We start from the raw sequence: 230,686 nt of genomic DNA on the forward strand, positions 1-230,686 counted from the left end.
ATCCAACTCGCCGGCCTGCTGGCGGATCGCCTCGACGATCTTCGGGCGGTTATGGCCGGCATTCACACACCAAAGGCCAGCAGTGGCGTCGAGCACCTTGTTGCCCTCGGCCGTCGTGTAATGCATCCGGTCGGCTGCCACGAACATGCGCGGCGCCTTCTTGAACTGACGGTTTGCCGTAAACGGCATCCAGAAAGCGTCAAGATTATTCGTTCCTACCGGCGCATTCATAACCACGACCTCCCAATTTGACGAACACACAAGACGGGTAACGTCCAATGCCCCCTGACGGCAAGCTGAAAAACTTGACTGAATGGTCAAAATGCAGGCTAAAAGAGCATCGGGAGGCGGTCAAGGGCAATTGTTACAGCTACGGAATAATGCAAGGCACTTGCGCATCGCGCGTAGCTGTTGCAAGCCTTATAGCCCATAAAAGAGGCAAACTGCCCAATCAACGAGCGAAATTTGAAGTTCATGGCAAGCTCCGGCAACAAACGGACACGCATTCAGGGAATTAACCGCGGCATCATTCTTGACGCAGCCCTTGAAGTCTTTTCCGCATACGGCTTCCGCGGCTCGACGATCGATCAGATCGCCGAGAAAGCGGGGATGTCCAAACCGAACCTGCTTTATTATTTCCCGCGCAAGGAAGACATCTACGTCACCGTCCTTGAAAAGACGCTTGAGGATTGGCTCGCCCCGTTCCGCGACATCGACCCGGATGGCGACCCGGTCGAGGAACTGCGCAAATACATCATGCTGAAGATGAAGCTCTCTGCATCAAAGCCGGAAAGCTCCCGGCTGTTTGCCAACGAGATCCTGCACGGCGCCCCGGCAATCCAGGATTTCCTGAAGACCAATCTGAAACGGCTGGTGGATGAAAAGGCGGCTGTGATCCGCCACTGGATCGAACAGGGAAAACTCGCACCGGTTGATCCGCATCACCTGATCTTCATGATCTGGGCGACGACACAACACTACTCCGATTTCGATGTGCAGGTTCGAGCCATTTTGCCCGATGAAACCGCAAATGACGGTTTCTTCAACAAGGCAAGCCAGGCGATCCTCGCCATATTGCTGGACGGTATCAGGCCGCGTCAGGGCTAAAAGGAGCGCCGGCCGGCGACCACGCAAAGAACGCGATCAAAGATCAGGCCCGAAGGCAACCACGAGAAGACCAAGCACGGTGACGACAGCACCGGCCAGAACTGCCATATTCGCCCATCCGTGGCCGAGAAGACCCTCATAAAAGATAATGTATACCGGAATGAGGTAACCATAGGAGAGCACCTTGGAGGCCGGCAGCCGCATCGATGCGTATTGCACCATGAAAAACGTCCCGGCCGACGTGAAGACCGCGAGATAAAGGATCGTTATCCACACGATCGGCGGCAGACCGGCCCAATCGGTCGACACAATCTCCCCTGCCCCGAAAAGAGCAATCGCCAGGAAGGTTGCGACTGTCGTCCAGTAAGTTGTCAGAACGACCGGTTCGCGCCGGTTGAATTTCTTCACCAGCGGCGCATAGGCCGCATGGCAGATGCAGCCGAAAAAGAAGATCGTTTCGCCAAGGCCGACGTCAAAAGAACGGATTGCGTCAATGTCGGCGCGAAATATGACCCAGACCGACCCGCAGCCCGCGATAAGCAGGCTAAGAAACACAATCGGCTGAACAGTCTGGCGCAAGAACACGAAACCGAAACCCGCACTCATGATCGGTATGAGCGTGAAGACAGCTCCGGCTGAAACGGGATCGGTCAGTTTCAAGGCCGTGAACATGGACACAAAGTAGATCGCCATCAGCAAGCCGAGCACACCAAAGCGCCAGGATGCGGCCTCAGGAAGCGGCAGGCGTCGGTAGAGAGCGAATGCAATGGCTCCCATCACAAACGAGGCCAACATGAAGCGGACCGAATTGAGCGCGGCCGGCTCCATATGGGGCATCGCCATGGATCCAAGAGAGAACGAACCCGATATAAGCGCGGCGAATAGGAGCATGGCCAGATGACCGCGCAGTTTTTCCTGCCCGCTGGCAAGCTCCATTGTCCCCAGGAAAGCCGGTTCGCTCGGCTTGCTCATACGCTGTCCAGTTCCGGTATTTCAGTCGGCAAGATGTGCCGCCGGCCCGTTCGCCGAGACGGCACGTCTACACTGTTCTTACCCGGCTGGCCAGCAGCACCGCCTCAGCAGTGCTGCCCCTACTCGGCGGCGTCCTTGGCGGCCATCGGATTGTTCGGATGCGTCGTCCAGTTCGCGTAATCCGGATCGATCGGCTCCTTGGTCCTTGGATCAACGCCGCTGATCTGCTCCATGGTGATGCAGTTCTCGACCGGGCAGACATTGACGCACAGATTGCAGCCGACGCACTCCTCGTCGATGACTTCAAACACCCGCTCGCCATTGACCATGTTGGTGATCGCCTGGTGCGACGTGTCCTCACAGGCAATGTGGCACCGGCCGCACTTGATGCAGGAATCCTGGTCGATCCGGGCTTTTGTCACATAGTTGAGGTTCAAGTGCTGCCAGTCCGACACATTCGGCACCGCCATGCCCTGAAATTCGCCGATGGACTGATAACCCTTGTCGTCCATCCAGTCCGAAAGGCCCTCGATCATCTCGCGGACAATCTTGAAACCATAGGTCATAGCAGCCGTGCAGACCTGGACAGATCCGCAGCCCAGGGAAATGAATTCGGCCGCGTCGCGCCAGGTTTCAATGCCGCCGATACCGGAGATGGGCAGGCCCTTGGTTTCGGGATCGCGCGCGATTTCCGCGACCATGTTCATGGCGATCGGTTTCACCGCCGGCCCGCAATAGCCACCGTGGGAGCCTTTGCCGTCAATGGTCGGAACCGGGGCGAAGTTGTCGAGATCGACGGCCACGATGGAATTGATCGTATTGATCAGGGAGACGGCGTCCGCCCCGCCCTTCTTGGCAGCCCGCGCCGGATAGCGAATATCCGTGATGTTGGGAGTCAGCTTAACGATGACCGGCAACCGGCTGTACTGCTTGCACCAGGACGCCACCATTTCAATATATTCCGGCACCTGGCCGACAGCCGAACCCATGCCCCGTTCGCTCATGCCATGCGGGCAACCGAAATTGAGTTCGATACCATCGGCACCTGTGTCGTCAACCCGCTCCAGGATGGCCTTCCAGCACTGTTCTTCGCAAGGCACCATCAGCGAAACGATCATGGCCCGATCCGGCCAGCGCTTCTTGACCTCGTAGATTTCCTTCAGGTTGACGTCCAGATCGCGGTCGGTGATCAGCTCGATATTGTTGAATCCGAGAAGCCGCCGATCTGAACCGTGAATGGCCCCGTATCGCGGACCGTTGACGTTAACGACGGGCGGCCCGGCCTCGCCGAGCGTCTTCCAGACCACGCCGCCCCAGCCTTCGTCAAATGCGCGTTCGACATTATAGGCCTTGTCTGTCGGCGGCGCTGAAGCGAGCCAGAAAGGGTTCGGAGACTGGATACCGACGAAATTGGTTGAGATGTCTGCCATGTTGTCCTCCCGGGCTTAAGCACTGAGGGTTGCGTGGATGGATTCGGCTGCGATTTTCCCGTCCTCCACGGAAACGACCGTCAGATCTTCGCCGCTCCTGACACAGTCACCGCCGGCCCACACATTTGCAAGATTTGTCTTGCGGTTATCATCCGTCCGGATTCGACCCCGGTCGAGATCGAGACCGCTGCCTTCAAGCGGATCGTCGTCAAAGCTCTGGCCAATCGCCTTGAACACCTGGTCGGCGGCAATGGTCACCGTTTCGCCAGTGCCGGAAAGCGTTCCGTTGCTTTGGCTGGTATATTCGAGTTCTATGCCGGAGACAGCGCCGGCATCGTCGGCAATCAGCCGTTTGGGCTGCAGCCAGTGACGGATGGTGACACCGCTGGTCTGCGCAACCTCCTGCTCGTAGTCGCTGGCGTTCATGCCGTCCTTGCCGCGCCTGTAGGCGATCGTCACCTCTTCCGCGCCGAGGAGCTTTGCCTGAGTCGCCATATCGATTGCGGTCATGCCGCCGCCGATGACAACAACACGGCGCCCGATCGGCAAGGTCGAGAGATCCGCGGTCTGCCGCAGACGCGCGATGTAGTCGACCGCGTCCTCGCATCCATCCGCATCTTCGCCTTCCACGCCGAGCGCATTGACGTTGGCAAGGCCTATAGCGAGGAAAACCGCCTCAAACGATGAAGACAGGTCGGAGAGGTTGATGTCGGAACCCAGCTTCTTGCCAGCTTCCATCGTGATGCCGCCGATATCGAGGATGAACTGCAGCTCCTTTTGAGCAAAACCGTCGACGGATTTATAGGCTGCAATGCCGTATTCGCTGAGCCCCCCGCCCTTTTCGCGCGCCTCGAAGACCGTGACGTCATGTCCGTACATGGCAAGACGATGCGCACATGAAAGCCCGGCCGGGCCGGCGCCCACCACGGCAATCTTCTTGCCGGTCTCCGCTGCACGCTCAAAAGGATGCTCCGGGGCCTCGCGCATCAAAACATCGGTCGCATAACGCTGGAGCTGGCCGATTTTGACCGGTTTGCCTTCTGCGACTTCGCGCACGCAGGCTTCTTCGCATAAAGTTTCGGTTGGGCACACGCGCGCGCACATGCCGCCGAGAATATTCTGCTCAAAGATCGTCTTGGCGGCGCCCTTTGGATTGCCGGATGAGATCTGGCGAATAAACAAGGGTACATCGATGCTGGTCGGACAGGCTGTCATGCACGGTGCGTCATAACAAAAATAGCAGCGGTCGGCCTCGACGGCCGCTTCGTGCGCATTGAGCGGCGGATGGATATCAGAGAAGTTTTCGCTGTAGGCGTCTTTTTCAAGCCGCCCACCCTTGATGTCACGCGTCGCTTCGCTCGCCATGCAGTCCTCCTTGATCGCAACAGCCGCGGGCCGTGAAGCCGGCTCTTGAGCGGCCATGTTCCTCTTAGGACGACAGAATGACCTGATTTTCTCACAAGGTCAAATTTTTTATCATATGGTCAATTTTATTCGAATGATCCGGACCTCGGACGCACTCATCCGGCCCCCCTGCCGTTAAACGGGCAGGATTGCTCACATGACACGTCTGACTGAAATGGCAGATTACTCGAAGACGATGCGCGGCTGCGCCGTATCTTCGCCGCTTCCGGCGGAAGACAATACCGTGTGGATTTTCGACGCTATCTCCACATAGATCTTCGCATGCGGCCCGTCCGGCTCCGATACCACCACTGGCTTTCCGGCATCGGACTGTTCGCGGATGCTCATGTGCAGCGGAACTTCACCGAGAAACGGAACGCCAATCCTCGCTGCCTCGTCGCGCGCACCGCCGTGACCGAATATATCCGACCGTGTGCCGCAGGACGGGCATTGGAAATAGCTCATATTCTCAATCAGGCCGAGAAGCGGAACGTCGACCTTCTTGAACATGTTGAGGCCCTTGCGGGCGTCGATGAGCGCTAGGTCCTGCGGGGTCGAAACAATCACCGCGCCAGCGAGCGGCACCTTTTGCGCCATTGTCAGCTGGGCATCACCGGTGCCCGGCGGCATATCAACCACAATCACGTCAAGCTCGCCCCACGCCACCTCGCGCAGCATCTGCGTAAGCGCCGACACCACCATGGGGCCGCGCCAGATCATCGGCGTCTCTTCAGCCACCAGGAAACCCATGGACATGACCTTGAGTCCGTAGGCTTCCTTGGGCTTGAGAAGCCGCTCGCCGGTTTGTTCAGGCTGACCGCCCACTTTCAAAAGACGCGGGATAGACGGGCCATAAATATCGGCATCCAGAAGCCCGACCTTCAGGCCCGTTGCCTGTAGCCCAAGTGCAAGGTTGACGGATGTCGTCGACTTGCCGACGCCGCCCTTGCCCGATGCCACAGCGATAATTGCCCCGACGCCAGGAACGCCGGCCTTCTGCGGTGGCTGTGCCTGAGCGGCCGCCGGCGGTGGAGCGCTGGCAGGTTGCGGAGCGGAACCGGGCTTCTTTTCGGCGGTCAGGGCGACCATGGCGCTTTTGACCCCGTCCATCGTTTTGACGGACTGCTCCGCGGCCTGACGCAGGGGTTCGAGCTTCTGAGCCATTTCGGCAGCAACCGTTATGGAGAAATAGACCTTGCCGTCGGCAACGAAAACGTCCGAGACCAACCCCTTTTCGACAATGTTGCCGCCAATGGCAGGATGGCTGACGCTTTCAAGCCGCTTGAGGACCTGTTCTTTGCTGACGTTCGACATGTTTGACGCATTCCCCGGCGAAAGTTGTTTGGCAAATAGCGCAGGCCTGCCCCCCTTACAATGGACGACATGTCACACTATTTGCTTTCCTTCACGAACGTTACCGGGTCCGTCATGGCAATCCATTGGGAAACAGTGTAGAGACCATTGGCTTTTGCAATGGATTTTTCTATAGCTCTCCGCGAAACAGACAAAGCACAAGGATAAGAGCGTGTCAGCCACATTCGACAAAGTTGCCGACATCATCGCCGAAACAAGCGAAATCGATCGGGATACCATCACACCCGACAGCCACACCATCGATGATCTGGGTATCGACAGCCTCGATTTCCTCGATATTGTGTTTGCTATCGACAAGGAATTCGGCATCAAGATTCCGCTTGAGCAGTGGACCCAGGAGGTCAATGACGGCAAGGTCGCGACCGAAGAGTACTTTGTGCTTAAGAACCTCTGCCTGAAAATTGACGAATTGAGAGCCGCAAAGGCCTGACCGGGAAACGGCCAGTCCGCTCATCAGCGGCATGAAGGTGGCAGATGCTCCTTGAATATTTCCAGATGATCGATCGCATTGAAAGCATCGAGCTGGAGACGGGCCATCTTGCCGCCGTTTCGAACGTTCCCGATGCAAGCCCGGTCTTCGAGGGGCACTTTCCAGGCCTGCCCCTTGTGCCCGGCGTGCTGCTCATTGAAACCATGGCACAGGCTAGCGGCTTTTTGCTTCTGGCCGGCAATGGTTTTGCCGCCATGCCGTTCCTGATGTCGGTTGACAGCGCCAAGCTCAGGACATTTGTCGAACCGGGCGCCGAGCTTAGAACAAATGTTGCCCTTGAACATGAAGGCTCCGGCTTTGCCGTCACGAAGGCTCGCACAGAGATCGACGGCAAGAAGATCTGCGATGCGCAACTGAAATTCCGAACCGTTGCCTTCGATGCGTCAACGGAACCCGACACAAGAAAACTCGCCGAGCTCGTCAAACAACGGGCACACGATGTCGGCCTGTTTGCGGCCCAGCCCCAAAACACCGGCGCTTAAGGACTTATGATCATGGGTAAGACACCGAACGACGTGGTGATCACGGGGATTGGCATTGTCAGTTGTCATGGCGTTGGCCGCGAAATCCATGAGGAGCTTCTGGCTTCGCCCAGCTCACCCAAGCTTGTTATCGATACGGAGCGCTTTGCTCCCTACCCCGTCCATCCGCTGCCCGAAATTGACTGGTCCGAGCAGATCGCGCGGCGCGGGGACCAGCGTCAGATGGAAAACTGGCAGCGCCTCGGCGTGTTCACAGCCGGTCTGGCGCTGGACGATGCGGGCCTGAAGGAAAACGAAGAGGCCTGTTCGACGATGGACATGATCGTCGCCGCCAGCGGCGGAGAGCGGGATGTGGCCGTCGACACGCTGATCGTCAACGAAGCCGCAAAACGCAACGACCGGGACATTGTCCTGAATGAAAAACTGACGACCGAACTGCGTCCGACGTTGTTCCTTGCACAGCTTTCCAACCTTTTGGCCGGAAACATTTCTATCGTGCACAAGGTCACCGGCTCGTCGAAAACATTTATGGGTGAGGAAGCCGCCGGCATCTCAGCTCTATCGACCGCTTTCGAGCGGATTCGGGCCGGTCAGTCGACTCATGTTCTGGTGGGCGGCGCATATAACGCCGAGCGCCAGGACATGCAGACGCTTTACGAAGGCGTACAATCCCTTTCGCAGGGTGAGTGGCAACCGGTCTGGTCCCGCGAGGGACCGGGCGGCGGCATTGTCACCGGCTCTGCAGCAGCTTTTCTGGTTCTTGAATCGCGGGCACATGCCGAGGCGCGCGGCGCCAGGATTTACGCGATGCTTCAGGCCGTCGAGGGCGACCGCGGTGGCCGTGAGGCCGATGCGATTGGTGAACGGCTGAAAACCATGGCGGACCGGTGCGGTGTTGCAGATCAGGCAGACTCGCTCATCCTTTCAGGAACCTCGGGACGTTACGAACTGCGCGATATCGAACGTGAATTTGTCGACGGAACCTGGCCGACCGCGGGTTTGCGTGGCTATTCCGGAGTGATCGGGCATACGCTGGAAGCCCAGTTTCCCGTTGGCGTGGCACTGGCCGCACTGGCGTTGAAATCCGGCGCTGCGCCGGCTGCGTTCGATCCCGATCATGAGACGGCCATGAATGGAACCGTCCGTACGGCACTGGTGACAACGATCGGCTTCATTCACGGTGAAGGCATGGCCGCGCTGCGGAGCGAAGAAGCGGACAAAGTGGAAAACTGACATGAGCAACAGCGCATATAAGGACCATCTCGGACGCCCTCTTATCGCGGTCACCGGCATGGGCATCGTCACCTCGCTTGGTCAGGGAAAAGAAGACAATTGGCGGGCGCTGACCAGCGGCACGTCCGGCATTCACGAGATCACCCGCTTCCCGACCGACGGCCTTTCCACACGAATTTGCGGAACGGTCGACTTCATGGATGTTCCGAATGTCGCCAGCGAGCTGTCCTTTTCCCTGGCGGACGCGGCCACAAGCGAAGCAGTTGCGCAAGCCGGCATCAGCGGGGATTTCGGCGGCCCTCTCTTTGTTGCCGCGCCACCCGTTGAGTACGAATGGGCCAACCGCTTCGCACTCGCGGACGAAGCCGGGACGGCAGGAGACTGGGACAATGCCTATGACGGTTTCCTTGAGGTCCTGCGCAAGGCCCCTCATCCCGAATTTACCGATGTTGCACTGTTCGGCGGTGTCGCCGAGCGGCTCGCGGACCGGTACGGGACCCGCGGCCTGCCGATCACGCTATCGACAGCCTGCGCCTCCGGCGCAACGGCCATCCAGCTCGGTGTCGACGCGATACGCCAGGGACGGACGGACCGCGCCCTGACGGTGGCATCCGACGGATCCGTCAATGCCGAGGCTTTGATCCGGTTCTCGCTTCTTTCCGCACTCTCCACACAGAACGACCCGCCCGACAAAGCCTCAAAACCCTTCAACAAGGATCGCGACGGCTTCGTGATCGCTGAGGGCGGAGCGGCGCTGGTGCTTGAGTCGCTTGAAGCCGCCGTGGCGCGGGGCGTGCCGATCCTTGGTATCCTGAAAGGTTATGGCGAGAAGGCCGATCACTTCCACCGCACGCGCTCGTCGCCGGATGGCGGTCCGGCCATAGCAACCATACAGGCCGCACTGGAAGATGCCGGGCTCGACGAAACCGGCATCGGCTACATCAATGCGCACGGCACATCGACGCCCGAAAACGACAAGATGGAATATCTGTCGCTATCAACGGTCTTCGGAGAACAATTGCCTCAAATCCCGGTTTCATCGAATAAATCGATGATCGGCCACACGCTGACAGCTGCGGGCGCCGTCGAAGCAATCTTTTCGCTGATGACCATTGAAACGGGAACACTGCCGCCGACGATCAATTACGAGAATCCGGATCCGGCCATCGAGCTGGATGTCGTGCCGAACGTCAAACGCGAGCACGCTGTTACATCGGTACTTTCCAACTCCTTCGGTTTCGGCGGACAGAACGCCTGTCTTGTCATGACGGCTGAACCGGCCTAAACGGCTGTGAACCGAGTGTAGACAGGAAGACAGCACCATCATGCGCGCATTGCAGCTCATTGAAGACCGCAAGCTGGAGCTGGCGGATATTGAACCGCCCGCCCCGCCTTCCGCGGGCGAAGTTACGTTGCGCGTTAACGCGGTAGCGCTCAATCATATCGATGTATGGGGATGGCGCGGCATGGCCTTTGCCAAGCGCAAACTGCCGCTTGTCATCGGCGCCGAGGCATCGGGAACCGTCGAAGAGATTGGCCCGGGCGTCTCAAACGTCCTTCCCGGTCAGTTGGTATCGGTCTATGGCGCGCGCACCTGCGGCCTTTGCCGCGCGTGCCGCGAGGGCCGCGACAATCTTTGCGAACATGTTTCCGGCGTACATGGTTTTCATCTGGACGGCTTCGCACAGGAAAAGATCAACCTGCCCGCGCGGCTGCTCGTCCCCGCCCCTCCCGGCGTTGACGCGGTGGGTGCGGCGCTTGCTCCCGTCACCTTTGGAACGGTTGAGCATATGCTCTTCGACAATGCACGCCTGGAACCGGGCGAGACGATCCTTGTTCAGGCCGGCGGCTCAGGCATCGGAACGGCGGCGATCCAGTTGGCCAAGAAACATGGTTGCACGGTGATCACCACGGTCGGGTCCGACGACAAGATAGAAAAGGCCAAGGCTCTTGGCGCCGATCACGTGATCAACTACCGCGAAGACCGCTTCGAAGGTGTCGTGCGCAAGCTGACGAAGAAAAAGGGTGTCGATGTGGTTTTTGAGCATGTCGGCGCTGACACCTGGGCCGGCTCCATGCTGTGCATGAAACGCGGCGGCAGGCTGGTCACATGCGGATCAACCTCGGGCGTTTCCACACAAATGAACCTGATGCAACTCTTCCAGCAGCAATTGCGCCTCATCGGCTCCTTTGGTTGCCGCATGGAAAACATGGCTGACGCCATGCAGAAAATGGGGCGCGGGCTGGTTCATCCGGTCATCGACACCGAAGTGGGACTTGACGATATCGACACGGCGCTTGCGCGCATGGAAGGCCGTCAGGTGTTCGGGAAGATCATACTGAAGATGGACTGACAGACGTGAGTCCGTTCGCATACCGATTCTTTTTCCGCCTCTATAAGGCCAAGAACTGGATTGTCGCCCAGATTGTCTTCACTGCTTTGAGGCTGCTCAGGCTCATTCCGGTCCAGACCGCTCTTCGCTTCACCGAAAAGGCGGCGGCGTTTATCGGTCCAAAAACCAAGCGTCATCGGCTGGCTCTTTTCAACCTGTCCAGGGCATTCCCGGAGAAATCCGAAGAAGAACGGGAAAAGATCGCGGTCGAGATGTGGGCCAACATGTCCCGGCTGATGGTGGAGTATGTGTTTGTCGAGCAGTTGATCGATCATGATCTGCGTGACGGCGAAGGCGGACTGATCGAAGTCGACGGGATCGAGCGCTTCCTCGACCTGCGCGACAATCCGCGCCCGTTCATCGTGTTCACGGCCCATACGGGCAATTTTGAGCTGTTGCCGATCATTGGGGCGAAATACGGTCTGCATGTTACCGCCCTCTTCCGGCCGCCCAACAATCCCTATATTGCCAAGCAGCTCATGGCGGCCCGGCGCACCCACATGGGTCAATTGATCCCGTCCCGCGTAGGCGCATCCTGGAACCTCGCCAGCGTGCTGGAACAGGGTCAGGGCGTTGGTCTTCTGGTCGATCAGAAGTTCCACAAGGGCGCGAAGACCAAATTCTTCGGCATGGATGTTCAGACCAACTCCCTGCTCGTCAAACTGGCGCGGAACTACGATTGCGAGGTTTATCCGGCCCGGTCGATCCGCCTGCCCAACGGCAAGTTCCGGCTGGAGATGGAGCCGGCGATCGAGTTACCGCGCAATGACAAGGGACAGATCGATATCAACGGCACAGCCCAGCTTCTCAATGACAAGGTCGAGAGCTGGGTGCGCGAATATCCCGGCCAATGGCAATGGTTTCATGACCGCTGGAATATGAAACACATCATCCTCAAGTAACTTACTTGCGGATGATGATCCGGGTGTTCTTGAAGCCTTCTCGCTGCACGAGAGAAAACAGCGTCGCGGCGTTGCGCGGATCAAGCCGTACGCATCCGTGCGAGGCCGGGCGGCCAAGCCTGCTGATCTCATTGGTGCCGTGAACCGCATACCCGCCGCGAAAGAAGATGGCAAACGGCATCGGCGCGTTGTTGTACTTGCGCGAACGATGATGTTTCGACAACCATTTCGGGCTGTAGGAGCCTGTCGGCGTGTAATAGCCACGCCGGCCGGTCGACACTTTCCAATGGTATTTGACCTTGCCGCGATGGGTCACGACCATCGTCTGGCTCGAAAGATCAATCCGGGCGGTCAGCGTAGCGGCCTCTGCCGCAAGCGGCAGCAGCGCCAGTATCACCACACTCAATATGAAGACTGAAAGCACACGTTTCATTTCCACCCCCTTAAGCGCGCAACGGAAATCGCGCGCCTCGCACTCTTCCCCAACCGAGCAATCACCGATTTGACCGGGTTTTGCTCACAGAGGGGCAAGTATGAACACAATCGACTGCGTGATATGTCGGGCACTACAGCGTCGATAGATGCAATCTCTGAGTTCGTGGCTTTTTTGAATGTAAGAAAAATCACAATAGCAGGAACAAGACCGCCGCCAACACTGTCAGCAGGCTGCAACTGGCCTGAAACAGGCCGATGGCGGCGGCAATGTCCTTTGCACCGGCTGCGGCATTGCCGGGCCCGTTCAGCACCGGCTCGCGCACGACCGTGCCGCCATAGGTGCGGTTGCCGGCAAGCGCCAGATCAAGCGCTCCGGCCATGGCACATTCGGGCCAGCCTGCATTCGGAGAACGGTGCAGACCCGCATCCCGCAAGGCAACGTCCAGCGCGTGCCCTGCTGCACGCCCTCCCCGTTTGACGAAGGCCGCAGCAGCAATCAGAAGGGCGGAAAGCCGCGCCGGCAGCCAGTTGGCCAGGTCGTCCGCCTTTGCCGATGCCCGGCCGAAGTGGAGATAGCGCTCGTTTTTGTGCCCGATCATGGAATCGGCGGTATTGAGCATTTTGTAGGCAAGCAGTCCCGGCAGGCCGAGCACCGCATACCAGAAGGCCGGCGCCACGACCCCGTCGGAGAAATTTTCCGCCAGGCTTTCGATCGCGGCGCGGCATACACCCGGTTCATCAAGGCTCTGTGGATCACGCCCGACAATTTGCGAAACCGCCTCGCGACCGCCGGCCAGACCGCGCTCCTGCAGGCCCGTGACGACGCGTCCGACATGATCGGAAAGACTTTTTTGCGCGATGAACACGGCAACGATGGCAATCTCGATCAGCAAGCCGACCACACCCAATGAACGCAACATCAGCATCAACAGGCCGCCCGCAAAGGCAGATACAATTAGGAGAAAAACAGTCGCAATCAGACCGTTACGTGAACGTTCCGTGGCGGGTGCCGATGCGCCGTTACCGTAGCGTTCCGCCTGATCAATGGCCCATCCAAACAGCACAACGGGATGGGGAATGCGTCGCCACAGCCAGTCCGGATCACCGACAAATCGATCAGCCAGAAGCGCCAGAACCAATATTGCCAGGTTGAGTTCCACGGTACTGCCCGGCCCCGTCAGCTATCGACAAACGCACGCAATGCCACACGCAGGCGTTCGTCATCGTCCCCGTTCGCACACAGGCCGAAGCGCAGCCAATGCGGCATATAGCTGAACTTACGCGTCAGAATCCGGTGCCGGCAGAGATGGTCGTGCAGTTTCGCCGCGCGCGGATCTTCGACAAGCGAAAAGAGAGCGGTGTTACCAGCGATTGCCAACCCTGCCTCATAAAGTATGCCATTGAGGCTCCTGCTCCTCTCACCTATTGACGCGATTGTCTGCCGGTGCAGATCGTCATCCGCGAGCACGTGACGGGCAATTTCCAGGGCCGGACCGGACACAGGCCATGTTCCCAGTAGGTTTTCCAATACGCTGCGAACAGCCGGCGAGGCCAGTACGAAGCCCAACCGAAGGCCGGCAAGACCGTAGAACTTTCCGAAAGACCGCAACACAACGAGATTTTCGACATCGCCGGCCTGCGACGCAACACTGATCTGCGGCTGGAGGTCGCCAAAGGCTTCATCGACCAGCAGAAAAGCACCTCGGCCTGAAAGATCACGGGCCAGTGTGCGTACATCCCCGGGCGAATATGTCCTGCCATCCGGATTGTTCGGATTGACCAGCACGACCAGGCCGTAATCATCGCTCAGCGCATCCATGCCCGGCACAAGGTCGACGGAGCGCCCTGCCCTTTCAAACCGCACCCGGTATTCCTCATAGGTCGGACCGATCACGGCAACTTTGCCGCTGAAGATATCCGGCAAACGTTGAATGACGCTTTGGGTGCCGGCAACCGGCAGAGGGCTGATGCCGTCAGCTGCGCCATAGCGAATCCCTGCCGTATCTGCGGCGCTGCTCAACAGATCCTCATCCGGCAGTCGTGCCCATGCCCCGGCACTGATTGCCGGCAGCGGGACCGGGTTCGGATTGATACCGGTCGAAAGATCGAGCCATTCGCCGGGAACCCCGCCATATCGCGAACACGCACGCGACAGCGCACCGCCATGCTCAATGGTTTCAATTTCTGTCGTGCCGGTCATTCGGTATCCGCCAGGTCGATCAGGTGCATGAAGGAACCGCACACGCTCCCACGACGCAGGCCGACGGATCCAAGAGAGGTCCCGCGGGCATCCTCAACGTCAAAAAGACCTTCAGCCTCACCTTCCGCCTTGACCGTTGCGTAGTGGAACTCGTGAGCGGTCATGGGTTTGCTGCAGAAAAACCCGTCGCACGGCACCGCGCGCCTGTAACCGAGATGAAGCCTGCGTTCGGCGAAGCTTGTTGTCAGCGGAAGCAGACCTAGCATCGCATGACCCTCGCCCTCACCGTCTATCAGGCTTTCGCCAAGAACCATGTAGCCGCCGCACTCGCCATAAATCGGAATATCCCGGTCGGCCGCCGCCACAATGCCTGCCCGAAACCGGCTCGCTGCCGACAGTCGTGCGGCGTGAAGCTCCGGATATCCGCCGGGAAGATAGACGGCATCACAATCATCGGCCGGCGCCTCAGCAGCCAGAGGGGAGAAGAAGGAGATTTCCGCGCCCCGCCGCCGCCAGCCCAAAAGCATATGTTCGTAACTGAAAGCAAACGCCTCATCGCGTGCAACCGCGATCCGTTGTCCCGGAGGCGGCAGGCGATCGACATTCGACATGGTTTCGACGGAACCAAACGTGTTTGCTGCCGACATAATTGTCTCAAGATCGCATCCGCTTTCAACTGTGTCGGCAGCCGCTTCGATAAAGGCTTCAAGGGCCTCATGCTCACCGGCCTGTACCAGGCCGAGATGACGCTCGGGAAGCTGCAGCGCCTCTTTGCGGCGTACGGCTCCGAACACATCCATGCCGATGACATCAAGGGCATCGCGCAACATTACCTCGTGCCGCTCGCTGGCAACGTTGTTCAAGATGACGCCGGCAATCATCACATTCGGATCGAACCGCGCAAATCCCTGCACAAGCGCGGCCACAGAGTGGGACAGTTTTGCGCAATTGACCACAAACACCACCGGTAACCGCAACAGGGCTGCAAGATCGCCAGCAGCGCCGGTTCCGTCCGCCGCCGCATCGAAAAGCCCCATCATCGCCTCAATGACAAGAAGCCGGTCGCCGCCCGATACAAGGCCGGCATTTGCCAAAAGCAGGTCCCGCCGCATCGCCCAGGGATCGAAGTTCATGCAGGTCTGACCGCAGGCGGCCGCGTGAAATGCCGGATCGATGTAGTCCGGTCCGGCTTTTCCGGAAGCAACCGCATGGCCTGCCCGGCTCAACGCTCTTAGCAATCCGAGCGTAACGGTGGTCTTGCCTGATCCGGACATTGGCGAAGCGATCAGGAGGCCATTCATTCGGCTGCACGTCCCATGCGTTCGAAAAGCCCGTGCCCCATCCAGTCCAGCATCTGACGCATCGGGACAACGCCGCCGACGACAACAATGGCGGGGGGCGACAGGCCGGCAACGATCAGGTCCTGCTCGGCCTGGCCAAGGGTGGTTTCAAGCACCTGCTGCTGATCGGTCGTCGCATTGCAGACAATCGCCACGGGTTCATCCACGGACCGCCCTGCCCGCATCAGATTATCAACAATCGAAGCGATGTGCTTCATCGCCATATACATCACAATAACCGGTGAACCCCTGGCGATCGCATCCCAGTCGATCTGATCGGGCACGACGCCGCCGGAATCGTGGCCGGTCAGAAAGGTAACGCAGTGATTGACGTCCCGGTGCGTCACCGGAATGCCCGCATAGGCAAGACCGCCAATTCCGGCCGTCACCCCCGGCACAATGCGGAACGCAATGCCGTGATCGAACAGAGCTTTGGCTTCTTCGCCGCCGCGACCAAAGACAAACGGGTCGCCGCCCTTAAGCCGCACAACCCTCTTTCCGGCACGGGCAAGTTCAACCAGGCGCAAGGAAATATCGCGCTGCTTGGCAGAGGGTTTGCCGCCCCGTTTTCCGGCATATTCGAGTTTTGCGCCAGGCCTCGCAAGCTCAAGGCAGGTGGCGTTGACCAGCGCATCATAGACAATCACATCGGCCTGGCCGATGGCATGCACGGCATGAAGGGTCAAAAGTCCGGGGTCGCCGGGCCCTGCGCCGACAAGCCAGACGGTTCCCGGCTCGATTGCCGGCAATCCCCTGAAAAGTCCGTCCGTCATGACAGGGCCTCCGACTTCCGCTCCCGCAGCCTCTCGCCTATAAGCACAGCATGACTGCAACGCCGACGGAAACCAAGAGCGAACCCTCTCCGCTGCGCCGCGGCTGGACCACCGGCGCCTGTGCGACGGCAGCGACCAAGGCCGCGCTGACCGCGCTTTTCAGCGGTACGTTCCCCGATCCGGTCACGATCCGGCTGCCGAAGGGACAAGAGCCGTCCTTTGCCCTTGCCTTCGAAAGCAGTGCCGATGGATACGCCTCCGCCGGCATCGTCAAGGATGCCGGAGACGATCCCGATGTGACGCACGGCGCGACCGTCGTTTCGACAGTGCGCAAACTGCCGGACGGCGCCGGCATTCGGTTTACCGCTGGCTCCGGCGTAGGCAGGGTTACCCTGCCGGGTCTGCCGCTCGCCGTTGGCGAGCCGGCGATCAACCCGGTTCCACGCGAGATGATGCAAAATGTGGTGGACGACGTCTGCGCCGGGTTCGGCCAATCCGCGGACATCGAAATCACCATTTCGATCCCGGGCGGCGAAGAATTGGCCGAAAAAACGTGGAACCCGCGGCTTGGCATTGTCGGCGGTCTGTCCGTTCTCGGCACAACGGGCATCGTACAGCCCTTTTCCTGTTCCGCGTGGATTCATTCCATTCATCGCGGCATTGATGTGGCTCGCGCGGCCGGCCTCACACATGTCATGAGCACAACGGGCTCCACCTCGGAGGCAACTGCCCGGAAAATCTATGATCTGCCCGACATCGCGCTTCTCGACATGGGCGACTTTGCCGGAGGACTGCTGAAATATCTGCGCCGTCATCCGGTCGACAGGCTGACCATCGCCGGCGGTTTCGCCAAGCTTACAAAGCTGGCGCAAGGGGCGCTCGACCTTCATTCCGGCCGCAGTCAGGTCGACATGGAATTCCTTGCAGGCCTGTTGCCGCAAAGCCATCGGGGAATCAATGTTGAAGACCGGATACTGTCTGCAAACACTGCTCTGGAAGTTCTTGAAATCGCAAAACAAAACAAATTCGATATCGCAGGACCTGTTGCCTGCAAGGCCTGCGAAACAGCGGTGGAAGCTTTGCGCGGAGCACCGGTTTCGGTCGATATCATCGTGACCGACAGAAAGGGAAATGTGCTTGCCCGATACCCTTAAATCCGTGCTGATCCTCGGCGGCACAGGTGAAGCGGTCGACCTTGCCGACCGGATCGCAAAGGACGGCTCAACAAGAGTGGTGACGTCCCTTGCAGGCCGCACGGTTGAGCCGAAGCTGCCGGCGGGAGACCATCGCATTGGCGGTTTTGGCGGCGTTGACGGCCTTGCGGCATATCTGCGCGATGAGGGATTTGATCTGCTCATTGATGCAACCCATCCCTTTGCGGAAACGATATCCGCCAATGCCCACGCGGCGGCCGAAAAGGCGGGCGTCCGGCTGGTGTCGCTCCAACGCCCGCTCTGGCAGGCACAGCTGGGTGACCAATGGACATGCGTCGAAACGCTCGAGGCGGCTTGCAGCACCATTCCGGCACGATCTCGTGTTCTGCTCGCACTTGGCAGCCAGCACATTGGCGTCTTTTCCACCCGCGATGATGTGCATTTCATCTTGCGTATGGTGGACCCTCCTTTGGACCTGCCATCTTTCACGTCTTTCGATCTCATAGGCGGAAAGCCGTCGACCGATCCGGAGGAAGAAGCACGGATGCTTCGCGATTCTTCCGTCAGCCACATCGTGTGCCGCAATTCCGGCGGCACAGGCGCATATGCCAAAATCCTCGCCGCTCGCGCCCTTGGCCTGCCCGTCATCATGGTCGAACGCCCGCGAGGGAACGACAATGGCGCGTTTGAGACCGTGGATGCGTTGATGGCGGCCATAAGCTAGACGGCCTCACGGTTCTTTTTCTTGCCGGCATTGCGAAGCACGTGAGAATAGTCGGCGTCATAAAGTGCGGAATCGCGAAATGCGACGTCGCCAAGCACGGGCCCGACCATGATCAACGCTGTTCGTGTCAGTTTTGCCTTGCGCACTTCCTGCTTCATCTCGGCAAGCGTCGTCTTGATGTAGAGTTCGTCCGGCCAGGTCGCGCGATAGGCAATCACCACCGGGCAATCCTCGCCATAATGCGGTGAGAGCGCGTTGCGCACATAATCCAGATTGCGGATCGACAGATGGATGGCCAGCGTGGCGCCGGACTGGCCGAGGAGTTCCAGTTGCTCGCCATCGGGCATGGATGAGGCCTTCATGCCCGTTCGCGTAATGATAACTGTCTGCGCGATCTCCGGCAGGGTCAATTCGGTCTTGAGCTGTGCCGCCACACCAGCAAAGGCGGGAACACCGGGTACGACCTCATAGTCGATACCGAGACTGTCGAGACGGCGCATCTGTTCCGCGATGGCGCCATAAATGGATGGATCGCCCGAATGCACCCGGGCCACGTCCTTGCCTTCCCGGTGTGCCTTTTCGATTTCTTCGATGATGGTGTCGAGATGCATGGGGGCGGTATCGAGCACCAATGCATCATCCGGAGCGGCGGTGACGATCTCCTGCGGCACCAGCGATCCGGCAAAAAGGCAGACCGGGCATTTCTCGACAAGCCGTTGTCCGCGCACGGTAATCAGATCGGCGGCGCCGGGCCCGGCACCAATGAAATAAACGGTCATTCCGCCGCCTCCTTCCCGTCAAGCACACTTCCTTCCTTCGCGGCATAGCCGCGGGGTGTATAGACCCACTCCCGTCCGTCTCCGGTGCGGACCGTGCGGCTCTGCGATGAGCCGGCAATGACGACGGTGAGCATGTCCACATCGTCAACATTCAAGGAGGCGAGCGGTACGATACGGACGTTTTCACCCTCGCGGCCGAGATTGGTGGCCAGCACAACCGGCGTGTCGCCGGGCCGGTGCTTGAGCAATTCTTCCTTCGCAAAGGCAAGCTGGGTGCGCCGGCGACGCGACACCGGATTGTAGAAGGCAATCACGAAGTCACCTTCGGCGGCTGCCCGCACACGCCGCTCGATATCCGGCCAGGGCGTCAACAAGTCAGACAGCGAGATGGTGCAGAAATCATGCCCGAGAGGCGCACCCGTGCGCGCGGCGGCGGCCTGCAATGCGGAGATACCTGGCGAAACCGATATCTCAACGCGCCCGGCGGCATCGCTCAAGCCGCCATCGGCATCCCGGCCCGTACGGCCTTTGTCCAGAAGCTCGAAAGCAAGCGTTGCCATCGCATAGATGCCGGCATCGCCTGAGCACACAAGCGAAACCGTACGGCCCTCGCCCGCAAGTTCCATGGCATGACGCACGCGGGCTTCTTCTTTTCCGAGATCGAAATCGTGACGCGCCTTGCCGTGCGAAAGACCGGCGACCAGATCGAGATAGAGCGAATAGCCGACAAGGTCTGTCGAGCGGCCGATCATGTCGCTGACTTCCGGTGAGCGCCAGCCATCGCTGCCCGGCCCGATGCCGACAATATACAGCGTTCCGCGCGCCTTGCCCGGCAGCGTCGCAGCGACCGGCTGCAAGGCCTTGGCGACTGCGCAGGTGGCGCGCCGCGACTTGCGCTTGGCAACAACAAGGTCGCCATCAGCACCGGCTGCGGCCAGGGCCGCGCCCTCCGCAACACCATGGCAGCCGACTTCGGCGAAGACGATATCGGACGGGTTTTCCAGCCGATCGGCCTCCTGTTCCAGCCTTCCGGCATCGAAGAAGCGGGCCGGCACACCAAAGTGACCCGCGACGGCATGGATTGCCGTTTCATCCGCCTTCAGATCGATCGAGAACACACCGGTCAGCGCTTTAGCCGTAAGACCGGCTTGCGCCAGCGTTTCCTCGGCAAGTGCGATGACCTCTTCAGCTGGTGCGCCGCGCTCACAGCCGATACCGAGACACAGCACCCGGGGTGCGAAGACAAGTTCGTTTTCACGCGGCACGGTGGCCAAGGCAGTCGTCGTCAGCACCACCGAACCATTGTCCGAAAAAGCAATGGTTGATTGTTCAAGCCAGTCGTTCGCCCCTGAAAGCTTGGCAGTTTCGCCGCCGATCAACGCCGCCATGACCGGTTTGGCGGCTTGCGGATTGATCAGGACGTAGCCCTGCGGCGGCGCATCGAGTGCGATGCCGAATTGCAGGTCGCCGGCGGTTGTGATCGCCGCATGCCCACCGATCCCGTCTGCGATCAGCCGCGCCAGATCATTGGCGCCGTGATGACCGCCGAGCAGCGGAACAATGCTGCTCCCGTCCTGCGATACCGACAGCACCGGCGGCTCGTTATGCTTGTCAGTCAGCTGCGGCGCCAGCAATCTGATGAGCGCTCCGCTCGCCATGACACCGATAATCGGGCGGCCCGAGCGAAACAGGTCACCGACATGCCGTGCCGTTGAATCAAACAGCACATCCGCCGTTCCGACGCGCCCGCGCAGGCCGTGAAGCTCAGCGTCAACCAAGCCCACCAGGCGCCGCGCAAGTTGCAGATGGGTTTGGCTGAGGACAACAATGGCGGGTCGCGGTTCAGACATTGTGCACTTCCTCTTCACCGGCCCTTGCCGAATCCCGCTCGATGACCGGAAGGCTCGACACCCAGTCCTCGGCACCCTTGTAGACAAGGATCATCGAAAAATAAGGAGCTGTTCCGGTCGCTGCCGAAAGCGGCAGGATGCGCTCATCGGCAAGCGACACGCGCTCCAGATATCCGGCGTGTCCGGTCAGCCCGAGCTCTGCGATCAGGGTTCTTATCCGGTCAAAATGACGGCCGACCTTGATGATCACGGCAGCATCGGCCGTCGACAGTTTCTCCGCAATGGCCTCATCCAGCAAAGGCCCTGGAATAACCACGAGCACATCGTTGCGTGCGGCAAGCGGACGGCGGAGCGCGGCTGCGCCCGCCATGATCGAGGACACGCCGGGAACGATTTCACAATCGAAACGCCCCGCGAGGCGCTCGTAAAGATACATGAATGAGCCGTAGAAAAACGGATCGCCCTCGCAAAGAACAGCGACGTCTTCTCCGGCTTCAAGGTGACCTGCGAGGTGCTTTGCCGCTTCATCGTAGATTGCCTGTGCGGGGAACCGCTCGGTCCGCATGGGAATAATGATCGGATATTCCACCTGTCCCGAAACAACAAACTGCTCAACAATGGACCGCGCGAAGCTGGGGCCCGTATCTGGTGCGGGAAAGGCAATCACCTTGCAGGACTGCAGCAGCCGGTGTGCCTTGAGGGTCAAGAGTTCCGGGTCGCCCGGCCCGACGCCGAGCCCGTACAGCCGGCCGGTCATTGCTGCCCCCGAGATTTTGTCTTTTGCCACTGCGTGACTGGCATCAACGGCTTCCAACCGGACATGCCGCCAACCGGTTGCGCCCGGGCAACCGACAGGCGTGTCAGCTCTCCGCCGTGATTATCATAAAGCGCTGAAAGGCGTGCCTCACCTTCGAGTGTCACCACATTGGCGACCATCCTGCCGCCAGGTTTCAGCGCCTGCCAGCAGGCATCGAATACGCCATCTGTCGCCAGCCCACCGCCGATGAACACCGCATCCGGCTGCTCAAGACCGGACAATGCGGCCGGCGCAGCGCCTTCCTCGATGCGGATACGCGGCGTTCCAAGCCGCGTCGCGTTCTGGGCGATCATGGCACGGCGGTCACCGGAAGGTTCAATCGCAATCGCCCTGGCGGAACGGGCTGCACGCATCCATTCGATCGAGATGGAGCCACAGCCGGCGCCGACATCCCACAGGAGCGCGCCGGGGCAGGGCCGCAAGGCGCAGACTGTTGCGGCGCGCACCTCCCGTTTGGTCAATTGCCCGTCATTGACAAACACATCATCGGGCAGCCCCGGAAGCGGCGGCAGGATGTCCGCGCCCTCGCCTGCCACACATTCAATGGCCAGAACATTGAAATCCGCAAAGGCCGGATGTTCACGGTCATAGTCGCCGACATCACGGGCCCGTTTCTCCACGAGCTTTTCGGTTTGTCCACCCATATGTTCAAGGATCGTCAGGCGGGAGCCGCCGTAGCCGCGCTCCACCAATATGTTTGCGACCTCGTGGATCGTGCGCCCAACAGATGTCAGCGACAGGATGCGGTTTTCAGGAAGCACATGCGGCTCCAGCCCGGCAACGGCACGGCCATGCAGCGAGATGCAGGCGACATCGGAAAGGCTCCAGCCCATGCGTGCCGCCGCCAGCGAGAAACCGGAGGGTGACGGGATAACGATCATCTCGTCGGCTTCAATCGTTCGCCGCATGGTGGCGCCGATGCCGAAATGCATGGGGTCACCCGTCGCCAGAATGGTGACCGGGGTGCCGCGCCGTTCATTCAGAAACTCAAGCGTCGGGCCGACACCCATCGTCCAGGGAACCACCTCACAGTCCTCCAGACCAAGTGTTTCGAGATCGAGACAGGAAAGCACGCGCTCCGGTGCAACAAGCGTTGTTGCCTGCTGCATAAGCGCAAGGGCCGGCGGTGTCAGCGTATTGATGCCATCGTCGCCGATGCCAAGGATGGTCAGCCATGGTGCCTGCGTCGTCATGCGCCAAGCCCACCGGCGATTGCATTGACAGCGGCTGCAGCCATCGCGCTGCCGCCACGCCGACCGCGTACGGTGATATACGGCACATTGTGTGAGTTCTGCACCAGCGCATCCTTAGATTCTACCGCCCCGACAAAGCCAACCGGAATGCCAACGATCAGCGCAGGCGGTTCCGCGCCATCTTCAATCAGATCAAGCAGATGAAAGAGCGCCGTCGGCGCATTTCCGATAACGGCGATCCCGCCGGCCCAATCCCCGGACAATCGCTCAAAGGCCGCAGCCGACCGCGTTGTTTCATTTTGCCTTGCAAGTATTGCCGTCTCTTCATCGGAAACGCCGCACAGTACCGGAAGGTCCGGCGGCAACAGGCGACGTATGATGCCCTGACGCACCATGTCCACGTCGCAGACAATCGGACGGTTGCGTTTGAGCGCCTCGCAGCCGGCTTCGACAGCGCCGTCGGAGATTTCCAGATTGTCGACAATATCGACCATGCCGCACGCATGGATCAGCCGCACGACAATGTCATGCGAGCCCTCGGCAAACTTTGAAAAATCCGCCTCGTTGCAGATGGTTTCAAAGCTTTGCCGATAAATCTCGGCGGGATCTCTGATGTAGCTGTACGGCATCGCCGTCACTCACCGCTTCTTCATCGAGGCCGGTCCATGCGGGTGATCCGCATGCGGATAGGGATGATGATGGTGGTGGTGGTGATGATCGTCGCCATGATGGTGGTGGTGACCATCCGCATGATCGTGACTGTGATCATGAAGCGGCGTCCATGGCAGGCCGTGTTCACGGCAGAAGGCTTCATCGCGGCAGGATGCATCACAATCGCCACCGCATGGGCAGTTCTCCAGCCCGCCGCCAATGCCCTCGACGTGATGATGGTGGCTCTCCTGCGCCAGACCGACCTCGGCCTCGAACCCGAGCACCTGTTCGCGGTATTTGCACATCTGGCAGTTCATCAGCGCCAAACCTTCACGGGTTTCCTCGACCCGGTCCTGAAACGTATCGATCACCAGCGCATGATCGTTAAGGTAACCTGCCTTGACGAAGTCGATTTCCGGAAAATCAGCGGCCACGAGATCGGTATGGCTGTAAATCCGCTTCACCAGGACACCGGTAAACAGGAAATAGGGAAAGACAATGATCCGGCGATAGCCAAGTTTGGCGGCGTGACGGAGGCCCGGCTCGACGAGGGGAAAGGTCACGCCCGAATAGCAGGTCTCGGCCCAGCCGAAACCCATCCCTTCCCACAGCATGCGGGTGACCTTGGAAACGTTCGAGTTTGCGTCCGGATCAGACGAGCCGCGGCCGACCACCATAAGGAGCGTTTCCAGCGGCGGCACCTCGCCATTTTCCGCATTCGCCTTTGCCACGGCCTCCTCAATGCGTGCGCCGGCGGCGCGGATCATCTTCAGATCGACGCCGAGTTCACGGCCATATTCGATCGCCATACCGGGATTTTGCGCCTGGTACGTATTGAGCACCGAGGGGATATCGTTCTTGGCGTGACCGGCGGCAAAGAGCATCCCCGGCACCGCAAGGACACGGGTCACCCCCTGCTCCTTCAACCGGTCCAGCCCGGCATGGATCACGGGATTGCAGAATTCGAGGTAGCCATATTCTACGGGCGTGTCGGGATAACGTTCTTTGAGCCCTTCGGCGACCTTGGCGAATTCACGGGCTGCGTTCTGATTGCGACTGCCGTGACCGCAAACCATGATCCCGGTTTTGCCGTCCGCACTCATGCTGCGCCGCCTTCGGTCTGCTCTTCGGTCTCTTCCTCGGCTTTCGTCTCATCGTCGGCGCGTTGCTTACGCTTGGCAGCCTTGGCAACAAGGACAGCAAGAGCCGCAGCACCCAGGACGGCGGCGATGCCGACCCAGTGCGAATGACCGGCAACTTCTCCGACATGCCCCATATGGGCATAGGCTGATGATGGCAGGAAAACAGATACGATCGAAAATAAAATCATGCGTGTCATGGCAACCACTCCGCTGGCATTTATCGTGCACGAAACGCCGCGAAGGACGACCTTCGCCGGACCGGTCTGGACAGCTCCGGAATAAGCCCCCTGATTGGGTCGGCTGCACCGGAATTTCTCTCAGCCCGCTGGAATCGGGCGCCGTCACACGCTGTCAGTCTTTGTAGGCAATGCGCCCATGCGGGTCAAACGCAATCGCGGCAGATTACGCATCAGACGCGACACGGTGGCAGGTCGACGCCGGAAGGCCCGGACGCTATCATCACGTCATTACCTTCGCACCGGTGCGCTATGGGCCGATGCGTATGGCGATCACCACCTCTGAAAAGACCTTCCCAAGCCACGATCACAGGAGCCGCAAATGGACGAAATGGATCTGTTGATAGACCTGCACAAGCCGGCATTCAGGCAGGGTCCGGGCGGCGATGCGGAAACGAAACGCGCCATTTCGCTTTCGGGGCTTTCCGGCCGTCCGGGTCTGAAGATTGCCGACATCGGATGCGGCACGGGCGCATCGACAATCGCGCTCGCAAAGTCCCTCAAAGCGGATATCACGGCGGTAGATTTCTTGCCCGATTTCCTGAGCGAACTGGAAAAACGCGCCGATGCCGCAGGTGTTTTGCAGCATATAACGACACTGGCCGCTTCCATGGACGGTTTGAGTTTCGAACCATCATCCCTCGACGCCATCTGGTCGGAAGGCGCTATATACAATATCGGCTTCGAAAACGGCATACGGAGCTGGCGCTCCTTTCTCAAGCCAGGTGGAATCCTTGCAGTTTCCGAACTCACATGGCTGACGCAGGAACGGCCGGCAGAACTGAATGAGCACTGGTCCCGGGAGTATCCGGAGGTCGCGACGGCATCGACAAAGATCGCGCAACTGGAAGCCAACGGCTACACGCCGATCGGCTATTTCGTCCTGCCCGAGCACTGCTGGCTGGATAATTACTATCGCCCCATGCAAGAGAATCTCAAGGCGCTCCTGGAAAAATACGATCGTTCGGAGATGGCCCGGTCGTTCGTTGCAGCGGAGCAACGGGAAATTGACCTCTACGAACAATATGCAGCCTTTGTCAGTTACGGCTTCTTTATCGCCCGCAGACTGCCGGACTGAGCGGTTTGCACAGCCTGATCCGGTTCTACAGCTCCTTCAGATCTTCTTCAGGATTTGCGGGACGGTCGCCCGTGACTTGTTGTCATGCCGGACATGGTTCGGGTCATGACCCAGGCGGATGTTCAGGTTAGAGTACCGGAAGATGAAAACAAAACTACCGATCCCCTCCGGAACGCTACGTCCGACCTTGTCCGGCGATGCCGGTAACATTCTGGGTCTGTTGCAGGAGAAGAACGTGCGTCGTTTCCTTTGCGACGACAAGGTCCTGACCCGCGCCGAGGTCGCCGACATTGTCACCGAAGGCGAAAGACTGGATGCCAAGGGCATGGGCTACTGGGTGATCGAGCATGCGCAGAAAGGCTTTGCCGGTATCGTCGGTCTTACGCCTGTGTCGGCTGAGGCATCGGTGTCGCCCAAAATGACCAACGGGGTTGAACCGACCATTGCGGTTTTACCGGATATGTGCGGGCGCGGCCTGGCCAGCGAAGCCATGGACGCGATCATAGATTACGCCCGCTCGACATTGGGTCTTTCCCGGCTCGTTGCGGCCGTCGACAAACCGAACACCCGCTCGCACCGACTGATGCTAAGGTCGGGCTTTTCGCAGAAGGGTACCGCGCCAGGACCAGCCCATTTGCTGGTGCTTTACGAATGCGACCTTCAATCCCTGTCATCGGAACCGTGAAACAGATTTCGCACGGCCAAAACCTGTTGGAAGATCGTACTCCTGACGAAAACCTTTGACCATCAATGCAGCATGCCTTGACTGAAGCGGCACCGGCAATTCGATTTGGATCTTTCCGGCTCGAACGGAAGCCGGTGGCGTCGTCATTCAGCGTTGTCGCTCTTGCCAGGCCGAGGATAGAGCAAGCCTGCTTCAGCCATTCCTGTTAAGCGCCTCGATCACGTCATCAACCCGGTCCTGCCCCCAATGCATTTCGTCATTGACGAAGAATGTGGGTGCGCCAAAGACGCCTCTTTCAACCGCCTCTTCCGTATTTGCACGCAACTCGTCCTTGATCGCCTGATCCTGGACCATGTTTGCGATTTCCTGAGCGGGCAGACCGGCATTGTCCATGAGTTCCATGACAACTTGCGGATCGGAGATATCATCATCATTCGCCCATGCACCGTCGAACATGACATCCATATATTTGTCGCGAACCTCTTCGCTGATCCGGCCTGCGGCGATCGCACCGCGCAGAGCCATTACCGTGTTGAGCGGGAACTTCGGGTTGACCGAAAACGGTAAGCCATGCCTTGCGCAGATACGGTTCAGATCGTCGAACATCCATTTGCCTTTCGCCGCGATGGTTGCCGGGCCGGTATTTCCGACTGCCTTGAACACACCACCGAGGAGCATCGGTTTCCAGTTGATCGCGCCGCCTGCATCCTGCACCATCTTCGGCAACCGCTTATGCGCGACATAGGACGCGCTGCTTACAAAATCATAATAAAAATCAACAGGTTTCGACAATTTCTTTTCCCCGGTTTTGATTACGCCTTATCGATGGCTGGAAGATGTATCGCAGCCCAATGGGTAAATGACGTTTACGTAAAAGACAACACGCACTTTCGTCCGACACGGCTATCAAGACTGTCGGGCAAGAGATTTACTGATTTCTAATCCGGTTTGCGCATAATAGCGGCTTCGATGTAAGACGGACCTTGTGTTATGCGTATACTGTCTTTCCCACGACTGGTTCTGCCACTGATCCTTGCGACCGCACTTTCGGGCGCAAGCACCTTTCCCGCCCAAGCGTCTAAAGGGACGGCTGACGCCGTAGAAGAAACAAAGGTCCTCCCGAAAGCCCGGCCGGAGCGTCCGGTGCTGATGCTGGTCTCCATCGACAATCAGACCATGCGCGTCTTTGCAGGCAGCGAACTGGTCTACCGATCCGATGTGTCGACTGGTAAACCGGGCAACGATACGCCAACGGGCATCTTCAGCGTCCTGGAAAAGCGGCGCTACCACGAATCCAATATCTACAGCCAAGCCCCGATGCCTTTTATGCAAAGGCTGACCTGGTCAGGAATAGCGCTGCATGAATCGGGTGATGTGCCCGATTATCCAGCCTCGCATGGCTGTGTCCGTCTTCCCGCCGGATTTGCAAAAAAGCTGTTCGGATTTACCGGGATCGGAGCCCATGTTCTGATCGCGGACGATGAAGTATCGCCGCGGCCGATATCGCACGACAAGCTTTTTTATCCTGGTGGCAGGCCTGCCGACATCGCCAACCCGGCAGCCTCGGTGGTCTCCGCGACCGTCAAGCCCATGCAGCGCAAGGACAGCGGCTCTCTTCTGACCTTCGGGGAACCGCAAGAAGACGTGGCCGCAAATCCGATAGGCGTCAGTCTTCCGGTTTCGGACGGATATGTTATGCGGACAGGCTTCGATCCGTCTTTGACCCCGGTCGGTGAGGATGACGGTTTCGAGTTTCCGCAATCCAAAGAGCCGATCCGTATTCTGGTCACGCAACGAACCGGGCGGGAACTGGTTCGCGACATTCAAATGATGCTCAATCAGCTTGGCTTCGACGCCGGAGAGGCAGACGGGCTGATCGGTGCGGATACGGGTGCCGCTATTCTGCGTTACCAGAAAAGCCGCGGCGAGCAGCCGACCGGCGCTGTCTCTGTCGCGCTTGCGCGCCAACTGCATCTCGACACCGGACGCGGTGCGTTTTCGACCGGGCACATTTACGTGCGCCAGGGGTTTAAGCCTCTTTTCGATGCGCCGGTGTTTCTCAATGACGCCGAGCAACCGCTGGGAACCCATTTCCTGACGGCCCTTCCCCACCGGGATGAGCAGGAAAGACTGCAATGGGTTTACGTAACCTTGTCAGACAATATCAGCGCAAGCGCGCTTCTGGATATCAAGGAGAGTTACGGCTACCGGACAACAACGGCTCAGTCTGCACTCAACCGTATCGTCATGCCGCAATACGTGCGCAAACGGCTGACGACCATGATGGTGCCGGGATCGTCTCTTGTGATTACGGATGGCGGCCTCAGCTCCGAATCCCACAAGGGAACAGACTTCATCGTGCTGACGGACTGAGCAATCAGGCGTGATTGCCGCGTCTTGAAGCCTGACTGTTGATGCGGCCTATCAGCAGCCAATGAAGCAGAACGGCGACCAGCGAGACAAACAGGATCGCTCCGATCGTGTCCGACAGGAAGTGGCGCCCCTTGAAAACCCGCAATGCCGCCGCCAGCCCGGCGGCCAGAAACGCTGCGGTCAGGATGGTGCGGCGCAGCGTCTTGTTGGCTATGTAGGCACTCAGCACGAGAACGGAGATGAAGAATGCCGCTGCTCCGGAGCCTTCTCCCGAGACGAAGGAGCAATTGCGTTCACACTGATCCGACATGATAAATGGCGGTGAAAAAGTCCGGTCGCCACCGAACTCCGTCACATTGGCCGGGCGCGCCCTGCCCCAGTTGTTTTTCAAAACGGCATTGACCAGAAGTCCGGGGCCGAGAATGTACAACAGCGGAACAAAGCCCCATACTTCCCGCGGCACGGTGAACACGGGACCACGCCACAAGGCGACACCCCAAAGAATCAGGCAGGTGACACTCAAGCCGATGCTGACAATATTGAAGAGTTCACGATAAGCGTTGAAAAAGCCGGTTTGCGCTGTCCACTGTCGGGTTTGGGAATCGAAGAAACGTTCCGACACCCAAATGTCGATCCCCGGAAACAGGTTGAACAGAACAAAGACCACGGCGAGCGCACCGACAACCGCCAGCGACATATTTCGGTAATCATCTTGCATCGTCGAAACACCTGCCGTCCAATATGAACGCACCAACCGGATTGCCATGCTGGAAACCGCCATCGGCGTTCAGGGTCGCGACGGGTTCTATCTCTTGGCCATCGCATTTTGCCAGCTTCCAGCCCGGTTCCACACGCAACACCTTCTGGCCTGCCTGATCCCGGCCGATGGGAAATTTGAGCTGGTAGTAATTCTGCGGTCGCCCGTCAGGGTTCACGGTGCGGATATCGAAGCCGCTATCGCGTCCGGTGTAGAACAGATCGGCGACAACATCGCGGTTTCCGGACAAGATAATGTCGACATTGTTGTCCCTGGCAACGTCAATGGCCTGGAGGCTGATGGCCTCACGGCCAAGAAGGCGTTTCATGGCCGGCTTTTCTCCGTCGATGCTAACGTGCTTGGCCATAACCGTGATGACCGGAAGTCCGATCGCCATAACAACGCCGATCCACACCGACAGCCTCAAAAGGCGGAAATACCGTTCTTCGATCAGGCCGACGATGACCAGAACGGTTCCACCAAAATAGGCAGCGACAGCCCAGTTCGCATAGGCCTTGGACAGAAGCGCCTGAATACAGACGATTGCGATGACGGGGATCGAAAAGAAAAGAAGGATGCGCGCATCTGTATGCCGCGCCCGGAAGATGGCGGCAAGGAGCGATCCGAACAGGATAGGCCCGAATACACCGAACTGGCTGAAGAAGAACTCCGCCAGTTTGAGATATTTCAAACTGAACTCGCTGGCATCACGTCGCACCCAGTCTGCATTGTCCAAAGTATGCTCGAATGTCGACAGATCGTTGAGAAAATTCCAGACGATGTTTGGCATTGCGACAACTACGAAAACCACAAACATCGTCAGCGCATGACGCCAGGAGGGTCGCGCCGCCGGCATGAAGACCGCGGCCAAAACAACGCCGAGGATGAAGTAGATGCCGGCATACTTCGCCAGAAACGCCAGACCCGCCGCAAGACCGGCAAGCGCTGCGTAAATCCCCGAGCCTTCCTTCAAGAGCCGGAAATAAAACAGGAGTGCCAGCGAAAAGAACGGCGCCATGATCGTGTCGGTTGAGATCACCGCGCTGCCGAGCGTGACGGCGGGCATGGTGACATAGGAGATCATCACCCAGAACGCGATGCGCGCATCGAAGAGATACCTGGCAAGTGAGCCGAGTATGCAGGCTGTGGCCAAATGGAAAAGTGGCGCCGGCAGCCGCACCCAGAATATTGCATCACTGCCGGCGACTTCTGTGAACAGCCGGATAACCCACGCAATCAACGGCGGCTTCGAATAATATCCGAAGTCGAGATCCTGCCCCCAGAGCCAGTATTGCGACTCGTCGACAAAAAGATCCGTCTGGTCGAACCAGAGGAAAAACACCCTGTAAAACGTGAGCAGAGCACAGGCGGCAAATCCCGCAGCAAACCAGTCGCTTGAGACCGGGCTAAGCTCATTTTTCCTGAACGGATTGAGGATGGAATGCACCAGTTCTGCCCGGCTCTCTTTCGTAATTGCTAAGGCTCTTAGCAGGTATTGAAGGTGATGCAAGTCGCCACGCCAGCGCGGGCACAGATCAGTTTCAGGCTTTCTTTTCCCATCGGCGATCCTGGGTTTGCTGCCAATAGGTCAGTTCATGGCCCTCCTCTTTCAGCGCTTTCCATTGGGACCGGGCCGCCTCGACCTGCACCTGATCGTGGCCGTCGAACATGAAGACCGCCCGCTCGTAGGCCTCAAGCTCCGACGGGTCGGCGCCGTCGACAATGAACCGCACTTGCGCGGCATTTGCGTTGCCCTGCGTGGCGCAGATCAGCACCGGCTGACGATCGGGATGCGCCGCGCTGTCGGTGCCGTGCGGAAGAAAGCTTTCGTCGCGATAGGTCCACAAATGTTGATCGAGTGCGTCCCGCCGCTCCTCGCTGCCGGTTTGCACCACAACCCGCCAGCCGCGTTCCAGACTCTTTTCCAGCAGGGGCGGCAAGGCGTCTTCAAGGCGGGATTCGGTCAAATGATAAAACAGGACCTCGGTCATCGCATCACGCTACACCGGGAATTGCCGGCGCGACAAGCGGCGGCAATCCTCAGCCTTCATGGTTGGCGCGGATGAACTCATCGAGCAGCCGCACACCGAAGCCCGACGCCCAGGAGCGGTTGATTTCGGTTTGCGGAGACCCCATCGCAGTTCCGGCGATATCGAGATGAGCCCAGGGAACATCGTTGACGAAGCGCTGCAGGAACTGCCCGGCGGTGATCGAGCCGGCCCACCGGCCTCCGACATTCTTCATGTCGGCGAATTTCGAATCGATGAGCTTGTCGTATTCGGGTGCCAGAGGCATGCGCCACACCTTCTCGTCCGTCACATGTCCGGCGGCCGTGAGCTGCGTGCACAACTCATCATCATTTGAAAAAAGGCCTGCATGATGATGCCCGAGGGCGACAATAACCGCTCCGGTCAAGGTTGCCAGGTTGATCATGCATTGCGGTGAGAAACGGTGCTGACAATACCAAAGCGCATCGCACAGGACGAGCCGGCCCTCGGCATCCGTATTGATGACCTCGATTGTCTGCCCGGACATTGATGTCACGATATCACCGGGGCGCTGCGCGTTGCCATCAGGCATATTTTCAACGAGGCCGATTATCCCGATGACATTGGCCTTGGCCTTGCGGGCGGCCAGTGCATGCATCAGTCCGATTACTGACGCGGCACCGCCCATATCGCCCTTCATGTCTTCCATGCCGGCACCCGGTTTTAGGGAGATGCCGCCGGTATCGAAAACGACGCCCTTTCCGATAAAGGCAACCGGTTTCTGCTTTGCCTTACCACCCTTCCACTGCATGATTGCAAGGCGCGGCGGGCGCACGGAGCCCTGAGCGACGCCGAGCAGAGCGCCCATACCGAGCTTCTTCATTTCCTTCTCGGTGAGGATCTCAACCTCGACACCGAGCTTTTCAAGCGCGCTGGCTTTTTTTGCAAATTCCACCGGTCCGAGGATGTTTGCAGGTTCATTGACAAGGTCGCGCGCCAGGGTCACGCCCCCGGCCACGGCCTGAGCGGACTGGAAAGCCTTCTTGGCGGCGGTCGCGTTCGGTGAGACAAGAATAACCGACAGGCTTTTTTTGTCATTGCCCTCACCGTTGCCGTTCTTGCGCGTCTTGTAGGCATCGAATGTGTAACTTCTGAGCAGCAAACCAAGAGCGAAATCGGACACTGCATCGGCTGTGATATCGGCCTCGTCTGCATCGATAAAAATGGTAATCTGAGGGGATTTCTTTGCAAGACCGAGCGCGGCGCCACCAAGCCGCAGCCAGTCGCGCTGCTCAAGATCGGCCGGATCGCCAATCCCGAGAATGGCAAGGCGATCCGCAGGACTTCCCTCCGGCACCAGCACATCGAGCGTTGAAAGTTTCTTGCCCTTAAATTCGGCGATTTCCATCGCCCTTGTCGCGACACCGCTCGGGTCTGCCGACGGTGCGCTGGGGGAAAGCCGGGCTTCGTCGCGACAAAGCAAGATGGCCAATCCACCCTTGATCGCGGAGGATTTGGAAAATGTAATGTTTATTTTCTGCGACATGGGAGCTCCGGTTGTCGGTGGGCAAAGAAGACGGGCAAAAATCCGGACCCTGGAGGAGGTCTACGGGACAGATTGGCTTTTTCCAGCGCAATAACAAGTCCAGAATTTGGCGAAGCAGCGACATTGATGGTTTGTCGGCTGACAAAACGATCCCAAAGCTGCTCACCCGCACCGCCAAGACGATCTTATGAGTTAAAGAAATGTTTACTATCCTGATTTGCGCCATATTAGGTATAAACTGAATACAAAGAGATTCCGGTCGCAACACATGCAACCGGAGCGCTGGTTTGCCGGATCCCGTACCGAATGAAGTTATTGGAACGCTACATATTCCACCGTGTCTTCGTGCTTTCGGTCGGCACCCTGCTAACCACGGCGACGATAGCAATGACCACGCAGGTGCTGCTGCGCGTCAACCTGCTTAGCTCGACCGGCCAATCCCTTCTGACTTTTCTTGAGTTAGCCGGTCTTGTCATGCCGTCAATGTTCGTGATCGTGATGCCGTTCGCTCTGATGATCGGCGCCTCACAGACACTGAGCACAATGAATACCGATTCGGAGCTTGCAGTCATCGAGGCATCCGGCGGTTCACGGGCGCTGATCGCAAGGCCTATCCTGATCATCGCCGCGCTCATGTCCTTCGCCAGCCTCCTGGAGAGCAATTATGTGGAGCCCTGGGCCAACCGCCAGATCAGGGCTCTCATTGATCGCGCATCAGCCGACCTGTTTTCGGCGGCGGTGCAATCGGGCACCTTCCACAAGATTGAAAACAATCTCTATGTGAGCGTGGCGGAGAAGCTGCCGGGCGGCCGGCTTGGCGGGATCTTTCTTTCCGACCAGCGCGACGAAGACAGTGATCTGCTTTATTACGCCAAATACGGAACGTTCACCGAAACTGCAGGCAGGGACATTCTGGTTCTTTCCGACGGCGAGCTGCATCGCAAGGAAGTCAGCAGCGGAAACGTGTCGGTTATCCGCTATGCCACCTATGCGCTGGATCTGAGTCTGATCGGCGGGCAGGCCGGCGGTGGCGGCGGCTTAAAACCGAAGGAGCAGCCGACAAGCTATCTTTTTAATCCCGACCTTGAAGACCCCTATTACCAGCACGCACCCCAAGAATTCCGCATGCGTATCCACAAACGCCTGTCGGAATGGCTGTATCCGCTCGTTTTCGGGTTCATTACGGTTTATTTCCTCGGAAAGGCCCATTCCAACCGGCACGAACAGGTCTGGAGCGTGCTGACTGCGGCCACCATAGCTTTCCTCATGAGAGGCTTCAGCTTCTATGCCATCGACGAATCGGCAACGAGCCGTTTGTTTGGCATCTTGTGCTTCGCGGTTCCCCTTGGCGGGATAGCAATATTCTCTTTGCTGATGATCACGAACTGGACATTCAGGGCGCCGCGATATCTGGTTGACCAGTCATCACGGCTTTTGTCGGGTGATGAGCCCTTCCTGCGGGTCTTGCGACAATGGATCAGCGATCTGCCCGGCACGAGACGGAAGGGCGCGCAATGATAGGCATTACGCTCTGGCGCTACCTGTTTCGCCGCTATGTGGTGATGACGTTTTGGTTCATCCTCGGTGTCCTCGCAATCATCTACATGGTTGATTTCACTGAATTCTCCAGCCGGGCGTCGCGACTTCCCGGTTATACGATCGGGCTCGGCGCTTTCCTGTCGCTCTTGCGCCTGCCGAATATCATGCAGGAGACTGTGCCGTTCATCATCCTGTTTTCGTCCATGTCGGTCCTGCTTGTTCTCAACCGCAAATATGAACTCGTGGTTGCCCGATCGGCCGGGATCTCCGCCTGGCAGTTCCTGATGCCGCTTTGCGCTGCGAGTTTTCTCATGGGCGTCGTGATGGCCACGATGGTCAACCCGTTCTCGTCCTATGCCCTTTCAAAGGTGCAGGAACTGGAGCTTGGACTTGGAATCAAGCGCGGGACGGTCGGCACGATAGAGCGCCCTCCCTGGTTACGGCAAAGGACAGAAGAAGGCATCACAATTATCGGCGCCGACAAGGTCGCCCGAAGAGGCCTGCTGCTTGGCGGCGCGACATTTGTGCGTTTCGATAACGACGGATCGATCACCGAGCGGCTGGATGCCGAACAGGCGTCCCTGGAGCCCGGACGGTGGATTTTAAGCGATGTCACCCGGTTCGGCGACGATGGATTGCCCGCAGATGTCGACGAAATCGTCATAAAGACAAATCTGCGGCCGGAATTTGTCGAAGAATCACTGGCATCTCCACAATCGATTTCGTTCTTCGAGTTGCCGCGCAAAATTGAAGTGGCCCGCTCATTCGGGCTCGGCGCCAACGCATTTGCGATGCAGTACCAATCACTTCTTGCCTTACCGCTGCTTCTGGTTGCGATGACCCTTATCGCAGCAACCGTGTCTTTAAAGTTTATCCGTTTTGGACAGTCCGGAACGGTTATTTTGGCTGGCATCTTGGCCGGCTTTCTGCTTTATGTCGTGACTGTGTTGGCGAAATCGTTTGGAACCGCCGGTGCTGTGCCTCCATTCGTGGCTGCATGGCTTCCTGCGATTGTCGCGTCTGCGATGGGGGTTACCGTGCTTCTCCACAAGGAGGATGGCTAGTGGGGTCTGGGGCGATCTGCGAAAGGAATCGTTTGCGTATCGCAGGTCTGATTGCGGCCTTGGCTGCCTGTACGGCAGTGCTTGCACTGACGCCGGTGGCATCGGCGCAGACAACGAATGTGCCAGGAATTGACCTGCAAACTTCGCCCGATGCGCAGCTTCTCCTGACAGCCAACGAACTGACCTTCAACCAGGACAACCAGACCGTCGTGGCCCGTGGCGCGGTGCAGGTTGAATATGACGGCTACCAGATGGTTGCCCGCCGGCTTGAATATCACCAGGCAACGGGCCGCCTAAAGGCATTCGGCGATATTGAGATGGTGGAGCCGGACGGCAATGTCATCTACGCCCAGGAATTGGACGTCACGGATGATTTTGCAGACGGGTTTGTCAATGCGCTGCGTATTGAACGTCCCGACAACACACGTATTGTCGCCGACAGCGCTCAACGTTTCGACGGAGAACGCACCACGCTGAATAACGGCGTCTACACGGCTTGCGAAATCTGCGAGGAAGACCCGTCAAAGCCACCGCTCTGGCAGATCAAGGCCCGGCGCGTTACCCAAGACGGCACAACGAAGACAATAAGGCTCGAGGGCGCGCAATTCGAGCTGTTCGGACGACCGATTGCCTATCTGCCCTTTCTGGTGGTGCCGGATCACTCCGTCAAACGCAAAAGCGGCTTCCTGCTCCCATCGGTCAGCTATTCAAAAGAGCTCGGCGCCAAAGTCGGCGTGCCCTACTATTTTGCACTGAACCCTCACTACGACCTGACCGTCACGGTTTCCGGCTATACGCGCCAGGGTTTTCTCGGAGAGGCTGAATTCCGCCAACGTTTTCATTCCGGACAACATGTCCTGAAAATCGCCGGAATACACCAACTCTCACCCGATGCGTTCGATGCCGGCACCGTTGATGCGGGCGTTGAGAACCGGGGCATGATTGCATCGCGCGCGGAGTTTCAGATCAACCCGCGCTGGACATTCGGCTGGGATGTCATGGTGCAGAGCGACAACAGTTTCTCCAACACCTATGGCATTGGCGGCTACAACGCCGTCACGCAGGCGTCTGAGGTTTATCTGACGGGTTTGTCGGGGCGGAATTTCTTCGATCTGCGCGGTTTCTATTTCGATATTCAATCGATCAACCCGTCCAGCACGGACGAAGAAGAACAGCCCATTGTCCACCCTTCGCTGGACTATTCGCGCACATTTGACAGGCCCGTTGCCGGCGGCGAGCTTAACCTGAACGTCAATCTGCTGAGCCTGACGCGAGACGAGGCTGAGGCGGATACTGTCAATGGCAGGTTCCCCGGTGTCGAGGGCACCAGCAACCGCCTGACAACCGAATTGGAGTGGCAGCGTACATTCGTAACGGATGCGGGTCTGGTTCTGACCCCCCTCGCCGCAGCACGCGGCGACGTCTACTATCTCGATGTCGATGCACCGGTGGGATATACCGGCCCGTTTACAACGCAGACAACACCGGCGCGCGGCCTGCTGACGGCCGGGCTCGAGGCGCGCTACCCGATCCAGATCACCGCGCCCACAGCGTCACATATCATCGAGCCCATTGCGCAGATATTTGCGCGCAATGACGAACAGCTTGCCGGCGGACTTCCGAACGAGGATGCCCAAAGCTTCGTATTCGATACCAGCACGCTTTTCCAGCGCGATAAGTTCTCCGGCTATGACCGAGTCGAAGGTGGAACAAGGGCCAATTTTGGCGTGCGCTACACCGGCACCTTTTACAATGGCGTATCGCTGCGGGGTGTTTTCGGTCAGTCCTATCAGGTTGCCGGACTCAATTCATTCGCCACACCCGATCTGGTGAATGTCGGCACCTTCTCCGGCCTTGAAACCAAGCGTTCGGATTATGTCGGCAGCATCGGCGTCGATCTTCCGCGGGGTTTTTCCATGACGGCGGAAGGACGGTTTGATGAAGAAACCCTCGATCTGCAGCGATCCGATGTAGGTATTTCCTACACAGGTCGTTATCTGAGCACGAACTTCGCCCACACCTCCGTGCAACCTCAGCCCGGATATGGCTCGACAACAAAACGAAGCGAGCTGAAAGGTGGCGCGTCCATCAAATTCGCGGAGTACTGGAAAGCTTTCGGGTCAGTTGCCTACAATATCGAGACACGAACGATGACGGACAATACAGTCGGCTTCGGCTACCATGACGAGTGTATTGCGATCACATTCTCCTACTCGCAGCAGCGTGATATCAATCAGGCCGTCGACTGGACAGTCGGCGCGAGAATTAGCCTGCGCACATTGGGCGACATCAATCTCGGCTCGAACACGATCAGTGATTTCCGCAATAACTAACAATTGAATACAATATCTTGCCACCGGGCATACAAGAGCCGTATGTGAAGAAACGGGCCTTTATTTTGCCAAATTATGGGTGGGATTTACCGCAGTATTGAGTTTTGCGAGAATATCACTTCAGGGGGAGCGAGGAACTGGAAACATGATGAGCGGTCCTGCAACGAAACATATCGCGGTAGCAGCAAAAATTGCAGCCATGATGATGCTGGCTATTGTCACGATTTCAACACATGTTGCGCCGGCAATGGCGAACCGGGTTGCGATCGTCGTCAACGGCAGCGCCATCACATCCGGAGATGTCAACCGTCGGGTGAAGCTCCTGCAATTGCAGCGGGAACGCGGAAACCTGAAGAAGAAGGCGCAAGAGCAGCTCATCGAGGAAGCCATAAAGATGTCAGAGGTGCGGCGGCTGCGCGCCAGCGCATCCGATGCCCAGGTCAACCAGTCCTTTGCGCGCTTTGCTTCTGCAAACAAGCTGTCCACCAAACAAATGTCACAGATGCTGAGCCAGGCCGGTGTGGGCGCCAATCATTTCAAGGAGTTCATCCGGGTGCAGATGTCATGGCCGCGCGTCGTGAACGCACGCTTCAGTTCGGGCGGCAGGATGAGCACAGAAGATCTTGTATCCAAAATGCTCGAGCGCGGCGGTGAAAAGCCGACGACAACAGAATATATCCTGCAGCAGGTCATCTTTGTTGTGCCTCAGTCAAAACGAAAGGCGATTCTCGGCAAACGGAAACGGGAAGCCGAGGCGATGCGTGGACGATTTGTCGACTGCAACAGCACCCGCCAGTTTGCAAAGGGGCTGAAGGATGTTTCCGTCAGGGATCTGGGGCGCATCATGCAGCCGGCATTGCCAGGTGAATGGAAGGCGCTGGTGGAAAAGACCCAGGAAGGCAAAACGACAAAGACCCGGGTGACGGATCGCGGCGTGGAGTTTATCGCCGTATGCACGAGCAGGCAGGTGTCTGACGATCTGGCGGCAGAAATGGTGTTTCGCTCCGAACAGGCCTCTGAAGACCCCGGTCAGAACCAGAACAGCCAGAAATACCTGAAGGAACTGCGGGAACGCGCACGCATCCAGTACAACAATTGAGCCGATAGGCGCGACGTGATGCCGGGCTCGGGAAGCAAACCAAAACCGATCGCCCTTACCATGGGTGACCCGGCCGGAATTGGCCCGGATATCACATTGGCAATGTGGAAGCAGCGCAACGACAGGCAGCTTCCGCCGCTTTTTGCGGTATCCTGCCCTGCCCTACTTGACGAACGCGCCTCAGCCCTTGGGATCGATGTCAATATAAGCAAAATCCGGGCTCCTCACGAAGCGCTCGCATGCGGCGATCACTTGCCCGTCATGACGCTTGAGAACCCCGTCGGGGCGATAGCGGGGGCTCCCGATCCGGCAAACTCTCCGGCAGTTATTGAGTCGATTGAACGCGCCGTTGCACTCACTGCAGGTGAAGAGGCTGCTGCCGTTGTCACCTGCCCTATTGCCAAGGAACAGCTTTATTCGGCAGGCTTCGCGTTTGCCGGTCACACCGAGTTTCTGGCTGAATTGGCGGAGCGTCATTTCGGGTCCTGCCGGCGTCCGGTGATGATGCTGGCTGGCCCGCGCTTGAGAGCCGTTCCGGTGACCATCCATATTCCGCTGCGTGATGTACCGGATGTTCTTTCCGAAGAGGCGATTGTCGAAACGGTTACAATTGTCGTGGACGATCTGCGCACTCGGTTCGGCATCGACCGACCACGGATCGCAGTGGCTGGCCTCAATCCGCATGCCGGCGAAAAAGGCGCGCTCGGTCAAGAAGATGCCGATATTGTCGCCCCGGCAGTAAGCCGGCTGAAATCCGGCGGCGTGAACGCTGTCGGGCCCCTACCGGCCGATACCATGTTCCACGAGGCCGCTCGCAGCCAATATGACGCGGCCATCTGCATGTATCATGACCAGGCCCTTATTCCGGCAAAGGCGCTGGACTTCGATCAAACAGTCAACACGACCCTTGGTCTTCCCTTTGTGCGCACATCGCCCGATCACGGGACAGCTTTCGACATTGCAGGTACCGGCAAGGCGCGTGCCGATAGCCTGATAGCAGCCATTGAGATGGCTGCAATGATGATAGCGTCCCCCCGACTGAAAGCCGACCCGGAATGACCGCGATCGATGGGCTGCCGCCACTGCGCGACGTCATCAAACGCTTCGGCCTGGATGCACGCAAAAGCCTAGGTCAGAATTTCCTTCTTGACCTCAATCTGACCCAGAAGATTGCAAGAGCCGCCGGAGACCTGGAGGGCGCAACCATTCTGGAGGTCGGCCCAGGCCCAGGCGGCCTTACGCGCGCGCTGCTGGCAAACGGGGTCAGGAAAGTCATTGTCATAGAACGGGACCAGCGCTGTATTCCCGCCCTGAAGGAAATAGAAGAGCACTATCACGACCGTCTCGATATCGTTGAAGCGGATGCGTTGGAGACGGATTTCGCGGCGCTCGCGGGAAAGGAGACGGTCAAGGTCGTCTCCAACCTTCCCTATAATATCGGAACGCCCCTGCTCGTCGGCTGGCTTCTGTCAGAGCCCTGGCCACCCTATTTCGCCTCGCTCACACTGATGTTTCAGAAGGAAGTCGCACAGCGCATTGTCGCCGCGCCCGGTTCAGGAGCGTATGGCCGCCTCAGTGTTCTTTCAGGCTGGCGAGCGGAGGCAAAGCTAGTGTTTGACGTTCCGCGTCAGGCGTTTACACCCCCACCGAAAGTAACTTCATCCGTTGTGCATCTTACGCCGCGGGCCGCGCCTTTTGAGTGTTCGGCAACCGCGCTTTCGATGCTCACACAGGCGGCCTTCGGCCAACGGCGCAAAATGCTTCGCCAGAGCCTGAAGAGCCTAGGCGGAGAGGCATTGCTGGAAGCGGCTGGAATCGACGCGCGGCGGCGTGCGGAAACCTTGAGCGTCGAGGAGTTCTGCCGGATCGCAACTCTCATGCGCAAGACCTGACGCTCTAGCCGCACCGCGGCCGGAAGACGGTGTGTTGAAGGGGCAGCATGGTCGCTCCCAATATCGCGGCATCGCCGTCGATGCGGCTCAGGAGAAGTTTGGGAAACGGTTTTGGGCCGCAATGAGTATCCTTCTGGGCCGGTTCACAGGCATTGATGAGCATCTGACGAAGTTGCCGTGGGGCCTCGCCGCCAAAGAATACCGCATTCGGATCCAGGATCGCGGTGAATGCCCGTATGCAAAGGTTAAGGCTCGGCATCACCTCCTCAATCCAATCAGGAACGCCTGGCCATTCAGGGTCAAACTCATCGAGCAACTGGCGATAGGTAATCTTCATGCCCCTGTCCGTCAGCCTCTTGTGGAGTTCGATGAGAGCCGGTCGATGAACCAAATTGTCGGGTGTGAAGATGGTTCCGATTTCACCGGCATTGCCATGCCCGCCATAGAGGGGTTTTTCATCCCATATCAGGCCGCATCCAAACCCGCTGGTGAATGACAGATAGGCAAAACATCTGAACTCCTCACCGCCACCGCAATACAATTCCGCAAGGGCAGCGCAGGTCGCATTGTTTTCAAAGAAGAACGATGGAGCGAAGCGGTTCCCAAACAACTCGCCGAGCGGGATAAGAGACCAATTGCCGATGTCTTTCGGTGTAACAAAACTGTTGGATTCCAGGGTACGGAAACCCTGAATTGAAGCTCCTACGCCGATAATATCACGCCCCGACAGCGGCCCTTTGCGTTGCAGAGCGGACAGGACATCTGTGATTTCACCAAGTACGGCTTCCCGGTCGTCCGGCGGCGCATCCAGCGCTCCGGCGCACAGTTCGGAGCCGGCCAGATCAGCCGCACAATAGGTTATTCCGGCAACGCTTATGGATATTCCTATCGTCGCGGTCGTATCGGTATCAAGCACAATCTGGGGACTCGGCTTTCCCCTGCCCCTTATGATCGCCTTTTGTGGCCTCAAGAGCCGTAGCGTAATCAACCCGTCAACAATCCGGTGGATGGATTGCTGCGCCAGATCTGTGAAGTCAGCGATTGCGGCACGAGAAATCGAACCGTGCCGACGCACAATGTTCATAATCTCGCATTCGCTGTCCGAGAGCCGGTAACGACCCTGCCCGGCGGTCCCACCCAATTTCCGATTCCTTTCATGCGCGCCGGGATGCAACCCGGGCTTCACATTCCGCATACAATCTGATCAGCGCGCCGATGCGGCAAGCAGCTAAACATCAGGGACAAAACCCAGGGTATAATAATATTTGGCCACAACCTGAATTCAATACGGCCTGGACAGAAACTGCGGTTCATCCGCACAAACATTCTTCGTGTTCCCATCACAATCTATGGGTAATACCTGTCGTATCACCTTGGCTTCCCGGTGTCGCTCGATCATTGTGGGGCCGGGTTGAAGTGAATTCGAATCGTCATAGGCCGATTGCAGGAAGCAAATATGCCGTCAGACCGTCCAATTGTAGATCAGCCCGTTCTCGCCCACAGGGGAGCATCGGCCTTTGCGCCAGAAAACACCTTGCGCGCTGTGGAACTGGCGGCCGAGATGGGAGCCAAATGGATCGAGACGGATGTGCAAATAACTGCAGACGGCGGATTGGTGATCATTCATGACCTGGAGCTTGACAGAACAACGAGCGGTAACGGGTTTGTCGGGCTCACGCCAACCGATCACATCCGCTCACTGGATGCGGGAAGCTGGTTTGACCCTTCCTTTTGCAATTGCCGTGTTCCGACGCTGGAGGAGTTCCTTGCTTGCATTCTCGACAATGACTTAAGCCTGCAGCTCGAACTCAAGGACCTTCCGGGCCGGGAATATGAACTTGCCGACGCGGTATGCGCTTTGCTGCGGGAGTACTGGCCGTTCGGCGAGAACGGCCTTTTTATCTCAGGGTTCTCTCCGCGTTGCCTCATGCGGGCAAAGCAGAACCTGCCGGATGTGCCGGGGGCGATTGCACTTGTTTGCGTACCGGACGATCCGGACGGCTATGCCCGGGATGTGGGCGCGAGTATCATTCATGTTCAGGACTGTTTTGTCGATGATGCGGCTCTTGAGCGCATTCGCAGATCCAGTGTCGAATTCGCGGTCGCAACCGTCAATGATCCGGATCGGGCAAATTATCTGATCGATTCGGGCGTTCAGTCGGTTCTTACGGATGATCCGATGGTGCTGCAACGGGGCAATATGGACACCACGACCCAGGCGGTGGCGCGTTGAGCTGCGATTTCACTCAACTGGGTGGCGTTACGGCAGCTTTTCGTCCAGCAGTCCGGAAACGAAATCAAAAAGACCGGGACGTCGGTCACGCCGCAATCGTTCCGCAAGAACGATGGAGCGGACCGCCGAATAAGCCCGGTCGAGGTCGTCATTGATGACGACGTAATCGTAGTCGCGCCAGTGTTCCATCTCTGCCCTGGAGTTTTCGAGGCGCATTTCGATGACCTCTTGGCTGTCTTCGGCGCGCCGGTGGAGGCGCGATTTCAGCTCCGCCAGTGACGGCGGAAGGATGAAGACGGAGACAACGTCGGCAGCCATCTTTTCCTGCAGTTGAACGGCGCCCTGCCAATCGATGTCGAACAACATGTCACGGCCGTCGGCCATGTTTTTTTCCACTGCTTCGCGCGGCGTTCCATAGAAGTTGCCGTGCACTTCCGCCCATTCCAGAAGCGCATCGGTATCCCGCAGCCGCTCGAATTCCACGTCCGAGAGGAAGCGGTAATGCACGCCATCTATCTCGCTGCCGCGACGCTTACGCGTTGTCACGCTGACGGACAGGCTCAGTTCCTTGTCGTTTTCCAGAAGGCTCCGCGCGATGGTGGATTTTCCGGCGCCTGATGGCGATGAAAGCACCAGCATCAAACCGCGACGTTTAATGACCGTTGACGACTTGTCGTCTGACACTCGATTACTCCAGGTTCTGAATCTGCTCTCGAAACTGATCGATAAGCACTTTGAGCTCAAGTCCGATCGCCGTCACTGACGAGGCGTTCGACTTGGAACAGATAGTATTTGATTCCCGGTTGAATTCCTGTGCCAAAAAATCGAGACGCCGGCCGACTGCCCCGCCTTCTCCCATAAGCGCGCGGCTTGCCTCCACATGAGCAAGGATACGGTCGATCTCTTCGCGGATATCCGCTTTGGCCGCGAGGATTGCAGCCTCCATGTGCAAACGGTCTTCATCAAGTTCCGTTGCGGACTCAAGAACAGCCTGCACCTGTGACTTCAGGCGTTGACGGATAGCTTCCGGTTCGAGGGAAGGATCCGCCTCAACCTGACGCGCGAGGGTTTCGAAGCGATCAATCTGACCGGCGATGATTTTACCGATCCGCTCGCCCTCTGCCTGACGCATCGTGTGCAGAGCGGCAATGGTTGAATCAAGACTGCTCAATATCGCAACCTGTTCGGCCTTTGCCGCATTTTCATCCGGAACCGGCTCGTGAAACTCAAGGACGCCACGGATATTCAGCAGACCGTCGATCCTGGGTGGTTGCCCATCCGTGCGCTCGCGCAGTTCATCCGCCAGCGCGAGGATGGCATCGAGCACGTCGCTGTTCACCCTTGCATCGACACGGCGCTCCTCACGCGTGACGGTCAGTGTGATCTGGATATTGCCCCTGGTAAAAACCGAAGACAGCTTGTCCCTTACGGCCTGTTCCAGCCGCTCGAAGCCGGTCGGCACCCGTATGCGCGCATCAAGGCCACGACCATTGACGCTGCGCATTTCCCAGGTCCAGCGCAGAGCTTCGTATGTCCCTTCCTGATGGGCATAGCCCGTCATTGACTGTAGTGCCACGCCAACCCCCCGTGCGTTATCAAACGCACTTTCCGGCAGCCTCAAAGTATTACTCGGCCGCCTCTTCCTTCTGCTTGGCGCGCTCAGCCTCGATCTGGCGCCAGCGCCGGACATTGCGGTTATGTTGCTCCAGCGTTTCCGCGAACACATGACCGCCGGTTCCGTCCGCCACGAAATAGACATTGTTCGTGCGCGATGGCTTTGCAACCGCCTCCAGGGCCGCCCGCCCGGGATTTGCAATCGGCGTGGGCGGCAGTCCGTTGATAACATAGGTGTTATACGGGGTCGGCTTCTCGATATCCGACTTGTATATCGGCCTGTCGGACGGCTTACCCTTTCCACCGAATATACCATAGATGATGGTTGGATCGCTCTGCAGGCGCATGCCGCGCTCAAGACGGTTCATGAAAACGGACGCGACAAGGGTCCGCTCGTCAGCGCGGCCCGTTTCCTTTTCGACAATGGATGCCAGCGTGACAAATTCTTCCTTTGTCTCAATCGGCAAGTCGTTATCGCGAGACGTCCAAATCTGGTTGACCAGCGCATCCTGTGAGGCGCGCATCTGCTCGACGATTTCTGCACGGGTGGTGCCACGCGTGAATTTGTATGTCTCCGGCCTCAGAGATCCTTCAGGCGGCATTTCCTGCGGCAGATCGCCGGTCAGTTCCGGACTGCGGGCAAGGCGCTCGAAGATCTGCTCGACGGTCAGGCCCTCGGCAATGGTTACGGAGTGCAAAATCGATTTGCCGGAGCGCAGCAGCTCCATAATATCCCGCATGGATGAACCGGCCTTGATCTCATATTCGCCGGCCTTGAGCGTATCGTTCGGCATATAGGCGCTGACGCCAAACCTGAAGATCGTTGCGCTGTCGATGGCCTCGCGGCGCTGGAGCCTGTTGGCAATTCCGCTTACGCCCATGCCTTCAGGCACCATGACATAGATGTTGCGGGTCAGCGGCCCCTCGCCGTCAAACTTGATCTTGCCGAAGTAAACGGCACCGGCCGCCGCCAGCGTCAAAATCACCACGAACGACATGATGAAGTTAAGAAAAACAACAAACTGGCTGCGCGCACGCTCAGATCGTTTCGGTGGCTGAGGCGCCTCTTCAGGTTTCAGCGCCTGTCTCGCCGATTGCGGTATGATTGGACCGTTGGATCTCGGCCGGCCCGCGCCACCCTGATCACCAGAAATATTACCGTCGCTCACAACCTACCCCAATTCGCGTATCCAGCCGCCATTCGCCACTATGGGCATGAATATGGCAACAGATGGCTGCCCGGTTCACATCCGTGCATTTTATCCGTCGAACTTTCTGAGCACCAGTGAAGCATTGGTGCCGCCGAAACCGAAGGAATTCGACAATGCAACATTAATCTCACGCTCACGCGCCACTTTCGGCACGAGATCGATCGCGGTCTCAACCGAAGGATTATCGAGATTAAGTGTCGGTGGTGCGATATTATCCCGGATGGCGAGCGTGCAGAATATCGCCTCCACAGCTCCCGCCGCACCCAACAGATGACCGATTGCCGATTTCGTCGAGGACATCGATATGCCCGAGGCCGCATCGCCAACCAGCCGCTCAACCGCCGCCAGCTCGATCGTATCGGCCATGGTCGATGTGCCATGCGCATTGATATAGTCGATATCGGACGCAGAGACCCCTGCCCGTTTCATGGCGGACTGCATGCAGCGATAGGCGCCGTCTCCATCTTCGGAAGGCGCTGTGATGTGAAATGCATCGCCAGACAATCCGTAGCCGATGATTTCCGCGTAGATTTTGGCACCGCGCGCCTTGGCGTGTTCCAACTCCTCCAGAACGACCACGCCGGCTCCCTCTCCCATGACAAACCCGTCCCGCGCTTCGTCATAGGGGCGCGAAGCGCTCTTCGGATCGTCGTTATAGCCTGTCGAGAGCGCCTTGCAGGCGGCAAATCCGGCCATGGCGATACGGCAGATCGGCGATTCGGTTCCGCCAGCAACCATCACATCGGCATCGCCCAGCCCGATCAGCCGGCTGGCGTCTCCGATTGCATGCGCACCGGTCGAACAAGCCGTGACCACGGAATGGTTGGGCCCGCGCAAATTGTGGCGGATCGACACCTGACCGGCGGCGAGATTGATGAGCCTGCCCGGTATGAAAAACGGAGAAATACGGCGCGGTCCCCTGTCCTGCAGGGTGTAGCCGGCGTCGACGATGCCCTGCAGTCCGCCGATACCCGACCCGATCATCACACCTGTCGCGATCTGGTCTTCATCGCTCTCAGGCTTCCATCCGGCATCCTCGAGCGCGTGGTCCGCAGCGGCCATGGCGTAGGTGATGTAGGGGTCGACCTTACGCTGCTCTTTCGGCTCCATGTGGACGTCGGCATCGAAGGTACCATCACTGCCATCGCCAACCGGAATGCGGCAGGCGATTTTTGCAGCAAGATCCTCAATTTCGAACTCTTTGATCCGATCGGCCGCATTACCACCGGCCACAAGCCTCTCCCAGGTTACCTCGGCACCATTGCCGAGAGGAGAAACCATTCCGATTCCCGTGATTACTACACGCCTCATGCCGTTCCTGTCCTAATAACAGCGCCCGGTTCCTACCGCCTGTCGCAACCATTCACGGCGGACGATCACAGCACCGGTTTCACACAACCAAACAGCCCGGAAAACTCCCGGGCTGGCGCATTTCGTCTGTGTGATCGAAGGTCCACATGCCAATCTGGCTGCGCGGGAGCTGGGCAGCCCCGAAATTCAACTCAGGCCTGAGCTTTCTCGATGTACTTTACTGCATCCCCGACAGTGAGGATGGTATCTGCGGCATCATCGGGGATCTCGACACCAAATTCTTCCTCGAACGCCATGACAAGCTCAACCGTGTCGAGAGAATCGGCACCAAGATCATCAATGAAGCTTGCGCCGTCCGATACTTTCTCAGCGTCGACGCCAAGATGCTCGACAACAATATTCTTAACGCGTTCTGCGATATCGCTCATGTCGTTATCCTCGACCCTTATCCTTTTGCAATGCCTTGGATAGCGGCATGCAGTCACTCAATCAAGTTCAAGCGCTTTATAATTGGGCGCTTTTGACCCGTCAAAAAGCGAGCCCTGTGGATTTCCCGGTTTACCGGAGTCTGCGGTCCTTGCCGGTCGGCTCCAGACTGCATTGGTTGCGGGCCTTAACACGGTTTATCCCAGCCGCAAAGCCTGAATTTTTCCGGGTAAGCGTCTAACGCCGCCAAAGTTGCCAAGAAACATCAAATTCGCCCGCAAGCGGGTCAGATCATGGCCATTCCGCCATTGACATGAATGGTTTGACCGGTGACGTAAGCCGCCTCGTCCGAGGCAAGATACGCCACGGCCGATGCGACCTCGACGCCGGTGCCCATGCGTTTCATGGGAATGGCACCCATAATGGCGTCTTTCTGTTTGTCGTTCAGTTTTTCAGTCATGGCCGATTCGATGAAACCGGGCGCAACGCAGTTCACCGTCACATTGCGCGGCGCAATCTCCGCGGCAAGCGATTTGGAGAAGCCGATCATGCCTGCCTTCGATGCGCAGTAATTGGCCTGTCCCGGATTTCCCGTCACACCGACGACCGAGGTTATGTTGATAATGCGTCCGCCACGACGGCGCATCATCGGATGGGTCAACTGCCGTGTCAGATTGAAGACGGCCGTCAGGTTGACGTTGATGACCGAATCCCAGTCCTCATCCGTCATACGCACGAAAAGCCCGTCCCTTGTTATGCCTGCATTGTTGACGAGGATATCGACACCCTCGAGCCTTTCTTCCGCCGCCTCGCCCAGTGCCTTGACCTCATCGCGATCTGAAAGATTTGCCGGGAAAATATGGGCATTCGTTCCCAGCTCCGCTGCAAGCGTTTCGAGCTTTTCAACACGCGTGCCGTGAAGTCCGACGATTGCGCCGTTGGCGTGCAGAACACGGGCAATCTCTTCGCCGATCCCGCCCGAAGCACCGGTGATGAGTGCCTTGCGTCCGTTGAGTTCAAACATGTTTATCCCTTCTGCCGGTCCAGGCTGCTTTCGGCCACCGGATCTGTTGTCATCCGCCCAGATACGCCTCGATGTCTTGCGGTGTGTTGATGGCTTTGCCGGCAACTGAGCGATCGATACGGCGCGCCAGGCCGGTCAGCACCTTTCCGGCGCCGACCTCGTAAAGCTCGGTTACGCCGTTTGCAGCAAACCAGGAAACCGTCTCGCGCCAGCGCACGCGGCCGGTTACCTGCTCGACCAGCAATTGTTTTATCTTGTCCGGATCGCCGATCGGTGCCGCAACGACGTTGGCGACCAGTGGCACTGCCGGCGCATTCAACGTCACATCATCGAGCGCAGAACGCATGGCATCGGCGGCCGGTTGCATCAATTCGGAATGGAAAGGCGCCGATACGGGAAGGAGCAGTGCGCGCTTGGCGCCCTTTTCTCCGGCAGCGGTGACAGCCTTTTCAATGCTTTCGCGCGCTCCGGAAATGACAATCTGCCCGCCACCATTGTCGTTGGCGATCTGGCAAACACCGGCATCGGAACACTCGATGCACACGGCTTCCACCGCATCTTCCTCGAGCCCGATGATTGCGGCCATGGCCCCCTTACCGACCGGCACAGCCTGCTGCATCGCATTACCGCGAATGCGCAGGAGTCTTGCGGTATCGCCGACCGTCAGCGCGCCGGCGGCGGCCAGTGCGGAATATTCCCCCAAAGAGTGACCGGCAACATATGCAACCTTGTCCTTGAGTGAAAACCCGCCAGCTTCAAGCGCACGCATTGCGGCCATCGAAACCGCCATCAAGGCCGGTTGGGCGTTTGCCGTCAACGTCAACTCGTCTTCCGGGCCTTCCCACATCAATGCAGAAAGCTTCTGATCCAGAGCATCGTCAATTTCTTCAAAGACCGCCCGGGCGGCAGGAAATGCATCCGCAAGGTCCTTGCCCATGCCGACACTTTGGCTGCCCTGCCCCGGAAATGTAAACGCCGTGCTCATATGAAAGCCCCAATTCGATTGCCGCTCCTGGAACGGGCTATCACCACCGAATGGACCGCAAGTCAAGTTTTATGGAGAAAATCCGAGACATTGGGGAAAATGTCGCCTGAAGGCATCTGCGGAGAGCACAGGTCAAAAGGAAACGGGTGCGGTGACCGCACCCGTCTGCAAAACTTCGTAGTATGGATCGCCGCCCTGTGCGGCGCCCGTGCGAATTCTACAGGTCGCCCAGGAGAATGTCGCGTGCAGCCTTGTTGGCTTCCTTCATGCGCATTGCCGCGCCGATCTGGCTGTTGTAGCGGGCAACGAGCTCCTCGCTTTGCTGCTTGTGCTCGGTGCCGAGCTGCTTGAGTTCTTCGCGAGCGGCCTCAAGTCCCTGTTCGTGGAACTGGATGTCGCTGCGCACCTTGGCTTCGCGCTCGGCAAAGCTTTCCTCAAGAACCTGCTGGGATGCTTCGCGTTCGGCTTCCATACGCTCCATATCGGCGACAGCGTCGCGGATCGCCGCGTCATAGAGGTTGATGGCGTGATCCGACTTGCTCGTCGGCATGGTGCGGTTGGTCGTCATCATCCGCTCGACAACGTCGTTCAGACTGCTGACGGCCTTTTCCTCACTGTCGACGGTGCGCGTTGCGCGGATCACATTGCTCGTTGTTGCGTTCATTAGTAGTCTCCTCGGTGAATACTGGTCTCCACCACATCACCAGTTTCTGTCTGACAGCGTTGCCCCACCGGCGGTCACGGACCGACAATAGCGGGCTTCCAAGTAACGCTCAGGAAATTAGCTAATGAATTTTTAACGCACGATCAATTATCAGGTTAAGTTAACGTTAATTTTTAAGCTGTTGATTAATTAGATAAAATTTTATTCAAAAAGGAATCTTCACGCACACTCCAACTGTCTAGTACGTTGGTCGGACACAGGCAATGCGTCATTTTTTCCAATTCAAAAACGAAAGTGAACTTCACTGATAAATTGAAAGTCCGGTCCACGATGTAACCGGTAACAATTTCATCGATATTTGTGAAAATTTAAGACAAACTGTCATAACTGCAGGCGGCATAAAACGCCGATATAAGACCCCGAGTATCAATAAAGCGCCCTCATATGACCGACATTGCCAAAAAAATCGTGGAAATGATGAGCGAGCAGGGCGTTGCGGGCCTGCCACGCAATTACGAGCTGTTCTACGAGGCCGTAACAGGCACCAATCAGCAGCTCACAAAGGACCTTGCCAAACTTGGTCGCTCTGCAGATCAGAACGAGCTTGACGCGCTTGGCAAGAAGTACCTTGTCCATCACCACCGCCAGGGCTTCTTCGAAGATGCCCATGACCGGATGAGCGAGCAGATAAAGGGTGTGCTCAAGCTGTTGCGTGACGAACAGCAGTCTCTTCGGCAATATGGCCAAATACTGGATGACACGTCCGGCAAAATCACGGCCCCGAACCAGGGTAGCGGAGCGCTGCTCAGCCGGATTGTCAGCCTGCTTTCCGACGCAACCGGTTCGACCATCGATCACGGCAAGAAGGTTGTGAACTCGATGAACGAGAAGTCCGCTGAGATCACCAAGATCAACTCGGAACTGGAACGTTACAAGAAGCTGGCCAATACGGACCCCCTGACACAGCTGGCCAATCGGCGCGCTTTTGACTCCCACATTGCAGATGTGCAAGGCGACAGGAAAAACGCGATGTATTCCAGCCTGGTTTTTGCCGATATCGATCATTTCAAGCGTATCAACGACAGTTTCGGACATATCGTCGGAGACAAGATCCTGTCCTATGTGGCGGGGATCATGCGAAAGGAAACCGGTGAGGATGCGTTCGTTGCCCGTATCGGTGGGGAAGAATTCGCCATTCTCATGCAAGGCACCACCGAGCAGGAAGCCTGCGACCTGGCGGAAAAGGTTCGTGCGGCCGTTGAGAGCAAGGAGTTCATCAACAACAAGTCCGGCGTCAACTACGGGCCGGTTACCCTCTCACTCGGCATCTGCATGGGCTCGGAGGCGGACGACTCGGCAGATCTCTATCGCAAGACGGACCAGGCGCTTTATGCTTCGAAAAACAGCGGCCGCAATCGGGTGACGCGTTTTTCCGAAATCCCGGCAGGCAATGGCACCGCCTTCAAGGATTGGCTGCTTTACCGGAAATGACACGGCGTCAATGAATGCGACCGGTACGCCGCGCCATCAGTAGACAGCGGCATATCTGGCGCATATCTCATCATCCGAAAGGTCCTGCATCAATTCGACCTCGCAGCGTTTGTGACGCAGATATGTGTCGACAAGCACGTCCCCGAACGCGCTGCGCGCCCAGTCACTGGATTCCAGACCGTCCAGCGCTTCTGCCAGCGAGCCCGGCAGCCGGCTCACCGAGATTTCGAAAAGCTCCGCCTCCCCTGCCTCGGTCAGGTCCATGCCGGTTGCCTGGGGCGGCTGCAAAGCCTCATCAAGGCCGCTCGTCCCGGCTCTGACTATGGCCGCCAAGAGAAGATAGGGGCTCGCGGCGGCGTCCGACGCGCGATACTCGAAATGAAATTTTGCCGACACGTCTTCATCGGCGCCGGATTTGAAGACCGGGCAGATCCTTACCGCCGCTTCACGATCCTGAACACCGAGATTGTTGAACGCTGCACTCCAGCGGTGCGGGGTCAGGCGCATGTAGGAGGCAACGGAGGGCGCCGTCATGCACAGAAAGTCAGGCATGTATTTGAGAACTCCGGCAAGGAATGAACCCGCCTTGTCCGAAACGCCGTTCGGCCGTCGTGCATCGTGGTCCACGGGCTGCCCGTCGAGATCAAACAAGGAGAAATGAACATGAACGCCATTGCCGACCGTCTTGGGATCGACAATCGGGGTAAAGCTCGCGCGTGCATCAAGACCAACCGCAACGGCTCTCGTGATTTCACGCAGGACAACCGCATCGTCAGCCGCGCGCAGGGCTTCATTGGGTTTGACTGTGACCTCGCACTGAGCGGGACCGAATTCCGGCGAAAATGTATCCGGCACAAGGCCGGCCCAGTTCAACGCATCCATCAGGCGGTTGGGAAAGGAGCCCAGTCGCCGCAAGGCTTCAAGCGAATAGCCAAGCCCCTCCTGACCTTCTGCACCCGAATAGTGAAACTCGTGTTCGAACGCGGCGCTTACGGACAGGCCATGGGTCCGGCGCAGTGTTTCGACGGCGCTGGCGAGTTGGCCGCGCAGGCAGCATTCCCAACGCCGCTCGTCCAGCGTGAGAACGTTGCCCATGACAAAACACTCGTCCACACCGTATTGCGGGATTTTCAGATCCACGAGTGTGGAAAAGTCCGGCCTGAGGATCAGGTCGCCGAGAGCACCCCAGGGCGTGTCCGCAATCGGTCCGAGGCTAGTCTGGAACACATTCGTCGGGGTCCAGCCCACGCCGATGCTGCTGCGTTCCTCGCGGGCGCTGTGCGGCATCGCCTTGCCACGCAACTGGCCGGCGATATCGCTGGTGACCACCATTATGAGATCGGTATCCTTACGGCTTTCGGTCATTTGACGGCTCTCCCGGTATGATGGTGAGATTAGCCCCATCGTTGGTCCGGTCCAACCTTTTCCTTTTGCGCCAATGCGGAGCCATCAACGAATGGTGTCACCGGATCTGAGATCGCGGGCGAATTCGCTTGCATCACCGCAAAAAAGGCGTATAAGCGCGCTGTTCGAAACACCCGGTCACCTGGCTGGGGGCTGAACGGAGGGCCGCCCGAAAGGGCGACAGGAAATAAAGGTTTCCGGCCTCCCGTGTCTCCGCTCTCGACCGTCTCGAATTCAACGCCTTTCCTGCAGACCGTACACCGGTCCCAGAGGGTTGTTGAGGCTTAGCCGCCGGTATCCGTGGTGTTGGAACGAAGACAGACCAGGAAAGGCAAGCTGAATCATGGCTTTATACGAACATGTGTTTCTTGCCCGGCAGGACGTTTCCAGCCAGCAGGTCGAGGCCCTTGTTGAGCAGTTCAAGGGAATTCTCGAAGCAAATGGCGGATCGGTCGGGCGCGTTGAGAACTGGGGACTGAAATCCCTGTCTTACCGCATGAACAAAAACCGCAAAGCGCATTACACGCTGATGGACATCGATGCTCCGTCCGCCGCCGTGCAGGAAATGGAACGGCAGATGCGCATCAACGAAGACATCCTGCGCTACATGACCATCCGTGTCGACGAGCACGAAGAAGGCCCTTCGGTCATGATGCAGAAACGCGATGACCGCCCGCGCCGTGGCGACCGTGACGACCGCCCGCGCCGTCTGCGTGAAGATCGCAGTTAGGGAGAACAGCAATGGTTGATATCAATCAGATCCCGACGCGGCGTCCGTTCCATCGCCGCCGCAAGACTTGCCCCTTCTCCGGCGCCAATGCGCCGAAGATCGACTACAAGGACGTACGCCTTTTGCAGCGCTACGTTTCGGAACGCGGCAAGATCGTTCCGTCCCGCATCACAGCGGTCAGCCAGAAGAAACAACGTGAACTGGCCAAGGCCATCAAACGTGCCCGTTTCCTCGGCCTGCTGCCCTATCTGGTCAAGTAAAGGCCTGAACCTTTAGTGGCCGGATGTTCCGGCCACAGCCCGCCGTGATGGGCACGGTGCGGACACGAAAAACCCCGAGTTGGGGCGAAACGGCAAACGGGCCGGAACGCCTCTAACTGCTTCGATGAGCAGGACAGCGCTTAAATGAACAGCTCTACGCAGTCACTGATCGTCGGCATTGTCGCCGGACTTGCCTCTGCCCTTCTCGTTATGGGTTCGGGTTCCATGTCCGCGCTTTCCGTCATGCTGTCAGCCGCCGCGGTTTTGCCCGTGCTGATTGCAGGGCTTGGCTGGTCAAACCTCGCAGGTGCCGCTGCCGCAGCGACGGGCACTCTTGTCATCGCCGCCGCACTTTCACCGCTCGCCGCCGCGATGGTTGCGGTGACGACACTGGCTCCGGCTGCATGGATTGCTCATCTGTCAAACCTTGCGCGGCCGGCCGAGGAACTTGGCGGGCCGCAAGGCAAGCTTGCGTGGTATCCGCTGTCGGACATCATGCTGCATATCTGCGGACTTGTGTCGGCATCGGTAATCATCGTCGGCTACGCGGTGGGCTATGGCGAGGCCCTTGTGTCCGAGATTGTCGACAGTGTGGTCACAGTACTCGACGAACAGAATCCAGAGATACAGTTCGACAAAACCCGCATGCTTGAAATGATCACCCCCGTGACTCGGGTGTTGCCGGCCTTGCATGCTTTTTTATGGGTCATCATCCTTTTCACCGCCTGGTATATCGCATGCGGCATCGCCCGGCTCTCCGGGCGCGCCAAGCGGCCCGCGGATGTCATCCCGACAGGTCTGCGCATGTCGCGGCTGGGCCTCTTGATATTCGGCGCCGGTCTGGCGCTCAGCTTTGCCGGCGGCAAAATCGGCCTCGTGGGCTCGGTTATCTCCGGCGCCTTTGCCGGCGGCTTCATGCTGGCCGGCCTTGCCATGCTGCACCACCGGGTCATGAACCGCGCCTGGAAGTTCGCGGCGCTGTGGATGACCTACACCGCCATAATCTTTTTGTTTCCGCTGCCGCTGATTGTTTTCCTCTTTGCAGGACTTTTCGAGACCGCGCGCACGGCCCCCTTATCCACGTCCGGCCCAGGGCCGGACAATTCCAACGATCAAACGAACTGACGAAATCTGAAAGGAAACCCCGATGGATGTCATTCTTCTCGAACGCGTAGCAAAGCTCGGGCAGATGGGCGATGTCGTGAAAGTACGCGACGGATATGCCCGCAACTACCTGCTGCCCAAGGGTAAGGCGCTGCGCGCCAATGATGCCAACAAGGCACGTTTTGAAAGCGAACGCACCCAGCTTGAGGCACGAAACCTGGAGCGCCGCGGCGAAGCCCAGCAGATCGCCGACAAGCTTGACGGCAAGTCCTTCATCGTCGTGCGCGCCGCCGGCGAAACGGGTCAGCTCTACGGTTCGGTCGCCGCGCGCGACGTCGTCACCATTCTTGAGGAAGAAGGTTTCTCGATCGGCCGCAGTCAGGTGGAGCTTCGCACGCCCATCAAGGCGATCGGAATGCACGAAGTCATCATCTCGCTTCATGCCGAGGTCGAGGTCAAGGTTGAGCTCAACGTTGCCCGTTCGGCCGATGAAGCCGAACGCCAGGCCAAGGGCGAGGATCTGACATCGGCCGATGCCATCTACGGCACGGACGAAGAAGAGGAAGTGCAGGCAGAGGACATGTTCGAGGAAGGTGTCGAATTCGATACGGCGGAATCAGACGCTGCCGAAGAGACTGAGGCGGAAGCAGAAGCGGTTGCGGAGGAAGACGCCACCGCAGACGCCGGCGCGGAGCCAGTTGAGACGGCTGAGGCGGAAGAGCCCAAGGCTTAAAAGAAGCAGCCATCGAAAACAGAAAGCCCGGCCCTTGCGCCGGGCTTTTTTTCTAGCTGCCGCGTCCAAAAGCGGCTCGGCGACCAGGGGAGCGCATATTCAAACGGATCACTCAAAACCTGACCGGGACACATGCGGCTGGACTATTGGGCAAAGGCTGCTAAACTTTTCGTGAAGACGGAAAGCTCTGTTAGTCTTGGTACTTTGAGGTTTTCACCGTGAACCGTTTTCTTGCGCATCTTGTACGCAAGCTCATTAAAACCGGCGATCTGACTGTTACGTCCGCCGACGGTACCAAGCTGCGCCTTGGCGATGGTACAGGTTCACCCGTCCATCTCCGTTTTAAGACTGCAGAGGCCGAACGGGCCGTGGCGCTCGATCCCAATCTGAAGCTCGGCGAGTGCTATATGGATGGCGATTTCGAGCTTGAGGACGGCAGCATCTACCAGTTTCTCGAGCTGGTTTTCAAAAATGTCCGCCGGCATAAATCGACCCCGGCCCGGTGGGTCAAGGCGCTGGAGCACCTGCGCCGCATCCCGGCGCATCTTCTGGAATGGAATACGCTTCGCCGTTCGCGCTCCAATGTCCAGCATCACTACGATCTTTCGGGTGAACTTTACGACCTCTTTCTCGATCCGGACCGGCAATATTCCTGTGCCTATTTCGAGGACCCCTCGGTAGACCTGGAACATGCACAACTCGCCAAGAAGCGCCTTATCTCCTCGAAACTGATCATGGATCGCGAGGGGCTGCGTGTTCTCGATATCGGCTCGGGATGGGGTGGCATGGGCCTGCATCTGGCCAGTCAGTTCAATGCCAAGGTAACGGGCGTCACACTGTCAGACGAGCAACATGCCATATCGACCCAACGTGCCCGCGAGGACGGATTTGCCGGTCAGGTTGAGTTCAGACTGCTGGATTACCGCAAACTTCATCAGAGCTTTGACCGGATCGTTTCGGTGGGCATGTTCGAGCATGTCGGACGCAGGCATTACTCAACCTACTTCAACAAATGCGCCGAAATGCTGGATGAAGACGGCGTGATGCTTTTGCACACGATCGGCCAGTCCGAGCCGCCGACCCCGACCAATCCGTTCATCAAGAAGCATATTTTTCCGGGCGGATATATACCGTCACTGTCGGAAATGCTGCCCCCCATTGAGCGATCCGGTCTTGTTGTCACCGATATTGAAGTCCTGCGCATTCATTACGCGGAAACGCTCAAAGCCTGGCGGACAAATTTCCTTGAAAACTGGGACAAGGCGAAAGAGCTCTATGACGAGCGGTTCTGCCGCATGTGGGAATTCTATCTCGCCGGTTCTGAGATCGCCTTCCGTTGGCAGGACCTGGTCGTCTTTCAGATACAGCTCGCCCACAGGCCCGATGCGGTTCCCCTCACCCGCGACTATATCGGCAGGAACGAGCATGCACCGCACCGGGCCAAGAAGGCGAGCGAATCAGCGCGCAAGAAACGCCGGGCTGCGGCCAAGTAAGTTCGACTGCGCAACTTGATTCGTGTTCGGAAGTCAAACAGAATCAGATAGTATTCCCCTTTCCACATTTCGCTTGTGGAGATTGAGCATGGTCGCGCGTTTTGCGCGCGCATCGTTTGCGATGGCGTTATACATGCCCGGCGCGCAAGCGCGCTGAGGGGATTCAATACAGAAAGCAGGCGATGAGCGATCCGGCACGCCCGATTGGCGATTCTGACAGCAATGATGGCGGCGGGCTCTACCGCGAGGCGCCGGGCAATATCGAGGCCGAACAGGCGCTGCTCGGCGCGATCCTCGTCAATAATGACGCCTATTACCGGGTGTCGGATTTCCTCAAGCCCCAGCATCTGCATGAGCCGCTGCACCGCAAGATCTTCGAGGTGGCTGGCGACATCATTCGCATGGGCAAGACGGCCAACCCGGTCACGATAAAGACCTTCCTGCCGGCGGATGAAAAGGTGGGTGACATGACCGTCGCCCAGTATCTGGCGCGTCTTGCCGCCGAAGCCGTGACGATCATCAACGCGGAAGACTACGGTCGCGCGATCTACGATCTCGCGCTACGCCGGTCACTGATCACCATCGGCGAGGACATGGTCAATATCGCCTTTGACGCGCCGCTTGATATGCCGCCGCAGAATCAGATCGAGGACGCAGAAAGGCGGCTTTTCGAGCTTGCCGAAACCGGGCGTTACGATGGCGGCTTCCAGTCGTTCAACGATGCGGTTGCGCTCGCCATCGACATGGCCGGCGCCGCCTATCAACGGGACGGCGGGCTTTCGGGCATATCCACCGGCATCTCGCAACTCGACCTGCGCATGGGTGGGCTGCAGCAGTCCGACCTGATCATTCTTGCCGGCCGTCCGGGCATGGGAAAGACATCGCTGGCGACGAACATCGCCTATAATATTGCCAAGGCCTATCAGCCGGAGGTTCAGGCGGACGGCACGACCAAGGCGGTCAATGGCGGGGTTGTGGGCTTTTATTCGCTGGAAATGTCGTCTGAACAGCTGGCGACCCGCATCATTTCCGAACAGACGGAAATATCGTCCTCCAAAATCCGTCGCGGCGAGATTTCCGAGGCGGATTTCGAGCTGCTGGTCGGCTGCTCGCAGGAAATGCAGAAGATTCCCTTCTATATCGACCAGACGGGCGGCATCTCCATCGCCCAGTTGGCGGCCCGGGCGCGGCGGCTCAAGCGCCAGCGCGGCCTGGATCTGCTTGTCGTGGACTATGTTCAGCTCATGACCGGCTCAAAAAAAGCCGGCGACAACCGGGTGCAGGAAATCACCGAAATCACCACCGGTCTGAAAGCGTTGGCGAAAGAACTCAATGTGCCGATCGTCGCGCTTTCACAGCTTTCGCGCCAGGTCGAAAACCGCGACGACAAGCGGCCGCAGCTCTCGGACCTTCGCGAATCCGGCTCGATCGAGCAGGACGCCGACGTTGTGCTCTTCGTCTATCGCGAGGAGTATTACGTCAAGAATACCGAGCCGCGCCGCACGCCCGAAGAGGTCGCCGGCGACATCAAGACCGAAGAATATCTGCGCTGGGAAGAAAAGATGGTCAAGGTGCGCGGCATGGCCGATGTCATTGTCGCCAAACAGCGCCACGGTCCAACCGGAACCGTTACGCTGGGCTTCCAGGCCGAATTTACCCGCTTTTCCGACCTTGCGGACAATTCCTACCTGCAATACAGCCAAGAGTGACGTAAACAGCAGAATTGACCGGCGCATTGAACGAACGGCACAACGATAAAGACCACGACATCGATGAAGGGTACGGCGCGCGCCTGACGATTGACCTGCAGGCGCTTGCAGACAACTGGCGTGTGATGCGCGACCGGTCCCACCCTGCCCGCTGCGCGGCTGTCATCAAGGCCGATGGTTACGGGATTGGCGCACCGGAGGTGGCCACCACGCTTTACGCCGCCGGATGCCGGGATTTCTTCGTTGCAACGGCGCGCGAGGGAGCCATCATCAGGGTCTATGCTCCGCAGGCGCGCATATTCGTGATGAACTGTATTTTGCCCGGGATCGAGGAGACCTGCCGGGCCGCCGAACTCGTTCCGGTTCTGGCATCCATGGAACATGTCGCGATCTGGACCAATGCCTGTATCGCCAACGGCGACCATCCGTGCGCGCTGCAGGTCGATACCGGTATGAACCGATTGGGCATCACCAGCGAGGAGGCACTGTCGATCGCCGGTGACGTCACCCGCCCGGCTGGCTTTTCCCCGGTCTTGCTGATGAGTCACCTTGCCTGCGGGGACACGCCCGATCATCCGCTCAACCATCATCAGCTTGAAGCGTTTCGGGCTGCCGTCGGTGCTTTCGACGGCGTCGAGGCAAGCCTGAGCAACTCCGCCGGCGTTCTGCTGGGCCCTGAATACAGGTTTGATCTGACCCGGCCCGGTATAATGCTCTTCGGAGGATCAGTTGGTGACGGCGTCAATACGATCACACGACCGGTGGTCACTGCGGAGGCCCGCATCATAACGATCCGCCATGCCAAACGTGGAGAAACGGTCAGTTACGGCGCCACCGTGACGCTTGAGCGCGACAGTCGTATCGCCATCTGTTCGATCGGCTATGCGGACGGATATCCGCGCTCACTCTCCGGCAGCGGCGTGCCCTTGCGCAATGCGGTGCGTGACGGCGCCCACGCTTTTGCCGCAGGGCAGCGCCTGCCCCTTCTGGGCCGTGTAACGATGGACATGACGGCCTTTGACATTACCGACCTGCCGGACAACACGCTGCGAGCGGGCGATTTCGTTGAACTGTTCGGCAAGAATGTCGCTCTCGACGACGTGGCACGGGCCGGCGGCACCATCGGCTATGAACTCCTGACGTCGCTTGGTCAGCGCTATCGGCGGCATTGCCTGCCGGCTGAAAACGAGGATTGACGGACGGTCATGGCGCGCTCGAAACCCCAATTCATCTGCCAGAACTGCGGCACAGTCCACACCCGCTGGGCCGGCAAGTGCGACGGCTGCGGCGAATGGAATACGATCGTCGAGGAAGATACGACGGGCGGCATTGCCAGCGGTCCGGGAAAGCCGCGCACGAAGGGCAAACCGGTGGCCCTTACCTCTTTGTCGGGCGACATTGAGGACGCACCGCGCATCGAAACAGGCATTGCGGAGCTGGACCGTGTCACCGGCGGCGGCTTCGTTCGCGGTTCGGCTCTCCTCGTGGGGGGCGACCCAGGCATCGGCAAGTCGACGCTTTTAATGCAGGCAGCAGCAGCCCTGGCGCGAAAGTCCCACAAGGTTATCTATGTGTCCGGCGAGGAGGCGGTGGCGCAGATCCGCCTGCGAGCGCAGCGGCTGGGCGCAGCCGACACCGACGTCAAGCTGGCGGCCGAAACCAATGTTGAGGATATCCTCGCGACAATGACAAAGGAAAAGCGCCCCGATCTCGTCATTATCGATTCCATCCAGACGTTGTGGAGCGACATGGCCGAATCGGCCCCCGGGACGGTGACCCAGGTGCGTACCGGCGCTCAGGCGATGATCCGATTCGCCAAGAAAACCGGCGCGGCGGTTGTCCTGGTCGGCCATGTGACCAAGGAAGGTCAGATCGCCGGTCCGCGGGTCGTCGAGCATATGGTCGATGCAGTGCTCTATTTCGAGGGCGACCGCGGACACCATTACCGGATCCTGAGGACCGTGAAGAACCGGTTCGGCCCGACCGACGAAATCGGCGTTTTCGAAATGTCCAGCAAGGGTTTGCGTGAAGTCGCCAATCCGTCAGAGCTTTTCCTTGGAGAACGCAACGAAAAAGCCCCCGGCGCTTCGGTTTTTGCCGGCATGGAAGGAACACGACCGGTTCTGGTCGAAGTGCAGGCGCTGGTCGCCCCCTCGCCTCTCGGGACCCCGCGCCGCGCTGTCGTCGGCTGGGATTCAGCCCGGCTTTCCATGATCATTGCCGTATTGGAGGCCCATTGTGGCGTGCGGCTCGGCCAGCACGACGTCTATCTCAATGTTGCAGGCGGTTACAGGATTTCAGAGCCTGCGGCCGACCTTGCGGTTGCTTCTGCACTGGTTTCATCACTCGCCGGTCTTGCTCTTGCGGCCGATTGCGTCTATTTCGGCGAGATAAGCCTGTCCGGCGCGGTCCGGCCCGTCGCCCATACCGCGCAACGCCTCAAAGAGGCTGAGAAATTGGGGTTCGGTCATGCCGTCCTGCCGAAAGGTTCGGCGGATCTTCCGAAAAGCGCCAATGGGAGTTGGAAAACCGTCGATGCCCTGGCCGATCTTGTCGTCGAAATCGCCGGATCGCGAGCAAAGCTCGATGAAGGCGAATAAACTCAAACACAGGCCGGCTACCGGCAGACCGTAAGGTTATACGCTATGCCAATCACCATACTTGATGGAATCCTTATCGGCGTGACGCTGTTCTCGGCCGTGCTCGCCATGGTCCGGGGCTTTTCCAGGGAGGTGCTTTCCGTTGCCTCCTGGATCGCAGCGGCCTTTGCCGCCTACTATTTCTATCCACTGCTCGCGCCCTACGCGCTGGAATATACGGACCGCGAAGCCATCGCGAATGTGGCCTCCGCGGGGATAATTTTCCTGATCGCGCTGATCCTCGTCACCGTGCTGACTATGCGCATCGCGGACTTTGTCATCGACAGCCGGATCGGCGCGCTCGATCGCACGCTCGGCTTCCTGTTCGGAGCCGCCCGCGGCATCCTGCTCGTGACCGTCGCGATGTTGTTTTTCAATTGGCTGGTCCTGGGGCCACAGCAACCGGCCTGGGTGGCGCAGGCAAAATCCAAACCGTTGCTGGATTCTCTCGGCGAGCAGCTCGTGGCCATTTTGCCTGAGGATGTGGACACCACGATCCTCGACCGGCTGAAAGGGCTGAGCGGCGATGATGCAGGAAGTGACCAGGAGGCCCGTATCCGTGGCACACAAAACGATCACAGAACCTGACTGCGAAGCTGACGCCTTCCGTGACGAGTGCGGCGTCTTTGGAATTTTCGGCAAGGCTGACGCGGCAGCCGTTGTCACACTCGGTCTGCATGCTCTCCAGCATCGCGGCCAGGAAGCCGCAGGCATCGTTTCCTATGACGGCAGCCAGTTTTCCGTCGAGCGCCATGTCGGCCTGATCGGCGATACATTCACCAAACCCTCTGTCCTTGCACGCCTGCCCGGCAGTCGCGCTATCGGCCATACGCGCTATTCGACAACCGGCGGCGAAGGCCTGCGCAACGTGCAGCCGTTCTTTGCCGAATTTGATGGCGGCGGTTTTGCCATTTCGCACAACGGCAACATCACCAATGCGCTGACCATGCAGCGCGAACTGCAAAAGCGCGGTGCTATTTTCTCGTCCACCTCGGACACGGAAACGCTGCTTCATCTGATCGCCATGAGCGATCGCGAGTATTTCATCGAGAAATTCATCGATGCCGTGACGCAGCTCGAAGGCGCGTTTTCACTTGTCGGGCTTTCCGGCAAAAAAATGATCGGCGCACGCGATCCGCTTGGGATTCGCCCGTTGGTACTCGGCGATCTCGACGGCGCCTATATCCTTTGCTCGGAAACGTGCGCGCTCGACATTATCGGCGCCCGCTTCGTGCGCGATGTCAGGCCCGGAGAGGTGATTGTGATCACCGAGAAGGGGCTGCGCAGCTATTTCCCCTGGGGTGAGATCAAGCCGCGTTTCTGCATTTTCGAATATGTCTATTTCGCGCGTCCCGATTCCAATGTGGAGGGGCGTAACGTCTACGAGACGCGAAAGAATATCGGTATCGAGCTTGCCAAGGAAAGCCCGGTGGAGGCTGACATGGTGGTGCCCGTACCGGATTCGGGCACCCCGGCAGCCATAGGGTTTGCGCATCAGGCCGGCCTGCCCTTCGACCTCGGCATCATCCGCAATCACTATGTGGGACGCACATTTATCCAGCCGACCGCATCGATCCGGCATATGGGCGTCAAGCTCAAGCACAACGCCAACCGGACTGCCATTGAGGGCAAACGCGTGGTTCTTGTCGACGATTCCATCGTGCGCGGAACCACGTCGCAGAAAATCGTGCAGATGGTCCGCGACGCGGGAGCCGCGGAGGTGCATATGCGCATCGCTTCTCCGCCCACCGTCGCCTCGTGCTTTTACGGGGTCGACACGCCGGAAACGTCAAAGCTGCTTGCATCGCGTATGTCGACCGAGGAAATGCGCGACTATATCAAGGTGGATTCGCTGGCCTTTCTTTCCATGGACGGGCTGTACCGGGCCGTTGCCGAGCCGTCGCGCAACAAGGAATGTCCACAATTCTGCGACGCCTGTTTTTCCGGCGAATACCCGACAGACCTGACAGACCGCGACAGTGACGACGGAACACGCACACTCTCTTTGCTCGCCAAACACGGATAAAATAATGATGGATCTCAGCGGCCGCATCGCGCTGGTCACCGGCGCATCACGCGGCATCGGCTATTTCACGGCTCTTGAGCTTGCCAAGGCCGGCGCCCATGTGGTTGCCGTCGCGCGCACCGTTGGCGGTTTGGAAGAACTCGACGATGCAATCAATGCCGCCGGCGGTTCCGCTACCCTGGTGCCGCAGGACCTGCTCGATATGAAGGCAGTGGACCGGCTGGGCGCGGCCATCAATGAGCGCTGGGAGAAACTCGATATCCTTGTGGCCAATTCGGGAATCCTCGGTCCGCTTTCCCCCGTCGGCCATATCGAGGCCAAGGCATTCGAGAAGGTGATGAACAAGAACATCGTCTCCACATGGCGGGTGATCCGATCGGTCGAAACGCTGCTGCACAAGTCTGACGCGGGCCGGGCCATCATCATCTCATCCGGAGCGGCTCACAATTGCCGTGCCTTCTGGGGCGCCTATTCGGCGAGCAAGGCTGCTCTTGAAGCGCTGGCGCGCTGCTGGGCCGCCGAAACCGTCAACACGGCGCTGCGGGTCAATTGTGTCAATCCCGGCGGCACGCGGACTGCCATGCGCGCCCAGGCGATACCGGGTGAGGATCCGATGACCGTCCCCCACCCCTCCGAGGTTGCCGCCAAGATTGCTCTGCTGGCGGCCCCGGCTCTGGAACATACCGGTATGCTCTACGATTTTCCGGAAGACCGCTGGAAGAGCTACCGGCACCCGGACTGACCAGGCGGGAAGATGTCAGAACGGTATTTTCAGACGAGCCTGTCCGCCGAATTCCTGGACATCGGCTGAAAACAGCGCGCCCACGCCAGCTTCAAACATTGCCCTTTCGCCAAAATGTGTCTCAATGGACGCGCCGATATCGGCAAACATGCTATCTGCCTCATCGACAAGCGTGTAGCTTGAACTGCCAAAACCTGCTGCCTGGAGCTGTGCGGTCGTACTGCGGTTCTGACCGCCGGAAAGAGCGAGCATACCAAGGTGGAAAGTCGCCTTTGCGGTGGATCCCGATAAATCAAACTCGGTCGAGATATCCACGGCCGGATTGAAGTTGAAGACTGTCCCTGAAATGGACCCGATAGCGAGCTTGAAGTCGCCGCCTTCGGCTTCGGTGAACCCGCCTTGATAGTAATGCGTGACCCCGACACCGAAGGAGGGCTTGATCGAGCTCGTATCGGTCACGGCGAACTCATGTCCGATAGTTGCCTGGCCCGAAACCCACCACAAATTCGGATTTGAATTGGCAAAAACCCCGCCGCTTGACGAAAACGCCTCGCGGGTAAAATCGTAGTGGCCATAGCCACCTAACACGGACCCCGAAATTGATGTCTTGCCGATTTCCGCCCGCAGCGACCCGCCAAGCTGGACGCGCCCGCCGTTGGAGCTGAAGGTGGAGCTGGACTGGTTGAAAAATTCGTATCCAAGCCCGAGGCCGGCAAACCAGCCCGGCGTGAATTCGTATTCCAGACCACCAGCGATGGCGAAGACATTTTCATTGTAGCCAACCGCGTCCGGGTTCTTGTCACGGTGGTGATGGCTGGCCCCAATGCTCAGCCAGGCACAGGTGCCGTGCGCACCGAGATCGGCGGTCGCAATATTCTGCCCCCCGGCACAGGCGTTAAGGGCGCCGGAAAAGCCAAAGGCGGAGAAGTAAGCCGCGTCCACAGCCGCAAAAACATCGCCCGGCGCCAGTTTGTCATAGGCGCCTTTGAGCTCTTCGACAGTCGCAAGTCCCAAGATGATACTTGCGGCATCCTCAACGAATTCATAGTTGTCCGCGACGCTGGCCAAAGCGACATCGCTCGCAAGCGGAACGGCGCTTGCATCATCGCCCGAACCCAACAGGCTTGTTGTTGCCACACTGCCTCCCGACAGTTCTGCATTGCGCGCAGCGATCAGTTCTTCAATCAGTGCAGCGGCCTTCTGCTGGTTCTGGCTTAACGCCAGATCGTCGCTGGAATAGTCGACCGTATATTCAAGGTCGATTGTTTTGCTGTTCTTTAGGACAAGGGAATAATCCACCGTTGCTGTGTCGGCGGCCGCGAGATTTTTAATGCTAAGGGTGACATCGTCGCTGTAAATGATTGTGCTGGAACCGCTATCACCCGAGTTGAGCAGATTGGTACCGGTCGGATTGGCGCTCACAGTCGCCTTGGGCGTTTGTGAACCGGACGAGTTTGCCAGCAGGATTTCATCGCTCTTTCCATCTGAACGGCGGCCCATCTCAAGATCGAACAGATATATGCCGTCAGAGTGGAACTGCGAAGACAGCTTGCCCTTTAGCGAAGTGGTTATGATGTTGCCGGTTCCACCCGGAGACAGTGTTCCGGCATTGACGAGATTTCCGCTGCTGCTGAGATCTACCGTGTAGCCCATCTCGAAGACACCACCGTCTTTGTTGTCAAACAGATTGGTACTCCCGCCCTTCATGGCGAGGCCGCCGCTGATCGTACCCCTGTTGTTGATTGTGTTCTTATCGCCTTTCATCGTGATGACCGTGGAATAATCACTCGACGAGGCAAAAGCCTGTGCCGTGCTGATCGTGCCCTCGTTGTTGATGGTTGCTGTGTCTGCGCCCAGGATATCGATCGCCTGATAGCCATTGTTGGCTGTTCCGCCCGTCGAAACCGTGGAGAGTCTTCCGATGTTGATCGTCACATTGCCGGCTGAGTTGTATCCGTCGCTTTGAGCCACAATGCCGTAGCCTTGTGTTCCCGAGGAGATGATGTCTCCGTGGATATCAAGCGTGATGGCTCCCCCGTCGTCGCCGGAACCACCAAGGCTTTGAGCAAAAATCCCTGTCGAATAATCACCCGTCATGGTGATCGCATCGACTGTTTCGATGTTTATCGTGCCGCCCGACCCGGGGTCTCCCACATTGCCGATATAGGTGTTCGGCGTGTTGGCGGTGACACCGACCGCGCCACCACTTCCACCGGTTGATTGTGCCCATATACCGTGGGCGAACTGCCCGCTCGTTGTGATGGCGGCAATCGAGCTGATGTCGATATTGCCGCCATTTCCACCCGCGCCGGAATCCTCCTGCGCAACGACACCAAGCCCGAAACTCGCGGTATATACGGGCGAGCCAAAGGAAAGTTCCACATCGCCTGCGGCACCGCCGCCACCGCCGACTGACTGCACAAACATGCCCATGGCGCCGAGGCCCGAGGTGTTGATGGCTCCACGGTTGTCAATCAATATGTGGCCGCCATTACCGCCGCCGCTGCCCCTGCCGCCGACAGTGACCTGTGAGATCGAACCAGCTGCGCCATCACCGCCAACACCTCCGCCACCACCGACGGACTGAGCAAAAATCGCCGTCCCGCTGGCGCCGGTGGTTGTAATGGTTCTGAAATTATCGACCGTCAGGTCGCCACCATCACCGGCGGCACCGCCGTAGCCGCCGATATCAATGACCCAATTGGTCAGTTCTGATTTGATCTTAAAGCCACTCAGGCCCTGAATGGCGAGATACCAGTAATAGGCAGAGAGCGCATCATCGATACCGGCGTAGATATATTCCTCGAAGATGTCTTGTGGGTCACCCGTCTGGGACTCCAACGCCTCGGTCAGGGCATCGGCAAAATCGTTCGCGGCGTATTCGCCATTGCCGCCGCTACCTCCACCGCCGCCCACAGAATGGGCAAATATGCCATAGGAGGCCACGCCGGAAGTCGAAATGTCTGCCACATTGGTGACATCGACGGCACCGCCGGTTCCGCCGACACCGCCATTGCCGCCCAGATCGAAGGTCAGACTGTACGAGCCGGTCGATGCGCCGTCGGAAGCAGACGAGAAAAACTGGAGCAACGGAAAGGACTCGGCCGACCCTCCGTCGCCGCCGCCGCCGCCAACAGACTGTGCGAAAATCGCCGATGAGACGTCACCACCGGTCGTAATCGAACCGAAATTGTTGACCGTCACGCCACCGGCATTGGCACCCGTTCCGCCCTTTCCACCAACACTTACGGCTGCACTGACTTCGACTGAGGAGGCAGACGCGGATGTGAAATCGAGCAGGATGTTGGCCGCCGTCCCGCCCTGACCGCCATTGCCACCGATGGATTGGGCATAGATACCCTTTGATCCGCCCCTTGTGGTGGAAAGCGAGGCCAGATTGAAGACGTCTACATCGCCGCCAATGCCTCCATTCCCGGCAGCGCCACCAACCGTGACCGTTGCTCCCAACGTTCCGCTTGTCGACGAATCTGAAGCAAAGACGAAGGAGCTGCCACCGCTGCCGCCGTTGCCGCCAATAGATTGAGCCAAGACGGCGCTGGAGTAAAAGCGACCTGTTGTAATGCTACCCAGGTTTACGACCGAAACATCACCGCCAGCTCCACCGCCGCCGCCTTCACCGCCGATGCCCACGTCGACCGTCAGCGAAGAGTTGCTGGAGAATGACATAACGCCTGACAGCGCCGTGCCTCCGCTACCGCCTGCTCCGCCCACGGACTGCGCCAGGAGACCGACTGCGCTGAAGTCCTGGGTGCTAATGGCACCGCCATTGTTAACGTTGACCGTTCCGCCCTTGCTGCCGCTGCCGCCGGTTCCGCCGAGTGTGACATCGATATCGGCCGTGTATTCTCCGGCCGACAGGCCCGCATCAACCGCCAGCCAGGCGCTGCCGCCCTCACCGCCGACGGATTGAGCCATGATGCCATAGGCATATTCGCCAGTTGTCGCGAGCGATGCTCCATTCGTGACGGTTACAGCTCCACCCGAACCCGAGGCGCCACCGTCGCCACCCAGGGCCATGGAAACCTCACCCACCGTCATGGCCTCAACGGAAATCACACCGAGAGCATTACCACCGCCACCACCAACGCTCTGCGCCAGAAGCGCCGTGCCGTTGTCACCAGACGTTGTTATGTCCGCCTCGTTGTCGATCTCAACAGTGGCGGCCATCCCGCCGGTGCCGCCGTTGCCAGACACCGTTTGCGAGTAGGACCCGCCATTGAAGAGATCGGCATTGATGCTGAAGGACGATGTGCCCCCGGAACCGGCAATGCTTTGCGCGGTAACGCCGATCCCGTTGTCGCCGTCGACGATGATCTGACCGGCTGTGGTGACCAGGACCGCGCCGGCATTACCCGCCCCGCCACCACTGCCGCCGGCTGTGATTGAAACTTCGCCGACGGATGCCAGATCTCCCGTGAGCGTCATATCGCTCATACCGCCGCCGCCGCCGATGCTATGTGCCACAATCGCGCTGGAGTTGTTTCCGCTGGCATGGATGACGGATGCGTCACCCTGCTGGTTGACAGTGACGTTTCCGCCGCTGCCGCCAGTTCCTGAGTTTCCTCCGGACGTCAGCTCGATGTTTCCACTGCTGGCAACGTCGATCGTCGATGTCCAACCGCCCATGCCGCCACCGCCGCCAATGCTCTGCGCAACAATTGCGTGCGATACAAGGCCGGTCGTCGTCATGTCGGAATTCGTTGTCAGCGTAACCGTGCCTCCGTCGCCACCGCGGCCGCCACTGCCGCCAACGGTGTTGTCGACCGAGCCGAAGGTGAGACCGCTGCCGCCGAAGGTCGATCCGGCAATACCGCCGCCGCCACCCACGGAATGGGCCACGACGGCGGGTGAGTGGACACCGCCGGTGGTCACACTTTCAAACAGGACGACCTTAACCGCGCCGCCGGCACCGCCATCGCCAGCCGATCCGCCGACCGTTTGCGTAAAACTGACCCCGGCGTCGATGGCATCGTAGTTGATGGTGCTGCCCGACATACCGCCACCGCCACCAATGGATTGCGCAACAAATCCGTGGGAGAGGTCCTCTTGAGTTTTTACAGTGAAATAGTTTTGCACTGCGGTGACCGTGTCTCCGGCGCCGCCACTGCCGGCGTTACCGCCTTGCCCAAGATTGATGTCAACACCGATACCGGCGGCGAGCGTGAGATCATTACTGCTGTTTCCGCCGCCGCCGCCAATGGACTGAAGCAGCACACCATGCGACCGATAGCCAAGCGCCTCAACGCTGCCGACAGTTGTCGAAGCACTCTTAAGCGTCACCGTGCCGCCATTTCCGGCGGTGCCACCAGTGCCGCCGGTGGAAAAGCCGACATCCAGATTGAAGGTTTCGACAGAGCCGCCAATACCACCACCGCCGCCTATGGACTGCAACACGAGCGCATCTGAAAACACGCCGTCGGAAGAAATCTTGCTTCCGTCGAGCGTAACGGTCACATCTTTGCCGGCCCCTCCGCTTCCCCCGGAACCGCCGAGCGCTTCGACACCGTCTGAAGAGCCGCCGCTGCCACCGCCGCCGCCCATGCTTTGCGCGACCACTGCGGGCGCCTTGATGCCGGCTGTTTTGACCGTCACGTTGCTGTCAAAGACAATCGTCACTGAATCGGCGTCGCCGCCGGCCGAGCCACTGCCTCCGAGCGAAGCGAATGCTTCACCTGATCCGCCTTTGCCGCCACCACCTCCGACACTTTGCACGAAAACACCGGCGGCTCCTTCACCCGACGTTTGAATGATACTGCCGCTGCCGAGCGTCAGTCCGGCCGTTCCCGCAGTACCGGCGCTTTCCGAAGCGGCTCCGTAGCTGTCGAGCACCTCAGCGGCAGAGCCGCCGTCGCCGGCAAATCCGCCGACACTCTGAATCAGAATTCCATCCGCATCGCGGCCAGTTGTCGTTATGTTTGCGGTGATTGTGACGGATACATCGTCGCCATTGCCAGCGCCTTTTGCGCTTCCTCCGGACCCACTGGCCCCACCACCGGCGTCACCGCCATTCCCGCCGGCGCCGCCATAGCTTCTTGCAAACAGGCCGGATGCTGTTTCACCGCTGGTGGTGATCGTGGCCGCATCCATTATGAATGTAATGGTGCCTGCCGAACCTCCCTTGCCACCATTGCCTCCGGTCACATGGCTCAGGTCTGTTCCTGACCCCTTGCCACCCTTTCCTCCTGCGCCTCCGAGCGTCTCCAGAAACACAGCCGGCGTCGAATTCGCAATGGTGGCTCCTGATACGGTCGAATGAATCCGGACGTCTATATTGCCGCTCACACCGCCATCGCCGCCGTTTCCACCGTGAATATTTGTGCTGCTTCCACCTTGTCCCGCGCCCTCTCCGCCTTCGCCGCCATCGCCGCCTTGCAACAACACGCTGACAATCGACCCGGCAGTCGAGGTCAGGTTGGCAAGCTCACCGCTGTCGATCTTGACCGTTATACCGCCGGCGCTTCCGCCTGCCCCGCCGGTGCCGCCCCGCCCGGAGTTAAAAGCGGCGTTCTTGCCCTTTCCACCTGTGCCACCGTCCCCACCATCACTGGTGAAGACAAGCGCCGCGACACCGGTCACAGTGGTCGTGTTCGTAACCGTCAGGGACACAGCGCCTGTTGAGCCGCCATCGCCACCGCTATCGGCATTACCGGTCTTCTCTTTGCCGATGGCTCCGTTCCCGCCTGTAAGTGTCACTGACAGCGCCGTGTCGCCTGCAGAGGTGGCATTGATCCCGTACGCGTTCGATCCATCGAAATCTATATCGAAGGCGGTGGTGTCGCCGCCGGCGTCACCGGTGCCGGTGCCGTCAGCTCCGCCCGCCACTATGGCTATCGCACCGGCGTCGGTGTTGAGATCCTGAATGGTGACCTGCGTTTCGTTGGTCAGGCCTAGCGACAGGCCGGACGAAAAGTTGCCTGTACACGTGAACGTGGAATCCGCGGTGGAGCAATCTGCGTTTGCGACAGGCAAGTGGACCAATGTGATCGCGGCCACAAAGAAGCCGCCGACAGCACCGCGCACCAAAGATCGAATGAGAGGCCGTTGTCCGTGTTCGCACGGCAGCGATCTTGCCACCATCGAACAAGACCAATGCGGAAAACCCGCAGTTTTCACGACACGTATCTGTGTTATCTCAAGTCCGCCCTGACCACCGCATTGACTGCACTTCAAGGGAGAACCGCAAACAGCCGGCAGGTCTGTTGGCTGTATGTCGGCACCCACGTGACGAAAACCAAGGCTAGCAGATTCGCCGCAACCTACCGTTGGATGCCCATCTCGTTCTTTCTTGGATTTTTGTCTCAATCCGCCCCGAAATGGCTCTGCTTCCCAAGGTACGGAAACTGTGCTTGCTGCAGGCCTGGATCGGACTTGAAGCTACAACGTGACGTCGTCAATCTTTATGCGGGCCACCCATGGAGTTTTTGCCGATAGTTTTCACAGGTGACGCACCTTGGAGGCGGCCCGCCTTTAAGATTCTGATATTTATATATTTTTTTATACGCCTTATGAACATCCCAGTTGATTTACTCTCTGCACTAGCGGGAACATTCACGAAAAATTCGCGATGTAAGATATATTTTGGGCAGTATTCTTGTTTGATATATATAGAATGACTATATGCTCACGAAATATATTGCTTCGCGCTGATCCGGTCAGTTCCCCTGCCCGTATCTGTCATCGAAGGGCAAGGGGTTATTGATGAACGTTCGTACGGTATGCCTGGCGATTTTGCAGTTTTCCGACGCCACAGGCTACGAAATCAAAAAAATGTCGACGGAGGAGCAATTCTCCTACTTCATCGACGCGAGTTTCGGATCGATTTATCCGGCGCTTTCGCGGCTGCAGGAGGACGGTTGCGTGACGGTGCGCGAGGAATATGAATCCGGCAAACCGCCCCGAAAGGTCTACTCCATCACAGACAAAGGCCGCGAGGAGCTGATTGAATCGCTTCAAGTGCTGCCACGCCCCGACACCTTCAAGTCCGAGTTTTTGCTGATCGCCCTTTGCGCGGGTCTGCTCGACCGGGACACCATTGTGCGAGCAATCGACAAGCGAATCAGTGACCTGAAAAAGGACTTTGAAATGTTCGATGAAGCTCAGTCATGCGCCGAAAACGGACCGGCAGGATTGAGCTGGGTCGCCGACTACGGTCGCTTCGTGCACGAAGCGAGCCTTCAGTATCTTCTGGAACACCGGGGCAGACTGGAAGCGTTGACACTTGCCCCCGACCGCCCAAGCGAAGCGGCCGAATAAAAAGACAGGAGCCATGTTATGGCATTTCGCATCAAGGGATCTCATATCGCCGCATTGGTGATTGCAGGCGCGGTGATTGGTTGGATGGGCACGGGCAATATCGTTGTCGGCGGCCAGGCCAATTCGGAAAACGCCGTTTTACCGCCGGCCGAACGCGAGGAAAATCGCGACGAGCTGTTCAAGGTTCGTTTCGTGACCGTCAATCCGGAAACGCGGCCCAACATTCTCCTTGTAAGAGGCCGCACCAAGGCCGATGCAATCGTGCCCGTTCGGGCGGAAACATCGGGAACGCTTGAGAAACGGCTGGTTTCCAAAGGCGACCGCGTCGAACAGGGCGATCTGGTTTGCCAGCTTGACCGCGGCGTACGGCAGGCAGCCGTGGACCGGGCGCTTGCGGCGTATGAGCAAGCCGTTTTCGACTATGAAGGCTCCGCCTCCCTACAAAAGCAGGGCTTTGCCTCTGAGACGCGCATGAAGGCGCTCAAGGCGGCAATGGACGGTGCAGCGGCAACGCTTGCGGAAACCAGGCTTGAACTTGACCGTACCGACATCACGGCGACTGCCGATGGCGTGGTGCAGGACCCGATCGCCGAAATAGGCGACAATCTCTCCGGCGGCGATGTCTGCGTCACCCTGATCAACGCCGACCCCCTTCTCTTTATCGGGCAGGTGTCGGAACGACAGGTCGGACAGGTCGATGTCGGAAACCGGGCCCAGGTGCAACTGATTTCCGGCGAGCTCGTGTCAGGCACCATCCGCTACGTCGCCTCCTCGGCCGACGAGGCGACACGCACCTTCCTGATCGAGGTCGAGATCGACAACCCTGACAATGCCTTGCGGGACGGAGTGACGGCGGCCGCCCAGATTGAACTGGACGGCTCGGAAGCCTATCAGATACGCCCGTCCTGGCTGACGCTTAATGATGAAGGTTCCGTCGGTGTGCGCGTTGTCGACGAAGACAATTCGGTTTCGTTCAGGCAACTGAAAATCATTTCACACACGCCGGATACGATGTGGGTTACGGGACTTGAGCCCGGCACCAGGGTCATCTCAGTCGGCCAGGACTACGTGGTCCCCGGCCAAACCGTAGAGCCGGTGGCGGCCGATATAGCTGCCACAATGAGCAAGGATGACGTTCGCTCATGACTTCCGCGCTGCAAACAATCATCTCACGCCCGAAGACCGTCCTGACATTGATGATCTTCATGGTGGCGGCCGGGATCATGTCCTATATCGGCATCCCCAAGGAAGCCAATCCGGATATTGACGTTCCCGTCTATTACGTCTCGATCAGCCAACAGGGCATCTCGCCGCGGGATGCCGAGCGGCTGCTCATACGGCCGATGGAAACATCGCTTCGCGGGCTTGACGGGCTGAAGGAATTGACGGCCGTCGCCTCGGAAGGTCACGCCGGCATCGTCCTGGAGTTCAACATTGAGACGGACAGCGACCAGGTTCTCGCCGATGTGCGTGACAAGGTGGATGAGGCAAAGGCGGAGCTGCCCGCCGAGGCCGACGAGCCGACCATCACCGAGACCAATTTCGCGCTGCAGCCGACGATCATCGTGACGCTTTCCGGCGATGTACCGGAACGCACGCTGACGACACATGCGCGGCGGCTCAAGGACGAGATCGAGGCGATCTCATCGGTCCGGGAAGCCAGCCTGACGGGCAACCGTGAAGAGATGCTTGAGGTCATTGTCGACCTCATGAAAATGGAATCCTACGACGTCACGCAGGACGAGTTGCTGAATGCGCTGACCCAGAACAACCAGCTGGTGGCCGCAGGCTTCATCGATGACGGCAACGGCCGCTTCAATGTCAAGGTTCCCGGCCTTGTCGAGACGGCGCAGGATGTCTTCGAAATCCCGATCAAACAAAGCGGCGAAGGTGTTGTCACGCTTGGCGAACTGGCGGAAATCCGGCGGACCTATAAGGATCCCTCCGCCTTCACACGCGTCAACGGGCAGCCGGCCATCTCCATCGAGGTGACCAAGCGCATCGGCACCAACATCATCGAGAACAATGATCAGGTGCGTGCGGTCGTGCAGGATTTCACCAAGGACTGGCCGAAAGCCATCCATGTGAATTATCTGCTCGATCAGTCGAGCTTCATCTTCGAGGTGCTGGGTTCGCTGCAATCGTCGATCATGACGGCAATCGTGCTGGTGATGATCTGTGTTGTGGGGACGCTTGGCCTGCGTTCCGGCCTGCTTGTCGGCCTGGCGATACCGGGCTCGTTCATGCTCGCCTTCCTGATCCTCGGCGGTCTTGGCATGACCGTCAACATGATGGTCATGTTCGGCATGGTTCTGACGGTCGGCATGCTGGTGGACGGCGCGATTGTCGTGACCGAATATGCGGACCGGAAAATATCCGAGGGCATGTCGCCCGCCGACGCCTATAAACGCGCGTCCAGACTGATGTTCTGGCCAGTGGTCTCGTCAACGGCGACAACACTTGCTGCCTTCCTGCCGCTTCTGCTTTGGCCGGGGGTACCGGGCGAATTCATGAGCTACCTGCCCAGAATGGTGATCATCGTTCTGACGGCATCGCTGCTGACGGCCCTTGTCTTCCTGCCGGTGACCGGAACGGCGTTCGCACAGATCGCCGCGATCGCATCAAGGAACTCGAGCCTGGTCAGCGGACTGCTGGTCGGAGCGATTGCGGGTTTCTTCGCGTTTGCGGGACCAATGGCCGCGCTTGGCGCTCCGATCCAGTTTGTCGGAGCAGTCGCCATTGCTGCCCTTGCCTTCTTCCTGACCTACAGCGTGACCGGCTTCATCAACTCGCGGCGAAGTGAAAAGACCGATCCGGAAGCCGATCACGTTGCTCTCATGTTGTCATCGAGAGCCGAACTGGACGTCAAGAAAGTGCCCGGAATAACCGGCGGTTATCTGCGCTTCCTGCGTTACGCCGCAGGCACGCTTTGGGGCAACGTTCTTGTCATCGTGTCGATCCTGTCGATGACGGCGGCGAGCTTCATCTACTTTGCCAATAACAATAACGGCGTCGAGTTCTTCGTCGACGAGGAGCCGGACGTCGCCATCGTCATGGTGTCGGCACGCGGCAACATGTCGGCGACCGAGATTCGCGACCTTGTCGGCGAAGTCGAATCCGAAGTGCTGCAGGTTCCGGGCATTGAGAATGTCGTGATGATCGCCAAGGCGTCCAGCGGCGGCGGCGGCGGCAATTTCCTCAGCGGCGTGCAGGACAAACCTGCCGATGTCGTCGGTGAACTGCAGATTGAACTGGCCGATTATTGCTGCCGGCGCCGGGCAGTCGAGATTTTCGATGACATCCGCCAACGCACCGCCAACATGGCGGGCATCAAGGTGGAGGTGCGCAAAATCGAAGGCGGACCGCCGACGGGCAAGGATCTGCAGCTTGAAGTCAAATCCACCGACTACAATGCCATGGTCGCCGCGGTTGACCGTGTCCGTGACTATGTCGACACGGTCGATATTCTTTCGGACCAGGAAGACGGACGTCCCCTGCCCGGCATTGAGTGGCAGATCGACGTCGATCGCGAACAGGCGGGCCGTTACAATGCCGGTATTGTCGGTGTCGGCTCCATGGTCCAGCTTGTGACCAATGGCGTTCTGATCGGCACCTACAGGCCGAACGACTCCGAGGACGAGGTGGATATCCGCGTCCGGCTGCCGCAGGAGCAACGCACGCTCGATCAGTTCGAGCTGCTGAAACTGCGCACGGCGAACGGCCAGGTACCGCTGTCGAACTTCATCGAGCGGTCACCGCAGCAGAAGGTCTCGTCCATTACGCGCCGTGACGGCCTCTACGCCATGGATGTCAAGGCGAGCGTTGCTGACGGAGCCATGGTGGATGGTCGGGCGGCGACACCGGACGATGCCGTCAAGGATGTTCAGGCATGGCTCGATACGCAGGAATGGCCGGACAATGTGTTCCTTAAGTTCCGCGGCGCGGATGAAGAACAGGAAGAGTCTGCAGCTTTCCTGCAAAATGCAGCGATTGCGGCCCTGTTCATGATGTTCGTGATTCTGCTGACGCAGTTCAACTCCTTCTACCAGACGATCCTGACGCTCTCGACCGTGATCCTGGCTGTCTCCGGCGTACTCGTCGGCATGGCGGTGACCGGCCAACGCTTCTCGATCATCATGACGGGAACGGGTATCGTGGCGCTTGCGGGTATTGTGGTGAACAATGCCATCGTGCTCATCGACACCTTTAACCGAATGCGGGCCGAAGGGGTGACGGATATCCGTCAGGCGGCGCTGAAGACGGCTGCCCAAAGACTGCGGCCGATCATGTTGACGACGATCACCACGATCCTCGGCCTGATTCCGATGGCGCTTCAGATCAACATGAACTTCTTTACCCAAACGATCTCGGTCGGCGGCATCACATCGATCTGGTGGGTGCAGCTTTCCACGGCGATCATCTTCGGCCTGGCCTTTTCGACAATGCTGACGCTTGTCCTCATTCCGGCCATGCTGACGATGCCGTTGAATATTGCGGACAACTGGGGTTCGTTCAGGAACCGGATTTCCCGCATGCGGCACTCCGGAAAGGATGGCGAGCATCTCGAAGGCAAGCCGGCCGACGACAAGGGAACCGGCAAGCAGGCCGATAATGACGACCTGCCCATTGCCCGGCCGGACGCTGCCGAATAACAACAAAACGCCGCCTTCGGGCGGCGTTTTTCTTTGATCCAATCTTTCGGCGCCGGGATTGTGATCCAGCCCGTTGCAGCTAGTATGGCGGCATGACGCCCAAGCACGACCCTTTCGAGCATCACCCCGAGCTGCGTGACAAGATTACCGATCCGCTCACCTCGTTTTTCAGAACCTTCAAACCGTCGGACTTCGATCCCCGCATGAAGGAGGCCGGTCTTCCGGCGCACTGGCGTTTGAGCGATGAGGAACGGGAAGCCACGCGACATGAGGCGCTTTGTGGGCACATGGACGAGGACCTATGGGTCTTTGCCTATGGGTCTCTCATGTGGGACCCCGGTTTCCTGTTTGCCGAGGTTCGCAAAGCCCATGTGGATCTCTATGCCCGCTCCTTTTGCCTCAAGGACGAGATGGGTGCGCGTGGCACGCGCGGGGCGCCAGGGCTGATGGCGGCGCTGGACAGTGGCCCAGGATGCACAGGCCTTGCGTTCCGCATCGAGCAACAGCTTCTGGATGAAGAAACCATGATCCTGTGGCGCCGCGAAATGGCGACGGGTGTCTATATTCCGGTCGTAGTTGAAGCTGAAACGGCACACGGGCCGGTCAAGGCCGTAACCTTTGCGGCCAATCACAATGCCAGTCGCATCCGCAACGACCTGCCGCGGGAAGAACAGGTGCGCTACATCGCGACCGGCGCGGGCATACTTGGTACAAGCCTGGAATATATCGAGAACCTTGCCGATCATCTGATCGCTCTCAATATCGATGATGCAGAGGTCTTTTCTCTTTTGCACGAAGCGCGGGTGTTCCGTAGCGGACGACAACAGCAGGCTTGAAGCGACCCGTTTTATTGAGCCGTGCGACGCAGAACGATTGTCATGAACCAGAGCTCGAAGGCATATTTGCTGGTTTCCTCGCGATAGAGTGCCTCGAGCCGGTCAAAAAACTCTTTATCCAGCGCGTCCACCTCGGCGATATCTTCAACGCTGGGTTCAAACAGCTGACGGCGCAGCGTCGATGCCGCAAAGGCATGAACATAGCCGCGATAGTGGCTGGCATAATCCTTCGGATCGGAAACGAAATCCGCAAAAACGTCATGTGCACGTCCTGGTGCCGACCCCACGCTGAGATAGTCCAATTCGAAGGCAGCGGATAAAACCGGATCGTTTTTCAACGGCTCTTCGGCATCCTCGGCGGTCGGGAACCAGAGCGCAAAAACGAAATTATCGAGCACGTCCTGATTGATCAGCTCATCGTCCGCCATCTGCTGTGCAACCATTTGCAAGGCGCGATAAATGCCGCGTCCGGACGCTGCGATACCGTTGACTTCGTCTTCCTGAGCGATGGAACCGAGCGTCGAAACAAGAAGGTAGCCGCCGGGGCGCAATTCTTCTGCCCGGCGCTGCAGAAAACGAGCCCAGTCCTGCCTTGCAATCTCAGCCATTTCATCCCGCGCATCCCCGGTCAGGTCGGCAAACCAGAGAACGCCCGGCGAATGAATTTCAACCGCGTGGCTGAGCCAGTGGCTGGCTGCAAAACAGGTGCCGAGCGCGACCGATCCCTCGGAGGCCATGCGGTCATAGAATGAGCCGATGGACGCTTCCGTGCGTATATTCGGATTGCCGTATGAGTAGCCGGCGCCGGCGCGCGTCAGTTCAAACAGCGCGTCCCAGTCATTGCCCGGCTGATCCGCATGACATACCACAATCTGCGCGTCCGGGAACTGATCCTCATAGACCTCGACCGCCGGCAGAACGGCATTGATGGCACTGATCCCCGGTCCACATCCATAGTCGACAATCCGAAACTCGGGCTCAACCCTGCCGATACGTTCAACAAGATCGCGAATGCGACCGGCCTCAAGGTTCACGCCCTGCTGTTGAGCGCGCGAATTGCGGTTGTAATCCACCATTCCTTCGGTGGATTTCATGGGTTCATGCGGAGATCGTTTCATCGGGTTGGCTCTTTGCTTGGCAGGCCTGCGTTCACGGGCAGCCGTCTAGGACGGATCGATGGCCTGTTCTGCTTCTTCTGCTTGCTTTTGCGCTCCATAACGTTTGCTCCAGGCACGCGCGCCGAACGGCAGCGAGATCAGATACAGCACAGTGGACGCGGTCATGGTTTCCCATGTGTAGGTCATCAGCAGGGCAACGTAGAGGACAATAACAAGCATCAAGGGAAAAACGAGATCGCGACGAATACGCTGTCCCAGGGACTTGCCTGAATAGACAGGCAGCCTGCTGACCAGCAGAAAAGCGATCAGAAGCGTGTAGACGGAAGCAACATAGGCAAAGACAACACCCGGCTGGATACCGAGAAAACCGAGATAGACCGGCAAGAGCACAAGGATCGCTCCGCCCGGCGCCGGGATGCCGACAAAGTAGTCCGTTTGCCAGCTTGCCTTGACGTTCCGGTCCTCCATCACATTGAAACGGGCAAGTCTGAGGCCAGCCGCAATGGCATAAATCATCGCGGCGATCCAGCCGAAGGACTGCACGTGATCGAGCAGGTAGGCATAAAGCACCAGCGCAGGGGCAACGCCGAAATTCACGATATCGGCGAGTGAATCCATCTGCGCGCCGAATTTGCTCGACGATTTGAGCAATCGGGCCGCGCGTCCGTCAACAGCGTCGAGAAGAGCCGCCAGCAGAAGCATCGCGACCGCAAGTTCAAACCGTTGCTCGAATGCCAGCCTGATGCCAGTGAGGCCAGCGCAGATCGCCAGGGCGGTGATGATATTGGGCACCATCATCCGCAGGGAAATCTCGCGCAGACGCGGTCCCCTGCTCTCGTCCCCGTCGCCGGGGGCGCCGTTCGGGTCGAAAGAAGAAAAACCGGAATCCATGACGCCTAAGCCCGCCGCGAGACGGTCTTGCCTTTGTCTGTGTCGAAATCAGCGAGCACCGTTTCACCCGCGATGGCCGTCTGGCCGACCGAGACCCGTGGAACCGCCTTTAGCGGCAGGAACACGTCGAGGCGCGAGCCGAAACGGATCAGACCAAAGCGTTCGCCCGCATCCAGATGGTCGTTTGCGGCCGTCCAGCACAGGATACGGCGCGCAACGAGCCCGGCAATCTGCACGACACCGATTGCACCATTCGAGGTTTCGATCACCATGCCGCTGCGCTCGTTTTCCTCGCTTGCCTTGTCGAGCTCGGCATTCAGGAACTGACCGGGCTTGTAGACCACATCGCGGACTGTCCCTGCCATCGGCGCACGGTTCACATGACAGTTGAAAACATTCATGAAGACTGAGATGCGCAGCATCTCCTCATCGCCGAGATCAAGCTCCTGCGGCGGTTTCATCTGTACGATGGAGGATACGCGGCCGTCCGCCGGGCTGATGACGAGGTCATCATCCAAAGGCGTAACGCGTTCCGGATCGCGAAAGAAATAGGCACACCATGCCGTCAACAGCAGGCCGATCCAGAACAGCGGATCCCAAATCCAGCCGAGAATAAGCGACGCAGCAAGGAATATAAGGACAAATTTGTAGCCCTCCTTGTGCACCGGAACCAGCGTGTTTGAGATCGTATCGATCAGACTCATAGGAAACTCCTCAGGCGGCCTGCATTTGCTTCGCCTGAACGAAGCAACGGCCGCAGGCTTTTATATAGCTACAAATATGGCTGACTTGAACAACTGTTTGAGCGGTATCCCGATCTATGCACCGGCCGCGCCGATCAATGCGGTTCCTCATGCGGCCGTTTTCGTACGACAACGCCCAGATCGTCGTGTTCGCGGAAGTCTTTCAGCTTTTCCTCTGTTTCCCGCGCTTCGCGCTGACGATTCCACATGTCGAGATAAAGGCCCTTGTGCTTCAGGAGTTGCTGGTGCGTTCCGCGTTCGGCGATGACGCCATCCTGCAGCACGATAATCTCGTCCGCGCCGATAACGGTCGACAGGCGGTGGGCAATGACCAGCGTCGTTCGTCCACGGCTGACAAAATCGAGTGCTGTCTGGATTTCCTGCTCGGTCGCGGTATCGAGAGCCGAGGTCGCTTCATCGAGGATGAGAATGGGCGGCGCTTTCAAAATGGTTCGGGCAATGGCCACCCGCTGCTTCTCGCCGCCGGACAGTTTCAGACCGCGCTCTCCGACCATGGTTTGCAGGCCCTGCGGCAGGCTGTCGATAAAGCTGCCGATCTGCGCCATGTCGGCGGCCTGGCGCACCTCGTCATCACTGGCGCCGATACGGCCGTAGCGTATGTTATAGGCAAGCGTATCGTTGAAGAGGACGGTGTCCTGAGGCACCATGCCGATGGCGTTTCGCAGCGACTCCTGCGTCACGTCGCGCACATCCTGGCCGTCAATGGTGATCGCGCCTTCCTGAACATCGTAGAAGCGGAATAACAGGCGCGACAGGGTTGATTTGCCGGCTCCCGACGGGCCGACCACCGCAACGGTCTTTCCGTCCGGCACCTCGAAACTGATGCCTTTGAGAATCGGCCGGTCAGGTTCATAGCGAAAATGCACATCGTCGAAGCGGATCGCACCGGACCGCATCTTCAATGGCTCCGCGCCCGGCTTGTCGACTACCTCTTCGCTGATATCGAGCAGGTCGAACATGTTTTCGATATCTGTCAGTCCCTGACGGATTTCGCGGTAGACAAAGCCAATGAAATTGAGCGGGATCGAAAGCTGCATCAACATGACATTGATGAAGACAAAATCGCCGATCGTCTGCTCGCCGCGCTGAACGGCAAGCGCGGACATGACCATCATCACCGCCATGCCGACGCCGAAAATCACCCCCTGCCCCAGGTTCAGCCACCCGAGAGAGGTCCAGATCCGTGTGGCGGCGTGCTCGTAGCGCTCCATTGACTTGTCGTAACGGTCGGCTTCCATTTTTTCGTTGCCGAAATATTTCACCGTTTCGAAATTGAGCAGCGAATCGATGGCCTTGGTATTGGCGTCCGTGTCGGATTCATTCATGTCGCGGCGGATGGCGATGCGCCAGTCGCTGGCTCGAACGGTGAACCAGATATAGAGCCATATGACGAGCGCCGTCACGCCCACATAGGACCAGCCATAGGCAAAGCCGAATATGAGCGCCACAAGGACAAATTCGAGCAGTGTCGGGAGCGTGTTGAGGATCGTAAAGCGGACAATCGCCTCAATGCCCTTCACGCCGCGTTCTATAATGCGGGAAAGACCGCCGGTGCGCCGTTCCAGATGGAAACGCAGCGACAGGCGGTGCATGTGGACGAACGTTTTATAGGCAAGCTGGTGCACCGCATGCTGTCCGACGCGGGCAAACAGCGCATCGCGCAACTGGTTGAAGCTGAGCTGAATGATGCGGGCAGCGTTGTAGGCGACGACCAGCATCACCGGCGCGATCAGGATCGCCGGCAGGAACTGCAACCCGTCATGATTGCCGTTGAGTGCATCGGTCGCCCACTTAAAGAAGTACGGAACCACCACCTGCGCCAACTTGGCAAGCACAAGAAACGATGCAGCATAGATGACGCGGCGCTTCAGGTCTGCCCTGTCCGAAGGCCACATATAGGGCCAAAGATTGCGCAACGTATGCAGCGGATTACCGGTATCGGCAGCAATTGTTTTTTTCTGATCTGACAAGAAAACGCCTTTGAGTAAGCGCGTCGCCGGCTGCGCGGTTCCGACGCAAAGGCGGCGATTGTGACCAATCGACGCCTACACATTAGATAGGTTCTAAGGACATGCCGTCAAGCATGGGTTGTCAAGCCGGCGTCAGCGTGCCCTGATACGCTCGCGGTGAAGCTCTTCGGCATTGTCCAATGGTTCATCGGGCACCGCAAAAATCTGACCAGGTTCGATCATGTCGGGATTTTTGATTTGATCGGCATTGGCAAGATAGATCGTCGTATAACGTACACCACGTCCGTAGATGCGTCGCGAAATCTGCCAAAGCGTGTCACCGCGCCGGATGATGACCGAACTGTCACGAGGCTCAAGCGCGGCCTGGACCACGGTTTCGGTCTCGTCTTCGGCCGGAGCCGCCGCGACCTCAACGTTCTCCGCAGGTTCGTCAACTGACGCGGAGGCGGCGCTATCATCGGCTGAGCCTTGCTCAACAACCGCTTCCGGTTTTACGTCGGCTACTGTATCGCCCGTCTGCTCAGCGGTCGCAGCCTGTCCGCCCGCACCGGCGTTTTGCACCGGCTCTATTTCGGCCTTTGCGCTCATATCAGCGGCTGCATCAGCAGACTTGGCGGGCGTCTGTGCTGCTTGCGTTTCGCTTGCCGTCCCGGCGGTATCGGTCTGTTTCTCATCTGTTGAACTTGTAGCCGTTTCCGCCGCAGCAACGGCGGCAACCAGCTCTCCCTCCGGCCGCGTGAACGGAACAGCGACGCGCATTGCCGGAGCGACATTGCCCCTCATCGTCAAATCGGCACTGATCGTGTGATCGCCGACGGCAATGTCCTTGTCGGCTTCAACAAGGAAACGGCCGGTCGGGCTGACCCTGCTCGTTCCGAGCGGTTCACCATTGGCAAAGACGCTGACTTCGGCGCCCGGCGTTGCCGAACCGGCGACGAACATGCGACCGCCCTCGATTTCAACGGCATCGATGCGCAATGCAGGTTCAACGGCAACCACGGCTTCGGACTTTTGATCCGGCTCAGCGGAAGCCATCGCGACCTTCTCCTCACCGTCCGACGCTGGTGCAGCAGCCTGATCTACGGCTTCTTCCTTGCCGGTGTCGGCTTCGGCCGATGCTACCTTGGATCCTTCCGCGGTCCCTTCAGAACTCGCGGCCGGCTCGCTTGCCGCCGCCTGAGTTGCTGTCTCATCCGCGCTCTGTTCATTCGAGCCCGTGGAAGCAGAAGCGGTTTCCTGCCCCTCCTCCTGCGCAGGCTTTGTCATCGCGGCGTCTGCGGCCGGTTCGGAATTGGCGTCTTCCTGAACAGCGGTTTCAGCGGGCTGCGCAGCGGCCACCTCTGCCTCGGCTTTCGCCTCAGGCTGACCTTCCGGTTTGGTCAGTATCCGGCTCGCCTCGCCCGGTTTTGTCACCATGACCAGGAGCTCCGTCGGTTCATCCTCCGGAACACTGATGGTTGCCACTTCTTCCGATTGTGCGGCAGTTTCATCACTGCCGAGCGAACGCAGGACAATCTCATGGTCGCCCGGTTTCAGCGCATCCTCCACCACGGCGACAAAATCCCCGGAGGCTCCAGCATCTGCTTCCGCAATCACCTGACCATTGTTGACGATCTGAACCTTCGTGCCCGGCACTGCCTGTCCGGCGACGAGGGTCGATCCATCGGGTTCGACCCTGACCACATCGAAAGTCGGCGCTTGTTCAGCCTTTGCGGAATCGGATGCCTCGTCCACCTCCGGTGCGGCTTGTGTTCCGGCACTCTCAGCCGGCTCCTCGGTGGCGTCATCACTCTTCTCGGCGGTCTTGTCGGTGCCGGCCGGCGCCTGCTCTTCGGTTGCAGTCTGCTGCGGTTCGGCAAACGGATCCGTCTGGTAGACATAGACGCCGACGAGGATGATGATCACCAAGCCGACGAGGGCCCAAACCAGGGATTTGTTCTTGTTCATTTTATGCTCCAGTCGGCGCGGCAATTCGCGGGCGGCCCCAAACGGATCACGCCAATCCGTCCCCGTGCCGTTGTCCCCTCACGTGCACGCGGTACGCGGCACCGAGCCCCTAAAATCGCCGTCAAACTAGAACTTTTGCCAGGTCCAAACAAGCATTTGCGGCGCTCAAAAACGGCTGAAAGCCGAGAACCTGGGGGTAATTGGCAAAAATACATCAGGTGCGGCGCGAAGCTGGGTGCTTGACCTGTGCCAGCCCGCCATGTTTGCTCGTCGTCATGACAGAGATTCGCTCAATTTGTGTTTATTGCGGCTCACAGCCGGGCAACGATCCGCAGTTCGATAACGCCGCCCGCGTCCTTGGACAATCGATTGCCGCAAACGATATCCGGCTCGTTTACGGGGGCGGAACACAAGGTCTCATGGGAACCGTTGCCGAGGCCGTCATTGGAGGCAAAGGTCTGGTGACCGGGATCATTCCGGAGTTCCTGCAAAGCCGCGAGGCCGGCAACGGCAAGAAGCTGACGTTCGATGAGCACATCGTGACCAAGGACATGCATGAACGCAAACATGCCATGTTCGAAAAATCGGGAGCATTCGTCGCCCTGCCGGGCGGCATCGGGACGCTTGAAGAGATCATCGAGATCATGACCTGGTCGCAGCTTGGCAGACACCGCAGGCCGATGGTGCTGGCCAATATGGCCGGCTTCTGGAATCCTCTGCTCGACCTGTTGAATCATATGGCGCATGCCGGCTTTCTTCACACCGCGCACCTGGCGCGGCCGCTGGTTGCGACAAATGTCGAACAGATCGTGCCAATGATCATGGCTGAATGGGAAAAGGGCGATGTCGGCGCCGGCGACCAAGCCGTTATCGACCGCATGTGAGGCAGCCGAGATATGGATCATGTGAGGGACAAAGTCCGGATTGCATCGGTTCAGTGGCAGGCCACAGCGCTTGATGCGAGCGGTGTCTTCCAGCGCTTTTCGGGCTTCGTTTCTGCAGCTGCGGACTATAGCGCCGATTTCATTGTTTTTCCCGAGCTTTTTACGCTCTGCCTGCTTTCGGGTGAAGAGCCGATGGATGCCGCCGACATTGCAAGACGGTCCGACGCCCATACGCAGGCATTCATCGATCATATGCGTGCTCTGGCAAAGGAGCATGAGATCAATATCGTCGCCGGTTCACATCTGATGCTGGACGAAGACGGCATTGCGCGCAACCGCAGCTTCGTTTTCCTGCGTGACGGCAGCCTGCATGCGCGCGACAAGCTGCACCCGACGCCGACAGAAAACGATCCGTGGAGGGTTGCGGGCGGCAACAGGGCCGACATTGTCGAGACGGCGTGTGGTCCCGTCGGCGTGATGATCTGCTACGACAGCGAGTTCCCGGAACTTGCCCGTCACCTCATCGATCAGGGCGCGCGCATCCTGTTCGTTCCCTATTGCACCGACACGGTGCATGGTCATCTGCGGGTGCGCTATTGCTGCCAGGCAAGGACGGTGGAGAACCAGTGTTATGTCGTCACATCCGGCATGACCGGACGCTTTCACAACATCCCCGAACAACATGATGCATATGCGCAATCGGCTATTCTGACACCGAGCGATCTTCCCTTCGCACGCGACGGGATTGCTGCGGAGGCAACCGCGAATGCGGACATGATCATCTATGCTGATCTGGACCTTGGTGCCCTGGATTGGGTGCGCAAGGAAGGCGCGGTTCGCAATCTCAACGACCGCAGGCACGATCTTTATTCGGTAAACTGGACAAGCTGACCGCGACTGCCATTTATTGAATTGTCGCATTGGGCCTTTATGGTCGATGCCAAGACGCCAAAAGCGCATAACTGCAAGTGTTTCAATACCGAGGGGGCTTCATGAAACCGGTAATCGCACTCTTCAGCCTGTCGATTCTACTCTCCACGTTTGATGCGGCGCCGGTTATGGCCAAGGACGGCAGCGCCGTACAGCTTGGGCCCCGCCCATTCTTTCTGATGAAAGGCCTCGAAGACGGAGAGCTGAAAGAAGCACTGAAACAATGTGAAAGCGGCCCTTTCTACAAAAGCGATTTTTCCATCGGCCACCGCGGCGCACCACTTCAATTTCCGGAGCATACGGAAGAATCCTACCGGGCTGCGGCGCGCATGGGCGCAGGTATTCTCGAGTGTGATGTGACCTTTACAAAGGACCGCGAACTGGTGTGCCGCCATTCACAGTGCGATCTGCACACCACGACCGACATCCTTTTAAAGCCCGAGATTGCTGCAAGCTGCAGCGTTCCTTTCTCGCCGGCGGATGCGGCGAGCGGCAAGAAGGCGGAAGCAAAGTGCTGCACCTCGGACATTACGCTGGAACAGTTCCGGCAACTGACCGGTAAAATGGAGTCATCCGACCGCGACGCAACGACAGTCGAACAATATGTCGGCGGCAATCCCGGCTGGCGGACCGACCTCTATTCGACACGGGGCCGTTTGATGACGCTGGCCGAGTCGATCAATCTGTTCGAGGAGCTCGGTGCGAAGCACACACCGGAGCTCAAATCCGCAGGTGTCGCCATGCCCTTTGAAGGTGACTTCACCCAGGAGGACTACGCGCAGAAGATGATCGATGCCTACAAGGCCGCCGGCGTGCCGGCCGATCGTGTCTTTGCTCAATCCTTCAATCCCGCCGACGTGGCGTACTGGATCGCCAACGAACCTGATTTCGGTGCGCAGGCCATCTATCTCGATGGCCGCTTCAGAAACGGCATTGACCCCGAAGATGCGGCCACCTGGACACCGTCAATGGAGGCGTTGAAGTCCGGCGGGTTCAACTATATCGCCCCGCCGCTGTGGATGCTGGTCAAGACCGGAGACGATGGCCGCCCTGCCCCGTCCGCCTACGCAAAGGCGGCGAAGAAAGCAGGTCTTGAGATCATCGCCTGGACCGTGGAGCGCTCCGGCACCCTGACCTCCGGCGGCGGATGGTATTACCAGACGATCGCGGACATAACCAACAACGACAGCGACACACTTGTTCTGCTGGATGTGCTGGCAAAGGATGTCGGCGTGGCAGGTGTCTTCTCGGATTGGCCGGCGACGACGACCTACTACGCCAACTGCATGGGGCTATGAAGGCACTGTTGAGACAGCTTCAAAACCGGTGGACCATGGCCGCCATGACATTACCGCCCGTGTTTCCGGATGCATGTCCTTCGTTGAACGAAAAGGCGGCGCCAAAACGAAGGTCTGTGTCGGGGGACAAGGCAGTCGCATAATCGAAGCCAAAATCGATCTGCCGGGCCTCCGGCTCCAGATCGACGGGCACGGCGTCATACAGCACCCGCCCTTCCTTGTCGCGGCCGATTGGCAGCAGAAGGCTCGCCTGACCGGTTTCAATACGCAACGGCTGCTGGACCGAAAAAGTCAATGAATCCCTGCGGTTCCAAACGCCGTTCATCCGTGTGCCGATTGCAAATCCACTGAACAGGGCTGGCTCGACCGACGTCAAAAGCCCGGCATCATTCGTTCTTGAGGCTCCAAACTCCGAGTTTACGAAGAATTCGAACCCACCAACCGGAATCGAGATCCCGGCGTTAAACGCCATTGAGGCCGTTTCAAACGTACTTTCCTCAGCAAGCCTCAAACCGAGGAAAGAACCAGATTCCGCCGTTCCGGTCAGACCGAAGGTGAGTGCCGCCCCGCCATCAAGGCGAAACGCCCGCGACGCGCCCAGTCCGAAGGTCTGCTGATCTTCATCGGCCGTATCCGAAAATGCAAAAAAACCGGCATTGCCCCCCGGCAATTGCATGCCGGTTCCAAATGCACGGGCATTCGGAGCCAGTCCGAGCAAGGAGGCCGGATCGGCAAAAGACGGTGATGCGGACGGGCTTAGCCCGAACTGCGCGCCGACATCCTCGGCCCATCCGAAAACCATGGAACTGTCGGTCGCCTGCAAGCCACCCGAGAGCGTCGAGAAGCCAAAGCTGCCAGGGCTGGTCGCCGGGCGTTCCCCGGCGCCCCGCGCGAAGCGGCGCAGCCGTTCGTCGAAATTATCATCTTCCTCTGCCGCAAGGATGCTGGCCGGGACGTAAAAATCCGTGCCCAGCGCATCGAACAGCGCCATTTGGCGGCCGGCAAGCGCATTGGCAACGGCATTGCCCTGCGCGGAGCCGGAAACCATTGAGACCTGTGCAACCGGTACGGTCGGATCGCTTGCTAAAGAGGTCGTGGATACGCCCAGACTTCCGATCGGCAGAAGGGCCGCCTTCAAATCCATGAAGCCGTGGCCGAATTCCTCATTGTAGTTGTGCGTGACACCGTTGCCGAAATCGACGGACCCGTTGACGGTTGTGAAGAAGGAGTTGTTGGCCGAGGCCAGCAGCCGGTCGACGATCTCCGAGGAATAAAGGTTTGGAAATGCTTCAGACAGCAGTGCCACCGCACCGGATATCTGGGGGGCGACGAAGGAGGTGCCTATCGTATTCTTGTAAGCTGCATCACCAACATCGCTGGCGGTGTAGACATATCCCTGTCCTGTGAGGCAGTAAGCGGCTGCCTCCATGCATCTGGCAGACTGCCGGGTAGCGCCAATCAGATCGCCGCCGCTGTTATACTCCGCAATCGCATTCACGCCGACGATCCAGGCACCCTGCAAAGATGAATCCAGTGACGGCAACGCGGCGATAAAGCTTGCACTGGTGTCGGTCGAAACATTCGATGCGGCGAATACAACAACACCCTCAGTCGTAAACTGCCTGAGAGCGTTGACATATTGCGCCCAATCGCTTGCGCTTCCCCCTGCCGCATTGGCGAGCCTGTCACTCAATGTCAAACCGGAGGCGCTGTTGATGTCGTCAACGGTAAACGTTTCATCCTCGCGCGGGCCGGGACCCCAGATAAAGCCCCAGGAATTGTTCTGGACAACGGCACCGGCGGCGTAAGCATCATTGGTTGCGGCTGCCAGCGCCGTCGGCGATGAGGTAAGCCGTGAAAGGTGAAGATCGGCGCCTGGCGCGACGCCCATCATTCCAACGCCGTCCCTCTTTCCCGCGGCGACTGCCGCGACCCCGGTGCCATGATCCTCAAAGCTTGACGGAAAAGTGCCGAAACTGGTGATGGACTTGCCTGCAAATTCCTGATGCGTCGTGCGGAAGCCGCTATCGACAATGGCAATCAGTTTACCCGCTCCCGTCAGCCCCAATGAATGTGCGTATTCGAGATTGATGACCGAAAAGGCATTTTCCCTCGTCGTCAGGCCACTGTTCTTGAGAAGGATTGAACCGAAAACATTGTCCTGTTCGAGAAATTCGGCGGAGTTTCGCACGGTTGCCGCGTCAGCTTCATCGAAGCTCGTAACGGCATGCGTGGTTCCTTCATGCGCTGTCAGCAGGTTGCCGCCGGAACTCGCACTGCCGGAACCATTGCCGCCGCCGGGGCCACCCGATGTGCAGCCTGTCAAGGCCGCCGCAACAAACAGTGTGGTGACGCCGACCCAAGGCATAAAGGGGTGTGGGCTTTGCGGGGTTGGTTTCATCAGACGGCCGTCTTCAAGAAAGCTGGGTTGGACATGCCATTGAACAGGAACACAGCGAATCAACTGCCAATACCGTAGCGGCAGCCAGAGCGATTTTCCAATTCAAATCCGGATACGGATTGAAACGTTGTCAGAGACCGCCAGCGACCCGCAGCACTGTACCGGTGGCGTATCCCGCCTTTTCCGACGCCAGCCAAAGGACGGCTTCGGCGATATCCTTGGGCGTGCCGGCACGCCCAAGCGGCGAAGCCTTGGCGGTTTGCACGGGTCGATGCGGATTGCCCTCGGTGCGATGGATGTCCGTTTCCACGGTTCCGGCCTGAACGGCGTTGACCCTGATGCCGTGCCGGCCGACTTCTTTCGACAGGCCGATTGTCATTGCATCAATCGCCGCCTTTGATGCTGCATAGTGCACATATTCCCCTGGACTGCCGAGTGTCGCCGCAAGGGACGAGATGTTGACGATCACACCGCCCTTACCGCCAGTTTGCGTCGACATGCCCCGGATCGCCGCCCGCGCGCAGTAGAACGCTCCAAAGACGTTAACCTCGAAAACTCGTTGCAAGACCGCATCCGAAAGAGCCTCAACCGTGGTCACGCCGCCTATGATACCGGCATTGTTGACCAGCAGGGTCGGCGCTCCGAGCTGTCGGACGCACGCCTCAAACAGCCGGTCCACCTCAGCCGATGAAGCAATGTCTGCCTTGACGGCGATCGCCCTTACACCGGATTTTATACAGTCTTTGACGACCCGGGACGCACTTTTTTCATCTGATACGTAGTTGATGCAGATGTCATAGCCCTGCCGCGCGGCAAGGACCGCCGTTGCTGCGCCGATACCTCGCCCTGCCCCGGTTATGATGGCGACCTCAGCCATGTGTATTCTCCCGTGCTTCATCCAACTGTGCCCTCCTCGCGGCGGCGCGCAAATCGGAGATCGCTGACCAACTATAGAGGCCAAGCGCCAGCCAGATCAGGCAGAAGGCAAGAAGCTGCCAACCGGAGAACGGCTCCCGGAAGACAAAAACGGCGATCAGGAAAATCAGCGTCGGGGCGACATACTGCATCAGGCCGATGGTTGAGAGCCTTAGCAGCTTGGCGCCAAGCGCATAGCAAATCAGAGGAATTGCGGTTGCAGGACCGGCAAACAGCAAAAGCAGCGTGTCGTTCGCATCACCGGCGAAGAAATGCCCCATCCCCTCGACATCGAGGACAAGCAGGATGAAAAGTGCGGGAACACTTAGGAGGACGACTTCGAGGAAAAATCCCTGTGATGGGCCGATGGGCATTGTTTTGCGAAAAAAGCCGTAAAACCCGAAGCTGAAAGCAAGCGACAGCGAAACCCAGGGCAAGCCGCCCGCGTCATAGGTCAGAACCATGACGGCAACCACGGCAAGGGCAATTGCGATGAGTTGAGCCCGGTTGAAACGTTCGCCCAGAAACAGCGCGCCCAGCATGATGCTGACCAGCGGGTTGATGTAATAACCCAGCGCGGTTTCCACCGTTCTTTCATGGGCAACCGCCCAAGTGTAGATGCCCCAGTTCACAGCGATCATGGTTGCGGTCAGGAAAGCCAGAGCCAGCGTTCGCGGGGTGCGCAAGGCCTGTTTCAGATCGGCTGTCCTGCCGAGAAAGAGTATGATGATCCCGGCAACCGGAATGGAACACAAGATCCGGTACGCAACGACTTCGATCGCCGGCACATGATCCACGGCTTTCATGTAAAAGGGCAGCAATCCCCACATCAGATAGGCCGATATGCCAAAAGCAAAACCGCGCGTGGCGCTACCGGATTCTGAGCCGTTCATGGCAAGATGCTTCCATTACAATAAAATCAATGGGTTGAAACGATTTTTGGATAAATCGAGTCAGCGATATTAAAGCTATATGTCGACCGTCCGGGTTCGCTGACGCCGGCGCGACAGGCAATCATATCGGACGGTGAAGATCAACCGGAATGTCAGTCCTTGCGGACCATCATCAGCTTATAGGTAACCGAATCCATGAGCGCCTGGAAGGAGGCATCGATGATGTTGTCTGAAACGCCGACGGTCCACCAGCGTTTGCCGGTCTGGTCCCGCGATTCAATCAGCACCCTTGTTATTGCTTCGGTCCCGCCATTGAGGATACGCACCTTGTAGTCCGTCAATTCCAGGTCTTCGATCTCGGCCTGATATTTGCCAAGATCCTTGCGCAGGGCGATATCGAGAGCATTGACCGGACCGTGCCCCTCGGCCACCGACATGGTGGTCTCACCGTCAATCTCCACCTTCACAATGGCTTCCGACACCGTCTTCAGGTTGCCGTTGGCGTCGAACCGGCGCTCAACCATGACCCGGAAACTGTCGACGCGGAAAAACTCCGGAACACGTCCGAGCGTGCGCCTGGCAAGCAGTTCGAAACTGGCGTCCGCCGCCTCGTAGGCATAGCCCTGCGCCTCATGTTCCTTGACGATTGAAATCAACCGGTCGAGCCGTGGATTGTCCTTGGAAACCTCGATGCCGCGTTGTTGCAGCTCATTGATAAAATTCGACTTTCCGCCCTGGTCCGAGACCATGACCTTGCGTTTGTTTCCCACGGCTTCGGGCGGAATGTGCTCATAGGTCTGGGGATCTTTCAGCAGTGCAGATGCGTGAATGCCGGCCTTGGTGGCGAATGAGGACACGCCGACGTAAGGCGCCTGTGGCTCAGGCGAACGGTTCAGCAATTCGTCAAACGCATGGGACAGCCGTGTCAGGCCCTTGAGCTTTTCCTCGTCAATCGCGGTTTCGAACCGGCTGTTCCAGACCGTTTTCAAAACGAGTGTCGGAACCAATGTGACGAGATTGGCGTTGCCGCAACGCTCGCCGATCCCATTGAGAGTGCCCTGGATCTGGCGCACGCCTGCATCGACTGCGGCCAGCGAATTGGCAACGGCCTGCCCCGTATCATTGTGTGCATGAATGCCAAGGCGCTCGCCCGGTATGCCCGCCTCGATCACGGCGCTAACGATCCTGGAAACCTCGTCCGGCTGCGAACCGCCATTGGTGTCGCACAACACGACCCACCGCGCGCCTGCCTCGAATGCAGTGCGGGCACAGGCCAGCGCATAGTCGGGATTGGCCTTGTAGCCGTCAAAAAAATGCTCGCAATCGACCATTGCTTCCTTGCCGGCCGAAACCGTTGCTTCAACCGAGGCCGCAATACACTCGAGATTCTCCTCATTGCTGATGCCGAGGGCGACATCGACATGATAATCCCAGCTCTTGGCAACAAAGCAAACCGCGTCGCTGTTTGACTGCAGCAAGGCCGACAGGCCCGGATCGTTAGACGCCGACACCCCTGCCCGCTTGGTCATGCCAAAGGCGACAAAATCAGCATTCTGCAGCCGGTTTCTTTCGAAGAACTTCGTATCCGTCGGGTTGGCGCCGGGATAGCCGCCTTCAACATAATCGAAGCCGAACGCATCGAGTAACTTGGCAATCGCAATCTTGTCCTCGACGCTGAAGTCGATGCCCGGTGTCTGCTGGCCGTCGCGCAGAGTGGTGTCAAAGAGATAGATTTTTTCGCGTTGTGTCATGTCTAATGCTGCCTTGGCGGCCATTCTTTTGTGTCGTGGTCAGGGTGCTGCCGGTTTGTCTTGCGGATGCGCTCGAAATGCTCTGGGTCATCCTGTGCTGCGTCATCCGTTGGTTGGCCCGCAAGCCCGTCCAGTTCTGCAAACCAAGGCATCTTTGCTTCGTATCCGAACTGTTCGGACGGCCGTATATCGGCCGGTCTGTCGAGAGATCCAAGGGTGATGTTGAGATGCTTGGCCTTTGTCGTCTCGAAAATCAGTGGCGTACCACAATCACGGCAGAATCCCCTGCGGGTTACATCGGTCGAGTTGAACCACGCGATCTGTCCACGCGTGACTTCGAACTCATTCTTCTGGGCGTTGGCTAGCGGCATGAAATAGTTGCCTGATGCTTTTTGGCACATGCGGCAATGGCAAATATGCGGCCATGTCAGTTCGCCACGAACACGATAGCGCACTGCGCCGCACTGGCATCCGCCTGTCATCGGCTCTTGCGTCATCGCTGTATGCCCCGGAACTTCTGGATGCTGATCGATATCCCCATCACATCGCCTCCCAGGTCGTTGTGCGGTCGCCGGTCTCGGGATCCTTGCCATCCTTCAACTGGATCCCCTTCGCGGCCAATTCATCACGAATGGCATCGGCGCCCGCCCAATCCTTCCGGCCGATCAGTTCAAGGCGAGCGGCAATACGTTCGCTGATAACCGCTTCGTCGACCAGTGCGGTCTTGGCCTGCCGATAGGCCAAAAAACCCAGCATCTTCATGGAGGATGCAAGGGCCTCACCGTCCAGCGCATTAAGGCGCGGCAAGGCTGCCGATACATTCAGGTCGTCCGAGAGCGCTTCGATAACTTCGGGGTCGGGCGTCCCACCGTCATCGGCATCTCCTGCGCGCCTCGCAAATTTTTCCAGAAGCCGCTCGGCCTCTTCAAGCTTGCGTACGCTGAAATCGATCGGCTCGCGGTAGTGGGTCATCAGCATGGCAAGACGCAGCGCCTCGCCCGGCCAGCTGCGCCCGCCGAACTTCTCGCTCGCAAGCAGTTCGTGGATGGTCACGAAATTGCCGAGGCTCTTGGACATTTTCTGCCCTTCAACCTGCAGGAAACCGTTGTGCATCCATATATTGGCCATGCGGTCGGTGCCATGGGCACAGCGCGACTGAACGATCTCGTTCTCATGGTGCGGGAAGATCAGATCCAGCCCACCGCCGTGAATGTCGAAAACCTTGCCCAAGTAACGTTCGCTCATGGCCGAGCATTCGATGTGCCAGCCGGGACGGCCAACGCCCCATGGCGAGGGCCAACCGGGTTCGTCACCGGACGAGAGCTTCCAGAGGACAAAATCGCCGGGGTTCTTCTTGTGATCGTCAACAGCCACGCGGGCGCCGGCCTGCTGGTCTTCCAGTTTCCGGTTCGACAGCTCGCCATAGTCATCGCTCGACGTGACGTCGAAAAGGACCTCGCCGCCTGCCACATAGGCATGGCCGCGCGCGACCAGCGTTTCGATCATCGTCTGCATCTGGGCGATATTGTCCGTCGCCCTTGGTTCGTGGGTCGGCTCAAGGCAGCCAAGCAGACCGATATCGGCATGGAACTGATCGGCGGTCTTCGCCGTCACCAACGCGATCGCCTCGTTCAGCGGCTTTTCCGGATAGTCGCGGGCCGCACGCGCGTTGATCTTGTCATCGACGTCAGTGATGTTGCGCACATAGGTGACCTTGTCCGCGCCATAGTGGTGCCGCAGGAGCCGGAAGAGCAGATCGAAGACGATGACCGGTCTGGCATTGCCAATATGGGCATAGTCATAGACCGTCGGCCCACAGACATACATGCGCACGTTCTGCGGATCGATCGGCTGGAAGTCTTCCTTCCTGCGTGTCAGCGTATTGTAGAGCGAAAGGCGTTTATCGCCCATGCGTCGAACTCCCTTGTGCCTCAGGCCAGGGCGTTTGTCTTTGCGTTGTATATGAGACGAAAACGGCCAGGCCAGCGGTTGGCTAGCGAATAATAATGCAGCAGATGCAAATAGCGGCGGCGCCGCGAAGCGTTTTCATGCGGCAACTTATCGCTGCTTGCGGCTGTCGCGTCAAGTCGTTAGCCCTCGCATCACCCGTTGAGGAAGCGCAACAGCAATCCGACGGCCAGGGCAGCCATGATCAAGCCGATGATGATGTCGAGAACGCGCCAGGCGATTGGTTTGGCGAAAACCGGTGCCAGAAGCCTTGCACCATAGCCGAGGCCAAAGAACCAGACGAAGGAGGCCACGCAGGCACCAGCGCCGAATGCCGTCCGAGCCGCCCCTTCATAACCACCGGAAATCCCGCCGATCAGGAGAACGGTATCCAGATAGACATGCGGGTTGAGGAATGTAAGCGCCAGACATGTGGTCACCGCCGCCCAGAGACTTCCGGCCGTACGTTCCGCCGCTTCAAGACCGTGCGGGTGAAGGGCGCGCCGGAATGCAAGCAGCGCATAGCCGGTGAGAAACGCGGCACCGCCCAAGGTGACGATACTGATCAAGGACGGAGAGCGGGCAACAATCGTGCCGAGACCGGCAACACCCGCGGCAATCAAGGCCGCATCCGAGAACGCGGCAATCAGGCACACAATGAAGACATGCGAGCGCACCAGACCCTGTCGAAGGATAAAGGCGTTCTGGGCACCGATCGCTATGATCAGTGAACCGCCGAGCACAAAGCCTGAAGCGGCCGCCCCGGCTATCGGATGGTCAAACATTCTTCCGCCAATCGCTTTGAGAGAGACGCTCTAGAACAGCGACATTTGAGTGTCGGTATCGGCGCTTCTAGCAGAATTCTGCGATCCGTCATCAGATAATTCTATCGGTTCTTGCAGATCACGGCCCATATTCGCCGCCTTGTTGACCTTGTCGGACACAGGCACAGCCTCGAAAAAATCCGGATCAACCGGAGCAAGGAGCTCGGCGATGTGACGCGGCTCGAAATTGCGGCAGTCCAGCCAACGGCTGAAATCCCGGGGTCGGATGACCACCGGCATGCGGTGATGGATATGGCTCAATGCGGCATTTGCCTTGGTCGTCAGAACCGCGGCGGTCTCGACTTGCGATCCGTCTGCTGCAAGCAGCGAATCCATCACCCCTGCAAATGCAATCAGGCTGCCGTCTCGTGGCCGCACCCAATAGGCCTGCGGCTTCTGCCGGCCCTCCCGCTTCCATTCGTAGAAACCGGAGGCCGGGATCAGAACCCGCCAGTGGCGCATCGGACCGCGGAAGGATGCCTTTTCCGCGGCCGTTTCGGAGCGGGCGTTGATCAGCAGCGGGAAGTCCCTCGGATCCTTCACCCAGGAGGGTATCAGCCCCCAGCGAACCAGGCGCACACGCCTGTCAGGAAGGTTGCTGCCGGGCTCGCGTCCAGTGCCGTCGCCGGCAATGACGACAAGAACAGGTTGCGTCGGAGCGATATTGTAACGCGGCTCGTGACGTTCCATTTCCTGAAGCTCGAACAGAGCTTCGATCTCGTCGGCAGAATGGATGAGTGAAAAGCGCCCGCACATCAGAGCCTACCTCGCATAGGCGATGGCGTCGGCCTCTCGCTCCGCATCGCGCAGATTGGCTTGTGCCTGGAACAAGTCGTTTTGCTTGATGATAAGCCGCGACTGGATGCGAACCAGTTCCTTCTGGTCTGACACGTCCGACAGCGAGCGCTCAAGTTCCTCGATTTCCCGCCTGACCCGGTCGCGCTCCTGGCCAGCGTCATAAACACGCTTTCCCACCGAATAGGTCCGCAGGAACCCGGGAGCCAGATCGACCGGGCAGGCGTTGGCGTAGCTTTTTCCGGCTTTGCCGACCAGCAAGCCGTTTTGCGGCGTGCAGTATTGCCTTATGCCCTGCTCCCATCCGGCGCGCCAGGCAGTGCCGTCGACCGGCAAGCCATAGGCTGAACAGGCCTTCTGATGCTCGACAATGAAAGACGATGCCTTGCCCTGCTGACCGTTGCGCTCACCGAGATCGCGCCAATTGGTGGTCTCACATTCGGCTTCGTTGAGGGTCGCGCAAGCCGAGAGAGCCAGCGGAAGGACCAGCATCAGCGCTGCCAGCTTCAATGCACTCGATCTCATGGCGCACCCCCGGACTGTTTCGTTATGAAGAAATTCAATAGGATGATTCGCCGAGCGAAAACCAGAAACATGCGCTTTGAAAGGTCACCAGAGCATGGATTATCCCCGGATCGCTGTTTCAACCATCGTCAAGCGCGCGGAGCGCTACCTGCTCGTGTTGCGTGCATCGGGCCAGGCGAGCGGTTATTACGCCTTCCCCGGCGGCAAGGTCGAGGCGGGAGAAACCCTGTCCCAGGCGGCGCTGCGCGAGTTGCAGGAAGAAACCGGAATCTGCGGCGAGAATCCGCGCTTCTTCAGGCTCTATGACCTGATTTCCCACAACACAAACGGTTCCGTGGAGAGCCATTATGTCCTGGCTGTCCATCTGGTTGATGCCGATAACGGCCAGGAGGCAATTGCCGCCGACGATGCGGCCGACGCAGGCTGGTATTCGGCAAGCGAGGCGCTGTCCCTGCCGGTCCCGCCGAGCGTGCGCGAATGCATCGATTACCTGGAAGCCAACGGACCCGTGGCGCAACTGCGCGCCCTGACGATGGAGGCCTGAGACCGGATCGTGCGCCGGATCAAGCGATTGTGAGAAGCGTTATATGGCTGCCCGCCCGGCGCGTTGGTAGATTGCCTCTACAAAACCGGAGGGTTCCATGGCAGCCAGTTTCCCCCTTATCAGGCCCCTTGGCGGCCTCGTCGCGGCATTGTTACTGACCACAGGCTTTGCATCGGCAAACCCGGACAGCTGGGCCCGCGAGGGCTGGAAGACGGATTTTTCAAAACATTCAATTGATTACAACGAAATCCTATCGGGCGGCCCACCGAAAGATGGCATTCCTTCGATCGACGATCCGCAATTCGTGACGGTATCGCAGGCCGATAATCTGGAAGATGTTGAACCCGTCATGGGCCTTGAGATCAACGGCGATGCCCGGGCCTATCCGCTGCGCATCCTGATGTGGCACGAGATCGTCAACGACACGGTCGGCGATATGCCGGTTGCCGTGACCTATTGCCCCTTGTGCAACGCCGCTCTTGTCTTCGACCGGCGGATCGACGGTTCCGCCGACACATTCGGTACGACAGGCAAGCTGAGAAACTCCGATCTGGTGATGTATGACCGGGGCAGCGAGAGCTGGTGGCAGCAGTTTACAGGCGAAGCCATCGCCGGAGAAAAAACCGGAACGAAGCTTGCCCTTGTCCCGTCACGGCTGGAATCCTGGAAAAACTTCAGGGCTCGCCATCCGGACGGTAAAGTGCTGGTGCCCAATAATGAGCGTATGCGCAATTACGGCGCCAATCCCTACCAGGGTTACGACACGCTCAACCGGCCGTTTTTGTTTTCCGGCGAGTTGCCCAAGGATATTCACCCGATGGCCAGGGTCGTGGTGGTGCGCGACGGTGGCGAGCCGATCGCCGTTTCCATGTTGAAGGTCCGAGAAGAAGGCTCGCTGAAACGCCGGGGCGTAACAATCAGTTGGGAGGAAGGTCAGTCTTCCGCGCTCGACAGCGGCGTTATCGCCAAGGGTCGTGATGTCGGCAACATCACCGTTCAAAAGGACGGCCAGGATGTGCCCTACGATGTTACCTTTGCATTTGTCGCCAACGCTTTTCTGCCCGACACCCCGATTGAAAAGGCGAACAGCGAGTAGCGGGCCTTGGCCGAAGCGGCAGCCTTACCGGCAAAGCCGTGCTTTCGCGGACCGGTCGTTTCATGCTAGGGCAGCGCCATGACCCGTGCGAACAGATTGCGATATGTATTTGCTGCCGCCCTTTGCCTGGCGGTAACGACGCCGGCTACCGCACAAACGGTGCAACCGCCCTACGAGGCGCGGCTGATCCGGCTTTCAGAAATCGTCGGCTCCGTGCACTACCTGCGCACCCTGTGCCTGAAGACGGACGAGGGCTGGCGCACGAAAATGCAGGCGCTCATAGACCTTGAGGCGACCGATCCGGAGCGGCGCGCCCGCTTTGTCGCCGCATTCAACAAAGGATACCGGTCCTTCGCCTCGGTCCATCGCAAATGCAACACTGTGGCGATTGAAGCCGAAGAACTCTACCGTAAGCAGGGCCTTGAGCTTGCATCGGAGATCATAGCGCGCTACGGAAATTAACGGTCCATTAACCTGATAACCCGACGTACCGCTTTGGACATAAAATGCGTGCTACGTTGGGTTCGGGAAGTTGTGGAGATGTGATCTCCAGGTGGTGTTATGACGGAATCCTATTTGTCCGACATTGACGAGATGATCGTCTATGAGAAAATGCAGGCTGCCCTTGAGCATCAAAACGATGCCTGGGCGGAGGGCTTTGCCGATGGAATCGAGCCCGAGATCATTGCCGATGCAGCCATAGTGACGGTTATGCGGGAAACCGTGAAACTGTTTGGCGAAGACGCAACGGAGGCCATGCTTGAAGACTTGAAGCAGCGCCTGCTGACAGGGGAATTTTCACCGGAACGCCTGATACAATAGATCAGACGCAACCGGTGAAGCACAGGGAGCCGGATCGGGCATGGGGAAAGTGCGGGGAGCCAAGCACCTTGCAGGATTGGCGGTTTTGTCGATCTCCTTGTGCAGCTACGCCTCGAATTCTTTCGCCTCCACTGCAATCGACCCTGAGCAGTCGATCCAGCCACCAGCATCGCCCCTTACGCTTGCCCTCAGTGAGATCGGTGAGGCTGAACCCGGCGATACGGGCGAACCGGCAGTTGAAAATGTCGAACCCGGTCTCTCAATCGATCCGGACTCGACGTCCGAAGACAGTTTCGAAACAGGCGTTACGGTTGATGAGACCCACCCCGACACCGGGCAAGAGGTGACCGTTTCATACGATATGGACAAGCTGCCGGCGCCTGTCAGGCGCATGCGCGAACTGATCGTGGAAGCCGCCGTAAAGGGTGACATTGAGGGCCTGCGGCCGCTGCTTGGAACCGGAATAACCCGAACGCAGCTTTCCATCACCGGCAATGACGGCGATCCCATTGATTATCTCAGGGAGAACTCGGGCGATGGCGAGGGACAGGAAGTCCTTGCGATATTGCTCGATATCTTCAGCGCAGGTTATGTTCATCTCGATGCGGGCGAACCGACCGAGATTTATTTGTGGCCCTATTTTTACGCCATGCCGCTGGACAAGCTCGACAACCGGCAAAAGGTTGAACTCTTCCGGATCATCACCGCAGGCGACTATCAGGATATGCAGGATTTCGGCGCGTATATCTTCTATCGGACCGGAATCGGCCCCGAAGGCGACTGGAAATTTTTCGTCGCGGGCGATTGACCGCGAAACCGCCCTTGCCCGGCGACGGTGTTCGGACTACCTACGAATTGCCCGGCAATCAAAAATGGAAATCCAATGCGTTGCGTCACACTTGCAGACAGGACACTGGTTCGCATCGCAGGCGATGATGCTCAACACTTCCTGCAGGATGTGGTGTCCTGCGGCGTTGAGGATTTGCCGCATGGCGAGGCCAGACCCGGCGCGCTGTTGAGCCCGCAGGGTAAAATCCTGTTTGCTTTCCTGATCTCCCGCGAAGGCGATGACGGTTTTGTCTTCGAGCTTGATCGCGGCGCGGTTCAGCCGTTCATGCAGCGCATGACCATGTATCGGCTGCGTGTAAAAGCCGATATTGAAGAGCTGACCGACCGGCCCGTTCAGGCCGTCTGGGACAGCGCGCACCAGGAAGGCTGGTTGCGTGACCGCCGTTTCCAGGGCTCGCAGGCCGCCTTTCGCGCCTATGGCCAGGGGCTGGCAGAGACCGCTTCGCTGAGTGACTATGATTTGCTGCGTATTGAAAACGGCGTTTGCGAGGATGGTTCCGATTACCTCCTTGGCGATGCGTTTCCCCATGACGTGCTGATGGACCTTAATGAAGGTGTTTCCTTCAGTAAGGGGTGTTTTGTGGGACAAGAAGTGGTCTCACGCATGCAGCACCGGGGCACCGCAAGGCGGCGGATCGCAATCGTAGAAGCCTCCTCCCCTCTGCCTGAAACCGGCGCACCCCTGACGGTCAACGGACGTGCCGTCGGCTCGCTCGGGACCGTTCATGCCCGAACGGGTCTTGCGCTTGTGCGCACGGATAAGGTCGCCGCTGCGCTGGCGGACAAGGCACCGGTCCTCGCCGATGACACCGAGGTCTCGGTTCGGCTTCCCGAATGGACCGGTCTCTCGCTGCAACCGGCTGACTCGGCCAAGAACGGGGACTGAGGCAACGTGTCAGGCCCTCCCAATTCCCGCGCCTGGCAAAGGATGCTTTCAGGCCGCCGGCTGGATCTGATCGATCCGTCGCCGCTCGATATTGAAATTGCCGACATCGCCCACGGCCTTGCACGGGTCGCGCGCTGGAACGGGCAGACAACCGGGGAACATGCTTTCACCGTGGCCCAGCACTCGCTCATTGTCGAAGAGATTTTTAAACGGCTGAAACCTGCTGCAACCATGGAAGAATGCCTGACCGCCTTGCTTCACGATGCACCGGAATATGTGATCGGCGATATGATTTCTCCGTTCAAGGCCATCATGGGCGGCGACTACAAGAAGGTTGAAAAACGCCTTGAGGAGGCCGTCCACCTTCGATTTTCGCTCGCGGCTGAGACGCCGAAGGGCCTCAAGGCGCTGATCAAGCGCGCGGACCGGATTTCGGCCTTTTTCGAGGCCACAAGCCTCGCCGGTTTTTCCGAGAGCGAGGCCGCCAAACTCTTTGGACGTCCACGCGGGATCAGCCGTGATATGATAGCGCTCGATCCGCTGCCGGCCGGTGATGTGCAAAAGGCCTTTGTCGACCGGTTCGAGATGCTTGAGGCGTCCCGGTCGATCAACGACCGGCAAAACTGAGAAAGGGTTGAGCGATGCCCAATCTCGTTATCTGTCCCCTCTCGAGGCTGGCAACGACCGCGGCGGCTAGCGGCGCCCGCGAGATGGTGACATTGCTGTCGAACCAGAATGAAATGAACCGGCCGGCCGGCATCTTGCCGGAGCGTCATCTGTTCCTCGACATGAACGATATCAGCATCAAGGTCGATGGCCTGCAGGAACCTCAGACTGTTCATATTTCCAGGCTGATCGAATTTGCCGGCCAGTGGGACCGATCCGCACCGCTGCTTGTTCATTGCTGGATGGGGATTTCACGGTCGACCGCTGCGGCCTATATCATCGCGGCTTCGCTCAATCCGCACAATGATGAGGTGGTTTTGGCCCAGGAACTGCGAAAACGTTCACCATCGGCAACGCCGAACGCCCGCATGATCATGCTGGCTGACCGGGTCCTGTCGCGTGACGGCCGCATGGTTGAGGCAATACGCGATATCGGACGCGGTGCAGACGCCTATGAGGGGGAACCTTTCGCCTTCCCCCTGGAGGTTTGATCGCAATGGACACTGGCTCAACCGCCGTCGAGATCGGCCTCAACGCGGCCATTGTGACCGTCGAGGGAGGCGCGCCTCAAATATTGGTCGTCTCAAAGGATATCACCGGGGATGACGGAACCGCCCTGCCCGACGGCCTGCCGCTCGGCTCGTTCGACCCTTTGCGCCATGGCACGTTCGAAACCGGACTGCGCGCCTCGGTGGAGGAGCAGACCGCGCTGCATCTGGGCTATGTGGAGCAGCTCTATACATTCGGCGACCGTGGCCGTCATAAGCAGCCGGAAGATGTCGACCTGCACATCGTCTCCGTCGGTTATCTTGCGCTGACACGCAATGACGGGGAGCAGACCGGCGTGCTTGAACGCAACGGAGCCCTGTGGCGCAACTGGTATGGCTATCTGCCGTGGGAAGACTGGAGAAGCGGCAGGCCGGACATTCTGGACGAAACCATTTTGCCGGCGCTTTCCGCCTGGGCGACCCGGCCTGAAAAAGATAGGTCCCGCCGCCTGCCCAACCGCCATTCCCGCCTGCGCCTTGCTTTCGGTCAGGGAGATTTTCCATGGGACGAGGAGCGCGTGCTGGAGCGCTACGAATTGCTTTACGAAGCCGGGCTCGTCGAGGAGGCCGTGAGCGACGGCCGGATTGCATCAACCGACCTCGATTGTCCGCTCGGCCGGCCCATGCGCTTTGATCACCGGCGTATTCTCGCAACCGCCATGGCGCGGTTGCGCGGCAAGCTCAAATACCGCCCGGTCATCTTTGAGCTGATGCCGCCGGAATTCACGCTGACCGATCTCCAGTCCACCGTCGAGGCGATTTCCGGGCGGCATCTGCACAAGCAGAACTTCCGCCGTCTTGTCGAGGGTGCGCAGTTGGTGGAATCAACCGGGGCAACCAGTACCGCGACCGGTGGGCGCCCCGCTGCCCTTTATCGTTTCCGACGCGAAATCCTTGAAGAACGCCCCGCACCCGGGATCAAGTTCGGCGGCAGATAATCGCCGGATTATCCGATGTGAATATCAAGTCCGAAATCAAGCGCCGGAGCGGCCATGGTGATCCTGGATGTCGAGATATAGTCGACACCTGTCTCGGCGACGGCAGCGATCGTCGTCAGGTCAATGCCGCCCGATGCTTCCAGCACCGCCCGACCGGCATTCATTTCCACGGCCTGCGCCAATATTGCTGGCGGCATATTGTCAAGAAGCACCGCATCCGGCCCGGCCTCCAGCGCTTCAGCAAGCTGATCGAGCGTATCGACCTCAACCTCGATCCGGACCATATGTCCGTTGTGCGCCTTTGCAGCTCGGATGGCCTGCCCGACACCGCCGGAAACAGCAATATGGTTGTCCTTGATCAGCACCGCATCATCCAGTCCGAAACGGTGATTGACACCGCCGCCGCAGCGCACGGCGTATTTTTCAAGCACGCGCAGACCCGGCAGGGTTTTCCTGGTGCAGCACACCCGCGCCTTGGTATGGGCGATTGCCTTGGCATAGTGCGATGTCAGCGTTGCAACGCCGGAAAGATGCATCAGGAAATTCAGCGCAACCCTTTCGGCTCCAAGCAGAGCGCGGGCATTGCCTTCGATCTTGGCTATCGTTGCGCCCGCCTCGACCGTGTCCCCGTCGTCGAATTTCAACTCGACTGAGGCACCCGAATCCATGGCCTTGAAAGCATGGGCAGCAAGCGGCAATCCGGCGACGATACCGGATTCACGCGCCGCGATAACGGTCGATGCCCGCACATCTTGGGAGATCGTTGCCTTGCTGGTGATGTCTCCCGCACGGCCGAAATCCTCTTCCAGGGCATTGCGTACGCTGCGCTCAATATGCAGTGAAGAAAGGGATAAGGCGTTGTTCATCCGGCCACCTTCTCGCATGCTCGGCTTATGACAGCATCGGCCTCAGGCCGCGTCAGATAGGTTCGGCGTTGCCACTGCGGTTTTGTATCCGGCTTGTCCGAACGAAAATGGCCGCCACGGCTTTCCTCGCGCAGCAGTGCGCCGGCGACGACAAACTTCGCGGTCGTCAGCATATTGCCGAAACGGGCCTTGTCATTGTCTTCCTCAAGCTCGGCAATTGTCCGTGCGGCACGGGTCAATCCATCAAGATCACGCACGACGCCCACATATTCGCTCATCGTTTGCCGTAGTCGCCGCATCGCAGCGCTGTCGTTTTCCGTCACGATGTCATCCGACTCATCCGCGGGGCTCGCCCAATTGTCGCATTTCGAAGCTGGCAACAGGCCTTGTATATCCTCGGCAATGCGTCCGGCGAACACCACCGCTTCCAGCAGCGAGTTTGACGCCAGCCGGTTGGCGCCATGGGCGCCCGTCGAGGTCACCTCGCCCGCCGCCCAAAGACCGTCCAGCGATGTACGCCCATCCGCATCCACCAGCACGCCGCCCATGTGATAATGAGCTGCCGGAATGACCGGAATTGGCTGACGCACCGGGTCGATCCCGGCCTCCTGGCAGGATTTATAGACTGTCGGAAAATGATCCTTAAAGGACGGTCCGATGGCCTTGGTGCAATCCAGAAAGGCGCCTCTTCCCGCCTTGACTTCCGAAAAAATTCCGCGCGCGACGATGTCGCGTGGTGCAAGTTCGGCATCGTCATGAATATCGGTCATAAAGCGATGGCCGGATGCATTGACCAGCGTTGCGCCTTCGCCGCGCAGAGCCTCCGTCGCCAGGGGCGCGGGATCGCCGCCCACATCGATTGCCGTCGGGTGGAACTGCACGAACTCCGGGTCGGCGATGACGGCGCCTGCCCGTGCAGCCATGCCGGTTCCGCCGCCCTTCGACTGAGACGGGTTTGTCGTCACCGCGTAAAGGTGCCCGATGCCGCCGGTACACAGGACAACGGCACGGGTCGGAAAGGCGAGCCGGTGCGTTGCACGGCCGCTGCCGGGCCTTGCGACCACACCGGTCACATAGCGTCCCTCAGTCGTCAGCTTCTCGACGACATAGCCTTCCAGCAGGCGAATGGACGGTGTCTTTCGCACCGCCGCAATCAGGGCTTCCATGATGGCTTTGCCGGCCATATCTCCGCGTACACCAACGACCCGGCTTTCGCGGTGGGCTGCTTCCCGAGTGACGGCAAGGCGGCCTTCCAGATCCCGGTCGAACGGAACGCCATATCTGAGAAGATCGTCAATGCGTGCCGGACCTTCAGCGATCATCGTACGGGCAATCTTCTCATCGACAATGCCGGCACCGGCCTTGATCGTGTCCTCAAGGTGCTTTTCGATGGTGTCGCCGGGGCTGACGGCCGCCGCGATTCCGGCCTGCGCCCAGCCGGACGATGCGCCGGTTCCGACCGGCGCAGCCGCCAGGACAGAAACGGGCCGTGGCGCAAGTTTCAACGCACAAAATAGGCCGGCAAGACCGCCGCCGACGATGACAACATCGTCAATACCGGTCCAGGAATGCGGGGAGAAGGCTGCAGGGCCGTTCATTTTCCCAGATTGACCATGCGCTCGACCGAACGCCGCGCCCGCTCGGCAATGTCCGGATCGATTGTGACTTCCTCTTTCATATGAACAAGGCTGTCGAGGATCTTCGGCAAGGTGATGCGCTTCATGTGCGGGCAAAGATTACAGGGTTTGACGAACTCCACACCCGGCGTCTCCGCTTCGATATTGGACGCCATGGAACATTCGGTCACAAGAAGCACCTTCTTGGGCTTCTCGTCCCGGACATAGTTGATCATGCCCGATGTCGAACCTGAATAATCACACACGTCGATCACATCGGGATGGCATTCCGGATGGCCGATGATCTGAATGTTCGGATCGGCCTCCTTGTAGGCCAGCAGTTCCTCGGCGGTGAAGCGCTCATGCACCTCACAGTGACCTTTCCATGTCAGGATCTTCTTTTTCGTCTGCTTGGCGATATTCATCGCCAGATATTCGTCGGGAATGCAAAAAACGGTGTCTTCTTCAAGACTTTCGACAATTGCCAGCGCATTGGACGAGGTGCAGCAAATATCGGTCTCGGCTTTTACGTCGGCCGAGGTGTTGACATATGTGACGACCGGGACGCCCGGGTTGGCCTGCTTCAGACGCCGTACATCTTCACCGGTGATCGATTCCGACAGAGAGCAACCAGCCTTCATATCCGGTATCAAAACCGTCTTTTCCGGATTGAGGAGCTTTGATGTCTCGGCCATGAAATGAACGCCGCATTGGACGATAATCTCGGCGTCGACATTGCCGGCCTCGCGGGCAAGCTGCAGGCTGTCGCCGACAATATCGGACACACAATGGAAAATTTCCGGCGTCTGGTAATTGTGGGCGAGGATGACCGCGCCGCGTTCCTTCTTCAGCCGGTTGATGGCATGGATGTAAGGCGCGAATACCGGCCATTCTATCGCCGGAATGTGATCCTTGACCCGCTCGTAGAGATGCTCCGTTTCACGCGCGACCGCGGGCGTGAAGTCCAGATCGGGCATGCCAACCTCGCCAAACCGCTCAAGCGCGGTGGTGGCCGGCTCCCCTTTCCATGCATGACCTGGCGTGTGGAGGATATTCATCGCGCCGCTCCTTTGCCAACCGGACAAGAACTGCCCGGTTATCTGAATTTTTCTCACTTTTGCTCATACTGAGCATAAGTGAGACCGAAAAAACACCGGCAGCGCCGGATGTCTCTTAAATAATGTCCGCCGCAACCATTTGCAAGCCGAAATGGCCCGCCGGACCAATTATGGTGCTAAATATAATCTGACCATCTGATCAACGTTTTTGATGGGTTGCTCAAAAATCCTGCTTTGACAGACCGCCAGAAACGGGCCTAGCTTCGCGCGGTCAGGCGCAGTCTTCCCGCGCTGTTACCGAATGATTCGACCTGGTTCGAAAGGAAGATGTGTGACGGGCAAACCAGCAAGGGCAGACTTTCCGTGGCTCATCGTCGCCTGCGGATGTTTGATCGCGGCCCTCACCTTCGGCCCGCGTTCGGCGATGGGTTTCTTTCAGTTGCCGATGCTGGCGGAGACAGGGTGGGACCGTACGACGTTCGGCCTCGCCATGGCGTTACAGAATCTGTGCTGGGGTCTGGGACAACCGATATTCGGAGCTATAGCCGATAGATTCGGCACATGGCGTGTTCTTGCAATCGGGGCTTTGCTCTATGCGGCCGGCCTTTATTTGATGGCCATTGCCGACGCACCGCTGTTGCTTCACATCGGCGGAGGCGTTTTGATCGGCCTCGGCGTTGCAGCGGGTTCTTTCGGCATCGTGCTCGCGGCTCTTGCCCGCAATGTGGCCCCGGAAGATAGATCGTTTGCATTCGGGCTTGGCACGGCGGCGGGCTCGGCAGGCATGTTTGTGTTCGCACCGATAACGCAGGGTTTGATTGATACGGTCGGCTGGTCGGATGCCTTGATCTACCTGGCGATTGCCATGCTCATCGTGCCGGTGCTGGCGGCGTCTTTGCGCGGCAATGCCAAATCATCGCCCACGTCCGGTGACGATATCGAACAGACAGCGCGAGAAGCTTTACGGGAGGCATTTGCTTACCGCGGCTATGTGCTCCTGACTGCCGGTTTTTTTGTTTGTGGCTTCCATGTGGCCTTCATTGCCGCCCACTTTCCGGCTTATGTCAGCGATATCGGCTTATCGGCGAACTATGCGGTCCTTGCCATCGCGCTCATCGGCTTCTTCAACATTATCGGCTCGCTGGCAGCAGGCGTGATAGGCCAGCACTATCCAAAGCCCATGTTTCTGGTTTGGATCTATCTGAGCCGTGCAGCTCTTATCACCGTCTTCCTGTTGCTGCCGAAGAGCGGAACGTCGGTAATCATCTTTTCCCTGGGGATGGGTTTTCTTTGGCTCTCGACGGTACCGCCGACCAATGCGCTCGTGGCCGTCATGTTCGGTGTTCGTCATCTCGGCATGCTTGGCGGAATCGTCTTTCTTTCCCACCAGATCGGCTCGTTCCTCGGCGTCTGGCTGGGTGGGGTGCTCTACGACCGCTTCGGCAGTTTCGATCCGGTCTGGTGGCTTGGCGTCGTACTGGGTCTGTTGGCGGCCATCATTCACTGGCCCATCCGTGAAGAAGCGGCTCCACGGGCCGTGCCCGCTGCCGAATAAGGAAGACCGTATCAGGCCTCCGCTGACAGCGCCTTAAGCGCTGCGTTGATGAAGCCGGCGCGCGCGTCCGGGATATCAAGACCGCGCGGCTCATAGACGTGGCGGCGCAGGAAGAAGCCCGTCAGTTCGAAGGCCTGGCTCAAAGTGGCCTCATCGGCCGATAGCCGACTGCCCTGCGCGAGAAAGGCCGGCAGTGGCAGCATCTTGTCGGCCCATGGCTCTCCTGCCGCGCGGCTGACGGCCCTGCCCGATTTCGGCGACACATATTCAAGGTCGTCACGCCGGCCTGTCGCAGCGCATTGCAAAAGGTCGAGGCCGAAGCCCAGATCCTCGAGCATCGCCAGTTCAAAACGGACAAACAGTTCCCCGGCTCCTGCAGGTTCGTGCAGATTTTCCAGGATAACGCCGAGCGCCTCGTAAAGATGCGGATGCGAGTCCCGTTCGGGCAAGAGGCGCAAGAGGGCCGCCATGGCCTGAACGCCGTAAACGGCCGTCGCCGATTCCATCAACCGGGCAGCGCGCAACTGTGTCGGCTCGACCTGATAGGTCCCGAGATGCTGATCGAGCCGCGCACGCCAGGTGACGGAAACGCTGTTACCCGGCTGAAGCACCGGCTGCATGCGGCGCGAACGTCCACCACGCACCAGACCAAGATGCCGGCCACGGGCACGTGTCATGATTTCAGCGATAACATTGTTCTCGCCGTGACGCCTCACACCGAGAATTATGCCTTCATCCTGCCATTCCATAAGGGAAACCTGTCCCCGTCAGGAGGGAAATTCAAGCCCGATCTCGCGGTAACGCTCCGGGTCGTCGCCCCAGTTCTCACGCACTTTGACAAACAGGAAGAGATGCACGGGCTGCTCCATGATTCCTGAGAGCTCCTGGCGGGCGGACCGGCTTATCTGCTTGATCGTTTCACCGCCTTTGCCAAGCACGATCTTCTTCTGGCTGTCGCGCTGCACATAGATCACCTGCTCGATGCGAACGCTGCCATCCTTGCGCTCCTCCCATTTTTCCGTCTCGACGTGGGAGGCGTAGGGAAGTTCCTGATGAAGACGGTGATAGAGTTTCTCGCGGGTGATCTCGGCTGCAAGCTGGCGCATCGGCAGGTCGGAAATCTGATCCTCGGGATAGTACCAGGGACCTTCGGGCAGTTTTTGGGCAAGATAGTCGAGGATATCGTTGCAGCCGGGGCCCTTCAGTGCCGAAATCATGAAGGTCTGATCGAAATCGACGGTCTCGTTGGCCTTGGCCGCCAGTTCCAGGAGCGCTTCCGGCTTTACCCGGTCGATCTTGTTGATCAGCAGTACTTTCGTGCCGGAGACTTTTGGCAGGCCTTCGAGGATATTCTGCGCATCGCCAACAAGGCCGCGTTCCGCATCGACAAGGAAACAGGTGACATCCGCATCATGGGCCCCGCTCCAGGCGGATGTGACCATCGCGCGGTCGAGGCGACGGCGCGGCTTGAAAATGCCCGGCGTGTCGACAAATACGATCTGCGCGCCTTCGTGCATGACAATGCCGCGCACCAGTGAGCGCGTCGTCTGGACCTTGTGGCTGACAATCGTAACCTTGGCGCCGACAAGGCGGTTGAGCAATGTGGACTTTCCGGCATTGGGTGCGCCGATCAGGGCGACAAAGCCGGAGCGAGTCGATGTTTGCGACTGTGTTGGCCGATCTTGCCTCATGACGGCTCCCAAACGCCAAGTTCTTCCAGCAGTTTTGTTGCAGCATGCTGCTCGGCATTGCGCCGTGACCGGCCGCTTCCAACCGCGCTGCCCTCGCCTTCGACATCGACCCGTACCTTGAACAGCGGATCATGATCGGGTCCGGTGCGTTCGATGATCGAATAGGCTGGCGCCTCGCCGGTTTGGCTGTGCGCCCATTCCTGAAGCTCGGTCTTGGCATCGCGCCGTGCCTGCTCGGATGCGCGCGCGCGGCGTTCCCAGTTCTTCAAGATAAAGGCGCGTGCCGCCTCAAGTCCCGCATCCAGGAATATGGCGGCGATCAGGGACTCCATCACATCGGCGCGCACATTCTGCATGCGCTTGCCTTTCAGCGACTTGATGTCACTGCCGGTCCTGATGAACTGGTAGAGTTCGAGCTCATCCGCCACGGCGGCGCAGGTTTCTGCGCTCACGAGTTGATTCAGGCGGACGGACAGATCACCTTCCTTGGCCGAGGGAAACAGCGAAAACAGCAGCTCGGCTATGACGAGGCCAAGCACCCGGTCGCCCAAAAACTCCAGACGTTCGTAATTGCCCTGCCCGCTGCGGTGCACGCTGGAATGAGTCAGAGCGCGCTCAAGTCGCGCCGTGTCCGAAAATGTGTGTCCAATGATCTCCGTCAGGCGGTCGCGATCCGCATTTGACAAGGCACGTTTCGGCTTCATTCAGTTATCTCGAACAAACGCCCGAAGCGCAACTCCGTCGGCCATTTCCAGATTTCCAGCGGCGAGGCATCATCACCGATGGAGAAGAAGATCATCTCGGCACGGCCCACCAGATTCTCGAAAGGAACGTAACCAACGGCCAGACGGCTGTCGGCCGAGTTGTCCCGGTTGTCGCCCATCATGAAATAATGCCCGGCGGGCACGAGGAACTCGCGGGTGTTGTCCGTTGCCGAATTGGGATTGATATCAAGCGTATCGTAGCTGACGCCGTTGGGCAGCGTTTCACGGTAGACCGGCGCGTTGGTCACGGCGTCCCCGTAACTGCCATCGGCGCTGAAACTTCCCACCTGCTCGCGCTTGACCGCCGTGCCGTTGATGTGAAGGACGCCGTTGATCATCTGGATACGATCGCCCGGAAGCCCGACGACGCGCTTGATATAGTCAACCTTGGGATCGCTCGGCAGCCGGAAAACGGCGATGTCACCGCGTTTCGGTTCGCCGGCCCACACACGGCCGGAAAAGAGATCGGGCGAAAACGGAAACGAGTAACGCGAATAGCCATAGGCGTATTTCGACACGAACAGATAGTCGCCGACCAGCAGTGTCGGCATCATCGATCCGGACGGGATCGAGAATGGCTGGAACAGAAAACTGCGGATCACGAGCGCCAGAAGAAGTGCCTGGACGATGACCTTAAGTGTTTCGCCAAAGGCTGATTCTTTCTTTTCTACCTTTTCAGACACGCTGGTGACCTTCCTCGATTGGGCATTCAGGCCCGCTTACTAGTTCATTTCGGTGTTTTATGGAACCGGCAATCTGGATGGGGATGAAGACCTATGGGTCCACGGGCAGAGCTTCTATCACAACAAAAGCCTGGGCCAGTGGAAAATCATCGGTGATGGTCAGATGAATTGAGGGCCTGTGGCCTTCAGGAACCATCTTATCAAGGCGCGCGCGCGCGCCGCCGGTCAATTGCATCGTCGGCATGCCGCTCGTTGTGTTGACCACGCCCATGTCCCGCCAGAAAACGCCCTGGGCGAGCCCTGTTCCCAGGGCCTTGGCGCAGGCCTCCTTGGCGGCAAAGCGCTTGGCATAGGATGCCATGCGGGCCTTTCGGCTTTCCGATTTTTCGCGTTCGACGCTGGTAAAAATGCGGTGTGTAAAGCGTTCGCCGAAACGCCCGATCGACTTTTCGATACGGCGAATGTCAATGAGATCGCTTCCAATTCCGATGATCATGCCGGTGCGCCTGCCTCCGTCTCAAACGGTCTGCTCACCGCTGAGGTCGCCGCCTCCGCGACGCTTCAACAGTTTACGGCGCCGCTGATTCTGAAAGGCGACGACCCCGAAATAGGTCAAGACATAAGCAAGCAAGCCGAAGGTCAGCATAAATGGCACGCAACCGAAAAGCATCGGCTTGAGAACCGGCTCCCACAATTGATTGAGATCGAGGTCGTGAAACAGGCGGCCAAGATGGATATGCGGAACTTCGCCGTGGAAATCGTCCACGGTAAGCTGCTTGCCGACCTTGAACGTTGCGGTCCAGATGAATGGGAAGGTCAACGGATTTCCGAAGGCCGTGCCAAGTGCAGACGCAATGATGTTACCGGCAAAAACATAGGCGAGCGCGGCGGCAATGATGAAGTGAAAGCCGAGAAACGGTGTCCAGGACGCCATGACACCGGCAGCAACGCCCGCGGCAATGGCGTGAGGTGTCGCGGTCAAACGCAGGATTCGCTTGCCGAAATACTGGAACGAACGCGAAAATGAGCGCCGGGGCCAGAAGAAAATACGGACCTTTTCAAGAGCGCCTATCGGTTTTCGGCGTCGAAACAGCATGCCTTACCTGCGTCCTTTCTTTCTCTGCCCCGTCCACCTTATATCGAATGTGTTTAAACATTGCTTCTCGATAAGGAACATTTGAAGGCACATAATCATAGTGCCAAAGCGCGCCAAAAGGCTTGTTCCAGCGAGGGAAAACACATCGACAGGCGGGCGGCTTCCCACCCGATCCTACTCATATAGGCGAGATACCGTGCTGATGCAGGCCAATTTCCTCAGTGCGGCAATCAACTTGTTGAGATGTTTGAGATCCCAGACTTCCAGATCGATGATCATCTCGGTGAAATCGTCTGCCACCCGGACCATCGACAGGGTCTGTATGTTGGTGTCGCTGGCGGCAACGGCCTGGGCAACCTCGGCAAGCGTTCCCGGCTCATTGATGGCATTGACGGAAATACGGGCATGGAAACGCTCGCTGCCGGCTTCTTCCATATCCCATCGCACATCAATCCAGCGCTCCGGCTGGTCATCGAATTGCGTGAGCATGGGCGACTGGATCGGGTAGATGGTGATACCCCTGCCCGGCTCCATGATCCCGATGATCCGGTCACCCGGCACCGCACCTGATGCGCCGAACGAAACGGGCATATCGTCCCCCACGCCGCGAATGGGCAAGGCGTCGGCGCCGTTGCCGGACCGTTTGCCGCGACGGGCTCTTGCCTGTTTGGAGCGGCCCGGAATGCGAAAAATCATGCCAGCCGCGCTGCGCAGGTTGAACCAGCCTTCATCGGCGGTCGACTGTTTGACCGCCACCCGCTCGTGCTGATGGTCGGGATGGATGGCCGTCAGCACGTCCTTGGAAGACAACTCACCGCGCCCGACGGCGGCAATCGCATCCTCAACATCCTTGTAACCGAGCCTGTGCAGCACGGGCTCAAGCTGATCGCGCGTGAAGTTCTCGCCCGCACGGTTGAAGGCACGCTCGAGGATCCGGTAGCCCAGTCCCGAATACTGTTTGCGAACCGCGGCCCGCGTTGCGCGGCGGATGGCGGCGCGTGCCTTTCCAGTGACAACAATTTCCTCCCACGCCGCGGGAGGCACCTGAACGCCGGAGCGGATAATTTCCACCTCGTCGCCATTGTTGAGCTGCGTGACCAGCGGCATGATGCGGCCATTGATCTTCACGCCCACGCATGTGTCGCCGATATCCGTATGGACGGCATAGGCGAAATCGATGGGTGTCGCGCCGCGCGGCAGCGCAATCAACTGGCCCTTGGGGGTAAAGCAGAACACCTGGTCGTGGAACAGTTCGAGCTTGGTGTGCTCGAGAAACTCTTCCGGGTTATCGCCATCGGCCAGTTGTTCAATGGTGCGGCGCAGCCAGGAATAGGCATTGGAATCATGCGGCAGCAGACCGTTTTCCTGGGCCGCGCCATCCTTGTAAATCGCATGGGCGGCAACGCCGTATTCGGCGATCTCGTGCATCCGCACCGTACGAATCTGCAGTTCCACGCGCTGGCGCGACGGGCCGATGATCGTCGTGTGGATAGAGCGGTAATCATTCTGTTTGGGCGTCGAGATATAGTCCTTGAAGCGGCCGGGCACCACCGACCAGCGCATATGCACGATGCCGAGGGCGCGGTAACAATCCGCAATCGAGTTGACGACAATGCGGAAGCCGTAAATGTCCGACAGCTGCTCGAAAGACATTGATTTCGACTGCATCTTGCGGAAAACCGAATAGGGTTTTTTCTGTCTGCCGGTGACCGTGGCCTTGAGGCCGTGTTCCTCGAACAGGTCGCCCAGCTCCGTTTCAATCTTGCGGATGATGCCGCTGTTTTTCTCTGACAGCTCCTTCAGCCGCCTCGTCACCGTGTCGTGGGCTTCCGCATTCATATGCCGGAATGAGAGCTCCTCGAGCTCTTCGCGCATGTCCTGCATGCCCATGCGGCCGGCAAGCGGAGCGTAGATTTCCATGGTTTCTTCGGCAATGCGGGCGCGCTTTTCGGGCGGCACGAAATCCAGCGTGCGCATGTTGTGAAGCCGGTCGGCCAGCTTGACCAGGAGCACGCGGACGTCATCGGAAATCGCCAGCAGAAGTTTGCGCAGGTTTTCGGCCTGTTTGGCACGCTTGGAAACAAGATCCAGCTTCTTAAGCTTGGTCAGGCCTTCAACGAGACCGCCGATCTCTTCGCCGAAAAGGGCGTCGATCTCATCGCGCGTGGCGGTGGTGTCCTCGATCGTATCGTGAAGGAGCGCCACGGCAACCGTCGCTTCGTCGAGCCGCATGTCCGTCAGGATAGCGGCGACTTCCAACGGATGCGAGATATATGGGTCGCCATTGGCCCGTGTCTGCTTGCCGTGCTTTTGCATGGCATAGACATAGGCCTTGTTCAAAAGCGCCTCATTGACTTCGGGCTTGTACTGGTGCACGCGCTCTACGAGCTCGTACTGGCGCATCATTGACCGACTTCTCCTTGGCTTCCGGTCGCTACGGACGCATTATCCCGCTTGACGAAGCCGTTCGTCAAAATAAAAACGCGCCGGATCGCACAACCCGGCGCATTCAAATCTTCAGGACGGCGAACGGATTCAAAAATCGTCGCTTTTTTCCGGCGGAACCAGTCCTTCGATCCCCGCCAGCAGATCGTCTTCCGACATCCGGTCAAAGGATACCCCTTCGCCTTCCGGTTCGGCAGCGGATTCGCCTGCGAGTATAACGGTTTCCTCAACCTGTTCGGTCGCAAGCAGCGATGCGGGATCGGGCTCCGGCTCATCCACCTCGACATGTTTTTGAAGCGAGTGAATGAGGTCTTCCTTCAGATCGCCCGGCGAAAGCGTTTCATCCGCGATCTCACGCAAGGCGACCACAGGGTTCTTGTCGTTGTCACGGTCAACCGTGATCATCGCACCTTGCGACACCTGGCGCGCGCGGTGGCTCGCCAGCAATACCAAATCAAATCGATTGTCGACCTTGTCGATGCAATCCTCGACTGTGACACGGGCCATAGCCTGTCCTTTGTTCTCACAATTCTCCAGAGATTGTGTTGGCGATACCTCCAAAACGAGAACAATTCAAGCCAAAAAGCCCTTCCAGAGAGCCTGTCCTGCAATTACGCCGCCTCTGCAACGGACAGGAACATGCGCAACAACCGCTCGCCGCCGCCCCGAATTCGCGCTTTGTCCGGTGAAGAACGCAGGCCCGAAAAGAGTTCTTGCCTGAAAATCCTTCTGGAACCGGGGGTTGTTCCTTGCGTTAAGACACACCACATAAGGCTTCATGCGGAACGGTGAACATGTTTGTTAGTTGGCACGCTGTTGAGCCGGAGAGGTTGCTGATCCGGACATCAAAGCGCAATCACGATTTGTTGTATTCTGGCTTATTAATATTTAAATCGACTGTTTACATGATATAAATATTCAATATAGAAATATGAATCATTGAAATACTTTGCGCTGAAAGAAATGAACAGTTTTACTATTTCCGTCATTTTTTCTGACGCTCGCCATAACAATTAAAACGTAGGTGAAATAATGTTCGATCCGAGGGAAAAGATCGCTCTGTTTATTGATGGAGCCAACTTGTACGCAACCGCCAAAAGCCTTGGCTTCGACATCGACTACCGAAAACTTCTCAAAGCATTTCATGACCGCGGCTACCTTTTGAGGGCTTATTACTACACCGCCCTTATCGAAGATCAGGAATACTCATCCATCCGCCCGCTCATCGACTGGCTTGACTACAACGGCTACCGCGTTGTCACAAAGCCGGCGAAGGAATTTACCGATGCCGGAGGCAGGCGGAAGATCAAGGGCAATATGGATATCGAGCTTGCAGTCGATGCCATGGAGCAGTCGGAGACCGTCGATCATCTCGTTATATTTTCCGGCGACGGAGACTTCAAAAGCCTTGTTGCGGCGTTGCAGAGGCGCGGAAGAAAAGTCTCAATCGTATCGACGCTTGCGACACAGCCAGCCATGGTCGCAGACTGCCTGCGCCGGCAGGCGGACAATTTCATCGACCTTGCTTCCCTGAAGGCCGAAGTTGGCCGCAACGAGGCGGACAGACCTCAGCGCCAGCAAGCCATCGAGGAAGAAGAAGAATACGATTTGCAACACTAGCGGATTGCTTTATTCCGGTCCTCCATGACCGGTATGACAGAACCTGATAGCGATTGCCCGCTGTGTCCGCGGCTTCACGCCTTTATAGCCGAACAGCGCCGGGACCATCCCGACTGGTACAACGCACCTGTTCATACATTCTATCCGTTGGAAGGTCCGGGTTCGGTGCGTTTTCTCGTGGTCGGCCTGGCGCCAGGCCTGCGCGGCGCGAATCGCACGGGAAGGCCGTTCACGGGCGATTTTGCCGGCGACCTTCTTTACGGCACCCTCGCCCGCTTCGGGTTTTCTGAAGGTACATTCGATGCGCGACCCGATGACGGCGTTCGGCTTGTCTCGACCGCGATCACGAACGCGGTGCGCTGCGTGCCGCCGGCAAACAAGCCCGTTGGCGCCGAAATCAACACGTGCCGGCGCTTCCTTTCGGCATCCTTCGAAGCAATGGATCAATTGAGAGCCGTGCTCACGCTCGGCAAGATTGCGCACGATTCGACCATACGCATGCTTGGCGGGCGGCTGGCCGATCATCCGTTCCGGCACGGCGCGAGTACACAGATCGGTGGCTACAGGGTTTTTTCGAGCTATCACTGCTCGCGCTACAACACCAATACCGGTCGACTAACGGAAGACATGTTCACCAGTGTTTTCAGTGATGTATATGACTTTCTTGAGAAAGGGTAACGGCCCCGAAACAGACGAAATCAGCCCCGTTCGCGCAAAAGACGTGCCTTCTGGCGCTCCCAATCGCGTTTTTTCTCGGTCTCGCGCTTGTCATGCACCTTCTTGCCCTTGGCGAGTGCAATCTCCAGCTTGGCCCTGCCCCGGTCGTTGAAATAGATACGAAGCGGCACGAGCGACATGCCCTCGCGCTGAACGGCGCCGATCAGCTTTCGCACCTCTCGCTTGTTTAGAAGCAGTTTGCGCCGCCGCCGGGTCTCATGATTGAACCGGTTGGCCTGAAGATATTCGGGCAGATAGGAGTTGATCAGCCAGATCTCCCCGCCCTCTTCCGTTGCGTAGGATTCGGCAATGTTGGCCTTGCCTTCACGCAATGATTTGACCTCGGTCCCGGTCAGAACGAGACCAGCCTCAAACGTCTCGACGATTTCGTAATTGAATCGCGCCTTGCGGTTCTCGGCGACGTTACGCCGCCCTGACTTCGCCTTTGACATGGTTTCAGACCGTTAACGGGGCCGTCAGTTCAGTATGCCGGCGTGACGCAGAGCGTCATCGACAGCAGTTCGCGTCGCAGCCTCAATATCGACGAGCGGCAGCCTTTGCCTGTCGGACATTTTTCCGAGCTTGCCGAGGGCGTATTTCGCAGCACCCGGGTTGGGCTCGATAAAGAGAGCCTTGTGCAGCGGCATCAAACGGTCCTGATAGTCCAGTGCGGTGGCCCAGTCCCCTTTGAGCATGGCTTCCTGGAACTGCGCACAAAGGCGCGGCGCGATATTCGCGGTCACCGAAATGCACCCAACGCCGCCATGGGCGTTAAAGCCGAGAGCGGTCGCATCTTCGCCCGAAAGCTGGATGAACTCGGGTCCGCAGTGCTGACGCTGTTCCGATACCCGGTCCATCTTGGCCGTCGCATCTTTGGTGCCGACGATATTGCTGAAGTCCGATGACAGCGACGCCATGGTTTCAACGCTCATGTCAATGATCGAGCGGCCGGGAATATTATAGATGAAGATCGGCAGAGATACTGCCTCGGCAATCGCTGCATAATGGGCGTAAAGACCGCGCTGGTTCGGCTTGTTGTAATAGGGCGTGACAACAAGAAGCCCGTCTGCACCGGCCTGTTCGGCATGGCGTGCAAGGTCAATCGCTTCACCCGTATTGTTTGAGCCCGCGCCGGCGATCACCGGTACGCGCCCCGAGGCTGTCTCGATGCAGAGCTCGACGACCCGTTTGTGTTCGTCATGGGAAAGCGTTGGGGATTCACCAGTCGTGCCGGCCGGCACAAGCCCGTGACTTCCCTCGGAAATCTGCCATTCCACAAATGCGCGGAATGCGGTTTCATCGAACGCACCGGCATCGTCAAACGGTGTGACCAATGCTGGCAAGGACCCTTTGAACATGCGAGCTCCTGACATGACGGGGCGGGCATGACCGGACATTTCAGTCAGCCGGCCGACGCCCATTTATAAAAGCGCTGCACCATAGTCCCACCGTTCCGCAGCCGCAAGCACCGCAGGATGTAAAATCAAACGCATTATGCTCGCATCACTTTTTGTCGCAGCATGCGTCTATAACCTTTGCTTAACTTTCTTTTCATCGATGTTTGTCAATTTGGTCGGCGAAGACTTTGGCGGCTGTCCGATGAGCGATGGCTGATTTCTGCCCAAATTGAAGGGATAATGTCCTGATGCTCAGATTGGCGATTTCGACACTATTGGCCGTTTCGACAAGCATGGCTGTGGCACCCGCAGCCAATGCCGAAATCCGCCCTTCACAGATTCCGGTTCCGAAAGCCCGGCCGGCGAGCGGCGCTCCCCTGGTTCAGCAGGCCGTTGCAGCAAATACGCTGACCGCATCCATTCATCACGCAAGCAATCCGGCCGCCCCCTCAGGACAGCTGAAAAAGGGGCTGGATGCCCTTTCCGACGATGAAATCGAGCGGGCGCGTTCCGTACGCGACAACCTGCCCGCCGGCTCGCTCGATCGGCAGATCCTGACCTGGGCCATCGCCGTTTCGGGAGCACGTGGTGTTCCCTCCTCCGACATTGCGGCTGCCGCCAGTCAATTGCCGAATTGGCCGGGCCTCAGCGTTCTGCGTCAAAACTCCGAGCGTGCACTTGCCCGCGAAGGCGCATCGGCCCAACAGGTCATTGCGGCTTTTGGCAACACGAAGCCGGAAACCCTTGAGGGCGCGGTCGCGCTGACAAGGGCGCTGGTGGCCACTGGACAGAAATCGAAAGCGGCCTCAATTATCGCACCTCACTGGAGGGGCAAGGTTCTCGACAGGGCGACGGAAAAACTGATCCTCAAGGAATTCTCGGGCGTTCTGACAAAAGCCGATCACAAGCGGCGCATGGATATGCTGCTTTACCGCGACCGCATCACCCAGGCAGACAGGGTGGATGCGCTCGCCAATGCGCAGTCCTTGTTCAAGGCCCGCGCCGCGGTGATCCGCAAGAGTTCAAAAGCCGCCAGTCTGATGAAGGCGGTCCATCCGACATGGCACAATGACGCGAGTTACCTGTTCACGCGCATTTCCTATCATCGCCGCAAAAAGAACTTCGACACCGCTGCCAAGTTGCTTTTGAAGGCGCCGCGCGATCCCGAGGCGCAGGTCGATACACGCGAGTGGTGGGTCGAAAGCCGCATCGTCTCGCGTGCGATTGCCGATACGGGCGACATGAAAACCGCTTACCGGATCGCCGCCAACCATGCCGCCACGCGGCCGGCGGACATTATTGAGGCTGAATGGCATGCCGGTTGGTACGCACTTCGCGGCGGCGCCAATGCGCGCACGGCGTCAGCTCACTTCCAAAAGGTGCTTGATACCGCGACCCGGCCGCTGTCCATTTCCCGTGGATACTACTGGCTGGGCCGAGCGGCCGAAGCCGGTGGCACCGGCAATGCCCCGGACTATTTCAACAAGGCGGCCTCTTTTTCGGCGACCTATTACGGTCAGCTTGCAGCCGCGCGCCTCAACCGCAAAGGCCTTCAGGTACGCTATCCGAAACCAACGGCGGCGGAACGCACGCATTTTGCTTCACGTCAGGCGGTACGGGCCATTCAGCGTTTGACCGAGACCGGTCATGGGCACCGCGCCCGCAGGCTCTACATCGCCCTCGCCCGTGAACTGACGAACCCCGGCGAACTGGCAATCCTTGCAGCGATGGCTGAGAAAAAGGGAGAGCACCGCCTGGCGCTGCAGGTTGGCAAGATCGCCTTTGGCAGGGGCTTGAACGTGACCGCGCTGGCATTTCCCACCGGCGTCATTCCCGGGAGCGCAAACATATCGGGTTCCGGAAAGGCCCTGGCCTATGCCATCGCCCGCCAGGAAAGCGCGTTCGACAAGGCTGCCATCTCCAAGGCAAATGCGCGCGGTCTGCTGCAGCTTTTGCCGGCGACCGCCAAATCGGTGGCCCGCAAAAACGGCATGTCCTACTCAAAGGCGCGGCTCACCAGTGATGCCGGGTATAATGCAACCCTCGGTGCGCATTATCTAGGCGAGCATATTGCCGATTTTGACGGATCATATGTGCTGACCTTTATTGCCTACAATGCCGGTCCGCGCCGCTCGCGCCAGTGGATCGAGAAATATGGCGACCCGCGCGGCAAATCCATCGACTACGTGGTTGACTGGGTCGAACAGATTCCATTCACCGAGACGCGCAACTATGTGCAGCGGGTCATGGAGAACTATCAGGTCTACAAAGCCCGCCTCGGGCAGAATCCCGATATCGTTGCGGATCTGCGTTACGGAAGGCGCTAAACCGTTATCGCACATTTGCTTTGAATTGCGCTGCGGATGCCGTATCTGACTATCGCATTTTGGTTCGATAGCGGGGCAAGCCATGAATGATGCCGCCGAAACAGGCGCCAACAACGATTATGAGCAGGTTTTCTATTCTGCCAGTGACGGGCTGCGCCTGGCAGCCCGGGATTACGGCCGTGGCCGTCCGGGGACGGAAAATCATGCACCGGTGGTGTGTCTTGCCGGCATGATGCGCAACAGTGCGGATTTTCACGATCTAGCGCTGATCCTGTCAAAGAGCGAGGCGGCGCCACGCCGGGTCATCTGTTTCGATTACCGCGGTCGCGGCCTGTCGGACCGGGACAAGGACAAATCCAACTATTCCATACAGGTAGAGACCGACGACCTGCTCGCCGGTTGCGCGGCGCTTTCAATCCACCACGCGGCGATTATCGGAACGTCGCGCGGCGCACTCGTCATTCATGTACTGGCCGCCATGCGGCCCGGCATCATGTCATCGGCGATATTGAATGATGCCGGACCGGCTATTGAGGGAACGGGACTGGCGCAAATCATGGCCTATCATGACCGGCTCAAACAGCCCTCGAGCCTCTCGGACGTTGCCGAAACCATGAAAGGGTTGCAGGGAACCGCTTTCAGCGCGTTGTCAAACCAGGATTGGCGTGACCTTGCCGAGGGAAGCTTTGAGGAGCGGAAGGGAAAAGTGGTGCCCCGTTTCGACCGCGCCCTTGTCGATATGCTGCACGACATTGATCTCAACGTTCCCCTTCCCACCCTTTGGCCGCAGTTTGACGGGCTGAGGAACATCCCGTTGATGACCATTCGTGGCGAGAATTCGTCACTGCTGACGCAGGAAACGGTCGAGGAAATGGCGCAGCGCAATCCGGACATGGAGGTTCATATCGCAAAGGGCCAGGGCCATGCGCCGCTTCTGCATGTGGGTGAGCTGCCGAGAGCCATCGCCGCCTTTCTACGCAAGGCCGAAAAGAAATAGAACAGGTCAGTGGTTGTCGCGCGGCATCCCCTTGGCGGCTATGCGCTGGTATTTCACCGCGCTTTTGAGAACCATTCCTTCCGACAATTGATCCACATCGCCGCGCTGCAGCTCCTGCCACGGCGTCTGTGATGCCGGATATTGGTAGCCGCCTGCGGCTTCGAGTTCGGAGCGGCGGCGTTCAAGCTCGCCCTCATCCACCAGCATGTTGACGCTTCCGTCCGACAGATCGATCCTGACCCTGTCGTCGGTGGCAAGCAGCGCCAGCCCGCCCCCTGCCGCAGCCTCCGGAGAAGCATTGAGAATGGACGGAGAGCCGGACGTGCCGGACTGGCGACCGTCGCCTATGCAGGGCAGTTCGCGCACACCTCTTTTGAGAAGGTAATCCGGCGCGCGCATATTGACGACTTCGGCAGCACCCGGATAACCGATCGGCCCGGTGCCACGGATAAAAAGGATACAGTTCTGGTCGATGCCGAGTGCCGGATCGTCGATCTTTTCGTGGTAATCCTCGGGCCCGTCAAAGACAATCGCCCTGCCCTCGAATGCATTGGGGCTTTCCGGGTCGGACAGATATCGCTCCCGGAATGTCTCCGAGATGACGCTGAGCTTCATGATGGCGGCGTCAAAAATATTGCCGCGCATGACCTTGAAGCCGGCGCTTTGTTTCAACGGCTTGTCGAAGCGCATGATGACATCGTCGTTCTGACTTTCCACCCCGCGGCAGTTCTCCCCGATGGTCCTGCCATTGGCCGTGACCGCATCCTCATGGATCAAATCGTTTCTGATCAGTTCGCCGATGACCGCCGGCGCACCGCCCGCACGGTGGAAATCCTCGCCGAGATATTCACCAGCGGGCTGCAGATTGACGATCAGCGGTATGTCCAGCCCGTGCGCTTCCCAGTCATCCACGCTCAATTCGACACCCACATGACGTGCGATGGCGTTGATGTGTATCGGCGCGTTGGTAGACCCGCCGATCGCGGAATTGACGGCGATGACGTTTTCAAATGCCTCGCGCTTCATGATGTCGGACGGTTTAAGGTCTTCATGCACCATGTCGACGATCCGCTTGCCGGTCTGATAAGCGATCTGGCCGCGCTCACGATAGGGCGCCGGGATCGATGCGCATCCTGGCAGCGACATGCCAAGCGCTTCGGCGAGCGTGTTCATCGTCGTCGCGGTTCCCATCGTATTGCAGTAGCCGATGGACGGTGCGGAATCTGAGACCATTTCAATAAATGTCTCATAGTCGATCTTGCCCTCCGACAGCAGTTCGCGGGCCTTCCATACAACGGTTCCCGACCCTGCGCGCTCACCGCGGAACCAGCCGTTCAGCATCGGACCTCCGGTCAGCACAATGGCCGGCAGATCCACCGTCGCCGCCGCCATCAGGCAGGCCGGTGTTGTCTTGTCGCATCCCGTTGTCAGCACGACACCGTCGAGCGGATAACCGTAGAGGACCTCGACAAGCCCGAGATATGCCAGGTTGCGGTCAAGAGATGCGGTCGGGCGCTTGCCGGTTTCCTGGATGGGATGGACGGGAAACTCGATGGCAATGCCGCCTGCCTCGCGGATACCCTCGCGCACCCTCAGCGCCAATTCCAGATGTGGACGGTTGCACGGCGAAAGATCGGATCCGGTTTGAGCAATGCCGATGATGGGGCGGCCGGACTGGAGCTCTTCGCGTGTCAGCCCGTAATTCAGATAGCGCTCAAGATAGAGCGCGGTCATGTCCGGGTTGTCCGGATTGTCGAACCATTCCCGTGACCGCAACCTGCGTGCGTCGTGACCTGCGCCCTTGCCCATCTTTTGCTCCATGGATCGTTTGTGTTTGTAATCGGAGAATGCGCTCTTAATACTGATTTGGAGCCCTGTTACCAGTGAAACCTCCCGACTGCCCGATCTGTTTCACTAATCGGAACAGCGGCCCGATTGAAATGTCGGCGGTTTTTTCGATGCAGGCAGGCCGGCCTGTGCGGACACATCCATGTGCAAGCGCTTTTCGTCTTGCGGTTGCCGGATTTGTCAGTATGAACCGCTGTGATCACCACAAGGGCTTGTGCATGAAGATTGCCATACTGCCTTATGAATACAAACTGCGCGGCAGGCTGGCTGACGCCCCCTTGAGTGCACTGCGCTGGCCGCTCTCCGAACCACCGGCAGCAGGAACGGTGGCCGATTTGGAGCCGCAGGATCATCTGATTATCTATCCGCGCTCCAAATCCTTCTTTGCCAACCGAAAGCACGTGAGATGCCGGGTCTCCCTGCTGATTGCGGAACCCTACGCCCTGCAGTGGAGCAAATATCTGACGGCCATCATTATGCAGCGCCGCTTTTACCGGATCATCACGCACCGGCCCTTAATGGAAACAAAGGCGAAAAATGTTTTGGTCATGCCTTTTGGCGGGGCCTGGGTGAAACCCAGTCCGGACGGCCGCATTGACAAAACAAGACATATGTCGCTGATCGCTTCGACCAAGACGAAACTGGAAGGGCACGCCCTGCGCCACAAGATCGCGCAATGGAGTGAAAAAAACGCGCTTGATATCGACCTTTTGGGCCTCGCCTATCGAAAGATCGATACAAAGGAAGAAGGACTGCTGCCCTACCGCTTTTCCGTCGTTATAGAAAACTGCCGGGAAGAGGGTTATTTCACGGAAAAACTGCTCGACAGCTTGCTGTGCGGCACATTGCCGATTTACTGGGGTGCACCCGATATTGAACGCTATTTCGACCCGGAGGGCATGATCATTTGCCGCAGCGAAGAAGAGATCAAAAACGCCATCACGTCAGCCTCGGCACAGCTTTTTAAACAGAAACACAAAGCTCTGACCGGCAATGCCGAAAAGGCACTCGCATTTGCCGACTATGAAAAGAATGCGGCGCTGCGGCTCCAAGAGCTGGACGTGTGAACGTTCGGCATCAATTCGACTCTTTCAGGAAGAGGCAGGTTTGCGGCGTGAGAGCCGGGCAATCTTTCTGCGATAGATGAAACGGCGTACCTCGCGGTCCAGCCGCTCCCACGGCGATTTGCCGCTTCCAATGGTGCTGCCGCCTGCGGCCTGGCTGTTGTCCTGAAGGACCGGCAGATCAAGTATGACCGGCCGGATGCCTGTGAACCAGTGCATTTGAAGCAGTGTATCGACCGGCCGATCAAAAACCTCCGTGACGTACAACAGACGTTTTGCTGCCTCTACGCTGATCAACTGGCCGGAAAGACGCAACGGAACAACCTGCGGCGCAAGAAGCTTCATCCCTTCACTCTCATATCTGACGAGTGCGTTCGCAGGCGTCTTCCTGACCGGCAGTTGGATGTAACCAAGCTCCGCAATGTGGCGTTCGGCGAAAGCCACTGCCGGCCCGATATTGGAGGCATCGATCGTTGCGTCGTCCTCGAGAACCAACCCATAGTCCAGGCCGTCCTCGACAATTCGCCTCCAGCAGGCGCGATGGCTCAAAAAACAGCCAATCTCGGCTTCTCGCAAGGCAAACGGATAGTGGGGCTGGCGAAGCCCAGGACTGTAGACGGCCTCGATGTCTTCCGGTTTCAGCGCAGCTCCATCGACACCCTCAACAACTGCGGCATCCATGGGACAGGCGTCAATCAGCCGATCGACGAAGGGCCGGCGAGCCTCTGCTCGTGTCAGATGGATAATGAAGGCCTTCTTACGCATCAACCGCTCTTCAGTGAAACCCCTTTCCCGTGTGACGGTCCGGGCCAGCTGAGTCAAGATCGGTAAGCGATGCTTTGCCGGTCAGCCGCGGCCGTGCGGGCCGGACCAATCAATCATCGGGCCTGCCGGCACGATACCCAAAGGATTTCGCAAAGGGCTCGGCGAAAAGTATCCCTGTTTGTAGATTTCAAAACGCACCGTCTGCGCAACACCTGGCATCTGGTAGATGTCACGCGCATAGGCCCAAAGGTTTGGATAGTCCTGAAGCCGCTTCAAATTGCACTTGAATGCGTAATGATATGCAACGTCGAACCGCGCCAGTGTCGGAAAAAGGCGCAAATCGCATTCCGTAAATGCATCGCCCGTCAGGTACCTGCTTTGCGATAGCTGGTCTTCAATCTTGTCAAGCGTTTCGAAAACCTCCCGCACAGCAGCATTGTAGGCCTTTTGCGTACGGGCAAAGCCGGCGCGATAGACGCCGTTGTTTACGGTCGAATAAATGAGGCTGTTCCAGCGCTCAATGTTCTCGGATTGATCTTGCGGAAAGAGTTCGAGCCCGGTGTCAAAGGCTTCGTTGAACATACGCACAATATCGGCAGACTCATTACTCACAGCAATATTGCGTTCACGATCCCAAAGAACCGGAACCGTCACACGTCCCGTATAGGCCGGTGCGACACGTGCATAGATCTCATGCAAGGCCGACGCACCAAAAAGGCCCTCGGCGTAGTCTCCTTCTGCCTCGAATATCCAGCCATCTTCGGTTCTTCGAGGTGCTGCAAAAGACACGCTGACGGCATCATCAAGCTCTTTGAAGGTACGCGCAAGCAATGCCCGGTGTGCCCAGGGACAGTTCCAGGCCAGGAAAAGGTGATAGCGGCCGGGTTGCGGGGTAAAACCACCCTCCCCCGTCGGGCCGGCAGAACCGTCCCTGGTGATCCAGTTCCTGATCGTGCTTTTGGCGCGGCGGAACTCGCCATCCTCCCTGCTATCGGGTTGCGGATCTTCGGCAAGGTAGGTCCCGTTCAGCATTAATCCCATGTTTGTCCTCCAGACTGAGACCAAGATGGAGCAGCGAGCCTTTGCTTCAATGTCCGCACTTCAATCATAGAAAATCATCGTCGCAGGTCTGTGTTGCATGCCGCCGCCATGAATTATACCTTTTGCGCCACCTGGAACACGGACCCGGACCATTCATGTCACTACCAAAGTTCACCGCGGATATGAGCAAGGACGATCGCGAATCGATGCTCGTGCAGGCACGCAAGGCCAGGGAGAGACTCAAGGCGATTGCCCATGAAACGCGGCTGGTGATTTTGTGTATCCTCTCGCAGGGCGAGCGGTCCGTTTCGGATCTTGAAAAGGCACTGGCAATGCCGCAGGCAACCGTCTCCCAGCAACTTGCCCGCCTTCGTTTTGACGGCATGGTGGCAGCCCGGCGCGAGGGGCGCATGATCTATTACAGCATCGCTGATGACGCCGTTTCCACATTGGTGAAGACCCTTTACGATCTCTACTGCAAACCCGACCGCTGACCACAGCCATCACCCCGCTGGATCATCGCTTCGCAGCCGCCCTCACCGGTCGGTGCGGACTGACGGGCTATCTTAAAATTGTCGCATTGTATTTTTTGTATGTTTTAATATTCTAATATTGAATATTAGTTTTTTCGCATATATATCGTCTTCAAGATTAACGAACGGAGCGTTTCCCGATGTTTAAAACAGCCAATGTCGGAACGGCCGACCGGATTGTCCGGCTGCTCGTCGGCATCATCCTCATCGCCGCCCCCTGGCTCTTCCAATCGCCAATCTGGCAGAACCCGGCCATGTTGTGGGGAATTCCCGTTATCGGGATCATTCTTGCCGCAACCGGGCTCGTGCGCTTCTGTCCACTCTATCGCCTGCTTGGCATTCGCACCTGCAAGGCTGACTGATATGGCAACAGAGTTCACCCCTTTCCTATCGCTTGCGGGCGGAGTTCTCATCGGCATCGCTGCAATTCTGTTGATGGCAACGCATGGCCGGGTTGCCGGGATGACCGGAATCCTGGCGGGCGTTATCCCGCCTGTTTCGGCAGACTGGGGGTGGCGTGCAGCCTTCCTCATTGGCGCGATAGCCGCACCGGCCATTTATACTGCCATCGGCGGATCAATCGCATTTGCCGTACCGGTTTCCGCAGCAGCCCTTGCCATTGGCGGAGTGATCGTCGGTGTTGGCGTTACACTCGGATCGGGCTGCACCAGTGGCCACGGCGTATGCGGAATGGCGCGTCTTTCTCCGCGCTCGATTGTGGCAACTTGCGTTTTCATGGCGACGACCGCAATCACCGTCTTCGCCACGCGCCACATCGCCGGAGGTATCTGACGATGCGGATCACCACAGCTTTGATTATCGGCATCATATTCGGTCTCGGTATCGCACTGTCCGGCATGGCAAACCCTGCCAAGGTCCTCAATTTTTTTGACTTTGCAGGCACGTGGGACCCCAGCCTCGCCTTTGTCATGGGCGGCGCGCTCATTACGACAGCGATCGGCTACCGATTTGTATTCGGCACGCGCAAAGAGCCCCTGCTTGCCGGTGCGTTCAGCCTCCCAACAAACAGGGAAATCGATAGCCGGCTGGTTGTCGGCTCAGCGCTTTTCGGCGTCGGCTGGGGCATAACCGGTTTCTGCCCGGGTGGAGCCATTCCGGCAATCGGCCTGGGGTATGGCAGCACATTTCTTTTTATGGGCGCCATGATCGCGGGAATTGCTGTCACGCGCACAATCATCAATGCGCGGGCGCGCACGGTACGCGCATAGCGCGACGCAGGAACCAGAGGAAATCATCATGTCTTACCAAGTCAACATGGCACTCAAACCTGAGGTCGAAGCCTTTTTCGACCCGGCCACCAACACGATCAGCTATGTCGTCAAGGATCCGGCCAGCAAGTCCTGCGCTGTGGTCGATTCCGTAATGGACATTGACTACGCTGCCGGCCGCATCACCTACGACAATGCTGATGCCATCATCGAGTTCATCCAGAAGAACGAACTTGATCTGGAGTGGATCATCGAAACCCATGTCCACGCCGATCATCTTTCCGCGGCACCCTATATACAGGACAAGCTCGGCGGAAAGATCGGCATCGGCGATCAGATCATGGTCGTTCAAAACACGTTCGGAAAAGTCTTCAACGAAGGCACCGAATTCCAGCGCGACGGCTCGCAGTTCGATGCTTTGTTCAAGGATGGCGACTCCTATGACGTCGGATCCATGCGTGTTTTTGTCATCTACACACCTGGCCATACGCCGGCATGCATGACCCACGTCATGGGCAATGCGGCCTTTGTGGGCGACACGTTGTTCATGCCCGACGGCGGTTCGGCCCGGGCCGACTTCCCGGGCGGCGACGCTGCAATGCTCTATCAGTCGATCCAGAAAATTCTGGAATTGCCGGACGACATGCGGCTTTTCATGTGTCACGATTATGGGCCCAACGGACGCGAAATCCGCTGGGAAACGACGGTCGCGGACGAAAAGGCCCACAACATCCACGTGGGCGGCGGCCGATCCGAGGAAGAGTTTGTGCGCTTCCGCACAGAGCGCGATGCGACGCTCGACATGCCGAAGCTCATCATTCCATCGCTGCAGGTTAATATGCGCGCCGGGGAAGTGCCGACCGACAAGGACGGCCGGCCCATGCTGAAGGTTCCTGTCAACACGCTCTGAAACGAATAATCCGCCGGGCCGACAACAAGGCCCGGCGTTTTGCCATTCGGCACGGGATACGATCAATGGACATCAAGAACATCAACGGCACCGTGGCGGTCAGCCCGCAGATTCAGCCTGGCGATATAGAACAGATCGCTGGCCATGGTTTCCGCTCAATCATATGCAACCGGCCCGACGGCGAAGGCGCTGACCAACCATCTTTCCAGGAAATCAGCAAGGCCGCGCAGAAACGTGGTCTCGAATGCAGCTATATTCCTGTCGAAACCGGCAGGGTGAGAGATGAAGACGCAGCCCTGTTCGGCTCCGCCATGGACACACTGCCGAAACCGGTTCTCGCCTATTGTCGGTCGGGAACGCGGTCTGCAACTCTGTGGTCTCTGGACCAGGGGGCACGCGGAGCCGCCCTGCCCTCCATTCTGGAAGCAACAGCAAAGGCCGGCTATAACATGTCAGGTGTTGTCCGGCGAATTGCGAACGGCGGCAGGACGCCGACGGATACGGCCGATACGAGCCATGATGTTGTCATCATCGGCGGCGGTGCAGCCGGGATTGCCGTGGCATCAAGCCTGCGCGCCCGCTCGAGCGATCTGGACATCGCCCTGATTGATCCGGCCGATATTCATTATTATCAACCCGGATGGACGATGGTCGGCGGTGGCATTTTTGACGCGGCAACGACGGCAAAAACCATGGCATCGCTCATTCCACATGACGTGCACTGGATCAAGGCCGCCGTCTCGGCCTTCGAGCCGGCAAACGACGCGGTCATTCTCGACGGCTGTCATGTGGTCAAATATAAGCGTCTGATCGTTGCGCCGGGGCTGAAGCTGGACTGGAACGGCGTGGACGGTCTTGTCGAAACACTGGGCAAAAACGGCGTCACCTCAAACTACCGTTACGATCTTGCTCCCTATACGTGGAGGCTGGTGAGTTCCCTGCGTTCCGGCCGCGCCGTTTTCACACAGCCACCGATGCCGATCAAATGCGCGGGCGCGCCGCAAAAAGCGCTTTACCTCTCAGCCGACCACTGGCGGCGCTCGGGCATCCTCGACAAGATCGACATCTCCTTTTGCAACTCGGGCAATGTGTTGTTCGGGGTGAAGGACTATGTTCCCGCTCTGATGGATTATGTCGAGCTTTACAATGCGCACCTGAAATTCGGGCACCGCCTGGTCCGAATCGATGGCCCGGCCAAGAAGGCATGGTTCGAGTTAACAGACGGCGAAGATGGCAGCCGAGAGATCGAGATGCCATTTGACATGATCCATGTCGTGCCGCCGCAAACAGCTCCGGATTTCATCCGGGTCAGTCCGCTTGCCGACGAGGCCGGCTGGGTTGATGTCGACCAGAACACACTGCGCCACAAGACGTTCGAAAACATCTGGTCTCTGGGCGATGTGATGAATGCGCCCAACGCCAAGACCGCTGCCGCAGCACGCAAGCAGGCGCCCACGGTCGCGAACAATGTGTTGACCGATTTGGGTCTTGGAAGCTCCATTGCCCATTATGATGGCTACGGCTCCTGCCCGCTGACCGTCGAGCGCGGCAAAATCGTCCTTGCGGAATTCGGTTACGGCGGCAAATTGCTGCCGAGCATGCCGACATGGCTGATCAACGGCAAGAAACCGTCCCGTGCGGCCTGGCTCTTGAAGGAAAAGATCCTGCCGCCGATCTACTGGCGCGCCATGTTGCGCGGCAAGGAATGGCTCGCCAAACCTGAAACCGTCGGCTGATTGCGCGACTGCCAAACAACCATCGCGCCGCCTCGCCCGGGCGGCGCAAGCCTTTGCCCGCTCCGGAACCACGCATGGCCAAGCTCCGTCTTTCACATCTCCGCCGGTTTATCCCGCTTCTTGACTGGGGCCGGTCCTATGGCTGGAACGCGGCCACCAACGATCTGGTGGCCGCGGTCATTGTCACCATCATGCTGATTCCGCAGTCGCTGGCCTATGCGCTGTTAGCCGGCCTGCCGCCGCAGATGGGCATCTATGCATCGATCGCACCCATCATTCTTTACGCCATCTTCGGCACCAGCCGTGCCCTTGCCGTGGGGCCGGTGGCCGTGGTTTCGCTGATGACGGCAGCCGCCGTCGGCAAGATAGCCGAACCCGGCTCTGCCGATTACATGATGGCTGCCCTCACGCTGGCGCTGCTTTCGGGCGGCCTTTTGCTTCTGCTCGGCCTCTTCCGGTTGGGATTCCTCGCCAACTTCCTTTCCCATCCGGTCATTGCCGGCTTTATTTCGGCCACCGGCATCATCATCGCCGCAAGCCAGATCAAGCATATTCTGGGGATCGACGCCTCGGGTCACAATCTCTGGGAACTTGTTTTGTCCATCGCCGGCAAGCTGCCCGAAACCAATCCGTTCACTCTTGTAATCGGAGTTGCCGCAGTCGGCTTTCTGTTTTGGGCGCGGCGGGGCCTTAAGCCGCTTCTGATGCGCATTGGCCTGAAGCCACGCCCTGCGGATCTGATCGCCAAGGCAGGTCCTGTTGCAGCCGTCGCCCTTTCCACTCTCGCCGTCTGGGGGCTTAGCCTGGCTGAGCGCGGCGTCCAGGTCGTCGGCAGCGTTCCCCAGGGGCTGCCTCCGCTGACCATGCCGTCCTTTTCTCTTTCGCTTTGGGGCGATCTGGCAGCGGCGGCCATTCTCATATCGGTGATCGGCTTCGTGGAATCCGTGTCCGTCGCCCAGACGCTTGCGGCGCGGCGGCGCCAGCGCATTGATCCCGACCAGGAACTCATCGGGCTTGGCGCCGCCAATATCGGCGCCGCATTTTCCGGAGGTTATCCGGTGACCGGTGGCTTTGCCCGTTCGGTGGTCAATTTCGACGCCGGCGCCGAAACACCGGCTGCCGGCGCCTATACGGCGGTTGGCCTCGCCATTGCCGCCATGTTCCTGACGCCGCTCATCTTCTTCCTGCCAAAAGCCGTGCTCGGCGCGACAATCGTTGTCGCTGTCCTCTCACTGGTGGACTTCACCATCATCAAGAAGGCATGGGGCTACTCGAAAGCGGACTTTGCCGCTGTCACGGCGACTGTGATCATTACACTCGGCCTTGGTGTCGAACTTGGCGTGACCGCAGGCGTGCTGATTTCCATCCTTGTTCATCTTTACCGGACCTCGCGCCCGCACATGGCGGTGGTTGGCCGCGTGCCGGGGACCGAGCATTTCAGAAACATTCTGCGTCACAAGGTCATCACCGAGCCAAGGGTGCTGACACTGCGGGTGGATGAAAGCCTTTATTTCGCCAATGCCCGCTATCTGGAGGACATCGTGTCTGATCTGGTTTCGCGGCAACCGGAACTGGAGCACTTCATCCTCATGTGTCCGGCTGTCAACGCGATCGATATGAGCGCGCTGGAATCGCTCGAGGCCGTCAATCACCGGCTTCAGGACATGGGCGTCTCATTCCACCTCAGCGAAATCAAAGGACCGGTGATGGATCGGCTCGAACGCACCGATTTCCTCACTCATCTGACGGGCCGGGTCTTTTTAAGCCAGCACCTTGCCGCAAAGGCTCTTGGCAGCAACGGCATAGCGGATCGGAACGGGTCTGATTGAAATTGTCTATGGAAGTGGCGGAGAGGAAGGGATTCGAACCCTCGATACCATCTCTGGTATACTCCCTTAGCAGGGGAGCGCCTTCGACCACTCGGCCACCTCTCCGGTCCCGCCCGGATTACCGGGAGTTCAGGAACATCGCAAGAATTTTTCATAGTAAGTGGCGTTTTTTTGCGTGCAGCACAAAAACTGCGCGGCCTGTGGCACACCGTATGTCCGATCCTGATCATCTGCGACAGGTATCATTGTCCCGGTAAAGCCATGTCGCGCCCTGCCCGTCCGTCGTCAAACGAGTCGAATCACGACATCTGCCCTAAGGACCGGAAAAGAGCGATTCTCCTCCCCTAACCGTTGATTCTTGTCCGATTCCGGTGGATTTTATTAACAGCCGTTAAGGGGTTTAGGGGTGGGACGGTCGAAATCGTGTCTTTTGTGCAACAGCAACACCCCAACCTCCAGCGGGAAGCCCGTGGAAACCAAAATCCTCATTGCTTCGCAACATGCCTTGGTTAAATTCAATCTCGGAAGAGGGACGGATTGGCGTTTATCTTCTTTTTAGTTGGGGATGGGATAGGGAACGCTGCAGCGCAGCCAAACACCCAGACCATTAAAGGAAATTGACTGGAGGTCAGAAAATGAAAATCAAGAGCCTTCTTCTCGGCTCCGCTGCGGCAATGCTCGCAGTCTCCGGCGCTTCCGCAGCAGACGCGATTATTGCTGCAGAGCCGGAGCCCGTTGAATATGTTCGCGTCTGCGACGCATTCGGCGCTGGCTACTTCTACATCCCGGGCACGGAAACCTGCCTGAAAATCAGCGGTTTCGTCCGCATGGACATCGAGTTCAACAGCAACGACGACAGCTACGGCACCAATGTCCGTGGCCGTTTGAACATCCAGGCCAAGGAAGACACGGAACTCGGCGTTCTCCATGCCTATGTTCGTGTTCAGGGCGATACTGGCACTGCAAATCTGAATGATGGTTCCACCTACGATCCTCCGGCTGCCCTCGACCAGGCTTACGCTGAACTCGGTGGCCTGATCTTCGGTTACACCGAAACCACATGGGTTAGCTCCAAGAACGGCGGTGCATCGGGCTTTGGTTCGCACTCCGACAACGGTCTTGCTTATGGTTACTCGCAGGCCAACCAGATCGGTTATAATTTCACCGGTGGCAACTGGTTTGCAGCAATCTCTGCCAACGACGATGGCGATACGACAACCTACATGCCTGACATTACGGGTCGTGTTGGCGGCGTCTTTGCCGGTGCAACGATCTACCTGGCCGGTGGTTATGACCAGTCTGCGGAGAACTTCGGGCTGAAACTCGGTCTGAACACCGATATCGGCCCGGCCGGCAACCTGATTGTTCAGGGCTTCTATGCTGACGGTCCGACTCGTTGGGGCGCTAACAACTCACCGACTGGAATTCTCCAGTTTAACAACTCCACCACATATACACCCGAGTGGTCAGTTATCGCGTCCTACCAGCACCAGTTCGCTCCGAACTTCAAGGGTTCCATTGGTGGTCAGTACTCTTCTGACTACTACTTCACTCCGCTGCAGGGTACTGGCACTCTCGGAAGCGCCAACTCAGGTATCGACTCTTGGGCGATTGAGGGTGTTCTGGTCTGGAACCCGGTTGAAAACCTCGAGGTTCGCGGTGAAGTTCGCTACACGGACTTCTCCAGTGGCGTTACTGAATCCGGCGCTTTTGCCGGCGGCGACGCTACAACCGGTATCTTCCGTCTGCAGCGCAACTTCTAAGTTCGCTTAACAGAACAAGCTCTTGAAGCCCGGCAGCTTTGTTGCCGGGCTTTTTCTTTGCAAGAATTTTGTCTTACTGAATTGACGGGCGCGGCGGAGCGCCAAAGTCAGGATTTGAAGTTGTTAAGCGCTTCGGCACACACATCGAGGTGTTTGGGGGAGAGGTGTGCGTAGCGCAGCGTCATGCTGAGTGTACGGTGCCCGAGGAACTCCTGAATACGTTTGATATCGACGCCGGATTGGGCAAGCCGTGATGCGCAAGTGTGTCGTAATACATGGGGCACGACGTTACGGTCGTCACGCATATGTGTCCGCTCTTTGGCTGAGTTCCATCCACCACGGAACTTGTAATAGGGAATATCCTGAAACGGACCCGATTTGCGTGATCGCTTTTTGCGCTGCTCGGCAATCACCTTACGAGCTCTCTCACTGAGCGGGATGGTCCTGGGCTGTGACGACTTTGTCTCCCAGAATGTGACGTAGTCCCCATCTATGTCGCACCAGTTTAGTTTCAGCGCCTCACCTATTCGCGCGCCGGATTCCACCAGAAACCTGCTTAGCTGGGCATAATGAGGATCAATTTCCTCAAGCTCGTTCAGCATATTCTGTTCTTCATCCGGAGTAAAAAACCGAATACGGGCATTTCGTTCAGGCAGCTTTTTGAACTCAGGCAGACGACCAAGCTCGCCGTTTCGATGGTGCTTACGTAATATCTTCGAGAGGCTTGCAAACTTACGGTTGATGGTAGAATTGCGATTGCCTTTTTGACGAAAATGGACCGTGAGCTTGTCAAGCAGAACATTGTCATAGTTTTTATGTCCGCTTTTCAGCATAAACCTATGAATTTCATCAATATAAGTGCCACAGGCTTCTTTGTGCTTACTATCCTCCCATAAAAGGCTCGAATACCTTTCCCATAGCTCAACTAACGTATCGTTTCTATTTTCGTACATTTTATCAAACTTACTGTTGATCGATAACCTCGACTTCCAGTTGTTTTTCTAATTTAAAAAAAATCGAAGTTTATCGATAATAAAAGAAATATCTGAAACAAAAAGAGAAGCCCGGCAGAATAAATCTACCAGGCATTCCCTTATAAAATTTTCCACAGCCGCCGAAGCGGCTATGGATTAGCCAGTCAGCAGCTTAGAAATTACGCTGCAGACGGAACAGACCCGTCGTGCTGTCGCCGCCCAGGTATCCTACAGCTGCGCTGCTCTGGAAATCTGTGTAGCGAACTTCACCACGAACCTCGAGGTTCTCAACCGGGTTCCAGACGAGAACACCTTCAACTGCCCAGGAGTCGATGCCGGAGTTGGCGCTACCAAGCGGCGCAGTACCAGCAAGCGGTACGACATAGTAATCAGAAGAATACTGACCACCGATCGAAGCCTTGAAGTTCGGAGCGAACTGGTGCTGGTAGGATGCGAGGATTGACCACTCAGGTGTGTGGGTGGTTGCTACGCCGAGGCCGTTTATTGCCGCAACGCCAACCGGAGACGCATTCGCGCCGTACCGAGACGGACCGTCAGCATAGAAACCCTGAACGATCAGGTTGCCGGCCGGGCCGATGTCGGTGTTCAGACCGAGTTTCAGGCCGAAGTTTTCTGCAGACTGGTCATAACCACCGGCCAGATAGACCGTTGCGCCGGCAAAGACGCCACCGACACGACCCGTGATGTCAGGCATGTAGGTTGAAGCATCGCCGTCGTCGTTGGCCGAGATCGCTGCAAACCAGTTTCCACCGGTGAAGTTGTAACCGATCTGGTTGGCCTGCGAGTAACCGTAAGCAAGACCATTGTCGGAGTGCGAACCGAAGCCCGATGCACCGCCGTTCTTGGAGCTAACCCATGTGGTTTCGGTGTAACCGAAGATCAGGCCGCCGAGTTCAGCGTAAGCCTGGTCAAGGACAACACCGGCATCGTAAGCTGCACCGTTATTCAGGTTATCCGTAGGTCCAATCGGATCGTTCGGGTCGAACACACCGTCTGATGGGCTTGAGTCACCCTGAAGACGAACATAGGCATGCAACACGCCGAGCTCGGTGTCTTCTTTAGCCTGGAAGTTTACACGACCACGAACAGTCGATGTGTAGCTGTCCGTGTCACTTGCAAAGCCCAAGTCCATGCGGACGAAACCGCTGATTTTCAGGCAGGTTTCCGTGCCCGGGATGTAGAAGTAGCCAGCGCCGAATGCGTCGCAGACGCGAACATATTCAACGGGCTCCGGCTCTGCAGCAATAATCGCGTCTGCTGCGGAAGCGCCGGAGACTGCGAGCATTGCCGCAGCGGAGCCGAGAAGAAGGCTCTTGATTTTCATTTTCTGACCTCCAGTCATATTTCGGAGGTCTGCAACCAAAAACATCCCGCAAAAAAGGGCCCTACCCCATGGGCGGACCCTCTTTCGATCAACGTCGCCGATGCCGGTCAGTGCATGGTCATCCACTCACGAGCGGAGCGGAGGGCCTCGGCAAGATCCGACTTGCTCATGCTCAGGGCAAGGTCGGCCCTGAGCTCGGCTGCGCGTTGCGATCCCTTGATTGCTGCAATGTTCAGCCATTTATGGGCTGCGACATGATCCATGGCGCAATCGCGGCCGGCTGCATACATCAGTCCCATTTCGCAAAAAATGTCAGCCTCGGCATCGCCGCCCATGGTTGCCAACTGCTGATCCAAGATTTCAAAACGTGCCATTTCAAGTCCCCGTCAAATAAACTGCATTTACCCTGTCAAGCTTCTGAGAGCTCTTGTTGCGTCACCGGTTTTCCGGTTTCGATCTGATGGGTGGAGTTTGCCCCAGGGGGATTGAATCCAGCGTTAAACGGCATGCTTAATTTCGAGCAAATAAAGTTCAAACTATTGGTAAATTTGAATTTTTATTAATCATCGAAAATCCCGCCGCACAGGGTATTGCGAAGAATTTTACTCAAATTGAACCTTTTGGATTTCAACCAATCGCTAACCAAAGGGATCATTGCCGGCGAAATTTTTCCAAGCATCTCCAGTCCAAAACCTCCAATTCCTGCGGTTTTGGGGTGGTCTTTTATTGACCGTTGTGAAGCATCGTGAGCGGAGGAGGACTGAAAATCGGCGGCTGGGTGTCTGGCGGTCTGATCTGCCAGACCCTGACCTGAGGCACGAAGTAAGAGTTACGGCGATGTGCGCCTGACGCAACACCGCCGTCCTGACATCTTTGTACGTGCGCCTATCGCGCCCGTTGACCGAAGAGAACCTTCTGGGCTTCCTTGTCATCGGCGATGTTGCTTCTTGCGCGCTCATCCTTGCCGATCTCAAGACTTTTCTTCACCGACGGCTTCGCCATCATGGCGTCGTGCCAGCGCTTGAGGTTTGGAAAATCCTCAATTCTCTGTCCCTGGCGCTCAAAGGGAACCACCCATCCGATACAGGCCATATCCGCAATCGAATAGTCACCGGCCAGGTATTCGTGTTCGCCGAGGCGCGTGTTCATCACCCCGTAGAGCCGGTTGACTTCATTCGTGTAGCGGTCAATCGCATAGGGTACTTCCTCTGGCGCATATTGCCTGAAATGATGCGCCTGCCCGGCCATAGGCCCGAGACCGCCCATCTGCCAGAACAGCCATTCCTCCACCGCAATGCGGCTGCGCTCATCGGTCGGATAGAACCTGCCGAACTTGCGGCCCAGATATTGCAGGATCGCGCCGGATTCGAAAACCGACACGGGTTCACCGCCCGGCCCCTCCGGATCGACAATTGCAGGCATGCGATTGTTGGGCGCAATCTTCAGGAACTCGGGCTCGAATTGTTCCCCCTTTCCGATATTCACAAACCTGATGTCGTAAGGCACACCAAGTTCTTCCAGCATAATCGTGATTTTCCAGCCATTGGGCGTTGGCCAGTAGTAAAGCTCAATTGGCAGTTTCTGTTCAGCCATTTCCGTCTCCGATTTCCGACAGACCAGAGATAGGGCACATGAGGCCCAATGGAAACCTGGCTTTGCCGTAGTCCCTATCCGGCGGCCCCAATGCTTCTGGTTTCTTTGGCTTAACGTTCTTGAACGCCAGATGAACGCAGCCCTCAGGAATGGTTCAGCGCCGTTTGTGCATAGTCTTTTCAACAGACGCACAAAGGACCACGACATGATCGCCAACCTGACACGCCGCTTCATTCTGATCAGCCTGATCTTCGCTGTTTGCGCAGGTCTGGTTGCCTATGCGGTGGGACATCAGGAAAGGCACAGCCCTTCGTGGGTCGCCGGACAGCCGGTTCCCTGCATCAGCACGGAAAACGGCCCCTGCACCGGTCCGAAAAACAACTGAGCCCTGGAGAGCAAAATGTTTGCCAACGCCACAGATTTCATCGCAACCATGCTGCGCATCTGCCTCGTCAGCACGTTTTTCATTGGCCCCGTTGCCGGATTTGCCGCCACACAGGTTGGCCCCGACAAAGCGAGCATGAAGGGCGCCGGCCTTGTGATCTTCGTCAGCCTGCAGCGCAACCGTTAAGCTTCGTGAGAGAATATTGGTGCAACAAGGTTGCGGTCGTTTTCATGTCACGCGCGGATGACTATATTAGCGCATGGACACTCGAATCAGACAAAATAGTCAGTTGGCAGTCGACACACCGCCGACTGAGAAACAAAAATCCTTCTCGCACGCAAAAGACGCCGTTGATGCTCTGAGCGCACTTTACAGCCGCAATACCGGCTTCCTGCGGGACCGTTTCCAGGAATTCGGCACCGCCGGCGCACAGACAGCCAAGCGCTACCGCGCCTTCTATCCGCAGGTCAGGGTCTCAACCTCCAGCTTTACACATGTCGACAGCCGGCTCTCCTACGGCCATGTGACGGCGCCCGGAAATTACACGGCGACCATCACCCGGCCGGAGCTCTTCCGCAGCTATCTGGAGCAGCAACTCGAGCTTCTGATCAAAAACCACGACCTGGAGGTCGTCGTCGATGAATCGGATACGCCGATCCCTCTACACTTTGCATTGGGTGAAGATGCAAATGTTGACGCGTCCTTTGCCAACAATCTGTCAGCACCGCTACGCGACGTGTTCGACGCGCCCGACCTGAACATTACCGACGATACGATCGTCAATGGCACCTATGACCCCGATCTGGGCGGACCGCTGCCGCTGGCGGCTTTCACAGCGCAACGGATCGACTATTCGCTTGCCAGATTGTCCCACTACACGGCCACCAAGGCAGAGCATTTTCAAAACTTCGTGCTCTTTACCAACTACCAGTTCTATGTGGAGGAGTTCTGCGCTCTCGCCAAGATGCTGATGGCCGATGGCGGCGGCGGATACGAGGCCTTTGTCGAACCCGGCAATGTTATCACGCGCGCCGGGGACATCACGCCGAACCCGGCCTCGGGCCCTGCCCGTCTGCCGCAGATGCCGGCCTACCACCTCAAACGCAAGGACCATTCCGGCATCACGATGATCAATATCGGCGTGGGCCCGTCTAACGCCAAGACGATCACCGACCATGTTGCTGTCCTGCGGCCGCATTCATGGCTGATGCTTGGCCATTGCGCCGGACTGCGCAACAGCCAGCAGCTTGGCGACTACGTGCTTGCGCATGCCTATGTGCGCGAAGACCACGTTCTGGACGACGATCTGCCCGTCTGGGTTCCGATCCCGGCCCTTGCGGAAGTCCAGGTCGCGCTGCAGGAGGCTGTGGCCGAGGTGACGGGCTTCGAGGGCTATGACCTGAAGCGCATCATGCGGACGGGCACCGTCGCGACCATCGACAACAGAAACTGGGAACTGCGCGATCAGAGCGGGCCGGTTCACCGGCTTTCCCAGTCTCGGGCCATCGCACTGGATATGGAATCGGCAACCATTGCGGCAAACGGCTTCCGCTTCCGCGTGCCCTATGGAACGTTGCTTTGCGTCTCCGACAAGCCGCTGCACGGCGAACTGAAGCTTCCTGGCATGGCGACGGATTTTTATCGCACACAGGTCAATCAGCACCTGAAGATCGGCATATTGGCGCTTGAAAAACTGGCCGCGATGCCGCCTGAACGGCTTCATTCCCGCAAGCTGCGCAGCTTCTTTGAGCCGGCCTTCCAGTAACCCGGGGGCTGACGCTTTAGGCCTTACGGTTTTTCGGATCGAGTTGAACGACCGCATGAGACCGCCAGGCCGTGGCGACCAGGATCAGTGCGACGACAAAAGCGGCGATGCCGATCAGGAATGGAAGATCGCGGTCCGTGGCCATGGTCAGCCCGCCAATCAGCGAAATCGAACCCGAACCAAGCGTGAAGAGTGCTATGGTCACGCCCATGACCCAGCCCTGCTCCGTTTCATCCACCGTCTCGGAAAACATCAGCAGGAGTGTCGGATAGGTAATGGAGAACGCACACAGGATCGGAATAACCAGGACAAAGGACAGCGCCGGGACCGGATTCCATATGAACAGTGCCAGCGATGCAGCCATGATAATGACGGTGACGGTCACGATCCTGATCTGGGAGAAGCGTTCAAGAACCGGCCCAAGGAGAACCGTGCTGCCGAAGGCCATGGCGGCACCCGCGACGACCAGGATGGCGCTGGACGAAAATGTGCCAAACCCGAACTTTGAGTGCACATAGTTATCAAGGAAGATAAAGAAGCAGTTCAGCCCCAGGACGGCGAAAAAGAAGACACCGCTGAGCCTTGCGACAACAGGGTGCTTTGCAACCCGCCAAAGCGTCAGGAACACCTCCGATAGCCCGAAGTCGATCTTGCGGCGCTTCTTCAGCGTTTCCTTAAAATAGAACTGGATGAGCAACAGGTTGATCAAGACAATAAAAGCGGCGAAATAGGCTGGAAGTTGCAGCGAGGCAAAACTTCCAAGCAAGGCCGTACTGCCCAGAACCCCGACGATAATGGGGCCACCCATCAGGCCGCCGGCGGCGGCAGCGGCGATGTAGCCCATGAAGCGGCCTTTTTCCTCCGGTCCGCTGGCCATATCGATGAGCGCGGCCTGCGCAATCGGCTGATTTCCCGCGGTAAATCCGGCAACAATCCGGCCGACAACAAGCAGAACGAAGCTCGACGTCATCAAGGCCAGGATGGTCAGCATGTAACCGGTCAACATGCCCGTAAGGCAAATGATGATCCCGGTCTTGCGGCCGATATAATCGGATAGTTTCGATATGAACGCCGCGCCGAAGAACCAGGAGATGAAGAAAAGACCGATGACAATGCCGTAGCGCACCTCGCGGGCGGCTTCCGGCATATCGTGAGGCAGGAATGTCCGGCTGGTATCGAGGAGGATCGATGAGATCAGCGGATACATCAGCCCCTGACCCATGATATCTATGAACACCACCATCAGCAGTGCAAATCGTGAAATGTTCATGCGTACTCCGGTTCGACGCCAAGGCTCTGTTTGCCGGAGCAGCTTAATGCTTAAATCGATAATATAAAGTGTTTGGCGCACAGGCGCCAAACACCGAACAGTATAAAGGATCACATATTCGGATAGACCGGGCCTTCACCGCCCTGAGGCGGCACCCAGTTGATGTTCTGGTTCGGGTCCTTGATATCGCAGGTTTTGCAGTGCACGCAGTTCTGCGCATTGATGACGAACTTCGGCTCTGCGCCGTCTTCCTCAACCCATTCATAGACACCGGCCGGACAATAGCGGGTCGACGGACCGGCAAAGACATCGTGCTCGGAAGACTTCTGAAGCGCGGCGTCCTGAAGCTGCAAATGGACCGGCTCGTCTTCCTCATGGTTGGTGTTGGAAAGGAACACTGACGACAGACGGTCGAATGTCAAAACACCGTCCGGTTTCGGATAGTCAATTTTTTTGTGCTTGCTGGCCGGTTCGAGAGCGGCGTAATCCGCCTTGCCGTGTTTCATTGTGCCGAAGACAGAGCCTCCGAACAGCGTATTGCACCACATGTCGAACCCGCCGGCCATAACACCCAAGACCGTGCCGAGTTTCGACCAGAGCGGCTTGACGTTGCGGACCTTCTTCAGATCACGGCCGATATCGCTGTCGCGCCAGGCCTCTTCATAGCCGCTGATCTCGTCAGCGGAGCGGCCGGCAGCGATCGCTTCGGCGACGTGTTCGGCGGCCTGCATACCCGACAGCATCGCGTTGTGCGATCCCTTGATGCGGGGCACATTGACGAAGCCGGCTGAACATCCGATCAGCGCGCCACCGGGGAACGTCAGCTTGGGTACGGATTGGAAACCGCCTTCCGTAATGGCGCGGGCGCCATAGGCAATCCGCTTTCCGCCCTCGAAGGTCGGCGCGATCGACGGATGGGTCTTGAAGCGCTGGAATTCCTCAAAGGGTGAGAGGTAGGGATTCTTGTAATTCAGGTGAAGCACGAACCCTACAGCAACCTGATTATCCTCAAGATGATAGAGGAACGAGCCACCGCCGGTTTTTCCATTCAGCGGCCAGCCGAAGGAATGCTGCACCAGACCCTGGCGATGTTTGGACGGATCGACATGCCAGAGTTCCTTGATCCCGATACCGAATTTCTGCGGTTCTCTGTCTGCTTCCAGATCAAAGCGGGCAATCAACTGCTTCGCGAGCGAACCGCGCACACCCTCGCCGATCAGCACATATTTGCCGTGAAGTTCCATGCCGCGGGCAAAATTGGGGCCGGGCTTTCCATCCCGTCCGACACCCATGTCACCGGTTGCCACACCCATGACGGCGCCAGCGTCGTTGTAAAGCACTTCGGTTGCGGCAAAACCAGGATAGACTTCAACTCCCAGTTCCTCGGCCTTGGCTCCGAGCCAGCGGCAGACATTACCGAGAGAAACGATGTAATTGCCGTGATTGTTCATCAGCGGCGGCATCATGAAATTCGGCAGTGTGATGGAACCGGAGTGGCCAAGAACCAGGAAATGGTCCTTGTTGACAGCGGTCTTGAACGGGTGGTCCGGATCATCGCGCCAGTCAGGGATAAGCCGGTCGACACCTACCGGATCCATAACGGCGCCGGAAAGAATGTGAGCGCCGACTTCGGCCCCCTTCTCCAGCACCACGACGGACAATTCCGGGTTGACCTGTTTCAGCCGGATTGCTGCCGAAAGCCCGGCAGGACCTGCTCCGACGATGACAACATCGAATTCCATGCTCTCGCGTTCGGGCATCTCGAATTCGTCGCTCATTTTCAACTCCTCCAACAGGTCAAGGCATATGCGCGCTGTCCATTCCTTCGCCAATAGCCTTTCACGATAGCAGGTGCAATCACTTAGAATCGTTCCGACCACCGTTCCTTCTATTTACTTTGACGTAAACGTCAATCTCTTACCGTGAAAAGAGACGAAATGTCGCCGCTCGAATGGTCGACCAGTCCGGCGCCGTCATCCACAGGCGGCCGGAAAAGACCGTTTCTCAGATGAGGTGAAACGGTCTAGAAACGCATCATGGTTTCAAACGACGCGGACTTGAAACAACCGCCCTCAGACGGCGAGCTTGCGACGCTTTTGCATTTTTATGGCGAAGCGGGCGTTGACTGCACGTTGGCTGACGAAGCAATCAACCGGTTTACCGAGATAACAAAACCCCGGCCTTCAGCACCTGTTGAAGCTTCACCGCAACCGGAAAAGCAAGCGGCCGGGCAGTCCCGGCAATCACCCGCGGCACCAGCGCGCCAGCCGGTGGAAGCCACGGTGCCCGACGAGGCTGTCATCACCGATGCCCGCGAAACAGCGCGCAAGGCCGAGACAATCGAAGCACTGAAGGACGCGCTTGCTTCTTTCAATGGCTGCAATCTGCGCTTCGGCGCACGCAGCACCGTCTTTGCCGATGGCAATCCGCAAGCGCCGGTCATGTTCATCGGTGAAGCACCGGGGCGCGATGAGGATCGCCAAGGCCTGCCTTTTGTCGGCCGTGCCGGACAGCTCTTAGACCGGATGCTCAAGGCAATCGATCTTGACCGAACGGGATGTTACATCACCAACATGATCCCCTGGCGCCCGCCTGGGAACCGCACTCCGACGCCGCTTGAAATCGAATTGTGCCGACCATTCATCGAGCGCCATGTGGAGCTTGTCGCGCCCAAGGTCGTGGTTTTGATGGGAAATGTCTCGACCAAGGCGTTGCTCGGAACAACCCGGGGCATTCTTTCCATGCGCGGGACGTGGTCGCAATACCATCCCAATAGCGACACGGGCATCCCTGCCCTGCCGACCCTTCATCCGGCCTATCTGCTGCGCAACCCGGCACAGAAGCGGCTGTCATGGCAGGATTTCCTGTCAGTTCGCGACCGTCTCGACACTTTTGACGGTTAAAAAGAACGGGCCGAAGCCCACCGGCAGGCGTTAAAAAAGTCGGCAAAGTTTTTTGATGCCCATGTCGCGATTTGGAGCGCGTACGGCTTGACCATCTGGCATGGTTGACGATCAGGCAGACGCGTCAAACTCGCGTGTCGCCCGGTATTCGACTATCCGGCATAAATCGCCGGTGATGCGGAGTGTTGATGTCATGGCAAGCAGCATCGTTCCGATAGCGAGCCTTCTTCTTTCAGCGTTCTTCATGCTGCTGGCCAGCGGACTTTCAGGTTACCTGATCCCTCTGCGCGCCGTGCAGGAGGGCTGGTCGACATTCGAGATCTCGATGATCGGCACGGGCTATGCCGTCGCCTTCACCGCAGGATGCTTCATCGTGCCGCGTCTTGTCCTGAGAGTCGGCCATGTCCGGGTGTTCGCGGTGCTTGCAGCGCTGATGTCCATATCGTTGCTCATGCATGCGCTCATAGTCGACAGCCTGGCCTGGATCGCCTTTCGCGGCCTTGCCGGCTTCTCCATTGCCGGCGGGTATATGGTGATCGAAAGCTGGCTGAACGAAAGGGTGACGAACGAGACCAGGGGAACGGTCTTTTCGATCTACATGGTCGTTGCCATGCTCGCATTGATGGCCGGTCAGTTCATGGTGCCCCTCGGCAACCCGATGACCGCGACCCTTTTTATGGTCTGCGCGATCATCTATGCCCTCGCCTTGATGCCGACGGGCCTTTCCAGCGCCCAGTCTCCGCAGCCACTGACGCAGGTATCGGTCGACGTACGCGGCCTCTATTATAAATCACCGGCTGCCGTTGTCGGCGCTGTTCTGGCCGGTGTGATCGCCGGGGCATGGCACAACCTTGCACCGGTGTTCGCACAGTCCAACGGCCTTTCGACAGCGACCGGCGCAACCATGCTCGCCATTGCCATGATCGGCGGCGCTCTCTTCCAGATACCGCTCGGACGACTGTCCGACAGGATGGACCGTCGGTACATGATGATGGTCGCTGGCATCATCGGCACCTGTATGTGCCTGTTCACCCTGATTGTCGGAACAAGTGGTATCTTTCTCTTCTTGTTGTCGATGTTCCTGCTCGGCTCGGTGCTCTTTCCAATCTATTCGCTCGTCGTCGCGCACGCCAATGACTACGCTCAGGCGGACGAGTTTGTCTCTGTCTCCAGTGGCTTGCTGATTGTCTATGGTGTGGGCACCATGCTCGGCCCGCCGATTTCGGGCCTATTGATGGACCAGTTCGGAAGCCGCGCGCTGTTTGCAGTGATCGGCGTGTCCTTTGCGGCCTACGGCGGCTATGCCTATTACCGCACGTTCCGCAGACCACAGGCTGAGGAAGAAGAGCGCGTCGATTTCCAGGCCATTCCCGTCGCCCGGGCGCAAACGCCGCAGACCTATGAACTCGATCCGCGCGTGGAACTTGTTTCGGAAGACGAACAGTCACCCGATAGTCAGTAATACCGCTATCCCTGCGGCGTCGTGAACCGCCGCCCTGCCCTGCGCTCCACGCCCAGACGATGCTCACGGACAATGATGTAGAGACCCGCGCCAACCACGATGGCGGTTCCGATAATCATGGACCATTGCGGTATATCGCCGAAGAGGAAATAACCGATTACGATGCCGAAGACGATCGACGTGTATTCGAACGGCGCGATGGTCGATACCTCCGCATGTCGATAGCTCTGAGTCAGAAGGATCTGTCCCAGACCACCCAATACTCCCGCCATGATCAACAGGGTCAGCATGCGAGCGTCAAGCGGCACCCAGCCAAAAGGCAGCGAAAGCAATGACAACATGGTTGCCGACAGCGAGAAGTAAAGCACGATGGTGGGCGTGCGCTCGGTCTCGACGAGACGGCGAACGAGGATCATGGCGAATGCGACAAGAAAGGCGGAGACAAGAACAGCCACCACGCCTCGTGTCTGACCGTTCTGCCAGAACTCTCCGTCGAAAATCGTCAGCAAGGGCCAGGATATGACCATGACGCCCACAAGGCCGACGGTGACCGCAGACCAGCGATAGACCCTGATCGTCTCACCCAGTACAAGCGAGGCCAGAACCACCATCAGCAGCGGCCTGGCATATCCAAGAGCGATCGCATCCGGCAGCGGCAATTGTGTCAGCCCGTAGAAACCGAAGCCCATCGCCGCGACACCAACCATGCCCCGCCAGATATGGCGAAGCGGATACCTGGTAACAAAAGCCGTTGATAGCTGCCGCCGCGCCGCCAGATAGATCAGCACGGGTATCATCGCCATCGAAGAGCGGAAAAAGACGATCTGCCCAGGCGGAACGCCGTCGCCCGCCGCCTTGACGCAGGTTGCCATGGCAACAAAGAAGACAACGGACGCCAGCTTGAGGCCAATGCCGGTCAACTGATTGACACGAACACCTTGTCCGGCAGCCTCATTCATCACAGTGCTTTGCGGCGCAGGATACGCCCGGTGTGATGATCTGAAGCAACCGGTTGACCATCATCATGCATCCGCTGCCTGCTGGATAGTTTGCCATATCCTTTGCGGCGTGGTGGGCATCTCGATATGGCGAATACCATAGGCCCGGTCGAGTGCATCGATCACCGCATTGAGCGCTGCCGGACAGGCGCCGATGGTTCCGGCTTCGCCTGCACCCTTCATGCCCATGGCATTGGTTGTCGACGGGATGTTGTACGTTGTAAAGTCGAATGACGGCATGTCGTCCGCCCGCGGCATGGTGTAGTCCATCAGGCTGGCGGTCAGGAGTTGTCCGTCCTCGCCATAGATCACGCCTTCGAGCAGGCATTGGCCAATGCCCTGAACCGCGCCGCCATGCACCTGCCCCATCAATAGGGTCGGATTTACAACCATCCCGAAATCGTCAACGATGGTGTAGGCAATGACCTCGCACTTTCCCGTTTCCGGGTCGATTTCGACCTCGCAAATATGCGTGCCGTTGGGATAGGTCGCTTCATCCTGCTTGATGTCAGCCATGGCCTTGAGCTGATCGGGATCCTCCGCAGCGGCGGCGATCTCCTTGTAGGAGATCGACTGGTCGGTTCCGACGACTTTGGCCGCGCCGTCAACAAGCTCGATATCGTCCACGGATGCTTCCAGGCGGTCCGACGCGATCTTCCGCATCTGCGTGGCGAGCATCTCGCCGGCCCGGTCAACGGATACACCGCCAATCGGTATCGACCGTGAACCGCCGGTGCCGCCGCCGCTGTCGAGATCATTGGTATCGCCCTGCTTGACGATGATCTTGTCGAAATCGATGCCGATCCGATCCGCAATGAACTGGCTGTAGGCCGTCACATGCCCCTGCCCGTTCGATTGCGTTCCGATATGAAGCGTCAGGGTTCCGTCGCCATTCAGATGCAGATGTGCCGGCTCAGAACCGGCAAACGCACAGGCCTCGATATAGACCGCAGTGCCGAAGCCGCGGATTTTCCTCCGCGCCTTGGCCTCATCTGCCCGGGCCTCGAAACCGGCCGCGTCTGCGCGCTCAAGCGCTTGGTCCAGATGTTTCTCATAGTCGCCAACGTCATAATTGCGGCCTGATGCGGTGACATAGGGAAACTGTTCGGGCTGAATGAAGTTGCGGCGGCGAAGATCCGAGATATCGATCCCGGTTTGCCGAGCGCATGCGTCGACAAGGCGTTCGATCAGAAGGGCCGCCTCGGGCCGCCCGGCGCCGCGATAAGCATCAACGGGGGTCGTGTTGGTATAGACACCTTCAATACGCAAATGGTGGATACGGATATCATAGACGCCGGTCGCCATCATTGCGCCGAACTGCGGCACCATTGGACCGAAACCGTTAAGGTAAGCCCCCATATTCGCTTTGACATCTATGCGCAGGGCCTGGAAGCGCCCATCTTCATCCACCGCCATCTGCGCCTTGACGAGATTGTCTCTGCCATGGGCATCGGCGACAAAGTGCTCGGAACGATCCGAGAGCCACTTGACCGGCCGTCCCAGGCGGCGGGCGGCCTCCATTGTCAGCGGGTATTCGCGGTAGTTGTGGATGCGGGTTCCAAAACCGCCGCCAACATCGCCCGAAATCACCCGAATCTTTTCCGTTTCCATGGAAAAAATATCGCGAGCAAGCGTGTTACGGATATGATGAACGCCTTGTGAGCCGGTCGTCAGGGTGAAGCTTTCTTCCTGTGAATCCCATTCGGCCAGTGCACCGCGCGGCTCCATATAGTTCGCGACGAGGCGGTTGTTCGTATAGTCGACTTCAATGATGTGCGCGGCGTCTTTGAAGGCTGCGTCGGTTTCGGCCTTGTCACCCTGCTCGAAGGCGTAGACGCGGTTTGTACCAAGTTCCGGCCACAGAAGCGGCGAACCCTCCGACAGCGCCGCCTCCATATCCGTGACCGCTTCGCCGTCCTCCCAGTCGATCTCAATCAGTTCTGCGGCATCCTGCGCCTGCCTGATCGAATCGGCCACGACAAAGGCAATCGCGTCACCGACGAAGCGCACACGATCCTTACAAAGGAGCGGTGTTTCGCGCGTTTCATTCTTTGTGCCGTCTGGCTGCTTCACCTTCACGTGGCAGCGAATGTCTCCGAGGTCGGCCACATCGGCGGCAGTCATGACAAGATGCACACCATCGCTGGCCAAAGCCTCTTCCACAGAGGCGATCGTGAAATCGGCTGCCGCATAGGGAGACCGCACAACATAGCCGTACAGCTGATCCTGTTTGTTGAAGTCGTCGGTATACCTGCCCTGGCCACGAACCAGAGCATCATCTTCTTTTCGCAGCGCGGAGGCCCCAACGCCGAACTTCGGTGTCACGATATTCATCTGAAAACCTGCGATTAGGAAATGTAAGGCGGAACAGGTGCCCCGTCCTGCACAGTTATAGAGCGCGGTCGCGGCCTTGTCACGTTGCCGGGCTAAGCACAGTGCGGTTGTTTGCAATTGACGCAGCAGCCGATGCGGGACTATGGCATGAGCTGCGACAGCAGAAAAAAACGGGTAAAACCATGAAAACCGACACCGGGCAGGACGTACGCCTTGAGGATTACAGGCCAACCGATTTCGAGATCGAGACGGTTGACCTGACCTTCCGGCTCGACCCGGCCCAAACGCGTGTCACCAGCCGAATCGCCCTTCGTCGCCGCTCCGGCACCAAAGCCGATGTGCCGCTTGTTCTGGATGGCGACGAACTCAATCTGGTCGCACTCAAGATTAATGATGTGGCCGCCGACAATGAATGCTTTGCGGCAACGCCGTCCAGCCTCGAGATCCGCGACCTTCCGGAAACGGAAGTCTTCACGCTGGAAATCGTCACCGAAATTGCGCCGGCGGAAAACACCAAGCTCATGGGACTTTACCGGTCCAACGGAGTTTACTGCACGCAGTGCGAAGCCGAGGGGTTTCGCCGGATCACCTATTTCCTTGATCGTCCGGACGTGCTTGCCGTCTTCACGACGTGCATCGAAGCGCCGACGAATGACGCTCCCTTGCTGCTTTCAAACGGCAATCCCGGCGAAACAGGCGAACTCGGTGACGGCTGGCATTTCGCCGTCTGGCACGATCCACATCCCAAGCCCTCCTATCTTTTCGCGCTGGTGGCGGGTGATCTGGCGGTTGTCAGGGACTGGTTCGTCACGCGGTCGGGAAAGCCGGTGGTGCTGGAAATCTATGTCGAGCACGGCAAGCAGATACGCGCGAACTACGCAATGGACGCTCTCAAACGCGCCATGAGCTGGGACGAGGAGCGTTTCGGGCGCGAATACGACCTGAGCGTTTTCATGATCGTGGCCGTGTCGGATTTCAACATGGGGGCCATGGAGAACAAGGGCCTCAATATCTTCAACGATAAATATGTGCTGGCCGATTCCGATACGGCCACCGACGCGGACTACGCCAATATCGAGGCGATTATCGCGCATGAATATTTCCACAACTGGACGGGAAACCGCATCACCTGCCGCGACTGGTTTCAACTGTGCCTGAAGGAGGGCCTGACGGTCTACCGGGACCATGAGTTTTCGGCCGACATGCGTTCGCGCCCGGTCAAGCGCATCGCAGAGGTCCGGCTTCTGAAGGCGCACCAGTTTCCTGAAGACAGCGGACCGCTCGCTCATCCGGTGCGTCCCGAGCACTACAGCGAAATCAATAATTTCTACACGGCCACGGTTTATGAGAAGGGCTCGGAAGTCGTGCGGATGCTGGCGACAATTCTTGGTCCGACGGAGTTCAAGGCCGGTCTTGATCTTTACTTTTCGCGTCACGATGGCGATGCGGCGACGATCGAGGATTTTCTCAAATGCTTTGAGGACGCGAACCAGGTCAAACTCACGCAGTTCGCCCTGTGGTACCGCCAGGCCGGTACGCCGGTGTTGACGGTCAGCGCGCGGTTTGACGGTCGTGCAAGAAAGCTGATGCTGGATATCGAGCAATCGGCTCCGGCGACACCCGGCCAACCCAAGAAGAGACCAATGCACATTCCCTTGCGCTTTGGCCTGATCGATGCCGATGGCGCAGAAATCAAAACCTCGGATATCGAGGGCATCGATGTCACCGGCGACGTTATGCATGTCAAACGGCGCGCCCATAAGATCGTTATCAGCAAGGTCAGGAAACGGCCGGTCATCTCGCTGAACCGAAGCTTTTCCGCGCCGATCAATATCCACTTTGAACAGGGAACCGAGGACCTGTTCCATCTCGCACGTTTTGAAACGGATGCCTATTCACGCTGGCAAGCGCTCAATGAGCTGGCTCTACGCGGGCTTATCGCCGCCACGGGCGCCGTACGTGACGACACGGATATCGTACCGGACGAAGCACTGGTCTCGGGCATTATCGCCAGCCTTGAAGACGGAACGCTCGAGCCGGCGATGCGTGCACAGGCCGTATTGCTGCCCGGCGAGGCCGATATTGCCCGGGAGTTGGGCAACAATATTGATCCGGATGCCATTTTCGAAGCGCGCAACGGTGTTCTGGACATTGTCGCCATGACCGGAGCGGACGCGTTTGACAAAGTCGCCGATGGCTTCACACCGAGTGGTCGCTACACCCCGGATGCTGAAAGTGCCGGAAAGCGCGCACTCTATCTCGCCGCGCTTGATTACCTGAGCCGCATCAGTCTTCCCGCAGACGCTTTGCTGCCGATCTTCCGTTCTGCCGACAACATGACCATCATGGCCGGCGTACTGGCCATTCTCGCCCATCGCTTCCCTGAAACCGCGGCGGCAGAAACCGCCCTGGCGGAGTTTGAACTGCGTTTCAGGGAAAATCCGCTGGTGATCGATAAATGGCTTCAGATACAGGCGACCATCCCGGGACAGGCAACGCTTGCCCGCGTCAAGCAGCTCATGGGCAGCAACCATTTCTCAATCGAGAATCCCAACAGGGTCCGTGCATTGATCGGCAGTTTCAGCGCTGGCAATCCAACCGGCTTCAACAGGGCAGACGGGGCGGCCTTTGCATTCCTTGCCGGACTGATCATTGAACTGGACGCACGCAACCCGCAGGTCGCCGCACGTATCCTGACGTCGATGCGCTCCTGGAAATCGCTTGAACCCGTGCGCCAGGAAAAAGCGCGTACCGCGCTTGTCGCCATATCCGAGCAGCCGTCGCTGTCCCCCGATGTGCGCGACATAACGGACCGGACACTCGGTCAATAACGCCCTCTTCCACAGGGTGATTTGCCTCACTGTTGGCGGGTCGACCCGGCGCAGCCGCTGTTCAGTGTTGCGTTCAGGCTGAATTTCCCAGCGATATTAGAGGGTTAAAAAAGAATTAATGAGGGGGCTGGACAAGGCGAATCACCTTTGATTCATTAGGGCAGGTTCGGACATGCGGCTGCCGAATCACTTTTGAGTACGCAGGTGGGACAGATGGCAGAAGCGCGGCAAGCGGGCGCTACTGAACGAGGGAGTCTATCCGGAGTGCGCGACGGCCAGGATTGGCGGTCCGACCTCGCGGGTCATGCGAAGATCTTCGCCGAGCCTGCCCATAGCCGCCTGGTGAAGGCTGAGCCCTTCCTCAAACGGTCTATCCCGATCCTGATCGTTGCATTTCTTATCGTCATCGCGACGGCGCGCATGGTCGACCTGCTGGAGGAACGCAACCGGCTGGAAGACGGCGCCCGGCAGGCAACAGCGCTCACCGCAGTTGCTGCAACGGCGATTTTGGCACCGGACCGGTCAGCGCTTGCATCGCAGCATCGCTGGAACGTGGAGCTTCGCATGGGCAATGCCCTGCCTTCCACCCTCATTACCCATGGTCGCTTCGTATTGGTCTCAAACATCGATGGCCGGGTTTTTGCCGCCACATCCTATGGCAACAGCTTCGTGGGACGCAGCCTTGACCAGATCGTTCCGGCCTCTTCGCCGCTGAGCCTGTTCGGAGTACGCGCCGGGGTTCATGAAGTCGAATACCGGGGACAGAGCTATTTTGCGGCGCAATCGCTCCTGCCCGCCGGTGGCAGCGTTACGGTTCTGACACCGGTGTCGCGGGTTATCGGGCCCTGGAAACAGGAGGTCTCGGTGAATGTGACACTGTTTGCCGCGACATCCAGCATCCTGCTGATCATCCTTTACGCCTATTTCTCGCAGGCATCGCGGGCTCGTAACGCGGACGAAATCTATCTGGAGGCCCACCATCGCGTCGACACCGCGCTATCGCGCGGGCGGTGCGGGCTTTGGGACTGGGATCTTGATCGCGGCGGCCTCTACTGGTCGCGATCGATGTACGAGATACTCGGTCTGGCGCCGCGCGATTGCGTGCTTTCTCACGCTGAAGTCGCCAAGCTTGTCCATCCGGACGACCGCAGCCTCCTGGACATCGCCCGTACCTCCTCGGGTACAAATGCGCAGCAACTGGATCACACGTTCCGCATGCGCCATGCCGATGGACACTATGTTGTCCTGCGCGCGCGCGGGCAGATTACCGGCGGCCCCAAAGGAGCCCGGCATCTGATCGGCATTGCCATGGATGTCAGCGAGCAGCAACGGCTCGCCCAACGCACCGTCGAGGCAGATCAGCGCCTGTTCGAAGCCGTCGAAAGCACCTCCGAAGCCTTTGTCCTTTGGGACCGGGACAGCCGGCTGGTCATGTGCAACTCGAAGTTCCAGCATATTTACGGTCTTTCTGACGAGGCCGTCCTGCCCGGGGCGGACAAGGCCAGCGTTCTTGCCGCGGCCGACCGGCCCGTGGTGAAAAAGACAATCGCCGCCTCGGATGGCCCCACACATGCCAAGAGCATGGAAGTGCAGCTTGCCGATGGCCGCTGGCTTCAGATCAACGAACGGGCGACACGCGATGGCGGTTCCGTGTCGGTCGGCACCGATATCACCCAGCTCAAGCGGCATCAGGACAGGCTGCGCGACTCCGAAAAGCGCCTGATGGCGAGCATTGGCGACCTTTCTGCATCGCAAAGCCGCTTGGAGGAAAAGGCTGTCGAACTCAGCGACCTCAATGCCAAATATCTGGCGGAGAAAGACCGGGCCGAGGCGGCCAACAAGGCCAAATCGGACTTCCTGGCTAATATGTCGCACGAATTGCGCACGCCGCTGAACGCCATTATCGGCTTTTCCGAAATCCTGCAGAGCGGCATGTTCGGCCCGCTCGGATCGGACAAATACTGCGAATATGCCGACGATATCAACAATAGCGGCAAGCATCTGCTCGGTCTGATCAACGATATCCTCGACATGTCCAAGATCGAGGCCGGTCAGCTGAACCTGGCCTGCGAGCGTGTGGATATCGCGCCGCTTATCGAGGAAACGTTGAGGCTTGTTGCCGTTCAGGCCGGAGCCAAGTCCATCAAGCTGGATTCGAAAATCTCCGCCGGACTGACGCTTCATGCGGACCGCAGAGCGATCAAGCAGGTCGTCTTGAACCTGCTCTCAAATGCCACGAAGTTCACCGAGGACGGCGGCAGGATCCTCGTTCGTGCCCGCAAATACTCAGATGCGGTGACGCTGACGATCGAAGACACGGGTATCGGCATTCCAAAACGCTACATGAAGCGCATCGGACAACCTTTTGAGCAGGTTCAAAACCAGTTCTCCAAGAGCTGCGGCGGATCGGGGCTGGGCCTTGCCATTTCCAGGGCACTTATCGCCCTTCACGGCGGGGCGATGAAAATCCGCTCGACTCCGGATGTGGGAACAATCGTCTCGTTGCGATTGCCGCTGAACCCTCAGAAAAAATTCAGCTGACCGCAACACGTAGGGTCAGAGCAGTTGTCGCTCATGCACGATCTGTATGAAGATGTGTCGCACATCCGCCGAGACGTCCTTCAATTCTGCTTCCAGAGTTCCGATGTCCGGAAAGTCAACGCCCCTCAGCATCAGTTCCTTGAATGCCTGAGGAGAGGTCTCAGGATCGAACGCGCCCTCAAGGCACAGCCGGACGATTTGCGATATCTGGGTGTAAAGTCCGAGTGCCTCGATGAGCCTTGCGCCGGCATCCCCCCCGATCATGGACGGCGCCAGAGCTTCCAGAACGGCTTTTGTCTGCGTACCCGGCCCATCTTGCGTCTGATCGAGACGCGAGGCGTGCAAACGCAGGAACTGGGCAATGAACTCGATATCGATCAATCCTCCCGGGATCAGCTTCAGGTCCCAGATACTGGCAGCGGGTTTTTCCTTTTCGATGCGCTGGCGCATTTCCTCGACATCGGAGGCGGTTTTTTCGATATCGCGTTTGCGGGACAATATTTCCGCAAAGAACCCCCTCGCCTCGTCCGCAAGCGTCTCATCGCCAGCGACAATACGTGCGCGTGTGAGCGCCATATGCTCCCAGGTCCAAGCCTCTTCCTGCTGATATTTCCTGAACGACTTGATGCTGGTTGCTACAGGTCCCTTGTTTCCTGACGGGCGCAGCCGCAAATCCACCTCGTAAAGAACGCCCTCGGCCGTCGGTGCCGACAATGCGGACACAAGCCGCTGGGTAAAGCGGGCATAGTAGCGAACCGGATCGATCGGCTTGGCGCCATCGGACTCCATGCAATCAGGGTCATGCGCATAAAGCAGGATCATGTCGACGTCGGATTCGGCGGTCATCTCAAGACTGCCGAGCTTGCCAAGACCGACAATCGCGGCCTGCCCGCCGGCGATACCCCCATGAGCCGCTTCCATCTCGGAGCGGACTGCACTCATCGCGGCCTGAATAGACAGATCGGCCAGGTGCGAAAAGGCCCGCGCCGCCCTTGCCCCATCAATGGCGCCCGTCAGCAGACGCACGCCGATCAGGAACTTTTGCTCCGACGCAAAAATCCGCAGGCGGTCCAGGACCTCCTCATGGGCAAGATCACCCTCCAGGAATGCTTCGAGCCGCTCCGACAGGCGCGCGCGCGTCGGCAATTCCGACAGAAGCGTCGGATCGAGCATGCCGTCGAAAACATGCGGCCTTCGGCTGATGATATTGGCCAGTTTCGGCGCCGATCCCATGATGCTGACAAGAAGCGACATGAGACCGGAATTGTTGCCGAGCAGAGAAAAGAGCTGAATTCCCGCAGGCAGGCCGGACAGGAAAGCGTCGAATTTCAGCAAGGTTTCGTCGGCCCTTCCGGTATCGGCAAATATCTGCAGCAATTGCGGCATCAGTTCCGTCAACCGCTTGCGCGCTGCCGCGGTCTGGGTCGCGCGGTAGCGGCCATAGTGCCAGGTCCGGATCACGCGCGACATGTCGGAGGGGCGTTCAAAGCCCATCTTGCTCAGCGTTTCAATGGTATCGGGATCGTCCTCGTCCCCGGTAAAGACGAGATTTCCAGAGCCGGCGCTCAGACCCTTTTCATGTTCGAACAGCCGCGCATAGTGTTTTTCAACCAGCTTCAGTGTTGCCGTCAGCCGGCGCGCGAAACGCTCGGTCGTCTCGAAGCCCATGAGCTGTGCAATCTCGCCCAGCTCTTCTTCATTGTCCGGCAGGACATGGGTCTGTTCATCGCGGCGCATCTGGATACGGTGCTCAATATCGCGCAGGAACCAGTATGCATTGCGAAGCGAGCGCTGTGTTGTCGCGTTGATCCAGCCGGCTTCCGCCAAGGCTCCAAGTGTCTTTTCGGTGGGCTTGGTGCGAAGGGCAGGCATACGCCCGCCGGCGATCAGTTGCTGGGTCTGGACAAAAAACTCGATCTCGCGAATGCCGCCACGGCCGAGCTTGACGTTGTGCCCGTAAACCGAAATCTCTCCAAAGCCCTTGTGGGCATGGATCTGGCGCTTGATCGAATGAATATCAGCAATCGCAACATAGTCGAGATATTTGCGGAAGATAAACGGCGTCAGCTCCCGGCAAAATGTGCTGCCCGTCTGGAGATCACCGGCAGCGACATCGGCCTTGATATAGGCCGCGCGTTCCCAGTTCTGTCCCCTGCCCTCGTAGTAATTGAGCGCCGCATCATAAGGCAGCGCCAACGGTGTCGAGCCCGGGTCCGGCCGCAGCCTTAGATCGGTGCGGAACACATAGCCGTCAGCTGTGCGCTCCTGCATGATGTGGATGAGCCGCCGCACCATGCGCGACAAAACATCGGTGGCCTCGTCACGATCAACGACAATTGCGGCCTGGGGATCGTAGATCACAACAAGGTCGATGTCGGAGGAATAGTTCAGTTCGCTTGAGCCCAGCTTTCCCATACCGATCACTGCAAGGCCACTGCCGCGACTGGGGTCATCCAGATCCTTAAGGAGCACTTTTCCAGCATTGTGCGCCGTCAGCAGCAGGTGATTGACGGTCGACGAGACACAGGCGCGCGCAAAGGCGCTCAGCCATGCGGTGATTGTGCGTGTGTCGAGGCGGCGGCCGAGATCGAAAAGCGCGAGCGAGAAAGCAAATTGCCGCTTCAGCCGGCGCAGGCTGCGCATGAGGTCCACCTCAGCGGCATCATCGCGCCAGGCCCCCTTGGCCCGCTCCACCAGTTCATCCAGCAAGGACTCCGGATTGCCGTCGAATGTCGGCAATACGCATTCGGGATGCGTCAAGGCGATCTCGCGCAGATAGGGGGAGAGGCTCATCGCTGTCAAAAGAAGCGTGCGTTCCGGTGAATCGGCTTCCAGAAAACCGCTCAGATCGTCCTGCTCGGCGGCGGCACTGCGCAGGTCGCTCAGATGCTCCTGCCATTGCTGCGGTGAAGCGGGCCTGACCGGCAATATGTCATCGCTGTCTGTGTTCGCGTCCGCCGGCTGCGCATTGCTCACCTTCTAACTCCGCATATCAAATACCATCCTGGCGCAAAGGCCACATTGCTCATTCTCACAGCAGTTGACAAGCTCAAGACGGCCGCCATGCAGATCCATGATCGCATCGACCAAGCTCAAACCAAGCCCGGTTCCGGGTATTGAGCGGCTCTCGTCCAAACGAACGAAACGCTTCACAACATTGGTACGCATGGTCTCGGGAATACCGGGCCCGCTATCGGCAACAGACAGCACAACGCCGCTGCCTGCGGCGTCAAGGCGCACCTGAATGCGCGGCGTCCCTTCGCCGTCGGCTGAGTATTTGATGGCGTTATCGATCAGATTGGTTAGCGCCTGTCCAATCAGTTCCCGGTTGCCGGTGACCTTCACGCCATCATCAATACGGGTCGACAACGCGACACCCGCCTCCTCAGCCACAGGCTCATAGAGCTCCGCGACGTCGTGCGCGATCTGGGTGAGGTCCACCTCACTCATTTCGGCAACGGCGGCACCGGCCTCGACGCGCGAAATCATCAACAGGGCATTGAATGTCCGGATGAGCTGATCCGATTCTTCAATCATCTCCTGCATAGCCTCGCGATAGGCCTCGGTGTCCCTATCGCCCGCCAGCGCTGCCTCCGCGCGGTTGCGCAGGCGCGTCAGCGGCGTTTTCAGGTCGTGGGCGATGTTGTCTGAGACCTGGCGCAAGCCCTCGTTCAGTTTCTCGATCCTGCCAAGCATGGCGTTCAACGCTTCCGACAGGCGATCGAACTCGTCCCTGCTGCCGCTGACGGGAAGCCGCTGACTGAGATCGCCGGCCATGATCTTGCGGCTTGCCTGCGACACGCGGTCGATCCTTTGAAGTGCGCCACGGCCGATAACGAACCAGATAACGAGAGCGCCGATCATCATGATGCCGAGCGCCATGGCGAGCGAGCTGCGGACCATGGTACGAAAACGCGTCGGCTCGCCGAGGTCCCGTCCCACCAGGACGCGCATGCCATTGGGCAGGAAAATCACTTGCGCGAGCGCTGCGTGCCCCGGTGTTCCCTCCGGCTGGTAGAATCGCCTGTAGGTAAAGGGGCTCTCCGTCCAGCCCTCGATATCGAGTACACCGGCCTCAAGGCTCTCAACATTGCCGGCAAGAATCCGGCCGTTTGTCGACGCAATGATGTAGAGATTGGCTCCTGGCTCCCTGGAGCGGCGATCCATATGCCCGATCAGCATCGAAACGCCGCCACGGTTATAGAAGTTGCCAAGCACCTTCAACTCATCCTGAACAATCTGGCGGGTCTGTTGGGTCAGAAGGCTTGAGGTCAGGTCGGTAACGTAAAACACCAGTGCGACGGCGCAGATTGAAAACAATCCGAGATAAAGCGCCGACATCCGAACGGCGGTTGTCCGCAAAAGAGTGCCGAAGCGGCTCATACCCTACCCGTCGGCTTTGAGGATGTAGCCCGCGCCCCTGACCGTGCGCAGCAAGGCCTTGTCAAAACCCTTTTCGATTTTCGATCTCAGGCGCGAAATGTGAACATCGATCACATTGGTCTGCGGATCGAAATGGTAATCCCAGACATTTTCCAACAGCATGGTGCGGGTGACCACCTGCCCGGCATGTTTCATGAGGTACTCGAGAAGCCTGAACTCGCGGGGCTGAAGATTGATCTTCTTACCGGCACGGCGAACTTCATGGGCCAGCCGGTCGAGTTCCAGATCTCCGACTTGATACACCGTGTCGTTATCACGCATGCCCTTGCGCCGGCCCAGCACCTCGACACGCGCCAGCAACTCGGAGAAGGAATAGGGTTTGGGAAGATAGTCGTCGCCGCCCGCACGCAGCCCCGTTACCCGGTCATCGACCTGACCGAGGGCGGAAAGAATCAGAACCGGCGTATCGATCGACTTCTCGCGAAGCTCCTGGACGATGGAAAGGCCATCGCGCTTGGGAAGCATGCGATCGATGACCATCACGTCGTATTTGTTTTCAGTCGCCAGGTAGTAGCCGAGGTCGCCGTCACTCGCATGGTCGGTCACGATGCCGGATTCATTGAAAGCCTTCACCAGATAGGCGGCTGCCTCCAGATCATCTTCGATAACCAGAATCTTCATGTCCGGTATTTTAGGCGCATATTCCGATGAAAAACAAACCATAAGATTTCAGCCCGCGCCGACGCGTCTGCGACCCTCCCTCAAAAGGAAGGACAGCGGGTCGATGGGAGACCCGCTGTCCACAGAATCGGGCGGTTGGCCGGGGGCGACATTAATGACCGCCCACCCGATCTGTCTAACCTGTGGCAACCGGCAGAGCCACGAACCGGCTGCTGTCCTGGTTGCTCAGTTGGAACAGGACTGCCTTGCGGCCTGCCTCTGCGGCTTCTTCAACCGCTTGTGAGAGCTCCTTGGCGGTCCTGACATCCGTATTGTTTACGGCGACGATCATGTCGCCTTCGCGCATGCCGCGTTCTGCGGCGGCGCTGTCCGGCTCGACCTTTGTGATGAGAAGGCCGTGACCATCGTCCGCCGGCATCACGGTAAGGCCGAACTCTTCCAGATAGTCTCCGTCGCTGGTCTTTTTCGGACCGTCGACCGCAGCCTCTTTGCGCGGTTCCGCCAGAGTGCCGATTTCAACCGAGACGGTGCGGCTGTCACCGTCACGCCAGATGGTGAGTTCAGCATCCTTGCCCGGATCGATCGCGGCGATCTTGCGTGCAAGATCGCGCGGGCTGTCAACGAGTTCGCCGTCGACGGCCGTCACCACATCACCAGATTTCACTCCGGCCTCGATGGCCGGCGATCCGTCCTGAGGTTCTGTCACCAGAGCGCCCTTTGCCTCGCTCAGTCCAAGCGATTCGGCGATATCCTCAGTCAGTGGCTGAATCTGAACACCGAGCCAGCCGCGCTCCACCGAGCCGTCCTTGATCAGATCCTGAACAACCTCATCGGCCAGTGATGCGGGGATCGCAAAGGCAATGCCGACATTGCCGCCCGAGGGCGAAAAGATTGCCGTGTTGACGCCGATGACTTCGCCCTCAAGGTTGAAGGTCGGGCCTCCGGAGTTGCCACGGTTCACTGCGGCATCAACCTGAATGAAATCATCATAGGGGCCGGAGCCGATATCACGTCCACGTGCCGAAACGATGCCCGCGGTGACGGTGCCGCCCAGTCCGAACGGATTTCCGACAGCCACAACCCAATCACCGATACGGGTCTTGTCGTCCTGATCGAAGTCGACATAGGTAAATTTACGGTCGGCATCGATGATCTTGAGAACAGCAAGATCCGTGCGATAATCCTTGCCGATCAGCTCAGCCTCAAGCTCCGTTCCGTCATGCATGATCACCGTGAACTCGCTGCCATTGTCGACAACATGGTTGTTGGTGACCACAAGTCCGTCATCAGAGATGAAGAAGCCGGAGCCCTGGGATACGGGGCGGACATTGGGACGGCGTTGCTGAGGCTGATCCTGATCACCCCGCTGACTGAAGCGGTCGCCGAAATCACGGAAGAACCGGCGCATCGGGTGGTCCTCGGGCAGATCCTCAAAGCTTGGACCGCCAAAGTTGAAACCGTCTGATGAAACCGGTTTGACGTCCGAGCGCACACGAACGGATACGACCGCCGGGCTTACGGCTTCAACAACATCGGCAAAGCCGGGTTCCTGGGGTGCCTGGACTCTGACTGCATCAGCATATGCTGACTGAACGCGAGCCGGAATGCCGCTGGCCATCATCGCCGCGGTAAGACCCAGAACGGCTGTCGTGGTCAGCAATCCATTGCGGGAGACGCGGTATTTGAACTTTTTCATTTAATGACGTCCTCTGACTGTCTGTTCAGTCCCCTCTAGAACGACAGATAGTGAGAGGCACCTTACGGTCGCCTATCCAAAATATGACAAATTTGTAATCTTCGGGCTATCGACCGGAAAACGACGCTTCAGCAGCGGGTTGAAGCGGTTTGTATCATCACGATTTCGTGCAATTCGACGAGAGTTGGAGGTCAGTCAACCTGTGCGCCGTCACTCTTCATCAGGCAGGGTGACCCTGGTCGCGATCTTAGACGATGATTCGAGAGTGCGATGCACCGGGCATTTGTCGGCAATTTCCTCAAGCCTGCCGCGTAATTCCTCCGAAACCGCACCGTCAATGCGAATGACGCGCTCGAACCGGTCGATGCGTCCGCCCTTCTGCTGCTCTTCCTGCGTACACTCCACGCAATCGGTGGCGTGGATCTTGGCGTGTGAAACATCGACCGTTATGCGGCCGAGCTCCGCCTTTTTGTGGTTTGCGTACATGCGAAGGGTCATGGAAGTGCAGGCGCCGAGTGCGGCGGAGAGGAAGTCATAGGGCGATGGTCCTGAATCAAGCCCGCCGACGCTGACCGGTTCGTCGGTAAACAAGCGGTGGCGGCCCGCATGGACGGTGTTTTGAAACTTGCCTTCGCCGGTTTCAGATACGCGAACAGCCTCAACGTCCGTTTCTCCCTGCGGCGTGTCCTCTTGCAGATATCGCGACGCCCAGGTCGCAATCGTTGCTGCCGCATAGGCAGCATCCTTGGCCTGGCTGACAAGATGGTCGGCGCCATCCAGGGAAACAAAGCTCTTGGGATGTTTGGCCGCTCCGAAGATGGATGCGGCATTTTCGATGCCAACGGTCTGATCGATCGGAGAGTGAAGGACCAGAAGGGCCTTGCGCATGGTCGCGATGCGTTCGCTCAGAATACTTCCGCGCACATCGTCAAGAAACTGCTTCTGAATAGTAAAGGGACGCCCGGCAAGTTGCACCGTCGCTTCACCGCGCTCCTCGATTTCCTCCAGTTTGGAACCGAAATTGTGCACGACATGCGCAACGTCGGCGGGTGCGCCGACGGTCGCCACTGCCTTGACCTCGGGTATATCGCCCGCCAGCGCAAGCACGGCGGCACCACCGAGCGAATGACCGATCAGAATCGACGGGGCCTCGTAATTGTCGCGCATATAGTCGACCGCGGACATCAGATCAGCAACGTTGGAGGAAAAGTTGGTAGAGGCAAACTCGCCTTCACTGGAGCCAAGGCCTGTAAAGTCGAAACGAAGCACGGCAATACCGGCCCGTGCAAGTTCCGCCGCTATGCGCTTGGCGGCGAGAATGTCCTTCGTGCAGGTAAAACAATGGGCAAAGAGAGCATAGGCACGCACATGGCCCGCGGGAATATCCAGCCTTGCCGCAAGGGTTGCGCCTGAATGGCCGCCGAATTCTGTCTTGATGGAGGTTGCCGTCATATCCATGCTCCCGGTTGAGTGGGAACAAGGCTATCAGGTCTCGTGATCACGGGAACTTAAAACTTTCCTGAGATCGGCTTCCTCGTCTTTGGATAGCAGCGTGCCGCCGGATGCCGTCTTGCCACGCCCGGCATTCATGAACAGGTACGCCAGGCCGCCAAGCAGGACAATGGCCGGCGTTGACCAAAGCAGTACCGTCTGTACCGACAGGCGAGGCTTGAGCAGGACAAACTCGCCATAGCGCGAGACGACATAGCCAATAACTTCGTCATCGCTGTCGCCTTCAACCAGGCGCTGACGCACAAGAACACGCAAATCCTTGGCAAGTTCGGCGTCAGATTCGTCGATGGACTGATTCTGGCACACGAGGCAGCGCAACCCGGCGGAGATATCGCGCGCGCGCTCCTCGAGCGCCGGATCGTCCAGTATCTCGTCGGGCGTGACCGCCGATGCAGGCGTCATCCATATCGACGCCCCAAGCAGGACCGCACCCCATATGGCGGCGGCGCGGCTCAAGCGCTTTGCTCCGCGGTTGTCTTTCGTTTCTTGCTCGCTACCGGCGCGCCGATACGCAGACGACGGTCCAAAAGCGAAACAATCCCGCCGATCGACATGAATATGGTTCCGTACCAGATAAATGTGACCCATGGTTTCCACCATACCCGAACGATCGACGTTCCTTCGGGCGTTTCATCGCCAAGCGAAACATAGAGTTGGCTCGGCCCGGTGGTCATGATACCCGCCTCGGTCGTCGGCATCTGCCTGGCGGTGTAGACGCGTTTGGCCGACATGACCTCGCCATAGGCAACACCATCCCGGGAAACAGAAAAACGACCCTGCAATTCTGTGTAATTTGGTCCGTTATGCGGCTGGAGGCCCTGGAATTCGAGCTCGAACGGTCCGCTCTGAACCTTGTCTCCCGCTTTCATGGAGGTAACGAGTTCGGTCGAGAACGCGGTCACGGCGACGATACCGATAACCGTAATGCCGAGACCAAAATGTGCCAGCGCCGTGCCGAATGCCGAGCGGGGCAAACCCTTCAGGCGCTGCCAGAATACAGGAACCGTCACGCGGCCTATGCCGGCGCGGTAGGCAAGATCGGTCACGCTTCCGGCGAGCAGCCAGACACCGATGGCGATGCCCAATGCCGCCAGAACGGGCGCGCCTGTTGCAAAATAGATGACGCCAAGCGCCGTCAGAAGAGCTATCCCGGCGGCGGCATAGAGGCGCTGCGTCACGGCGAGGATATCACCGCGTTTCCATGCCAGCATCGGACCGAACGGCACGGCCAGCAGCAGCGGCACCATCACCGGTCCAAAGGTGAGATTGAAGAAGGGCGGCCCAACAGAGATCGTGTCCCCGGTTATCGACTCAAGCACCAGCGGATACAGCGTGCCGACGAGAACAGTCGCTGTCGCCGTCGTCAGGAAAAGATTATTGAGAACCAGCGCGCCTTCACGTGATATGGGGGCAAACAGCCCGCCATGGGACAGGGACTGGGCGCGAAGGGCAAAGAGTGCAAATGCTCCGCCTATGAACATGACGAGAATGGCCAGGATGAAGACGCCGCGTGTCGGATCGGTCGCAAAGGCGTGCACCGATGTCAGTACGCCCGAACGCACGAGGAAGGTACCGAGCAGTGACAGCGAGAACGTCATGATCGCCAGCAGCACGGTCCAAATCTTCAGCGCTTCTCGCTTTTCCATCACCAGTGCGGAATGCAATAGCGCGGTGCCCGCGAGCCACGGCATGAAAGAGGCGTTTTCGACCGGGTCCCAGAACCACCAGCCGCCCCAGCCGAGTTCATAATAGGCCCAGTAAGACCCCATGGAGATACCGGCAGTCAGCGCGGTCCATGCAGCAAGCGTCCAGGGACGCACCCAGCGTGCCCAGGCGGCATCGATACGCCCCTCGATGAGAGCGGCGACGGCAAACGAGAAACAGACTGAAAACCCGACATAGCCGAGATAGAGCAGCGGCGGATGGATGGCGAGACCGATATCCTGCAGGATCGGGTTGAGATCGCGGCCCTCTATGGGCGCCGGATTCAGCCGGTTGAAAGGGTTCGAAGTCAGGAGAACGAAAAGCAGGAACGACGCGGTGATCCAACCCTGAACCGCCAGCACATTCGCCTTCAGAACCGCCGGCAGATTGGCGCCAAAATACGCAACAAGGGCGCTGAAGAAGACGAGTATGAGGATCCACAGCAGCATCGAGCCTTCGTGGTTCCCCCAAACACCGGAGATCTTGTAGATCATCGGCTTTAGGGAATGGGAATTCTCCCACACGTTCTGAACCGAAAAATCGGACGTCACATAGGAGATCGTCAATGCGGTGAAGGACAGCGCGACCAGCGCGAAGGATGTCACGGCTGCCGGTGGTGCGACGGCCATCAGCGCCGCATCGCCGCGCCTGGAGCCTATGATCGGAAGAACCGATTGCAAAAGCGCGATGGCGAGCGCCATGACAAGTGCATAGTGGCCGAGCTCGACAATCATGATCCGCTACTCTCCTTCACCCTTCCACACGCCTTGCGCCTTCAGGCTTTCGGCAACCTCCTTGGGCATGTATGTCTCGTCGTGCTTGGCAAGGACGGTGTCGGCGACAAATGTCGGATTACCGGACTGAAAAGCTCCTTCAACCACGACGCCCTGCCCTTCCCGGAAAAGATCCGGCAGAATCCCATTATAGGTTATCGGCACGGTGTTTGCCGTGTCTGTAACAGCAAATTCAACGTAGGTGCCCTGACCGCGCTGAACCGATGCCTCGGCCACCAGCCCGCCCAGCCTGATCCGCGTGCCGGGCTCTACGGTCTTTTCGGCAACATCCGTGGGCGAATGGAAATAGACGATCTGTTCCTGCAGGGCGAATAAAACAAGAAGCACGGCAGCGCCGATGACACCGACACCTGCGGCAATGATACTCAATCTCTTTTGCTTGCGTGTCATTGTTTCACCTTTTGCGGCGATAGTCCGAATTGTTCAGCAGTCCGGTTCAAGGCCTGCCGGCCGTCGGTTCCGGTCTCAAAATTCTCGATTGCACGGCTGAGGGCATCACTTGCCTGGTCGGTCTGTCCCAAAACCATGTATGAGCGTATGAGCCTGAGCCACCCTTCGATATCGTCCGGCTCCTGTCTCAAACGCTCATCAAGCCCGGCGACCATAGCCGCGATCATCTCGCTGCGCTCATCCTGCGAGAGTTCCGCCGCCGCGGCAACGGTTTCCTCGTCCGGCCCCGGGGCATTGCTGGCGGCCAGGCTCGCCTCCACGCCGGCCAGATGGGCCCGCACCTGAGGCATCCAGGGCGCATCGGCGGGAGAATTCGCGGCAAGCTTCTCGAAGGCTGCTTTGGCCTCCTCAAAACGGCCTTCCTGAGACAGGCCGAGCGCCAGAAAAAAGGATGACAGCGGGTTGTTCGGCTCATGTTCCTCGGCGGCTTGAAATGCCGCCTGAACGTCGGCTGTTACGATGCCGCCTGATTGCGCAAAGAGCGCCTGTCCGAGACCGGCCTGCCTCGGTCCGGTCGAACCCAGGAGCCTTATGGCATTGCGATAGGCCGTTTCCGATTCCTGCACGCGGCCAAGGTTCATGTAGATCGGCGCCAGCACATCCCAACCACGTCCATCGCCTGGATTTTCGGCAAGATGGGCTTCTGCACGCGCGACAAGGACCTGCATGTCGGCGCTTTCTTCAGCGTCCGGCGCCATTCGTCCGGCAAGAGGCTGCGACGGCATCCCAGGCTTGCCGATCGCCAGATATCCGGCAACGGCCATCAATGGCAGGAAGATGATGATGACGTAACGAGCCATCGACGTCATCGGCGAACGCTCGGTGACCGGTTCGTCGCTTTCGCTGGACGCCTTGAGGAGTCTGCGTCCGACCTCGGCACGCGCATAGTCGGCTTCTTCAGCCTCGATCAGACCTGCTTCCATGTCACGATCGATTTCCCGCAACTGATCACGGTAGACCTCAGCGTCGTGTTCCCTGTCGTCGCGCCTTTTTTCAAGACGCGCAAGCGGAAGAAGCAAGCTGACGGTTGCGGCCACGGTCAAGACGGCGGCCAGGACCCAGAACATCATGATGACTTAGTCGTCACACCCTGTTTAAAGATGCCAAACGGCCGCCGATTCCGGCGACCGGTTATCAGTTTTTAACTATTGTAAATCCGGGAATTAGACAAGCGGAGTCCAGTTGCCGTCTTCGCTTCGGCAGGCCGTCCCACGGGTCGTCGTTGACTGCCCGTCGCGGGTGATTTTATGCACATATTGCCTGCAATTCTGGGATCCGACCTCATAGGGCTGAGCTGCATACACTTCGCCTGAAACGCCTTTCTGAGCGCCTTTCCATGCGACGATCTGTCCGCTCGGAGCAGCCTCCAGAGCCCGATATTCAGCCTCCAGCGCCTTCCTGCGATCATCAGCTGTCAGCTGGGCCGAAACAGCTGGATCGATAATGCCACCATTAAGCGCTTCGATCACGGAAGATTGACCTGAGGATTGCGGCGCGAACGAGTTCAGCAAGCCAGGCTGTCCGGTGGTGGCTGTGCACCCGGTGACAGCCAGCAATGTCGCTGCAAGCACTACAAGATATCCGGCTCTCATCGTCCCGCCTTCTCCCTTCGGCCCCTTATAAGCCTGCTGATAGGGCTGCAATGTGGCAGCGTTTTGGCTGCCATCATGTGGCCCAAATATTAACGAACCGCAACCGGCAAGGATACTGTTGCTTTCAAGCCGCCGAATTCACTGCGGCCGAGAGTGATCGAGCCCTTATATTCCTCGGAAATCTCCTTGATGATCGACAGTCCGAGCCCGGTGCCCGGCTTGCTCTCATCGAGCCGGCGGCCGCGTTTCATGGCTTCGGAAAGCTGGTCGTCCGGCATGCCAGGGCCGTCATCCTCCACGCTGATCACAAGCATGGGCCGTGTATCGGCACCGCTTGCCGCCGGCTCCGGCGTCACCACGACCCTGACCTTGTTCGATGCCCATTTTCCTGCGTTTTCCAAGAGGTTACCCATGATTTCTTCAACGTCATGCTGTTCCATTGCAAGCATTGGAACATCGCCGGACACAACAAGTTCAAACTGCATATCCGGATTGAGGCGCTCCATGACGCGCAACAACCGTGGCAGGACTTTGGCCGTGTCCGTGCGTACAAGAACGGAGTTCTGTTGAGCAGCGATACGGGCGCGGTCGAGATAGTGCTGGACCTGGTTCTGCATTGCCGTTGCCTGCTCGTTCACAAGGCGGGCCTGATCAGGCGCCATGGACCGGCTCTCGTTGAGCAGCACCGCTATCGGTGTCTTGAGCGAATGCGCCAGATTGCCGACCTGCATGCGCGCCCGTTCGATGATTCGCCGGTTGTTGTCGATCAGCGCGTTGACTTCCCCGGTCAGCGGCGCGATTTCACGCGGGAAATTGCCCTCAAGCGCTTCGGTCTTGCCGGCCCTGATTTCCTCAAGCGAGCGGCGAATCCGGTCGAGGGGGCGAAGGCCGAAGAGAATTGCGATGGCATTGACCAGGAGGCTGCCGACCCCGAAGACCACCAGAAATAAAATGAGCTGGCGCGAGAATGCGCCGACATCCGCGTTCAGATCGTCCATGCTTCCGGTGACGCGAAACCGTGCGATCTCCCCATTGTCGCCCAGAAGCACTTCCGTCTCGGCCACAAGCACCTGCTCTCCGGTGCTGTCCTCAGATGGATAGACGCGCTCAAAACGGTCATTGAACGGCACGGTGTCGGCGCTCACAACAGAAATCGTCCGGTCGCCCAGCGATACGGAATCGAGGCGGCCCGCCTGCCCTTGTCCGACTATATCGACAATCCAGTACCAGCCGCTTCCGGGTTGGCTGAAGCGCAGATCGCCCAGTTGCGGCGTGCCATCCAGCCGGCCGGCGGCATTGAGGGAAATGGAGTTGATGACATTGTAGAGCTGCGCGCGCAGCAGGTCGCTGAACCCGCGCTCGGCGCCGTTGCGGTAAAGGGTCAGGATTAAAATACCGATGACAAAGAGCGCTATGACCGCCCAGACGGTTGCAATGGTCAGAACCCGCGCGGCAAGCGAACGCGGCTTGCGGATATCAGCTTCCATCGTCCGGGGCCTGAATCCGGTATCCCAGCCCGCGGATGGTCTCGATCATGTCAACGCCGATCTTCTTGCGCAAGCGGCCGACAAACACCTCGATCGTATTGGAATCACGGTCGAAATCCTGATCGTACATATGTTCGACAAGCTCGGTTCGGGAGACAACCTCGCCCTGGTGGTGAAGCAGATAGGACAAGAGGCGGAACTCGTGCGATGTCAGCTTGAGTGTCGAGCCGTCAACGGTTGCCTTGGCGCCGCGCGTGTCGAGCCGCACCGGTCCGCAGATGATTTCCGAAGATGAATGGCCGGCTGCACGGCGTATCAGCGCCCTTACCCGCGCCAGGACTTCCTCGACATGAAAGGGTTTGGCGACATAATCGTCCGCGCCTGCATCGATACCGGCCACCTTGTCGCTCCAGCGGTCACGGGCCGTCAGGATCAGCACCGGCATGGCGCGTCCGGCGGCACGCCACTCCTCAAGTACTGTGATACCGTCCATTTCCGGCAAGCCGATATCGAGAATCACCGTGTCATAGGGTTCGGTATCCCCGAGAAAATGGCCTTCCGAGCCATCAAAGGCCTTGTCGACCACGTAGCCGGCCTCTTCAAGGGCCTCGCAAAGCTGGCGGTTCAGGTCCTTGTCGTCTTCGACAACCAGTATTCGCATGGCCTTTTGCCCCGTCCGTTCTCAGCTGCCGGCGTCAGGGTCTGGCGTTGACGGTCATCTTGCGCCGCCTCTTGCCGCTCGAATCGCTGGCGAGCACCGTTATCTTACATACCGGCTGGCCGCCATTATTCGCAACCTGCACCGACAGCAATTCACCGTTGGTCTGCTGAAGCACGCGCTGAACGGCGGCCGAGCAATCGGCATTTTGCGCTGCAGCTTCGCTGAAATCCAGCGCCATGAACGACACGGCCACCAGCGTCAGCGTCAACAATTTCCAGTATCCGTTCATCATCGCCTTCACGCGGCTTTTGGCCGCTACCCCTTCCAAATGATCGGAAAAACCCGACCAACATATATGCGCGCCGGCAGTTTCGTCCATGCGACAGGCCGACAGAATGATCTTGTCGTTAATATCTACACGGGCCTTGCTGAACTAAAGATGAATGGACCGTTCAGGGAAATAGTGGCGGGCGGGTATGGCCTTGCCTTTGCGGGCTCGGTGCTGCGCTCATGGAAGACTGTTACGCGGAAGATTCTCGATCATCGAGTTCTGCAGACCGCTTGTACGACGTTGCGTAAACAGTCCGTTTGAGCATTCCAGTCACGATCTCCGCAGTAATCAGCAGCAAGAGCGCCTGATTGATTTGATTGCCGAGTCCAATAGAGAAACCGTTTTCGAAATAGTAATTCAAGCCGTCGGTCGAATCACTCCCAAAGGACCAGCCAAAGCCCGAGGACGTTAGCCAAGAAGCCAAGGCAAACAAGCCGACCGCGCTTAATGTGAACCGTACCCTGGATGGTGAGCTGAGGTAACGACGTCCATAAAGGAACACGAGCACCAATATCACACCAACCAACTCACCCAAGTTTTGAAAGTACTTCTGAAAGTCCCAGAATGGTCTGAGATCAATGATTTCGATAGCGAACAAGCCTATCGCTGTCCCGGCTGCGGACGCAAAGAACAGAACCACTGCAATGATCACAATAGACCTGGTCAGCAAAGCCGTTCCCGTCGGAAAGGTCTTGCTGTTTCTGCTAAGCCAATAGCTTAGAGAAATGAAACCAGCAGTTATCTGCGCGGCCCACCGCAGAGAATCCCAAAGGTCATAGGCGTCAAATAAAGACAGGCTGATGTTTCTGGAGAGGAACACAACAAAACATGACGCCGGAACATATCCAATGGCAAACGCCAAACCGCTGCCAATGGCCAGTTTCCATCGCCTGTCGGCGATATCAGAGCGAAAAGGGTCAAACACATAACAGTAGGTGATGATGCCTATCGTATAGCTGAATCCCCAATAAAACCTCCATAGATAAGGCGATAGTCCGAAATCGGATACAAACGACCGAATAGTGCTCTGGGGTTCCAACAAAATCGGCTTGAACAAGCTAGATTGGATCAAATCCGCCGAATATGTGAGGTTAAAAATCAAAAACCCCCAAACAAAACCAAACAGAAACAACAGGATAAACAGCAACCCCAGGAATCTACCGGACTTACTATATCGATGCCGAAAAACAGGCACCTCCGATTGGTACTCACCCACTTTCACGCTATTGGTTGTATAAAATTCTATCGCAGAGATTTTTATGTTTCTTTGTATGTGAACATAAGCAACCGAATACAGAGAAAATGAAATGAAACATGCAAGTACAAGCCACAACGGGTAGTTTTTGATAATTCCTACAACCGAGGTGTCACCAGGCACTTCAGCGGGCAAATATCCGAACAGGATGGGGGTACTTATTAAGGCACCGAAAAAAAACGCGGAGAACAGTGCCGAAAGATCATCGGATCGTTGAATGTACTTTTCCAAAGACGGCTGCATGGAACCGGTATTTTGCACAACGAATTCCTGTGCATGAAAAGCGTGGACACTGTTGGGTTGTTGTAAGCCAGCGACAATTGAATCTCGCATGCCATTCAATTTTGGTTTGGATGCAGAATCCAAAAAAACATCGAGGTCATATCTGTAAATGGTCCGCCCGATGGCGAATAATACCAGGTAATAGACAATTGCGAATGGACCTACCAAGCCCCACCAAAAAACGACAAAGACAGCCTTTAGCGGATATGGCATCCACTTAAGCATATCGATTGGCTTAAATACTGACGCTGCAACTACGATGGAAAATGATTGTATAATTTTGGTGCCGGCATACTCAATCACGGTTCCAGTAAAATATACGATCAATAAAAAAAAGAACGACAAGTATATCGACAGGACATCTATCTTCTCAGCATTTTGAAGAAACCACTCAAATGATTTCAGCGGAAAATAGCTGACGTAAACGATCAGAAGCAGCACGGTTCCCGCCCCAAGACGGCGCATTAATTGAAGGTTGTTTGCTAGCGAGCTTACAAGATCATTCATGTGATTGACGATTCAACAAAGCCTAATTTGATCATCCAACGGAAAGCAGAAGCGACTGCCGATGTCTGTGGCTTTGGTCACAAACCAGCCCGATTACTCCTGTCTGGTGTAACGCTACTACATTCGCGATCACTTTCACCCGTAGATTGGGATTGATCAGAAGAACCCGAGTGTCGCAAACGGTCCTTAGATCAACTCTCCACCGGTTCGAACGGCCATTCAACAATACGCGCTTCGAAGTCTTCCGGCTCGAGGCCGGCTTCGGGGACGGTCCGGCCGCGCACGGAAATGCCGGCTTCATGGACGGTTTCGGGATCGCCCGATACGAGCGGGTGCCACCAGTAGAGATCCCTGCCTTCGGCAATCAGGCGGTAGCCGCAGGTCGGCGGTAGCCAGGTCAGGCTGCGGACAGATTGCGGGGTCAGGCTGATGCATTCGGGCACTTCCTCCTGCCGGTTCGCATAGTCCGAACACCGGCAGGTTTCAGGATCGAGCAAACGGCAGGCGACATCGGTCCAGGCGATCTCGCCGGTATCCCAGTCCTCCAGCTTGTTAAGACAGCACCGCCCGCAGCCGTCACACAGGCTTTCCCACTCTGCTTTGCTCATATCTTCGAGCCGGGTGGTCTTCCAGAACGGGCTGTCGGCCATGTGAACTCCATGTGCGGCCTGCGCGGTAACGATGACATACGGTTTTTGCTGCACGGCTTGCTCTCATGCTCTAGTATGGCATAAGGCGAGAGGGTGCGCGGCCAGAACGGAACCTTTGCGAGCCGGGGCGTTTTGAACGTCGCGGAGCGGCTAGTCAATAGACGGGAACAGGAAGTTGCAGGACCCATTCAGTCAGGATCAGCGACCCAAAAAAAGACGGCATCTTTTCCTGCGCCTGGATTCCTGGATTGATTCCTCTCTCTGGTCCGCCGGATCCGGGCTTGGCGAAAAGTGGGAAGAAATCAATATCTTCTTCCGCCGCTTTCATGTGAGAGGTTATAAACGCGCCTTCTTCGAAGCGATCGGCGAATCCATGACGCTTGGAACAGCGGGCGCGGTACTCCTTCTCGCCCTTGCCTTGCCTGCTTTCGAAGAAACCTACGGAAACTGGCGCGAGCAGGACGATTTCGCGGTGACGTTCCTAGACCGTTACGGCAATGAAATCGGCCACCGGGGCATTATCCACGAGGATTCGGTGCCGATCGACGAACTGCCGGACCATCTGGTGAAATCGGTTCTGGCGACGGAAGATCGGCGTTTTTTCGAGCATTTCGGTATCGACCTCTTCGGCCTCGTGCGCGCCATGACGGAGAATGTGCGGGCGAACTCAGTTGTTCAAGGTGGTTCGACCATCACGCAGCAGCTTGCCAAGAACCTGTTCCTGACCAATGAGCGCACCATTCAACGCAAGATCAAGGAAGCGTTCCTGGCGTTTTGGCTGGAGGCAAACCTTACAAAAAACGAAATCCTGCGGCTTTACCTCGACCGCGCCTATATGGGCGGCGGCACGTTCGGGATCGCCGCGGCGTCGCAGTTCTACTTCGGCAAGGACATCACCGATGTCACACTGGCCGAGTCGGCCATGCTCGCCGGGCTGTTCAAGGCCCCTGCCCGCTTTGCCCCCCATATCAACCTGCCGGCAGCACGCGGACGGGCCAACGAGGTTTTGACCAATCTGGTGCAGGGCCAGCTCATGACCGAGGGTCAGGTCATCGGCGCGCGACGCAATCCAGCCGATGTCGTCGACCGGGGAGATCAGGAAACACCGGATTATTTTCTCGATTGGGCCTTTGAAGAGGTCCGGCGCATAGCGGCCGGATATCCGGAGCACTCGCTCATCGTGCGCACGACCATCGACAACGGCTTGCAACGGGCTGCAGAAGAGGCGGTGGAAACGGGTCTCAGACAATATGGCAAGCGTTACCGGGTACAACAAGGCGCGCTTGTGCTGATTGAAAACGGCGGTGCCGTACGGGCCATGGTCGGCGGCCGGGACTACGGGGAAAGCCAGTTCAACCGGGCGACACGGGCGCTGCGCCAGCCCGGTTCGTCTTTCAAGGTTTATGTCTACACCACGGCGATGGAAAACGGCTTCACACCGGAGACCGGCATCCGCGATGCACCAATCACATGGCGCGGATGGTCACCACGCAACTATACGCGCGGATATGCCGGGCGCATCGACCTGACCCGCGCGCTGGTCAAATCGATCAACACGGTTCCGGTTCGCCTTGCGCGCGATCACCTTGGCACCGAGAAAATCGCCGAGATGGCACAAAGGCTCGGCGTTGAAACGCCGGTGCGCACCGACAAGACCATGCCGCTCGGCACTTCGGAAGTGACCGTCATGGACATGGCGACAGCCTATTCCGTGTTCCCGGCGGGCGGGTTGTCATCGCAGCGGCACGGCATCACACAGATCATGAACTACTCCGGCAAGGTGCTTTACGACCATCGGCGCGATGCACCGGAACGCAAACAGCTTCTCGACGAAGAAACTGTCCGCTCGATGAATACGATCCTGACCCAGATACCTGAGTGGGGAACGGGCCGCCGCGCCAAGCTCGATGGCATCAAGACGGGCGGAAAGACCGGCACGACCCAGGCCTACCGCGACGGCTGGTTTGTCGGCTTTACCGGCAATTACACGGCCGCGGTCTGGTTCGGGAATGACGACTACACGTCTTCGGCGCGCATGACCGGCGGCTCCCTGCCCGCCATGACCTTCAAGCAATTGATGACCTTTGCCCATCAGGGCGTGGAGTTGCGGCCTATCCCCGGAATTGACGATCCGGATGCCGACGAGGATGCGGAAGACCGGCTGGTTGCCGCCAGTGAACTTGTCGGCGAAGGGGGCGAGCCCATCTTGCGCCCGCGTGTGCTTTCGCGCGATGCGACACGTCTTTTGCGGGAATTGGCCGACGCTTTTGCCAATGCGCCGCCCGTCACACTCAAGCCGGAACGGTCCGTTGCCTATAATCCGGGCGACCGGCCGGCGGTGGTTGAATAAGCTCTAAAAACAGGTTTGGCGAAAACGATCTCCAACTGCTATGTCTGGCAGCCGGTACGACCATGTGCTGAGGTAAAGATCCCTTGTTCCGCGTCCCTGCGACCATTGCAGCCATATTTGTCATAGCCTTTGGCGGGGCGATGCTGAGCGCGGCCTATGCGTTGAAGGCGACGGTCGGCTTCGGCTCGATCTCACTCGGCCCCTGGAAAGCCTGGCCCCATGCGCAAACCGAAAAGGCTGATCCTTACGCCAAGGCCCATCGCGCCCGCGCCGGACGACTTCTTCTCGGCGGCGCGGAAGGCCTGGTGTTCATCGCCGGCGCCGACAGCAGCGGGGCGAGGCTGCAGACCGGCTGCGACTACACGATCCAAGGTCAGACGCCGCCGGCCCGATTCTGGACCCTGCACGTCACTGATAATGACGACAGCCTGCTGCCTGTCGATCAGGTCTTTCCGGCGGCCTATCACTCGCAAAATGTCCTCAAGCAGCAAAACGGCACGTTTGAGATCACCGCAAGCACCCTGCCCCGGTCCGGCAACTGGCTTGCCCTCGACGGTCAGGATCAACCGTTCAAACTTGTTCTTACACTCTTCGATACGCCGACGGCGGGCAGTTCGCGATTGATCGAGCTGCAGATGCCGCAGATCGTCGCCGGGGAGTGCCGCGATGGGTAGGATCCTCTACATCGTGCTTTCCGGCATCGCCGGTGCAGCTCTGTTGCACATCATCATCATTCTTGCGCTGCCTGCTTATGCGGACCGCGACGCCTGGACAAAGATCAACGCGCTCGGGCCAACCGACTTCTTCCACATCCTGCCGCAGAACAAACCCGACGGGCTGGTCTCGGCCAACCCGTTCATACGGACAGCCGTTTGCCGGTTCGATATCGATAAGCAACCGGTGCGCGTGACGGCATCCGGCCTTGCCTACTATTGGTCTCTGTCGATCTTCGATCCGGGCACCAACGAAATCTACAGTATGAATGACCGTACGGCGACCGAGAGGAAGCTGGACGTCGCCATTGTCACGCCGCTGCAAATGATCAATTTTAGAAAAAGCCTGCCGGAATCACTGGCGGAATCCGTGTTGATCGAATTTCCAGGAACCACGGGTTACCTAGTCCTTCGCACCGTCCAGCCTGATGCAAGCTGGGAGCTTATCGTGCGGGAGTTTCTCGGCAGCGCGTCCTGTCAGCCTGCCGACGCCCTGTAATTGTGACCGGTTGCGTTAGCCGATTCGCAGCGCGGTCAGGCCTTGCCGCGACGCGATTGTTTCACCGGCAAGCCTTTGCTGCCCTGCTTGGTCTCATAGCGAACGCCGGTAAACATCAATACGGTTGCGCTTTCATGGCGCACGTAATTGCGTGGACGGCGGGGCCGCCGCGGCGTCATTCTTGAGTTCAGTTGAATAATGTCTGCCATGGTTTCATCGTCCCTTTGCCGGGAACGACAAGCTGCGCAGCTATGCGTTCCCCATTCGCGTTAAAAGCATCAAACACAACTCCATACCGGTGCATGCGCATTACAAAGGCCGCCAAGCCTATCGCATCCTTAAGGATCGAACCCGAATGCAATATCCGGATTAGACCCCCTCGATAGTTAACAGTTTGCTAAAGATTTGGTTCTACTTTGAGACAACACAGAGTTTTGCGTAGTGTGGGTGAAGTTAGTTGGATCGTTTCCGCGACCTTGAAAGAGCCGGGCGTACCGGTCGTAAGGACGCAGCCTTGCTTGCGGCGATTGCCGGATTTGAGGCGCTCAAGCACCCAACGTCGCAAGACATGCGGCAATTCTCAAATCTGTTTTCCGGTCTTTTCGAACTGACAAGGGACGACACGCGCAGAACCGCGGCCGCCTCTCTTTCGCGTCTGAAGCAGCTGCCGCAGGATGTTATCCTCACCGTGGCCGATCAGCCTATCCACATTTGCGCACCGTTCCTTGCTCTCAGCCCGTGCCTCACCGCTCAGGTTTTGCTGCAGACGATCACGCGTCATGGACAAGATCATGCACGGGCGATTGCCAGGCGCGAAACACTGTCGCCGACAGTTGTTGAGGCACTTAATGCGCTGGACAATGAAACCGTTGCCGAGGCGCTGCGGCTGAGAGATGAATCCGAACGCGGAAGCGGTGTTGCGCTCCTTGAAGCTGACGAAGCAAAAAAACACGACAATGAGGAACAGCTCCGGACCCGCATCAAGGACATGGCATTGCGGCGCGGCGCGGCGCGCCAGGAGCCACGGCCCGTGCAACAGGAAATCGGCCGCCCGGACAATGCAAGGCTCGTTGAAGCCGCCGAGGCCGGAAGGCCCCTGCTGTTCAACAAACTGCTTGCCCGGTCCCTGTCCTCCGATGTTTCGCTTGCCGAACGGATCATGCTTGATGTTTCCGGCCGCCAGTTGACCATGGCGCTCTATGCCGTCGGCATGAACGAGGCGGAGATCGTCCGCACTCTTATCGGCCTTTTCCCGCTGCTTCAAAGGACGTCTGGCGGCGTCCAGTATGCGGAGCTCCTGCTTCATTCAGTCGATCGCGATGACAGCGACGAACGTGTACGGGCCTGGGCGCGCGCCAACGACGTTTCATCGGGAAGCGGGTTCGGATATCAGCCGCAAACCGAAGCCTCAACGAGGCGCCCACGCGATAATGAGCGCGTTCACCGAACCAATCGACCGGACCACGGATCGAAGACCCTCAAGCAGGCATGAGTGTAAGGTAGTCCTGCGGGTTTTCGGTTTCTATCTCGACCACCCAGAAATCCGGATCGAAGTCCCTTTCCCGCGCCAGGATCGTGTCAATCTCAGACCCCGGACAGTTTTCGAGGCGCGTTTCAAACGTGCGATCAACCGGCTTGGCCGTATCGAAGATGGCCTGCGGTGCAGGAGCCAGCAAGGCCTGCTGACCATCACGGCCCAGGATACGGACAAATATCGCCCCGGCCTCGGGCGAGCCATGTCGCTCAACAACGGCAAATTCTCCCTTGCTGAAGACTTGCCTTACAAGCGCCTTCACCCAAAGATCGGAGGTCAGCCGCATCTTTGTTCCATTGGGTGAATGCCAGTCTTCGGCATGTCCTGTCTGCCAAGATGACAGGGACCCGAGGGTTTAGAGGGCGCCGATCTCATGGAGCTTCTTAAGTACAAGCTTGTCGGGCTGCCCCGTAACCGGCAGGCGATAGTGCCGCTGGAAATCGGCAATCGCCGAAGTTGTCTGTTCGCCGATGACGCCATCAACTTTCACCTCTGAATAGGCGATGTTGCTCAGGCCTTTCTGGATTTCCGTGATCAGGTCCGCGACGGGATCGGCGGGAGCGACGCTGCCCGCATCATCGGCGGCAGGGCCGGTGCGTTCGGCCTTGACGGCATCATCAGCGATGAGCTGCGTAACACTTGTGTCGCGTGCCGGTTTGGGCTTGGGCACGGCAACCGTGTCCAGCTCGGAGATCAGCATGTGAACCAGCAGGGTATCGGTGGCGCTTCCGGTCGGCTCCAACCCGGCTTTTTCCTGGTAAGCCCGAATAGCGTTTTCAGTCTTCGGCCCAAGTACGCCGTCGACGATGCCCTCATAGATCCCGCCGCTGCGCATGGCCTGCTGCAGGCTTTCGACAGTCGGATTTGCCGGTTGGGCGTTTCGCCTGGGTATGCTTGCGGTGCTTTGCGGATCTTTGTGCTCGATCTTGAATGTCGTCACCCGGCTTGACGGGACGGGCACCTCCCCGACCGGCACCAATCGCTGCGCCTCTACGATTGTCCGCGTGGTGTAGAGCGGCGCGGGATGCACGCCGGGCTGATAAACCAGTGCATTGATGGATACGAAGGCGAATGTCACAGCAAATGCGGCCACCCCTCCGGCAATAGAGGGATGTCGGACAATCACGTCTCCGGCGGAACGAAAAAGGCCGGCAACTACCGGAAAGCGGCCGGATTTCCGGTCAGGCCGTTTTCGCCTTGTCGTCATGCATTATCTCCAATCCATCCTTATTATTGGCCGTCAATCGTGGCGGAAATTCCACCGCACGCATGTCAGCCGCTTTATCGTCGCCAGTCAACGTTCCCGGTCCCGACACCGGCAGGTTGACGGTAACCGTTGTTCCAACGCCGATGGCGCTCTTTATCGCGAAGTCACCGCCATGCAGGGCAACCAGCCCCTTGACGAGGCTCAGGCCAAGGCCGGTGCCTTCATACTGGCGAGCCAGTTCACTCTCCACCTGTACGAAGGGCGAGCCGATCCGTTCGAGGTCGGCATCGCTGATGCCGATGCCGGTGTCGGATACGTCGATCACGATGCGACCGTTGGTTTCGGCGACATCGACCGTGACGATGCCACCTTCTTCGGTAAACTTGATGGCATTGGCCATCAGATTGATAAGGATCTGCTGGAGCGCGCGGCGGCAGGCGGTGATCTGCTTTTGCCCCTTTGCAACGCGAGCAGTCAGAACAATACCTTTACTGTCTGCCTGGCGGGAAAGCATGGCCTCGCAGGTATCCATGGCTTCCTTGACATTGAAGGTCTCGAGATTGAGTTCGTAGCGGCCGGCCTCAATCTTGCTCAGATCCAGCATGGAGTTGATAACGGCAAGCAGGTGCTGTCCGGAATCGCGGATGAGCTCCACATATTCGCGCTGCTGGGGATTAAGCGAGTCGCCAAGATACTCGCCGGACAGGAGATCCGAAAAACCGAGAATGGCGTTCAGGGGCGTTCTCAACTCGTGACTGACCGCTGCCAGGAAACGTGTCTTGGCTTCGTTTGCGGTTTCGGCTTCTTCCACCTTGCGGGCGAATGCGCGGCGCATTTCAAGATCGCCGCCAATATCCATCGCCTGCGCTACAAACCCATTGTAAACGCCGCCTTGACGGTCGGCGATCATATGGACGGACAGATGCAGGAACTGATCCTGTTCCTGGCCTTCTGCGGGCCGGCGCAACCGAACGCGCACCGTGCGCATGGAGCAGCCGGTGCGAAGATCGTCAACGGCCTGCAGGAAACTTATGCGATCCGACACGTGCATGTGTTCGATAAAGCCGCGTCCCAGAACATCTCCGATGCGCTCGAGCATCGCTGTCTTGCTTGCGCCGGCAAGAGCGACAACATCGGCACGCTCATTGTGAAAGGAGATGAGGCCGGGAAGACGGGAAAGAATATCATCGCGCACCTCTGGTTCGGGTGTGACGTTATCTTGTTTTCCCACGTCGCCACGCTGAAGACCAATGGCAAACAGCAATCCATATATGCCGAGAGCCGAGATCACGGCGACCGATCCGATGTCCGTGCCGAACGCACGTTCTGCACCAAGGCCGGGATAAAACGCCTGCGTCAGGCCGACCGATCCGACGATCAGCGCCAGCGCCGCAAAGCCGGTGTAGATGGATGGCCGGTCCTGGCGTATCCGATAGGCCTCCGCCGGTGCAAGAAGAGCCAGAGGCATAAGGGTGGAGGCGAGACCGCCACTTGCAGCTGCGGCGGCAGACAGAGCCGAACTTCCAGCAACCAGTGCCAGGATCTCGACAACACGGCGCCGGCCGGTATGAACCACGATGCCGGCCAAAACCAGAGACGTTGCCGCAAGAATGAGTAACGGTGCGGCAAGCTCGCCCGCGCCGAATGCCGGAATGAGTGAAAACGGAAAGACAGATGCAAGAACCGCACCTGCCACGACCAGGAAACCGATCAGCCTTGACTGGACCGCGCGCTCCTGCTCGTCCACCACGTCGCGGTGCACCCAGTTGGTCACCAGGCCGTCACTGACCAATTCCAGTCCCGATGAAAAATAACGCTTCACCCTGATCGCCACTTTGCACTCAATACACGGTTGTTGTTCTGGCTGACCCACTTTGGCAAATGCTGCTTAAGGAATGGATAAAGCGGCGGCGTTTTCGAGACAAATTGAGGGGTTTCGCGATTTCCGCGTCCTTTTGGATACAGACTTTGCGGTTCATGGTTAATGCCGCGTAACCCGCAGGCGAAACGCAATTTTTATCATTGTCGGTTTTAAAGGGCCATCATTTCCCGATAGGGTTGCCGGTCGGTCGACCCCAAGACCAGAGACATTGCATGCGTTTCATCCTCAAGGCCCTGTTCTGGTTCGGTATCGTTGTTGTGTTCCTTCCGGCAAACGATCGGGATGCTGAGAGGCAAGCATCGTCAAACGATGTCGAACGGATAATCTCCGAGAGCGATGTACACGCAATAGCAAACGCCGTTCGTGCCTTGTGCACCGAACATGAGGACACATGCGCTGCGGGATCGCACGAATTGGCGGATTTACGCAGGGCCGCATCGGGCGATAGCGACGCCATTGCACGCTTGATCCGCAGCGAGGCCGGGCGGGCTCTTGTCGTGTCAACCATGACGCAACAGTAGATACAATCGCGCCGACGCGCTGTTTTCGCGTGCTTTGTCAGATCAACTTGCCTATATCGGTCAAAGGCCCGCTTGCGCGGATGATTTGATCAGCAAATGAAAACGGCTATGGCAACGATTGAACAGATTATCGATGACTTCGCCTATCTCGACGATTGGGAAGACAGGTACAGATATGTAATCGAGCTGGGGCGCACGCTCGACCATATGCCGGAAGCCGACAAGACCGACGCAAACAAGGTACAGGGCTGCGTGAGCCAGGTCTGGCTGACCCATTCGGCCGATACCGATGATCCATCAGATCCGGTCTTGCATTTTGTTGGCGATTCAGACGCGCATATCGTACGGGGCCTCGTCGCCATCATGCTGGCTGCGTGCTCCGGCAGGAAGGCCTCACAGATCGTATCTTTTGACGAAAGCGCGTTGTTTTCCAAGCTTGGTCTCATGGAGCACCTTACGCCGCAGCGTGCAAACGGGCTGCGCTCTATGGTCGCACGTATCAAATCCGAGGCACAGGCTGTGTCTGAACCCTCCCCTGGTTGATTGACCCGGTTCGACTGACGGCGCGGCAAAGCCGGCGCTACAGAAGCCGTGAAATGATGCCTGAATGTACATAAATTAACATTTATGTTAATTGATGGCGATTCCATCAATGAAACGAGGGTTCTGGTACCATGGGAGAAATTGCAAGCGGAGTGAATTGGCTCGCGGTGATACTTGGTGCGGTTGTGTCATTTCTGGCCGGCTGGCTCTGGTATTCGCCGAAGCTGTTCGGACCGAAATGGGCCGAGGGCGTCGGCGTTGAAATGGGAACAGCCAACGAGATGCCGGTCGGCGCCATGGTCAGTCAGATCGTCGGGCTGCTTCTGCTGAGCTGGTTTGTCGGGGTGACGGCCGCTGCCGGGATGTTGCTGACCGTCATTTTAGGCACGATCGCCTTTGCACTGCTCGGTTATTCGGGCGGCATGTTCAGAAAGAACAGCGCATATGCGCGCGTTACGGACCTTGGTTATCTGGTCTGCAGTGTCGTGATCATGATCATTATCCAGGGGCTGCTCTAAGTCGGGCATCCCAAGAGAAAAAGGCGCTGTGCAAACAGCGCCCTTTTAAGCGATTGATCTGCCGTCAAAGGCCGGGCACATAAGGCCCGCCTTCATTCCGGCCTTTTTCACCAATCAGTCATCTTTACGCTTTTGCCCAAGCCCCATTTTCTTGGCAAGCTGAGAGCGCGCCTTCGCGTAGGCCGGAGCAACCATAGGATAGTCCGCCGGCAGATCCCACTTCTCGCGATACTCCTCGGGCGTCAGGCCATGATAGGTCATGAGGTGCCGCTTCAGCGACTTGAACTTCATCCCGTCCTCAAGACAGATAATATAGTCTTCCTGAACGGATTTGCGGATCGGTACCGCCGGTTTCGGTTTTTCCGCAGGGGCTGCATCAGCCGACGTGGTAGAGCCGAGTGCAGAGTGCACATTGGCGATCAGCCCTGGAAGATCGCTGGTCTGGACCACATTGTTACTTACATAAGCGGCCACCACCTCGGCAGTCAGCTCAGCAAGCAATTCATCTCTTGTATTATCGATTGCTTCAGTCATTTTTTCGCGCCTCAAATATTGTGAAGTTTACATTTCACCTGGGTCCCATCTTGTTTGGAAAATTCAGTTTCTCAGCAACTTTTAGGGTTGCACATTTTAGAATCGCCCAATTCTGGGATATCACTAAATAATTACGTTTTGAACAAAAAAATCTTGTTGCAGCTCTTCGTCATTCCACAAAACAAGAGCAGAAATTTGAAAGTCTAGTGAGCTTATCCGCAAACCTGTTGATCGCAGAAGCTTCAATCTTCCGCTGGTGTGGAAGTATCGGCCGTATTCGGCATTTCGTCTGCAACCGATAGATCGCTCAGGCGATATCCCACCGCGTAGGACGCCTTGGCCAGAAGATGCGCGGAGATCGGCGCTGTCAGCAACAAAAACCCGACGCCAGCCAAGGCCCGGGTAAAGGTTCCCGTATCACCCGCATGTATCCCGAGCGCAATCAGCACAACGCCGGAGCCGACAGTGCCTGCTTTCGAAGCAGCATGCATGCGGGAATAAACGTCCGGAAACCTCAACAGACCAAGGGCCGCGACCAGTGTAAAGCCGGAGCCGATCACCATCATCGCTGCAACAATCAGAGCCAGTGCACTACTCACGGATCATCTCCCCGCCGGAATCAATGTCCGGCTCGTTTTCGCTCTGCACACGGCCACGTGCCAGGATGAACCGCGCAAACGCCACAGTTGCGAGGAATCCAACTAGGCCGAGTGCAATGGCGATGTCGACATAGAGCGTGTAGCCGGTCTTGATGCCGATGACGGCAATGAAGCCTATCGCCGTTGCCACCAGCATATCGAGCGCCAGGATTCTGTCCGGCAGTGTCGGGCCGCGTATGACCCTGTAGACCGTCAAGGCAAAAGAAAGGCTTAGCAGGAGCAACGACAGCGTGATGGCGCCTTCAATGACAGTGTCTGCAAAAGTCATCTGAATGCCTCCAATATCCTACGCTCAAAGCCGTCTGCGATATCCTTTCGCGTTGCGTCAGGGTCGGAACAGTCGATCGCGTGTATGTAGAGAAATTTTCGATCGTCAGACACGTCAACGGAAAGCGTGCCGGGTGTCAGCGTGATCATGTTGGCCAGAAGTGTTATCTCGAAATCCCGATCGACCTTGAGCCTGTAGGCGAAGATGCCCGGCTTGACGTTCATTCTGGGCGACAGCACCGTTACGGCAACACGGATGGCCGACATCATGAGTTCATACAAAAACAGCAAAACGAGCCTCAAAATCCGGCCGGCCCGTGAGAAATACCCGGCCGAGCCGACCTGCTCGCGGATGAGATAGAGAACGGACGCACCGAGCAGGAAACCGAACGCAAGGTTGAGCACGCTGTAAAACCCGGTGACCATGGCCCAGATCACCGCAAGGAGTACATTGATCAGAAACAGCTTCATGGCTGAGCTCCTTGCGGAAAGACCGACCTGATGTAGTCCATCGGGTTCAGCATCTGTTCCGACCCGGTCTGAGACAGTTCGAGCATTTGCTGCGGGAAAATGCCGAGAAGAACAACCAACACCGTCAGGCCGACAACCGGCGCGTAGTCGATCATCGGGCTGAGGTCGACCGGTGCCGTTTCGCGTTGAACGACCGCAGGCCGCCAATAGGCAAGCACCCAAACGCGTCCGACGGCGATCGTTGTCAGAAAACCGCTCACAAGGATCGCCCCTGCGAGCCACCAGGCTCCGACATCCAGCGACGCCTTGACGAGGATGACTTTTGGCCAGAACCCCGAGAAAGGCGGCAGGCCGGACACGGCAAAAAACAGAATGAGCGTGACCGCGGCCAGGAATACATGCGAGCTGTAAATCCCGCTTGAGGTTGCGATCGAGAACCCACCGCCAGCACGGGCCGCCAGCCCCGATGCGAGATAAAGCGCGGTCATGACGATCATTGAATGAACCGCATAGAATATTGTTCCGGTGATGCCGCCGGGACTTGCCAGCGCGATACCCGCAAACATGATGCCAATGCCTGAAATCACCAGATAGCCCAGCAGCCTTCTGGAATCGGTCTGGGCGAGCGCGCCAACCGCCCCGAAGATCATGGTGGCGGCGGCAATGACGGCAATGACCCAGCCGAGCATGTCCCGTTCTGCCGGAAAAAGGACAAACGCAACGCGCATCAACGCGTAGACGCCGACCTTGGTCAGCAGTCCGGCAAAGAGCGCCGACACCACCACCCTTGGCGTGTGGTAGGACGCTGGCAGCCAGAAATAGGCCGGAAAGGCGGCAGCCTTCATCCCGAACGCCATCAGATAGAGGCTTAACAGCGTCACCAAAGGCGCCTTGTCGCTCATCTGCGGTGCCTTCTGGGCGATATCCGCCATATTGAGCGTTCCGAATATTCCGTAGAGATACCCGGTGGCGATGAGGAAAAGTGTCGTCGCAACCAGGTTGAGGAAAGCATATTTGGTTGCGCCGTCGATCTGCCTTTTGTCCGACCCCAGAACCAGAAGCCCGAAGGATGCAATCAGCAGAACCTCGAACCAGACGTAGAGATTGAAGATGTCGCCTGTGAGGAAGGCGCCGCTGACACCGGCCATCATCAACAGCAAAAACGGGTAGAAACCGTAGCGCCTGCCGCTCTTGTTGACGTCACCTGCGCCGTAGATTCCACCCGCCAGCGCCGCAATCGCCGCTGTCAGGTTCAAAACCGCTCCAAGGATATCGACCGTAAAGGATATTCCGAAAGGCGGCAGCCAACGGCCCATGGTCATGGTCACCGGCCCGTTCAGGATCACATGGACCAGCAGCGCCGCGTTGATCACCACGAGAGCGACAAGACTGGGAATGGCGATTAAGGGTTGAATGCGGGTGTCCTTGCGGATCATCAGCAACAGCGCGCCCAACCCCATGCACAGCAATACTGGGGCAATAACCAGCCAGTCCGCCAGCGGCGGCGGCTCCAGAATCATAGCTGCCGAGAGATCGACGGGTGTCTTTTGTGACGATGCCATTCTTATTCCGTTCAGTATCCCAGAGGCGGAACGTTCTGTTCCCTTGGCTCGGCAGAGCGCATTTCATCGGTGTCGTCGGTCTCCAGTTCCTGGTAGGCCCGGTAGGAGAGCACCAGGAGGAATGCAAAGAAGGAGAACGCAATAACAATGGCGGTCAATATCAGCGCCTGCGGCAGCGGGTTCGCCGTGAGAACCCCTTCCGCGGCGCCGTTTGATCCCAGAATCGGCGGCACCTCGCGCGTCAGCCGTCCGGATGTAAAAATCAGAAGGTTGACCGCGTTGCTCAAAATTGCGGCGCCAAGCAAAATACGGATGATGTGCTTGGACAGGAACAGATAAATGGCGACGGCAAAGAAGACGCCAACCAACAGGGTCATCGGGCCTTCCATCAGTCTTCTGTCCTTTCCTCGAGCGCCAGCGCGATCGACGTTATTGATCCGACGACAACGAGATACACACCGATATCGAAGAGCAGAACCGTCGACAGCTTCAGTTCGGTGCCGAAAGCCGGCACGTAGAACCAAAGGCCCGTCATAAAGGGCACACCGGCAAATATCGAAACAAGCCCGGCAATCGAAGCCATCAAAAGACCTGCTCCCGATATGCCCATCGGATGATAATGAAGGGCGCGGCGCACCGGCGATACACCGCAGGCAACGCCGTAAATGGCGAAGGCGGACGCGGCGATCAGCCCGCCGATGAATCCGCCGCCGGGTTCATTGTGGCCACGCAGCAGCACAAAAATCGAGAATAAAACCATGAGGCTGCTCAAATAGGGAGCGACCGTGCGGAATATCAGTGTTCGCATTCCTATTCACGCTCCTCTTGGTACGGATCGTTGGCGGCGATATAGGCTGCGCGGCGCTTGTTGATGCGGATCAGTGACAGGATGGCAAGGCCGGCGACCATGACGACCCCGATCTCGCCCCAGGTGTCGGTGCCGCGGAAATCGACAAGGATCACGTTGACGATGTTCGCGCCATAAGCGACCGAGAGGGAGTAGGTCGTGAAGAACTCCGACAGCGTCAGATCGAAGGGCTGTTGAGTCACTTTCAGAAGCATGAGCATGAACGCTCCGGCTCCAAAACAGGCGATGGTCATATCGAGGTAACGCCGGCCGACCGGACGATGATCCGCCGGTGTCAGCTTGAGCCGTGTCATTGCCAGGGCAAGAATAACCACGGACAACGTCTCGACCATGAACTGCGTGAATGACAGATCCGGTGCGCCAAAAAGCATGAACAGCAGCGCAACCGCGAAACCCTGGATGCCGAGCGATACGATCGCCGTCAGCCGGTTGTTGGCATAGATCACCGCAACGAGGCCAACCGCGGCAATTGCCATAATGGCAAGCTCGTAAACGGCAAGCTCATAAAATGGCGGATCGCTGGGCCATGTGGGCAAGGCGGGAAGCTCGCCGAAAAAAATCATCGGCGCGAGGATCGCGATGATCACCAGAATAAAGGTAACTCTCATATAGATTTCCATCCGCCCGGGCTGCGCCACTTTCGTTATCGAAAACGACGCCAGAACCAGACCCCGGATGAACTGATCGAAACCCCTGTCGGGACCCCATCCGATCGCAACCAGCAGACGCGCCATGACGGCACGTAACCGGTCGACATTCAGATAGGCGACAATACCGAAGGCGACCGTCACGCCCGAAAGAAGCAGCGGCATGCCGATATGCGGGATCAACGAGATATACACTGATACGGGTTCACCCTGCACGGCAGAGGCCATCGGGATCGAAATGAACTCATGCGATACACCCGAAAACAGCGCAGTGAAAAGGCTGGCAAGAGCCAGCACGGCAGGGCCGAGCCACAACAGGACCGGGCCTTCATGGGCATGGGAGAGCTCCGGCTTCTTCTGTCCGAAGAACGGTTTGAGCGCAACTGCGAAACCGATGACAAACATCAGGCCGTTGCCGACAATGGCAACCAGCGTCAGCAATAGCGGCCAGGCGTCGACACCCCAAAGGCCGTAATAAATCTCTTCCTTGGCAAGAAAACCGAAAAACGGCGGCAGTCCGGCCATGGAAACCGCCGATGCCAGCGCGGCGGCAAAGGTAATCGGCATGGCAGCCATGAGGCCGCCCAGCTTTGTCACGTCCCGCGTTCCAGCCTCATGATCGATGCAGCCGGCGACCATGAAGAGTGCGCCCTTGAACATCGAATGGGCCACTAGGTAAAGCACCGCCGCGGCGATCGCCTTTTCCGTTCCAAAACCCGTCAGCATGACGAGGAGGCCAAGCGACGAGACCGTGGTATAGGCCAGCATCAGCTTCAGGTCCGTCTGCCGGATGGCAAGCAGCGTACCGACAATCAGCGTCGTTCCGCCGAATATGGGTAAGACCGTCTCCCAGGCAACGGTGTCACCGAGCACCGGATTGAGCCGCATCAGCAGGTAAACGCCGGCTTTGACCATGGTTGCAGAATGCAGGTAGGCGGAGACCGGTGTCGGTGCTTCCATGGCATTGGGCAGCCAGAAATGCAGCGGGAACTGGGCCGACTTGGTAAAAGCGCCGCCCAGCACCAGAACAAAGACGGCGATATAAAAAGGACTGTCAGCCAGTGGGCTGCCGGAAAGCAGCAGCAACGAAAGCTCTGAGATGCCGGTGATGTTCCAGATCATCAAAAGGCCAGCGAGCAGGAAAAGTCCGCCACCGCCGGTGACAACCAGCGCCTGCAGGGCAGCGCGCCGCGATGCCTCGCGCTTGTGGTCGAAGCCGATCAGCAGGAACGACGTGATCGATGTCAGCTCCCAGAAGACGAAGAACATCAGGAAGCTGTCCGACGCCACCAGCCCAAGCATGGAGCCCATGAACATCAGGATAAAGGAGAAGAATCGCCCGAGATGGGCGTGCCCCTTCAGATAGCCGCCGCTGTAGAGGACGATCAGCACACCGATGCCGCTGATCAGAAGCGCGAATGTCAGGGACAGGCCGTCAATGAACCAGGAAAAATTGACCTGAAAAGCCGGAATCCACTGAAAACCGCCGGTCACGACCTCGCCGCGCGAAATCTCCGGCAAAAACGTCGCAAAATGCCAGAAAATGGTGACTGGAACCAATGCCAGCACCCATGCCGCATTATGTCCTAGTCGCCGTGTCAGGGCTGGTGCAATAAGCGCCGCGATGAACGGCAACAGCAAGACGAAAAGCGTCGTGCTGGGCGTGTCGGAGACCATTCTCCCTCCCCTGATGGAATTCCCTGGCAAACGTCTGATCGAATTTAGTGATGCACCGCATCAACGGCAAGACAGGAAGCTTCGAAATCCAAGCAAATCGGGGCCATGCGACAGTTTTATCGCCTTCCACAGCTCCAATTGTTGAACCGGGCGACCTTGGACCCTAAACAATGGTCTGAAGGAGAAACCGCAATGAGCGATGCAAATCAGAAGAAAATCGTCAAAACGGACGCCGAATGGCGAGCCCAGTTGTCGCCTCAGGAGTATCACGTTACGCGCGAGGGCGGGACGGAGCGGGCTTTCACCGGCCCCAATTGGGACAGCAAGGACAACGGGACGTATAGCTGCCTGTGTTGCGGCAAGCCGCTTTTTCACTCCGATACCAAGTTCGATTCCGGCACCGGCTGGCCGAGCTATTTTGCCCCTTTGGAGGCCGATGCGGTGACCGAGCACAAGGACCGGTCTTTTTTCATGACGCGGACCGAAATCCGTTGCGCCGACTGCGACGCCCATCTCGGGCACGTTTTCAATGACGGCCCGCAGCCGACAGGCTTGCGCTATTGCATGAACGGAACGGCTTTGTCGTTCAAACCTGCCGGCGGGGACGACGACTAAAGCATATACCTGCAAACGAGCGAGCGCCGGTGACTGCTTTCGGCAGAACCTGAAAAGACGATCAATCAACCGCGTCGGTCACCATTGCAGGACTTTCCCGCCTATACTCTATGGAGTTTCTACGTCTGCTTCGTGGACTGCAACCGATATAGTCGAACCGGACTACCCTCAGCTCGGGCGATGATTCCTTTGGCTTCAAGGTCAAGCTGAACGGCTTTCAGCCACCATCCCGCTTTCGCGCCGCCGGGAAACAGTTTCTGATCCAGATGCTTCAGCAACGCCTCTTTAGCGTCAGCCACTTTCAGGCCGGGTGGTGAATCTGGCAAAACCGGAAGTAGGGCTACGCGCATGGCTTCATATTTGGCTCGGTCCACGCGTTCCGTCCGCCCCGGAGTATTGGGGTTCTCAACTTCGATCTTTTCGTCATGCATCAATTTTTCTTTCTATCTTTATGGCGTTGCTTCGAAAGCCCATTCCCGCCCATGCCTTGAACAGTTGCCAATAGAACGACAATGAATGGGTTTTCAGATTGGGAATATCTGTTGAGAGTGATGCCAAGTCCGGGCAGTCGACTGTCAAGGTTCTCATCTCGGGCGCTGGACGCTGTTCATCTTCCCACAAAGTTCCATACACGCTGACCCAGTGACCGCCCTTCATGTGCAAAAATATCGGCGTATTGCAGCAGGTTGCCAGCACCCGTGAGGTCGTTGCACTATCGTCTAGCCGATGAACCGCCAGATGCTCCTTCCCGCGCGTGATGCGCGTACGGTCATTGCGCTGCATAACAAATGGAACCGTTCCGTTTTCTGCAAACGTTGACGCATCGGAAGACAATGACAAGAACCGTTCGCCCGCCTCGCGGCACGAATTGCAGCAACACTCAACGACCATGAATGGCGCTCCAACCAACGAAAGCGAGACATTTCCGCAGTGGCAGCTAAGCGCCGTTATATCGCTCATTTCAAGACGACTTTCATTCCAGCAAGATGTCCTTAACTAGACTGGACCGTCCAGTTTGATTAGTCAAGAGCTTCGCATATATTGTAGACAGAGGAGGAATGCGAACCATGCCAAAAGCAGCCGAGACGCGCGTGCGGCGCAGTCAAGCAAAAATCCTCGCCGCCGCTGAGGCAACCTTTCTGCATAACGGGTTTTTGGGAACAAGTATGGACGCTGTTGCCGACCAGGCCGGGGTCTCGAAGCAGACGGTGTATTCCAACTTCGGATCAAAAGAAGCCCTGTTCCTTCGGGTCGTGCATGAAATGACTGGTGCAGCAGCTGCGGAACTCCTGGAAATTGAACCAGAATGCACATACCCGGTCTCTGCTAGAGACTATTTCTATTCTGCTTCCGTGGCCCAACTGAACGTTGTGATGACGCCAAGGTTGATGAGACTGCGCCGTATGGTCATCGGAGAGGTTGAACGGTTTCCGGAACTGGGGCGAGAGTTGCACAAACATGGGCCGAAGCCTTCGATCAACAAGTTCGCCCGGGCAATTTCCCACTATCAGTTATCAGGTCAGCTGATCGAATGCGATCCAGCGAAGGCAGCAACACACTACAACTGGTTGTTGATGGGTGAACCTGTGAACGCTGCGATGCTCCTGGGTGAAGCTGGACTTCCAACAAAGACACAGATGCGTGCCCACACAAGCGAGTGTGTCGAGTTGTTTTTTAACGCGTACGGCACGCTCAAAAGCCAGCCCCAGGTCTGCGTTTGAACATGCGTTGTACCAAAGCGGTCGTTGGTCTGGATGACAGGCGTGTCCTGAACGGCATTTTCCGGGTCAAGGTCGGGATACGGCCCCACACCATCTGCTGCAATCGCTTCGTGCGTTGGCGTTGCAGGCCCCCGGGATCATATCTTTACCGCCATCCCGCATCGGGATGATGCCGAGGCGCTGATGATCGACAGCACGATAGCTTGCGCACATCAGCACGACAGTTGCATCCGGAATAGTGCCAGAAATGAGACCACGGTCTGGTCCCTATTCCTGCGGGCGGATATAGCGGCCATAGACCCAGCCCGCCTGAAACTCCTCGGTCCCCGTCGGATCATGCCAAACCTCACACCATGTGTAGCGGACCATTTGTGTCTGATCCGGCACCGGCAAGGTCGAGATGTCCTTCAAATCAACGCCGTTCATGCAGCGGCCGGTCATCTGCAACGGCGTGCCGTTCGGATATCCGGCCCGAATGGCGGATTTCGACGACGGCCACGCCCGGACATTGAGAACATCGTTCCAATCGACATTGGCGACTTCCCAGGCGGCAAAGCCGGATGCGTGAGCCGATGGAGCCGCAAGCGAGCCTGCCACGGCGATGACAGCAAGAAGTGTGCGCGATTTGAACATTGTTTATCCTTCCTTAGGCAGCAAGCCTGTTGCAATTGCGATACGGTCGCACAAGACCGGTGAACCCATACTGAGTTTCCGGTTCATCTACTGTTCATTGCCATCTTGAACCCGCGGTCCTCGCTCTTTATGTGCGAATGGACACAAGCATAAAAGGGATATCCATGTTCGAAAACCTGCCCGCCGCCCCAACCGCAAAAAAGCATCCTGTCACGGATACCCGGCACGGCATCAAACGCATGGATGACTATGCCTGGCTCAGAGCGGAAAACTGGCAGCAGGTGTTTCAGGATCCCGCCGTGCTTGATGTCGATATCAGGGCTTATCTTGAAGCGGAGAACGCCTATCAACAGACCGCCATGGCAGATACCGAATCCTTGCAGAAGGATTTGTTTTCCGAAATGCGCGGACGAATCAAGGAAGATGATTCATCCGTCCCCTCGCCCGACGGGCCGTTTGCCTATGGCACCTCTTTTGTAACCGGCGGCGAGCATCCACGGTTTTTTCGTGTTCGACGAGGCGGGGCGGAAGAGCAGTTGCTGCTCGACGGTGATGCCGAGGCTGGCAGCCGCGCCTATTTCCGGCTGTCCGGCGCCAATCACTCGCCGGACCATGGCCGGCTGATCTGGGGGTATGACGACAAGGGCTCCGAGTACTTCAAACTACAAGTACGCGATATCGAAAGCGGAAAGGACCTCGACGATGTGGTTGAGAATACCGGCGGCGGCGGGGCATGGTCCGCGCAGGCGGATGGCTTCTTCTACACGCTTCTGGACGAGAACCACCGCCCTTCCAAGGTCTTCCGGCATGGGATCGGCAGCGAACAGAACCAGGACCGGCTTGTCTATGAGGAAAATGATCCGGGCTTCTTCGTCGGCGTCGGCGGAAGCAAGCTCAACGACTTCATCTTCATCAATATCCACGATCACCAGACGTCGGAATACCACATTCTTGCGGCGGATGACCCCGATGCCAGCCCCAAACTTGTGGCCGCGCGCGAAACCGGCGTCGAATACGACCTGCATGAGGGCGGAGATGTGTTTTACATCCTCACCAATGCGGACGGCGCAAAAGACTTCAAGATCGTCGAGGCACCGACCGATGCACCCGGCCGGGAAAACTGGCGCGATGTGGTGCCGCATGCGCCGGGACGGCTGATTCTCAGCCACATGGTCTTTGCCGGTCACCTGATCTGGCTGGAACGCCAGGACGGCCTGCCACGTATCATCATCCGCGACCGGGCCAGCCAGGAAGAGCATGCCATTGCCTTTGACGAAGAGGCCTATTCCCTCGGCCTGCAAGGCAGCTACGAATACGACACCGAAGTGATCCGGTTCTCCTATTCTTCGATGACAACGCCGAGCCAGCAGTTCGACTACAATATGCGCACGCGTGAGCGGGTTTTGCTGAAAACCCAGGAAGTGCCCTCTGGACATGACCCGGACGCCTACGTGACTCGCCGTGTGATGGCGCCGTCACATGACGGCACCCCGGTGCCCGTCAGTCTGCTTTACCGCAAGGATACACCGCTCGACGGGAGCGCGCCCTGTCTGCTTTACGGGTACGGCTCTTATGGCGCGACGATCCCGTCAGCATTCAATACCAATTGTCTCTCCCTCGTCGACCGCGGGTTCATTTACGCCATTGCGCATGTACGCGGCGGTAAGGACAAGGGTTTCTCCTGGTACGAAGACGGAAAACACCTCAATAAAATCAACACGTTTAAAGATTTTATTGCTGCTGCGGACTATCTGGCGGCGGAAAAATTCACATCTTTCGACAGGATTGTCGCGGAAGGCGGCTCGGCCGGCGGCATGTTAATGGGAGCGGTGGCAAATATGGCGCCGGACCGTTTCGGTGCGATCATCGCGGCGGTGCCGTTTGTCGACGTGCTGACAACAATGCTGGACGATACACTGCCCCTGACGCCGCCAGAATGGCCGGAATGGGGCAATCCGATCGCGTCCCGTGAGGATTACGAGTATATCGCGTCCTATTCGCCTTACGACAATGTTGTTGCTCAGGACTATCCGCCGATCCTGGCGATTGCGGGACTGACGGACCCGCGTGTGACCTACTGGGAACCGGCAAAATGGGTTGCCCGTCTCAGGGATGTGAAAACCGGAGATGCGCCGGTTCTATTGAAAACCAATATGGAGGCCGGTCATGCGGGCGCTTCCGGCCGCTTCCAGCGGCTTGAGGAAATCGCTTTTGAATATGCATTTGCACTGAAGGTCACGAAATCGGCGAAGATATAGGAAAGGATCCGAACTGCGGCAAAGGGTCTGATCCATATTGGAACAGCGGCGATTGGACCTATCTGAAGAGCGGTTCTCTTGTTCAACCGTCACAATTATCTGTTTTAGCTAACTGAAAACGCCATGCGAGGGGGCGAAATTATGTCGGCGGAAAGCAATTCAATACGAAGTAGAAAGACCCGTGTCCTGGATGTGGTGCGCAGCGGCCGCCTAACGCCCAATATGCACCGTGTCACGCTGGGCGGGATGGAATTGGCCGATTTTCCCGGCGGCCAGGAGAGTGCTCATGTCAAGCTGCTTCTGCCCGAGCGCGGCGCCACCCAGGCCAGCTTCCGCCAGCGCCTGCTGTCGGACCCGAAGCAGATCACAACACGAACCTACACGGTGCGCCATCACCGCCCGCACGCTCAGGAAATCGACATTGATTTTGTCATCCACGAGGGCGGCGGCGCTGCCTGTGACTGGGCGCTGGGCAGCCGCCCGGGCGATTTTGCCGGCATAGCCGGCCCGGGCCCGATCAAGGCACCAGATCCCGTCAGTGACTGGTTTTTGTTCTGCGCCGATATGACGGCGCTGCCAGCCGCAGCAGCGTCGATGGAAACGCTGCCGCCAACAGCAGTCGGACATGCCATTCTTGAAATCACCTGCGACGATGATATCCAGCCCATCGATGCGCCACCCGGCATGATGTGCCACTGGCTGATCCATGAGAACCCCAGCGAGTTCAGCGATCAACAACTGGAATATGTCAAGGCGCTGGACTGGCTGGACGGCACGCCCGGTGTCTTTGTGGCCGGCGAATCCACTACTGTATCAAGTCTGAAAACACACCTGACCGAGATCCGTAATCTTGACCGCAAGGGCATGTATATCAGCGCCTATTGGAAGATCGGCCTGGTTGAGGATCAGCACCAGATCGAAAAACGCGCGAAGGCTGCTTAGTAACCGTTCGGGTGCCCCGGGATCGCCTTGAGATAGGCGGCGATTGCCTGCCTGTCCTCGGCCGTCAGCTTTGCCATGTTCTGCTGCACCGACACCATAGATCCGCCAACGGAATCGAAATCGGGTGTAAACCCGCTCTCGAGGTAATAGGCTAGATCGCCGGCGCTCCAGCCCTTCACGCTACCATCGGGCGTGATGTTGGGAATGATGCCCTCCCCGTCGGGGTTTTGAGCGCCGGAATACGCAGCATCCAACTTCAGCCCGCCAATCAAAGATCGTGGCGTGTGGCATTCGCCGCAGTGCCCCGGCCCTTCGACCAGATACTGGCCGCGCTTTATCGCATCATCGGAGGTGTCGAGCGCGACCACCGGCTCGTCAGTCAGATACAGCAGGTTCCACAGCCCAACCGCGCGACGGATGTTGAATGGAAATCCGAGTTCATGACCAGGTGCGACATTGTCGCTTTTCGGCAGGGTCTTCAAATACGCCCACATGTCGTTGAGATCGGACATGTTCATGCGGGTGTAGGATGTGTAGGGAAAGGACGGATAGAGGTTCGCGCCACTGGGCGCACGTCCGTGCTTCATCGCATTGGCGAAGTCAGCGAATGTCCAGCTACCAATTCCGGCGGTTTCGTCCGGAGAGATATTGGGCGCGTGAAACGTACCAAAATCACTTTTGAGCGAGAGACCTCCAGAAAGGACGAGCTTGTCGTCGTCCCTGGCGCCGGGCGCGGCATGGCACGATGCGCAGCCGCCTGCCCAGAACATCATTTCTCCGTTGGCAAGGTCAGGCTCACCAAGCCCTGCAAACGCGCTTTCGTCCAGCTTTCCGGGCGCTGACAGGAACCAGAGCGCAACGCCTGCAACGACCGCCAGAACAAGCAACACGCCGATAATCCTACGCATAATTCCCGCCTCCGCTCATATTGCTCTGACCATGGCACAGACTACAGATTATCAAGGGCTGCCCGGTCAAGGCTTTACCTGCAAACAATATGGGCTTTTTGAGATGGAGCCGCCTAAAACAAAAAAACCCCGGCTTGCGCCGGGGCTTGATATTTACTGCAATCGATCAGGCTGACTCATAGAGTTCAAGCACGTAATCCCAGTTGATCAGGCTGTCGACAAAGGCTTCGAGATATTTCGGGCGGGCGTTGCGGTAGTCAATGTAATAGGAATGCTCCCACACATCGACGCCGAGAACCGGCGTAGCGCCGTGAACCAGCGGGTTTTCACCGTTGGGTGTCTTCATGACCTCTAACTTGCCGTCCTTGACTGCCAGCCATGCCCAGCCGGACCCGAACTGGGTCATGCCCGCATTAATAAAATCGGCGCGGAACTTGTCATAACCGCCGAGATCGCTGTCGACAGCCGCCGCAAGCTTGCCCGGCAGCGCCGTTCCACCGCCATCCTTCTTCATCCATTTCCAGAAATGGACATGGTTGTAGTGCTGCGCTGCATTGTTGAAGAGCCCCGCATTGCTGCCGAATGACTGACGCACGACATCTTCAAGCGACAGGCTGTCCATGCCGGCCTCGGCGGCCAGCTTATTGCCGTTGTCGACATAGGCTTTGTGGTGTTTGTCGTGGTGATACTCGAGTGTCTCGCGCGACATAAAGGGCGCAAGTGCATCGTAGTCATAGGGAAGATCCGGCAGTTCAAAAGCCATGTCGCTCTCCTTCAAAGGCGTTTGTTCTGGGCTGGAACATATGTTCGAGTACCGATTGCGGCAAGGCATTGATCGGGAATAATTGTTCGCGCCGCAGGTTTCAGGCAGGTTTGCCTGCCATTCAGATCTTCACTCCTGAATGGGCCCAGTCCCAATAGAGCTCGCGCGCCTTCCGGGCGACCGGCCCGGCCTGCAACTCGCGGCCCTCGACCTTGATGATCGGAACAACCTTGGAGTGATTGCCGGTCGAAAAGACCTCGTCAGCGTCCATGAAGTCGGACACATGCAGCCTGCCTTCGATGACTTCGTGCCCAGCATCACGCAGCAGGCCGATGATGCGCTGACGGGTAATGCCGTTCAGGAACGTGCCGTTTGGAGCCGGCGTGAAGACCACCCCGTCCTTGACCAGAAAAACATTCGACGTTGCGGTTTCGGCGACGTTGCCGAGCATGTCGAGAACAAGCGCGTTATCGAATCCGCGTGACTTGGCTTCCATGATCGCGCGGCCATTGTTGGGATAAAGACAACCGCTCTTGGCGTCCGTCGGCATGGTTTCATGGGATGGCCGGCGAAAGGGTGAAACGGACACCGAAAAGCCGTTGGACGGGATCATCGGCGCTTCATAAAGGCAAAGACAAAAGCGGGTCGATTCCGGGTCTGCCGGAACGGACATGTATCCACCGTGTTCGGCCCAATACATGGGCCGGATATAAACCGCCGTATCACCATCGAACTTTTTCAAGCCCTCCTGCGCGAGGCCGACGATCTCTTCTGCGCCCATGGTCGCCTTCAGCCCCAGCGCCTTTGCTGAATTGTTGACCCTTTCGCTGTGAAGGTCGAGGTCGGGCGCCACATTCTCGAACCATCTGGCGCCATCAAAGACCGACGTACCGAGCCACATTGCATGGGAGCGTGGCCCGATGAGCGGAACATTGCCCTCGTGCCAATCTCCATCGACAAAGGTCCAAGTGGTTGATTGAACGCTCGAAACTACTGCCATGGACCATTCCTCCGTTACATCGGCCAGTTGCGGCCCACTCAAATTCATCAAGGCGTTCAGGTCAATATGTGAATGCCGCACACCGGCAATTACACGCTCTTGACGAAATGCATCGGCAGGAACATGCTGCAGCGCAAAATGAAAGGACAGGGATAATGGCTTCCGCCAACGGTTTTGCCGCTTATGTTTTCGATGCTTACGGCACATTGTTCGATGTGCATGCTGCGGTTCGCCGTCATGCATCAGTTGTCGGACCGAACGGCCAGCTGCTGTCGGAGATCTGGCGCGCCAAGCAGCTGGAATATTCCTGGGTGCGCTCATTGATGGGCGCCTATTGCGACTTCTGGCAACTGACGGAGCAGGCTCTGGATTTTGCCATTGAGGCTGTGCCGGACATCGACCCGAAGCATCGCGACACGCTGCTGGAGGCCTATTGGAAACTCGATTGCTATGAAGAGGTGCCGACGGTCCTAAAGGCCTTGAAGGACCGCGGCGCAAAACTTGCCATCCTTTCCAACGGCTCACCGGCAATGCTTGAATCGGCGGTGCGCAATGCGGCGCTTGATTCCATTCTGGACGACGTCTTCTCGGTCGATGAACTTCAGACCTTCAAGACGTCACCGTCGGTTTATGACCTGGTCACAACCGCATACCGGCTTTATCCCGATGCGGTTTCGTTCCAATCCTCCAACCGATGGGACATAGCCGGCGCGCAAAAATTCGGTTTCAGGACCGTCTGGATCAACCGAGCCTCCAATCCGGACGAGTACCGGGATTATTCTCCCGACGTCGTACTGCCCAATCTGCAGCAGCTTTAGGGCTGGACTTGTCTCGCACCCCTGCCCGGGTTTGAACACGCTGACAGGGGCGTCCGTCACGTGAGTGTCGTCAGGAACACGTGCGCACTCTCCCGGTAGCTTGTCTGCTTGGCTGGATCCATTTTGTCCCAGGTCCGGTAGACCTGTCCGAGCCGGGGATTTGCCCCAAGCGTCCCACGGTTGCGAACCAGAAAATCCCAATAAAGTGCATTGAACGGACAGGCATCCGGACCGGTCTTCAGTCGGACATCGTATCGGCAGTCCCGGCAATAGTCCGACATCTTGTTGATGTAGTTGCCGCTTGCCGCGTACGGTTTGGAGCCAAGCAGGCCGCCATCGGCAAACTGGCTCATTCCCAGCGTGTTGGGCAGTTCAACCCATTCATAGGCATCGGCATAAACGGCAAGATACCATTCATGGATCTCGCGCGGCGCAACACCGGCCAGCAGGGCAAAGTTTCCGGTGAGCATCAATCGCTGTATGTGATGGGCGTAGGCGTCTTCCTTGGTCTGGGTAATGGCCTCGCGCAGACAGGTCATGTCCGTCTCGGCGGTCCAGTAGAAATCGGGCAATGGCCTTGTATTGGAAAAGACGTTTTCCTCCACATAGTCCGGCATCTTCAACCAGTAGATCCCCCGCACATATTCGCGCCAGCCGATGATCTGGCGAATAAAGCCCTCAGCGGCGTTGATCGGCACGGCTCCGCTCGCATAGGCCTCCTCCACGGCCCGGCAAACGCTGAGCGGATCGAGCAATCCGATGTTGATATAGGCCGAAAGGACGCTGTGATAGATGAAGCGTTCGCCACGGAGCATTGCGTCTTGATAGTCACCGAATGACGGCAGAGCGTGTTCGATGAACTGATCAAGGGCCGCCTTTGCCTGCTGCGCCTTTGTCGCGAACCAAAAGGGTTCAAGATCACCAAAATGACCGCCGAACCTTTCGCCCACCAGGCCAAGCACGTCCGCAGTCGTCCGGTCCGGTTCAAAATGCAGCGGTCGCGGCATGAAGAGATCCGGCTTTGCGGGTTTGCGGTTCTCGGCATCGAAGTTCCACTTGCCGCCTATCGGATTGTCGCCGTCCATCAACAGCCCTGTCCTGCGCCGCATATCGCGATAGAAATACTCCATGCGCAATTGCTTGCGGCCGCTCGCCCACTCGGCAAAGTCCGACCGGGAGCAGAGGAAGCGGTCATCAGTCAAGATATCGACCGGCACACCGAAACGCTGCGACCACTGCCGGAACTGCTCCAGAAGTCGCCATTCCCCCGGTTCGGTGACCACGATGCGCTCAACGGGTTGGCGGTCCAGGGCGCGTTCAATCTCTCCGGTAAAGGACTTAGTATTTTCCGGATCGTCCAGGCGGATGTATTCAATGTGCCATCCTTCTTCCTCAAGCACGGCTGCGAAATGACGCATAGCCGACAGGACCAGAGCAATCTTCTTCTTGTGATGGCGGACGTAAGTCGTCTCCTCATGCAGTTCCGCCATCAATACGCGATCCCTGCCGCGATCGGCTCCGGCAAGCGATGATACTGCCGTGGACAGTTGATCACCAAGAATCAGGATAAGATTTCCGCTGCTCATTGAACGACATTCCCGAAGCGATTGCAGACAGTTTTACGCAGGCGGACCGCAAATGGATTGCCTTGCCTTGATGCAGCATGATGCCGACAGCTCAGGAACCCTGCGGAGTAAAGACCTCTTTGATTGTCGCAACAACGTGTCGGATGCCGGCGTCCCCGCTCCGGCGTGTGTGCCAGGCCAGATTTACCGGGAAGCCATCAATACTGATCGGGGGATCGAAGCCGACGAGTCCTGGATGGCCATGCAACATGAATCCATGCCGGGGCACCATGGCGATATGATCCGTTTGGACCAGGAGCGACAAAGTAAGCTGAAACGATGGCACAACGACGCCGATGCGACGGGCGCGGCCCAAGGAGCGAAGCTGAGCGTCGAGTGGAGAGCCGGCTTCGCCCCGGCCCGACATGACGATGTGCGGCCAGTCCAGCCACGTGTCGAGATCGAACCGCTCCGCAGCCGGATGGCCCTTGCGCATGGCCACAATGTATGTCTCTTGCAACAGCGTGATGCGCTCCAGCCCCTCGATGTCCCTCGGGAGAATGGAGATCGTGATATCGGTATCGCCGTTCAACAGATCCTTTGCAGCCGCATCTTCCCCGTTCCACGGCTCGAAGATGACCGTGACGCCCGGGGCCGTTCGATGAAGGGCAGCAATCAGCGGGCCAGCGATCATGAAGGATGGGTCGTCGGCAGTGGTAATCCGGATCGTTTGCCGCAGATCGCTGAGGCTGATTTTCGGCGGATCAACGAGATCGTGCACATTTCCAAGCAGCGATTTGAGCGGCCCGCGCATCGCTTCGGCGCGTGGCGTCAAGCGCATTGCGCCGTGCTTTCTTTCCAGCAATTCATCACCGAACAGATCGCGGCAGCGCTGAAGCGCGTTCGAAACGGCAGGCTGGGAGCGGTTCAGGCGTTGTGCCGCGCGGCTCACATGCGCCTCGTCGAGCAAGGCATCGAGCACAACGAGCAGGTTGAGATCAATGGACATTAAATTCATAAAACTTATAATATACTATAACTGATATCAGTTTGAATTATTTCTTCTGACGTTCCAGTTTGGTTGGGAAACAGTCCCGGGCAAAGACCGGCATCGGCGAATTCAGCCCGAACAACCTACAGGAACTGACCTATGTCCAATCGCAATGCGGTCTTCCCGGCCGGAAGACAATCGCTCTATGAAACCCACCAATATTCCGCTGCCATCCGTTCCGGCGATCTCCTTTTCGTGTCCGGGCAGGTCGGCAGCCGTCAGGACGGATCGCCCGAGCCGGATTTTGAAAGACAGGTCCGGCTTGCCTTCGACAATCGCGCTGCCGTTCTGGAGGCCGCCGGCGGCGACTTCGAAGACATTGTGGATGTCACGACCTTCCACACAGATCCTCAAACTCAGATGGACACAGTCCTTGCCGTTCGATCGGGTATTATTGGACAAAGGCCCTACCCCAACTGGACCGCTGTGGGCGTGACCTGGCTGTCGGGTTTCGATTTTGAGATCAAGGTTATCGCCCGCATGCCGACAACCGGCTGATTGTGCCCCAGAAGGCGAAGAACGCGCCACGCATCGGGTCATGCGTTGCGCGTTTTCGCACTGTTGAAAGTGTGACATATAGCTGTTGTGTTGGCCGTATATCAGACCGGCTTTTGGAAACCGCAGAAGTGCACAGGCAAGTTCATGATCTCATCCGTAAGCCTCATCGGCGGAACGGTGCTTACGTCGCATGGCGCGCTTGAAGCCGCGGATGTTCACATCGCCGATGGGATGATTGTCGAAGCCCCCTCGCCCAGCGCAACCGCAATCGACTGCCGGAGCTTTTGCGTCCTGCCGGGCATTGTGGATGTCCACGGCGATGCGTTCGAAGTGGCGCTCCATCCGCGACCCGGCGTCAACATCGCGTTTCCCATCGCAATGCGCTGGGTTGACCGGCAATTGCTTGCCAACGGCATCACAACGGTGTTCCACGGACTTACACTGTCGTGGGAGCCGGGCGCGCGAAGCCTTCCGGCGGGGCGCGACTTCATGGATGGGCTTGAAGGCCTGCGGCCTCAGTTTCTGGCGGACCACCGCGTCCAGCTGCGGTGGGAGACCTTTGCCCATGATGCCATCGACGATATAGACCACTGGCTTGCCCGCCATCCCAAACCCGCTTTGGCCTTCAACGACCACACGACGCTGACGCTGGAAGCCGCACGTTCCGGAAACACCAAGAAGCTTGAAGTGTGGGCACACCGCGCAGGACTGACGCTAAAAGAATACCTTGCCATGGCTGAAGAAATCGGTCGCCGCGCACCGGATGTTGCGGATAAGGTTCGCGACGTTGCCGAACGCGCTTCGCGTCGAGGCGCGATCATGCTGTCACACGACGAGAAAACCCGTGGAGAGCGCGAGCAATTCCGCAACCTCGGCGCAAAGGTATGCGAGTTTCCGCTGGCGCGTAAAGTCGCCGAAGATGCCGTTTCCAACGGTGAATACGTCATTATGGGTGCTCCAAACGTGATCCGCGGGGGCAGCCACACCGGCGCCATGTCAGCCGAGGACGCCATAGGCAATGGCCTGTGCGATGTCCTTGCCTCCGACTATTACTATCCCAGCCTGCTGCATGCGGCTGAACATCTTGTTGCCCGCGGTGTGTGCAGCTTCGGCGAGGCCTGGAACCTCGTTTCAAGAAATCCGGCAGCGTCCATGGGATTGCAGGATCGCGGGGCGATCGAGACCGGACGCCGGGCCGATCTTGCCGTGCTTGACTGCACCGGCCCATGGCGTCTGGTGCATCTTGTTGTCGGTGGCGTGGTCACGACCTTCGGCAGCTGATCTTAATAACTGTTTGAAAAGCGGCCAGGTCAATCCATCTTCCATAACGCGGCTTATGCAGTGCCAAAAATGTGTAACAACCGTGATGTCCGCGACCACGGTATAGGTTACAAGTCTGACTGGAACCAATTGCATTTCGTCACGAAATTTTCAGGATCAGATACCATTGTCCCATCTCTTCTCACCCATTGCGCTTCGAAGTCTAACATTCAAGAACCGCGTGGCCGTCTCGCCAATGAGCCAGTATCGGGCACGCGATGGCTACGCCAATGATTGGCACATGGTTCATCTCGGCCGCTTCGCAATCGGCGGCGCCGGACTGGTTTACGCGGAAGCCACGGCTGTCGAAGCGGAGGGACGAAGAACTATCGGCGATCTCGGGCTTTGGGACGACGACCAGATCAACAATCTCAAGCCGATCGCAGAGTTCATCAGCCAGGAGGGAGCCGTTCCCGGCATTCAGTTGAGTCATGCCGGACGCAAGGCCTCGGAACGACGGCCGTGGCACGGCGAAACACCCATTGATGATGAAGATATCGCTGTGCGTGGCGAGACGCCGTGGGAAGCCATTGCCCCCTCGGCGATCCCCTATGCGGATGGCTGGCCGACACCGAAGGAAATGTCCGAAGACGACATTCAAAGGGTTATCCGCTCATTCGGGACGGCGGCGCGCCGCTCCCATGAAGCCGGCTTCAAGATCATAGAGGTCTATGCCGCCCACGGATTTCTGATCCACCAGTTTCTGTCGCCGATCTCGAACACGCGGACGGACAAGTGGGGCGGCAGTGATGAAAATCGCAGGCGCTTTGCTTTGGAGGTGGCAAAATCCATTCGCGCAAACTGGCCGGACGCCTACCCTCTGGCTTTCCGACTGTCGTCAACGGATTGGCTCGATGGCGGGCTGGAGATTGAGGACGTCACGGATATCGCAAGAGCGCTGAAGAATGAAGGCGTCGATCTGATCGACTGCTCGTCGGGCGGCATCGGAGGAAAGGAGCGGCCACGCAGGATGAAGATCGAACAGGGTTTTCAGGTCCCGTTTGCCGGTCAGATCCGCAAGGACGCAGACATCGCCACAATGGCGGTCGGATTTCTTTGGGATGCGCAAAACTGCGAAAAGATCATTGAAACCGGTCAGGCAAACATGATCGCGCTGGCCCGCGAACTTCTGACGGACCCGAACTGGCCGCTGCATGCCGCTGCCGAGCTCGGCGCCGAAGACAGTCAAGCCATGTGGCCCATCGAAGCGGGATGGTGGCTGATGAAACGCGACAGGCTGTTGCAGAAACTTGGTCTTCGATAGGACGTATGCGGACGATTCCAACGGGTCGCTTTGCGGTACGTTTTGCTCGAAATCCTGCACAATGAGCAGCTCAATTCCCGCCATCGCGGTGCTGGCACCTTGAAAAGCTCAAAGCTGGCCAAGTGGCGGCAAAGCCTTGTGCCGCCCTATCCGGCGGCCCGCCGGGGCGCGCGGATTACCGGTATTGACCACAGCCACAACCGCTGTGTTTTGGTGAAGTGCTGCGATTTGCGTTAGTATATTTGATCTGGCGACGAACATCGTGCGCATGCCCCGGTCACCCCGGTGATCGAAACATCCCTGAACGGAGGAGTTCGAAATGCAATCAGTAAAGCCAATGGCAAACAGATTTCTGGCGCTTGGCTGCGCCGCCGTCATGTCGGCCTATGGTTCAGCCGCTCTTGCGGCGGATGTGGTCATCGGTGTTCCAAACTGGCCTTCCGTACAGGCAACGGCCCATGTGCTCAAGGTTGCCCTTGAAAACAATCTTGACGTTGAGGTCGAGCTTCAGGACGGGTCCAACAAGGCGGTCTTTGAGGCCATTGATGCGGGAACAATGCATGTGCACCCCGAAGCCTGGCTACCAAACCTTGACCACCTCAAGCGGCAATATGTCGACGGCAAGAAAACCATCAAGCTCAATCCGAGCGGCGCCTCCGGCACCCAGGCAATGTGCGTGACGAAGGGAACGGCCGAGAGAACCGGGATCAAGGAACTTAAGGAACTGCGCAATCCCGAGATGGCCAAGAAATTCGACACCGACGGCGACGGCAAGGGAGATATCTGGATCGGTGCGGATGGATGGGGATCGACACCTATCGAGCAGGTGCGGGCCAAGTCTTACGGCTATGACAAGACCATGACACTGAAGATCATGGAAGAAGACGCTGCCCTGGCCGAGGTCGAAAAGGCGGTGGCTGAAGACAAGAATATCGTCTTCTTCTGCTACACGCCCCATCACATGTTTGTCGTCAATGAGCTGGTGGTTCTGGAAGAGCCCGCCTACGATTCCACAAAATGGATTATCGTCCAGCCCTCGCCCACCCCGGGCTGGTTCGAGAAGTCGAGCGCGGGTGTTGCCTGGGACACCGCCAATCTCAATATCGGATATGCTGCCTCGCTGGAGAGCGATCATCCCAAGGTCGCGGCCATGCTGAACAATGTATCGCTCGACACCGATACCCTGTCGGCGATGACCTACGCACTATCCGTTGAGAACAAAGATCCCTCTGAGTTCGCCAAGGCATGGGTTGAGGAAAATGCGGACACGGTGAGCGGCTGGTTCCAGTAGCTGATTTTATCTTTAGAGAGGTGGCTGGCGCAAAAGCAACGCTTCACCCCCAGTCAGCCGCCTGTTCTTCCTTCAGCTTAAGCCCCAGGAGGGAAGCGCAGCATCGCGCGCGAACGACATCGCGACTGACTGGGACATGACGGCCCCCTTGATGGAACCGACTTGCCAATTGCTGACCGGTTGCAGCCGAATGCGGAGATTGCAGAAGCAGCGTAATTTCGTCTAACCTGATGACAACAAAGACATCGCGTTGCGATTGGATCCATTGAAGAAGGCCCGTTACGTGCAAGAAACTGACGAGTTGGAACACCGGGCTGCCCTGCCACGTGGCCGGCCAGGATATGATGTGACGAATGCGGTCGCTGCAGAGGAATTCCATCGTTTTGCCGAAGCAACCGAGTTCCGCCGGGACACGCAAATTCCGCTTTGGGTGCAGCTGAAAAACCTTCTGGAACAGAAAATCCGTGACGGCTCACTGACCGAGAATGCCCGCCTGCCGTCGGAACTTGCCATGGCCAGGATGTTCAATCTTTCCAGGCCGGTTGTTCGCAATGCCCTGTCGGCCCTTGTGTCCGAAGGATTGATCGCAAAACAGGCCAGAAAGGGAATATTCGTTTCAGCCCGCCGCGGTGATTTTGACTTCATGACATCGGCCACCGGGGTATTCGACGATCTCTCGGCCAAGGGGATGGATGTCGAAGAGCGGACATTCGAATTCGGATTGTTTGAACCTGACGAGGAGGAAGCCAAGGCACTGCGGCTTCCTGTCGGCTTCAAGGTGTTGAGATTTGTCCGCGTCTATGTGGCGGATGGCTCGCCGATCACCCATTCGCGCATATCCCTGCCTGCACACCGGCTGCCCGGGATGGAAAATTTCGACATGAAGAGCAAGTCGATTTTCGGCACCATCCGGGAAAGGTTCGGCTTGACGGTCGCGCGGGCGGACCGGTGGATCAAGGGCGGCTTCGCCGATGCGACCCTGGCTGAACGGCTTGAAGTCGAAGAGGGGCACCCCCTGCTGTATATCCAGTCCATCGCCTATGATGCAGAGCAGCTTCCACTGGAATTTTATCGATCCTATTACAACGCAGAGGTTTCTCCCATTCATATCTCGGTTGATGCCAACCGCTGATAAGTCTCTGTATTTTCTGTAGATATAGTCGATTACCCGCCTCCTCCCGGGAGCCGATGACACGATCAATCCGGCCAAACACCGATGGTCACAGCCCGATGTTCTACCCGCCCGCGCCGTTCTAGTCGTACCCAGAATTTGAAGTCTTGTTTCCAAAAAAACGCGATTGACAGGAGTGATATCCAAAGTTAGCGTGCTGGTTATTACCAGAAATACCGGCACGAGTTTTGGGAGGGATTCGCGTTTGTCAGACGGTGAGAGACAAAAGCGTGAGGCGATCGTTGAGCACTGCAAAGCGCTCAACCGAACGGGCCTCAATCAGGGCACAAGCGGAAATATCAGCATCCGTCACGAAGAGGGCATGCTGATTTCGCCGACAAGCCGACCCTATGATTCCCTGATGCCTGAAGATGTCGTTTTCGTTGATAAGGCGGGCAATCCGACTGGGCATTTTGCGCCATCCAGCGAGTGGCGTTTTCACCGGGACATCTTGCTCCATCGTGATGAAGTGAACGCCGTCGTACACGCCCATCCGACGTACTGCACAACCCTTGCCATTATGGGCAAGTCAATTCCGCCAATCCATTACATGCTCGCCGTCTTCGGCGGGTCGACAATACGATGTGCCCCTTACGAGATCTACGGGTCACCGGAACTCTCCGAGCTGGCGGTGAAGGCCCTTGAGGACCGAAAGGCCTGCCTTCTTGCACATCACGGCATGATCGCGGTCGGCAGTTCAATCGAGCAGGCTTTCTGGCTTGCCGGCGAGCTTGAAGCTTTGGCGAAGCAGTATCACGGCTGCCTCCAGCTCGGAGAGCCGCCACTGCTTAGTGAACAACAGATTCAGGACGTCATCGCAAAGATCAGCGAATACGGACTGACCAGCGTTAAGAGCCCGGAAAACAAGGGCCTCGACGCGTGATTGAAGTAGCGCAACACGGAGGAGTGATCCATGACATTCAAAAAACTGGCAAAAGCCCTGGCAACAGCTGCCATAGGTGCCCTTATGGTTTCGGCGACATCGGCGGAGGAGCTGTCGCTCGAAGGCAAAACCATCGGCGTGACTGTCGTCGGCACAAGTCACCACTGGGACCTTCAGGCCTACAAGGGGCAGATCGAGGAGCTGGAACGGCTTGGCGCCGAGGTCATCGCACTGGATGCAGAGCGCAATGACCAGACACAGATCAACCAGATCCAGACGCTGATCGCCCAGCAGCCTGATGCGATTATCCAGCAGCTCGGAAACATCAAGGTTCTTGACCCGTGGCTGAAGAGGATCAGCGATGCCGGCATCCCGTTGTTCACGGTCGACACGATTACCGAGCATTCCGTCAACAACACGACGTCAAACAATTACGGCATCGGTTCCGACCTTGCCCTTCAGATTGCCGAAGATATGGGCGGCGAAGGCAAGATCCTTGTTTTCAACGGCTTCTATTCCGTGCCGGTCTGTAAAATCCGCTATGACCAGCTGAAGTATGTCATGAGCAATTTTTCCGGTATCGAGATGATCGAGCCGGAGCTGAAGGATGTTGCTCCCAATACGGTTCAGCAGGCATTCGCAGACGTGACCGACATGCTGACCAAGTTCGATGAGAACTCGGGTCTCAAAGCTGTCTGGGCCTGTTGGGACCGCCCGAGCGTCGGCGCAACGCAGGCGATTGAAAAGGCCGGCCGCAACGAGGTCAAGGTCTACGGCATCGACGGATCTCCGGACTTCGTCGAAATGATCCTGGACCCGAATTCACCGGCCCAGGCTGTTGCTGCACAGCAGCCCTATGAAATCGGCAAGGGCGCAGCGCAAAATGTCGCCAAATATCTCAATGGCCAGGACATTCCTCCGGTGACCTTTGTTCCTGCGATGATGATCAACAAGGCGAATGCATCGGAAGTCGCTGCCGACTTCCTGCCCAAAAACTAAGTCAGCCAACGGCTCGATACGACCCTACCCGCACCTGACGGGTGGGGTCACCGATGCAAAGGCAAGGAGATCTGCATGTCAAACGTGGCGGTGGATATGCGCGGCATATCCAAGGAGTTTGGCCCTGTAAAAGCCCTGGATAATGTCGATCTTCTGGTGCGCAAAGGCTCCATTCACGGCCTGGTCGGCGCAAACGGGGCGGGAAAGTCCACAATCATCAAGGTCCTTGCGGGCATCTACGCCAATGACGCCGGCACAATCACAGTCGACGGCAAAGCCCTTGAAACGATAACGCCCGCGTCGATTGAAAAGGAAGGCGTGCACTTCATCCACCAGGACCGACTGCTGGTTCCCACAGCAACGGTCGCCGAGGCCGTTTTCCTGAACAACGAACCCAGGGCGGGAATTTTCCTCAACATCAGGAAAATGAAATGCGACGCCGCAGCCCTCATTCAGAAGTATTTCGATGTCGAGATCGATCCGAACACGCTTGTTCGCGATCTCTCTGCAGCAAAACAGAAAATCGTCCAAATCACACGCGCGCTGGCCAACAACGCGAAGGTTCTGGTTCTCGACGAGCCCACGGCAGCGCTTGTTTCAGCTGAAGCAAATAGTCTCTTCAAGGTCTTGCGGGACCTGAAAAACCAGGGCATCGCGATCGTTTTCATCTCGCACTACATGCAGGAGATCATGGATGTGTGCGATGACGTGACCATATTGCGGAACGGCCAGAATGCCGGCAATGTCGAAACATCCAGCACCAGCATTGATGAAATCGTGTCGCTGATGGTCGACCGCGACGCCTCGGAGATGTACCCGCCGCGCGATCACAAGATCGGCAAACCGATCCTTGAGATCGAAAACCTCACACGCAAGGGGCATTTCAACGACATCACAATGTCCCTTCATTCGGGAGAGGTGCTTGGCCTGATCGGGCTCCTGGGCTCGGGCGACAAGCAGCTGCTCAAATGCATGTTCGGGTTGGATCAGGCCGACAGCGGATCCATCAGGTTGAACGGCACGGACCGCTCTTTCAGCGCGCCCTCTCAGGCCGTGCGCGCCGGCATCGCCATGATCCCTGAAGACAGGCGGGCCCACGGTGTTGCCGTCGACCTGACGGTCTTTGAAAACATCTCTGTTGCCTCAATCGATCAGCGCTCAAACAAGGGCTTCGTCAACTTCAAGGAAGAAGCCAAGGTTGTCGACGGATTGATTGGCGAACTCGGCATCAAGACGCCGGACAGGTTCCTGCCGGTGAAAAACCTTTCGGGCGGCAACCAGCAGAAGGTTGTCGTGGCCAAGTGGCTGAGCTGCGACAGCTCTGTCTACCTGCTCGACGATCCGACGGTTGCCGTGGATGTCGGCGCCAAGGTCGAGATTTATAACCTCATCAACCGGCTGGCCGGGGAAGGCAAAGGGCTGATTTTCGTTTCCTCCGACCTGGAGGAAGCCGTGGAGATGTGCGACCGCATTCTGGTCATCTACAAGGGTGAAATCGTGGGCGAATACAAACGTGGTGAGGTAGACAGCAATACGTTGCTGGCGGTGGCATCGGGCGCTTCTGTTGATCAGAGGGAAGCTTCGTAATGTCGGCAAATGAAACAGTCGCACAGGAAAATTCCGTCGATCGCCGGGTAGTTGCCGCGCTGTTTGTGCGCATTGGCGCTTATGCGGCACTTGCGGCAATCCTGCTTTACTTCGCCTTCAATGCCCGGGGCTTCACATCGGCCTTCAACCTGCAAAATGTGGTCGAGCAATCAGCCATTTTGACCATGCTGGCGTTTGGCATGACCTTCGTCTTCATCGGCACGGGAACGGACATCCAAAAGGGTGGCGTCGATCTGTCGGTCGCCGCCAATGCAGGGCTTTGCGGCGCGGTGCTGGTAACGGTTATGAATCTCGGCTACTCGGAGATTGTCGCCATTCCGATTACGCTGCTTACCGGAATGGCGATGGGCTTCCTGAACAGCATTGCCGTCGTCAGTTTCCGCATCATGCCTCTTCTGGCAACCCTTGCAGTCATGAACATCGCTGCCGGACTGGAGCTGACCATTACGGAAAACTCCGTGGTTGGCGTGGAATCAGAACTTCTCTCAGCGCTGCAATTTGGACGTTTCCTCGGCATCTCGGCCCTTGCCTGGATCCTGCTCCTCTTTACCGCCTTTGCGGCCACCCTCGCCCACTTCACACCGTTCGGCGTCAAATTATATGCCGTCGGCGGGTTCACCGAAGCCGCGCGCGCGGCCGGTCTGAATGTCGGCTTTTATGTCTATTTCAGCTACATGTTCTCCGGCCTGTGCGCGGCAATTGCCTCGATCATGATCGTATCAAGACTTTCCGCCGCCTCGCTGGGCACCGGCCTCCTGCTGCTTCCGGTTCTGGCGGCCGCATTGCTCGGGACCGTTTTTTCCCGCCGGTTCGTGCCGACAATCGGCGGAACGCTGATCGCCTCCCTGTTCATCGGCTTTCTCGCCAACGGGTTCCAGCTGCTTGGGATTTCCTCGTTCTGGGTCAGCGGCGTTCAAGGCGCGCTCATCCTGCTTGTTGTCGCGCTGACATCGTTCGCCAAACCAGCGCAGGGATCGTGATCATGGAAAACACACAAAAAATGCCCCTGAGCCTGAGCAGGCTATCGAACCTCATTCTGCCGATCGCGTTTGTTGCGGTCATCATTATTTTTTCCATCGCTTCGGAAAGCTTTCTGTCCTTCCAGAATTTCTACAATGTGGTGGCAAACAAGGTCGTGCTTCTTGCCATCGTTTCTCTCGGCATGACGATCGTGATAGCGGCCGGCGGCATCGACCTGTCCGTCGGCGTGTCGGTTGATATGTCGGCATTGGTTTTCTTCACGCTGCTCGCGGCCGGCTACAGCGCCGTATTCGGCGTCGCGGGCGGGCTTTTTGCAGCGTTCTGTGTCGGGGCCTTGAACGCGTTCCTGATCAACAAGCTGAAAATCGATGCCTTCCTGGCGACCCTGGGTGTGCTTTTCATCGGAAGCTCGGTTCAGCGGCTTTCGACGAATGGTGGCACGCCGATCACGCTGACAACGGAACAATATGCGCCCACTTTCCGGGCCATTTCGGACACCCAAATCCTTGGATTGGCATTGCCGATATGGATTTTGATCCTGTGCTCAATCGCGGTTTATGTCGTCCTGCACAAAATGGTTTTCGGTCGTTACGTGGCGATGCTTGGAGCCAAACCAGGCGTCGCCCTCTACTCCGGCGTCAGGGTGCCGAGGGAGCTGTCAAAGGTCTTTGTTTTCTGTAGCGTGTTGTGCGGTATCGCCGGCATACTGCTGTCCTCCCAGGTCAAATCCTACATTCCTCTTTCCGGTGATGCGTTCCTTCTTGACGCCATCGGCGCAACCTTCATCGGCACCGCGCTGACATCCGACCGGCGTCCGTCGGTTCTCGGCACGCTGATGGGTGTCTTCCTGCTGGCGATCATGCGCAACGGGCTTCTGCTGATAGGCTGGAACTTCTTCTGGCAACAGGTCGGCATCGGCGTCCTGATCTTTGTGGTGCTCGCCCTTTCCTTTGGCCTCAAGAAACGGGGAGAATGACCGTTGCCGAAATTTGATCTCTCAGCCATCGGGTTCCTTGTTCTGGATACGCTGTGCGCCCATGCGGACGCCATGCCGCCAAAGGGCGGAGCGACATTTGTCGAGCAGATGACGATGACCGTTGCGGGAACGGCAGGAGCGACTGCCCTCGATTGCGCCATGCTCGGGCTGAATGTTCAGATTGCAGCCGAAGTCGGCCATGACCCGATGGGCGACTGGCTTGTCTCTGAAATGGCTTCAAAGGGCATGAATGTCGATCTAGTGTCGCGGTCGTCCGGCGCACAAACCGCCATGTCCATGTTGCCGATCAGCTCGGATGGCGCGCGCTCGGCCTTTTTCGTTCCCGGGGCCTCAAACACGTTCACACTCTCGGAACCGGCAATGGAACAGGCGCTCGATGCGGATATCATTCATCTGGGCGGAACGGGCCTGCTCGCCAGTTTCGACGGCGAACCATCCAGAAAGCTGCTGGAGCGGGCAAAGTCACTGGGCCGGACGACGGTTTTTGATCTCATCCTGGCAAATGAAGAAACCATCGGCCTTGTCGAGCCCCTTTTGGAACATATCGACTATTTTGTCCCCTCGATTGAGGAAGCAAGCGCCATGGCCGGCAAAAGTGAGCCAGCTGCGGTTGCGGAATGGTTCCGGGCAAAGGGCGTGAAAAATGTCGTACTGACACTGGAGGGTGACGGTGTCTTCGTGCTGCCTCATGACGCAGAGGCATTTCAACTCCCGGCGCACCAGGTCGAAGTTGTCGACACAACCGGATGCGGAGACAGTTTCACCGCCGGTCTCATTACCGGTGTGTCCAAAGGCTGGTCTCTGCGCGACAGCGCAAGATTTGCAAACACGGTCGCCGCGCATGTGGCATGCGGGCTTGGAAGCCAGGGCATCCTGAAGGATTTCGATACCACGAAAAAGGCGATGAACGACTGGCCATTGAAGGAGTTGAAGCAGTGATCCTTGAAGGAAAGACCGCGCTGATTACCGGAGCTTCGCGGGGCATCGGCGCCGCGCTCGCACAGGGACTTGCCGCAGCGGGCGCAGATATCGTTATCGCTGACCTTCCAGGTCAGGACGAGGCCAAGGCAAAGGTCCGGGGCCACATCGAGGCTGCAGGGCGGCGGTGTGAACTGGTCGAGCTGGATGTTACCGACAAGGAAAAGGTGGAAGCCGGTATCGCGGAAGCGACCGCGGCCATGGGACAGATCGATATCCTGGTCAACAACGCAGGCATTCTTGTTGCGACGGAGCTGGAGAAGCTTGACGTAGAATCCTGGGACGCGCATTTCGACGTTAACGCAAAGGGTGTCCTGCTTTGCACCAATGCGATCCTGCCGCAGATGCGACAGCGCAAGGCGGGCCGCATCATCAATATAGCGTCCCTCGCCGCGCGCCAGGGCATTCCGACGGAGGGCCACTATGCCGCAACCAAGGCCTCTGTTGTGACACTCACCCGGGTCTACGCGCAGGAAGTGGGCTCAGACGGCATCACCGTCAACGCAATTTGTCCGGGCATCATCCTGACCGAAATGGCCATGAACAAGCTAGGCAGCCAGGAAGAGGTGGACAAGTGGTCTCAGTCCACGTCGCTCAAACGGCTTGGCGACCCCAAGGATGTCGTCGGACCGGCAGTATTCTTTTCGTCTGACCTTTCGGACTATGTGACCGGTCAGGCGCTCAATGTGTGCGGTGGCCTCTACTTCCACTAGGCGGCCGGCCCACCGGGAGGAACGATGGTAAAGCAGTCTCGACGTCAATTTGTCGGAGCTGGCATCGCCGCACTTGCGCTCGGTACCGCCGCAAGGGCTCAGAGCGCCGGCAGTCAGGCGGCCACGCACCGCGTCGTTGTCATCGGAGGCGGCGCAGGCGGAGCGACCGCTGCACGGCATATTGCGCGGGCCACAAAGGGCGAGATTGACGTAACACTGATTGAGGCCAACAAGACCTACCGGTCATGCTTTTTCTCAAATCACTATCTTGGCGGCTTTAGAGACTTCGGCGGACTTGAGCACGGTTACGGGACCCTTGCCTCTGACTACGGGATCACCGTTGTCCATGACCTTGCCAAGGCAATTGATCGTGACAAGAAGAAGATCGAGTTGACTGGCGGATCCCTGCGCTACGATACGCTGATCCTCGCGCCCGGCATCGATTTCGTCGACGGCTCAGTGAACGGCTGGTCGCTCGACGATCAGGATAAAATGCCGCACGCCTATCAGGGTGGAGCACCGGTTCGCCTGCTTCGCGCGCAGATTGAGGCAATGCCGGCAGGCGGCGTCTTTGCCATCGTGCCGCCGCAGGGCACCTATCGATGCCCGCCCGGTCCCTACGAACGGCTAACGATCATTGCCCATCTGCTCAAGCAGATCAATCCAACGGCAAAAATCATCATTGCCGATCCGAAGCCGCTCTTTTCAAAGATGTCCCTGTTCCGCGAAAGCTGGCGCAAATATTACAAGGGCATGATCGATATGAACTCCGACGTCGACATGTCGACATTCGAAGTCGACCCGGACGACATGACAATCAGGCTCGATGGCGAGACGATCAAGGTCGATGCCTGCAATGTCATCCCCTCGCAAAAGGCCGGAAAAATAGCCGAGCTCGCCGGTCTAACAGTTGATGGCTGGGCGCCTGTTTACGCCCATGACATGCGTTCGAAGGTTGACGACAATATCTACGTGCTTGGAGATGCGGCGGCCCAGGGCGATATGCCGAAATCAGCCTTTTCGGCCAACTCGCAGGCCTTTGCCTGTGCCGAGGCCATCCTCGCGCGGCTCCAGGACCGGGAGCTGCCCGAACCTGACTACAACAATATCTGCTGGTCACTGCTTGCGCCTCAAGACAGTGTGAAAATCGGGGCCAGTTACGAGGCGACGCCTGATGGCATCAAACGCGTCGAAGGATTTGTTTCCCAGCGCAGGGAAGGTGCCGAGATCCGCAAAGAGACCTACGAGGAATCTCTTGCGTGGTACGAATCCATTGTTGCTGATATGTTTGGCTGAGGCTCTTGGGAGGAAGGGTATGAAACGATTTGCTGCATTGCTGTTCGGCATCGTGCTGACCGGCCCGTCCCTTGCAAAGGATGCAAAATTCGTCGGTGTTTGGGAGGGGGATTACGAGACCCCGATCTACACAAAGATTGTGCTCAAGGACGATCAGAGCCTGACCTATTGTGAGGTCTCCCACTGCCGCCAGGTCAATTGCATGGAGATGGCCTATACGGGATCGTTTGCCTCAAAGTTCGAGTATCAGGATGCGTTGGGCAAATGGGAATTCGTCCGCATTTCCGAAGACGAGTTCGAGGGCACCTATACCCACGTGGAAGGCGATGTCTCTACGGCCTATTACGAGCCGGAATAGGGCGCGCGGTTTTTCGAACTAACAGACTGCCGCTGTCGTTTGTTCAAGACGATGAGGGCTTTCTGTTTCACGCCACTTTTTCAGCAGCCAGCAGGCGCTCGGCGACGTGTTGCTTTGGCATTGGTTTTCCGAGCAGATAGCCCTGCCCCATATTACAGCCCAGCGACTTCATGGCTGCCAGATGGCGCTCGGTTTCAATGCCTTCGGCTATGGTCTCGATCTTCAGCTTCCGCCCCAATTCCAAAACCGAACCGACGATTTCGTGCGACAGGGTATCGGAGTCCACCAGCTTCACGAAAGACCTGTCGATCTTCAGTTTATCGAAGGCAAAATGCTGTAGTAGCGTCAGGGAGGAATAGCCGGTGCCGAAATCGTCCAGAGCGATCTGTACGCCCAGTTCCTTGATCTTCCGCAGCTCTGCAATCGAGGCACTTTCGTCAAGCAGCGCCGTTTCGGTTACCTCCAGTTCCAGACTTTCGGGCGGCAGGTTCCAGCGGTGCAGGGCCGCCAGGACCTGTGCCGCAAAACCGCTATTGCCCAGCTGTCTTGGCGACACGTTGACCGCAATACGTGTCGTGCCATCCCAGCCTTGATGATCCTTCAGCGCCTGGTTCAGAACCCAGTTGCCAAGGCTGCCGATAGACCCGTTCTGCTCAGCCGCCTGGATAATGTCGATCGGCGCCATGTACTCCGACTTGCTGCCGTTCCAGCGGATAAGCGCCTCAAAACAGTAATCCTTCGCGGTCTGCAAACAGACCATAGGCTGATAGTGAACGGTGAGCGTTTCGGCATAGGTGTCCTGCTTGACAAGCGCCCGCATTTTTTTCGAGCGTTGCAGTTCACTGGCGTTTGAATCATCAAACGCCTGATACCGTCCCCGACCATCCTTCTTGGCCTTGTAGAGCGCAAAATCAGCACGGGAGAGCGCGCTTTCCAGATCGCATTGACCAGTGATTGTTTCACAATATCCGACACTTATGCTGAAATTGATCACCGCGCCCTTGAAACGGAGTTTTTCATCCATCCGCTTCACGACCTTGTCGGCAAGCGACTGTGCCACATCACTATTTGCTTCGGCCTTCAGTTGCACAAGGATTGCAAACTCATCCCCGCCCAGCCGCGCCACCACATCGGTCGAACGCACACAACTCTTCAGCCGCTCCGCGACACTCATGATCACGGTGTCACCGGCCTCATGGCCGTAATTGTCGTTCACGGCTTTGAAGTGATCGATGTCGATCAGCATGATGACCAGCCGCCCGTCCTGCTGGTTCCGCTGCTCGAACTCCATGTTGAACTTGGTCCGATTGGCCAGATCCGTCATGCCGTCATGGAGAGAAGCCCGCTCGGCTCTTTCCTGCGCCAGGACGCGCTCCGTAATATCCGAATGCGTTGCGACCCAGCCTCCATCCGGCATGGCAGTGTGAATGGAAGAGATGACGCGGCCGTTGTTCAGGCGAACTCCGCCCTCAACGGTTTCGCCCCGCGCCAGGCCCTCGCGCAGTTGGGAGAGCATGTCGTCATAGTCTTTGGTCCCAAAACCTTCGAAACCGTTCTCGTGACGTTGTGAACCAATCAGCTCTCTTAGCGAAGAACCTTTGCGAGCCAGGGCCGGATCAACATCGAACATTTCGATATAGCGCTGGTTCCACAGCGTAAGGCGAGCATCAGCATCAAAAACCGTGATACCCTGGTCCATCTGCTCAAGTGTCAGCTTCAGCTCCGATTGGCGTTCAGCGGCAATCCGGCGCACATCCTGCCGCTCCAGCAGCGAATTGAGAATCGATTGCAGATTGGCAAGCGTTCGACTGTCATCAGCCGTAAGGACGGTGCGCCTGGAACACATGATCGAAAGCACACCGACTGGCTTTGTGCTGTTTGCCCGATCATGTGCAGTCATCACCCCCGGCCCACCAACGTGCAATGGAAGGCCTACGAAAAGCGCACCACCTGTCTGGTCCGGCTCGACCACCAGTCTTTGCCCGGTCGTCAGAACGCTCTCAACCAGTTTCTCGTGATCGTGCAATTTGGAAAATCCATCACCTTTCGACGCCAGGATTTTGTGTTGACCTTGGGTGATTGTGGATAGGGCCGCCCCCTGGCAACCGATCGACGCAACGGCCAGGTCAACGACAGCCCGTTTGTCCGGAAAATCTACTGAAATCGAATTCGCGCCTTCGGCCGGTTGGCGACCGGTATCAGGTTGCACCAGCTTCCCATGACTATCTTCTGCCATTCACGCGCTCCGGTATTGGCTACGACCCTTTCAAGTTCAATGTTCTAACAAAAACGATTTAGCATTCGGTAAAGGCGGTTGAGACGGCAAGCCAGGAACTAAACGACAGGTTGCCGCGGGACAGTCGCCGACGCATGTTTCATCGGCTATCGACCATGGCGGCCGCATGACGCACTATCGGAAACTGATCCACCGCCTCAGAACTTCATTTTGAGCCCGACGCCGCCGCCATAGTTCTGGACGTCGGATGAGAAGAGTGCATCGACACCCGCCTCGAAGGTGAAGCGGTCGTTGATCTGCGCTTCGATATTGACCCCGAGATTGGCGAAGTAACGCTCGGCCTCGTCGATCAGCGTGAAGGCTGGACCGCCAACGGAAAACTGCGCCGTTGTCGAACTGGTCACATCGCCCGCAAAGGCAAGGAAGCCGGCATGGAATGTCGCCTTGGCAGCCATGCCGCCAAGCTGGAAGTTGGAGATTACATCAACAGACGGGTTGAAGCTGAACAGCGTGTTCTCGATCGTGCCGATATGAAGCTGATAATCTCCAGCTCCTGTCTCGCTGAACGCGCCCTGGCGGATATGAGTCACGCCCGTGCTGAAGGACGGCTTGACCGTCACTCGGTCATTGACCGCGAAGGCATGGGCCAGACGCATATGGCCAGAACCCCAGGCAAGGTTCGGCTTGGCCGTCGCCGCTGCCCAGCCGGACGTATGGAATGCATAGCGGGTAAAGTCATACTGGCTATAGCCCCCGGAGATCGATCCTGACAGTTCCGTTGCGCCGAACGTGCGGGTCAGCATCACACCTGTCTGGATACGGTAGCCGTCGGAGTTGAAGGTGGTGTTGGACTGGCTGATGTTTTCAAAGCCGAGGGCGAAGCCCAGCATCCAGTCGGTTGCGATCTCGGAACGGACACCGGCAGCCATGGCAAAGGCGTTTTCATCATAGTCGATGGAGTTGGTGCTGCGGTCTCTATTATGAGACGTGCCGCCCATCTGTATCCAGGCGCAGGTGCTGTCCCAATAGTGGGTTGCGTGTCCGGAAGGCTTTTGTGCCTCACAGCCGCCCAGCATCTCTGAAAAGCGGTAGGAAGAATACAGCGCCGCATCGGCGGCAACAAAGACATCGCCCGGAGCAAGCCTGTCATAAAGGGCGGCAAGCTCCGAGGCACTTGCCGCACCCAGCACACTGGTGGCGATGGATTCGATGAAGGCAAAGGAGGAACCGGAGGCAGCCGCAGCCGGCGCAACCGAAGCAGAAGCAACGGACGGCACCGCAAGCGCTGTCGTCGTTGTGCTGGTGCTGCTTTCAAGCTCATCAATGCGCGCGGCAATCAATTCCTCGACGAGATCGTGGATCTCCGCCTGATTGGCCGACAGAAGCGAGACAACCGAGGAAAAGTCGACCGTATAGGAAAGCTTTGCCTCGCCGCCGGATTCCTTGTCGAGCGAATAATCGACCACCGCACCATCCGTGACCGTCAGATTGTCGATATCGAGATTGTCCGGTCCGCCGGCATACATGATGCCGATTTTGCCTGAGTCGCCGGACGTCTTCAGGTTCGTACCGGTCAGGTTCACTTCAAGCGTGCCGGTCGGCGTGTAGGTCGTGGTTTGTATTTCGAACGTCAGATAGTCGGCGTCGTTGTCCGTCAAAGGACCGCCCATTTCCAGATCAAACAGGAATGTCCCGGACGTTGTGGTGAGCGTGCCCTCATAGATGGTTTCGATGATCTTGTCCGCGCCGCCGATGGAGATTGAACCGGCATTGTCCAGGACACCATCCTCCCCAAGATTGACATTCTTGCCGGTCTCGAACACGCCGCCGCTCATATTGTTGAACGTGTTGGTGCTGCTGTCGGAAAGGGCAAACTCACCGGTGATCGTGCCGTTATTGTTGATCGTATTGACGGGTGCCGAGGAATTGAGGAGCCCGGCATTGATATCGCCGCCCGACAGAGTGCCGTCATTGTTGATCGTCAGCGTAGCGGCCGACAGAACGGTGATCGGCTCATTGGCGGATGTGCCGGTCGTTGAAAGGCTCCCGCCTTCAGCGATGTTGATCGTCACATCGCCGGCTGAAGCATCGCCGTCACTCTGGGCGACGATGCCCCAGCCGCCAGTGCCGGAGGAGGACACGCCGGCATTGAGATTGATGGTGATATCGCCGCCATTGCCCGCAGAACCGCCGAGGCTCTGAGCAAAGATCGCGGCCGAATAGTCACCGGAAACACTCAGCGTATCATTGACTGTGACGTTGACTGCGCCGCCGTCGCCCGTATCGCCGGCATTGCCGACATTGGCTGTAACCGTCGTGCCGTCATCAATGCCGGCCGCACCGCCGCCTCCGCCAATCGACTGGGCGAAGATGCCATGACCATTCTCGCCCGTCGTGGTGATGGCGTGGGCGACAATCGTCACCTCACCGCCATTGCCGCCGTCTCCCGCGGTGCCACCGCCGACAACACCAAGGCCGAAACTGTCGGTCGAGAAACTGGAACTTAATGCCAGGGCAATATTGCCGGCAGCGCCACCGCCGCCACCCACCGATTGGGCAAAGATGCCCATCGCGCCCTGACCGGCGGTGGTCACGGCTCCGTGGTAATTGATCGCGACAACACCGCCATCGCCAGCGCCACCTCCAAGCCCGCCAATGGTAACGTCAGTCAGCAGGTCACCGCCGCCGATGCCCCCCGCTCCGCCGCCGCCGCCGATCGACTGAGCGAAGATGCCGGCCGCATGATCACCGGTCGTGGAAATATCGCCGCTGCCCGTAATGGAGACTTCGGCCCCACTGCCGAGAGCACCGTCCTGGCCGCCAATGCTCATTGACCAGCTGGTCAAGGTTGATGAGACCGTCAGCGTGTCCGTGGCCAAAATATCATTGTACCAGCTGTTGAGGTTGGTCAGCGTATCTGCATCGGCGAACACGTAGTCCGACATGACCTCTTCGATATCGCCGGCGTCATAGAACGCGGTCTGGAAATCCGTTGCAAAGTCCGGACTGCCAAGCTGCCCGTCTCCACCGGTTCCGCCGCCGCCTCCGATGGACTGGGCGAAGATGCCGTGGCCGGCCAGACCGTCCGTGCCGATCCGGGCGGAGTTGGCAATTGAAACCGTGTTTCCGTCACCGCCAGTCGCACCGTTGCCGCCAACGGCAAAGCTTGCATCGAGCGACGACGTATTGGTCCCGGCGCCGTGGGACGTCATGAGCTGGGTCACGCTGTAGGCGGACGCTATTCCGGCATCACCGCCACCGCCGCCGATCGATTGGGCGAAGATGCCCCGCGACGCCTCGCCGGACGCATCGATCTCGCCGTCGTTGACGATCGTAACGGTATTGCCGTCAGCGCTGTTTCCGCTTGTACCGCCGAGCGTGAATATCATATCAACCGCGACCGCGTTTCCGTCGGCGATATCCAGAAAGTTCAAAAGTACGGCCCCTGCCGTATCGGCCCGTCCGCCAACACCGCCGATTGACTGGGCATAAATACCGGAAGAACCGGCCTTGCCGGTTTGCAGTTTTGCCGTGTTCTCGACATAAACCGTGCCGCCATCGGAGCTTTGGCCGCCCTCACCGCCCACAGCAACGGAAACCGACAATTTGACATCGGTCGAATCAATGTTGCTCAGGACAAAGGCATTGCCGCCGGATCCCCCGCCGGCACCGACAGACTGGGCAAAGATTGCATCGGAGTAAAAGCCCCCGGTGTTGATCTCCTGATAATTATAAACCTTGGCGTCGCCAACCGTGCCCGAGGAGCCGGCGAGATTTCCAATGGTCACCTCTGTCGTAAGGGTTTGACCGGAGGTCGGGGACAGAACACCCGAATAGCTCAAACCGGCCTCGCCGCCGGCGCCGCCCATTGTCTGGGCGACAATGCCGCGCGAACGGTACCCTTGCGTGATGATGCCACCATTGTTGGTCACTTCAACCATGCCGCTGGTGTTTTTCGAACCGCTGTCACCCCCAAGCTTCAGGCTTACATCGGTTGCAAATGACTGCGTGCTCAAATCAGCTTGGGCGACGATCCCGGTATAGCCGCCTGAGCCGCCAAGGGACTGGGCAAAAATTCCGTGCGAATTGGCGCCTGATGTACCAAGGCTTGCAGTATTCTGCACAACAACATCGCCCGCTGTTCCCTTTTTACCCTCTGAAGAACCAAGCGAGACCGAAAGGGAATCCAAGGCCAGGTCACTGGCAGACACAAGGGCGATTGACACGCCGCCGCCGCCGGCAACGCTTTGACCAAAAAGAGCCGATGCGTGATCGCCCAGCGTGGTGACTGATCCAATGGCCTCGAGGCTTACATCCCCGGACATACCATCGCTGATTGTACCGCCTTGGGATTTAGCGGTAAAACCATCAACGTCGAATGTGTCGGCGCTTGCGACATAGGAGCCATAGCCGCCTGAATTGCTTATGCTTTGCGCCAGGATACCGATACTGCCATCGCCTTGCGTGCCGATAGACCCGTCAGTCAACACCGTAACCGTATCGGCGTCCGTGCCATAGCTGGAATCGTTGCCAACCGTCAAATCGACACCCGTTCCCGACGTGACATCGCCCGCAAGGATCATCGCCAGGCTACCGCCACCGCCGCCGACCGATTGTGCCAGGATCGCAACGGCACCGTCGCCGGTTGTCGTCAGATCAAGCCCCGACTGATGATAGACCTCGACCTGACCTCCCAGGCCGGACCGTTCCGGTTGGTTTGTTGTGATGGATTGCCCGAGAGAGAGCGAATGATCTGCATCCTTCATACTCCCAATTGACGAGGTCCATCCGCCGGCCCCACCGCCTGCGCCAATCGATTGGGCCAGAATGGCATGCGAACCATGACCGGATGTCCCGATGACATCATTGACAGTCACCGTGACCTTATCGGCAGAACCGCCTTGCCCATTTGTCCCACCTACCTCAGCAGTGAATTTTGCTTCGGAGACCTCATCGCCGGTGAGCACAAAACCGGCCTCGCCGCCGCCGCCGCCGATCGATTGGGCGATCACGCCATGGGCTATATTACCCCCTGTCGTTATTTGAGCATCGACGGTGACGTCTACAACCCCTCCGCTGCTCGACCCACTGTCCCTGCCACCCTCACCGCCAAGCCAGAACGCTGTGTCAGCCATAACTTTGGATGTGTAGTCAATTGCGGTCGCCGATGAGCCGCCGCCGTCGGCAACCGACTGCGCCAACAGACCATGCGCATTGTCGCCTGATGTGCCGATGGTGAAATAGGTATCTACTATTTCTACAAAACCGCCAGAGCCGATTGATTCGGCAATGTCATCAGCTTCCTCGTTTACCTTCGGCACCTGGCCGAAGCTGACAACAATGGTGATATCTTCGCCGACCGATAGATCATTGACGCTATAACCACCTCCGGCCACAGATTGTGCCATCAGTCCACGCGCCAGATCTCCTGTCGTCGTGATGCTGCCGGGTAATCCGCTGTTCACAAGGATACCACCGCCATCGCCGCCGCCTCCGCCGGTACCACCCAACCTTTGCGAGAATTTGGCTTCAGGTGTCACATCACTGACACCATAACCGCCGCCAGCGCCGATGGATTGCAAAACGACGCCGCCTGCACCGACATCCATTGTTGTGATGGTCATTCCATCCAGTGCCGCGCTGACCGTGCCGCCATCCCCGGCAGGGCTGCTCTTCTTGGCGCCGATAGATGTCACCCCTGTATCGGTCGAACGGGCAATTCCTCCACCTGCGCCGATAGATTGGGCAATGACACCAGCGGAATACGCAGCGTTCGTTTCAATCCGGCTTCCGTCGTTCAAATCGACTGTCGCTGTCCCGCCGTTTCCGCCATAGGCGTCTCCTTCGGCGCGTATGGCTATGTCATCATCATCATCGTCGGAATACATCACGCCACCACCGCCGCCGATGGATTGAACGACGGCACCGGCGGAAAACGTGCCGCCGGTGAAAATCGATGCTCCATCTATGAGTGTGGCTACCGCATCGCCGCCATCGCCAATCGACTCTTTAGCTCCGCCGACAGTCGTCACACCGTCGCTGTCCATGGCTTTGCCGCCGCCGCCGCCAACGCTTTGAACCAGAACGCCCTCGGCATTGTCGCCATGGGTCTGCACACCGGCGCCCGCAGCAAGGATAAGCTCAGCCTGTCCGCCATCGCCGCCACTTCGCTCATTGGTACCATAGGTCTGAACCGACGTGGACACGCCGGCGGTCCCGCCAAACCCGCCGATGCTCTGCAGCAATATGCCCGTGCTGAATTGCCCAAGCGTTTCTATCTCGCCATCGAATTCGACAAAGACCCGGTCGGCTGTTCCCCCTTCGAGAAGACTTCCGTAGGATCCGCCCGAACCGCGTGTCGATTTTCCGCGCTTTCCGCCGCCACCGCCAAGACTTCTGGCCAGCACGCCGGCAGCCATCTCACCAGTCGTTGCCAAGGACACTCCGGAAAGGCTCACATCCACCGTGCCGGCCGCCGCTCCCGCCGCACCGTCACCGCCATGGCCGTTCTCTGGCCAAACGGGTTCGGCTTTTCCCCCATCGCCTCCGGTGCCGCCCACGGATTCAATCCAGACTATGGACCTCCCATCACTACTGTTGCCGACCGAGACGGTTTCACTGAACGAGAGTGCGACCGATATGTTGCCGGCGGCGGCTCCCGTGCCTCCGTCCCCGGCATGGGTTGTATCGGTGCTTGATGCGGAGCCGCCGGCACCACCGTCTCCGCCTTTGGATGCGGCGAAAACCAGGATGCTTTCATCGCCGACAAGGTCCGATATATCCCCGCTATCGACCTCTACCGTCAGGTCTCCGGCGGCACCACCCACGCCGCCGTCACCACCCAACCCGTTTCCGGTGCCGACATTACCCCCTCCCCCGGTCCCCCCATTTCCACCCGAGGAGACAAGGTTGAAAACAATCCCCTGATAGGAGGTCACCTTACCAATTCCGCCGCTTCCGATCTTTATCGTCTGCAAGCCGGCAGCACCGCCCTGACCACCATCCGTGGCCTCATTGTCCGCATAGCCCTCGCCGCCGTCACCGCCCCTGCTTTCCAGGGAGAATATGCTCTCGCCATCGAAGTCGGTCGCATTGTCGAGTGTCAGATTGATGAAGCCAGCGGAACCGCCATCGCTGCCATTGCTGCCCGCCAATGCCGCGGCTCCTGCTCCCCCCTGGAGGCCCACCGTCAGGACGGTCTCGCCCGACGCGCTCGCCCCGTATTGGGAGGAACCATCAAAGGACACATCCACTGAAGTGGTGTCAGCGCCCGGATCGGCAATATCCGAAAATACAAGCGGGCCTGAATCGTTCGTCAGGTTCTCGATCTTGACCTCGGTGACGTCGTCAAGGTCGACGGTCTCGCCGAGATCAAGATCGCCATTGCAGGTCGTCGTGGTTCCCGAGGTGGAACAGTCGGCGATGGCAGGCACCGTGCAATAGACAAAGAACGAGCCGGCGAGCGCGGCAAACGCAACGCCCGGATTACTCCAGTGCTCGTCAGTCCGAGCCCTTTGACGCTCCCGCGTTCTCATATTCCACCGCCTCAGAACTTCATTTTGAGCCCGACGCCGCCGCCATAGTTCTGGACATCTGATGAGAAGAGCGCATCGACACCCGCCTCGAAGGTGAAGCGGTCGTTGATCTGCGCTTCGATATTGACCCCGAGATTGGCGAAGTAACGCTCGGCCTCGTCGATCAGCGTGAACTGAGGGCCGCCAACCGCAAACTGCGCCGTTGTCGAACTGGTCACATCGCCCGCAAAAGCAAGGAAGCCGGCATGGAATGTCGCCTTGGCAGCCATGCCGCCAAGCTGGAAGTTCGAGGTCACATCAACCGACGGGTTGAAGCTGAACAACGTGTTCTCGATCGTGCCGATATGAAGCTGGTAATCCCCCGCCCCCGTCTCGCTGAACGCGCCCTGGCGGATATGGGTGACACCGGCCCCGAAGGACGGCTTGACAGTTACTCTGTCATTCACCGCAAAGGCATGGGCCAGACGCATATGACCTGAGCCCCAGGCAAGGTTCGGCTTGGCCGTTGCCGCCGCCCAGCCGCTTGTGTGATAGGCATAGCGGGTAAAGTCATACTGACTGTAACCACCCGAGATCGATCCCGACAGTTCCGTTGCGCCGAACGTGCGGGTCAGCATCACACCTGTCTGGATACGGTAGCCGTCGGAGTTGAAGGTGGTGTTGGACTGGCTGATGTTTTCAAAGCCGAGGGCGAAGCCCAGCATCCAGTCGGTTGCGATCTCGGAACGGACACCGGCAGCCATGGCAAAGGCGTTTTCATCATAGTCGATGGAGTTGGTGCTGCGGTCTCTGTTATGAGACGTGCCGCCCATCTGTATCCAGGCGCAGGTGCTGTCCCAATAGTGGGTTGCATGTCCGGAAGGCTTTTGTGCCTCACAGCCGCCCAGCATCTCGCTAAAGCGATAGGAAGAAAACAGCGCCGCATCGGCGGCGACAAAGACATCGCCCGGAGCAAGCCTGTCATAAAGGGCGGCAAGCTCGGAAGCGCTTGCTGCACCCAGCACACTGGTGGCGATGGATTCGATGAAGGCAAAGGAGGAACCGGAGGCGGCCGCAGCCGGCGCAACCGAAGCAGAAGCAACGGACGGCACCGCAAGCGCTGTCGTCGTTGTGCTGGTGCTGCTTTCAAGCTCATCAATGCGCGCGGCAATCAATTCCTCGATGAGATCGTGGATCGTCTGCTGATTGGCCGACAGGAGCGACTCGACGGCGGAATAATCCACGGCATAATCCAACACGACCTCGCCACCGCTTTCAACAGACAGCGAGTAGTCAATGATGGCACCATCGGAGACCGTCAAATTGTCGATGGAGATGTTGCTCGGCCCGCCGGCATACATGATGCCGATGCTATCCGCATCGCCGGAGACCTTGAGGTTGGTGCCCGTCAGGTTAACTTCCACCGTTCCCGACGGGGTCTGTTGGGTCGTCCTTGTGTTAAAGGTGAGGTAGTCGGAATCCGAAGCCGTCTCAGGTCCACCCATCTGGACATCGAACAGGAAAGTTCCGGATGTCGTGGTCGTCAGGCCTTTGAAGGTGGTGGAGATTATATTGTCCTGACCACCAAACGATATCGTGCCGGCATTGTCCAACTGACCGCTATCACCAAGATCGACCGAAGAACCCGGTTCGAACAGACCACCACTCATATTGTTGAACGTGTTGGTGCTGCTGTCGGACAGGGCCAAATTACCGGTTATGGTTCCGTAGTTGTTGATCGTGTTGTTCAATGCCGCGGAATTGACAAGTTGGGCATCGCCACTGTTGCCCGAGAGCGTTCCGTAATTGCCGATCGTCAGCATATCAGCGCCGAGAACGGTAATCGGTTCATTGGCCGACGTGTCCGTCGTCGAAAGGCTGACGCCACTGGCGATATTAACGGCTACAGTGCCGGCGGCAGTGCCACCGGCGCTCTGAGCGACGACACCCCATCCCTCGGTGCCGGAAGACGAGACATCTGCGTTGATATTGATGGTGACATCACCACCATTGCCGCTTGAACCGCCGACGCTCTGAGCAAAGATCGCGGCGGAATAGTCACCGGAAACGCTTAGTGTGTCTTGTGTGGTGACAGTCACTGCGCCGCCATCGCCGGCGTCGCCGGCGCTGCCGACAAGCCTCGTCGCTGTGCCTCCGCCACTGAAACCAACAGCCCCGCCGCCGCCACCGATCGACTGCGCCCAGATTCCGTGTGCACTTTCTCCTGTTGTGGTGATGAGGCGGGAGGTAATCTGCACCTCGCCGCCATCACCTCCGGTGCCGGCATCCGAACCGCCCAATACACCGACACCAAAGTTCGCGGCATCAAAATCGGAGCCAAGCGCAAAGGCGATATCGCCCGCCGCGCCGCCGCCGCCGCCGATCGACTGTGCAAAGATGCCGATGGCGCCCTTGCCGCCGGTGGTCACACTGCCTGTGCCCTGAATTTGCACAAGTGCGCCCGGGTCGCCGCCGCTGCCAAGACCGCCGACGGTGACGTCGGTTAAGGTATCGCCGAAGCCAATACCGCCCGCGCCGCCACCGCCACCGATCGACTGAGCAAGGATCCCCATCGCATGCTCAGCGGTCGTCTCGATCTGGCCGTTATTGGTTATGGATACTTCCGCCGTTGCGCCTTTTGCACCGCCACGTCCGCCGATCTCCATGGTGAAATCAACCGATGAGATATCACCCAGACCGGACGACCAGCCGGCATATC

201 protein-coding genes, 1 tRNA gene and 2 pseudogenes (2 of these 204 running past the window's edge) are annotated in these 230,686 nt (G+C 58.1%); 94 read left to right on the forward strand and 110 right to left on the reverse strand.

Annotated features, from left to right (window positions below):
- Nucleotides 1–231, reverse strand: the start of a protein-coding gene (aptA, locus tag OQ273_RS11295) for an omega-aminotransferase AptA (protein ID WP_267990606.1). 1,092 nt of this gene lie to the left of the window's left edge; only the first 231 of its 1,323 coding nucleotides appear in the window; the start codon lies at nucleotides 229–231; the stop codon falls past the left edge of the window.
- 243 nt (nucleotides 232–474) lie between these two features.
- On the opposite strand from aptA, the gene rutR reads away from it, so the two are divergent.
- Nucleotides 475–1,107 carry an HTH-type transcriptional regulator RutR gene (gene rutR / locus OQ273_RS11300; RefSeq protein WP_267990607.1) on the forward strand — a complete coding sequence of 211 codons (633 nt, stop codon included), beginning with the start codon at nucleotides 475–477 and terminating at the stop codon, nucleotides 1,105–1,107.
- A gap of 36 nt (nucleotides 1,108–1,143) precedes the next feature.
- Here the strand turns inward: rutR and OQ273_RS11305 are convergent, their stop codons facing one another.
- The 4 genes from OQ273_RS11305 to OQ273_RS11320 form a co-directional block, all read right to left on the reverse strand.
- Nucleotides 1,144–2,079, reverse strand: a complete 936-nt coding sequence (locus tag OQ273_RS11305) for a DMT family transporter (protein ID WP_267990608.1) — start codon at nucleotides 2,077–2,079, stop codon at nucleotides 1,144–1,146.
- Between the two features lie 119 nt (nucleotides 2,080–2,198).
- Entirely contained in the window at nucleotides 2,199–3,509 is a 1,311-nt protein-coding gene (preA, locus tag OQ273_RS11310) for an NAD-dependent dihydropyrimidine dehydrogenase subunit PreA (RefSeq protein ID WP_267990609.1), read from the reverse strand.
- Between the two features lie 15 nt (nucleotides 3,510–3,524).
- The gene (locus OQ273_RS11315) at nucleotides 3,525–4,874 is read right to left on the reverse strand and encodes an NAD(P)-dependent oxidoreductase (protein WP_267990610.1); all 1,350 of its coding nucleotides are present in this window, start codon (nucleotides 4,872–4,874) and stop codon (nucleotides 3,525–3,527) included.
- A 222-nt stretch (nucleotides 4,875–5,096) separates the two neighbouring features.
- Nucleotides 5,097–6,227 (reverse strand): Mrp/NBP35 family ATP-binding protein, encoded by a 1,131-nt coding sequence (locus OQ273_RS11320; protein ID WP_267990611.1) that lies wholly within the window; start codon nucleotides 6,225–6,227, stop codon nucleotides 5,097–5,099.
- Between the two features lie 211 nt (nucleotides 6,228–6,438).
- Here OQ273_RS11320 and OQ273_RS11325 point away from each other — a divergent pair, with 211 nt between their 5' ends.
- The 6 genes from OQ273_RS11325 to OQ273_RS11350 are packed head-to-tail and all read left to right on the forward strand — an operon-like array spanning nucleotide 6,439 to nucleotide 11,787.
- A complete protein-coding gene (locus tag OQ273_RS11325) occupies nucleotides 6,439–6,717 on the forward strand; it encodes an acyl carrier protein (RefSeq protein WP_267990612.1) in 279 nt (92 codons plus the stop codon).
- Between the two features lie 44 nt (nucleotides 6,718–6,761).
- The gene (locus OQ273_RS11330) at nucleotides 6,762–7,259 is read left to right on the forward strand and encodes a 3-hydroxyacyl-ACP dehydratase FabZ family protein (RefSeq protein WP_267990613.1); all 498 of its coding nucleotides are present in this window, start codon (nucleotides 6,762–6,764) and stop codon (nucleotides 7,257–7,259) included.
- A gap of 12 nt (nucleotides 7,260–7,271) precedes the next feature.
- Nucleotides 7,272–8,492: a beta-ketoacyl-ACP synthase gene (locus tag OQ273_RS11335; protein WP_267990614.1), complete on the forward strand. Its 1,221-nt coding sequence runs from the start codon at nucleotides 7,272–7,274 to the stop codon at nucleotides 8,490–8,492.
- A gap of 1 nt (nucleotide 8,493) precedes the next feature.
- Nucleotides 8,494–9,777 (forward strand): beta-ketoacyl-ACP synthase, encoded by a 1,284-nt coding sequence (locus tag OQ273_RS11340; RefSeq protein WP_267990615.1) that lies wholly within the window; start codon nucleotides 8,494–8,496, stop codon nucleotides 9,775–9,777.
- Nucleotides 9,778–9,817: 40 nt separating this feature from the next.
- On the forward strand, nucleotides 9,818–10,846 hold the full coding sequence (locus tag OQ273_RS11345) for a zinc-binding dehydrogenase (protein WP_267990616.1): 1,029 nt from the start codon (nucleotides 9,818–9,820) through the stop codon (nucleotides 10,844–10,846).
- Between the two features lie 5 nt (nucleotides 10,847–10,851).
- Nucleotides 10,852–11,787: a lipid A biosynthesis lauroyl acyltransferase gene (locus tag OQ273_RS11350; protein ID WP_267990617.1), complete on the forward strand. Its 936-nt coding sequence runs from the start codon at nucleotides 10,852–10,854 to the stop codon at nucleotides 11,785–11,787.
- Nucleotide 11,788: 1 nt separating this feature from the next.
- Here the strand turns inward: OQ273_RS11350 and OQ273_RS11355 are convergent, their stop codons facing one another.
- From OQ273_RS11355 to cobA, 5 genes are all read right to left on the reverse strand, one after another.
- Nucleotides 11,789–12,220: a L,D-transpeptidase gene (locus tag OQ273_RS11355; RefSeq protein WP_267990618.1), complete on the reverse strand. Its 432-nt coding sequence runs from the start codon at nucleotides 12,218–12,220 to the stop codon at nucleotides 11,789–11,791.
- A gap of 190 nt (nucleotides 12,221–12,410) precedes the next feature.
- The gene (gene cbiB, locus OQ273_RS11360; protein WP_267990619.1) at nucleotides 12,411–13,382 is read right to left on the reverse strand and encodes an adenosylcobinamide-phosphate synthase CbiB; all 972 of its coding nucleotides are present in this window, start codon (nucleotides 13,380–13,382) and stop codon (nucleotides 12,411–12,413) included.
- A 17-nt stretch (nucleotides 13,383–13,399) separates the two neighbouring features.
- Nucleotides 13,400–14,422 (reverse strand): threonine-phosphate decarboxylase CobD, encoded by a 1,023-nt coding sequence (gene cobD, locus OQ273_RS11365; RefSeq protein WP_267990620.1) that lies wholly within the window; start codon nucleotides 14,420–14,422, stop codon nucleotides 13,400–13,402.
- On the reverse strand, nucleotides 14,419–15,723 hold the full coding sequence (locus OQ273_RS11370; protein ID WP_267990621.1) for a cobyrinic acid a,c-diamide synthase CobB: 1,305 nt from the start codon (nucleotides 15,721–15,723) through the stop codon (nucleotides 14,419–14,421). Before OQ273_RS11370 ends, cobD begins: the two co-directional genes overlap by 4 nt.
- The gene (gene cobA, locus OQ273_RS11375) at nucleotides 15,720–16,535 is read right to left on the reverse strand and encodes a uroporphyrinogen-III C-methyltransferase (protein WP_267990622.1); all 816 of its coding nucleotides are present in this window, start codon (nucleotides 16,533–16,535) and stop codon (nucleotides 15,720–15,722) included. Before cobA ends, OQ273_RS11370 begins: the two co-directional genes overlap by 4 nt.
- Before the next feature lie 50 nt (nucleotides 16,536–16,585).
- On the opposite strand from cobA, the gene OQ273_RS11380 reads away from it, so the two are divergent.
- Together OQ273_RS11380 and OQ273_RS11385 are read left to right on the forward strand one after the other, a co-directional pair.
- A complete protein-coding gene (locus OQ273_RS11380) occupies nucleotides 16,586–17,689 on the forward strand; it encodes a cobalt-precorrin-5B (C(1))-methyltransferase (RefSeq protein WP_267990623.1) in 1,104 nt (367 codons plus the stop codon).
- Nucleotides 17,673–18,413 (forward strand): cobalt-precorrin-6A reductase, encoded by a 741-nt coding sequence (locus OQ273_RS11385; protein WP_267990624.1) that lies wholly within the window; start codon nucleotides 17,673–17,675, stop codon nucleotides 18,411–18,413. Before OQ273_RS11380 ends, OQ273_RS11385 begins: the two co-directional genes overlap by 17 nt.
- Here the strand turns inward: OQ273_RS11385 and cobM are convergent.
- Genes cobM through OQ273_RS11420 form a run of 7 tightly spaced genes read right to left on the reverse strand, consistent with a single transcriptional unit; the run spans nucleotide 18,410 to nucleotide 25,042 of the window.
- On the reverse strand, nucleotides 18,410–19,192 hold the full coding sequence (gene cobM, locus OQ273_RS11390) for a precorrin-4 C(11)-methyltransferase (RefSeq protein WP_267990625.1): 783 nt from the start codon (nucleotides 19,190–19,192) through the stop codon (nucleotides 18,410–18,412). The genes OQ273_RS11385 and cobM overlap by 4 nt on opposite strands.
- Nucleotides 19,189–21,042: a precorrin-3B C(17)-methyltransferase gene (gene cobJ, locus OQ273_RS11395; RefSeq protein WP_267990626.1), complete on the reverse strand. Its 1,854-nt coding sequence runs from the start codon at nucleotides 21,040–21,042 to the stop codon at nucleotides 19,189–19,191. Before cobJ ends, cobM begins: the two co-directional genes overlap by 4 nt.
- Nucleotides 21,035–21,799 (reverse strand): precorrin-2 C(20)-methyltransferase, encoded by a 765-nt coding sequence (gene cobI, locus OQ273_RS11400; RefSeq protein ID WP_267990627.1) that lies wholly within the window; start codon nucleotides 21,797–21,799, stop codon nucleotides 21,035–21,037. The genes cobJ and cobI overlap by 8 nt, the downstream gene beginning before the upstream one ends.
- Entirely contained in the window at nucleotides 21,796–23,052 is a 1,257-nt protein-coding gene (gene cbiE, locus OQ273_RS11405; RefSeq protein WP_267990628.1) for a precorrin-6y C5,15-methyltransferase (decarboxylating) subunit CbiE, read from the reverse strand. Before cbiE ends, cobI begins: the two co-directional genes overlap by 4 nt.
- The gene (locus OQ273_RS11410) at nucleotides 23,049–23,681 is read right to left on the reverse strand and encodes a precorrin-8X methylmutase (RefSeq protein WP_267993082.1); all 633 of its coding nucleotides are present in this window, start codon (nucleotides 23,679–23,681) and stop codon (nucleotides 23,049–23,051) included. Before OQ273_RS11410 ends, cbiE begins: the two co-directional genes overlap by 4 nt.
- A 9-nt stretch (nucleotides 23,682–23,690) precedes the next feature.
- A complete protein-coding gene (locus OQ273_RS11415) occupies nucleotides 23,691–24,806 on the reverse strand; it encodes a sirohydrochlorin chelatase (RefSeq protein WP_267990629.1) in 1,116 nt (371 codons plus the stop codon).
- Complete coding sequence (locus tag OQ273_RS11420; RefSeq protein WP_267990630.1) at nucleotides 24,803–25,042, reverse strand: DUF6732 family protein; 240 nt, start codon at nucleotides 25,040–25,042, stop codon at nucleotides 24,803–24,805. Before OQ273_RS11420 ends, OQ273_RS11415 begins: the two co-directional genes overlap by 4 nt.
- 361 nt (nucleotides 25,043–25,403) lie before the next feature.
- Between OQ273_RS11420 and OQ273_RS11425 the strand changes: the two genes are divergently transcribed.
- Nucleotides 25,404–26,159 carry a class I SAM-dependent methyltransferase gene (locus OQ273_RS11425; RefSeq protein WP_267990631.1) on the forward strand — a complete coding sequence of 252 codons (756 nt, stop codon included), beginning with the start codon at nucleotides 25,404–25,406 and terminating at the stop codon, nucleotides 26,157–26,159.
- Between the two features lie 142 nt (nucleotides 26,160–26,301).
- Entirely contained in the window at nucleotides 26,302–26,844 is a 543-nt protein-coding gene (locus OQ273_RS11430) for a GNAT family N-acetyltransferase (protein ID WP_267990632.1), read from the forward strand.
- 192 nt (nucleotides 26,845–27,036) lie between these two features.
- Here OQ273_RS11430 and OQ273_RS11435 read toward each other — a convergent pair whose 3' ends face one another.
- Entirely contained in the window at nucleotides 27,037–27,636 is a 600-nt protein-coding gene (locus OQ273_RS11435; protein WP_267990633.1) for a 2-hydroxychromene-2-carboxylate isomerase, read from the reverse strand.
- 198 nt (nucleotides 27,637–27,834) lie between these two features.
- On the opposite strand from OQ273_RS11435, the gene OQ273_RS11440 reads away from it, so the two are divergent.
- A complete protein-coding gene (locus tag OQ273_RS11440) occupies nucleotides 27,835–29,217 on the forward strand; it encodes a L,D-transpeptidase family protein (RefSeq protein ID WP_267990634.1) in 1,383 nt (460 codons plus the stop codon).
- Between the two features lie 4 nt (nucleotides 29,218–29,221).
- On the opposite strand, the gene OQ273_RS11445 is transcribed toward OQ273_RS11440, so the two are convergent.
- From OQ273_RS11445 to OQ273_RS11460, 4 genes are all read right to left on the reverse strand, one after another.
- The gene (locus tag OQ273_RS11445) at nucleotides 29,222–29,935 is read right to left on the reverse strand and encodes a phosphatase PAP2 family protein (protein WP_267990635.1); all 714 of its coding nucleotides are present in this window, start codon (nucleotides 29,933–29,935) and stop codon (nucleotides 29,222–29,224) included.
- Nucleotides 29,925–31,421 (reverse strand): ArnT family glycosyltransferase, encoded by a 1,497-nt coding sequence (locus OQ273_RS11450; RefSeq protein WP_267990636.1) that lies wholly within the window; start codon nucleotides 31,419–31,421, stop codon nucleotides 29,925–29,927. Before OQ273_RS11450 ends, OQ273_RS11445 begins: the two co-directional genes overlap by 11 nt.
- A 94-nt stretch (nucleotides 31,422–31,515) precedes the next feature.
- Nucleotides 31,516–31,965 (reverse strand): DNA polymerase III subunit chi, encoded by a 450-nt coding sequence (locus OQ273_RS11455; protein ID WP_267990637.1) that lies wholly within the window; start codon nucleotides 31,963–31,965, stop codon nucleotides 31,516–31,518.
- Nucleotides 31,966–32,014: 49 nt separating this feature from the next.
- Entirely contained in the window at nucleotides 32,015–33,508 is a 1,494-nt protein-coding gene (locus OQ273_RS11460) for a leucyl aminopeptidase (protein ID WP_267990638.1), read from the reverse strand.
- Nucleotides 33,509–33,814: 306 nt separating this feature from the next.
- Here OQ273_RS11460 and OQ273_RS11465 point away from each other — a divergent pair, with 306 nt between their 5' ends.
- From OQ273_RS11465 to rsmA, 6 genes are all read left to right on the forward strand, one after another.
- Nucleotides 33,815–35,026, forward strand: a complete 1,212-nt coding sequence (locus OQ273_RS11465; protein WP_267990639.1) for an LptF/LptG family permease — start codon at nucleotides 33,815–33,817, stop codon at nucleotides 35,024–35,026.
- Nucleotides 35,023–36,111: an LPS export ABC transporter permease LptG gene (lptG, locus tag OQ273_RS11470; RefSeq protein WP_267990640.1), complete on the forward strand. Its 1,089-nt coding sequence runs from the start codon at nucleotides 35,023–35,025 to the stop codon at nucleotides 36,109–36,111. The genes OQ273_RS11465 and lptG overlap by 4 nt, the downstream gene beginning before the upstream one ends.
- Nucleotides 36,112–36,143: 32 nt before the next feature.
- The gene (locus OQ273_RS11475; RefSeq protein WP_267990641.1) at nucleotides 36,144–38,444 is read left to right on the forward strand and encodes an LPS-assembly protein LptD; all 2,301 of its coding nucleotides are present in this window, start codon (nucleotides 36,144–36,146) and stop codon (nucleotides 38,442–38,444) included.
- Between the two features lie 199 nt (nucleotides 38,445–38,643).
- Complete coding sequence (locus OQ273_RS11480; RefSeq protein WP_425493414.1) at nucleotides 38,644–39,543, forward strand: SurA N-terminal domain-containing protein; 900 nt, start codon at nucleotides 38,644–38,646, stop codon at nucleotides 39,541–39,543.
- A gap of 18 nt (nucleotides 39,544–39,561) precedes the next feature.
- Nucleotides 39,562–40,602 (forward strand): 4-hydroxythreonine-4-phosphate dehydrogenase PdxA, encoded by a 1,041-nt coding sequence (pdxA, locus tag OQ273_RS11485; RefSeq protein WP_267990643.1) that lies wholly within the window; start codon nucleotides 39,562–39,564, stop codon nucleotides 40,600–40,602.
- Nucleotides 40,599–41,435, forward strand: a complete 837-nt coding sequence (rsmA, locus tag OQ273_RS11490) for a 16S rRNA (adenine(1518)-N(6)/adenine(1519)-N(6))-dimethyltransferase RsmA (protein WP_267990644.1) — start codon at nucleotides 40,599–40,601, stop codon at nucleotides 41,433–41,435. Before pdxA ends, rsmA begins: the two co-directional genes overlap by 4 nt.
- A gap of 4 nt (nucleotides 41,436–41,439) precedes the next feature.
- On the opposite strand, the gene OQ273_RS11495 is transcribed toward rsmA, so the two are convergent.
- On the reverse strand, nucleotides 41,440–42,576 hold the full coding sequence (locus OQ273_RS11495) for an ROK family transcriptional regulator (RefSeq protein WP_267990645.1): 1,137 nt from the start codon (nucleotides 42,574–42,576) through the stop codon (nucleotides 41,440–41,442).
- Between the two features lie 315 nt (nucleotides 42,577–42,891).
- Between OQ273_RS11495 and OQ273_RS11500 the strand changes: the two genes are divergently transcribed.
- Complete coding sequence (locus OQ273_RS11500; RefSeq protein ID WP_267990646.1) at nucleotides 42,892–43,668, forward strand: glycerophosphodiester phosphodiesterase family protein; 777 nt, start codon at nucleotides 42,892–42,894, stop codon at nucleotides 43,666–43,668.
- 27 nt (nucleotides 43,669–43,695) lie between these two features.
- On the opposite strand, the gene gmk is transcribed toward OQ273_RS11500, so the two are convergent.
- From gmk to OQ273_RS11540, 8 genes are all read right to left on the reverse strand, one after another.
- Nucleotides 43,696–44,307 carry a guanylate kinase gene (gmk, locus tag OQ273_RS11505; protein WP_267993083.1) on the reverse strand — a complete coding sequence of 204 codons (612 nt, stop codon included), beginning with the start codon at nucleotides 44,305–44,307 and terminating at the stop codon, nucleotides 43,696–43,698.
- A gap of 49 nt (nucleotides 44,308–44,356) precedes the next feature.
- On the reverse strand, nucleotides 44,357–45,244 hold the full coding sequence (locus OQ273_RS11510) for a YicC/YloC family endoribonuclease (protein WP_267990647.1): 888 nt from the start codon (nucleotides 45,242–45,244) through the stop codon (nucleotides 44,357–44,359).
- 49 nt (nucleotides 45,245–45,293) lie between these two features.
- Nucleotides 45,294–46,451: an endolytic transglycosylase MltG gene (mltG, locus tag OQ273_RS11515; protein WP_267990648.1), complete on the reverse strand. Its 1,158-nt coding sequence runs from the start codon at nucleotides 46,449–46,451 to the stop codon at nucleotides 45,294–45,296.
- Between the two features lie 90 nt (nucleotides 46,452–46,541).
- Nucleotides 46,542–47,804: a beta-ketoacyl-ACP synthase II gene (fabF, locus tag OQ273_RS11520; RefSeq protein ID WP_267990649.1), complete on the reverse strand. Its 1,263-nt coding sequence runs from the start codon at nucleotides 47,802–47,804 to the stop codon at nucleotides 46,542–46,544.
- 191 nt (nucleotides 47,805–47,995) lie between these two features.
- A complete protein-coding gene (locus tag OQ273_RS11525) occupies nucleotides 47,996–48,232 on the reverse strand; it encodes an acyl carrier protein (RefSeq protein WP_267990650.1) in 237 nt (78 codons plus the stop codon).
- A 284-nt stretch (nucleotides 48,233–48,516) separates the two neighbouring features.
- Nucleotides 48,517–49,254 carry a 3-oxoacyl-[acyl-carrier-protein] reductase gene (fabG, locus tag OQ273_RS11530; RefSeq protein ID WP_267990651.1) on the reverse strand — a complete coding sequence of 246 codons (738 nt, stop codon included), beginning with the start codon at nucleotides 49,252–49,254 and terminating at the stop codon, nucleotides 48,517–48,519.
- Between the two features lie 49 nt (nucleotides 49,255–49,303).
- A complete protein-coding gene (fabD, locus tag OQ273_RS11535; RefSeq protein WP_267990652.1) occupies nucleotides 49,304–50,239 on the reverse strand; it encodes an ACP S-malonyltransferase in 936 nt (311 codons plus the stop codon).
- A gap of 217 nt (nucleotides 50,240–50,456) precedes the next feature.
- The gene (locus tag OQ273_RS11540; RefSeq protein ID WP_267990653.1) at nucleotides 50,457–50,903 is read right to left on the reverse strand and encodes a hypothetical protein; all 447 of its coding nucleotides are present in this window, start codon (nucleotides 50,901–50,903) and stop codon (nucleotides 50,457–50,459) included.
- 444 nt (nucleotides 50,904–51,347) lie between these two features.
- Between OQ273_RS11540 and OQ273_RS11545 the strand changes: the two genes are divergently transcribed.
- Complete coding sequence (locus OQ273_RS11545) at nucleotides 51,348–52,394, forward strand: GGDEF domain-containing protein (protein ID WP_267990654.1); 1,047 nt, start codon at nucleotides 51,348–51,350, stop codon at nucleotides 52,392–52,394.
- 36 nt (nucleotides 52,395–52,430) lie between these two features.
- On the opposite strand, the gene OQ273_RS11550 is transcribed toward OQ273_RS11545, so the two are convergent.
- Nucleotides 52,431–53,759, reverse strand: coding sequence for a type I glutamate--ammonia ligase (locus OQ273_RS11550; RefSeq protein WP_267990655.1), 1,329 nt, complete (start codon nucleotides 53,757–53,759; stop codon nucleotides 52,431–52,433).
- Nucleotides 53,760–54,141: 382 nt separating this feature from the next.
- On the opposite strand from OQ273_RS11550, the gene rpsF reads away from it, so the two are divergent.
- The 11 genes from rpsF (at nucleotide 54,142) to OQ273_RS11605 (ending at nucleotide 65,234) form a co-directional block, all read left to right on the forward strand.
- Nucleotides 54,142–54,528, forward strand: coding sequence for a 30S ribosomal protein S6 (gene rpsF / locus OQ273_RS11555; RefSeq protein ID WP_267990656.1), 387 nt, complete (start codon nucleotides 54,142–54,144; stop codon nucleotides 54,526–54,528).
- Between the two features lie 11 nt (nucleotides 54,529–54,539).
- Nucleotides 54,540–54,788 carry a 30S ribosomal protein S18 gene (gene rpsR / locus OQ273_RS11560; protein ID WP_267990657.1) on the forward strand — a complete coding sequence of 83 codons (249 nt, stop codon included), beginning with the start codon at nucleotides 54,540–54,542 and terminating at the stop codon, nucleotides 54,786–54,788.
- Nucleotides 54,789–54,932: 144 nt separating this feature from the next.
- On the forward strand, nucleotides 54,933–55,913 hold the full coding sequence (locus tag OQ273_RS11565) for a DUF2232 domain-containing protein (protein WP_267990658.1): 981 nt from the start codon (nucleotides 54,933–54,935) through the stop codon (nucleotides 55,911–55,913).
- A gap of 22 nt (nucleotides 55,914–55,935) precedes the next feature.
- On the forward strand, nucleotides 55,936–56,625 hold the full coding sequence (gene rplI, locus OQ273_RS11570) for a 50S ribosomal protein L9 (RefSeq protein ID WP_267990659.1): 690 nt from the start codon (nucleotides 55,936–55,938) through the stop codon (nucleotides 56,623–56,625).
- Between the two features lie 218 nt (nucleotides 56,626–56,843).
- Nucleotides 56,844–58,118 (forward strand): cyclopropane fatty acid synthase, encoded by a 1,275-nt coding sequence (locus tag OQ273_RS11575; protein ID WP_333781686.1) that lies wholly within the window; start codon nucleotides 56,844–56,846, stop codon nucleotides 58,116–58,118.
- Between the two features lie 182 nt (nucleotides 58,119–58,300).
- Entirely contained in the window at nucleotides 58,301–59,827 is a 1,527-nt protein-coding gene (locus OQ273_RS11580) for a replicative DNA helicase (RefSeq protein ID WP_267990660.1), read from the forward strand.
- 14 nt (nucleotides 59,828–59,841) lie between these two features.
- Nucleotides 59,842–61,023 carry an alanine racemase gene (gene alr, locus OQ273_RS11585; protein ID WP_425493375.1) on the forward strand — a complete coding sequence of 394 codons (1,182 nt, stop codon included), beginning with the start codon at nucleotides 59,842–59,844 and terminating at the stop codon, nucleotides 61,021–61,023.
- A 9-nt stretch (nucleotides 61,024–61,032) separates the two neighbouring features.
- Complete coding sequence (gene radA / locus OQ273_RS11590) at nucleotides 61,033–62,427, forward strand: DNA repair protein RadA (protein ID WP_267990662.1); 1,395 nt, start codon at nucleotides 61,033–61,035, stop codon at nucleotides 62,425–62,427.
- A gap of 45 nt (nucleotides 62,428–62,472) precedes the next feature.
- The gene (locus tag OQ273_RS11595) at nucleotides 62,473–63,054 is read left to right on the forward strand and encodes a CvpA family protein (protein WP_267990663.1); all 582 of its coding nucleotides are present in this window, start codon (nucleotides 62,473–62,475) and stop codon (nucleotides 63,052–63,054) included.
- Nucleotides 62,996–64,492 carry an amidophosphoribosyltransferase gene (gene purF, locus OQ273_RS11600; protein ID WP_425493415.1) on the forward strand — a complete coding sequence of 499 codons (1,497 nt, stop codon included), beginning with the start codon at nucleotides 62,996–62,998 and terminating at the stop codon, nucleotides 64,490–64,492. Before OQ273_RS11595 ends, purF begins: the two co-directional genes overlap by 59 nt.
- 4 nt (nucleotides 64,493–64,496) lie before the next feature.
- Nucleotides 64,497–65,234, forward strand: coding sequence for an SDR family NAD(P)-dependent oxidoreductase (locus tag OQ273_RS11605; protein ID WP_267990665.1), 738 nt, complete (start codon nucleotides 64,497–64,499; stop codon nucleotides 65,232–65,234).
- 15 nt (nucleotides 65,235–65,249) lie between these two features.
- On the opposite strand, the gene OQ273_RS11610 is transcribed toward OQ273_RS11605, so the two are convergent.
- On the reverse strand, nucleotides 65,250–72,332 hold the full coding sequence (locus OQ273_RS11610) for an autotransporter outer membrane beta-barrel domain-containing protein (protein WP_267990666.1): 7,083 nt from the start codon (nucleotides 72,330–72,332) through the stop codon (nucleotides 65,250–65,252).
- A 621-nt stretch (nucleotides 72,333–72,953) separates the two neighbouring features.
- Between OQ273_RS11610 and OQ273_RS11615 the strand changes: the two genes are divergently transcribed.
- From OQ273_RS11615 to OQ273_RS11630, 4 genes are all read left to right on the forward strand, one after another.
- Nucleotides 72,954–73,508, forward strand: coding sequence for a PadR family transcriptional regulator (locus tag OQ273_RS11615; protein ID WP_267990667.1), 555 nt, complete (start codon nucleotides 72,954–72,956; stop codon nucleotides 73,506–73,508).
- A gap of 18 nt (nucleotides 73,509–73,526) precedes the next feature.
- On the forward strand, nucleotides 73,527–74,654 hold the full coding sequence (locus tag OQ273_RS11620; RefSeq protein WP_267990668.1) for an efflux RND transporter periplasmic adaptor subunit: 1,128 nt from the start codon (nucleotides 73,527–73,529) through the stop codon (nucleotides 74,652–74,654).
- Nucleotides 74,651–78,160 (forward strand): efflux RND transporter permease subunit, encoded by a 3,510-nt coding sequence (locus tag OQ273_RS11625; RefSeq protein WP_267990669.1) that lies wholly within the window; start codon nucleotides 74,651–74,653, stop codon nucleotides 78,158–78,160. Before OQ273_RS11620 ends, OQ273_RS11625 begins: the two co-directional genes overlap by 4 nt.
- Nucleotides 78,161–78,252: 92 nt before the next feature.
- Nucleotides 78,253–78,996, forward strand: a complete 744-nt coding sequence (locus tag OQ273_RS11630; RefSeq protein WP_267990670.1) for a gamma-glutamylcyclotransferase — start codon at nucleotides 78,253–78,255, stop codon at nucleotides 78,994–78,996.
- Between the two features lie 11 nt (nucleotides 78,997–79,007).
- Here OQ273_RS11630 and OQ273_RS11635 read toward each other — a convergent pair whose 3' ends face one another.
- The 5 genes and pseudogenes from OQ273_RS11635 to OQ273_RS11655 form a co-directional block, all read right to left on the reverse strand.
- Nucleotides 79,008–80,090, reverse strand: coding sequence for a class I SAM-dependent methyltransferase (locus OQ273_RS11635; protein ID WP_267990671.1), 1,083 nt, complete (start codon nucleotides 80,088–80,090; stop codon nucleotides 79,008–79,010).
- Nucleotides 80,091–80,159: 69 nt separating this feature from the next.
- Nucleotides 80,160–81,005 carry a CDP-alcohol phosphatidyltransferase family protein gene (locus OQ273_RS11640; RefSeq protein ID WP_267990672.1) on the reverse strand — a complete coding sequence of 282 codons (846 nt, stop codon included), beginning with the start codon at nucleotides 81,003–81,005 and terminating at the stop codon, nucleotides 80,160–80,162.
- Between the two features lie 5 nt (nucleotides 81,006–81,010).
- Nucleotides 81,011–81,712: pseudogene (locus tag OQ273_RS11645) on the reverse strand (phosphatidylserine decarboxylase); the annotation flags it as partial.
- 131 nt (nucleotides 81,713–81,843) lie between these two features.
- Nucleotides 81,844–83,739 (reverse strand): ABCB family ABC transporter ATP-binding protein/permease, encoded by a 1,896-nt coding sequence (locus OQ273_RS11650; RefSeq protein WP_267990673.1) that lies wholly within the window; start codon nucleotides 83,737–83,739, stop codon nucleotides 81,844–81,846.
- Between the two features lie 132 nt (nucleotides 83,740–83,871).
- The gene (locus OQ273_RS11655; RefSeq protein ID WP_267990674.1) at nucleotides 83,872–85,686 is read right to left on the reverse strand and encodes a LysM peptidoglycan-binding domain-containing protein; all 1,815 of its coding nucleotides are present in this window, start codon (nucleotides 85,684–85,686) and stop codon (nucleotides 83,872–83,874) included.
- 275 nt (nucleotides 85,687–85,961) lie between these two features.
- Here OQ273_RS11655 and OQ273_RS11660 point away from each other — a divergent pair, with 275 nt between their 5' ends.
- From OQ273_RS11660 to OQ273_RS11670, 3 genes are all read left to right on the forward strand, one after another.
- Entirely contained in the window at nucleotides 85,962–86,570 is a 609-nt protein-coding gene (locus OQ273_RS11660; RefSeq protein WP_267990675.1) for an LOG family protein, read from the forward strand.
- A gap of 12 nt (nucleotides 86,571–86,582) precedes the next feature.
- Complete coding sequence (locus OQ273_RS11665) at nucleotides 86,583–87,461, forward strand: carbon-nitrogen hydrolase family protein (protein ID WP_267990676.1); 879 nt, start codon at nucleotides 86,583–86,585, stop codon at nucleotides 87,459–87,461.
- 101 nt (nucleotides 87,462–87,562) lie between these two features.
- Nucleotides 87,563–88,798, forward strand: coding sequence for a glycerophosphodiester phosphodiesterase family protein (locus OQ273_RS11670; protein WP_267990677.1), 1,236 nt, complete (start codon nucleotides 87,563–87,565; stop codon nucleotides 88,796–88,798).
- A 19-nt stretch (nucleotides 88,799–88,817) separates the two neighbouring features.
- Here OQ273_RS11670 and OQ273_RS11675 read toward each other — a convergent pair whose 3' ends face one another.
- From OQ273_RS11675 to OQ273_RS11715, 9 genes are all read right to left on the reverse strand, one after another.
- Nucleotides 88,818–91,199 carry a S8 family peptidase gene (locus tag OQ273_RS11675; RefSeq protein WP_267990678.1) on the reverse strand — a complete coding sequence of 794 codons (2,382 nt, stop codon included), beginning with the start codon at nucleotides 91,197–91,199 and terminating at the stop codon, nucleotides 88,818–88,820.
- A 130-nt stretch (nucleotides 91,200–91,329) separates the two neighbouring features.
- Nucleotides 91,330–92,076: an SDR family oxidoreductase gene (locus OQ273_RS11680; RefSeq protein WP_267990679.1), complete on the reverse strand. Its 747-nt coding sequence runs from the start codon at nucleotides 92,074–92,076 to the stop codon at nucleotides 91,330–91,332.
- Nucleotides 92,069–93,007, reverse strand: coding sequence for an EamA family transporter RarD (rarD, locus tag OQ273_RS11685; protein ID WP_267990680.1), 939 nt, complete (start codon nucleotides 93,005–93,007; stop codon nucleotides 92,069–92,071). Before rarD ends, OQ273_RS11680 begins: the two co-directional genes overlap by 8 nt.
- A gap of 152 nt (nucleotides 93,008–93,159) precedes the next feature.
- On the reverse strand, nucleotides 93,160–94,758 hold the full coding sequence (gene cimA, locus OQ273_RS11690) for a citramalate synthase (RefSeq protein WP_267990681.1): 1,599 nt from the start codon (nucleotides 94,756–94,758) through the stop codon (nucleotides 93,160–93,162).
- 2 nt (nucleotides 94,759–94,760) lie between these two features.
- Nucleotides 94,761–95,255, reverse strand: coding sequence for a GFA family protein (locus tag OQ273_RS11695; protein WP_267990682.1), 495 nt, complete (start codon nucleotides 95,253–95,255; stop codon nucleotides 94,761–94,763).
- Nucleotides 95,256–95,298: 43 nt separating this feature from the next.
- On the reverse strand, nucleotides 95,299–96,669 hold the full coding sequence (gene cysS, locus OQ273_RS11700) for a cysteine--tRNA ligase (RefSeq protein ID WP_267990683.1): 1,371 nt from the start codon (nucleotides 96,667–96,669) through the stop codon (nucleotides 95,299–95,301).
- A 191-nt stretch (nucleotides 96,670–96,860) separates the two neighbouring features.
- Nucleotides 96,861–97,475, reverse strand: a complete 615-nt coding sequence (locus OQ273_RS11705; protein ID WP_267993084.1) for a LysE/ArgO family amino acid transporter — start codon at nucleotides 97,473–97,475, stop codon at nucleotides 96,861–96,863.
- A 45-nt stretch (nucleotides 97,476–97,520) separates the two neighbouring features.
- On the reverse strand, nucleotides 97,521–98,285 hold the full coding sequence (locus tag OQ273_RS11710) for an SOS response-associated peptidase (protein ID WP_267990684.1): 765 nt from the start codon (nucleotides 98,283–98,285) through the stop codon (nucleotides 97,521–97,523).
- 6 nt (nucleotides 98,286–98,291) lie between these two features.
- A complete protein-coding gene (locus OQ273_RS11715; RefSeq protein WP_267990685.1) occupies nucleotides 98,292–98,849 on the reverse strand; it encodes a DUF2799 domain-containing protein in 558 nt (185 codons plus the stop codon).
- Between the two features lie 94 nt (nucleotides 98,850–98,943).
- Between OQ273_RS11715 and OQ273_RS11720 the strand changes: the two genes are divergently transcribed.
- The 9 genes from OQ273_RS11720 to OQ273_RS11760 all read left to right on the forward strand — a co-directional run bounded on the left by OQ273_RS11720 (nucleotide 98,944) and on the right by OQ273_RS11760 (nucleotide 105,198).
- The gene (locus OQ273_RS11720) at nucleotides 98,944–99,393 is read left to right on the forward strand and encodes an NUDIX hydrolase (protein WP_267990686.1); all 450 of its coding nucleotides are present in this window, start codon (nucleotides 98,944–98,946) and stop codon (nucleotides 99,391–99,393) included.
- A 97-nt stretch (nucleotides 99,394–99,490) separates the two neighbouring features.
- Complete coding sequence (locus OQ273_RS11725) at nucleotides 99,491–100,489, forward strand: DUF3179 domain-containing protein (RefSeq protein ID WP_267990687.1); 999 nt, start codon at nucleotides 99,491–99,493, stop codon at nucleotides 100,487–100,489.
- Between the two features lie 78 nt (nucleotides 100,490–100,567).
- Nucleotides 100,568–100,951, forward strand: a complete 384-nt coding sequence (locus tag OQ273_RS11730) for a TIGR02301 family protein (protein ID WP_267990688.1) — start codon at nucleotides 100,568–100,570, stop codon at nucleotides 100,949–100,951.
- A gap of 99 nt (nucleotides 100,952–101,050) precedes the next feature.
- Nucleotides 101,051–101,311, forward strand: a complete 261-nt coding sequence (locus tag OQ273_RS11735; RefSeq protein ID WP_267990689.1) for a hypothetical protein — start codon at nucleotides 101,051–101,053, stop codon at nucleotides 101,309–101,311.
- Between the two features lie 40 nt (nucleotides 101,312–101,351).
- Nucleotides 101,352–102,119 carry a hypothetical protein gene (locus tag OQ273_RS11740; protein ID WP_267990690.1) on the forward strand — a complete coding sequence of 256 codons (768 nt, stop codon included), beginning with the start codon at nucleotides 101,352–101,354 and terminating at the stop codon, nucleotides 102,117–102,119.
- Nucleotides 102,120–102,194: 75 nt separating this feature from the next.
- A complete protein-coding gene (ygfZ, locus tag OQ273_RS11745) occupies nucleotides 102,195–103,046 on the forward strand; it encodes a CAF17-like 4Fe-4S cluster assembly/insertion protein YgfZ (protein ID WP_267990691.1) in 852 nt (283 codons plus the stop codon).
- 42 nt (nucleotides 103,047–103,088) lie between these two features.
- Complete coding sequence (locus tag OQ273_RS11750; protein WP_267993085.1) at nucleotides 103,089–103,673, forward strand: HD family hydrolase; 585 nt, start codon at nucleotides 103,089–103,091, stop codon at nucleotides 103,671–103,673.
- A 14-nt stretch (nucleotides 103,674–103,687) separates the two neighbouring features.
- Nucleotides 103,688–104,203, forward strand: coding sequence for a tyrosine phosphatase family protein (locus OQ273_RS11755; RefSeq protein WP_267990692.1), 516 nt, complete (start codon nucleotides 103,688–103,690; stop codon nucleotides 104,201–104,203).
- A 5-nt stretch (nucleotides 104,204–104,208) separates the two neighbouring features.
- Nucleotides 104,209–105,198, forward strand: coding sequence for an NUDIX hydrolase (locus OQ273_RS11760; RefSeq protein WP_267990693.1), 990 nt, complete (start codon nucleotides 104,209–104,211; stop codon nucleotides 105,196–105,198).
- Between the two features lie 8 nt (nucleotides 105,199–105,206).
- On the opposite strand, the gene nadC is transcribed toward OQ273_RS11760, so the two are convergent.
- The 3 genes from nadC to nadA are packed head-to-tail and all read right to left on the reverse strand — an operon-like array spanning nucleotide 105,207 to nucleotide 108,738.
- Complete coding sequence (gene nadC / locus OQ273_RS11765) at nucleotides 105,207–106,064, reverse strand: carboxylating nicotinate-nucleotide diphosphorylase (RefSeq protein ID WP_267990694.1); 858 nt, start codon at nucleotides 106,062–106,064, stop codon at nucleotides 105,207–105,209.
- Nucleotides 106,061–107,662: an L-aspartate oxidase gene (locus OQ273_RS11770; RefSeq protein ID WP_267990695.1), complete on the reverse strand. Its 1,602-nt coding sequence runs from the start codon at nucleotides 107,660–107,662 to the stop codon at nucleotides 106,061–106,063. Before OQ273_RS11770 ends, nadC begins: the two co-directional genes overlap by 4 nt.
- A complete protein-coding gene (gene nadA / locus OQ273_RS11775; protein WP_267990696.1) occupies nucleotides 107,659–108,738 on the reverse strand; it encodes a quinolinate synthase NadA in 1,080 nt (359 codons plus the stop codon). Before nadA ends, OQ273_RS11770 begins: the two co-directional genes overlap by 4 nt.
- A 331-nt stretch (nucleotides 108,739–109,069) precedes the next feature.
- On the opposite strand from nadA, the gene OQ273_RS11780 reads away from it, so the two are divergent.
- Entirely contained in the window at nucleotides 109,070–110,293 is a 1,224-nt protein-coding gene (locus OQ273_RS11780; protein ID WP_267990697.1) for an MFS transporter, read from the forward strand.
- 11 nt (nucleotides 110,294–110,304) lie between these two features.
- On the opposite strand, the gene recO is transcribed toward OQ273_RS11780, so the two are convergent.
- From recO to rpoZ, 8 genes are all read right to left on the reverse strand, one after another.
- Nucleotides 110,305–111,042, reverse strand: coding sequence for a DNA repair protein RecO (gene recO, locus OQ273_RS11785; RefSeq protein ID WP_267990698.1), 738 nt, complete (start codon nucleotides 111,040–111,042; stop codon nucleotides 110,305–110,307).
- Between the two features lie 18 nt (nucleotides 111,043–111,060).
- Nucleotides 111,061–111,984 (reverse strand): GTPase Era, encoded by a 924-nt coding sequence (era, locus tag OQ273_RS11790; protein WP_267990699.1) that lies wholly within the window; start codon nucleotides 111,982–111,984, stop codon nucleotides 111,061–111,063.
- Nucleotides 111,981–112,688 carry a ribonuclease III gene (gene rnc / locus OQ273_RS11795; protein ID WP_267990700.1) on the reverse strand — a complete coding sequence of 236 codons (708 nt, stop codon included), beginning with the start codon at nucleotides 112,686–112,688 and terminating at the stop codon, nucleotides 111,981–111,983. The genes era and rnc overlap by 4 nt, the downstream gene beginning before the upstream one ends.
- The gene (lepB, locus tag OQ273_RS11800) at nucleotides 112,685–113,431 is read right to left on the reverse strand and encodes a signal peptidase I (protein ID WP_267990701.1); all 747 of its coding nucleotides are present in this window, start codon (nucleotides 113,429–113,431) and stop codon (nucleotides 112,685–112,687) included. The genes rnc and lepB overlap by 4 nt, the downstream gene beginning before the upstream one ends.
- A 91-nt stretch (nucleotides 113,432–113,522) precedes the next feature.
- The gene (gene acpS, locus OQ273_RS11805; protein WP_267990702.1) at nucleotides 113,523–113,927 is read right to left on the reverse strand and encodes a holo-ACP synthase; all 405 of its coding nucleotides are present in this window, start codon (nucleotides 113,925–113,927) and stop codon (nucleotides 113,523–113,525) included.
- A 21-nt stretch (nucleotides 113,928–113,948) separates the two neighbouring features.
- On the reverse strand, nucleotides 113,949–114,527 hold the full coding sequence (locus tag OQ273_RS11810) for a DUF2062 domain-containing protein (RefSeq protein WP_267990703.1): 579 nt from the start codon (nucleotides 114,525–114,527) through the stop codon (nucleotides 113,949–113,951).
- A gap of 174 nt (nucleotides 114,528–114,701) precedes the next feature.
- Complete coding sequence (locus OQ273_RS11815; RefSeq protein ID WP_267990704.1) at nucleotides 114,702–116,933, reverse strand: RelA/SpoT family protein; 2,232 nt, start codon at nucleotides 116,931–116,933, stop codon at nucleotides 114,702–114,704.
- 129 nt (nucleotides 116,934–117,062) lie between these two features.
- Nucleotides 117,063–117,479 (reverse strand): DNA-directed RNA polymerase subunit omega, encoded by a 417-nt coding sequence (gene rpoZ, locus OQ273_RS11820; protein ID WP_267990705.1) that lies wholly within the window; start codon nucleotides 117,477–117,479, stop codon nucleotides 117,063–117,065.
- A gap of 525 nt (nucleotides 117,480–118,004) precedes the next feature.
- Between rpoZ and OQ273_RS11825 the strand changes: the two genes are divergently transcribed.
- Together OQ273_RS11825 and OQ273_RS11830 are read left to right on the forward strand one after the other, a co-directional pair.
- Nucleotides 118,005–118,592, forward strand: coding sequence for a LabA-like NYN domain-containing protein (locus OQ273_RS11825; protein WP_267990706.1), 588 nt, complete (start codon nucleotides 118,005–118,007; stop codon nucleotides 118,590–118,592).
- 24 nt (nucleotides 118,593–118,616) lie between these two features.
- Nucleotides 118,617–119,270 carry a uracil-DNA glycosylase gene (locus OQ273_RS11830; RefSeq protein ID WP_267990707.1) on the forward strand — a complete coding sequence of 218 codons (654 nt, stop codon included), beginning with the start codon at nucleotides 118,617–118,619 and terminating at the stop codon, nucleotides 119,268–119,270.
- A 20-nt stretch (nucleotides 119,271–119,290) separates the two neighbouring features.
- Here OQ273_RS11830 and smpB read toward each other — a convergent pair whose 3' ends face one another.
- A complete protein-coding gene (gene smpB / locus OQ273_RS11835; RefSeq protein ID WP_267990708.1) occupies nucleotides 119,291–119,761 on the reverse strand; it encodes an SsrA-binding protein SmpB in 471 nt (156 codons plus the stop codon).
- 24 nt (nucleotides 119,762–119,785) lie between these two features.
- A complete protein-coding gene (gene dapA, locus OQ273_RS11840; protein WP_267990709.1) occupies nucleotides 119,786–120,667 on the reverse strand; it encodes a 4-hydroxy-tetrahydrodipicolinate synthase in 882 nt (293 codons plus the stop codon).
- 287 nt (nucleotides 120,668–120,954) lie between these two features.
- On the opposite strand from dapA, the gene OQ273_RS11845 reads away from it, so the two are divergent.
- Nucleotides 120,955–123,033, forward strand: a complete 2,079-nt coding sequence (locus OQ273_RS11845) for a lytic transglycosylase domain-containing protein (protein ID WP_267990710.1) — start codon at nucleotides 120,955–120,957, stop codon at nucleotides 123,031–123,033.
- An 82-nt stretch (nucleotides 123,034–123,115) separates the two neighbouring features.
- Nucleotides 123,116–124,030, forward strand: coding sequence for an alpha/beta fold hydrolase (locus OQ273_RS11850; RefSeq protein ID WP_267990711.1), 915 nt, complete (start codon nucleotides 123,116–123,118; stop codon nucleotides 124,028–124,030).
- A gap of 6 nt (nucleotides 124,031–124,036) precedes the next feature.
- Here the strand turns inward: OQ273_RS11850 and OQ273_RS11855 are convergent, their stop codons facing one another.
- Entirely contained in the window at nucleotides 124,037–125,839 is a 1,803-nt protein-coding gene (locus OQ273_RS11855; RefSeq protein ID WP_267990712.1) for an IlvD/Edd family dehydratase, read from the reverse strand.
- 257 nt (nucleotides 125,840–126,096) lie between these two features.
- Here OQ273_RS11855 and OQ273_RS11860 point away from each other — a divergent pair, with 257 nt between their 5' ends.
- On the forward strand, nucleotides 126,097–126,945 hold the full coding sequence (locus tag OQ273_RS11860) for a glycosyltransferase family 10 domain-containing protein (RefSeq protein WP_267990713.1): 849 nt from the start codon (nucleotides 126,097–126,099) through the stop codon (nucleotides 126,943–126,945).
- A gap of 24 nt (nucleotides 126,946–126,969) precedes the next feature.
- On the opposite strand, the gene OQ273_RS11865 is transcribed toward OQ273_RS11860, so the two are convergent.
- Both OQ273_RS11865 and OQ273_RS11870 read right to left on the reverse strand, forming a co-directional pair.
- Nucleotides 126,970–127,707, reverse strand: coding sequence for a glycosyltransferase family 25 protein (locus OQ273_RS11865; protein WP_267990714.1), 738 nt, complete (start codon nucleotides 127,705–127,707; stop codon nucleotides 126,970–126,972).
- Between the two features lie 81 nt (nucleotides 127,708–127,788).
- Nucleotides 127,789–128,748, reverse strand: coding sequence for a glutathione S-transferase family protein (locus OQ273_RS11870; protein ID WP_267990715.1), 960 nt, complete (start codon nucleotides 128,746–128,748; stop codon nucleotides 127,789–127,791).
- Between the two features lie 155 nt (nucleotides 128,749–128,903).
- Between OQ273_RS11870 and OQ273_RS11875 the strand changes: the two genes are divergently transcribed.
- The 7 genes from OQ273_RS11875 to OQ273_RS11905 all read left to right on the forward strand — a co-directional run bounded on the left by OQ273_RS11875 (nucleotide 128,904) and on the right by OQ273_RS11905 (nucleotide 134,985).
- A complete protein-coding gene (locus OQ273_RS11875) occupies nucleotides 128,904–129,242 on the forward strand; it encodes an ArsR/SmtB family transcription factor (protein WP_267990716.1) in 339 nt (112 codons plus the stop codon).
- 179 nt (nucleotides 129,243–129,421) lie between these two features.
- A complete protein-coding gene (locus OQ273_RS11880; protein ID WP_267990717.1) occupies nucleotides 129,422–129,643 on the forward strand; it encodes a YgaP family membrane protein in 222 nt (73 codons plus the stop codon).
- 1 nt (nucleotide 129,644) lies between these two features.
- The gene (locus tag OQ273_RS11885; RefSeq protein ID WP_267990718.1) at nucleotides 129,645–130,073 is read left to right on the forward strand and encodes a YeeE/YedE family protein; all 429 of its coding nucleotides are present in this window, start codon (nucleotides 129,645–129,647) and stop codon (nucleotides 130,071–130,073) included.
- A gap of 2 nt (nucleotides 130,074–130,075) precedes the next feature.
- Complete coding sequence (locus OQ273_RS11890; protein WP_267990719.1) at nucleotides 130,076–130,510, forward strand: DUF6691 family protein; 435 nt, start codon at nucleotides 130,076–130,078, stop codon at nucleotides 130,508–130,510.
- 28 nt (nucleotides 130,511–130,538) lie between these two features.
- The gene (locus OQ273_RS11895) at nucleotides 130,539–131,420 is read left to right on the forward strand and encodes an MBL fold metallo-hydrolase (protein ID WP_267990720.1); all 882 of its coding nucleotides are present in this window, start codon (nucleotides 130,539–130,541) and stop codon (nucleotides 131,418–131,420) included.
- A 65-nt stretch (nucleotides 131,421–131,485) separates the two neighbouring features.
- Nucleotides 131,486–133,156 carry a bifunctional protein tyrosine phosphatase family protein/NAD(P)/FAD-dependent oxidoreductase gene (locus tag OQ273_RS11900; protein ID WP_267990721.1) on the forward strand — a complete coding sequence of 557 codons (1,671 nt, stop codon included), beginning with the start codon at nucleotides 131,486–131,488 and terminating at the stop codon, nucleotides 133,154–133,156.
- Between the two features lie 74 nt (nucleotides 133,157–133,230).
- Complete coding sequence (locus tag OQ273_RS11905; RefSeq protein WP_267990722.1) at nucleotides 133,231–134,985, forward strand: SulP family inorganic anion transporter; 1,755 nt, start codon at nucleotides 133,231–133,233, stop codon at nucleotides 134,983–134,985.
- 15 nt (nucleotides 134,986–135,000) lie between these two features.
- Here OQ273_RS11905 and OQ273_RS11910 read toward each other — a convergent pair.
- Nucleotides 135,001–135,090: transfer RNA gene (locus OQ273_RS11910), tRNA-Ser, on the reverse strand.
- A 530-nt stretch (nucleotides 135,091–135,620) separates the two neighbouring features.
- Between OQ273_RS11910 and OQ273_RS11915 the strand changes: the two are divergent.
- Nucleotides 135,621–136,616: pseudogene (locus OQ273_RS11915) on the forward strand (porin); the annotation flags it as partial.
- Between the two features lie 239 nt (nucleotides 136,617–136,855).
- Here the strand turns inward: OQ273_RS11915 and OQ273_RS11920 are convergent.
- The 4 genes from OQ273_RS11920 to OQ273_RS11935 form a co-directional block, all read right to left on the reverse strand.
- Nucleotides 136,856–137,701, reverse strand: a complete 846-nt coding sequence (locus OQ273_RS11920) for a site-specific integrase (protein ID WP_267990724.1) — start codon at nucleotides 137,699–137,701, stop codon at nucleotides 136,856–136,858.
- A gap of 193 nt (nucleotides 137,702–137,894) precedes the next feature.
- A complete protein-coding gene (locus tag OQ273_RS11925) occupies nucleotides 137,895–139,067 on the reverse strand; it encodes a porin (protein ID WP_267990725.1) in 1,173 nt (390 codons plus the stop codon).
- 107 nt (nucleotides 139,068–139,174) lie between these two features.
- Nucleotides 139,175–139,441, reverse strand: coding sequence for a sel1 repeat family protein (locus OQ273_RS11930; protein ID WP_267990726.1), 267 nt, complete (start codon nucleotides 139,439–139,441; stop codon nucleotides 139,175–139,177).
- A 511-nt stretch (nucleotides 139,442–139,952) separates the two neighbouring features.
- Entirely contained in the window at nucleotides 139,953–140,660 is a 708-nt protein-coding gene (locus OQ273_RS11935) for a glutathione S-transferase N-terminal domain-containing protein (RefSeq protein WP_267990727.1), read from the reverse strand.
- A 205-nt stretch (nucleotides 140,661–140,865) separates the two neighbouring features.
- Between OQ273_RS11935 and OQ273_RS11940 the strand changes: the two genes are divergently transcribed.
- The 3 genes from OQ273_RS11940 (at nucleotide 140,866) to OQ273_RS11950 (ending at nucleotide 142,810) form a co-directional block, all read left to right on the forward strand.
- A complete protein-coding gene (locus OQ273_RS11940) occupies nucleotides 140,866–141,045 on the forward strand; it encodes a hypothetical protein (protein ID WP_267990728.1) in 180 nt (59 codons plus the stop codon).
- A 15-nt stretch (nucleotides 141,046–141,060) separates the two neighbouring features.
- Entirely contained in the window at nucleotides 141,061–141,231 is a 171-nt protein-coding gene (locus tag OQ273_RS11945; RefSeq protein ID WP_267990729.1) for a hypothetical protein, read from the forward strand.
- A 73-nt stretch (nucleotides 141,232–141,304) separates the two neighbouring features.
- On the forward strand, nucleotides 141,305–142,810 hold the full coding sequence (locus OQ273_RS11950) for an AMP nucleosidase (RefSeq protein WP_267990730.1): 1,506 nt from the start codon (nucleotides 141,305–141,307) through the stop codon (nucleotides 142,808–142,810).
- A 16-nt stretch (nucleotides 142,811–142,826) separates the two neighbouring features.
- Here the strand turns inward: OQ273_RS11950 and OQ273_RS11955 are convergent, their stop codons facing one another.
- Together OQ273_RS11955 and OQ273_RS11960 are read right to left on the reverse strand one after the other, a co-directional pair.
- A complete protein-coding gene (locus tag OQ273_RS11955) occupies nucleotides 142,827–144,080 on the reverse strand; it encodes an MFS transporter (protein WP_267990731.1) in 1,254 nt (417 codons plus the stop codon).
- Between the two features lie 110 nt (nucleotides 144,081–144,190).
- The gene (locus tag OQ273_RS11960; protein WP_267990732.1) at nucleotides 144,191–145,858 is read right to left on the reverse strand and encodes an electron transfer flavoprotein-ubiquinone oxidoreductase; all 1,668 of its coding nucleotides are present in this window, start codon (nucleotides 145,856–145,858) and stop codon (nucleotides 144,191–144,193) included.
- A 258-nt stretch (nucleotides 145,859–146,116) separates the two neighbouring features.
- On the opposite strand from OQ273_RS11960, the gene OQ273_RS11965 reads away from it, so the two are divergent.
- Nucleotides 146,117–146,983: a uracil-DNA glycosylase gene (locus tag OQ273_RS11965; protein ID WP_267990733.1), complete on the forward strand. Its 867-nt coding sequence runs from the start codon at nucleotides 146,117–146,119 to the stop codon at nucleotides 146,981–146,983.
- A gap of 193 nt (nucleotides 146,984–147,176) precedes the next feature.
- The gene (locus OQ273_RS11970; RefSeq protein ID WP_267990734.1) at nucleotides 147,177–148,445 is read left to right on the forward strand and encodes an MFS transporter; all 1,269 of its coding nucleotides are present in this window, start codon (nucleotides 147,177–147,179) and stop codon (nucleotides 148,443–148,445) included.
- Between the two features lie 5 nt (nucleotides 148,446–148,450).
- On the opposite strand, the gene OQ273_RS11975 is transcribed toward OQ273_RS11970, so the two are convergent.
- Together OQ273_RS11975 and OQ273_RS11980 are read right to left on the reverse strand one after the other, a co-directional pair.
- Nucleotides 148,451–149,404 (reverse strand): DMT family transporter, encoded by a 954-nt coding sequence (locus OQ273_RS11975; protein WP_267990735.1) that lies wholly within the window; start codon nucleotides 149,402–149,404, stop codon nucleotides 148,451–148,453.
- Between the two features lie 63 nt (nucleotides 149,405–149,467).
- The gene (locus tag OQ273_RS11980) at nucleotides 149,468–151,777 is read right to left on the reverse strand and encodes a xanthine dehydrogenase family protein molybdopterin-binding subunit (RefSeq protein WP_267990736.1); all 2,310 of its coding nucleotides are present in this window, start codon (nucleotides 151,775–151,777) and stop codon (nucleotides 149,468–149,470) included.
- A gap of 182 nt (nucleotides 151,778–151,959) precedes the next feature.
- On the opposite strand from OQ273_RS11980, the gene pepN reads away from it, so the two are divergent.
- Nucleotides 151,960–154,608, forward strand: coding sequence for an aminopeptidase N (gene pepN, locus OQ273_RS11985; RefSeq protein WP_267990737.1), 2,649 nt, complete (start codon nucleotides 151,960–151,962; stop codon nucleotides 154,606–154,608).
- A gap of 213 nt (nucleotides 154,609–154,821) precedes the next feature.
- Nucleotides 154,822–157,149 carry a PAS domain-containing sensor histidine kinase gene (locus OQ273_RS11990; RefSeq protein ID WP_276562317.1) on the forward strand — a complete coding sequence of 776 codons (2,328 nt, stop codon included), beginning with the start codon at nucleotides 154,822–154,824 and terminating at the stop codon, nucleotides 157,147–157,149.
- Between the two features lie 15 nt (nucleotides 157,150–157,164).
- Here the strand turns inward: OQ273_RS11990 and OQ273_RS11995 are convergent, their stop codons facing one another.
- From OQ273_RS11995 to OQ273_RS12065, 15 genes are all read right to left on the reverse strand, one after another.
- Entirely contained in the window at nucleotides 157,165–160,125 is a 2,961-nt protein-coding gene (locus tag OQ273_RS11995; protein WP_267990739.1) for a bifunctional [glutamine synthetase] adenylyltransferase/[glutamine synthetase]-adenylyl-L-tyrosine phosphorylase, read from the reverse strand.
- Nucleotides 160,126–160,128: 3 nt separating this feature from the next.
- Nucleotides 160,129–161,532 (reverse strand): sensor histidine kinase, encoded by a 1,404-nt coding sequence (locus tag OQ273_RS12000; protein ID WP_267990740.1) that lies wholly within the window; start codon nucleotides 161,530–161,532, stop codon nucleotides 160,129–160,131.
- Nucleotides 161,533–161,535: 3 nt separating this feature from the next.
- Nucleotides 161,536–162,255, reverse strand: a complete 720-nt coding sequence (locus tag OQ273_RS12005; protein WP_271292106.1) for a response regulator transcription factor — start codon at nucleotides 162,253–162,255, stop codon at nucleotides 161,536–161,538.
- Nucleotides 162,256–162,388: 133 nt separating this feature from the next.
- Entirely contained in the window at nucleotides 162,389–163,909 is a 1,521-nt protein-coding gene (locus tag OQ273_RS12010; protein WP_267990742.1) for a Do family serine endopeptidase, read from the reverse strand.
- 210 nt (nucleotides 163,910–164,119) lie between these two features.
- The gene (locus OQ273_RS12015; protein WP_267990743.1) at nucleotides 164,120–165,361 is read right to left on the reverse strand and encodes a bifunctional alpha/beta hydrolase/OsmC family protein; all 1,242 of its coding nucleotides are present in this window, start codon (nucleotides 165,359–165,361) and stop codon (nucleotides 164,120–164,122) included.
- A 33-nt stretch (nucleotides 165,362–165,394) separates the two neighbouring features.
- Complete coding sequence (locus OQ273_RS12020; RefSeq protein ID WP_267993086.1) at nucleotides 165,395–165,823, reverse strand: cytochrome c-type biogenesis protein; 429 nt, start codon at nucleotides 165,821–165,823, stop codon at nucleotides 165,395–165,397.
- A 50-nt stretch (nucleotides 165,824–165,873) separates the two neighbouring features.
- Nucleotides 165,874–167,859, reverse strand: a complete 1,986-nt coding sequence (locus OQ273_RS12025; protein ID WP_267990744.1) for a heme lyase CcmF/NrfE family subunit — start codon at nucleotides 167,857–167,859, stop codon at nucleotides 165,874–165,876.
- A 6-nt stretch (nucleotides 167,860–167,865) separates the two neighbouring features.
- Nucleotides 167,866–168,309 carry a cytochrome c maturation protein CcmE gene (gene ccmE, locus OQ273_RS12030; protein WP_267990745.1) on the reverse strand — a complete coding sequence of 148 codons (444 nt, stop codon included), beginning with the start codon at nucleotides 168,307–168,309 and terminating at the stop codon, nucleotides 167,866–167,868.
- Nucleotides 168,306–169,439: a c-type cytochrome biogenesis protein CcmI gene (ccmI, locus tag OQ273_RS12035; protein WP_267990746.1), complete on the reverse strand. Its 1,134-nt coding sequence runs from the start codon at nucleotides 169,437–169,439 to the stop codon at nucleotides 168,306–168,308. Before ccmI ends, ccmE begins: the two co-directional genes overlap by 4 nt.
- A gap of 93 nt (nucleotides 169,440–169,532) precedes the next feature.
- Nucleotides 169,533–169,961, reverse strand: coding sequence for a hypothetical protein (locus tag OQ273_RS12040; RefSeq protein WP_267990747.1), 429 nt, complete (start codon nucleotides 169,959–169,961; stop codon nucleotides 169,533–169,535).
- An 89-nt stretch (nucleotides 169,962–170,050) separates the two neighbouring features.
- Nucleotides 170,051–171,448, reverse strand: coding sequence for an ATP-binding protein (locus OQ273_RS12045; protein WP_267990748.1), 1,398 nt, complete (start codon nucleotides 171,446–171,448; stop codon nucleotides 170,051–170,053).
- Complete coding sequence (locus tag OQ273_RS12050; RefSeq protein WP_267990749.1) at nucleotides 171,438–172,109, reverse strand: response regulator transcription factor; 672 nt, start codon at nucleotides 172,107–172,109, stop codon at nucleotides 171,438–171,440. The genes OQ273_RS12045 and OQ273_RS12050 overlap by 11 nt, the downstream gene beginning before the upstream one ends.
- Nucleotides 172,110–172,143: 34 nt before the next feature.
- Nucleotides 172,144–172,488 (reverse strand): hypothetical protein, encoded by a 345-nt coding sequence (locus tag OQ273_RS12055; protein ID WP_267990750.1) that lies wholly within the window; start codon nucleotides 172,486–172,488, stop codon nucleotides 172,144–172,146.
- Nucleotides 172,489–172,630: 142 nt separating this feature from the next.
- Complete coding sequence (locus OQ273_RS12060; RefSeq protein WP_267990751.1) at nucleotides 172,631–174,484, reverse strand: hypothetical protein; 1,854 nt, start codon at nucleotides 174,482–174,484, stop codon at nucleotides 172,631–172,633.
- 191 nt (nucleotides 174,485–174,675) lie between these two features.
- Nucleotides 174,676–175,134 carry a YcgN family cysteine cluster protein gene (locus tag OQ273_RS12065; RefSeq protein ID WP_267993087.1) on the reverse strand — a complete coding sequence of 153 codons (459 nt, stop codon included), beginning with the start codon at nucleotides 175,132–175,134 and terminating at the stop codon, nucleotides 174,676–174,678.
- A gap of 175 nt (nucleotides 175,135–175,309) precedes the next feature.
- On the opposite strand from OQ273_RS12065, the gene OQ273_RS12075 reads away from it, so the two are divergent.
- From OQ273_RS12075 to OQ273_RS12085, 3 genes are all read left to right on the forward strand, one after another.
- Nucleotides 175,310–177,484 (forward strand): transglycosylase domain-containing protein, encoded by a 2,175-nt coding sequence (locus tag OQ273_RS12075; protein WP_425493376.1) that lies wholly within the window; start codon nucleotides 175,310–175,312, stop codon nucleotides 177,482–177,484.
- Between the two features lie 83 nt (nucleotides 177,485–177,567).
- Entirely contained in the window at nucleotides 177,568–178,158 is a 591-nt protein-coding gene (locus tag OQ273_RS12080) for a DUF1214 domain-containing protein (RefSeq protein WP_267990754.1), read from the forward strand.
- Nucleotides 178,151–178,696: a DUF1254 domain-containing protein gene (locus OQ273_RS12085; protein ID WP_267990755.1), complete on the forward strand. Its 546-nt coding sequence runs from the start codon at nucleotides 178,151–178,153 to the stop codon at nucleotides 178,694–178,696. The genes OQ273_RS12080 and OQ273_RS12085 overlap by 8 nt, the downstream gene beginning before the upstream one ends.
- Nucleotides 178,697–178,731: 35 nt before the next feature.
- On the opposite strand, the gene OQ273_RS12090 is transcribed toward OQ273_RS12085, so the two are convergent.
- Nucleotides 178,732–178,905 carry a hypothetical protein gene (locus OQ273_RS12090; RefSeq protein ID WP_267990756.1) on the reverse strand — a complete coding sequence of 58 codons (174 nt, stop codon included), beginning with the start codon at nucleotides 178,903–178,905 and terminating at the stop codon, nucleotides 178,732–178,734.
- A 248-nt stretch (nucleotides 178,906–179,153) separates the two neighbouring features.
- Here OQ273_RS12090 and OQ273_RS12095 point away from each other — a divergent pair, with 248 nt between their 5' ends.
- The gene (locus OQ273_RS12095; RefSeq protein ID WP_267990757.1) at nucleotides 179,154–180,188 is read left to right on the forward strand and encodes a DUF2336 domain-containing protein; all 1,035 of its coding nucleotides are present in this window, start codon (nucleotides 179,154–179,156) and stop codon (nucleotides 180,186–180,188) included.
- Here the strand turns inward: OQ273_RS12095 and OQ273_RS12100 are convergent.
- The 3 genes from OQ273_RS12100 to OQ273_RS12110 form a co-directional block, all read right to left on the reverse strand.
- The gene (locus OQ273_RS12100; protein WP_267990758.1) at nucleotides 180,175–180,516 is read right to left on the reverse strand and encodes a DUF1491 family protein; all 342 of its coding nucleotides are present in this window, start codon (nucleotides 180,514–180,516) and stop codon (nucleotides 180,175–180,177) included. The two genes, OQ273_RS12095 and OQ273_RS12100, sit on opposite strands and share 14 nt — an antisense overlap.
- A gap of 69 nt (nucleotides 180,517–180,585) precedes the next feature.
- Entirely contained in the window at nucleotides 180,586–181,437 is an 852-nt protein-coding gene (locus tag OQ273_RS12105) for a peptidoglycan-binding domain-containing protein (protein WP_267990759.1), read from the reverse strand.
- Entirely contained in the window at nucleotides 181,412–183,259 is a 1,848-nt protein-coding gene (locus OQ273_RS12110) for a sensor histidine kinase (RefSeq protein WP_267990760.1), read from the reverse strand. Before OQ273_RS12110 ends, OQ273_RS12105 begins: the two co-directional genes overlap by 26 nt.
- A 272-nt stretch (nucleotides 183,260–183,531) precedes the next feature.
- On the opposite strand from OQ273_RS12110, the gene OQ273_RS12115 reads away from it, so the two are divergent.
- The 3 genes from OQ273_RS12115 to OQ273_RS12125 all read left to right on the forward strand — a co-directional run bounded on the left by OQ273_RS12115 (nucleotide 183,532) and on the right by OQ273_RS12125 (nucleotide 184,901).
- Entirely contained in the window at nucleotides 183,532–183,840 is a 309-nt protein-coding gene (locus OQ273_RS12115; protein WP_267990761.1) for a hypothetical protein, read from the forward strand.
- 108 nt (nucleotides 183,841–183,948) lie between these two features.
- Complete coding sequence (locus tag OQ273_RS12120; RefSeq protein WP_267990762.1) at nucleotides 183,949–184,383, forward strand: SufE family protein; 435 nt, start codon at nucleotides 183,949–183,951, stop codon at nucleotides 184,381–184,383.
- A 131-nt stretch (nucleotides 184,384–184,514) separates the two neighbouring features.
- Nucleotides 184,515–184,901 (forward strand): DUF1761 domain-containing protein, encoded by a 387-nt coding sequence (locus OQ273_RS12125; RefSeq protein ID WP_267990763.1) that lies wholly within the window; start codon nucleotides 184,515–184,517, stop codon nucleotides 184,899–184,901.
- Between the two features lie 114 nt (nucleotides 184,902–185,015).
- Here OQ273_RS12125 and OQ273_RS12130 read toward each other — a convergent pair whose 3' ends face one another.
- The 8 genes from OQ273_RS12130 to OQ273_RS12165 all read right to left on the reverse strand — a co-directional run bounded on the left by OQ273_RS12130 (nucleotide 185,016) and on the right by OQ273_RS12165 (nucleotide 191,586).
- Complete coding sequence (locus tag OQ273_RS12130; RefSeq protein ID WP_267990764.1) at nucleotides 185,016–185,435, reverse strand: Ros/MucR family transcriptional regulator; 420 nt, start codon at nucleotides 185,433–185,435, stop codon at nucleotides 185,016–185,018.
- A gap of 242 nt (nucleotides 185,436–185,677) precedes the next feature.
- The gene (mnhG, locus tag OQ273_RS12135) at nucleotides 185,678–186,034 is read right to left on the reverse strand and encodes a monovalent cation/H(+) antiporter subunit G (protein ID WP_267990765.1); all 357 of its coding nucleotides are present in this window, start codon (nucleotides 186,032–186,034) and stop codon (nucleotides 185,678–185,680) included.
- On the reverse strand, nucleotides 186,027–186,362 hold the full coding sequence (locus tag OQ273_RS12140; RefSeq protein WP_267990766.1) for a cation:proton antiporter: 336 nt from the start codon (nucleotides 186,360–186,362) through the stop codon (nucleotides 186,027–186,029). The genes mnhG and OQ273_RS12140 overlap by 8 nt, the downstream gene beginning before the upstream one ends.
- A complete protein-coding gene (locus OQ273_RS12145; protein ID WP_267990767.1) occupies nucleotides 186,359–186,832 on the reverse strand; it encodes a Na+/H+ antiporter subunit E in 474 nt (157 codons plus the stop codon). The genes OQ273_RS12140 and OQ273_RS12145 overlap by 4 nt, the downstream gene beginning before the upstream one ends.
- Nucleotides 186,829–188,394 (reverse strand): Na+/H+ antiporter subunit D, encoded by a 1,566-nt coding sequence (locus tag OQ273_RS12150; protein WP_267990768.1) that lies wholly within the window; start codon nucleotides 188,392–188,394, stop codon nucleotides 186,829–186,831. Before OQ273_RS12150 ends, OQ273_RS12145 begins: the two co-directional genes overlap by 4 nt.
- An 11-nt stretch (nucleotides 188,395–188,405) precedes the next feature.
- Nucleotides 188,406–188,783, reverse strand: coding sequence for a Na+/H+ antiporter subunit C (locus tag OQ273_RS12155; RefSeq protein ID WP_267990769.1), 378 nt, complete (start codon nucleotides 188,781–188,783; stop codon nucleotides 188,406–188,408).
- Nucleotides 188,783–189,202 carry a Na+/H+ antiporter subunit B gene (locus tag OQ273_RS12160; RefSeq protein WP_267990770.1) on the reverse strand — a complete coding sequence of 140 codons (420 nt, stop codon included), beginning with the start codon at nucleotides 189,200–189,202 and terminating at the stop codon, nucleotides 188,783–188,785. Before OQ273_RS12160 ends, OQ273_RS12155 begins: the two co-directional genes overlap by 1 nt.
- 2 nt (nucleotides 189,203–189,204) lie before the next feature.
- Complete coding sequence (locus OQ273_RS12165; protein WP_267990771.1) at nucleotides 189,205–191,586, reverse strand: putative monovalent cation/H+ antiporter subunit A; 2,382 nt, start codon at nucleotides 191,584–191,586, stop codon at nucleotides 189,205–189,207.
- Nucleotides 191,587–191,778: 192 nt separating this feature from the next.
- Between OQ273_RS12165 and msrB the strand changes: the two genes are divergently transcribed.
- Nucleotides 191,779–192,201 carry a peptide-methionine (R)-S-oxide reductase MsrB gene (gene msrB, locus OQ273_RS12170; RefSeq protein ID WP_267990772.1) on the forward strand — a complete coding sequence of 141 codons (423 nt, stop codon included), beginning with the start codon at nucleotides 191,779–191,781 and terminating at the stop codon, nucleotides 192,199–192,201.
- Nucleotides 192,202–192,320: 119 nt separating this feature from the next.
- Here the strand turns inward: msrB and OQ273_RS12175 are convergent, their stop codons facing one another.
- Nucleotides 192,321–192,632 carry a DUF6958 family protein gene (locus OQ273_RS12175; RefSeq protein ID WP_267990773.1) on the reverse strand — a complete coding sequence of 104 codons (312 nt, stop codon included), beginning with the start codon at nucleotides 192,630–192,632 and terminating at the stop codon, nucleotides 192,321–192,323.
- The gene (locus tag OQ273_RS12180; protein ID WP_267990774.1) at nucleotides 192,625–193,161 is read right to left on the reverse strand and encodes a GFA family protein; all 537 of its coding nucleotides are present in this window, start codon (nucleotides 193,159–193,161) and stop codon (nucleotides 192,625–192,627) included. Before OQ273_RS12180 ends, OQ273_RS12175 begins: the two co-directional genes overlap by 8 nt.
- Before the next feature lie 107 nt (nucleotides 193,162–193,268).
- Between OQ273_RS12180 and OQ273_RS12185 the strand changes: the two genes are divergently transcribed.
- Nucleotides 193,269–193,922 carry a TetR/AcrR family transcriptional regulator gene (locus OQ273_RS12185; RefSeq protein WP_267990775.1) on the forward strand — a complete coding sequence of 218 codons (654 nt, stop codon included), beginning with the start codon at nucleotides 193,269–193,271 and terminating at the stop codon, nucleotides 193,920–193,922.
- A 267-nt stretch (nucleotides 193,923–194,189) separates the two neighbouring features.
- On the opposite strand, the gene OQ273_RS12195 is transcribed toward OQ273_RS12185, so the two are convergent.
- Nucleotides 194,190–194,555: an SH3 domain-containing protein gene (locus tag OQ273_RS12195; protein ID WP_267990776.1), complete on the reverse strand. Its 366-nt coding sequence runs from the start codon at nucleotides 194,553–194,555 to the stop codon at nucleotides 194,190–194,192.
- Nucleotides 194,556–194,713: 158 nt separating this feature from the next.
- Here OQ273_RS12195 and OQ273_RS12200 point away from each other — a divergent pair, with 158 nt between their 5' ends.
- Nucleotides 194,714–196,813: a S9 family peptidase gene (locus tag OQ273_RS12200; RefSeq protein ID WP_267993088.1), complete on the forward strand. Its 2,100-nt coding sequence runs from the start codon at nucleotides 194,714–194,716 to the stop codon at nucleotides 196,811–196,813.
- A gap of 141 nt (nucleotides 196,814–196,954) precedes the next feature.
- Entirely contained in the window at nucleotides 196,955–197,755 is an 801-nt protein-coding gene (locus tag OQ273_RS12205; protein ID WP_267990777.1) for a siderophore-interacting protein, read from the forward strand.
- On the opposite strand, the gene OQ273_RS12210 is transcribed toward OQ273_RS12205, so the two are convergent.
- From OQ273_RS12210 to OQ273_RS12220, 3 genes are all read right to left on the reverse strand, one after another.
- A complete protein-coding gene (locus tag OQ273_RS12210) occupies nucleotides 197,752–198,666 on the reverse strand; it encodes a cytochrome c (protein ID WP_267993089.1) in 915 nt (304 codons plus the stop codon). The genes OQ273_RS12205 and OQ273_RS12210 overlap by 4 nt on opposite strands.
- A gap of 163 nt (nucleotides 198,667–198,829) precedes the next feature.
- Nucleotides 198,830–199,426, reverse strand: coding sequence for a superoxide dismutase (locus tag OQ273_RS12215; protein ID WP_267990778.1), 597 nt, complete (start codon nucleotides 199,424–199,426; stop codon nucleotides 198,830–198,832).
- Nucleotides 199,427–199,547: 121 nt separating this feature from the next.
- The gene (locus OQ273_RS12220) at nucleotides 199,548–200,426 is read right to left on the reverse strand and encodes a branched-chain amino acid aminotransferase (protein WP_267990779.1); all 879 of its coding nucleotides are present in this window, start codon (nucleotides 200,424–200,426) and stop codon (nucleotides 199,548–199,550) included.
- Nucleotides 200,427–200,581: 155 nt separating this feature from the next.
- Between OQ273_RS12220 and OQ273_RS12225 the strand changes: the two genes are divergently transcribed.
- Complete coding sequence (locus OQ273_RS12225; protein WP_267990780.1) at nucleotides 200,582–201,244, forward strand: haloacid dehalogenase type II; 663 nt, start codon at nucleotides 200,582–200,584, stop codon at nucleotides 201,242–201,244.
- A 56-nt stretch (nucleotides 201,245–201,300) separates the two neighbouring features.
- Here the strand turns inward: OQ273_RS12225 and OQ273_RS12230 are convergent, their stop codons facing one another.
- Both OQ273_RS12230 and OQ273_RS12235 read right to left on the reverse strand, forming a co-directional pair.
- Nucleotides 201,301–202,830 carry a cryptochrome/photolyase family protein gene (locus OQ273_RS12230; protein WP_267990781.1) on the reverse strand — a complete coding sequence of 510 codons (1,530 nt, stop codon included), beginning with the start codon at nucleotides 202,828–202,830 and terminating at the stop codon, nucleotides 201,301–201,303.
- 91 nt (nucleotides 202,831–202,921) lie between these two features.
- On the reverse strand, nucleotides 202,922–203,818 hold the full coding sequence (locus OQ273_RS12235) for a LysR family transcriptional regulator (RefSeq protein WP_333781687.1): 897 nt from the start codon (nucleotides 203,816–203,818) through the stop codon (nucleotides 202,922–202,924).
- Between the two features lie 141 nt (nucleotides 203,819–203,959).
- Here OQ273_RS12235 and OQ273_RS12240 point away from each other — a divergent pair, with 141 nt between their 5' ends.
- The 14 genes from OQ273_RS12240 to OQ273_RS12305 all read left to right on the forward strand — a co-directional run bounded on the left by OQ273_RS12240 (nucleotide 203,960) and on the right by OQ273_RS12305 (nucleotide 218,217).
- Nucleotides 203,960–204,358, forward strand: coding sequence for a RidA family protein (locus OQ273_RS12240; protein ID WP_267990783.1), 399 nt, complete (start codon nucleotides 203,960–203,962; stop codon nucleotides 204,356–204,358).
- 144 nt (nucleotides 204,359–204,502) lie between these two features.
- Entirely contained in the window at nucleotides 204,503–205,639 is a 1,137-nt protein-coding gene (locus OQ273_RS12245) for an alpha-D-ribose 1-methylphosphonate 5-triphosphate diphosphatase (protein ID WP_267990784.1), read from the forward strand.
- Nucleotides 205,640–205,805: 166 nt separating this feature from the next.
- Nucleotides 205,806–206,942: an NADH:flavin oxidoreductase/NADH oxidase gene (locus tag OQ273_RS12250; RefSeq protein ID WP_276562320.1), complete on the forward strand. Its 1,137-nt coding sequence runs from the start codon at nucleotides 205,806–205,808 to the stop codon at nucleotides 206,940–206,942.
- 319 nt (nucleotides 206,943–207,261) lie between these two features.
- The gene (locus OQ273_RS12255) at nucleotides 207,262–208,233 is read left to right on the forward strand and encodes an ABC transporter substrate-binding protein (protein ID WP_267990785.1); all 972 of its coding nucleotides are present in this window, start codon (nucleotides 207,262–207,264) and stop codon (nucleotides 208,231–208,233) included.
- A gap of 346 nt (nucleotides 208,234–208,579) precedes the next feature.
- On the forward strand, nucleotides 208,580–209,365 hold the full coding sequence (locus tag OQ273_RS12260) for a GntR family transcriptional regulator (RefSeq protein WP_267990786.1): 786 nt from the start codon (nucleotides 208,580–208,582) through the stop codon (nucleotides 209,363–209,365).
- 244 nt (nucleotides 209,366–209,609) lie between these two features.
- Entirely contained in the window at nucleotides 209,610–210,287 is a 678-nt protein-coding gene (locus OQ273_RS12265) for a class II aldolase/adducin family protein (RefSeq protein WP_267990787.1), read from the forward strand.
- Between the two features lie 30 nt (nucleotides 210,288–210,317).
- Nucleotides 210,318–211,286, forward strand: coding sequence for a sugar ABC transporter substrate-binding protein (locus tag OQ273_RS12270; protein ID WP_267990788.1), 969 nt, complete (start codon nucleotides 210,318–210,320; stop codon nucleotides 211,284–211,286).
- A 75-nt stretch (nucleotides 211,287–211,361) separates the two neighbouring features.
- Complete coding sequence (locus OQ273_RS12275) at nucleotides 211,362–212,873, forward strand: sugar ABC transporter ATP-binding protein (RefSeq protein ID WP_267990789.1); 1,512 nt, start codon at nucleotides 211,362–211,364, stop codon at nucleotides 212,871–212,873.
- Nucleotides 212,873–213,874 carry an ABC transporter permease gene (locus OQ273_RS12280; protein WP_267990790.1) on the forward strand — a complete coding sequence of 334 codons (1,002 nt, stop codon included), beginning with the start codon at nucleotides 212,873–212,875 and terminating at the stop codon, nucleotides 213,872–213,874. The genes OQ273_RS12275 and OQ273_RS12280 overlap by 1 nt, the downstream gene beginning before the upstream one ends.
- Nucleotides 213,875–213,876: 2 nt before the next feature.
- Nucleotides 213,877–214,851, forward strand: coding sequence for an ABC transporter permease (locus OQ273_RS12285; RefSeq protein WP_267990791.1), 975 nt, complete (start codon nucleotides 213,877–213,879; stop codon nucleotides 214,849–214,851).
- 3 nt (nucleotides 214,852–214,854) lie between these two features.
- Nucleotides 214,855–215,811, forward strand: coding sequence for a carbohydrate kinase family protein (locus tag OQ273_RS12290; RefSeq protein WP_267990792.1), 957 nt, complete (start codon nucleotides 214,855–214,857; stop codon nucleotides 215,809–215,811).
- Nucleotides 215,808–216,563, forward strand: a complete 756-nt coding sequence (locus OQ273_RS12295) for an SDR family NAD(P)-dependent oxidoreductase (RefSeq protein WP_267990793.1) — start codon at nucleotides 215,808–215,810, stop codon at nucleotides 216,561–216,563. The genes OQ273_RS12290 and OQ273_RS12295 overlap by 4 nt, the downstream gene beginning before the upstream one ends.
- A gap of 24 nt (nucleotides 216,564–216,587) precedes the next feature.
- Entirely contained in the window at nucleotides 216,588–217,859 is a 1,272-nt protein-coding gene (locus OQ273_RS12300; protein ID WP_267990794.1) for an NAD(P)/FAD-dependent oxidoreductase, read from the forward strand.
- A 19-nt stretch (nucleotides 217,860–217,878) separates the two neighbouring features.
- The gene (locus OQ273_RS12305; protein WP_267990795.1) at nucleotides 217,879–218,217 is read left to right on the forward strand and encodes a hypothetical protein; all 339 of its coding nucleotides are present in this window, start codon (nucleotides 217,879–217,881) and stop codon (nucleotides 218,215–218,217) included.
- A 67-nt stretch (nucleotides 218,218–218,284) separates the two neighbouring features.
- On the opposite strand, the gene OQ273_RS12310 is transcribed toward OQ273_RS12305, so the two are convergent.
- The 3 genes from OQ273_RS12310 to OQ273_RS12320 form a co-directional block, all read right to left on the reverse strand.
- Entirely contained in the window at nucleotides 218,285–220,453 is a 2,169-nt protein-coding gene (locus OQ273_RS12310) for a putative bifunctional diguanylate cyclase/phosphodiesterase (protein WP_267990796.1), read from the reverse strand.
- A gap of 197 nt (nucleotides 220,454–220,650) precedes the next feature.
- Nucleotides 220,651–227,988, reverse strand: coding sequence for a hypothetical protein (locus tag OQ273_RS12315; protein ID WP_267990797.1), 7,338 nt, complete (start codon nucleotides 227,986–227,988; stop codon nucleotides 220,651–220,653).
- Nucleotides 227,989–227,999: 11 nt separating this feature from the next.
- On the reverse strand, nucleotides 228,000–230,686 hold the 3' portion of the coding sequence (locus tag OQ273_RS12320) for an autotransporter outer membrane beta-barrel domain-containing protein (protein ID WP_267990798.1). Its footprint extends 2,434 nt past the window's final position; only the last 2,687 of its 5,121 coding nucleotides appear in the window; the start codon falls outside the window, past its right edge — the gene reads right to left on this strand; the stop codon is at nucleotides 228,000–228,002.

The organism is Hoeflea prorocentri (assembly GCF_027944115.1).
Classification (GTDB): Bacteria; Pseudomonadota; Alphaproteobacteria; order Rhizobiales; family Rhizobiaceae; genus Hoeflea_A; species Hoeflea_A prorocentri.

Coding starts and splice junctions, on each gene's coding strand:
- rutR (WP_267990607.1), top strand. CDS start 475: ATGGCAAGCTCCGGCAACAAACGGACACGCATTCAGGGAATTAACCGC.
- OQ273_RS11305 (WP_267990608.1), bottom strand. CDS start 2,079: ATGAGCAAGCCGAGCGAACCGGCTTTCCTGGGGACAATGGAGCTTGCC.
- preA (WP_267990609.1), bottom strand. CDS start 3,509: ATGGCAGACATCTCAACCAATTTCGTCGGTATCCAGTCTCCGAACCCT.
- OQ273_RS11315 (WP_267990610.1), bottom strand. CDS start 4,874: ATGGCGAGCGAAGCGACGCGTGACATCAAGGGTGGGCGGCTTGAAAAA.
- OQ273_RS11320 (WP_267990611.1), bottom strand. CDS start 6,227: ATGTCGAACGTCAGCAAAGAACAGGTCCTCAAGCGGCTTGAAAGCGTC.
- OQ273_RS11330 (WP_267990613.1), top strand. CDS start 6,762: ATGCTCCTTGAATATTTCCAGATGATCGATCGCATTGAAAGCATCGAG.
- OQ273_RS11335 (WP_267990614.1), top strand. CDS start 7,272: ATGGGTAAGACACCGAACGACGTGGTGATCACGGGGATTGGCATTGTC.
- OQ273_RS11340 (WP_267990615.1), top strand. CDS start 8,494: ATGAGCAACAGCGCATATAAGGACCATCTCGGACGCCCTCTTATCGCG.
- OQ273_RS11345 (WP_267990616.1), top strand. CDS start 9,818: ATGCGCGCATTGCAGCTCATTGAAGACCGCAAGCTGGAGCTGGCGGAT.
- OQ273_RS11355 (WP_267990618.1), bottom strand. CDS start 12,220: ATGAAACGTGTGCTTTCAGTCTTCATATTGAGTGTGGTGATACTGGCG.
- cobD (WP_267990620.1), bottom strand. CDS start 14,422: ATGACCGGCACGACAGAAATTGAAACCATTGAGCATGGCGGTGCGCTG.
- OQ273_RS11370 (WP_267990621.1), bottom strand. CDS start 15,723: ATGAATGGCCTCCTGATCGCTTCGCCAATGTCCGGATCAGGCAAGACC.
- cobA (WP_267990622.1), bottom strand. CDS start 16,535: ATGACGGACGGACTTTTCAGGGGATTGCCGGCAATCGAGCCGGGAACC.
- OQ273_RS11380 (WP_267990623.1), top strand. CDS start 16,586: ATGACTGCAACGCCGACGGAAACCAAGAGCGAACCCTCTCCGCTGCGC.
- cobM (WP_267990625.1), bottom strand. CDS start 19,192: ATGACCGTTTATTTCATTGGTGCCGGGCCCGGCGCCGCCGATCTGATT.
- cobJ (WP_267990626.1), bottom strand. CDS start 21,042: ATGTCTGAACCGCGACCCGCCATTGTTGTCCTCAGCCAAACCCATCTG.
- cobI (WP_267990627.1), bottom strand. CDS start 21,799: ATGACCGGCCGGCTGTACGGGCTCGGCGTCGGGCCGGGCGACCCGGAA.
- cbiE (WP_267990628.1), bottom strand. CDS start 23,052: ATGACGACGCAGGCACCATGGCTGACCATCCTTGGCATCGGCGACGAT.
- OQ273_RS11410 (WP_267993082.1), bottom strand. CDS start 23,681: ATGCCGTACAGCTACATCAGAGATCCCGCCGAGATTTATCGGCAAAGC.
- OQ273_RS11415 (WP_267990629.1), bottom strand. CDS start 24,806: ATGAGTGCGGACGGCAAAACCGGGATCATGGTTTGCGGTCACGGCAGT.
- OQ273_RS11420 (WP_267990630.1), bottom strand. CDS start 25,042: ATGACACGCATGATTTTATTTTCGATCGTATCTGTTTTCCTGCCATCA.
- OQ273_RS11425 (WP_267990631.1), top strand. CDS start 25,404: ATGGACGAAATGGATCTGTTGATAGACCTGCACAAGCCGGCATTCAGG.
- OQ273_RS11430 (WP_267990632.1), top strand. CDS start 26,302: ATGAAAACAAAACTACCGATCCCCTCCGGAACGCTACGTCCGACCTTG.
- OQ273_RS11440 (WP_267990634.1), top strand. CDS start 27,835: ATGCGTATACTGTCTTTCCCACGACTGGTTCTGCCACTGATCCTTGCG.
- OQ273_RS11445 (WP_267990635.1), bottom strand. CDS start 29,935: ATGCAAGATGATTACCGAAATATGTCGCTGGCGGTTGTCGGTGCGCTC.
- OQ273_RS11455 (WP_267990637.1), bottom strand. CDS start 31,965: ATGACCGAGGTCCTGTTTTATCATTTGACCGAATCCCGCCTTGAAGAC.
- OQ273_RS11460 (WP_267990638.1), bottom strand. CDS start 33,508: ATGTCGCAGAAAATAAACATTACATTTTCCAAATCCTCCGCGATCAAG.
- OQ273_RS11465 (WP_267990639.1), top strand. CDS start 33,815: ATGAAGTTATTGGAACGCTACATATTCCACCGTGTCTTCGTGCTTTCG.
- lptG (WP_267990640.1), top strand. CDS start 35,023: ATGATAGGCATTACGCTCTGGCGCTACCTGTTTCGCCGCTATGTGGTG.
- OQ273_RS11480 (WP_425493414.1), top strand. CDS start 38,644: ATGATGATGCTGGCTATTGTCACGATTTCAACACATGTTGCGCCGGCA.
- pdxA (WP_267990643.1), top strand. CDS start 39,562: ATGCCGGGCTCGGGAAGCAAACCAAAACCGATCGCCCTTACCATGGGT.
- rsmA (WP_267990644.1), top strand. CDS start 40,599: ATGACCGCGATCGATGGGCTGCCGCCACTGCGCGACGTCATCAAACGC.
- OQ273_RS11500 (WP_267990646.1), top strand. CDS start 42,892: ATGCCGTCAGACCGTCCAATTGTAGATCAGCCCGTTCTCGCCCACAGG.
- gmk (WP_267993083.1), bottom strand. CDS start 44,307: ATGCTGGTGCTTTCATCGCCATCAGGCGCCGGAAAATCCACCATCGCG.
- fabF (WP_267990649.1), bottom strand. CDS start 47,804: ATGAGGCGTGTAGTAATCACGGGAATCGGAATGGTTTCTCCTCTCGGC.
- OQ273_RS11525 (WP_267990650.1), bottom strand. CDS start 48,232: ATGAGCGATATCGCAGAACGCGTTAAGAATATTGTTGTCGAGCATCTT.
- fabG (WP_267990651.1), bottom strand. CDS start 49,254: ATGTTTGAACTCAACGGACGCAAGGCACTCATCACCGGTGCTTCGGGC.
- fabD (WP_267990652.1), bottom strand. CDS start 50,239: ATGAGCACGGCGTTTACATTTCCGGGGCAGGGCAGCCAAAGTGTCGGC.
- OQ273_RS11540 (WP_267990653.1), bottom strand. CDS start 50,903: ATGAACGCAACAACGAGCAATGTGATCCGCGCAACGCGCACCGTCGAC.
- OQ273_RS11545 (WP_267990654.1), top strand. CDS start 51,348: ATGACCGACATTGCCAAAAAAATCGTGGAAATGATGAGCGAGCAGGGC.
- OQ273_RS11550 (WP_267990655.1), bottom strand. CDS start 53,759: ATGACCGAAAGCCGTAAGGATACCGATCTCATAATGGTGGTCACCAGC.
- rpsF (WP_267990656.1), top strand. CDS start 54,142: ATGGCTTTATACGAACATGTGTTTCTTGCCCGGCAGGACGTTTCCAGC.
- rpsR (WP_267990657.1), top strand. CDS start 54,540: ATGGTTGATATCAATCAGATCCCGACGCGGCGTCCGTTCCATCGCCGC.
- OQ273_RS11565 (WP_267990658.1), top strand. CDS start 54,933: ATGAACAGCTCTACGCAGTCACTGATCGTCGGCATTGTCGCCGGACTT.
- rplI (WP_267990659.1), top strand. CDS start 55,936: ATGGATGTCATTCTTCTCGAACGCGTAGCAAAGCTCGGGCAGATGGGC.
- OQ273_RS11580 (WP_267990660.1), top strand. CDS start 58,301: ATGAGCGATCCGGCACGCCCGATTGGCGATTCTGACAGCAATGATGGC.
- radA (WP_267990662.1), top strand. CDS start 61,033: ATGGCGCGCTCGAAACCCCAATTCATCTGCCAGAACTGCGGCACAGTC.
- OQ273_RS11595 (WP_267990663.1), top strand. CDS start 62,473: ATGCCAATCACCATACTTGATGGAATCCTTATCGGCGTGACGCTGTTC.
- purF (WP_425493415.1), top strand. CDS start 62,996: ATGCAGGAAGTGACCAGGAGGCCCGTATCCGTGGCACACAAAACGATC.
- OQ273_RS11605 (WP_267990665.1), top strand. CDS start 64,497: ATGATGGATCTCAGCGGCCGCATCGCGCTGGTCACCGGCGCATCACGC.
- OQ273_RS11610 (WP_267990666.1), bottom strand. CDS start 72,332: ATGGTGGCAAGATCGCTGCCGTGCGAACACGGACAACGGCCTCTCATT.
- OQ273_RS11615 (WP_267990667.1), top strand. CDS start 72,954: ATGAACGTTCGTACGGTATGCCTGGCGATTTTGCAGTTTTCCGACGCC.
- OQ273_RS11620 (WP_267990668.1), top strand. CDS start 73,527: ATGGCATTTCGCATCAAGGGATCTCATATCGCCGCATTGGTGATTGCA.
- OQ273_RS11625 (WP_267990669.1), top strand. CDS start 74,651: ATGACTTCCGCGCTGCAAACAATCATCTCACGCCCGAAGACCGTCCTG.
- OQ273_RS11630 (WP_267990670.1), top strand. CDS start 78,253: ATGACGCCCAAGCACGACCCTTTCGAGCATCACCCCGAGCTGCGTGAC.
- OQ273_RS11635 (WP_267990671.1), bottom strand. CDS start 80,090: ATGAAATCCACCGAAGGAATGGTGGATTACAACCGCAATTCGCGCGCT.
- OQ273_RS11640 (WP_267990672.1), bottom strand. CDS start 81,005: ATGGATTCCGGTTTTTCTTCTTTCGACCCGAACGGCGCCCCCGGCGAC.
- OQ273_RS11655 (WP_267990674.1), bottom strand. CDS start 85,686: ATGAACAAGAACAAATCCCTGGTTTGGGCCCTCGTCGGCTTGGTGATC.
- OQ273_RS11660 (WP_267990675.1), top strand. CDS start 85,962: ATGACAGAGATTCGCTCAATTTGTGTTTATTGCGGCTCACAGCCGGGC.
- OQ273_RS11665 (WP_267990676.1), top strand. CDS start 86,583: ATGGATCATGTGAGGGACAAAGTCCGGATTGCATCGGTTCAGTGGCAG.
- OQ273_RS11670 (WP_267990677.1), top strand. CDS start 87,563: ATGAAACCGGTAATCGCACTCTTCAGCCTGTCGATTCTACTCTCCACG.
- OQ273_RS11675 (WP_267990678.1), bottom strand. CDS start 91,199: ATGAAACCAACCCCGCAAAGCCCACACCCCTTTATGCCTTGGGTCGGC.
- OQ273_RS11680 (WP_267990679.1), bottom strand. CDS start 92,076: ATGGCTGAGGTCGCCATCATAACCGGGGCAGGGCGAGGTATCGGCGCA.
- rarD (WP_267990680.1), bottom strand. CDS start 93,007: ATGAACGGCTCAGAATCCGGTAGCGCCACGCGCGGTTTTGCTTTTGGC.
- cimA (WP_267990681.1), bottom strand. CDS start 94,758: ATGACACAACGCGAAAAAATCTATCTCTTTGACACCACTCTGCGCGAC.
- OQ273_RS11695 (WP_267990682.1), bottom strand. CDS start 95,255: ATGACGCAAGAGCCGATGACAGGCGGATGCCAGTGCGGCGCAGTGCGC.
- cysS (WP_267990683.1), bottom strand. CDS start 96,669: ATGGGCGATAAACGCCTTTCGCTCTACAATACGCTGACACGCAGGAAG.
- OQ273_RS11710 (WP_267990684.1), bottom strand. CDS start 98,285: ATGTGCGGGCGCTTTTCACTCATCCATTCTGCCGACGAGATCGAAGCT.
- OQ273_RS11715 (WP_267990685.1), bottom strand. CDS start 98,849: ATGAGATCGAGTGCATTGAAGCTGGCAGCGCTGATGCTGGTCCTTCCG.
- OQ273_RS11720 (WP_267990686.1), top strand. CDS start 98,944: ATGGATTATCCCCGGATCGCTGTTTCAACCATCGTCAAGCGCGCGGAG.
- OQ273_RS11725 (WP_267990687.1), top strand. CDS start 99,491: ATGGCAGCCAGTTTCCCCCTTATCAGGCCCCTTGGCGGCCTCGTCGCG.
- OQ273_RS11730 (WP_267990688.1), top strand. CDS start 100,568: ATGACCCGTGCGAACAGATTGCGATATGTATTTGCTGCCGCCCTTTGC.
- OQ273_RS11735 (WP_267990689.1), top strand. CDS start 101,051: ATGACGGAATCCTATTTGTCCGACATTGACGAGATGATCGTCTATGAG.
- OQ273_RS11740 (WP_267990690.1), top strand. CDS start 101,352: ATGGGGAAAGTGCGGGGAGCCAAGCACCTTGCAGGATTGGCGGTTTTG.
- ygfZ (WP_267990691.1), top strand. CDS start 102,195: ATGCGTTGCGTCACACTTGCAGACAGGACACTGGTTCGCATCGCAGGC.
- OQ273_RS11750 (WP_267993085.1), top strand. CDS start 103,089: ATGCTTTCAGGCCGCCGGCTGGATCTGATCGATCCGTCGCCGCTCGAT.
- OQ273_RS11755 (WP_267990692.1), top strand. CDS start 103,688: ATGCCCAATCTCGTTATCTGTCCCCTCTCGAGGCTGGCAACGACCGCG.
- OQ273_RS11760 (WP_267990693.1), top strand. CDS start 104,209: ATGGACACTGGCTCAACCGCCGTCGAGATCGGCCTCAACGCGGCCATT.
- nadC (WP_267990694.1), bottom strand. CDS start 106,064: ATGAACAACGCCTTATCCCTTTCTTCACTGCATATTGAGCGCAGCGTA.
- OQ273_RS11770 (WP_267990695.1), bottom strand. CDS start 107,662: ATGAACGGCCCTGCAGCCTTCTCCCCGCATTCCTGGACCGGTATTGAC.
- nadA (WP_267990696.1), bottom strand. CDS start 108,738: ATGAATATCCTCCACACGCCAGGTCATGCATGGAAAGGGGAGCCGGCC.
- recO (WP_267990698.1), bottom strand. CDS start 111,042: ATGGAATGGCAGGATGAAGGCATAATTCTCGGTGTGAGGCGTCACGGC.
- era (WP_267990699.1), bottom strand. CDS start 111,984: ATGAGGCAAGATCGGCCAACACAGTCGCAAACATCGACTCGCTCCGGC.
- rnc (WP_267990700.1), bottom strand. CDS start 112,688: ATGAAGCCGAAACGTGCCTTGTCAAATGCGGATCGCGACCGCCTGACG.
- acpS (WP_267990702.1), bottom strand. CDS start 113,927: ATGATCATCGGAATTGGAAGCGATCTCATTGACATTCGCCGTATCGAA.
- OQ273_RS11810 (WP_267990703.1), bottom strand. CDS start 114,527: ATGCTGTTTCGACGCCGAAAACCGATAGGCGCTCTTGAAAAGGTCCGT.
- OQ273_RS11815 (WP_267990704.1), bottom strand. CDS start 116,933: ATGATGCGCCAGTACGAGCTCGTAGAGCGCGTGCACCAGTACAAGCCC.
- rpoZ (WP_267990705.1), bottom strand. CDS start 117,479: ATGGCCCGTGTCACAGTCGAGGATTGCATCGACAAGGTCGACAATCGA.
- OQ273_RS11825 (WP_267990706.1), top strand. CDS start 118,005: ATGTTCGATCCGAGGGAAAAGATCGCTCTGTTTATTGATGGAGCCAAC.
- OQ273_RS11830 (WP_267990707.1), top strand. CDS start 118,617: ATGACCGGTATGACAGAACCTGATAGCGATTGCCCGCTGTGTCCGCGG.
- smpB (WP_267990708.1), bottom strand. CDS start 119,761: ATGTCAAAGGCGAAGTCAGGGCGGCGTAACGTCGCCGAGAACCGCAAG.
- dapA (WP_267990709.1), bottom strand. CDS start 120,667: ATGTTCAAAGGGTCCTTGCCAGCATTGGTCACACCGTTTGACGATGCC.
- OQ273_RS11845 (WP_267990710.1), top strand. CDS start 120,955: ATGCTCAGATTGGCGATTTCGACACTATTGGCCGTTTCGACAAGCATG.
- OQ273_RS11850 (WP_267990711.1), top strand. CDS start 123,116: ATGAATGATGCCGCCGAAACAGGCGCCAACAACGATTATGAGCAGGTT.
- OQ273_RS11855 (WP_267990712.1), bottom strand. CDS start 125,839: ATGGGCAAGGGCGCAGGTCACGACGCACGCAGGTTGCGGTCACGGGAA.
- OQ273_RS11860 (WP_267990713.1), top strand. CDS start 126,097: ATGAAGATTGCCATACTGCCTTATGAATACAAACTGCGCGGCAGGCTG.
- OQ273_RS11865 (WP_267990714.1), bottom strand. CDS start 127,707: ATGCGTAAGAAGGCCTTCATTATCCATCTGACACGAGCAGAGGCTCGC.
- OQ273_RS11870 (WP_267990715.1), bottom strand. CDS start 128,748: ATGGGATTAATGCTGAACGGGACCTACCTTGCCGAAGATCCGCAACCC.
- OQ273_RS11875 (WP_267990716.1), top strand. CDS start 128,904: ATGTCACTACCAAAGTTCACCGCGGATATGAGCAAGGACGATCGCGAA.
- OQ273_RS11880 (WP_267990717.1), top strand. CDS start 129,422: ATGTTTAAAACAGCCAATGTCGGAACGGCCGACCGGATTGTCCGGCTG.
- OQ273_RS11885 (WP_267990718.1), top strand. CDS start 129,645: ATGGCAACAGAGTTCACCCCTTTCCTATCGCTTGCGGGCGGAGTTCTC.
- OQ273_RS11890 (WP_267990719.1), top strand. CDS start 130,076: ATGCGGATCACCACAGCTTTGATTATCGGCATCATATTCGGTCTCGGT.
- OQ273_RS11895 (WP_267990720.1), top strand. CDS start 130,539: ATGTCTTACCAAGTCAACATGGCACTCAAACCTGAGGTCGAAGCCTTT.
- OQ273_RS11900 (WP_267990721.1), top strand. CDS start 131,486: ATGGACATCAAGAACATCAACGGCACCGTGGCGGTCAGCCCGCAGATT.
- OQ273_RS11905 (WP_267990722.1), top strand. CDS start 133,231: ATGGCCAAGCTCCGTCTTTCACATCTCCGCCGGTTTATCCCGCTTCTT.
- OQ273_RS11920 (WP_267990724.1), bottom strand. CDS start 137,701: ATGTACGAAAATAGAAACGATACGTTAGTTGAGCTATGGGAAAGGTAT.
- OQ273_RS11925 (WP_267990725.1), bottom strand. CDS start 139,067: ATGAAAATCAAGAGCCTTCTTCTCGGCTCCGCTGCGGCAATGCTCGCA.
- OQ273_RS11930 (WP_267990726.1), bottom strand. CDS start 139,441: ATGGCACGTTTTGAAATCTTGGATCAGCAGTTGGCAACCATGGGCGGC.
- OQ273_RS11935 (WP_267990727.1), bottom strand. CDS start 140,660: ATGGCTGAACAGAAACTGCCAATTGAGCTTTACTACTGGCCAACGCCC.
- OQ273_RS11940 (WP_267990728.1), top strand. CDS start 140,866: ATGATCGCCAACCTGACACGCCGCTTCATTCTGATCAGCCTGATCTTC.
- OQ273_RS11945 (WP_267990729.1), top strand. CDS start 141,061: ATGTTTGCCAACGCCACAGATTTCATCGCAACCATGCTGCGCATCTGC.
- OQ273_RS11950 (WP_267990730.1), top strand. CDS start 141,305: ATGGACACTCGAATCAGACAAAATAGTCAGTTGGCAGTCGACACACCG.
- OQ273_RS11955 (WP_267990731.1), bottom strand. CDS start 144,080: ATGAACATTTCACGATTTGCACTGCTGATGGTGGTGTTCATAGATATC.
- OQ273_RS11960 (WP_267990732.1), bottom strand. CDS start 145,858: ATGAGCGACGAATTCGAGATGCCCGAACGCGAGAGCATGGAATTCGAT.
- OQ273_RS11965 (WP_267990733.1), top strand. CDS start 146,117: ATGGTTTCAAACGACGCGGACTTGAAACAACCGCCCTCAGACGGCGAG.
- OQ273_RS11970 (WP_267990734.1), top strand. CDS start 147,177: ATGGCAAGCAGCATCGTTCCGATAGCGAGCCTTCTTCTTTCAGCGTTC.
- OQ273_RS11975 (WP_267990735.1), bottom strand. CDS start 149,404: ATGAATGAGGCTGCCGGACAAGGTGTTCGTGTCAATCAGTTGACCGGC.
- OQ273_RS11980 (WP_267990736.1), bottom strand. CDS start 151,777: ATGAATATCGTGACACCGAAGTTCGGCGTTGGGGCCTCCGCGCTGCGA.
- pepN (WP_267990737.1), top strand. CDS start 151,960: ATGAAAACCGACACCGGGCAGGACGTACGCCTTGAGGATTACAGGCCA.
- OQ273_RS11990 (WP_276562317.1), top strand. CDS start 154,822: ATGGCAGAAGCGCGGCAAGCGGGCGCTACTGAACGAGGGAGTCTATCC.
- OQ273_RS12000 (WP_267990740.1), bottom strand. CDS start 161,532: ATGAGCCGCTTCGGCACTCTTTTGCGGACAACCGCCGTTCGGATGTCG.
- OQ273_RS12005 (WP_271292106.1), bottom strand. CDS start 162,255: ATGGTTTGTTTTTCATCGGAATATGCGCCTAAAATACCGGACATGAAG.
- OQ273_RS12010 (WP_267990742.1), bottom strand. CDS start 163,909: ATGAAAAAGTTCAAATACCGCGTCTCCCGCAATGGATTGCTGACCACG.
- OQ273_RS12015 (WP_267990743.1), bottom strand. CDS start 165,361: ATGACGGCAACCTCCATCAAGACAGAATTCGGCGGCCATTCAGGCGCA.
- OQ273_RS12020 (WP_267993086.1), bottom strand. CDS start 165,823: ATGACGCCTGCATCGGCGGTCACGCCCGACGAGATACTGGACGATCCG.
- OQ273_RS12025 (WP_267990744.1), bottom strand. CDS start 167,859: ATGATTGTCGAGCTCGGCCACTATGCACTTGTCATGGCGCTCGCCATC.
- ccmE (WP_267990745.1), bottom strand. CDS start 168,309: ATGACACGCAAGCAAAAGAGATTGAGTATCATTGCCGCAGGTGTCGGT.
- ccmI (WP_267990746.1), bottom strand. CDS start 169,439: ATGATGTTCTGGGTCCTGGCCGCCGTCTTGACCGTGGCCGCAACCGTC.
- OQ273_RS12040 (WP_267990747.1), bottom strand. CDS start 169,961: ATGAGAGCCGGATATCTTGTAGTGCTTGCAGCGACATTGCTGGCTGTC.
- OQ273_RS12045 (WP_267990748.1), bottom strand. CDS start 171,448: ATGGAAGCTGATATCCGCAAGCCGCGTTCGCTTGCCGCGCGGGTTCTG.
- OQ273_RS12050 (WP_267990749.1), bottom strand. CDS start 172,109: ATGCGAATACTGGTTGTCGAAGACGACAAGGACCTGAACCGCCAGCTT.
- OQ273_RS12055 (WP_267990750.1), bottom strand. CDS start 172,488: ATGGACGAAACTGCCGGCGCGCATATATGTTGGTCGGGTTTTTCCGAT.
- OQ273_RS12060 (WP_267990751.1), bottom strand. CDS start 174,484: ATGAATGATCTTGTAAGCTCGCTAGCAAACAACCTTCAATTAATGCGC.
- OQ273_RS12065 (WP_267993087.1), bottom strand. CDS start 175,134: ATGGCCGACAGCCCGTTCTGGAAGACCACCCGGCTCGAAGATATGAGC.
- OQ273_RS12085 (WP_267990755.1), top strand. CDS start 178,151: ATGGGTAGGATCCTCTACATCGTGCTTTCCGGCATCGCCGGTGCAGCT.
- OQ273_RS12090 (WP_267990756.1), bottom strand. CDS start 178,905: ATGGCAGACATTATTCAACTGAACTCAAGAATGACGCCGCGGCGGCCC.
- OQ273_RS12100 (WP_267990758.1), bottom strand. CDS start 180,516: ATGCGGCTGACCTCCGATCTTTGGGTGAAGGCGCTTGTAAGGCAAGTC.
- OQ273_RS12105 (WP_267990759.1), bottom strand. CDS start 181,437: ATGACGACAAGGCGAAAACGGCCTGACCGGAAATCCGGCCGCTTTCCG.
- OQ273_RS12115 (WP_267990761.1), top strand. CDS start 183,532: ATGCGTTTCATCCTCAAGGCCCTGTTCTGGTTCGGTATCGTTGTTGTG.
- OQ273_RS12120 (WP_267990762.1), top strand. CDS start 183,949: ATGGCAACGATTGAACAGATTATCGATGACTTCGCCTATCTCGACGAT.
- OQ273_RS12125 (WP_267990763.1), top strand. CDS start 184,515: ATGGGAGAAATTGCAAGCGGAGTGAATTGGCTCGCGGTGATACTTGGT.
- OQ273_RS12130 (WP_267990764.1), bottom strand. CDS start 185,435: ATGACTGAAGCAATCGATAATACAAGAGATGAATTGCTTGCTGAGCTG.
- OQ273_RS12140 (WP_267990766.1), bottom strand. CDS start 186,362: ATGACTTTTGCAGACACTGTCATTGAAGGCGCCATCACGCTGTCGTTG.
- OQ273_RS12145 (WP_267990767.1), bottom strand. CDS start 186,832: ATGAAGCTGTTTCTGATCAATGTACTCCTTGCGGTGATCTGGGCCATG.
- OQ273_RS12150 (WP_267990768.1), bottom strand. CDS start 188,394: ATGGCATCGTCACAAAAGACACCCGTCGATCTCTCGGCAGCTATGATT.
- OQ273_RS12155 (WP_267990769.1), bottom strand. CDS start 188,783: ATGGAAGGCCCGATGACCCTGTTGGTTGGCGTCTTCTTTGCCGTCGCC.
- OQ273_RS12160 (WP_267990770.1), bottom strand. CDS start 189,202: ATGCGAACACTGATATTCCGCACGGTCGCTCCCTATTTGAGCAGCCTC.
- OQ273_RS12165 (WP_267990771.1), bottom strand. CDS start 191,586: ATGGTCTCCGACACGCCCAGCACGACGCTTTTCGTCTTGCTGTTGCCG.
- msrB (WP_267990772.1), top strand. CDS start 191,779: ATGAGCGATGCAAATCAGAAGAAAATCGTCAAAACGGACGCCGAATGG.
- OQ273_RS12175 (WP_267990773.1), bottom strand. CDS start 192,632: ATGCATGACGAAAAGATCGAAGTTGAGAACCCCAATACTCCGGGGCGG.
- OQ273_RS12180 (WP_267990774.1), bottom strand. CDS start 193,161: ATGAGCGATATAACGGCGCTTAGCTGCCACTGCGGAAATGTCTCGCTT.
- OQ273_RS12185 (WP_267990775.1), top strand. CDS start 193,269: ATGCCAAAAGCAGCCGAGACGCGCGTGCGGCGCAGTCAAGCAAAAATC.
- OQ273_RS12195 (WP_267990776.1), bottom strand. CDS start 194,555: ATGTTCAAATCGCGCACACTTCTTGCTGTCATCGCCGTGGCAGGCTCG.
- OQ273_RS12205 (WP_267990777.1), top strand. CDS start 196,955: ATGTCGGCGGAAAGCAATTCAATACGAAGTAGAAAGACCCGTGTCCTG.
- OQ273_RS12215 (WP_267990778.1), bottom strand. CDS start 199,426: ATGGCTTTTGAACTGCCGGATCTTCCCTATGACTACGATGCACTTGCG.
- OQ273_RS12220 (WP_267990779.1), bottom strand. CDS start 200,426: ATGGCAGTAGTTTCGAGCGTTCAATCAACCACTTGGACCTTTGTCGAT.
- OQ273_RS12225 (WP_267990780.1), top strand. CDS start 200,582: ATGGCTTCCGCCAACGGTTTTGCCGCTTATGTTTTCGATGCTTACGGC.
- OQ273_RS12230 (WP_267990781.1), bottom strand. CDS start 202,830: ATGAGCAGCGGAAATCTTATCCTGATTCTTGGTGATCAACTGTCCACG.
- OQ273_RS12235 (WP_333781687.1), bottom strand. CDS start 203,818: ATGTCCATTGATCTCAACCTGCTCGTTGTGCTCGATGCCTTGCTCGAC.
- OQ273_RS12240 (WP_267990783.1), top strand. CDS start 203,960: ATGTCCAATCGCAATGCGGTCTTCCCGGCCGGAAGACAATCGCTCTAT.
- OQ273_RS12245 (WP_267990784.1), top strand. CDS start 204,503: ATGATCTCATCCGTAAGCCTCATCGGCGGAACGGTGCTTACGTCGCAT.
- OQ273_RS12255 (WP_267990785.1), top strand. CDS start 207,262: ATGCAATCAGTAAAGCCAATGGCAAACAGATTTCTGGCGCTTGGCTGC.
- OQ273_RS12270 (WP_267990788.1), top strand. CDS start 210,318: ATGACATTCAAAAAACTGGCAAAAGCCCTGGCAACAGCTGCCATAGGT.
- OQ273_RS12275 (WP_267990789.1), top strand. CDS start 211,362: ATGTCAAACGTGGCGGTGGATATGCGCGGCATATCCAAGGAGTTTGGC.
- OQ273_RS12280 (WP_267990790.1), top strand. CDS start 212,873: ATGTCGGCAAATGAAACAGTCGCACAGGAAAATTCCGTCGATCGCCGG.
- OQ273_RS12285 (WP_267990791.1), top strand. CDS start 213,877: ATGGAAAACACACAAAAAATGCCCCTGAGCCTGAGCAGGCTATCGAAC.
- OQ273_RS12300 (WP_267990794.1), top strand. CDS start 216,588: ATGGTAAAGCAGTCTCGACGTCAATTTGTCGGAGCTGGCATCGCCGCA.
- OQ273_RS12305 (WP_267990795.1), top strand. CDS start 217,879: ATGAAACGATTTGCTGCATTGCTGTTCGGCATCGTGCTGACCGGCCCG.
- OQ273_RS12310 (WP_267990796.1), bottom strand. CDS start 220,453: ATGGCAGAAGATAGTCATGGGAAGCTGGTGCAACCTGATACCGGTCGC.
- OQ273_RS12315 (WP_267990797.1), bottom strand. CDS start 227,988: ATGAGAACGCGGGAGCGTCAAAGGGCTCGGACTGACGAGCACTGGAGT.